The organism is Paenibacillus shunpengii, assembly GCF_042684905.1.
Lineage (GTDB): Bacteria > Bacillota > Bacilli > Paenibacillales > Paenibacillaceae > Paenibacillus > Paenibacillus shunpengii.
The window spans coordinates 230,686-394,183 of the sequence record NZ_JBHUMJ010000003.1 but is presented as its reverse complement, the minus strand read 5'-3'; the positions used below and the strand labels follow the sequence as shown (position 1 = coordinate 394,183).

The 163,498-nt window shown below is 47.2% G+C and carries 147 protein-coding genes and 1 riboswitch (1 of these 148 cut by a window edge); of the genes, 42 read left to right on the top strand and 105 right to left on the bottom strand.

The genetic code is table 11. From position 1 onward, the window contains the following. From ACFSVM_RS16115 to ACFSVM_RS16100, 4 genes are all read right to left on the bottom strand, one after another. Positions 1-725 (bottom strand): energy-coupling factor ABC transporter ATP-binding protein (locus ACFSVM_RS16115; RefSeq protein ID WP_379263364.1); only part of this gene is annotated, 725 nt, incomplete at its 3' end. 13 nt (positions 726-738) lie between these two features. Next, positions 739-1,278 carry an ECF transporter S component gene (locus ACFSVM_RS16110; protein ID WP_090725892.1) on the bottom strand — a complete coding sequence of 180 codons (540 nt, stop codon included), beginning with the start codon at positions 1,276-1,278 and terminating at the stop codon, positions 739-741. A gap of 268 nt (positions 1,279-1,546) precedes the next feature. Further along, the gene (locus ACFSVM_RS16105) at positions 1,547-2,302 is read right to left on the bottom strand and encodes an energy-coupling factor transporter transmembrane component T family protein (protein ID WP_090725577.1); all 756 of its coding nucleotides are present in this window, start codon (positions 2,300-2,302) and stop codon (positions 1,547-1,549) included. 32 nt (positions 2,303-2,334) lie between these two features. Continuing rightward, positions 2,335-2,898: a GNAT family N-acetyltransferase gene (locus ACFSVM_RS16100; RefSeq protein WP_090725579.1), complete on the bottom strand. Its 564-nt coding sequence runs from the start codon at positions 2,896-2,898 to the stop codon at positions 2,335-2,337. A 180-nt stretch (positions 2,899-3,078) separates the two neighbouring features. Here ACFSVM_RS16100 and ACFSVM_RS16095 point away from each other — a divergent pair, with 180 nt between their 5' ends. Continuing rightward, a complete protein-coding gene (locus ACFSVM_RS16095; protein ID WP_090725580.1) occupies positions 3,079-4,071 on the top strand; it encodes an alpha/beta hydrolase in 993 nt (330 codons plus the stop codon). A 146-nt stretch (positions 4,072-4,217) separates the two neighbouring features. Here ACFSVM_RS16095 and ACFSVM_RS16090 read toward each other — a convergent pair whose 3' ends face one another. Next, complete coding sequence (locus tag ACFSVM_RS16090; RefSeq protein ID WP_090725582.1) at positions 4,218-4,502, bottom strand: hypothetical protein; 285 nt, start codon at positions 4,500-4,502, stop codon at positions 4,218-4,220. Positions 4,503-4,696: 194 nt separating this feature from the next. Between ACFSVM_RS16090 and ACFSVM_RS16085 the strand changes: the two genes are divergently transcribed. Next, entirely contained in the window at positions 4,697-5,176 is a 480-nt protein-coding gene (locus ACFSVM_RS16085; protein ID WP_090725583.1) for a GAF domain-containing protein, read from the top strand. Positions 5,177-5,253: 77 nt separating this feature from the next. Here ACFSVM_RS16085 and ACFSVM_RS16080 read toward each other — a convergent pair whose 3' ends face one another. Then, complete coding sequence (locus ACFSVM_RS16080) at positions 5,254-6,684, bottom strand: aldehyde dehydrogenase family protein (RefSeq protein WP_090725585.1); 1,431 nt, start codon at positions 6,682-6,684, stop codon at positions 5,254-5,256. 176 nt (positions 6,685-6,860) lie between these two features. Between ACFSVM_RS16080 and ACFSVM_RS16075 the strand changes: the two genes are divergently transcribed. Beyond that, a complete protein-coding gene (locus tag ACFSVM_RS16075; protein WP_076314669.1) occupies positions 6,861-7,169 on the top strand; it encodes a hypothetical protein in 309 nt (102 codons plus the stop codon). Positions 7,170-7,294: 125 nt separating this feature from the next. Here ACFSVM_RS16075 and ACFSVM_RS16070 read toward each other — a convergent pair whose 3' ends face one another. Then, entirely contained in the window at positions 7,295-9,508 is a 2,214-nt protein-coding gene (locus ACFSVM_RS16070) for a heavy metal translocating P-type ATPase (protein WP_090725586.1), read from the bottom strand. Between the two features lie 177 nt (positions 9,509-9,685). Between ACFSVM_RS16070 and ACFSVM_RS16065 the strand changes: the two genes are divergently transcribed. Further along, the gene (locus ACFSVM_RS16065) at positions 9,686-10,063 is read left to right on the top strand and encodes an ArsR/SmtB family transcription factor (protein WP_090725587.1); all 378 of its coding nucleotides are present in this window, start codon (positions 9,686-9,688) and stop codon (positions 10,061-10,063) included. Positions 10,064-10,244: 181 nt separating this feature from the next. Here ACFSVM_RS16065 and ACFSVM_RS16060 read toward each other — a convergent pair whose 3' ends face one another. Beyond that, complete coding sequence (locus ACFSVM_RS16060) at positions 10,245-11,405, bottom strand: AI-2E family transporter (protein ID WP_076314672.1); 1,161 nt, start codon at positions 11,403-11,405, stop codon at positions 10,245-10,247. A gap of 434 nt (positions 11,406-11,839) precedes the next feature. Between ACFSVM_RS16060 and ACFSVM_RS16055 the strand changes: the two genes are divergently transcribed. From ACFSVM_RS16055 to ACFSVM_RS16045, 3 genes are all read left to right on the top strand, one after another. Then, on the top strand, positions 11,840-11,962 hold the full coding sequence (locus ACFSVM_RS16055; protein WP_256209788.1) for a hypothetical protein: 123 nt from the start codon (positions 11,840-11,842) through the stop codon (positions 11,960-11,962). Between the two features lie 156 nt (positions 11,963-12,118). Beyond that, positions 12,119-13,399 carry an ammonium transporter gene (locus ACFSVM_RS16050; RefSeq protein ID WP_081872379.1) on the top strand — a complete coding sequence of 427 codons (1,281 nt, stop codon included), beginning with the start codon at positions 12,119-12,121 and terminating at the stop codon, positions 13,397-13,399. Positions 13,400-13,711: 312 nt separating this feature from the next. Beyond that, positions 13,712-14,197, top strand: coding sequence for a CarD family transcriptional regulator (locus tag ACFSVM_RS16045; protein ID WP_076314673.1), 486 nt, complete (start codon positions 13,712-13,714; stop codon positions 14,195-14,197). Positions 14,198-14,270: 73 nt separating this feature from the next. Here ACFSVM_RS16045 and ACFSVM_RS16040 read toward each other — a convergent pair whose 3' ends face one another. The 13 genes from ACFSVM_RS16040 to ACFSVM_RS15980 form a co-directional block, all read right to left on the bottom strand. Further along, positions 14,271-15,254 (bottom strand): Gfo/Idh/MocA family protein, encoded by a 984-nt coding sequence (locus ACFSVM_RS16040; RefSeq protein ID WP_076314674.1) that lies wholly within the window; start codon positions 15,252-15,254, stop codon positions 14,271-14,273. A gap of 141 nt (positions 15,255-15,395) precedes the next feature. Then, entirely contained in the window at positions 15,396-15,707 is a 312-nt protein-coding gene (locus tag ACFSVM_RS16035; RefSeq protein ID WP_076314675.1) for an ArsR/SmtB family transcription factor, read from the bottom strand. Positions 15,708-15,851: 144 nt separating this feature from the next. Then, positions 15,852-16,931, bottom strand: coding sequence for a copper resistance D family protein (locus ACFSVM_RS16030; RefSeq protein WP_090725589.1), 1,080 nt, complete (start codon positions 16,929-16,931; stop codon positions 15,852-15,854). Positions 16,932-16,933: 2 nt separating this feature from the next. Then, positions 16,934-17,548, bottom strand: a complete 615-nt coding sequence (locus ACFSVM_RS16025; RefSeq protein ID WP_379263356.1) for a copper resistance CopC family protein — start codon at positions 17,546-17,548, stop codon at positions 16,934-16,936. Between the two features lie 291 nt (positions 17,549-17,839). Then, the gene (locus ACFSVM_RS16020) at positions 17,840-19,453 is read right to left on the bottom strand and encodes a gamma-glutamyltransferase family protein (RefSeq protein WP_379263354.1); all 1,614 of its coding nucleotides are present in this window, start codon (positions 19,451-19,453) and stop codon (positions 17,840-17,842) included. A gap of 27 nt (positions 19,454-19,480) precedes the next feature. Further along, positions 19,481-20,494, bottom strand: a complete 1,014-nt coding sequence (locus tag ACFSVM_RS16015; protein ID WP_379263352.1) for an ABC transporter ATP-binding protein — start codon at positions 20,492-20,494, stop codon at positions 19,481-19,483. Between the two features lies 1 nt (position 20,495). Then, positions 20,496-21,464, bottom strand: a complete 969-nt coding sequence (locus ACFSVM_RS16010) for an ABC transporter ATP-binding protein (RefSeq protein WP_379263350.1) — start codon at positions 21,462-21,464, stop codon at positions 20,496-20,498. A 19-nt stretch (positions 21,465-21,483) separates the two neighbouring features. Further along, positions 21,484-22,314, bottom strand: a complete 831-nt coding sequence (locus ACFSVM_RS16005) for an ABC transporter permease (RefSeq protein ID WP_076314680.1) — start codon at positions 22,312-22,314, stop codon at positions 21,484-21,486. A 4-nt stretch (positions 22,315-22,318) separates the two neighbouring features. Beyond that, positions 22,319-23,269, bottom strand: a complete 951-nt coding sequence (locus ACFSVM_RS16000; protein ID WP_047911556.1) for an ABC transporter permease — start codon at positions 23,267-23,269, stop codon at positions 22,319-22,321. Between the two features lie 176 nt (positions 23,270-23,445). Next, the gene (locus ACFSVM_RS15995) at positions 23,446-25,005 is read right to left on the bottom strand and encodes an ABC transporter substrate-binding protein (protein WP_076314681.1); all 1,560 of its coding nucleotides are present in this window, start codon (positions 25,003-25,005) and stop codon (positions 23,446-23,448) included. A 112-nt stretch (positions 25,006-25,117) separates the two neighbouring features. Beyond that, a complete protein-coding gene (locus ACFSVM_RS15990) occupies positions 25,118-25,597 on the bottom strand; it encodes an Lrp/AsnC family transcriptional regulator (protein ID WP_256209789.1) in 480 nt (159 codons plus the stop codon). Between the two features lie 426 nt (positions 25,598-26,023). After that, positions 26,024-27,175, bottom strand: a complete 1,152-nt coding sequence (locus ACFSVM_RS15985) for a metallophosphoesterase (protein WP_379263346.1) — start codon at positions 27,173-27,175, stop codon at positions 26,024-26,026. A gap of 59 nt (positions 27,176-27,234) precedes the next feature. Next, complete coding sequence (locus tag ACFSVM_RS15980; RefSeq protein ID WP_379263344.1) at positions 27,235-28,437, bottom strand: chromate transporter; 1,203 nt, start codon at positions 28,435-28,437, stop codon at positions 27,235-27,237. 252 nt (positions 28,438-28,689) lie between these two features. Between ACFSVM_RS15980 and ACFSVM_RS15975 the strand changes: the two genes are divergently transcribed. Both ACFSVM_RS15975 and ACFSVM_RS15970 read left to right on the top strand, forming a co-directional pair. Next, positions 28,690-29,322 (top strand): NAD(P)-dependent oxidoreductase, encoded by a 633-nt coding sequence (locus tag ACFSVM_RS15975; RefSeq protein WP_076314684.1) that lies wholly within the window; start codon positions 28,690-28,692, stop codon positions 29,320-29,322. A gap of 180 nt (positions 29,323-29,502) precedes the next feature. Continuing rightward, positions 29,503-29,931, top strand: coding sequence for an Rrf2 family transcriptional regulator (locus ACFSVM_RS15970; protein ID WP_379263341.1), 429 nt, complete (start codon positions 29,503-29,505; stop codon positions 29,929-29,931). Between the two features lie 55 nt (positions 29,932-29,986). On the opposite strand, the gene ACFSVM_RS15965 is transcribed toward ACFSVM_RS15970, so the two are convergent. Continuing rightward, complete coding sequence (locus ACFSVM_RS15965; RefSeq protein ID WP_076314686.1) at positions 29,987-30,448, bottom strand: Lrp/AsnC family transcriptional regulator; 462 nt, start codon at positions 30,446-30,448, stop codon at positions 29,987-29,989. Between the two features lie 346 nt (positions 30,449-30,794). Then, positions 30,795-31,694 (bottom strand): SDR family oxidoreductase, encoded by a 900-nt coding sequence (locus ACFSVM_RS15960; RefSeq protein WP_274359350.1) that lies wholly within the window; start codon positions 31,692-31,694, stop codon positions 30,795-30,797. A 263-nt stretch (positions 31,695-31,957) separates the two neighbouring features. On the opposite strand from ACFSVM_RS15960, the gene ACFSVM_RS15955 reads away from it, so the two are divergent. Then, complete coding sequence (locus tag ACFSVM_RS15955; RefSeq protein WP_379263338.1) at positions 31,958-32,308, top strand: DUF485 domain-containing protein; 351 nt, start codon at positions 31,958-31,960, stop codon at positions 32,306-32,308. Further along, a complete protein-coding gene (locus ACFSVM_RS15950) occupies positions 32,305-33,855 on the top strand; it encodes a solute symporter family protein (protein WP_379263336.1) in 1,551 nt (516 codons plus the stop codon). Before ACFSVM_RS15955 ends, ACFSVM_RS15950 begins: the two co-directional genes overlap by 4 nt. Before the next feature lie 175 nt (positions 33,856-34,030). On the opposite strand, the gene ACFSVM_RS15945 is transcribed toward ACFSVM_RS15950, so the two are convergent. The 3 genes from ACFSVM_RS15945 to ACFSVM_RS15935 all read right to left on the bottom strand — a co-directional run bounded on the left by ACFSVM_RS15945 (position 34,031) and on the right by ACFSVM_RS15935 (position 38,849). Continuing rightward, the gene (locus ACFSVM_RS15945) at positions 34,031-34,408 is read right to left on the bottom strand and encodes a hypothetical protein (RefSeq protein WP_379263334.1); all 378 of its coding nucleotides are present in this window, start codon (positions 34,406-34,408) and stop codon (positions 34,031-34,033) included. Between the two features lie 400 nt (positions 34,409-34,808). Beyond that, complete coding sequence (locus tag ACFSVM_RS15940) at positions 34,809-34,958, bottom strand: hypothetical protein (RefSeq protein ID WP_379263332.1); 150 nt, start codon at positions 34,956-34,958, stop codon at positions 34,809-34,811. Positions 34,959-35,420: 462 nt separating this feature from the next. Then, positions 35,421-38,849, bottom strand: a complete 3,429-nt coding sequence (locus ACFSVM_RS15935) for a DUF7507 domain-containing protein (protein WP_379263330.1) — start codon at positions 38,847-38,849, stop codon at positions 35,421-35,423. A gap of 442 nt (positions 38,850-39,291) precedes the next feature. Between ACFSVM_RS15935 and ACFSVM_RS15930 the strand changes: the two genes are divergently transcribed. Further along, a complete protein-coding gene (locus tag ACFSVM_RS15930; protein ID WP_379263328.1) occupies positions 39,292-39,423 on the top strand; it encodes a hypothetical protein in 132 nt (43 codons plus the stop codon). Between the two features lie 101 nt (positions 39,424-39,524). Here ACFSVM_RS15930 and ACFSVM_RS15925 read toward each other — a convergent pair whose 3' ends face one another. From ACFSVM_RS15925 to ACFSVM_RS15900, 6 genes are all read right to left on the bottom strand, one after another. Further along, positions 39,525-39,911: a WapI family immunity protein gene (locus ACFSVM_RS15925; RefSeq protein ID WP_379263326.1), complete on the bottom strand. Its 387-nt coding sequence runs from the start codon at positions 39,909-39,911 to the stop codon at positions 39,525-39,527. A 27-nt stretch (positions 39,912-39,938) separates the two neighbouring features. Next, a complete protein-coding gene (locus ACFSVM_RS15920) occupies positions 39,939-40,319 on the bottom strand; it encodes a hypothetical protein (RefSeq protein WP_379263324.1) in 381 nt (126 codons plus the stop codon). Positions 40,320-40,463: 144 nt separating this feature from the next. Further along, positions 40,464-40,901, bottom strand: coding sequence for a hypothetical protein (locus ACFSVM_RS15915; RefSeq protein WP_379263322.1), 438 nt, complete (start codon positions 40,899-40,901; stop codon positions 40,464-40,466). A gap of 24 nt (positions 40,902-40,925) precedes the next feature. Next, positions 40,926-41,510 (bottom strand): hypothetical protein, encoded by a 585-nt coding sequence (locus ACFSVM_RS15910; protein ID WP_379263320.1) that lies wholly within the window; start codon positions 41,508-41,510, stop codon positions 40,926-40,928. A 130-nt stretch (positions 41,511-41,640) separates the two neighbouring features. Beyond that, on the bottom strand, positions 41,641-42,000 hold the full coding sequence (locus ACFSVM_RS15905) for a hypothetical protein (RefSeq protein WP_379263318.1): 360 nt from the start codon (positions 41,998-42,000) through the stop codon (positions 41,641-41,643). Positions 42,001-42,194: 194 nt separating this feature from the next. Next, the gene (locus tag ACFSVM_RS15900) at positions 42,195-42,530 is read right to left on the bottom strand and encodes a hypothetical protein (RefSeq protein ID WP_379263316.1); all 336 of its coding nucleotides are present in this window, start codon (positions 42,528-42,530) and stop codon (positions 42,195-42,197) included. Between the two features lie 455 nt (positions 42,531-42,985). Here ACFSVM_RS15900 and ACFSVM_RS15895 point away from each other — a divergent pair, with 455 nt between their 5' ends. Further along, complete coding sequence (locus ACFSVM_RS15895; RefSeq protein WP_379263314.1) at positions 42,986-44,482, top strand: stalk domain-containing protein; 1,497 nt, start codon at positions 42,986-42,988, stop codon at positions 44,480-44,482. A 104-nt stretch (positions 44,483-44,586) separates the two neighbouring features. On the opposite strand, the gene ACFSVM_RS15890 is transcribed toward ACFSVM_RS15895, so the two are convergent. The 4 genes from ACFSVM_RS15890 to ACFSVM_RS15875 all read right to left on the bottom strand — a co-directional run bounded on the left by ACFSVM_RS15890 (position 44,587) and on the right by ACFSVM_RS15875 (position 49,556). After that, entirely contained in the window at positions 44,587-45,891 is a 1,305-nt protein-coding gene (locus tag ACFSVM_RS15890; RefSeq protein WP_379263312.1) for an arsenic transporter, read from the bottom strand. Positions 45,892-46,074: 183 nt separating this feature from the next. Continuing rightward, a complete protein-coding gene (locus tag ACFSVM_RS15885; RefSeq protein WP_379263310.1) occupies positions 46,075-47,694 on the bottom strand; it encodes an extracellular solute-binding protein in 1,620 nt (539 codons plus the stop codon). 62 nt (positions 47,695-47,756) lie between these two features. After that, positions 47,757-48,596: a carbohydrate ABC transporter permease gene (locus ACFSVM_RS15880; protein WP_090725898.1), complete on the bottom strand. Its 840-nt coding sequence runs from the start codon at positions 48,594-48,596 to the stop codon at positions 47,757-47,759. 105 nt (positions 48,597-48,701) lie between these two features. Further along, entirely contained in the window at positions 48,702-49,556 is an 855-nt protein-coding gene (locus ACFSVM_RS15875; RefSeq protein ID WP_090725900.1) for an ABC transporter permease, read from the bottom strand. 409 nt (positions 49,557-49,965) lie between these two features. Here ACFSVM_RS15875 and ACFSVM_RS15870 point away from each other — a divergent pair, with 409 nt between their 5' ends. Both ACFSVM_RS15870 and ACFSVM_RS15865 read left to right on the top strand, forming a co-directional pair. Continuing rightward, entirely contained in the window at positions 49,966-51,741 is a 1,776-nt protein-coding gene (locus ACFSVM_RS15870) for a cache domain-containing sensor histidine kinase (RefSeq protein WP_379263308.1), read from the top strand. Beyond that, the gene (locus tag ACFSVM_RS15865; protein ID WP_379263306.1) at positions 51,719-53,347 is read left to right on the top strand and encodes a response regulator transcription factor; all 1,629 of its coding nucleotides are present in this window, start codon (positions 51,719-51,721) and stop codon (positions 53,345-53,347) included. The genes ACFSVM_RS15870 and ACFSVM_RS15865 overlap by 23 nt, the downstream gene beginning before the upstream one ends. A gap of 106 nt (positions 53,348-53,453) precedes the next feature. Here the strand turns inward: ACFSVM_RS15865 and ACFSVM_RS15860 are convergent, their stop codons facing one another. Further along, positions 53,454-54,047, bottom strand: coding sequence for a DJ-1/PfpI family protein (locus ACFSVM_RS15860; RefSeq protein ID WP_379263304.1), 594 nt, complete (start codon positions 54,045-54,047; stop codon positions 53,454-53,456). A gap of 177 nt (positions 54,048-54,224) precedes the next feature. Between ACFSVM_RS15860 and ACFSVM_RS15855 the strand changes: the two genes are divergently transcribed. Continuing rightward, a complete protein-coding gene (locus ACFSVM_RS15855) occupies positions 54,225-55,271 on the top strand; it encodes an NAD(P)/FAD-dependent oxidoreductase (RefSeq protein WP_076314939.1) in 1,047 nt (348 codons plus the stop codon). Positions 55,272-55,430: 159 nt separating this feature from the next. Next, the gene (locus ACFSVM_RS15850; RefSeq protein WP_379263302.1) at positions 55,431-57,446 is read left to right on the top strand and encodes a beta-galactosidase; all 2,016 of its coding nucleotides are present in this window, start codon (positions 55,431-55,433) and stop codon (positions 57,444-57,446) included. A 137-nt stretch (positions 57,447-57,583) separates the two neighbouring features. Here ACFSVM_RS15850 and ACFSVM_RS15845 read toward each other — a convergent pair whose 3' ends face one another. Together ACFSVM_RS15845 and ACFSVM_RS15840 are read right to left on the bottom strand one after the other, a co-directional pair. After that, positions 57,584-58,699, bottom strand: a complete 1,116-nt coding sequence (locus ACFSVM_RS15845) for an MFS transporter (RefSeq protein ID WP_379263300.1) — start codon at positions 58,697-58,699, stop codon at positions 57,584-57,586. 183 nt (positions 58,700-58,882) lie between these two features. Continuing rightward, positions 58,883-60,856: a glycoside hydrolase family 127 protein gene (locus ACFSVM_RS15840; RefSeq protein ID WP_379263298.1), complete on the bottom strand. Its 1,974-nt coding sequence runs from the start codon at positions 60,854-60,856 to the stop codon at positions 58,883-58,885. Positions 60,857-60,999: 143 nt separating this feature from the next. Between ACFSVM_RS15840 and ACFSVM_RS15835 the strand changes: the two genes are divergently transcribed. From ACFSVM_RS15835 to ACFSVM_RS15825, 3 genes are all read left to right on the top strand, one after another. Continuing rightward, the gene (locus tag ACFSVM_RS15835; protein ID WP_379263296.1) at positions 61,000-61,869 is read left to right on the top strand and encodes a helix-turn-helix transcriptional regulator; all 870 of its coding nucleotides are present in this window, start codon (positions 61,000-61,002) and stop codon (positions 61,867-61,869) included. A 154-nt stretch (positions 61,870-62,023) separates the two neighbouring features. Further along, positions 62,024-62,557 carry an RNA polymerase sigma factor gene (locus tag ACFSVM_RS15830; RefSeq protein ID WP_379263294.1) on the top strand — a complete coding sequence of 178 codons (534 nt, stop codon included), beginning with the start codon at positions 62,024-62,026 and terminating at the stop codon, positions 62,555-62,557. Then, positions 62,544-63,668, top strand: a complete 1,125-nt coding sequence (locus tag ACFSVM_RS15825) for a DUF4179 domain-containing protein (protein WP_379263292.1) — start codon at positions 62,544-62,546, stop codon at positions 63,666-63,668. Before ACFSVM_RS15830 ends, ACFSVM_RS15825 begins: the two co-directional genes overlap by 14 nt. Positions 63,669-63,800: 132 nt before the next feature. Here the strand turns inward: ACFSVM_RS15825 and ACFSVM_RS15820 are convergent, their stop codons facing one another. After that, complete coding sequence (locus ACFSVM_RS15820) at positions 63,801-64,037, bottom strand: DUF6953 family protein (RefSeq protein WP_076314712.1); 237 nt, start codon at positions 64,035-64,037, stop codon at positions 63,801-63,803. Between the two features lie 292 nt (positions 64,038-64,329). On the opposite strand from ACFSVM_RS15820, the gene ACFSVM_RS15815 reads away from it, so the two are divergent. After that, positions 64,330-65,190 (top strand): YitT family protein, encoded by an 861-nt coding sequence (locus tag ACFSVM_RS15815; RefSeq protein WP_379263290.1) that lies wholly within the window; start codon positions 64,330-64,332, stop codon positions 65,188-65,190. Positions 65,191-65,248: 58 nt separating this feature from the next. On the opposite strand, the gene ACFSVM_RS15810 is transcribed toward ACFSVM_RS15815, so the two are convergent. The 3 genes from ACFSVM_RS15810 to ACFSVM_RS15800 form a co-directional block, all read right to left on the bottom strand. Continuing rightward, positions 65,249-66,595, bottom strand: a complete 1,347-nt coding sequence (locus ACFSVM_RS15810; RefSeq protein ID WP_379263288.1) for an amino acid permease — start codon at positions 66,593-66,595, stop codon at positions 65,249-65,251. 224 nt (positions 66,596-66,819) lie between these two features. Then, the gene (locus tag ACFSVM_RS15805) at positions 66,820-67,302 is read right to left on the bottom strand and encodes a DUF456 domain-containing protein (protein ID WP_076314714.1); all 483 of its coding nucleotides are present in this window, start codon (positions 67,300-67,302) and stop codon (positions 66,820-66,822) included. Between the two features lie 126 nt (positions 67,303-67,428). Continuing rightward, positions 67,429-67,896: a macro domain-containing protein gene (locus ACFSVM_RS15800; protein ID WP_379263285.1), complete on the bottom strand. Its 468-nt coding sequence runs from the start codon at positions 67,894-67,896 to the stop codon at positions 67,429-67,431. A gap of 195 nt (positions 67,897-68,091) precedes the next feature. Between ACFSVM_RS15800 and ACFSVM_RS15795 the strand changes: the two genes are divergently transcribed. Both ACFSVM_RS15795 and ACFSVM_RS15790 read left to right on the top strand, forming a co-directional pair. Further along, positions 68,092-68,856: an ABC transporter ATP-binding protein gene (locus tag ACFSVM_RS15795; protein WP_379263283.1), complete on the top strand. Its 765-nt coding sequence runs from the start codon at positions 68,092-68,094 to the stop codon at positions 68,854-68,856. After that, positions 68,838-69,587 (top strand): ABC transporter permease, encoded by a 750-nt coding sequence (locus ACFSVM_RS15790; RefSeq protein ID WP_379263281.1) that lies wholly within the window; start codon positions 68,838-68,840, stop codon positions 69,585-69,587. The genes ACFSVM_RS15795 and ACFSVM_RS15790 overlap by 19 nt, the downstream gene beginning before the upstream one ends. An 80-nt stretch (positions 69,588-69,667) precedes the next feature. Here ACFSVM_RS15790 and ACFSVM_RS15785 read toward each other — a convergent pair whose 3' ends face one another. The 5 genes from ACFSVM_RS15785 to ACFSVM_RS15765 all read right to left on the bottom strand — a co-directional run bounded on the left by ACFSVM_RS15785 (position 69,668) and on the right by ACFSVM_RS15765 (position 78,633). Beyond that, entirely contained in the window at positions 69,668-72,868 is a 3,201-nt protein-coding gene (locus ACFSVM_RS15785; RefSeq protein ID WP_379263279.1) for a glycerophosphodiester phosphodiesterase family protein, read from the bottom strand. Between the two features lie 477 nt (positions 72,869-73,345). Further along, positions 73,346-74,389 (bottom strand): LCP family protein, encoded by a 1,044-nt coding sequence (locus ACFSVM_RS15780; protein WP_379263277.1) that lies wholly within the window; start codon positions 74,387-74,389, stop codon positions 73,346-73,348. Positions 74,390-74,672: 283 nt separating this feature from the next. Beyond that, positions 74,673-77,045, bottom strand: coding sequence for a carbohydrate-binding domain-containing protein (locus tag ACFSVM_RS15775; protein WP_379263275.1), 2,373 nt, complete (start codon positions 77,043-77,045; stop codon positions 74,673-74,675). A gap of 165 nt (positions 77,046-77,210) precedes the next feature. Next, positions 77,211-77,897, bottom strand: coding sequence for a DUF4956 domain-containing protein (locus tag ACFSVM_RS15770; RefSeq protein WP_379263273.1), 687 nt, complete (start codon positions 77,895-77,897; stop codon positions 77,211-77,213). Next, positions 77,890-78,633: a polyphosphate polymerase domain-containing protein gene (locus ACFSVM_RS15765; protein ID WP_379263271.1), complete on the bottom strand. Its 744-nt coding sequence runs from the start codon at positions 78,631-78,633 to the stop codon at positions 77,890-77,892. Before ACFSVM_RS15765 ends, ACFSVM_RS15770 begins: the two co-directional genes overlap by 8 nt. A 294-nt stretch (positions 78,634-78,927) precedes the next feature. Between ACFSVM_RS15765 and ACFSVM_RS15760 the strand changes: the two genes are divergently transcribed. From ACFSVM_RS15760 to ACFSVM_RS15750, 3 genes are all read left to right on the top strand, one after another. Beyond that, positions 78,928-79,605 carry a response regulator transcription factor gene (locus tag ACFSVM_RS15760; RefSeq protein ID WP_274359342.1) on the top strand — a complete coding sequence of 226 codons (678 nt, stop codon included), beginning with the start codon at positions 78,928-78,930 and terminating at the stop codon, positions 79,603-79,605. Beyond that, on the top strand, positions 79,605-80,876 hold the full coding sequence (locus tag ACFSVM_RS15755; protein WP_379263269.1) for a sensor histidine kinase: 1,272 nt from the start codon (positions 79,605-79,607) through the stop codon (positions 80,874-80,876). The genes ACFSVM_RS15760 and ACFSVM_RS15755 overlap by 1 nt, the downstream gene beginning before the upstream one ends. 153 nt (positions 80,877-81,029) lie before the next feature. After that, positions 81,030-81,305 (top strand): WXG100 family type VII secretion target, encoded by a 276-nt coding sequence (locus ACFSVM_RS15750; protein WP_379263267.1) that lies wholly within the window; start codon positions 81,030-81,032, stop codon positions 81,303-81,305. A 99-nt stretch (positions 81,306-81,404) separates the two neighbouring features. On the opposite strand, the gene ACFSVM_RS15745 is transcribed toward ACFSVM_RS15750, so the two are convergent. From ACFSVM_RS15745 to ACFSVM_RS15705, 9 genes are all read right to left on the bottom strand, one after another. Continuing rightward, positions 81,405-82,868, bottom strand: coding sequence for a glycoside hydrolase family 1 protein (locus ACFSVM_RS15745; protein ID WP_379263426.1), 1,464 nt, complete (start codon positions 82,866-82,868; stop codon positions 81,405-81,407). 22 nt (positions 82,869-82,890) lie between these two features. Further along, positions 82,891-84,840 carry a beta-glucoside-specific PTS transporter subunit IIABC gene (locus tag ACFSVM_RS15740; RefSeq protein WP_379263265.1) on the bottom strand — a complete coding sequence of 650 codons (1,950 nt, stop codon included), beginning with the start codon at positions 84,838-84,840 and terminating at the stop codon, positions 82,891-82,893. A gap of 172 nt (positions 84,841-85,012) precedes the next feature. Further along, positions 85,013-85,849 carry a BglG family transcription antiterminator LicT gene (gene licT / locus ACFSVM_RS15735; protein WP_379263263.1) on the bottom strand — a complete coding sequence of 279 codons (837 nt, stop codon included), beginning with the start codon at positions 85,847-85,849 and terminating at the stop codon, positions 85,013-85,015. A 225-nt stretch (positions 85,850-86,074) separates the two neighbouring features. After that, positions 86,075-86,341 carry a DUF4176 domain-containing protein gene (locus ACFSVM_RS15730; RefSeq protein ID WP_379263261.1) on the bottom strand — a complete coding sequence of 89 codons (267 nt, stop codon included), beginning with the start codon at positions 86,339-86,341 and terminating at the stop codon, positions 86,075-86,077. Positions 86,342-86,358: 17 nt separating this feature from the next. Then, complete coding sequence (locus ACFSVM_RS15725; protein ID WP_379263259.1) at positions 86,359-87,093, bottom strand: hypothetical protein; 735 nt, start codon at positions 87,091-87,093, stop codon at positions 86,359-86,361. After that, the gene (locus ACFSVM_RS15720; RefSeq protein ID WP_379263257.1) at positions 87,094-88,056 is read right to left on the bottom strand and encodes a WXG100 family type VII secretion target; all 963 of its coding nucleotides are present in this window, start codon (positions 88,054-88,056) and stop codon (positions 87,094-87,096) included. 31 nt (positions 88,057-88,087) lie between these two features. Next, a complete protein-coding gene (locus ACFSVM_RS15715; RefSeq protein ID WP_379263255.1) occupies positions 88,088-88,912 on the bottom strand; it encodes a hypothetical protein in 825 nt (274 codons plus the stop codon). Between the two features lie 281 nt (positions 88,913-89,193). Then, positions 89,194-89,787, bottom strand: a complete 594-nt coding sequence (locus tag ACFSVM_RS15710; protein WP_274359335.1) for an NADPH-dependent FMN reductase — start codon at positions 89,785-89,787, stop codon at positions 89,194-89,196. A gap of 971 nt (positions 89,788-90,758) precedes the next feature. After that, the gene (locus tag ACFSVM_RS15705) at positions 90,759-92,108 is read right to left on the bottom strand and encodes a jacalin-like lectin (RefSeq protein WP_379263253.1); all 1,350 of its coding nucleotides are present in this window, start codon (positions 92,106-92,108) and stop codon (positions 90,759-90,761) included. A 299-nt stretch (positions 92,109-92,407) separates the two neighbouring features. Between ACFSVM_RS15705 and ACFSVM_RS15700 the strand changes: the two genes are divergently transcribed. Both ACFSVM_RS15700 and ACFSVM_RS15695 read left to right on the top strand, forming a co-directional pair. Continuing rightward, positions 92,408-94,723: an AraC family transcriptional regulator gene (locus ACFSVM_RS15700; protein ID WP_379263251.1), complete on the top strand. Its 2,316-nt coding sequence runs from the start codon at positions 92,408-92,410 to the stop codon at positions 94,721-94,723. A gap of 140 nt (positions 94,724-94,863) precedes the next feature. Beyond that, positions 94,864-96,489 carry an extracellular solute-binding protein gene (locus ACFSVM_RS15695; protein ID WP_379263249.1) on the top strand — a complete coding sequence of 542 codons (1,626 nt, stop codon included), beginning with the start codon at positions 94,864-94,866 and terminating at the stop codon, positions 96,487-96,489. Positions 96,490-96,572: 83 nt separating this feature from the next. On the opposite strand, the gene ACFSVM_RS15690 is transcribed toward ACFSVM_RS15695, so the two are convergent. Further along, entirely contained in the window at positions 96,573-97,457 is an 885-nt protein-coding gene (locus tag ACFSVM_RS15690; protein WP_379263247.1) for a LysR family transcriptional regulator, read from the bottom strand. Between the two features lie 193 nt (positions 97,458-97,650). On the opposite strand from ACFSVM_RS15690, the gene ACFSVM_RS15685 reads away from it, so the two are divergent. Beyond that, complete coding sequence (locus ACFSVM_RS15685) at positions 97,651-98,388, top strand: SDR family NAD(P)-dependent oxidoreductase (RefSeq protein WP_379263245.1); 738 nt, start codon at positions 97,651-97,653, stop codon at positions 98,386-98,388. 87 nt (positions 98,389-98,475) lie between these two features. Next, positions 98,476-99,729, top strand: coding sequence for an MFS transporter (locus tag ACFSVM_RS15680; protein ID WP_379263243.1), 1,254 nt, complete (start codon positions 98,476-98,478; stop codon positions 99,727-99,729). Between the two features lie 89 nt (positions 99,730-99,818). Here ACFSVM_RS15680 and ACFSVM_RS15675 read toward each other — a convergent pair whose 3' ends face one another. After that, complete coding sequence (locus ACFSVM_RS15675) at positions 99,819-100,715, bottom strand: LysR family transcriptional regulator (protein WP_076314735.1); 897 nt, start codon at positions 100,713-100,715, stop codon at positions 99,819-99,821. A gap of 154 nt (positions 100,716-100,869) precedes the next feature. On the opposite strand from ACFSVM_RS15675, the gene gdhA reads away from it, so the two are divergent. Further along, positions 100,870-102,258, top strand: a complete 1,389-nt coding sequence (gene gdhA, locus ACFSVM_RS15670) for an NADP-specific glutamate dehydrogenase (protein ID WP_090725651.1) — start codon at positions 100,870-100,872, stop codon at positions 102,256-102,258. 159 nt (positions 102,259-102,417) lie between these two features. Here gdhA and ACFSVM_RS15665 read toward each other — a convergent pair whose 3' ends face one another. After that, the gene (locus tag ACFSVM_RS15665; RefSeq protein ID WP_090725652.1) at positions 102,418-104,283 is read right to left on the bottom strand and encodes a DUF2264 domain-containing protein; all 1,866 of its coding nucleotides are present in this window, start codon (positions 104,281-104,283) and stop codon (positions 102,418-102,420) included. A 19-nt stretch (positions 104,284-104,302) separates the two neighbouring features. Next, the gene (locus tag ACFSVM_RS15660; RefSeq protein ID WP_090725654.1) at positions 104,303-105,490 is read right to left on the bottom strand and encodes a glycoside hydrolase family 88 protein; all 1,188 of its coding nucleotides are present in this window, start codon (positions 105,488-105,490) and stop codon (positions 104,303-104,305) included. A gap of 155 nt (positions 105,491-105,645) precedes the next feature. Here ACFSVM_RS15660 and ACFSVM_RS15655 point away from each other — a divergent pair, with 155 nt between their 5' ends. Continuing rightward, positions 105,646-106,530, top strand: coding sequence for an AraC family transcriptional regulator (locus tag ACFSVM_RS15655; RefSeq protein ID WP_076314739.1), 885 nt, complete (start codon positions 105,646-105,648; stop codon positions 106,528-106,530). A gap of 116 nt (positions 106,531-106,646) precedes the next feature. Here ACFSVM_RS15655 and ACFSVM_RS15650 read toward each other — a convergent pair whose 3' ends face one another. The 7 genes from ACFSVM_RS15650 to ACFSVM_RS15620 form a co-directional block, all read right to left on the bottom strand. Beyond that, positions 106,647-108,014, bottom strand: coding sequence for a (Fe-S)-binding protein (locus ACFSVM_RS15650; RefSeq protein ID WP_076314943.1), 1,368 nt, complete (start codon positions 108,012-108,014; stop codon positions 106,647-106,649). Position 108,015: 1 nt separating this feature from the next. Beyond that, entirely contained in the window at positions 108,016-109,431 is a 1,416-nt protein-coding gene (locus tag ACFSVM_RS15645; protein ID WP_090725655.1) for an FAD-linked oxidase C-terminal domain-containing protein, read from the bottom strand. Between the two features lie 160 nt (positions 109,432-109,591). Next, complete coding sequence (locus ACFSVM_RS15640) at positions 109,592-110,302, bottom strand: SDR family NAD(P)-dependent oxidoreductase (protein ID WP_090725656.1); 711 nt, start codon at positions 110,300-110,302, stop codon at positions 109,592-109,594. Between the two features lie 2 nt (positions 110,303-110,304). After that, on the bottom strand, positions 110,305-111,360 hold the full coding sequence (locus ACFSVM_RS15635; protein WP_076314742.1) for a zinc-dependent alcohol dehydrogenase: 1,056 nt from the start codon (positions 111,358-111,360) through the stop codon (positions 110,305-110,307). A 28-nt stretch (positions 111,361-111,388) separates the two neighbouring features. Then, positions 111,389-112,096, bottom strand: a complete 708-nt coding sequence (locus ACFSVM_RS15630; RefSeq protein ID WP_076314743.1) for an RraA family protein — start codon at positions 112,094-112,096, stop codon at positions 111,389-111,391. A gap of 14 nt (positions 112,097-112,110) precedes the next feature. Beyond that, on the bottom strand, positions 112,111-114,150 hold the full coding sequence (locus tag ACFSVM_RS15625) for a heparinase II/III domain-containing protein (RefSeq protein WP_090725658.1): 2,040 nt from the start codon (positions 114,148-114,150) through the stop codon (positions 112,111-112,113). 43 nt (positions 114,151-114,193) lie between these two features. After that, positions 114,194-115,246: a glycoside hydrolase family 88 protein gene (locus ACFSVM_RS15620; RefSeq protein WP_090725660.1), complete on the bottom strand. Its 1,053-nt coding sequence runs from the start codon at positions 115,244-115,246 to the stop codon at positions 114,194-114,196. Between the two features lie 181 nt (positions 115,247-115,427). Between ACFSVM_RS15620 and ACFSVM_RS15615 the strand changes: the two genes are divergently transcribed. Then, complete coding sequence (locus ACFSVM_RS15615; RefSeq protein ID WP_090725661.1) at positions 115,428-116,240, top strand: AraC family transcriptional regulator; 813 nt, start codon at positions 115,428-115,430, stop codon at positions 116,238-116,240. Between the two features lie 187 nt (positions 116,241-116,427). On the opposite strand, the gene ACFSVM_RS15610 is transcribed toward ACFSVM_RS15615, so the two are convergent. The 4 genes from ACFSVM_RS15610 to ACFSVM_RS15595 form a co-directional block, all read right to left on the bottom strand. Further along, entirely contained in the window at positions 116,428-116,703 is a 276-nt protein-coding gene (locus ACFSVM_RS15610) for a SemiSWEET family sugar transporter (protein ID WP_076314747.1), read from the bottom strand. Between the two features lie 199 nt (positions 116,704-116,902). After that, positions 116,903-118,597: an extracellular solute-binding protein gene (locus ACFSVM_RS15605; protein WP_090725663.1), complete on the bottom strand. Its 1,695-nt coding sequence runs from the start codon at positions 118,595-118,597 to the stop codon at positions 116,903-116,905. Positions 118,598-118,730: 133 nt separating this feature from the next. Continuing rightward, entirely contained in the window at positions 118,731-119,600 is an 870-nt protein-coding gene (locus ACFSVM_RS15600; protein ID WP_076314749.1) for a carbohydrate ABC transporter permease, read from the bottom strand. 11 nt (positions 119,601-119,611) lie between these two features. Beyond that, the gene (locus tag ACFSVM_RS15595) at positions 119,612-120,505 is read right to left on the bottom strand and encodes an ABC transporter permease (RefSeq protein WP_076314750.1); all 894 of its coding nucleotides are present in this window, start codon (positions 120,503-120,505) and stop codon (positions 119,612-119,614) included. Positions 120,506-120,706: 201 nt separating this feature from the next. Between ACFSVM_RS15595 and ACFSVM_RS15590 the strand changes: the two genes are divergently transcribed. Both ACFSVM_RS15590 and ACFSVM_RS15585 read left to right on the top strand, forming a co-directional pair. Next, positions 120,707-122,455, top strand: coding sequence for a sensor histidine kinase (locus ACFSVM_RS15590; protein WP_256209799.1), 1,749 nt, complete (start codon positions 120,707-120,709; stop codon positions 122,453-122,455). Between the two features lie 6 nt (positions 122,456-122,461). Beyond that, positions 122,462-124,114 carry a response regulator gene (locus ACFSVM_RS15585; RefSeq protein ID WP_090725664.1) on the top strand — a complete coding sequence of 551 codons (1,653 nt, stop codon included), beginning with the start codon at positions 122,462-122,464 and terminating at the stop codon, positions 124,112-124,114. Positions 124,115-124,225: 111 nt separating this feature from the next. Here the strand turns inward: ACFSVM_RS15585 and ACFSVM_RS15580 are convergent, their stop codons facing one another. The 7 genes from ACFSVM_RS15580 to ACFSVM_RS15550 form a co-directional block, all read right to left on the bottom strand. Beyond that, the gene (locus ACFSVM_RS15580; RefSeq protein WP_090725666.1) at positions 124,226-125,410 is read right to left on the bottom strand and encodes a polysaccharide pyruvyl transferase family protein; all 1,185 of its coding nucleotides are present in this window, start codon (positions 125,408-125,410) and stop codon (positions 124,226-124,228) included. Positions 125,411-125,906: 496 nt separating this feature from the next. Further along, entirely contained in the window at positions 125,907-126,482 is a 576-nt protein-coding gene (locus ACFSVM_RS15575) for a sugar phosphate isomerase/epimerase family protein (protein WP_177178761.1), read from the bottom strand. A gap of 214 nt (positions 126,483-126,696) precedes the next feature. Continuing rightward, positions 126,697-127,596 (bottom strand): sugar phosphate isomerase/epimerase family protein, encoded by a 900-nt coding sequence (locus ACFSVM_RS15570; protein ID WP_090725669.1) that lies wholly within the window; start codon positions 127,594-127,596, stop codon positions 126,697-126,699. Positions 127,597-127,601: 5 nt separating this feature from the next. After that, a complete protein-coding gene (locus ACFSVM_RS15565; RefSeq protein WP_076314755.1) occupies positions 127,602-128,408 on the bottom strand; it encodes an alpha/beta fold hydrolase in 807 nt (268 codons plus the stop codon). Beyond that, positions 128,408-129,271: a sugar phosphate isomerase/epimerase family protein gene (locus ACFSVM_RS15560; RefSeq protein ID WP_090725671.1), complete on the bottom strand. Its 864-nt coding sequence runs from the start codon at positions 129,269-129,271 to the stop codon at positions 128,408-128,410. Before ACFSVM_RS15560 ends, ACFSVM_RS15565 begins: the two co-directional genes overlap by 1 nt. Then, the gene (locus ACFSVM_RS15555; protein WP_090725672.1) at positions 129,268-130,269 is read right to left on the bottom strand and encodes a zinc-dependent alcohol dehydrogenase; all 1,002 of its coding nucleotides are present in this window, start codon (positions 130,267-130,269) and stop codon (positions 129,268-129,270) included. The genes ACFSVM_RS15560 and ACFSVM_RS15555 overlap by 4 nt, the downstream gene beginning before the upstream one ends. Beyond that, positions 130,266-131,015 (bottom strand): ThuA domain-containing protein, encoded by a 750-nt coding sequence (locus ACFSVM_RS15550; protein ID WP_256209814.1) that lies wholly within the window; start codon positions 131,013-131,015, stop codon positions 130,266-130,268. Before ACFSVM_RS15550 ends, ACFSVM_RS15555 begins: the two co-directional genes overlap by 4 nt. A 144-nt stretch (positions 131,016-131,159) precedes the next feature. Here ACFSVM_RS15550 and ACFSVM_RS15545 point away from each other — a divergent pair, with 144 nt between their 5' ends. Then, positions 131,160-131,999, top strand: a complete 840-nt coding sequence (locus tag ACFSVM_RS15545; RefSeq protein ID WP_177178763.1) for a helix-turn-helix transcriptional regulator — start codon at positions 131,160-131,162, stop codon at positions 131,997-131,999. 136 nt (positions 132,000-132,135) lie between these two features. Here the strand turns inward: ACFSVM_RS15545 and ACFSVM_RS15540 are convergent, their stop codons facing one another. The 4 genes from ACFSVM_RS15540 to ACFSVM_RS15525 all read right to left on the bottom strand — a co-directional run bounded on the left by ACFSVM_RS15540 (position 132,136) and on the right by ACFSVM_RS15525 (position 135,495). Then, the gene (locus tag ACFSVM_RS15540; protein WP_076314759.1) at positions 132,136-132,330 is read right to left on the bottom strand and encodes a DUF1450 domain-containing protein; all 195 of its coding nucleotides are present in this window, start codon (positions 132,328-132,330) and stop codon (positions 132,136-132,138) included. A 14-nt stretch (positions 132,331-132,344) separates the two neighbouring features. Continuing rightward, the gene (locus ACFSVM_RS15535) at positions 132,345-133,205 is read right to left on the bottom strand and encodes a helix-turn-helix domain-containing protein (protein WP_090725676.1); all 861 of its coding nucleotides are present in this window, start codon (positions 133,203-133,205) and stop codon (positions 132,345-132,347) included. Positions 133,206-133,397: 192 nt separating this feature from the next. Next, on the bottom strand, positions 133,398-134,123 hold the full coding sequence (locus tag ACFSVM_RS15530; RefSeq protein ID WP_076314761.1) for a phytanoyl-CoA dioxygenase family protein: 726 nt from the start codon (positions 134,121-134,123) through the stop codon (positions 133,398-133,400). Positions 134,124-134,568: 445 nt separating this feature from the next. Further along, positions 134,569-135,495, bottom strand: a complete 927-nt coding sequence (locus tag ACFSVM_RS15525; protein WP_090725678.1) for a helix-turn-helix domain-containing protein — start codon at positions 135,493-135,495, stop codon at positions 134,569-134,571. Positions 135,496-135,619: 124 nt separating this feature from the next. On the opposite strand from ACFSVM_RS15525, the gene ACFSVM_RS15520 reads away from it, so the two are divergent. Continuing rightward, positions 135,620-138,337, top strand: a complete 2,718-nt coding sequence (locus ACFSVM_RS15520) for an MGH1-like glycoside hydrolase domain-containing protein (RefSeq protein WP_379263229.1) — start codon at positions 135,620-135,622, stop codon at positions 138,335-138,337. A 62-nt stretch (positions 138,338-138,399) separates the two neighbouring features. Here ACFSVM_RS15520 and ACFSVM_RS15515 read toward each other — a convergent pair whose 3' ends face one another. From ACFSVM_RS15515 to ACFSVM_RS15475, 9 genes are all read right to left on the bottom strand, one after another. Beyond that, positions 138,400-139,251, bottom strand: coding sequence for a helix-turn-helix domain-containing protein (locus ACFSVM_RS15515; protein ID WP_379263227.1), 852 nt, complete (start codon positions 139,249-139,251; stop codon positions 138,400-138,402). A gap of 98 nt (positions 139,252-139,349) precedes the next feature. Further along, a complete protein-coding gene (locus tag ACFSVM_RS15510) occupies positions 139,350-140,747 on the bottom strand; it encodes an ADP-ribosylglycohydrolase family protein (RefSeq protein WP_379263225.1) in 1,398 nt (465 codons plus the stop codon). 803 nt (positions 140,748-141,550) lie between these two features. Next, positions 141,551-142,033 (bottom strand): small multi-drug export protein, encoded by a 483-nt coding sequence (locus ACFSVM_RS15505; RefSeq protein ID WP_379263223.1) that lies wholly within the window; start codon positions 142,031-142,033, stop codon positions 141,551-141,553. A 59-nt stretch (positions 142,034-142,092) separates the two neighbouring features. Then, positions 142,093-143,397, bottom strand: coding sequence for an ABC transporter permease (locus ACFSVM_RS15500; protein WP_379263222.1), 1,305 nt, complete (start codon positions 143,395-143,397; stop codon positions 142,093-142,095). Next, positions 143,390-144,292, bottom strand: coding sequence for an ABC transporter ATP-binding protein (locus tag ACFSVM_RS15495; RefSeq protein WP_076314764.1), 903 nt, complete (start codon positions 144,290-144,292; stop codon positions 143,390-143,392). The genes ACFSVM_RS15500 and ACFSVM_RS15495 overlap by 8 nt, the downstream gene beginning before the upstream one ends. Beyond that, positions 144,289-145,212, bottom strand: a complete 924-nt coding sequence (locus ACFSVM_RS15490; RefSeq protein WP_090725685.1) for an ATP-binding cassette domain-containing protein — start codon at positions 145,210-145,212, stop codon at positions 144,289-144,291. The genes ACFSVM_RS15495 and ACFSVM_RS15490 overlap by 4 nt, the downstream gene beginning before the upstream one ends. Continuing rightward, the gene (locus ACFSVM_RS15485; RefSeq protein WP_090725686.1) at positions 145,209-145,616 is read right to left on the bottom strand and encodes a GntR family transcriptional regulator; all 408 of its coding nucleotides are present in this window, start codon (positions 145,614-145,616) and stop codon (positions 145,209-145,211) included. Before ACFSVM_RS15485 ends, ACFSVM_RS15490 begins: the two co-directional genes overlap by 4 nt. Positions 145,617-145,689: 73 nt before the next feature. Further along, the gene (locus ACFSVM_RS15480; RefSeq protein ID WP_076314767.1) at positions 145,690-146,409 is read right to left on the bottom strand and encodes an ABC-2 transporter permease; all 720 of its coding nucleotides are present in this window, start codon (positions 146,407-146,409) and stop codon (positions 145,690-145,692) included. A 157-nt stretch (positions 146,410-146,566) separates the two neighbouring features. Continuing rightward, complete coding sequence (locus ACFSVM_RS15475; RefSeq protein WP_090725687.1) at positions 146,567-147,454, bottom strand: LysR family transcriptional regulator; 888 nt, start codon at positions 147,452-147,454, stop codon at positions 146,567-146,569. Positions 147,455-147,571: 117 nt separating this feature from the next. Here ACFSVM_RS15475 and ACFSVM_RS15470 point away from each other — a divergent pair, with 117 nt between their 5' ends. Then, positions 147,572-148,615: an aspartate-semialdehyde dehydrogenase gene (locus ACFSVM_RS15470; RefSeq protein ID WP_090725689.1), complete on the top strand. Its 1,044-nt coding sequence runs from the start codon at positions 147,572-147,574 to the stop codon at positions 148,613-148,615. 149 nt (positions 148,616-148,764) lie between these two features. On the opposite strand, the gene ACFSVM_RS15465 is transcribed toward ACFSVM_RS15470, so the two are convergent. The 8 genes from ACFSVM_RS15465 to ACFSVM_RS15430 all read right to left on the bottom strand — a co-directional run bounded on the left by ACFSVM_RS15465 (position 148,765) and on the right by ACFSVM_RS15430 (position 155,883). Further along, entirely contained in the window at positions 148,765-149,229 is a 465-nt protein-coding gene (locus ACFSVM_RS15465; RefSeq protein ID WP_090725690.1) for a DUF420 domain-containing protein, read from the bottom strand. Between the two features lie 78 nt (positions 149,230-149,307). Beyond that, complete coding sequence (gene ctaG / locus ACFSVM_RS15460) at positions 149,308-150,216, bottom strand: cytochrome c oxidase assembly factor CtaG (RefSeq protein WP_379263217.1); 909 nt, start codon at positions 150,214-150,216, stop codon at positions 149,308-149,310. 101 nt (positions 150,217-150,317) lie between these two features. Then, the gene (locus ACFSVM_RS15455) at positions 150,318-150,644 is read right to left on the bottom strand and encodes a cytochrome C oxidase subunit IV family protein (protein ID WP_047911494.1); all 327 of its coding nucleotides are present in this window, start codon (positions 150,642-150,644) and stop codon (positions 150,318-150,320) included. 3 nt (positions 150,645-150,647) lie between these two features. After that, on the bottom strand, positions 150,648-151,274 hold the full coding sequence (locus ACFSVM_RS15450) for a cytochrome (ubi)quinol oxidase subunit III (protein ID WP_047911493.1): 627 nt from the start codon (positions 151,272-151,274) through the stop codon (positions 150,648-150,650). Continuing rightward, positions 151,271-153,121 carry a cytochrome c oxidase subunit I gene (ctaD, locus tag ACFSVM_RS15445; RefSeq protein ID WP_379263423.1) on the bottom strand — a complete coding sequence of 617 codons (1,851 nt, stop codon included), beginning with the start codon at positions 153,119-153,121 and terminating at the stop codon, positions 151,271-151,273. Before ctaD ends, ACFSVM_RS15450 begins: the two co-directional genes overlap by 4 nt. Positions 153,122-153,177: 56 nt before the next feature. Further along, entirely contained in the window at positions 153,178-154,242 is a 1,065-nt protein-coding gene (gene coxB / locus ACFSVM_RS15440; RefSeq protein ID WP_076314773.1) for a cytochrome c oxidase subunit II, read from the bottom strand. 538 nt (positions 154,243-154,780) lie between these two features. Continuing rightward, positions 154,781-155,530, bottom strand: a complete 750-nt coding sequence (gene map, locus ACFSVM_RS15435) for a type I methionyl aminopeptidase (protein ID WP_076314774.1) — start codon at positions 155,528-155,530, stop codon at positions 154,781-154,783. Positions 155,531-155,694: 164 nt separating this feature from the next. After that, the gene (locus ACFSVM_RS15430; RefSeq protein ID WP_047911489.1) at positions 155,695-155,883 is read right to left on the bottom strand and encodes a hypothetical protein; all 189 of its coding nucleotides are present in this window, start codon (positions 155,881-155,883) and stop codon (positions 155,695-155,697) included. 488 nt (positions 155,884-156,371) lie between these two features. Between ACFSVM_RS15430 and ACFSVM_RS15425 the strand changes: the two genes are divergently transcribed. Further along, complete coding sequence (locus ACFSVM_RS15425) at positions 156,372-156,650, top strand: hypothetical protein (RefSeq protein ID WP_047911488.1); 279 nt, start codon at positions 156,372-156,374, stop codon at positions 156,648-156,650. A gap of 131 nt (positions 156,651-156,781) precedes the next feature. Next, positions 156,782-157,120, top strand: coding sequence for a DUF4870 domain-containing protein (locus ACFSVM_RS15420; protein ID WP_076314775.1), 339 nt, complete (start codon positions 156,782-156,784; stop codon positions 157,118-157,120). Between the two features lie 130 nt (positions 157,121-157,250). Here the strand turns inward: ACFSVM_RS15420 and ACFSVM_RS15415 are convergent, their stop codons facing one another. The 3 genes from ACFSVM_RS15415 to ACFSVM_RS15405 form a co-directional block, all read right to left on the bottom strand. Next, a complete protein-coding gene (locus ACFSVM_RS15415) occupies positions 157,251-158,597 on the bottom strand; it encodes a nucleobase:cation symporter-2 family protein (protein WP_076314776.1) in 1,347 nt (448 codons plus the stop codon). Next, the gene (locus tag ACFSVM_RS15410; protein WP_047911485.1) at positions 158,597-159,184 is read right to left on the bottom strand and encodes a xanthine phosphoribosyltransferase; all 588 of its coding nucleotides are present in this window, start codon (positions 159,182-159,184) and stop codon (positions 158,597-158,599) included. The genes ACFSVM_RS15415 and ACFSVM_RS15410 overlap by 1 nt, the downstream gene beginning before the upstream one ends. A 187-nt stretch (positions 159,185-159,371) precedes the next feature. Next, positions 159,372-159,472, bottom strand: a riboswitch (purine riboswitch). A 165-nt stretch (positions 159,473-159,637) separates the two neighbouring features. Further along, positions 159,638-161,008, bottom strand: coding sequence for an IS200/IS605 family element transposase accessory protein TnpB (locus ACFSVM_RS15405; RefSeq protein WP_076314777.1), 1,371 nt, complete (start codon positions 161,006-161,008; stop codon positions 159,638-159,640). A gap of 200 nt (positions 161,009-161,208) precedes the next feature. On the opposite strand from ACFSVM_RS15405, the gene mscL reads away from it, so the two are divergent. After that, a complete protein-coding gene (gene mscL, locus ACFSVM_RS15400; RefSeq protein ID WP_076314778.1) occupies positions 161,209-161,694 on the top strand; it encodes a large-conductance mechanosensitive channel protein MscL in 486 nt (161 codons plus the stop codon). Here the strand turns inward: mscL and ACFSVM_RS15395 are convergent. After that, a complete protein-coding gene (locus tag ACFSVM_RS15395) occupies positions 161,691-161,978 on the bottom strand; it encodes a hypothetical protein (RefSeq protein WP_090725699.1) in 288 nt (95 codons plus the stop codon). The genes mscL and ACFSVM_RS15395 overlap by 4 nt on opposite strands. Before the next feature lie 131 nt (positions 161,979-162,109). Here ACFSVM_RS15395 and ACFSVM_RS15390 point away from each other — a divergent pair, with 131 nt between their 5' ends. Continuing rightward, the gene (locus ACFSVM_RS15390) at positions 162,110-162,742 is read left to right on the top strand and encodes an NUDIX hydrolase (protein WP_379263211.1); all 633 of its coding nucleotides are present in this window, start codon (positions 162,110-162,112) and stop codon (positions 162,740-162,742) included. A gap of 94 nt (positions 162,743-162,836) precedes the next feature. Here ACFSVM_RS15390 and ACFSVM_RS15385 read toward each other — a convergent pair whose 3' ends face one another. Beyond that, positions 162,837-163,498, bottom strand: the 3' portion of a protein-coding gene (locus tag ACFSVM_RS15385; RefSeq protein WP_379263209.1) for a TrmB family transcriptional regulator. Its footprint extends 124 nt past the window's final position; only the last 662 of its 786 coding nucleotides appear in the window; its start codon lies beyond the right edge, outside the window — the gene reads right to left on this strand; the stop codon is at positions 162,837-162,839.

The window sequence follows — 163,498 nt, the reverse complement described above, 5'->3', positions numbered from 1 at the left end:
AGCAGCTCCTGCGGCGTGCCGGCGAAGCGCACGGCACCGCCATCCAGGACGATCACGCGCGACGCTTGCAGCGCGTGATCGTCAAACCGCCCGGACGCGGTGATCAGCGTCCGGCCCTGCTCGTGCAGCGCGCTGCATAGCTGCACGAGTCTGCGCTGCGCCGGCGGGTCAAGGCTCGCCGCCGCATCGTCGAAGACGAGCACCTCTGGTGCGAGCGACAGAATGCTGCTGATCGCTGTCCGCTGCTTCTGCCCCCCAGACAGTCTGGACACTTCATCGTACCGTTTCTCCACAAGCGACACAGCGCTGAGGGCGTCACTTACCCGCTGTTCCAGCAGCTCAGGGGCAAGGCATAAATTCTCCGGGCCAAAAGCCACCTCGTCCTCAACGATGCCTTGAACAAGCTGTGCATCCGGGTCCTGAAATACCAGTCCGCAGACCGCTGCAATATCGGCAATCGAAGCGACGGCCGGGTCCAGTCCACGAACCCGCAGTTCTCCCGAGCGTTTCCCTCCGCCGGACCGGGGCAAGTAACCGTTAAGCAGCTGACATACCGTAGATTTGCCGCTTCCGCTGCCTCCGATCAGAGCAACCCGCTCTCCTTGGCAAATGGAAAAAGAGAGGCCCTTCAGCACAGGGCTGGCCTCTCCTTCGTATTGATAGCTGACATTTTTGAATTCAACCATGGGTTTATGAATCATAAGATTGTCGTGTGCATCCTCCATATCTCCCGCTCCCTTACACTTCTAACGGCTGCTCGGATGAACGATATCTCTTCAAGAGGCCCGTGCGAATCAATCCATCCCCAAGCACTTTCGTCAGCCATCCGCACAGCACGGCACCACTTATGACACGGGTAACAAAAGCACTAATAAGAACAGGCCAGCCCCACGCCGTGTAGCCGAACATTTGCGCTGCGAAGACAAACCATAACGGCACAAGAGCCGCACCTGCGATGAGCATAAAAGTTAGATTCCATTTGTTATATCTTGTGATCCAGCATAGTCCTTCCAGAACGACCATATAGCATAGTGCCGCAACAATGATGGATGCCAGACCGTAGGCGGAGCCTATAAAGCTCTGCACCAGTGCACCTATACTGTATGTAATGACGGCCGTACCGGGCTTGCGGATAATGTAATAGGCCAGTAATCCATAGATCATATATAATCCCACAATTGTCGAAGTGGCAATAGGGCCTCCGAAATTGTTCAGCATTTTGTTCACGACCGACAAGTAAAAGGTCATGGCTCCGTTCGCTGTCGCCAGCATAGCCATCAGAACAATGTCCAGGGTAGTAAACGCTGCAAAATGACGTTTAAGCCGAGATTCTTTTTTTGACACGATCCTCTCTCCATTCTGTTCAGATGTGATATAGCGATATACTCATTCAGATCAGCACGCTCAGTTCAGTCGAGATGTAGGTGCCTTGAGAATGCTTTACTGTACTTAATTTATAGACATGCAGTTCAATTGTCAACATAAAAATGATCGTTATAGGTTAACAATAAGTCCAGAACGAGACGCTATGATGAATGAACCCCGATCACCACAGCGTTCCGATCAAGACCATCAGAACGCTCCCCCCTGCATACCACGCACTATAACGCGAGAACCTGCGAACTCTTAGATAAGTACGCTCCGGATAGGCCCCGAACCCTTTTGCCTCCATTGCTCCAGCCGTTTGCTGCACTCTTCGGACACAGTTGACCAGAATTGAAACACCATAATTTCGATAATAACGAAGCTTATTGCGGATTCCTGTCTTCGGTTCACTTCCTCTCACCTTATGCGCCTGAGCAATCACTCTCCCCTCCTCCTCGAGTAAAGGCAGAAACGTGAGGGCAATCGAGACGCCAAACGCAAACCGGTACGGCACCTTCAAACGAAGTGTCAGTGAATGAACAAAATCCCGTGGATCCGTTGTTGTAATAAACAACAGAGATGAAACAAACAGATTAAACATACGCACGGTTAGCGCGCCGGCCAGCATCATACTGTCCTCTGCGATATGAATCGGGCCCAGCTCCCATAACAGTTCCTTCCCAGGCACTGCGAGTGTAGTTAAGACAAAATACGGAAGACCAAAGCTAAGCACGAAGAAGACCGCTTTTCTCAGCTGTGAGAAGAGCAGTCCTGCACCTAATTTTCCAATTACCAGCAGAACGAGAAACATCAGTCCCTGTACCAGCAAATGCTCCGAATTCAGAACTGCTGCGGTCCACGCCGCAAGCATCACCAATTTGCTTAATGGACTGATCCGGTGCAGTAGAGAGGCTCCCCTCCGATATTGAAGCAGCATTACTCCATATTCCTCCTTTATTCTTCACATTTCTATTTATATTTCCATTCCTCAAACAAAATGGAGTGCATTTGCATATCCTTATATCCAGTCGATGTATAGTGCAGCTGCCTAAGCAGGCCCTCACACTGGAATGACAACGCATGAAGCAGCTGCTGTGAGGCTGTATTTCTAGGATCCACCAGCGCTTCAATTCGATTCAGTCCCATCGTTTCAAATCCGTATTGCAGCAGGGCTCGAAGCGCTTCTGTCATGTATCCCTTGCGCCAATGAATGGAAGCAAGCTCATAGCCAATCTCTCCACGGAATGCACCTTGAAGCTGCCAATAATTAAATCCGCAGCTGCCGATAACAGCGCCGCTCTCTTGGAGAATGATCGCATAGCGGAAGCCGTCTTCTGTCCGTGAGGCCTGATCCAGCAGATCAATCATATCCTCTGCCTCCTGTACGCTGTGCATCGCTGAGATGTTCATATAGGCAGTAACCTTTGGATCGGACCAAATGGTGTAGATCTCTTTGCTGTCTTTTCTCATAAGCTTGCGAAGCAGCAACCGCTCCGTCTTCAGCTCAGGAATGTAACCGCCGCATACATACATTACTTCATACTCCTTTTTGCTCATGTACTGAAATGAATAATTCCAATTGTAGCTTATCTAATCACAGGATTGAAATGGTGACAAGCGTTTAATAATAGGTAAATGTGCCAAGTGGACATGAATGGCCGCCGTCATTCTAACAAATACTATTACCGATGTTGAAAGGAGGGTTTTCCATATATGTATCAAATCGCTTTTCTGCTTCTCTCGGTCTATTTCCTGATTGAAGGCATCGTTTCGTTTGGATTTAGGCAAATGATACGGATGAAAGTACGCAGTGAAGACTACCTGTTCTCACTCCTGGAGAAAGCCGGTGTGTATCATCGTTCTGATTTTAAGAAGCTTCAGAAAGAGGATGTCTGGATCCGAAGCCGTGATGGACTTAAGCTGCATGCTGTGATGATTGAAGCGAATCCTTCCTCCAAGCGCTGGATGATTATCGTTCACGGCTATACCGCCTCACACTTTATTTCCACACAATACATTCAAATGTTTCAGGAGTCGGGCTTTAATCTCCTGCTTGTAGATCAGCGCAGACATGGCAAGAGCGAAGGAGTCTACACCACGTTCGGCTATAAGGAAAAGTACGATATTGAAGCCTGGGTGGAATACGTGAATCAGCGGGCTGGCGAGAATTGTATTATAGGTCTGCATGGTCAATCCTTTGGCGGAGGCACCGTACTGGAATATAGCGCAATGGCTGCTTCGAATATCCGGTTCATTATTGCGGACTGCCCCTACTCCGATCTGACCGAGCTGATGAAGTATCAGCTGCGAAGGGTTCGTCTATATCCTGTATCCTGCTTCTACTATCTGGTAAGCCGGCGTGTGATGAAAAAAGCAGGCTTCCGTTTCGAGCAGGTATCCCCGACAAAGGCTGTCCAAATCAGCGATATTCCCACCCTGTTTATTCACGGAACTGAGGATCGCTTCGTACCTACGAAGATGAGCGAGGATTTATATAGGGTCAAAAAAGGGGTCAAGCGGCTGCTCCTGATCGAAGGGGCTGTTCATGCCAACGCTTATATGGTCAATCCGCAATTATATCGTACACAGGTTCTTGAATTTATTGACGAAGTGCTTGAGCATGAGCATATTCAGCTATATCCTGCATCCTCTATTCCTGCTTCCTCTGCTTCGGTAGAACAGCAGCTACGGACCCAATGGGGCTAGAGAAGATGATGATGTTCATAAAAAAAAGTCCGGTACCCCTGAATCGAGCTTCCTGTGACTGTCAGTAATGACAGTAAGGAAGCCTCGCCTTAGAGGTGACGGACTTTTTTTGCCGATGACCCAAATGAAGAAGCCACCGTTGCAAACTACACTTTATTCTTTTCTCCCACTTCAGAGCACACCGTATTCAGAACCGTCTGAATTTCCTTGAATTCATTAATTCCTGCACCGGTAATGCTGAATTGATCATTATGGGAAGTCAGAAAGTTCTCCTGCGTCAGTCTCTCCAGCTCCTGTTTCACTTCCCGTTCACCGACTCGGTAATCTAACGCCTCCAGTCGTGTCAGGACGTCTGTAACCGTCAGATCCTCCGTTTGAGCGAGATGAAGCATATGAATACGAATGAATAAGTTTTGCACATCTGCGAGCATAATCATATCCCCTTTCCGACTTCAATTACAGTATTTACTTCACCAATCCTCTTGCTTAAGAAACGCCAATCCCTTACAATGACAAGGATATTCATTCAAAATTATAGCTGGTGAGTCAATTTCATAACTTTGCACAAAACGTGAAAAGATTTATGGAATGGGCATACCCTATTCATACCGGAAGGTGATAAGAAATGTTCCATGCGATGACTTATGAGGGTACTAGAAGCGAGCAGTACCAAGCTGTTATTGATCAATTGAAGGGCTTAATTTACGAAGAACCCGATGCTGTAGCGAATATGGCCAATGCCTCCGCTCTGCTGAATGTATTCCTTAAGGATATTAACTGGGTCGGATTCTATGTATACGACGGCACAGAGCTTGTGCTGGGTCCCTTCCAAGGGCTGCCTGCCTGCATTCGCATTGCGCTTGGACGCGGCGTGTGTGGAACTGCGGCAGCGGAGCGCAAGACTCAGCTCGTTCGCAATGTTCATGACTTCCCTGGACATATTGCTTGTGATGCTGCGACGAACAGTGAGATTGTCGTGCCGATCGTGAAGAATGGCGAGCTGTTCGGTGTGCTTGATATCGATAGTCCACTGCTTAACCGTTTCGACGAAGAAGATCAGGCGTTCTTGGAGAGATTCGTGAGCATTCTGGCAGAGCAGCTGTAGCTTGCGATATATAAAATCTATCAACACAAATAGCAGGGCGTGGATGGACCACCCCCTGCTATTTGTGTTACGAGCTTCTACATACCGCGGTTCATGACAACCAGTTTCAGCTCTGTCATTGCTTCTATCGCATATTTAATTCCTTCCCGTCCATACCCGCTTTGCTTAACTCCGCCGTATGGCATATGATCCAATCGAAAAGTAGGAATATCATTGATGATGACGCCTCCGACCTCCAATAAATCAGCGGCCATCAGCGCGTGCTGAATATGATTCGTATAGATCCCCGCTTGAAGGCCGTATACCGAATCGTTCACCTTCTCAATTGCCTCTTCAATCGAGCTGACTTCATGAATGACCACCACCGGACCAAACACTTCCTGGCTGGACAGCTTCGCCGAATGCGGCACATGGGTCATGATCGTTGGCGCAAGTACTCGTTGTGAGACCTCACCACCGGTAATGAGCTCAGCACCTTCATGAACGGCTTCCTCGATCCACTCCAGCACCCTGCTCGTATCCTCCTCCGAGATCAAGGCGGATACATCCGTAGCTGAGTCCAGTGGATCGCCAATTACCAGTGCCTCTGTCTTCTCTCTGAGCAGCTCAATAAATGAAGAAGCTGCCGACTCATGGACATAAATCCGCTGGACCGAAATACAGACTTGTCCCTGATAAGAGAATGAACCCTGTGCAATTCGCTCTGCAACAGCATCCAGATTGTCGATATCTTTATCAACAATGACGGCTGAATTCGAACCGAGCTCCAGCGTAACCCCTTTGAGACCTGCCCTCTCCCGAATCCCCTTGCCCACGCCTGGACTGCCTGTAAAAGTAATATGCTTGACCCGTTCATCAGACACCAGCAAATCTCCGATCGTTTTGCCGCTGCCGCTCACTACATTCAGAGCCCCCTTGGGCAGTCCCGCCTCCTCAAACAGCTCGGCTATGAAATAAGCAGATAGCGGGGTCTGACCTGCAGGCTTCAGTACCACTGTATTTCCCGCCGCCACAGCCGGACCCAGCTTGTGTGCGACCAGATTCATGGGGAAATTAAACGGAGTGATGGCCCCAACTACACCGATCGGCTCTCTCACGGTGTAAGCGACTCTTCCCTCTCCTCCAGGCGCAGCATCCATCGGCAGCGATTCCCCCTGGATCCGGCGAGCTTCCTCTGCTGCAAAACGATAGGTCTCAATTGTTCGCTTAACCTCGGCTCTTGCCGCCTTTATTGGCTTGGCTGCCTCCCTTGCTATAAGAGCAGCCGCTTCCTCCTGCCGATGGTGGAGCAGATCCACCACCTTGTTCAATATAGCTGAACGCTCATGCGCCGGCATACGCCGGGTCACTGCATAGGCTTTTTCGGCACTGGCGATCGCTGCTTCGACATGCTGCTCCCCAGCCACTGCAATCTCTGCAAGAGCTTCCCCGGAATAAGGGGAATACAGCGTCTTCCACGAGGTCCCTTCTATCCATTCTCCTCCGATGTATAACTGTTGTTTGCGCATGCTGCTTCCTCCTCATTGTCAATCATTTATCGATATTCTTGTACTTCTCCACAGTCTCTATTACCCAGCGGGCTAACCTAAGTTCAGGACAGCATACATAGGGCCAAGCCAAAGGGACATACAATAAACAAACTAAAGTGCGGACGGTTCGTCCTAAGTACGAAAGGAGCAGCACCATGAAATACCGTATTATTGGTGTATATGGATCAGGTACGATAACCCATACTTCCCGGCAAAAGTATACTGTCATTATCGTGAGCAGCTCAGATATTGCTTATTTTGTATTTACGGATATACTGCTCAATTCATGCTTGTATGCAGCACTCCGTTATATTCATGCCCCATCCCCGATGCTGACTAGCATAGCCGGTACGGAGGCCTTCAAACGCTGGATTATGCGCTCTCCGAAGCACCGCCAGTTGACGATCAGCAGCAGCCGGAGAAAAGCAAACAAGCTGAAATCCTTGCGAAATGCAGGAGCATAGAGCATTAAATCTTATTCCTTGACGGGCTGCATAAACTGCCATCGGAAGCTAGCCGGCTGAACCAAAAAAAAGCTTATTCTCTCCCAGTGAAGAGAATAAGCTTTTTGCGGCCTGCTTGCAAAGGGTCAGCCTTTATATTTCAAGATCCGCATGGAATTGAGTACAGCAAGCACTGTTACACCTACGTCCGAGAATACAGCCTCCCACATCTCTGCCATTCCAAAGGCCCCGAGGATGAGAAACAATCCCTTCACCACAAGAGCAAAGATGATGTTCTGCCAGATGATCACTCTCGTCCGTTTCGCTATACGAATGGCCGTGGCGATCTTCGACGGTTCATCTGTCATAATGACGATATCAGCGGCCTCAATCGCAGCATCCGAGCCCAGACCTCCCATGGCTGCGCCAACATCCGCGCGTGCAAGCACAGGTGTATCATTAATGCCGTCTCCGACAAACATGACCTTCTCCTTGGCCGGCTTGTTCTCCACCAGCCGCTCCAATTGCTCCACCTTGCCGGCAGGCAGCAGCTCTGCATGAATCTCATCGATTCCGAGCTCCTCTCCCACCGACCGCGCAACGGAACGCGCATCCCCGGTCAGCATGACCGTCTTCGTTATATTGAGTGCCTTCAATTCCTTGATAGCTCTTGCCGCATCCTGCTTCACCTTATCCGAGATAACAATGTGTCCTGCATAGCTTCCGCCTATTGCGATATGAACCACGGTACCGTGCTGCACAGGCTCAGCGTAAGAAATTCCGTGCTGCTCCATAAGCTTCTTATTTCCCGCAAGCACCTCTGTACCGTCAAGCAGAGCCCTGATCCCATAACCGCTTAATTCTTCATAGCTTCCGACCCGATCCTGATTCAGCTCCTGACCATATGCGCTTCGGATCGACTCAGCAATCGGATGATTGGAATGATACTCTGCATAGGCTGCATACTTGAGCAGCTCTTCTGGATTCTGCTGCGCGTTATCTGCAGGATATAGGCCAGTAACCTGAAATACGCCTTCTGTCAGCGTACCCGTTTTATCAAAAACGATCGTTGTTACATCACCCAGCGCCTCCAGGTAATTGCCGCCTTTCACTAGCACGCCTGCCCTTGAGGCTGACCCGATCCCTCCGAAGAAGCCCAGCGGAATGGAGACCACGAGCGCACATGGACATGAGATAACCAGAAAGACCAGTGCACGATAGAGCCAATCGGCAAATTCCGCCCCGCTGATGACGAATGGCGGCACTACAGCCAGCAATGCGGCAACAATGACCACAATTGGCGTGTAGACACGCGCAAATTTATTAATGAACGTCTCTGTCGGTGCTTTTTTGCTCGTTGCATTTTGAACAAGCTCCAAAATTTTAGACACCGTTGATTCACTATAATCCTTGGATACTTCCATGGTAAGCACACCATTCAGATTCACGAAGCCGCTAAGCACTTCACTGTCTGGCTGAGCTTCTCTGGGAACAGATTCTCCTGTAAGAGCGGAAGTATCCATCATGGAGGTTCCGCTGATGACTTTCCCGTCGAGCGGTACACGCTCGCCTGGCTTTACAACGATGCGGTCGCCAATGCTCACCTGCTCTGGTGACACTCTGACCACACCCTCCGCTGTTTCGAGATTAGCGTAGTCAGGACGTATATCCATTAGTGATTGAATCGACTTTCGAGAACGGTTTACCGCAAGGCTTTGGAACATTTCACCGACCTGGTAGAACAGCATGACAGCGACGGCTTCAGGATATTCCTGAATGGCAAAGGCGCCAATCGTTGCAATGGTCATCAGGAAATATTCATCAAACACCTGTCCCCTTGAAATATTGCGAACCGCCTGCCATACCACATCACCGCCGACCAAGAGATACGCAAGGATGAATAAACCAATCTCAGCATAGCCTGACATCGGTACGAGCGCAGCTAACGCTGCAAGCGCTGTGCCGACGGCAAGGCGTGCGCCGCGTTTCCACAGCTGAGCCGCTCCTGCGTCATGCTGATGTCCTGCATGTGAGTGTCCGTCCGCATGCTCTTCAGCGTGTGAAGCTGCGTGGTCATGATGATCTTTATGACGATGAGCTGCTGCACTTGCCGGCTCGATTACGGAAACACGAATATGCGGCTCAATGCTTCTCACTTTCTTGGCAGCTTCAGTGAGCACTTCCGCTGATCTGTCAGCATCGGCGGTGATACTCATTCTCGTCGTTGCAAAATTGACAGCAACGGAGGAGACTCCACCGATCTTACCTACACCTTCTTCAATCTTACGGGCACAATTGGCACAATGCAGCCCTTCCAGAAGCAGTTCTTTTTTTATTTGACTTGTATTTGTACTCACCATGTGTCATCTCCTCTTCCCACCGAACAACATCAATATATGAGCAATCATTCATATGTTATGAATCCATTATATGCACCGGGTCAAAAAGAAGTCAATCTTTTGTGTTCTTCAAATTTATCTTTATGCAGACCGCCTGATTTTGGCTATAATAGAGCTATTAAAGAGGCGGTGATATACATGAAAGAACAAAAGGCAACCCCTGTCGTCGAGGAATGCGAGCCTACCTGCTTCGGAACCGAGGCCCAGCTTGACCAGACGAAGATGTCCCTAATGGATAAACCAACTTCGGTGCAAATGGCGGATTGGTTCAAGGCATTCAGCGACCCTACACGTCTCCGGATTATAGATGCGCTTCTGCAGCGCGAATTATGCGTTCACGACCTGACTGTACTGCTTGAAATGGGCCAGTCTGCTATCTCTCATCAGCTGCGCTCCCTGCGTAACATGCGTATCGTCAAGCGTCGCAAAGAAGGTAAGACCGTCTATTATTCCCTTGATGACGGACATATTGAGCAAATTTTTATCCAGACGCTTCAGCATATTAAGCATGAATAGGATTAATTTCATCATATCTTTAACTGCTTAAATCAAGGGTATATAGAGTTTCTAATTCACCTTTTTGATGAAATGGATTCAATAGAGCAAAAAAAGCGCTCAGTGGAATCAGGCTGTACAGCCCTGATACCCTGAGCGCTTTATTTTTATAAAAAAAGAGAAAATCTGCTGCTTAATACACTTAACGTTTGTAGCTGTCTTCCCTGCTCTCCGGACCGTACAGTCCCGATTGGTTCTTAAACCAATTAAAGAGGTGGGTGAATACCACCTTCAGTACAGCATAGCCTGGTACAGCAAGCAGAATTCCGACGACTCCAAACAGATTGCCCGCTGTCAGAATAACAAAGATAATCGTAATCGGATGCACCTTGAGCGATTTGCCCATAATCTGAGGTGAAATAAACTTACCTTCAACGAGCTGTACAATCGTCCATACTGCAATCATCTTGAGCAGCATGATCGGCGAAGTCACCGCTGCGACGATGAGCGCAGGCGTGATGGCAATAGCCGGACCAAGATAAGGTACAATCGCGGTACAAGCTGCGATGACCGCAAGGATCAATGCATAATCAAGTCCGATGATAATGTAGCCGATGTATAGCAGAACACCGATACAGAAGCTGACGATAATCTGACCACGAATATACGAGCTGATCTGATGATTGGACTCCGAAAGTACTCTGGAAGTGCCGCCACGGATATTGGTAGGCAAGAAAGACAGCAAATAGCCAGGAAGCTTCTTCCCGTCCTTCAGCAGGTAGAACAGAATAAAAGGCACCGTAATGATAGCCAGAATAGTTTCGGTCAGTACACCCAGGAAGCCGCCGATTCCCGTAACGGTCGAATCCACAATAGTACTCACCCGCTCAGACAGACTTCCCACAATATCGTTAAAATTAATGCGGAGCGTGTTCTCGATCTGCGTTAAGTAGCCTGTGCCAATGAATTGTTCAAATTGTTGAACAACATTCTCGTAATAGACAGGGAAGTTTTTAACCAGATCCGTAATTTGCTGACGAACAACCGGTATAACCGCGAGTACAACAATAGTAATAATTGCTGCGATCAGCAGATATAAAATAAGTATGGAGTATACACGCTTCACTCTTCGTCTCTCGAGCATATCCACGATCGGATTAAGCAGATAATATACAACACCCGTCAATATGATGGGCAGTATAATCGTCTTGAGCAATACTTCAATCGGGAGAAAAATAAAAGATATTTTGCTGAACACCATTACATTCAGCCCAACTAATAAAACGACCAGCAGGAACAACACAAATTTATTGTTAAGAAAAAATCTCTTGAACCTGTCTGGCCACACCTTCTCTTGTTCCATGCAGCCGCATCCCTCTCTAACTGAATAAAAGCTCTAACTACTTACATACATTCTACTGAAAATAACGTAACAATAATACGTTCATCTCTTATTTTCGTTTCAACAATTGTATAAATGATGCTTCATGTTAACTATTCTATCAATTGAACCGGCTATTTGCCATTATATAAACTCAAATATAGGGCTAATTGCCATTCTATAAATTCAAACAAAAGTCGGAGTTACAAGGTCAATTCGTATGTCGTCTTCACAATATAGGTGATAAAGTGCAAATAATTATGCAAATTTTATGAAAAAACAAGAAAATATAAAAGTTCTTATGTTAGATATATTGACAACAAGTGCTTTTGCACCTAAAATACGGTCAGAGCCTTTAAATAAGGAACCTTAAATCTTCTGAGATTCACTGGTGACTAACCGACTGGAGACGAATCATGATACATACACTGCTTCAGCTTCTTGCAGAATACATGAACGTTCAGATCCTGGCGAGGAAGGTTGTCTATGATTCAACGGCCAAGTCATTACCTTTGCAGCTGAATAGACTGATTTCATGAAACAAGGGGAGTTCGACACTCGCTTGTGCCATAACCATTCTATTTTGAAGCGACTCGGCTATCTTGAAGGTTGTGATTTACAGATTAAGGTTGAAGTAACGGATGTTAAGAAGTCAGAAGGGGCGCATCACACATCATACACAAGGAGTGGATCAGATGGAAATCGGAATCAACAGCGTATGGGTAATGCTCGGAGCTATTCTTGTACTGTTCATGCAAGCCGGATTTATCCTGCTCGAAGCAGGGTCGACTCGGATGAAGAATGCCGGGCACGTCGCAGGTAAAACGATCTTTACAGTTGGTATTGTGTCTGTAGTATTCTGGGCAGTCGGATATGCACTTATTTTTGGTGGTCAAGGTAATTCAATCATCGGATGGGGAGATTACTTCTTCTTTAACGAACCGGAGGTTCCGGCTGACAGCACAGTAGCACCTACCGTTATGTTCATCTTCCAGCTGGCTTTTGCAGCAGTCTCAATGTCCATTGCATGGGGCGGCTTCGCAGAGAGAGCTAAGCTGTCCGCTTACTTAATCTTCGCAGCACTGTTCTCTATCCTTGTATATCCGGTTATCGCACACTGGATCTGGGGCGGTGGCTGGCTGGCAGACCACGGAGATCAAGACTTCGCCGGATCTACCGTTGTCCATCTGACAGGTGCTTGTGCGGCGCTTGCAGCAACACTCCTGCTCAAACCACGTATCGGTAAATATAATAAAGACCGCAAACCTCTTAATATGCCTGGTCATAACCAAGTTTTCACTACACTCGGTGTCATGATCCTCTGGGTAGGCTGGTTTGGATTCAATGCCGGCAGTACGATTACGGTTGAAGATGGTAACTTCTTCGGATATGTCGCTATCAATACGCAGCTCGGTGCAGCAGCCGGTGCCGTAGCCGCCCTTCTGATCGCTTGGGCTGTTATGGGTAAAGCAGATGTATCCATGATGCTTAACGGTGCTCTTGCAGGTCTCGTTGCGATTACTGCATCTTGTGCTTATGTAGATTCCTGGGCAGCCATTGTGATCGGTCTTATCGCTGGTATTCTCGTATTCTTCAGTATCCGTATGTTTGAAAACCTGGGTATCGACGATCCTATCGCAGCACTTTCCGCTCACGGTACAGCAGGGATCTGGGGAACACTCTCCACTGGTTTCTTCGCAACTCCAGAGCTCGTTGAGAAACTGGGTGTTGGTAATGCGGGTCTCTTCTACGGCGGCGGCTTCGGTCAGTTAGGTGTTCAGGCTATGGGTGTTATCGCTTGTGGACTATACGCTTTCATCGTATCCTATGCAATTTTGTGGGTAATGAAGAAGACGATCGGAATTCGTGTATCAGAAGAGGAAGAATTGATCGGTCTGGATATGAGTGAGCACGGAACTTACGGTTATCCAGAGCAATTGTCCGTAGAGAATAACAAAACAAACGCGACGCTTTAAATGTTATAAAATTATGGTCAGTACCCAAACCAAGCCCAGGTCAAATTTGATCTGGGCTTGGTTTTTTTGCGTTGACTATTCCTCTCCTTCAGCTTCCGATATTTACCTGATCCATCACTAAAACAAGGGTATGATATAATAGAAGGAGATGCCTCGGTCATCTTGTATATTAAGCTCCAAGTCTCAAGCAAAGTTGTTGGAGGATAAGATCGTCATCTGGCTTAATCGATGTCGTTATGATTGCGATTATTGATGCTTTCACTCCATTAAAAGTTCACATCTTTAGATCTTAGAGAAAAGGAGTCTTTATTCATGTATCAAGTAGGAGATTGTGTTTTTTATCCAATGTACGGCGCAGGCTTTATTCATTCTTTAGAAGAAAAAGAAATTCTTGGGGAGAAGCAATGGTACTTTGAGGTCCGCATTGACCATCCTCTTATGAATGTATCTATCCCTGTAGCGAAAGTAGATTCTCTAGGAATTCGCTGCATCAGTGATGAAGCAACATTGATGCTGGCCAAAGCCATTTTTCAAGAAGAATGCGGGGATATCCCTTCAAATCCGAACACAAGACAACAACTGATGCTCGGCAAGCTGAAAACCGGAGACATCTGTATGGAGATTCAAGTTATCCGCGACCTAAGTAATTTGATGACTCGCAAAACGTTAGGTTGGTCGGACAAGAACATGCTGAACAATGCGCGAAAGCTCGTGATCAGCGAGCTTATTTATGCTCGGAATGTATCACCAGAGCAAGCAACGGAGTTACTTAACGATTCTCTAGTTGCTCTTAATTAAGAATAACCCGGTAGCGCTGACCTTCTCGCGTTCCGGGTTATTTTGTGTTTAATCTCTGCTTAATCTCCCAGCATCAGCGATCAGCAGGATATACGAGTCCGATCTGCTTGCGAACGGTATCCATAATTTCCATCGTTATGCTGGAATGCTGGTGTGAATTGTTAACCGATTGAAGCTCACCGCTCTGAACGAGCCTGATAAACTCTTCCGCTTCATACTTCATGGCTGGTGCTTCGTCCAGTTCAGATATTTGCAGGGAATCGCCGTTTCGATATCGTAAGGTGACCGCTCCGGGTACGTTAATATGATCAATGATCATACTGCCCTCTTCACCTTGGATCTCCGAAGGTAAATAGGAATTGGTGATCTTGGAATAGCTGATCACACCCTCCATATCTTTATATTGAAGCACGATGCTGCCTTCACCATCTACTCCCGAATCCAGCATGACACTTGTCGCTTTGACATTCTCCGGCTGGCCGAACAATACCACCATCGGGTAGATGCAGTAGATCCCAATATCCATGAGTGAGCCATTGGAGAACTCAGGCTTGAACGCATTCTGAATGTCTCCTTGCTTGTATGCATCATAGCGAGATGAATACTGGCAGTAGTTCACCATATATTTACGCACTTGTCCAAGCTTAAGGATATGCTCCTGCATCGCCTTAAACCCCGGCATAAGCGTTGACTTCATCGCTTCCATGAGCACAACCTTATTGGCTTCTGCCGCAGCAACCATATCTGCTAACTCTTTGCTGTTGGATGCCATTGGCTTCTCACAGAGAATATGCTTGCCGTGCTGCATCAAGAGAACAGCCTGCTTACTGTGATACGAGTTCGGACTCGCTATGTATACCGCATCCAGCACATCGCTTTGGGCCATTTCCTCAAGATCAGTAAATACGTGCTCCGCACCATGCTGTTCCGCAAATTCTCGTCCTCTCTCCTCTGTACGAGAATAGACAGCTGTCAGCTTAAAATCAGGAAGAGTCGATGCCGCTTCAATAAATTGAACCGTAATCTTATTCGTTCCGATAATTCCAAAACGTACCATGTTACCTCACATCCTCTCTATATCCGGCCCATTATAACATATTTTCGTGCAAGGTCAGAATTCAACACTTGGCACTTCCAACTGCCAGCTAAAATCCACATATCCGAAAAAATAGATGATAAAAACAACGGACTCCTTTCTTTATAAGTTGTTTGTCAGCTCTTCACAAAACTGCTTAATGACGTCTTCATTGCGTCTGTAATACGTCCACTGTCCCACTCGTTCCGATATGAGCAGCCCGGCCTTCTGCATCGCAAGGAGATAGCTTGAGATCACCGATTGGGCAAGTCCAGCCTTGACCTGAATATCTCCGACACATACACCCTTTGATACATCACCACCCGGCGGACGATGATACTTCTCGCCGAAATGCTCTTCCGGATTCTTGAGCCATTCAAGAATATCCCGACGCGTCTCATTCGATAACACTTTATGAATCATTATAGGTTCCATGAATATAATTATATCTGCCCTCCTTCATTTGTAAACAAAAGGACCCGTTGTCTAGGTAAAGCCCCTTTCGTTCAAAAGGACGGATTCATCTCATGGATGTACACCTGCTCCTGACGTAAGGGGCTTCGAATTATGCCTTCTTTTTTATTGTACACAGAGCATCACTGCTGCGTAGGCACTCATGACAAACACAAGTCCTGCTATCAGGGAGCTGCCAGGTCTTGATTGATTCCGTCGGAACGAATACACGATGGTTCCAAGGCTGAGCAGCGCAATGATCCCGGGGATCAAGGCCCAGGCAGTTAGGCTGATGGATAGCGGAAGACTCGCTTCCGGATGCAGCATTGTAAACATAGCGGACGGTTCGCTGTATTTAAGCGTCTCCGCCACTTCATGCGGAGGTGTCTGCAGCTTCATAAATGCCGTGAAGCCGAAGACGAGAATCACGATAATAGCTTCTGCTCGAAGCCAAGGAATCGGATTAAAGCTAGGATTGGACTTTAATTTGTGCTTATAAATAAAACCGTTGCCAAAACCAAACACGATCAGCGGAATGAACAGCAGATGCTTCATTAGCAGTGCTTGGCCATAGGATAGTATCCAGGAATTCACATACTCCGGTGTCGTGTAAGACATGGTCATGAGACCGGAGACCAGAATCATGAGCACACCGGCAATCGCCACAGGTGTGTACCATTTTAGAAATGCAGGCCAGTTCCTCGCCTCTTGTGTAAACCAGGCAATCACAAGCAGAATGCCAATCCATACCGCTACACCGAGCATATGCAGAAACTGTATGGCCGCTCCTTTAAGCCCGGCGATCGCCCCCAGATGGCTGGACCATCCGAAGATCGCAATGATACAAACAGTAATCAATACCGATGGATACAGTACTTTCTTCTCCTGCAGTGAATTCTTGAATAGCAGGAATTGGAGCAGGAGCAGGATACATAATCCAACGACAATTAAATACGCTCTGCCTTCTTTGAAAGTAAATAATACACTCGAAATCGCTTGACCATAACCGATGCTCGGCCCAAATCTTATGATGATCTGCAGGAGAGGAGCAGACGCAAGCAGAATAATGCCGACGATGCTCAAATTAACGGTCCAGCGCGGAATCTCTACCAGCGGTTTAGAGCCTGCCGGTGCAAGCTGCACCAGCAGGCTCCCCATTAGAAATGCATAGCAGATATATAATAGTCCATCGCTTAGGAAAGACATGTTTATTTTTTACCTCTCTTACGCATCGCTACATAAACACCCGCAATTACAATGGCAGCCACAATACCAATCCAGAGAGCTGTATTGTTAAAGCCGGATGCTGTCTCAGGCTGTGCAGTCTCTGCCGTATTCTCAGCTGCTTCTCCTGCCGGAGCTTCTGTACTTGTATCCGCAGCAGGCTCCTCTGTTCCCTGATCCTCATTAGATACGGGAGTATCTCCGTTATTCTCCTCTGCAGGCGGTGCATCTGCTTCCGGCGCTGTCTCAGGTGCATTTACGGTAAACGCAACACTGCCTGTGACTTCATGGCCATCTTCCCCGATAATCTTCCAGTTCGCTGTATACTTGCCATTCGCAAACGGAGCAGCTGCGGTTCCCGTAAGCACATTTCCTTCAACTTCCGTTGAAGCCAGCTCTACCTTATCGCCATTTTCACCTACGACTTCTACCGTGCTCAGCTGCTCAATCGGTCCTTCAAAGGTCAGCTGAACCTCTGTCAGCTCTGCGGTGATCTCTTCCCCATCGGCAGGCAATGAGCTCTCGAGATGCGTATGCGCAAACGCTGCTCCCGGCATCAGTAATAGAAATAGGACTAACATTAATACGACTTTTTTCATTATTTTCGTTCCTTTCTGTGCTCAATATTAAATTGATTAAACTCTATGTACATCAGCATAACTTAAATGACTTGCAATGTTGAATAGCCCACTCGGGCCATTCTAGACAACAATGCGGAAGTAATTATCTCAAAAATTGAACAAAAAGCAACAGATTCCCCCCACTGCTATATATATTAGACAAGTTTATCCCACTTCCATCCTTTGCCCGCCAAAAAAACCTTAACCGAATGAAATACTCATTCAGTTAAGGTTCATATATGTTCATTATATATAATAGAAGAAAAAATATTACCAGGCTGCAATGGTACCATCTGTACGGTAATCCGTACCTCCTACCAGCACCCCATTCTCGTTGTCCCGTACAATAATCTGTCCGCGGCCAAAGCCGCCTGTACTGTTCGCCCGCCTTATGTCATGACCTTTTCTGGACAGGCTGAGTGCAATATGATCCGGGAAGTTCGGCTCGACTTCCACTGTCTTGCCTTCAATCCACTGCCAGCGAGGTGCATCCAGTGCAGACTGCGGGTTCAGATTAAAGTCAATCATGTTCATCACAACCTGCATATGACCCTGTGGCTGCATGAATCCACCCATAACACCAAATGGTCCGACCGGCTTGCCATCCTTGGTCAAGAAGCCCGGAATAATGGTATGGTAGGATTTCTTACCGCCTTCGAGCCGGTTGGCATGCGTCTCATCCAGCGAGAAGGAATGTCCGCGGTTTTGCAGCCCGATTCCTGTACCGGGAACGACCACTCCAGAACCGAAGCCCATGTAATTGCTCTGAATAAAGGAGATCATATTCCCTTCACCGTCGGCAGCTGCCAGATATACTGTGCCGCTTCTGGCCGGATTACCCGGTTCCGGCTGGATCGCCTCTTCGCCGATCAGTGCTCTTCTCTCTTCCGCGTACGCATCAGACAGAAGCTCTTCCACCGTCACCTTCATTTTGTCAGGCTGGGTAATGTAGTTCAGTCCATCCGTAAAGGCCAGCTTCATTGCCTCCATCTGTAGATGATGGGTATGCACCGTATCACGAGCGGCGAACTCATCCTTCTTCAGCATGTTCAGTGCAAGCAAAGCGACAAGCCCCTGACCGTTCGGCGGAATTTCCCATACGTCATAGCCTTTATAATTTACAGAGATCGGATCTACCCATTCCGGATAATAAGCTGCCAAGTCCTCTTTGCGCAGGAATCCGCCATGCTCGCGGGAGAAGGCATCGATCTGATCAGCAATTTCTCCGCGATAGAAGGACTCTGCTCCTGTCTCCGCAATAGCACGAAGGGTCTTCGCATGTCCCGGTGATTTCCAGATCTCTCCGATCTTCGGAGCTCTTCCTTCCGGTGCAAAGGTTTCGAACCATCCGGCAAATTCAGGACCGTCCAGCTTCTCCTTGAACTTGTTATAGGCCAGATTCCAGTAATAACCCAGCGTGGGTGTCAGCGGAAATCCATTCTCCGCATAGTCGATAGCAGGCTGAAGCACTTCCGCAAGTGGAAGCTTGCCGAAGCGGTCAGATAACGCCTTCCAAGCGGATGGCGCACCAGGGACGGTAACAGGAAGCCAGCCATATGTTGGCATCTTGTCATGTCCTTGCTCCTTCACGGACTCAATGGAAATACCTGCGGGTGAAGGTCCACTCGCATTCAAGCCGTGGAGCTCGCCTTTTGTCCAGACAATGGCAAATGCATCTCCGCCGATTCCATTCGAAGTCGGTTCAACGACGGTAAGACAGGCTGCTGTTGCTATAGCTGCATCAATCGCATTGCCTCCGCGCTTCAGAATGTCGAGCCCTGCCTGTGCGGCAAGTGGCTGTGAGGTAGCCACCATTCCGTTCTTTGCGTAGGTCGCATTGCGCTGGGATGTATATGGGTAAGATAATGGGTCGAACGTCTTCATGGATGATTTCCCCCTTGATAGATTGAACTAGTGCACAACACCTTGTGACTCCTTGGCCCGCAGACTCTCGAGTATTTGCTCTGCATAATGGCAGGACACCTGATGTCCGTCGCCAATATCTCTTAGCTGCGGCGCTGTCGTCTTACACTCTTCTGTCGCAAAGCGGCAGCGCGGATGGAACGTGCAGCCTGACGGTGGATTTGCCGGACTCGGCAAGTCGCCTGTCAGCAGGATGCGCTCTCTCTTCAGTCTTGGATTCGCCTGCGGCACCGCAGACAAGAGTGCCTGGGTATAAGGATGACTTGGATTCGCAAACAAACTCCGCTTATCCGCAATCTCTACAATCCGGCCGAGATACATCACGGCAACCCGATCGCACAAATGCTTAACGACAGACAGATCATGAGAGATAAACATCAATGTAAGGTCGAAATCCTGTTTCAAATTCTTGAGCAGATTCAATACCTGTGATTGAATTGAAACGTCCAGGGCAGATACCGGCTCATCGGCAATAATGAGTTTCGGATTCAGCACAAGTGCCCGGGCAATCCCGATCCGCTGGCGCTGCCCGCCGGAGAAGTCATGCGGATGACGATCCAGGTGCTCCTTTTTCAAGCCGACGATCTCGATGATCTTCTCCACCATCCCGTTCCGTTCCTTCGCTGTACCGATCTTGTGAACCGCTAGGGATTCAAGCAAAATCTTACGGATCGTCTTCCGCGGATTAAGCGAGGCGAATGGGTCCTGGAATACCATCTGGATATCGCGTCTTGTCTTACGCATCTCCTCTTTGCCCAGCTTCGCGAGGTCCTTGCCGCCGAAGATCACTTCCCCTTCTGTCGGCTCGTTCAATCTCATAATTGTTCTGCCCGTGGTTGATTTACCGCACCCGGATTCACCTACGATACCAAGGGTTTCACCGGGATAGACTTCCAGATCAATGCCATCGACGGCGCGGACATGTCCGACCACTTTATTGAAGGCTCCGGCATGAATCGGAAAATGCTGCTTCAGACCTTTCACACGTAGTATTGGTTCCATCTTACTCATCCCCTTCCGCGTACAGCCAGCAGCGGCATTTCTGTCCGTCCAGCTTAAACAGTGAAGGCTCCTGCTCCTGACAGATCGGCATCACCTTGCTGCATCTTGGAGCAAAACGGCAGCCCTTCGGCATCTCATGTGCCAGCGGAACCGAACCCGGAATCGTCTCCAGGAACTCCACCTCTTCTGACAGCTCAGGAATCGAGTTCATCAGCCCCACCGTATACGGATGCTTCGGATTCTCGAACAGCTCGAATTTCTCGGCTTCTTCCACGACCTGTCCCGCATACATCACGATAACCCGGTCGCACATCTCTGCTACGACACCGAGATCATGTGTAATCAGCATAATAGACGTATTCGTGTCTTCCTTCACTTTCTGCATAAGCTCCAAGATCTGTGCCTGAATCGTTACATCCAGCGCAGTGGTCGGCTCATCGGCGATAATCAGCTTCGGCTCACAAGACATGGCCATGGCGATCATCACCCGCTGCCGCATACCGCCGGAGAGCTGATGCGGATACTCTCCGTAAATTTCTCCCGCACGCGGCATGCCGACCGCCTTCAGCATTTCGATGGCCCGCTCCTTCGCTTCCTTCTTCGATACCTTCCGGTGCAGCAGGACGGCTTCCTCGATCTGATGACCGACGGTTTGAAGGGGATTCAGCGATGTCATCGGCTCCTGAAAAATCATCGCGATATCGTTACCCCGGATTTTCTGCATTTGTTTCTCCGAAATATCCAGAAGGTTGTTTCCTTTGAATAAGATTTGTCCCTCTGAGGCTCCATTCCCTGCCAGAAGCCGCATGATGGACAAGCTGGTCACGCTCTTGCCGCAGCCAGATTCACCCACGACGCCGAGCGTTTCTCCTTCTTTTATGGAGAAGTCCACGCCATCAACGACCGCGACTTGTCCATAATCAGTCTTAAACCGCGTTCTTAGCTGTTGTACATCTAATATAGTTGTCATGGTTTACGGACCCCCCTTTCTATTTCCTTGCGCGCGGATTCAGGAACTGCTGCAATCCATCACCAAGCAAGTTAAATCCAAGTACAACGACGAAGATCGCCAGACCCGGATACAATGTTGCGTAAGGCGCTACACTCATCAGGCTCTGTGCCTGATTCAGCATGCTTCCCCAAGACGGCGTCGGCGGCTGCACACCCAGTCCCAGATAAGACAGAGAAGCTTCAGCCAGGATTCCACTCGCCATCGTCAAGGTCGCCTGAATAATGATGGGACCCAGTGCATTCGGTAAAATATGACCGAAGATAATACGTCCGTCCTTCGCCCCCACGGATTTGGCTGCATGCACATACTCCATGTTACGGAGACTAAGCACCTGTCCTCTCGTAATCCGTACAAAGGTAGGCGCAAAGCCGATACCGATGGCCAGCATCGCATTACCGAAGCCGGCTCCAAGAACAGCCGAGAGCGCGAGTGCCAGAATGAGAAACGGAAAGGCTTGAAACGAATCGACAATCCGCATCACGACCCACTCATCCCAGAACCCCCGGTAATAACCGGTGAGCAGTCCAATCGGTACCCCGATGCAGACGGCAATGGCTACAGACATCAAGGCTGCTTTAATAGAAATCTGTGCTCCGTATACGACACGGGAGAAGATATCCCGGCCCAGATCATCCGTACCGAACAGATGCTCACTGCTTGGCTCTTGCAGAATCTTGTTATAATCCTGCATATTCGGATCATATGGAGCAATAGAGCTTGCAAATACAGCCGTTATAATAAGGACAAGAATAATGAGTGTTCCTAGGACACCAAGTCCGGATTTAAAGAACTTTTTGAACTTTTTCATCCGTCTATGCCCCCTTACCTGATTTGATACGAGGATCAATGACCGCATAGAGTAGATCCACGATGATGTTGATTACGACGACGAGAAGCGCCGATACGAGAATCGCGCCCTGTACCGTTACATAGTCACGTTTGAACACAGATTCTACGATCAGTCGGCCGAAGCCGGGGATCGAGAAGATGGACTCGGTGATGACTAGACCGCCGATGAGTCCAGCTATAAGAATACCGGAGCTTGTCACGACAGGGATCAAGGCATTTCTCAGCACGTGCTTGAATATCGTTGCCCATTCATTGAGACCTTTGGCCTTGGCCGTACGGACAAAATCCATATTAACGACCTCAACGAGTGAGGAACGAAGCATCCGCATCAGTTCAGCCGATTCTCTAAGTCCTGTTGCAATACAAGGAAGAATAAGTGCTAATAAATTGGCCTTCCAGTCTACGGAAAAAGGAACGTATCCCGATGAAGGAAGCCAGTTGTTTTCAACGGTAAAATAAATAATGAGCATCATGGCGAGCCAGAAACTCGGAATACTCATGCCGCCAAGCGCTCCAAATGAACTGAGATAGTCGATCCACGTGTTACGTTTAACTGCGGCAAGAATCCCCGCGGGTACTGCGATCAGCAGCGCAACGATAAAGCTTCCGATCGTCAGCTGTATCGTGGCAGGCAGCCGCTGTGCAATGAGTTCACTTACAGGTACATGGTCTGTAATCGATGTCCCCAAATCTCCCTGAAGCACATTGCCAAGCCATGTAAAATACTGCTGTACAATCGGCTTGTCGAGGCCAAGCTCGGCTCTCAAGCTCGCGAGTGCCTCCGGTGTAGCCTCTTGACCCAGAATGACTCGGGCTGGATCGCCCGGTATGAGATGGATCAAGGAGAACGTCATGATCGACACCAAGAACAGAATGGGGATCGCGAGTAAAATACGCTTTAATACAAACATCATGAGCTCTCTCTCCCAATTTTGTTTATTTGACAAAAATCCATTATCAATGACACAAGAAAGCGAAATTTGAATTCCGCTTTCTTGTTGTGTTAGAGTGTTATTTTGCAGACTGAGAAAGGGATTATAGGCTTTAGAGGTGAGATGCTAAACATCCTATATTCCTTTTCTCTCCACTGTTATTGAATATCCAGGTTCGCTGTACGAATGATGCCGTCAGGAATGTAGGTAAAGCCCTGTACTTTGTTTGATACACCGAATTTATCGTAGTTATGATAGATGTAGATATAGCTTCCGTTCTCATGAACGATATCCATCGCCTGCTGGTACAGCTCTGCACGCTTCGCTGTGTCCTGCTCCGCACGAGCGGCAATCAATACTTCATCAAGCTCAGGCTCAGAAATACGGCCTTGGTTGTTCGGCATGCCCGTTACCAGGAAGTCATACACGTTCTGATCCGGGTCGATCCGGCCAGACCAGCCCAGTTGCATCGCTTCGAAGTTACCGCTGTCGCCATTCTCCAGCATCGTACCGTACTCGACTTTCTCAAGCTCAACGTTGATCTTGTGTGCCTTCAGCATGTTCTGGATGACGGCACCAAACTGCTCATTCTCTGTCGTTGTAGAAATTTGCATTTTGAAGCTGAAGCCATCCGGCTTTCCGCCTTTTTCAAGCAGCTCTTGAACTTTGGCTGCATCTACTGCCGGAGACTTGTCCTGCTCTTCGTTGTAAGCAAGGCTGCCTGGTGCAAATGGTGTATGTGCCGGTGCACCGTATCCGTCGAACAATACTTTGACAATCGCTTCCCGATCAAGAGCCAGATCCACGGCCTGACGCAGGTATTTGTTCTGCAGATCGCCTACGGTGTTATTCAAATGAATCCCCTGGAAGCCCATGTTTGCTTGGGCAACGACCGTCAGGTTCGGGTCACTTTCTACGGTTGGAATTTCTTTTACCGGAATCTCATCAATAATATCGACAACGCCGGAGCGAAGGTTCTGTACCGCCGCACTCGTGTTCGTGAACACTTTGTAGTTCACTTCGTCGATCTTCACTTCATTCTTCCAATAGTTCTCATTCTTCTTCAAAGTCACGTGGTCACCGCTGACCTGCTCAACGAAGGCATATGGACCCGTTCCTACCGGATTCTTAACATAGTTATCGCCATGCTTCTCAACCGCTGCCGGAGATACCATCATGCCGGAACGATCAGATAATACCGACAAGAATGGAGCAAATGGCTCCTTAAGTGTAATCACGACTGTTAACTCATCTGTTGCTTCAACCGTATCAATGGGGTTCAACTCGCTGATCCGCTTCGAGCCTTCCTGCTTATAGCGTTCAAGGTTGAATTTAACCGCCTCTGCATTAAACTCACTTCCATCCTGGAAAGTGATACCGTCATGAAGCGTTAAAGTATACGTAAGACCATCTTCAGAAACCGTATATTCCGATACGAGCATCGGTACCACTTCGCCGTCCGCATTTACATCAAACAGCTTGTCATAAATACTGTTCTGTACTTGGCGGTCATATAGCGAAGAGGATGACATCGGGTCAAGACTTGGAGGATCCGCCTTCAGACCAATGTTAAGCACCTTTTGTCCTGTAGTAGAACTGCCGGCACCACCTGCATCTGTTGCTGTTTCTCCGCCACCGCCGCCGCCGCATGCAGTTAGCACAAGCAAGCTGCTTAGCACTGCGGATGATAAGAGTTTGTTCATTTTTTTCGTAAACATCTTCATGACCTCACTTTTCTATAGAATAAATTTATAACCAATCCCCTAATTAGGGACAGATCGGAATGAATAACGTGCATAAATATGCACTGAGGGTTAAAAAGATGAAGCTCTAGCGAACGAACTTCAACTTCGATTTGAGAACCTTGAGCTCCATGATGACATTAGTACGAGTAATGCCTTTGACTTTATTCAGCTTTTTCATTAAAAATTCGGAGAATTCATCGGTGTCCTTCGTGAACACTTGAAGCATCAGCTGATATTCACCGGTAATCAGAAGCATCAGCCTGACCTCAGGCATATCGTGAAGTGCTTCTGTGACTTCCTCCATCATTTGATCCTCTACAGCGATAAAGATCAGTGTTTCGGTTCGGATACCGGCTTTTACCGGATTGACGATCCCTACTAAGCTCAGGACACCTTCATCCTGCATCTGCTGGACCCGCAGCCGAACTGTCTTCTCTGTAACGTTTAACTCCTTGGCAATTTGGGTAAAGGGTATACGGGCATTCTCTTGCAGAAATCCAACAATACCGCGATCCAGATCATCAAGACCGGAGTACATTGCCCGCTGATGTTCTTCTTCAGTCACATTAGGTGCTCCTTTTTCGACTCGTTTTCTCACTACATTTCCTAATTACATATAGTTTTAGATATTTTTGAGTCTATTTACGATACTTTTTTAGTGATTAGGTACGAATTTAGTTTTTCTGATAGTAAAGCAGGATGGATTTAAAATCAAGCCTTTTTCCAACAAAAATCGACATTTTTAACATAGACTAAATTTATTTGATAAATAAAAATAATTTATCACTCCTATTATCTATAGAATTCTCTGATTTCCTCTCTCAAGCTCGTTTTATTAGTTTATTAGGTTAAAGTATTATCGCATTGCACCTTTTACATAACGATGTGATGTAGATGTTAATTTCTTCTTTTATTTGGAAAGCAGTAAAAAACACAGGCATCATGAATATCATGACACCTGCGTCTTAATGATAAGGTATAAGTAAATCCATTAACCTTCTAATTTCAGCTCAATCTGAATGATTTCGGAACGGCTGGCAATTCGAATGGGTGGTCCCCAGGAACCGAAGCCGGACGACACAATCACATGCATTTTATCCTTCAGCATATAACCCCAGTCCAGCTCAAACAATCGCTTGGTAATCCAATGGTTGGGTGCAAATTGTCCTCGGTGGGTGTGTCCGCACAGCAGCAGATCGGCCCCCGCTTCAGCAGCCTTCTCAAAAGCATACGGCTGATGATCCAGCAGAATAATCGGCTGTTCATGATTCAACGGCTCCAGCAGCTCGGCTACAGGGAGGCGTTTCTTCGGATCCGTCTTCTCCGCAGTAAGATCCTTTCTTCCGGCAATCTGAAGGGCTCCTCCCGCCGTCGTTACCGTCTCATCCTGCAGAACTCGAATGCCGAGCAGCCCCATTTCTTCTACATACTGATCAACGTGTCCGCCATAATACTCATGATTGCCGAGAACAGCATACACTCCATGCTTCGCCTTCAGCTTCTTCATTCCTTCTGACATCTTGTTCCTGAGGAATGGCTCGATTGAATCGTCCAGCACATCTCCGGCAAGCAGAATAAGATCCGGCTTCATTTCATTCATAATGGATATGAGTCTGCCGAGGTGACGATTTCCAACGATGTTGCCCAAATGGATATCCGAAGCAACGGCAATGCGGTACGTTCCAGGCTGACCTCCTGGTTTCTTTTTGTGAATAGAAATCTCATGCTGCCGTACAATAGGACTCCATGCGTTATAGGAACCTGCGACAAGGAACAGAACAAGCAGTCCCGCTACCAGCCAGCCGATAAACGGGATATATACTGCCGATTCTACCCCTGCCAAATGGCTGATCCAGCCGGCAATATCCGCAATGGGGAGCACGATGACGAAGAACTCCAGCAGCGCGAAATAAAATGAACCCAGTACTTTAATGAACCGCCCTGCATGTCCAAGCCATTTGATCCGACCAATTCCATAGCCAAGTGCAACAATGGTCATAATGAGACCCAGCCATAACGGAGATACTGCCTCAAAATACTGCGTAAGGAACAGATAAATGTTCCAGCCGATATACGTATTGATCCCTGCAAAAGCGACCACAAAGAGCAAAAGATTAATAACCATTCGTCCCGTAATCCTCATCCTGATCTCAAGGCTCCTTTATCCCATAATTCGATGTGTAACAATCTATTTTGATTGTATTATACCGATGGATACAAAGCCATTCCACTAAATAATCCGAGCAGCACGATGATCCATGGCGGCAGCTTCCACCAGACCAGCATGACAAACAGGACGAGCGCAAGTACGAAATCATATGGACCGCGGACAGCTGAGGTAAATACCGGATCATAAAAGGCGGAAAGCAATAGTCCGACAACGGCAGCATTCACGCCTTTCAGCGCACCTTGTATTCCATTTCTCCCTCTAAGCTGCTGCCAAAAAGGAATCGCTCCCATAATCAGCAAGGCACCTGGGAGAAATATGGCTACGGTGAATATTACCGCGCCGAGTGCGCCCTCCATAATGGTTCCCAGATAAGAAGCAAACGTAAAGAGCGGGCCTGGAACTGCCTGAGTAAGGCCATAACCTGCCAGGAAGAAGTCAGCATCAATCAATCCTGACGGAACCAGCTCTCTCTCCAGCATGGGAAGAACGACATGCCCTCCGCCGAATACGAGAGCACCCGCTCGGTAGAAGCTGTCAAAATAAGCGATCCAGGATGAGCCGGTCATTTCACTCAGTAGTGGCAATCCAAAGAGGAGTAGAAAGAATAGCACAAGACAGGAGATACCGATTCCTTTTCCAATCGGAACGTTCTCCACTGATGTGATGCTTTTCTCTTGTGCCCCCCGATACAAGTAGATGCCTGTAAGTCCTGCGGCAATAATGAGTAGAACCTGCGTGATAGCGGAAGGCCATATTACGACCAGGACAAAGGCAAGCACGGCAATAGTCATTCTACTCCGATCCGGTGCAAGGCTTTTTCCCATATTCCAGACGGCATGTGCCACAATCGCGACAGCAACAATTTTGAGTCCATGCATCCAGCCGATCTCGACGATGCCAGCCTGCTGCAATAAGGAAGCCGCAATAAACAAGGCAATGACAGAAGGCAGCGTAAAACCAAGCCAAGCTATAATCCCGCCGAGTACACCCGCCCTCATCATGCCTACACCCATTCCAACCTGGCTGCTGGCCGGACCCGGCAGGAAGTGGCTTAACGCAACCAGATCTGCGTAGGTACGTTCATCAATCCATTTTCTCCGCATGACATATTCATTGTGAAAGTAGCCGAGGTGCGCAACCGGACCTCCAAATGAAGTGAGTCCGAGCTTTAATGCGGTTGTAAAGACCTCCCATAGTCGTGCTCCCAAGCCCGATATATGAATCTCCTCCTTCATGATCTAATCCTACATTTAAAATCGTACCGCTTCGGGTAAGCTCTACTTAAATGATGAAGCTCTGAGCAAGCCGTAGACAGTATAGCAGTGAAGTATTCGGGCAATGTTAATTTGCAGTTATTGAAGTTGTTGACAATAACTTACACTTGTAACTATAATGATTACATGTTATTGTAACTGATATAGTTACAGGATTATATACAAATCATTACTAATCCCAAGAACAAACCCATTATAGGAGGAGAATGAAATATGAACATTGGAGTTATTGGAGCAAGCGGCAAGGCAGGAAGACTCATTGCAAAGGAAGCCGCAAGCCGTGGTCATAACGTCACCGCCATTGTCCGTGATGCAAGTAAAGTCTCTGAATTTCCTGTCATTGAGAAAGATGTGTTTCATATTACTGCTGAAGATGTACAAGGCCTGGACGTTATCGTTAACGCTTTTGGCGCAGCTCCAGGTCAAGAGCATCTTCATGTGGAAGCAGGGCAGGCTCTTATTCGCCTGCTAAGTAATACCCATATTCGTCTTATTGTAGTCGGAGGTGCAGGCAGCCTCTACGTAGATGAACAGAAAACAACGCAACTTGTCGATACACCCGATTTTCCGGATGCTTACAAGCCAACCGCTAGCAATCAAGCGAGAAACCTTGAGGACCTGAAAGCATCCGAAGGTGTAGACTGGACCTTTATCAGCCCTGCTGCATTCTTTGATCCAGAAGGTGCAAGAACCGGTTCTTATCAAATAGGACAAGACAACCTGATCCTAAACAGCCAGGGCAACAGCTATATCAGTTATGCGGATTATGCAGTAGCGCTCGTGGATGAGATTGAAGCGGCCAAGCATAAGCAGAAGCGTTTTACAGTCGTAGCTGAACAAAGCTAATGACTCTATATAATGAAGAATGGAGATGCCGTTCCTAAGGCTTCTCCATTTTTTTGTATAATGAACTGAATCCATATCGTCCTTTAAAATCCTAAGTTATGAAATGACTAGTACGGCTTGCTGTTATAATATACTCATGTATACTTCTTATATAAGATCGTACAAAGGAGTTATCCGTTTATGATTACCAGCCGATTCTCTGTAGGCATTCACATATTGACACTGCTGCACTACAATAAGGAAGGTGTAAATACATCCGAATTCATTGCTGCAAGCGTAGGAACGAATCCCGTCGTGATCCGCAGAATTATGGGGATGTTGAATAAAGCCGGACTTGTGGAGGTCAGACCCGGGGTCGCAGGTGCAAGGCTTAAAAAAGACATTTCCGATATTACGCTGCTAGATATCTATCATGCGGTTCACGCCGTCAACGAGAATGCCCTGTTCTCACTTCATGATTCCCCCAATCCCGCATGCGAGGTAGGGCGCAGCATTCAAGGGAGTATTGAGCCCATCTTTACTGCTGCACAAAGGGCTATGGAGGACCAGCTTGCACAGGTCAAGCTCCGTGATATCGTAAATGATGTAGCACAAAAAACAGTTCAATAAACGAAAGCATAAGCGAAAGGACAACCCAATTGATTGATTGGATTGTCCTTTTTGGTTAAGCCTCCGGCAGTAAAGGTGTATGCTGCTCAAGTGACGTATTCACTTTAACTTCTGAAAAAATAACATGCGTCAGCGTATTGGCATACGTCGATATCGCATCGATGAACTCCTCGATCTCATCCAGCTGGCTGACGGTAAGCAGCACCATATAGCATGACTTGCCTGCAATCCGGTAACAGGACAGCACCGTCGGATAACTCTCGATCAATGGCTTGAAGCGCTTATGGTCTCCGTGCTGCAGCGTCACTTCGATGAGGCAGTCCATCGTAAACCCAAGCTTCTTGCGATTGACCTGTATGGTATAGCCCTCAATGAGTCCCTGCTCCTCCATTCGTTTGACCCTCTCTGTTACCGAGGGTGCAGACAAATTAACCAGCCTTCCCAGCTCTCTCATAGACAGACGCGCATCCTTCTGAAGCTCGGTCAGGATAGACATGTCCACACGATCTATTTTCATTTGTAAATCAAACCTCTCCTAATTCATTCCATTCATAAAGCATTACTCTACATATACCTTAATATTGATATGCCAATAATGCAATCCACCCGATAAAATAGATATCAAGAAAGGTTGTGATCCCTATGATAGACAACGAGAAGCGTCAACAAAATTCTACGATAAATATGGATGGCGAGCCGGCTGACAGCACCCTTGGGATGGAAACGGAAACCAATACAACAGCTCCAGCTCCGTCAAAACCCGAAAAAAACTGGAGTTACTACTTCCATGAAATCCTGAAGGGTATAGCTATATTCAAGTAACAACGATTAAACTATATCGATTCGTCGTTTACACTCGAAGGCTAGGAGCCCACCATCGTCCCTCCATTTACATGCAAAACCTGGCCGGTAACATAGCTGGAATCGTCTGAGGCCAAATAGACGTAAGTGGGTGCCAGCTCAAAGGGCTGACCGGCACGCTTCATCGGCGTATCTGCTCCCAGCGTCTTGATGTACTCTGCCGGATAGCTCGCTGGCTGGAGCGGGGTCCATATCGGACCCGGGGCAACCGCATTGACGCGAATGCCACAGCCGACCAGCTGCTCGGACAAGGACCGTGTGAAGGATACCATCGCTCCCTTGGTAGAGGAATAATCAAGCAGGAGCGGATTGCCTGCATAGGCCGTAACCGAGGTTGTCGAGATGATGGAGCTCCCCGGCTTCAAATACTTCAGTGCTTCCTGTGTCAGAAAAAAGCTGGGGTAAATGTTCGTCCGGAACGTATCATCCAGCTGCTGTGCCGTAATCGATGTGATGCATTCCTGCGGGAATTGTACGGCTTGATTAATAACAAGAATATCCAGCCTGCCGAAGCAGTTCGCGGTTTCGTTCACGACTGCCCGGCAGTGTCCCTCATTTCTAAGATCGCCGGGAAGCAGAAGACAGCTCCCACCATAGGCCTCCACCATTCGTTTCGTATCTTCTGCATCTTGGTGTTCATCCAAATACGGGATCGAGACGCTGGCACCTTCCTTGGCAAAAGCAATCGCCACCGCTCTGCCGATTCCACTATCTCCTCCTGTAATGATCGCAACCTTCCCTTTAAGCTTGCCGCTTCCTACATACCCTGGATTGTCCGCAATCGGCAGCGGGTTCATCACATACTCAAACCCGGGCTGGCGGTCCTGCTGCTGGGGCGGGAATGTAATGGGAACTTCTTCGCACTTCACTTCCTTGCCGTAGTATGGATACATGGGAATCATATATTAGCCTCCTGTTCAGCCGTTTTCATCTCGGGTGCATTATATGTGCCCATCTGCCTATTGGAAACTTGCTTTTATTATGTAAAAAAGTTGTATTACCCTACACAAGCCTGTAGTATAATAACATTGTTTTACAGAAAACCCTTTATTACCTTTGTCAAAAAGGGGGTGAATGATTGGATTGAGTTATGAGTTCCGGAATTTGAGCTTTAAGCTTCACCAATTTAAAAGCGCTTACACTAATAGAATGCGAGGGATTGCATATGGAAAGTAACTTGCAGCAACGCGAGCCTGCCAAGGCAAAACGTACTCCCGAGGAATATTCTAACATTGCTAAGTCTGCTATTTTTCAACAACTGCTTCGAGACAAGAAACGCTTTATTATTCCCTTCACGATCTTTTTCTTCTGCTTCTATTTTGCTCTGCCAATCCTCACCTCCTACACGACGATTCTGAATACACCGCTTATCGGCAGCATCACCTGGGCTTGGGTACTGGCTTTTCTTCAATTTGTCATGACATGGGCTTTCTGCATGATCTACTACAAGAAAGCGTCCAAATTCGATCAGCTGTCCAGTCAAATCATTGATGAGGAAAAGAGAGGTGACCTATGAATACAGCTGCTTTTATCATGTTTCTCGTTATCGTCGCCGCCACACTGCTCATCACGTACTGGGCTTCGAAGAAAACGACCTCCGCAAGCGACTTCTACACCGCTGGCGGAGGCCTGACCGGCTGGCAGAATGGACTCGCTATCGCCGGAGATTATATGTCGGCCGCCTCTTTTCTTGGGATCGCGGGCATGATTGCCCTGTCCGGATTTGATGGATTCTTCTACAGCATCGGCTTCCTCGTCGCTTATCTCGTCGTCCTGTTCCTGGTCGCTGAGCCGCTGCGGAACCTGGGCAAATATACGTTTGCCGACATGATCGCCGTTCGCTTCCATATGAAGAAGATCCGGGGCTTCGCCGCCTTTAATACGATTGCCATATCCATCTTCTATATGATTGCGCAGCTCGTCGGAGCGGGCGCCTTGATTAAACTGCTGCTCGGGATCGAATTTACGACCTCGGTCATTATTGTCGGCATTCTAATGACGGTTTACGTTATTTTTGGCGGGATGCATGCTACCAGCTGGGTACAGATTGTTAAGGCCTTTCTGCTCATGGGTGGAACCTTCGTTATCTCCATCCTCGTACTCTACAAATTCGATTTCAGCATTACCGGCATGTTCTCACATATGATTACTGCCACGCCGCATAACGAGAACTTTCTGAATCCCGGAATCAAATACAAGGATGGGCTCGACACGCTGTCGCTGACAATGGGTCTTGTACTGGGAACGGCAGGACTCCCGCATATTTTGGTCCGCTTCTTCACGGTAAAAGATGCCAAAACAGCGCGCAGCTCTGTCGTATATGCAACCTGGGTCATCGGTATTTTCTATGTTATGACGATCTTCCTTGGCTTCGGTGCCGCCGCATTTGTAGGCAATAGTGCCATCATCGCGCAGGATCAGGCAGGCAACATGGCTGCACCTCTGCTGGCACAAGCTCTTGGCGGGGACATGATGTTTGCATTCATTTCTGCTGTAGCCTTTGCCACGATTCTGGCGGTCGTTGCGGGTCTCGTGCTCACTGCGGCTACGGCGTTCTCGCATGATTTTTACAATCAAATCTTACGCAAGGGACAGGCGACGGAGAAGGAGCAGATGAACATGGCTCGTTATGCTTCAATCGGAATCTCCATTCTGTCTATTCTGCTTGCGCTTGTCGCGCGAAATCTGAATGTCGCCTTTCTCGTCTCTCTTGCGTTTGCCGTCGCAGCTAGTGCTAATCTGCCGGTTATTTTATACACGATCTATTGGAAAAGATTCAACACCAACGGTGCCATCTGGGCCATGGTGGTTGGCCTTGTCACGTCGGTGGGCCTTGTACTCGTCAGTCCGAACGTCATTCATCCAGAGGCCGGTAAAGCGATCTTCACGGGCGAACCCCTCTATCCTTTCTCGACCCCAGGGCTGATCTCCATTCCGCTCGGATTTCTGGCCGGTTATGTCGGAACACTGCTCTCCCGTAAGAAAACAATAGAGGAAGACGAGCAAGCAAGCTACGACGAGATTCTGGTGAGGTCCAATACTGGGCTGGATAATACGGTATAGCTAATTCATTATCTTAAATTCAGATGCTTGTATTTTCAGTCATGAAAAAACTGCACCCCAATGGTAGATCGTACCTACCATTGGGGTGCAGTTTGGTATTTACTCATAATCCAAGACTATGTTCCAAAATATTATAGAAGGGATCATTATTAATAAATCTTTATCAGCACAGCGACTAATCAATTAAGCCAAGATTGAAAGACTTGGGCTTCCCCCCGACAACGACGCATTGCACTTCTTTCTCCCAAAAAGGTAAAATTATCTCTTCAAAATCATTAATTATTTCATTCTTTAGTTTCGGTTCACTTCTCATAAATTTAGAATAATGTTTTATAATGATTTCAAAACCGTCAAATTGATCTAGCCAGCTTAAATCTGTCATCCAATCTATTTGATCACCATCTATTTCAATAGACAATATATTGCCAGCTGATTTATTAGATATTATAACTCCATCATTCGTGAATACTATCTTATTCTCAAAAATAAAATACCCTCCTTTCAATACATGATTGTCTGCTGTTTCTATTTCCTCTTCACCAACGTACAACATGATGATACCATCACCGTCGTGACAAGTCCGTCCACCATGCCTCATAACCTCTTTATTTTACTTCTCTGATAATATAACAAACGTTAAATAACACTTTCCCTTGTGCATGTAAATCAATAAATTCGTTTAGTGAAAATACACCACAAACTATTTCCTTGTCTTCACCTTGGTACCGTGACATCAGCATAATCGTTTTTAGTGGAGATTGCTCTATCAAGTAACTCATTAGGTCAAACAACTTTTCCTCGTAAATATCAACGATTCTCATTGTTGTGAGATTTGATTTGACTTCCTCGTCTTTTACCCAATAAGGTAAATCGCTATCGTCTACAGTTTCAAAGTCTGATTCCAGTATCGGTAATGCACTATAAAGTCCGTCTTCTTCAATGCCGACTGTATACTATACGCCTTTGCTTGAACTCATAAACGGCCAAAATATCTCTTGTAAACCTTGTTCTTTCAATTCAATTTGAAGTTTAAAAGGAAATTTAAGTGGAACAGGAGCAACATTTTCTTGTTGCAGGACTAGAATATTCAATTCAAACGACATAAGGTACTCCTTCTTTTTGTGGCTATATATCGAACATTAACAGTTGTTTTCACCTCATTATAAAGTAGCTCGCTTGGGATTCAAACGCTGGTTGGAGCAAGGCGAGAACATCGATCATCCTGCCGTCCGCAGCATATTGAAAACGATGCGAAACTGGCAAGAGGAAATCGTGAAGCAGGTATTTGGGTTGAATGCAACCGACGTTATTTAACAAGTTGAAAAAGATGCCCCTAGTTTTTAGATTGAGCCAGAAAAGGATCATCATTTTCTCATGGTCAGCTTATGGTTCATTCCAGCGAATAAAAAAATCCATGCGGCCTCCAGACCGCAATCAAAAGAATTTACCAATAAAACTAGCTGAACGTCTAGGAATCTTCCTGTAAACGCGCTTGATAAAGATAACGACAGTAAACAAAGAAGGAGCCGTTCGATCCGGCTCCACTTTGCTGACTCCACAAAGGGCTATTCATCATCCTCCGACACTTCAATTACAACGATATTCGAATCTGCGCGGTCCGTTTCTTCAGTATCTGCCCTCTCGTATATGACATAGGCCTGATTCTCAGCCCGTTCGCCGGCAGGAACAAACAGCTGGCGTGCACGAAACGAGATGACCACTGCCTCGCCCGGAGCAAGAGAACCAAGCGGTATACCCTGTTTCGGATTCACGGTCGTGACAGGGCGGTCATTAATCATGACCGAATCTTCGATAAACTGAGTACCTCGAGGGAGGTCGTCGTACAGGATCACATTCGTAAGCACAACAGGGCTGAGTGTCCCCGTTATGTTGACCACCTCGAAGCAGAATGTCAGCACGTCACCCGGGCTGATGATCCGAGGTGTTACACTTTTCTCTACATCTAGCATTGCGCTCTCCGTTACAGTGACAGACGTCTCAGCTGAAACCGGACCAGTTTCTGCTGCATCAGCCCACGCCGTATTAACGATCACGGTACGCGATGGTGTCTCAGACGATACGACATACCTGCCTTCAACGATGATTGATTCATTAGGAGCCAAGCTGCGGATCGTACGATTGATGTCAAGCAGCTCATCGCGAATGCGAATCGAAGTAAGTACAGTATCTCCTGCATTTGTAACAGTAATCTGATAATGTATCGTTCGTCCGGCAGGAGTGGTGTGCCGATCTGCTGTTTTGGTAATGGCGAGTTTGTAGACAGGCAATTCAGGCGGCAGGATCGTCACAAGCGCCTCATCCCTTACTGGGCCCAGCTCATTCGATACCGCACTTGCGATATTCGTAATGATCGAATTAGCAACAAGTCCGGTAGGGATTTGGAATGATTTGACCAGCACTCTGTTGCTTCCAATTGGCAGGCTCGGGATGATCTCGGTTAGACCGATCCGTTCATCGGTAACGACCACATTCGTCAGATCCACTTCCCCTGCATTGATAACCTCAATCCGATACTCCACCAATTGACCTGGTTCCGCAAACTCGGGAGTCACGCTCTTCTCAATCAAAAGCGCGGGCTCAAGCCCCGGCGTGGGCGCGAGGATCGTGACCAGCGCTTCATCGCTCACCGAATCCGTCTCATTCGATACAGCCGTTGCCACATTCGTTATAATGGAGTTGGCCTCTAGACCCTCCGGTATACGGAGCTGCTGGAACAATACGGTGCTGCTTCCGACCAGCAGACTTGGGATGACTTCATTCAAGCTTAGAACCGCATCGGTTACCACCACATTCGTCAGATCCACTTCCCCTGCATTGATAACCTCAATCCGATACTCCACCAATTGACCTGGTTCCGCAAACTCGGGAGTCACGCTCTTCTCGATCAAAAGCGCGGGCTCAAGCCCCGGCGTGGGCGCGAGGATCGTGACCAGCGCTTCATCGCTCACCGAATCTGTCTCATTCGATACAGCCGTTGCCACATTCGTTATAATGGAGTTGGCCTCTAGACCCTCCGGTATACGGAGCTGCTGGAACAATACGGTGCTGCTTCCGACCGGCAGACTTGGGATGACTTCATTCAAGCTTAGAACCGCATCGGTTACCACCACATTCGTCAGATCCACTTCCCCTGCATTGATAACCTCAATCCGATACTCCACCAATTGACCTGGTTCCGCAAACTCGGGAGTCACGCTCTTCTCGATCAAAAGCGCGGGCTCAAGCCCCGGCGTGGGCGCGAGGATCGTGACCAGCGCTTCATCGCTCACCGGACCGATCTGATCCGATGCCGCGACTGCTGTATTTGCGATCATTTCACCAGGTACTGCTCCTGCAGGAATAACAAAGGAGTCAAACAACACCGTGGTTGCTCCAACAGGCAGGCTTGGAATCGTCTCCCTTAGACCCAGCAGTGAATCCGTAACGACTACATTCGTTAGATCCACTTCTCCCGTATTCGAAATCATAATTTGATACTGTACACGCTCTCCAGGCTCAGCTTCCGTTGGAGAAACACTTTTCTCGATATTAATTGACGGTGCTAGAACCGGGGTAACGACGTCGTTAGATGTAATATCACCCGCATATATCGGTCCTCCTGTTACGCTCTGATATTCGAAATTGACGACTGCCTCATTGACAATGACACCGTCTGGCGGGATGGATATAACCCGTACCTGATACGTCACCGTGATCCTTGATCCAGGCTCCAGCGCCCCAAGAGGAATACCGCTTACTGGATTTGCATCTTCAGCTGGATCGCCGCCGATCGTCACGCTTCCTGGTACAAAAGCTGTATTATTCGGCAATTGATCAAGCAGAAAAGCGGTATCCGCGGTTACTGTACCCGAGTTCTCTATGACAACAGTATAAGTCAGTACCTGCCCGATAACAGCCTGAGTGGCGTCAACAGTTTTATCTACAGTCACTCTTGGGGAGTTAATGTCTATATAGATGCCGATGGCAAGGACGGCATATCCATCACCGCCTGTACGGAGCTGGAACACTGCAGAAGTCTGGCTGTTGCTTAAGGTAGACGACACATCAATATTCGTTATATCCCACGACTGTCTCCCGCCTACAATCTGTCTCCCAGGCTGGCCTGCAATCTGGTTTCGGTCTCCGAAGGTGCCCGAGGTGTCCAGAAGCCCGTTGTCGTCGTTAATCTGGGAAGCAAAGAAGTTGCTCGGGTAATTATTCGGTCCTTGCAGTACCGTCAAGCTGGAAACATCTGGTCCAAACAGGACCTGGTCTCCCGTCTTGTTCGCATCCCCATCCTGTGCGCACAGCGCCATCCTGCCGCTGATGGGACCCGATGTAGGGGTGGCAAAGCCAGTGAGCGTCGTCGTCAGCTCCGGAATGCCGGAGGCAATTTCCACATCACCGACATAAAGAGTCAGGTTGCGGAACGGTAAAGCCGAGTTCTCATATACAACGCACAGCGTCCACCCGCAATTGTTGGCACTGCTGTTCCCTAAATCAAGGTTACCGACTACACCTCCAACCGTGTAAGTGCCCGCCCCTCCCTGTTGGATAATGGATGTAACATTCTGGGATCGAAAATAATTGTCAGTCGCATTGCGATGAGATTCCTGTGCCGTAACGGGATCAGGAGAGATGCTGAAGGTGGTTCCCTGAGGAGTCGTAAGGGAGACAGATTTGTTAATAAACGCCGCATAATTGTTCGTTCCTCTTGTCACAGCATACGTACCTGCCCATATCAGCTCTGCATAAAGCACTTCGCTGTCCTCCGGGAGCCGGAGAATGGCACTTGCGCTGTTCAGATTAAAATCGTCTGTCGTCCCTGGCGGATAGCTGCCGAATTGCATAGACGTGTCAATCGTTGTAAAGGCGCCGATAAAGTCCCGTGTTCCCGGGACACCTGTCGTATCGGAGCGGCTGAGACCAAGCGTATTTCCGGTAAACGTAATCGCCCCGGTGTCATTGTCAGTGAATCGGAGAAATAAAGCCACTTGTTCCCCTCCTAATGATCGATTCAATTTCTAATCGAGATTTCCTATGATTTATTGTTATGCCCAAACAGGAAGCCGGGTTCCTCATTGTGCCGATAGTCCTGGAGGATCAGATAAGAGACACTTTAAAGTTCTCATTAGGTGAAAAAGGAAGGTCCAAAGACGGGTAATAATGGGGGGGCGACACCGTAATTAGTGGTTGACGAAGTGAGATAGCGAGGAAAACAAGGGTAAATATGGAAAAACATCTGTAAATCCTGTATTGTTGTAAGTCCCACCAAACAACAAGCCTAAGGATATGACAGATGCCACTTCAGTATATCAACGAACTGCTGAGCTACAACTTCAACAAATGATCTCCATGGATGCAAAAGAGGTTCATCTGGAGGCAATACCGAGGGCATACTAAAAACCTTGCCCTCTTTGCTATTCCAACGCCTTTGTGAAGTGCGACGGCCGAAATTCCACACGTAAAATCAGGCATTTGAGCATCTTCGGCAAAAAGAGCTATTTGCATATTCCAGCATTCCGCTCCGGATGCTCTGCCTTTTCTGCAATCTCTAATCCAAGCTAATTGTATGAACGTTGCTCAATTTCTGCTTCAATGAGTCCCCAAAGCATAGACAGCTTTCTATGGTATCCCTTGCTTAGGAGAAACCCTTCAAGTTTAAATAATTACCTCAAAAATGAATTGAGGATATCTATAAGTCCATTAATTATGGTTTGATCTGAAACGAATTTGAATTTCAACATATGTTCCGCATGGCTGCCTCCAATTTGACCTGTAATAACTAAATGGCCTAAACCGCTAACCTTAAATATTATATTTGCATCAGAATCATAATCGTCCAGAGTAATACTCCCTAATAAATTTCTTTGCATTTCTCTTAATTTCTCAATTATCAGATTTATTCTTTCTTTTGAGATACAAAAGTTAGACTCACCGCTGAATCCCCCTGATTTTACTCTTATGCTTAAGGTGAGATAATCATCAACTGTATATAAATGCTCTAAGCAAAGTAACTGACTATCATTAGATATAACTGCATCTATATCATTCATTTATTCTTCCGCCTTCAACTTTACTATTTAGGCTTTTATTAATTCATAATTTCGAGCTACAACCCAACCACTGAGCCCAAAGGATGATAGTATTTCATAGTAATTATAATTCTCTGTGACTAGTTTTTCTGATAATTCTTCAATGGTGTTATAATCCATCGGCCACGTAGAGTTCTTATATTTATCTAATACATCACGATTATCAATAACAAAATTAGAAATCTCCGATTTTTTAATATCAAGAATAATACTGTTTTCTAATTCAGTTTCAAACATATGGGCAAAAACATCAGAAAACACTATCTTAGTCAGCGATTCAGTTTGATAATCAAATGTGTTCATTATAATCGTACGATTCTTCAAACTAACTTCATAAGATATGATCTCATTATCATGGACACTTGTCATTTTCCTCATCTCCCACTCTAAATCCCAAGTTAAACGAGCTTGTTAACATTATTCTAGTTAATAGAAACATTAGTCCTAAATCCTAATTCGGGACTTAATCTCATACAAAGTACTCCCTGTTCTTCTATAAATAAAGCCTTCCAATCATAATCCTACAGCTATTTTTCGTATTTCTTTTCTCATTGCATCTAATTTTAATTCCTGGAAATGAACCCTGCTTGATAACAACCAATGACATAAAATATCAGTAGGATTGGCATCCGTTATATACGCTTGATCATCTTCAAAATCATAACCAAGTCCGTCCCATAATTTCATCAAATCAGACTTTGAAAAGATGAATTGTTTTGCATATCTATAATGCTCTTTCACTGGTAGTAATAATAGATACTCTTCCAAACTTTTGATGCTGTACAAATATTCTATCCATGTGAAACCAAAATTCAGCCTAAGCCCAAGAACATTGTCTACAGAAGTTACTAAGCAATAAGAGGGACCCTCATAGATGATCTGTGACTCTACCTTTAGGGTTACTATCTTGTCTGTACCCTCTCCGATTATTTTAAAGGTAAAGCTATCCATACTAACCCTCCTGATTGAGACCATTTAAGTATAAAACTTCATCAATTTCGAGATAATCTCTTCGGGAACGATACAATTTTTGAAATTAAGTGATACTAAATTAGTAATGGCTTCATCCATCGTAAACCACGATTCGCTGTTGTCTTTTATCTCGTCACTGAAGCCTAACATACAAATACCGTAGCTCCTCTCTCCCCATATCGCCCATTTCATAGATGAAGATACCCATACGACCACTTCTGAATTGGATACGATCGAGTCCGCAGGACTGTCTATAGGACTGTCATTAAGCGCATTCCAATATTCATCTGCTGTTGTACCTTTGTTCATCATACACCAGTTATACCGAGAGAACTCATTATAGTAGTAGTCTACAGGATGTGGGTCTAAGACAGCCATAATGACATAAGAGTCACCGAATGTATCGATGAGTCGGTCCAGTTCATCCCAAAAGTGATAACTCATTGCATAATCAAAATCAAGTACAGCTGTTTTTTGAAACGGGACTCTAAATACTAGTTTCGGTAGTCGCTGTTCATTGTAAAACACTTTTGAAACGAAGTGTGACGCTTCTTCAAAAACGTTTGTATCTTTTATGATTTGGCTCAATGGGTAGCCCCCTGACCTCGTTAAAAATCCCCCTAAAATATCATCGGTTAAACCCAAGGGTTTTTCCAATATCTATTCTAAGGGGTGTACTTCAGCATATTCCTGAGGTATTAAATTGAGGTGAAATGACTTATTCCTTCAATACAATTAAATCTTTACTTAATATCTCAAGATCCAGAGGTGGCATAGAAATCTTACACTTGAAATATTTTATTCCATTATAAATACAATCCTTAAGCTCAATGTCTTGCAAAAAGTACGGGAGTTGATTGCTATTTAGTTCACGAACAGGCTTCTCTTTATCATAATTTAATGCATGATTGTAGTTTATTTGATAACAATTAGAGAATTTTAAAACGACCTCACGATCATCATCCTCATAAACTAGAACTAGTTCATCACCAAAAAAGTTTGTACTTAATCTTTTAAGCCTCGCATCCCAATAGTGGGAATCTTCGATCTTCTTTAAAAGTTGTTCTGCTTCCATCATGATTACCTCACTTTTTCTCAAGGTTCTATAAATTAGTGTTTTTCTACAAACAGTCCTAAACCTTCAATTCGGGGTATCAATGAATCAAATTTAATATCACTGCTTGCACTCCATACTTCTTTATAATCTCCATTTTCATCTACAGTAAGAGGATTATATTTTGTGATTCTATATCTGTGCAAGTTAATCACCTATTATTTTCTTTTATAGTCTTCGGAGCTAAGACTTTGTTCTAAAGCATTATAGAAGGGATGATTTTGAAAGATACCCTTACTAAATAAAATGAAATCTGAACACAAATCTAGTATCAGTTGCTTTATCTTTGCTTTCGGAATCATTATCGGGCCAGATTTTGCAATTGGTTCCCAGTCCTTGGACTGAATACAGATAAGTTCGACATTGGCAGCATCTTTTTCTTTCACCACTATATTTCTTTCTATACCTTGTCCATTGAAGTCAATTTCAAAATTATAATCCCCCTCTTTTATACTTCTCAATATTTCAGGTAATTGTGTCACGATAATTGCCATATCATATCTACAATCCACGGGTCAATAGTTTTCATAAAAGCCCGAAACTACAAAAAAGATTCGATCTGATTCCTCAAACGTATTACATATTATAAATTTTAAATCTTCTAGATCACTAATTTCTTCTAACAATTGGTATTTAGAACAAAACCTTTCGTTCATATCTCTATAAACTATTTTCATACCAAAATTTAACAGCTATACGCACCTCATTAATTTATCAATTGGATGTAATTTTAACTAAGCTCTGCCCGCTCTTCTTCTAGAGGTTATCATTTATTCAATAGCCTGTCGCTACCCTCATGCCTACCCACTTCAACTAACTGTGACCTACGCTGTTTTTTAATTCGAATCGAAACTTCCTGCTAATTTTCGCGTTTTAAATGTGGCAATGTGCGAGTTCACTTGTCCATAAAGCCTATCATTCCAGACATCCAAGAAGGAGACTTAAACAGATGAAACACAAATGGAAGCAAGCTGCTCTGATCGGTTGTGCCGTTCTTGGCATAACAGCAACGCTTAACTTATCGGGACAAGCTGCTGCAGCGGTGAATACGAGCCCGGATCTCAACACCCTCTTGAAGGACAGCGTAGCGTTGTCGATCGGGAGCCCGAACAGCCTGTCTTTTGGAGAGGCAAAATTCATTGATAAAGAAAATTCCGAAATCACCCCTTATATTAAAAATCAGCGCACATTGACGCCGCTTCGCTTCATCAGCGAGAATCTCGGAGCTACAGTAACCTGGAATCAGGCAGCTTCGACTGTAACGATCAAGGATGGCCCAAATACGATGAAAATTACGCTGGGCAGCAGCACCGTATGGGTTAACGGCAAGAAATCCTTACTTGATGCACCAGCCGAAATTAAGCAGGGACGTGTCTTCGTGCCGCTCCGTTATATTAGCGAAACCTTGGGACTAACCGTATTTTATGAACGTGGTCTTATTGTCATTGGTGATAAATCGGTTCTTACACCGAAGCAGGATGCTCAAACAGTTGATTATATTCAGTATGTACTTGCCCCGGATCAGAAAATGCTGCTTACCGAGCATGTTACTGAGGCTGTAAGCCACCCCGACAAGCCGGTCATCTATACGATTGACGACAGCAAATCTCGAATCCGTGCATATGATCTTGTGAATCAAAAACAGGCGGCTGTCTCCCCTGCCTTTAAGGAAACACCAAGAAAGATGACCTACGCAAACGGTGAGTTATACGTCATCTTCACTTACACAGAATACAATAATACGGAGACCGAAGCTGGGGTGATACGGGTGCTTGACCCCGACACGCTGAGTGTTAAGGATTCGTGGGAAATTGATATTACTCCTTACAACATCGTTGCTGACGACAGCGGAAAAGTCTATGTGAATTCTGGTTCCGACAGACAGTACGTGTTCAAGAGCTATGATCGTTATACTCACCAGGAGCTTTCCTCTATACGAAATTATTACAATAAAACAAACATCGTCATGCACCCGGATCAAACTAGAATCTACGGTGTTAATCAAGGGGTAAGTCCAAGAGACATGGAAGTATTTCATGTAAATGAAGGGATATTCACCTCAAGATATGACTCACCTTACCACGGTGATCATGACATGGGTACTGTCATTGCAGTGACTGGCGATGGACGCTATATTATTAACAGCTCAGGTGCTGTATTTACTTCGACCAAAAGCAAGAGCAGTGATATGTATTATGTTGGGACTATTCCTGCTTTTGATGCCATTGCAACCAGTCCTGACCATGAGGATCAGTTCTTTGTCGTCAAAGGTAATCTGGTCTATCAAATCGACGCGGATACGATGCTGCCCCTGAACACCTTTCGTACAGAAGGCACCGCGGTCCAATTAATGATGTCCAAGGACAAGCTTATTGCCATTACCAAGATCAAAACATCAGGCAGCAACATTACCAAATCAGCGGTAGAAATGTTGAAGCCTCTGTAACCAAGCTATAGTTGCTATATCACTTAAATGAACTTCTTAATTGTTTAAAACATCAAGAAGAGCCTTCCCTTGCGGGTTAAGGCTCTTCTTCGGTATGTCCACCACTACAAAATAAGAAGCCACAGGTACAAGCCTAGCAGCGTAATAAACAAGGTTGGAATCGTAATGATGATGCCTGTTTTAAAATAAGTCCCCCAAGAGATCTTGATTCCCTTGGCAGACAGTACATGCAGCCAGAGCAGGGTCGCAAGCGAGCCGATCGGCGTTATTTTTGGTCCAAGATCAGAGCCGATCACGTTCGCATAGATCAGTGCTTCCTTCACCGCTTGAGTCGCCTCTGCGGCATCAATCGCAAGCGCACCAATCATCACGGTCGGCAGATTATTCATAATGGATGAGAGGATGGCCGCGATGAAGCCCATCCCCATCGTGGCAGCGAACAAACCTTGATCAGCTACAGCACCGATGGCATCCGCCAAAATGTCCGTAAGCCCTGCATTCCGCAGTCCATACACCACGACATACATCCCCACCGAGAAGAACACGATGCTCCACGGTGCACCTCGGACGACCTCCTTGGTCTGAATCGCCGGACTTCTTCTCGCGAGCACAAGGAACAGAATTGCAATGATTCCTGCTACCACCGATACCGGAACACCGACAAACTCACACACAAAATATCCGATGAGCAGCAGTCCCAGTACATACCATGAAATACGGAACAGCTTCGGATCCTTGATCGCTTCAGATGGTGCCTTCAGCTCTGAGTCGTCAAACCGCTTAGGGAAGCTCTTGCGGAAGAACAGATACAATACGAGGATGCTGGCACCGAGAGAGAACAGACTCGGGACGATCATTCGACTCGCATATTCGCCAAAGCTGATGCCGAAGAAGTCGGCAGAGACGATGTTAACCAGGTTGCTCACAATGAGCGGCAGTGAAGTCGTATCCGCGATAAACCCGCTTGCAATGATATAAGGGAACACCTTCTTCTCATCAAATCGGAGCGCACGGACCATCGCCAATACAATCGGAGTCAGAATCAAGGCTGCTCCATCGTTAGCGAAGAAAGCCGATACCAGTGCGCCGAGAACACTGATATACACGAACATCCGGATTCCATTTCCTCTGGCCGCCTTGGCCATATGGAGGGCTGCCCATTCAAAGAACCCGATTTGATCCAGAATCAGGGAGATCAGAATGATACCAATGAAGGCCAGCGTCGCATTCCAGACAATCTGGGTGACATCATAGACATCTCCGAAGCTCACGACCCCGGCCAGCAGTGCAATAACCGCCCCGCCGCATGCGGACCAGCCGATCGACAGGTTACGGGGCTGCCATATGACAAGTACTAAAGTAATTACAAAGATAATGCAGGCTAATATTGCTGTAGCCACAAATGACATCCCCCATGCTCACAAACTTTATTTTTATAATTTGCTAATCCATTTCAATATAACGAAACTCATTATATAAGTATTGGCTGATGTTCACAATCATTTTTGGAATGCCATAATCAGACGAAGAAAAGCACCCCTTATCGGAGTGCTCTTTGGAGTGCTCTTCCCTAGTCTCAGGAAAAAATTCAATTACTGCACGCTCGTATATCTTGCATACGCTTCAGTCCGGATCTGAACCAATCGCTCCAGTCCCATATCATTCAGCTGCTTGAGGTATCCATCCCATTCCTCATCAATGGTGCCTTCCGTAATCCATTTGGCACGATTGGTACGGACATAGCCATCAATATCCGTCGTCAGTGTCGGCAGCTCCTGGAACTCCTCACTGCTGTACATGACATTCGGGAATGGTGTCGTCACATAGTCAGCGCCCAGCTTATCAATAACCAGCTTCAGACCGTCTCCGACCGTTTCATCCAGAATAATGTTCTGTTCAAAGCTCGGACTGACATATTTCGGTCCAAAATCTCGCAGTGACTGCTCCCAATACCATGCATCTGCGCTCGTACCCTCTGGTGGACTCATCAGTGCATACGTATCATTGTCCTTCTTCTCAATGACAGTACCGATCGCTCCCCAGAAATTTTGAATACTGGCTTCATTCGTATAGAACTGATCTGCCCAGCGGGCGACGACCTCAGGGTATTTGCTGGAAGTCGTGATCAGCAGCTCATTGCGTCTGAAGCTGAGCCCTACAGGGTCTCCTGCCTGATAACGCTGCCCGTCAGGTCCGGCAAGGGTTGGAATTGCCTCATATTCATCTTTCCATTTGCCGAACACCGCATCCGGTATCCACTGGTTCGTGAATCCAATGAGCGCGGCATCCGGGTTCTGATGCTTCGCTGTAGACATCGTATTATCCTGTGTGAACAATTCAGGATCAATCAAGCCTTCTGCATACAGCTGATGCGCCCATTTAATCGCTTCTTTATATTGCTCGGTTACTGGATAGAAGACCGGCTTGCCATCTTGAATCATCATGCTGCTGGCATTAATATCCGTAATACCAAACGGACTCAGCAGATCACTGCTGATATCACCCGAGCCGCTGATCGGGATTTCATCCTGCTTGCCGTTACCGTTCGGGTCCTGCTCCTTGAAGGCCTTAAGCACCTGATACAGCTCATCCGTCGTTTCTGGAACCTCGAGTCCCAGACGATCCAGCCATACCTTGTTAATAATCGGCTGATTCATGGACTTCGGTCTCGAAGGCAGTCTTGCCGGCAGGGAGTAGATTTGCCCATCCGGGAAGGTGCTGATCTTCTTCAGCTCCGGTGTCTCCTCCATAGCAGCCTTCAAATTCGGCATATACTGATCAATATACTCATCCAGCGGACGGAAATAAGCCAGGTTGTTCACAATATCCGAATCCGAGAATACTGCATCACCCAGGATCACATCCGGGAGAGTGCCGCTCGCCAGCATGATCGATTTTTGCTCACCCCAGTCATTGGAGGACATGACCTGCCAGTTGATCTTGACATTGGTCTGCTGCTCCAAGTCCTTAAGCCACTGGTTTTGCGTAAATGTATCCCCCATATTGCCCCACCGCACCGTCAGCACATCCAGCGTGATCGGTTCATTAACGATAGGCAGCCCCTCTTGATTAAAGACAGCTTCATCTACGGACTGCGGCTCCTCTGCTGTTTCATTGCTGCAGCCGATCAGCCCCAGGAGCAGTGTTGACGCCAGGACAACCGAAGTCAGCAGCTTCAATCGATAGGCTCTATTCCTATACTTCTTCCCCATATTCATCGATCCCCTCTTATAAGATCCAGACCCGATTTCAGAGCACTACAGAATCATGACGACTATTGCTTCACGGCGCCAATCATCACCCCCTGATTGAAATACTTCTGTACGAACGGGTAAATACACATGATCGGCACCGTTGCGACAATAATGACCGCATAACGCATCAGATTGGCAAGACGCAGTGCAACGGCCGCTGCCTCTCCGGTTCCCATACTGGACTGCATCTGATTGGTAATCAGAATATTGCGTAATATGAGCTGCAGCGGATACAGATTCGGGTCCTTCAAATAGATAAGTGCATTAAAATACGAGTTCCAATGTCCAACCGCCGTCCATAAGGCAATAACAGAGATCACAGCTTTGGACAGCGGAATAACGATCTGCAGGTAGTACCTCAAATTGCCGCAGCCATCGAGCTGTGCCGCTTCCCACAAATCTTCAGGGATGCTGTGCTGAAAAAAAGTCCGGGCGACAATAATGTTATACACGGCAACCGAGAACGGAAGCACCATCACGAGAAAGGTATCATACATATGGAAGTCCCTGATCGTAAGGAAAGTAGGAATGAGCCCTCCATTAAAAAACATCGTGAAGATAAAAAAGAGCGAGATGGCTCTGCGGCCAAACAAATCCTTGCGGGATAACGCATAGGCTGCGGATATATTCACCACAAGGCTGATGACCGTACCAATGACCGTATACAGAATCGTGTTCCGATATCCAATCCATATATTCTCATGCTTTAGCAGCTCCTGATAGCCTGCCAGTGTGAACCCTTTGGGGAACAGCCACACCTGACCGTTCGCCACAGCTGCCGGATCACTGAACGAGGCGATGATAATAAAATATATCGGATACATGAGCACAATGAGCAGCATGACGGCAAACACATACATGGCAATCTCCAGCACTCTATCCGAGGAACGATTGTTAACAGGCCGGGCCGCTTGCCGGGGCGCATCCACATGGTCCACTCTTTATTCCTCCTCTCCTGTAAGCTCCTACCACAGGCTGTTTTTGCTGTATTTCTTGGATATCTCATTTACCATGATGAGCAGGATGAAATTAATGATCGTATTCGCGAGGTTAATGGCGGACGAGAAGCTGTACTGGCTGCTGAGCATCCCTATCTTATAGACATAAGTGGAGATAACCTCACTTGAGGAGATGTTCAGGTTGTTCTGCATCAGGTAGACCTTCTCGAAACCGACACCAAGCAGACTCCCCACTCTCAGGATCAGCAGTGTGACGGCTGTCGGCATGAGCATCGGCAGGTCGATGTACCATATTTTTTGCCACCGGCTTGCTCCGTCCATCGTGGCCGCTTCGTACAGACTCGGGCTCACGGCAGACAACGCCGCAATGAAGATAATGCTGTCCCAGCCGGTATGCTGCCACACATCGGACCATACATATACACTGCTGAACAACCCCGGTGATCCCATCAGATTAGGTGCCTCCGCGCCGAACAAGCGGTAAATGTGGCCGATCAGCCCTGTGCTTGGCGATAAGAGGATCAGAAGTAAACCCACCATAACGACGGTCGAGATGAAATGCGGCATATAGGTTACGGTCTGAAAAAAACGCTTGAACCGGTTCTCCCTCATCTGGTTGATCATCAGTGCAAGCATAATGGGAATCGGAAACGTGGCCAGACTGTACAAGCTGAGGATCAGCGTGTTCTTGATCGTCGTATCAAATTGATAGGAATTGAAAAACTTCTCGAAGTACTTGAGACCTGCCCAGGGACTGCCGCCGATGCCAAGGGCCGGACTGTAGTCTTTGAAGGCAATGACGATGCCGTACATCGGAATGTAAGCAAATAGCAGCAGCAATATTACAGCAGGCAGCAGCAGCAAATATAGACCCCAATTCTGCTTAATCTGCTGCAGCGCAGGTGCTCTTTTCCGATGACTCTGTTTTACACTTAAATCCGCTGTTCTCACATCCGCTCCCCTTTCCTGTCAGGCGCTTATCGAAGCGCTTTCAACTTAACTCTCTTTTCATGTCTTGAGTATACTTCGCGTGAAGGGTACGTACTGGACTTGTAACCGAGAGGATTCGGACCTTTCTACTGCCCAGCTCCTCTAATCTGACCTTACACGGCTCGTGCATTATGAGGGATTACGGACTTCTTCATGCACAATCCAGACTTTGTGCAAAAATGACCTGACATCCATGTTCTTTTGACAGGAGAGGAATTATAATATCAATACCATATAATAAAACGCTTACATTATAAGCGTCAGGAAAGGAAGCTTGACGATGGATAGGGTAATCAAGCATACGCACCGAAGGTCACATCCCATCCGGCATTATGTCAAAATCACGCTCCTGATCACGATCTCCGCTCTTCTGCTTGATCTCGCCATCAGCATGGCCTCCATCTCGATTGTTAAACAGCAGTCCACACGTTACCTCCAGGATACGGCCGATCTCTACCTGACAAGAATCAATCATGACTTTGATTATATCAATCATTATATGGGCTGGACGCTGGCCAACGACGACAACATTGAAGCACTGGTACCCAAGCGGCAGGACGTTAACTACGACGAATTTCTTGCAGCCAATGATAACCTGCGCAAACGCTACACGGAGCTGCAGAAGAACTACGGACCCGCGTACAATTTCTTCTATTATTCCAGCGATGAGAAGCTCCTCCGCAATTACGCGCCCATGAGCATCACTTATCCCGAGTATCAGGAGCTTGGACAGCAATTGGTCAGCTATACAAGTGATCCCAATGTCTATGACAAGTTCTATTCCAACTGGACGCCCATTCTCATCCAGGATAAGTACTACATTATCAACATCGTGCCTTATCATGAGCAATACCTGATGTGTCTTATTTCTGCGGATGATCTCATCGCGCCACTAAGACAGATTAATTTAGGAAAGAACGGCTTCTCTACTCTGGTTGATCAGGACGGCAGAATCTTGTCCAGTCCTGCAGCAGATATGGAACAGAGTCGAGAATCCGGGTTCAGCTTCCCATTCATCTCGGGTCCACGGACAACCGTAAGCAAGGCGTTCACCGATTCTACTATTAACGTGAAAATGTTCATTGAGTTCGGTGCATTTGAAAAAATCATGGTGGCTCAGCTCTTGATCCTGCTCCTGTTCGTTCTCGTCGCGTCCTCTCTGATCATTGTCGTTATGTATTTCAAGGGCAGAGTGCTGAAGCCAATCCAGCAATTCTCCAAAAACCTCTCGAAGATGGCAGAGTCCAGCGAGCCGCTGGACTTCACCAGCAGCCCCATTATTGAGCTGTCGGAAGCAGGATTACAATACAGAAATCTCATCGAGCAAATGAAACAAATCAAGATCGATATGTATGAACAGGAGCTGTCCAAGCAGCAGGTGCAGCTTGAGTATATGAAAATGCAAATCCGGCCGCACTTTTTTCTCAACTGCCTCACCAACATCTACAGTATGGCCCAAATGCAAATGCACAAGGAGATCGAGTATATGGCCCTCTCCACCTCCTCGTACTTCCGGTATATTTTCCAGAATAACGATCACTTTGTACGGCTTGGGGACGAGATTGAACATGTCACAACTTATCTTGAAATCCAAAAGCACCGGTATCGGAATGCCTTCAGCTACGACATTAAGGGAAGTGACGCCGTCCGGGAGATGCTGCTTCCTCCACTCGTGCTTCAGACCTTCATAGAGAATGCCGTGAAATATGCCGTATCGAGAGATAACAAGCTGCAGATTCAGCTGCAATTGGAACAGAAGATGGATAGCAGCCGCCGTGTCCTCAAGATTGTAATTGAAGATTCAGGACCCGGATTTCCCGCAGAAATTCTGGAGCAGCTTCAGGCTGGTCAGCCGCTTGAGATGCTCCAAGGGCATAGAATCGGGATTATGAACACGCTGAAGCGGCTGGAGTCACTGTATGATGGAGAAGCCCGGGTGGTTTTTTCGAATCGCAGGTATGGCGGTGCCTGTATTCAGCTGTTTCTGCCACAGCCCTTGCAAGCCCAACTTGAAGGAGAAGGAAGGTACAAACATGAATGTATTGCTAGTGGATGATGATTACTTTGTCGTTGCTGCACTGGAGCAGAAGATCGACTGGAGCGCTCTATCCATTGATCAGGTCTACACTGCCTACAATATAGCCCAAGCCAGAGAGATCTTGTTGCAGCAGGATATTGAGATTATGGTATGCGATATTGAAATGCCGCAGGGCAGCGGGCTTGAGCTTCTAGCCTGGATTCGGGAGGAGAACTATGCAGTCCAAACGATCTTCCTAACAAACTATGCCGACTTTAATTACGCGCAGAAGGCGATCGAGCTGCAAAGCTTTGACTATTTTCTGAAGCCGATCGCCTTCGACAAGCTCACGCTGATCCTGTCCAAAGCGATATACAAGGTGCGGGAACAACGAAGGAATGAATCAGCGATTAAGGAGGGGCAGCTCTGGCAGAAAAATCAGCGCAAGCTGGTGGAGCATTTCTGGAGACAGCTCAGCACCGAGAAGAAAAATGCCCCAAGCTCAGCAGCTCTGGCTGAGGCGATCATTGAGCAGAGTCTGCCATATCAGTTGTCCGACCCGTTCCTGCCTCTGCTGATATCCATCTATGCTTACGACCAAAGCCTTGGCAAGGAAGACAAGGATTTGTTCAACTATGCTCTTCATAACGTACTCACGGAGCTATTTCATCATCCCTCCTTCACCTTGGAAGCTATGATTGAGGTCAAAGACAATCACTATTTTGTCATCCTCAGATGGTCTTCAGATGAAGAAGCTGCTCTTATCGAAACGGCGTGTGCCTCCTTTATTCAAAAAGCAAACCGTTTCCTGAAATCCGATGCCTCATGCTGCATCGGCGTAACCGCCCCCCTGCCAGAGCTGTACCAAGGAATACAGAATTTACTTCGCATGAATGAAGACATCATCAAGCACCGCAATCAAATGCTATATCTGGAGCAGTACCCTCAGGCAGAGGGAGTAAAGGCAGCCGTCTATACAGCGCCGGATTTGACACGGCTTGAAGAATGGCTGCATAAGGATGATCCGGTGTCGTTCTTGATTGAGGCGAAGCGCTGCCTGTATGACCTGATTGCGAACGGGCAGGGTCAAATCTTAAGTGCTTCCGTACTCCGTCTATTCCGATTAGACATGATTCAGCTCGTCTATTCCTATCTAAAGAGCAGAGAAATCCAGGCACATAAGCTGTATACCGGAAAAATTCATGATCAGTTATACGAAGCGTCCCTCTATTCAATAGAGGATATGGAGAAGTATATTGAATACCTTATCACAACTGCAGCGGAATACCGTCGTTATGCAGCCCAGCAGGACTCCGTCGTCGAGGAGATCAAGCAGCATATTCATAAGCACTGCGGTGATGAGCTGACAAGGAACAGTTTGGGGGAAATGGTATATCTGAACCCTGATTATTTGGCACGCATCTTCAAGAAGGAGACCGGCATATCGCTCGGCGCTTACATTATTCAGACCCGGATCAGAAGTGCACGTCAGCTGCTGGAGAGTACATCACTATCCGTCTATTCCATCGCCGGGAAGGTCGGATATGCTAATTATCCCTATTTCTCCAAGCTGTTCAAGCAGGATGTTGGCTGCACTCCAAGTGAATATCGCAAGCTGAGGCAGGAAGCAGCCACCAGCATGTAGCCAGCTTGATTCTCAGACTGCAGCTTTCGTAGACCGCAATTTTCGTAGACCGCAATTTTCGTAGACCGCAAAAGCCCGGAGTTCCCTATCGGAACGCGGGCTTGAGCTAGATATCAATGTCATATTCCATTCTCTTCGCCGTCTGTCTCGCTGTCTCTTGACCACAGAAGCGCGATACGAGATGGAAGGACATATTAATACCTGCCGATATCCCCCCTGAGGTTACAATATCTGCTTCATCCACATATTTAACACCCCGCAGCACCTCTACTTCTGGAAACTCCTGCTCGAGACGCTGAGTATCCATCCAGTGGGTTGTAGCCTTTCTGCCGTCCAGCAATCCAGCTTGAGCCAATAATAGCGCTCCCGTGCAGACTGAAGCCATTACAGTGACCGAATTCTTCTGCTCTCTGATCCAGCTGATCACCTCCGGATTGTGAATTTCGATCTCCTCTGCTCCTTTCCCTCCTGGAATGATCGCAATGTCGAGCTTCGGATGGTTTGTCAGGAGATAATCACTTTTCACTTTGAGCCCATTTCGTGCGGAGAGCAGCTCATCCTTCTCTGAAATCGTGATCACGTTGAAGCATTTTTCTCCGCTATCTAGAGCGCTTGCGAGTGAAAACACCTCGAAGGGTCCTGCAAAATCGAGAACCTCCACCTCATCAAATAACAGAATTCCTACTGTCAGCTGCTTCATGGTACTGCCCCCTTTTATAAGAACTTATCATCTAATATATTCTCATAGATTACTATAAAATAGTTCTTCTATACCAGATATCAATTGACGATGATAATCGTTATCAAATATAATAAGCGAAGATAAACCCGATAGGCAATTGTACAACTGACTATGCGGAAAGAAGGAACGTAAATGATGAGCGAACAGCTTGAATTATATGATGTGACAATAATCGGCGGGGGTCCTGCCGGTATGTATACTGCTTTTTACAGTGGAATGAGAGATTTGAAGACCAAGCTGATTGAGGCACGGGAAGAGCTGGGCGGCCGAATTCTGATCTATCCCGAGAAGATGATCTGGGATGTGGGCGGATTAACCCCTACTCTCGGTAAAGACCTGATTAAGCAACTGTCTCAGCAGGCCATGACCTTTGATCCGACGATTGTACTGGGACAGCATATTACCGGGCTGGAGCGTCAATCGGACGGCACCATTATTCTGACATCAGCAACAGGCGAGCGTCACTGGACCAAGACCGTTGTCATGGCCATCGGCTATGGTATTCTCGAAATGGCGAAGCTCGAAATTGAGGGTGCAGACCGCTACGAAGTAAGCAATCTGCATTATACGGTACAGGAGCTGGAAGTATTCCGCGGCAAGCGTGTGCTCATCTCCGGCGGCGGTGATTCTGCCGTGGATTGGGCGAATGCATTGGAGCCGATCGCAGAGAGTCTGATCGTCGTTCATCGGCGGGATCAATTCGGCGGTCATGAGCGCAATGTGGTGAAGATGAAGGAATCCTCCTGCATGGTGCGCACGCCTTATGCTATTGATTCACTGCACAGTGCGAACGGAACGGATATTAACGAAGTGAGCATCCGCCATGTGGAGACAGGTGAACAGGAACGGATCGAAGTCGATGCCGTCATCGTTAATCATGGGATGCGCTACAATTTTGGCCCGATTCGAGAATGGGGCATTGAAATGGGAGATTGGACTTGCAAAGTAGGGAGCAGCATGAACACGAACATTCCGGGTGTATTTGCTGCAGGTGATTTTGTGGATTTTGAAGGTAAGGTGCGTCTCATCGCAGGTACATTCACTGATGCCGTAAGTGCACTGAATGGAGCGAAGCTGTACATAGAGCCTGAAGCTGATAAATACGCCTACGTCTCCTCCCATAACGCGAAATTCAAAGAGAAAAACAAACAGCTCGGTGTTGTGGAGCAACACGAACACTAAGATAAGACCGGTCCTTCTTGAGAAGGCACCGGTTTTTTTGTCTGCAGGATATAAGGACAAGATATTGATATTTCGTGCTAAAATGCTGCAAGAGTCTCAAGCGCTTGAACCTATAGTATATAAGCATACGAGATTTCAATCGAAACGAGGAATGGTTATATGACACAATCAACAACAGCTTTCTCAAACGTTCAAGTCGGTGTCGATTATTATCCTGAGCATTGGGATGAGACCATGTGGGAGCAGGATGCCGCGCTCATGCAGACGACAGGTGTGAAGCTCATTCGGGTTGCCGAGTTTGCTTGGAGTCGTCTTGAGCCTGAAGACGGTCGATTTGATTTTGCCTGGCTGGATCGCGCGATCGATATCTTTCACCGCTACGGCATCCAAGTCGTCATCGGTACACCGACGAATACACCTCCACGCTGGCTTACGAGCATGCATCCAGATATTCTGCCTATCCAGCACAACGGAGATATAGTTCAGCCTGGTGTCCGAGGACATCGCTGCTTCAACAGCCCCTCCCTGCTCCAGTACAGTATCCGGATCGTCAGCGAGCTTGCCAAGCACTATTCTAAGCACCCGGCGGTATGCGGCTGGCAGATTGATAATGAATACTGGCTGCTGGAATGCCACTGCCCCTCCTGTAACACGAGGTTTCGAGAATGGGCAGAGGCAAGATACGCATCGCTCAAGGAACTGAATGATGCATGGGGAACGGTTGTGTGGAGCGGCGAGTACAGTGACTGGAGCGAGATCACCACTCCGCTCGGAGGGACAGCGAATCAGAACCCCTCCTTCCTGCTGGAGTATCACCGCTTTCAGTCCGATTCAGCACTTAGGTTCCAGCGTAAACAGATGGAGGTCATCCGTCAGTATGCGCCCGGGCATTTCATTACTCACAACTTCCACAGCTATCCGCAGAAGATGGATATCCATCTCATCGGAGCAGAGCTGGACTTCGCATCCTTCGACTATTATCCGAATACATCACCGGACAAGACTGCGACCGGCCCTTACAGCGGAGCGTTATCTCTCGATCTGACCCGCGGCATTAAACGCCGCAACTTCTGGATTATGGAACAGCTCAGCGGACCTCCAGGCTGCTGGTTCCCGAATTGGCGTACGCCTTATCCCGGCTTTATTCGGGCTTTCTCCTGGCAGACGATTGCACGCGGAGCCGATACTGTCGTCCATTTTCGCTGGCGCAGCGCAATTCAGGGAGCTGAGCAATTCTGGCATGGACTCATTGATCACAGCAATGTACCCGGCAGAAGATTCAAGGAATTTGCAGATCTATGCCGGGAAGTGAACTCCGTTGCTGCACAACTGGAAGGAACAACCCTGCGAAATGATGCAGCTATTCTATACTCAAGTGACCAGCTCGTTGCCCTTGGCAACCAGAAGCCCGTCGATGGTTTTGACTATTATGAGAATATCAAAGCATGGCACAGAGCGTTAACGAAGCTCGGTATTGGCGTTGATGTCATCCATACGAAGGAAGCACTGGAGGGATACAAAATTCTCCTTGTCCCTCATCTCTATCTTCTCGATGACCATCTAGCCGGACGAATTGAGCAATTCGCAGCGAGAGGCGGTACCGTCATATTGACACATCGCTCAGGGGTTAAAGACCATTTAAGCGTTTGTCACATGCAGCCCCTTCCAGCGCTGCTGTCTAATTGTGCGGGTGTTGTTGTGAGTGAGTACGATCCTATCGGAAATGATGTCCATCACATCCGGACAAGTGATCAGAAGCAGTTCACTTCTACACAGTGGAATGATCTGCTCGAACCGGTCACCGCAGAAGCCATCGCATGGTATGCGGATGATTTTTACGAAGGGGTACCTGCTGTGACAAGGAACCGCTACGGTAATGGGACAGTCTATTATGTAGGAACCCAGCCTGACGATGCTTACATGGAACGACTGATTCAAGAAGCTGCCGAGGGAGCCGATCTACCGTACTACGAGAATCTGCCAGAAGGCGTGCAATTGTCTGTACGCCAGAACGAGACGAAGGCCTATCTCTTCGTGCTTAATCTAAGCCGGCAGGAAGCTGTCATTGATCTCGGGTATTCCTATGTCAGCTTATTAACCGCTGGCAAGCAGCCTTCCACCTTAGTCCTGCCACCGTATGGGGTTGAGATACTAAATATCTCCACACCATCCTGAAGTAAGAAAGTACAGGGATGATCACAGAGATAAGAAAGAGCATTGTTGTGCATTAAGCGCCAAGCAAAGAAGCCCGATCAATGATCAGGCTTCTTTTTATATTTTTAAACTTGGGGGTAATCCTTCCTTAGATGTTCTTACTTTTGCTGTGCGGGAATGAATAGAGCAATAATACCGAGGCCGGCAAATAGTGTGAAACTAAAAGGATAGCTTGACATTTCTATCGTGCTCCCGGCAATAAGAGAACCCAGGGACTGACCGATTCCTAATGCTAAGAAAGATAAGCTGACACCTAATGCTGGTAAGATGCTGAAGATTCTCGTCGCCCAAACAATAAATAAACCTGTAAGAAAGATATATGTGCTCCCGAACAACCCAGCTGAAATGTAAACTGTAACCTGATTAGGGACCGTAAGGAGCAGGATTGAAATCAGCATGACAACAAGAAGTAACCGGTACGACCTTGACAAGCCCAGCCTTTGTATGAAGCCCCCTGCAAATCCGCCCATTATGCCTGCTATACCTAATATAATCCAGAAAACAACACTCTCATTGGTCGTAAATCCATATTCACTGGTAATAAAGCTTCTGGAAAATGTCCAATATATAGACGAACTAATACCGATCACAAGAGACGCTGTAATCAAAAATTTCGCCTTGTTTATAGCCGACAGCCATTTTGTTTGTGAACGAGCGGATGACTTCTTATCTTGATCAGACGGGATAACCAAATAGTTCCATATCCATACGATGACAGCGATGAATGCAAAGAAGTAGTACGATAGCCGCCAATGCTCTGTAAATAGCAAAACAACAGGTCCTGTTAGAATAACACCAACACTGGTTCCACTATTGATCCACGTATTTCCTTGATCAAGCTCTTTATTGGACAGCGTATGCTGCGCCATCTGACTTAAGGCAGGTGAAGCCAATCCACTTCCCAAGCCTGCTACTAACATACTAATCACTAAATGTAAAAAAGATTGTGAAGCAGCAATGCCTAATAGTCCCAATACCGCTGTCATGCCAGCAATCAGATTCACCTTATACTGTCCTGCTCTCTCAATTAAGAATGAAGAAATTAGCAGAGCCAACGAATAGGATACATAAGCTGTTGATCCCACAATCCCACCTTCGCTCTCACTTAAGCCTAACGAATCGGATATATTGGGAAGAAATAGCCCAAAGCTTAAACGAGCCAATGCATAGGTCACTGCAATCATTCCCAGTGCAGGAAAAACAATTCTCCACATAATGAATGTTCACCTCATCTACAAAAGAATTGTATGAATCGCTATTTCTGTGGAATAAGAGTTCATTACCCTTTTATTTCTGAAATTAACTTTTTGAAAGAATACGCTGTTTCCAGAATAAGCATGAAAAAAGAGAAGCCAGATCATATCGATCTGACTTCTCATCCCTTCTAACATTTCTGACTATAGCTGTTCCTTTACCCAGACGGACATTTCGCCCATATCCCGGTTCGCCCAGGCATAATACGGGATGAACTTGATTTGTGCCTGCTTCAGCGGTACCGGCTCATCATATTGATACAGTGCTTGACCCCAATGATCCATATTCATCCGCAGCGCTTCTCCTGAGATGGCTACAATTCCCCCGGCAATGGCAGGATCATCGCTCACATACAGCTCGCTGTCCTGTGGCAGGATCAGCTGCTGAAGCTGCGCCCCATTATCTGCTTCCTCGATACAGTAGACGAACGGACCGCGCTGGAGTGCAACCTTACCCGCGTTTCCTTTGATCAGCGGATGACTTCTGACGCGCTTAATTGGCATCTCCATCACCAGCTCCACCCGGTCACCTGATTCCCATACACGTTCAATGACCGCATAACCATTCACTATCTTGTTTGTCACATCGTAAGCCTCGCCATTAACCGTCACCTGTACATTCGCTGCCCACTGCGGTATACGGAGTGCGATACCGAATTCTGCAGATTGATCTACTTCCATCTCGAAGCTGGCCTTGCCTTCCCAAGGAATGCTGGAATCCTGCTTCAGCACCATCTTAGTTCCCGCCACTTCAATCGCAGCTTCACCGCCGATGTATAGATGGGTATATACGGTCCTGTCCTGCACCGAATAAATATATTCACCGAGCGAAGCCAGCAGTCTTGCGATATTCGGCGGGCAGCAGGCACAGCCGAACCACTCCTGACGAACCGGCTTGATATGGTTGTAATTGTGGTTTGCGCCGCTACACACCTTGGGGTTTACCTCCAGCGGGTTGACATAGAAGAAGCGCTTGCCATCTCTCGACATCCCCGCAATGACGGTGTTGTAGAGCGCGCGCTCCATCACTTCCGCGTAAGCACTGTCAGGCTCAAGCTGCAGCATGCGCTGCGCGCTGAACACAAGACCGATGGAAGCACAGGTCTCGGAATATACCGTATCATTCGGCAGATCATAATCCACCGAGAAAGCCTCTCCCTGCGCCATGGAGCCGATGCCGCCTGTGACGTACATTTGCTTGGAGACGATATTATCCCATAGCTTCCGGCAAGCCTCAAACAGGGATGTATCGCCCGTTTCACGTGCAACGTCTGCCATACCGGCAAGCATGTATACGACACGTACCGCATGCCCCTTCGCTACATCCTGCTCCCTTACCGGCTTATGTGCCTGATAATAGGCCTCATCGAGCTGCAATTTGTTATTACTCCAGATCGTGGTCCAGCCCCTGCGCTCTGCTTCTGCCTCGAAGAAGCTTGGCTTCTGTCCTCTCTCATCTATGAAGTACTTGCTCAGCTCCAGATACTTCTTCTCCCCTGTCACTTCATACAGCTTAACAAGTGCCAGCTCAATCTCCTGATGGCCGTCATAACCTCGAATCTGATCCGGACCATACCCGAATACACGCTCTATGTCATCCGCCATACGGCAGCATATATCGAGCAGCTTGCGCTTGCCTGTCGCCTGATAATACGCAACACCTGCTTCGATCATGTGACCTGCTGTGTACAGCTCATGGCATTCCGTCAGATTCGTCCACTTCTTATCTGGTTCTTTAATGGTAAAGTAAGTGTTCAGGTAGCCGCTGGATTGCTGAGCATCTCCGATAATATCAATCATGCCGTCTGCAATCTGTTCCAGATCCGTATCCCGCTCATTGATCAAGAGATAGGCGACGGCCTCCAGCCATTTGGCCACATCGGTATCCTGAAACACATAGCCGTAGAATTCCCCTTGCTGAAGACCAGCAGCAATCTTAAAATTGCTCACCGCCCCGCTTCGCTCTGCACCTTCCACCCGGTCGTTAATCGCTTCCCACTGATAGGGCACAACCACATCCCTGACTAAATCTATGTAATAGCTCCAGAAGTCGTCCTTAATGCTTACTTGCTTCATGGATACCGGCTTTATTCTGTTCATGCCTGCAGTTTGTCCCATACGTATTTGCTCCTTTTCATCAGAAGTTGATTCCATTTACTGTTCGACTTCATTTTATGCGTTACAATAGAACAGGAATATAGCTGATACCAACCTGATTTTTATAAAATATCACACAAGCATAGAATAAGGAGCTCATGAATATGCAAGGGAATGGACATATCTATTTCGCCGCGCCTCCCCTGCCCTATTATTTGGAAAGTGGTGCGACAGAATATGCAGCCGGCGACCAGCATCCGAATCGTAACAACCTCGGGATCTTTGATCTGATTCTAGTGGAATCGGGCTGTCTCTACATCGGTGAAGAGGGTATTTCCTGGGCATTGACATCAGGGCAAACGCTGCTTTTGCTGCCGGACAAGCATCATTATCCTGTACAGCAGTCAACCGGGCATACCCGATTCTACTGGATACACTTTCAAACCATAGGAGAGTGGATGCAATCGGATCAGGAGGGATTTCATATGGATCAAAATGCACATTATGAGCGTTTCCTGACCTCACCCTACATGCTGCATCTGCACAAATCGTGGACCCTGCCCTATCCAGAACAAGCCTATCGGCTGATGAATAAGCTGAATGCAGCGGCAACCGAGCGTCAGTCCCGTGCATTTTGGACTCAGCAGCAGACCTTCGAGGAGCTTCTCCGATTGATGGATATACGTCAGAACGACGCTTTTGCAGGTCCGGTGATCGCGCTTGCGGAGCAAGTAGAGTCCTATATCAAGAACCATTACCGTTCCGAAATCACGAGCACTACGCTGACCGATGCCTTCAATTTTCACTACAACTACATCACCCGCTGCATGAAGCAGGTATATGGAGTAACTCCTGGAGAGTACTTGATGAAATACCGCCTGGAGCAAGCGAAGCTCCTTCTGCTGCAAACCGAATGGCCGGTTGCCGAAATAGCGGTTCAGGTCGGATTCGAGAATATCCCCTACTTCTCTGCCTGCTTCAGCCGGCATATCGGTGTGTCCCCTACCAAGTTCCGTAAGCAATATACGATATAAGAGCTGCTATAGTCAGCCCATGAGACGTGCCATGTCGCACGTCTTTCCTGCTTCCAGATGTCGTCGGATATAAAAAACAATAAAATTGTGACCACGGATCATGGTCGCCAGTCTAATTAATATCAAGACAAAAACAACGAAAGGAGCAAACGTTGTGGAGATAGCAGTTCTAGCCGCGAAGGCTGCAAAAGGCGATTCCGATGCTTTTGTTCAGCTCGTACAGCAATTGGAAGGATCACTGTATTATATGGCAAGATCCTTGCTGGGCAAGGAAGAAGATGTTGCAGATGCTCTGCAGGAAACGATATTAAAAGCCTTTAAATCCATATGCACTTTACGAGAACCGAAATTTTTCAAGACATGGCTCTTCCGAATTCTGATTAATGAATGTAACAATATTGGTTCCAAACGCTCCCGTACGATCGCTTACGCCGAAATACCAACCACAGCTGCTTCGATGGGCGGCTACGAAATGGTCGATCTAAGAGAGTCCGTTGAACGGCTTGAGGAGCCCCAGCGCACTGTAGTTATTCTTCATTATTTTGAAGACCTCCCACTCCGTCAGGTAGCTGAGGTTCTCAGCATTTCAGAGAGCGCCGTCAAGATGCGGCTGTCGAGAGCAAGGCAAGCGTTGAAGCACAGTTTACCCAATATCCAAGAAGGGAAGATAAACTATGGCAGCATTTAATATGGAGAAAGAACTTAACAAGGTTGACGTGAGCAATACGGAGATCTCACCCCTGGTCCGGGCAAGGCTCGATGAGACCTATGCCTCTCTGACAGTACAGAAGCAGCATACGACACGGAGGAGATCCTCCACCCTGCGCCGGGCCGTATTAACAGCGGCAGCTGCGGGTATATTGGGTGTCGGGGTGTTCGCTTCCGGCTTCATATCTCCCGTGATGGCAGCTTCCATTAAGAGTATTCCCATTATCGGAAGCCTCTTCAGCATCATTGAGACAGACAGCGGCCTTCGTGCCGGTGGAGAGCTCGGACTTGCAACTAACGTTAACGATGCCGTGTCTTATGAGGATGTAAAGCTCGAAGTCACAGAGACGCTGTATGACGGCACACGAGCGGCTTTTATTGTGAATGTAACTGCACCGAATTTGGATAACGGAACCTATGATAATGGCAGGAAGACGATGAAGCTTAGCAATGCGATTGAGAATGTAACTCTATCCATTAATGGCAAGACTGAGGGGGAAGCCGCTTCTGTATTAGAAGGAGGACTCTTCTACGGAGGTGCGGGTGAGGCGCATCCGAATACGCTTGTATTCGAACAAGTTCTGAATCCATCAGATACGAGCAGCTTGCCAGACCGCTTTACCTCGAAGGTCAGCATCAAGCTGGATGGAATAGATCATGAGTTCAACGTGGATGTCCCTTTTGAGAAGAACAATGTAGAAACCATCGCGCTTAATCCTAATACTGCCGTGACGAAAGAGGATCTTACCTTTGGCGTTGCAAATGTTTCCGTATCCCCTATTACGACCCGTTTGACCACATCCATAGCACTTAATAGTGCCAGCTCATTGACTCAGCGTGAGGAAGAGCGTTTACGTGAGATTGGGATCGCGGTCTATGATGATCAAGGCAGACAGCTGACCGCATTGTCCGGGGATGGAGTATATGAGGGTAACCGTCTTATTTTTGACCGGCGCTATGCAACTACCACGGGTGAGAGCAAGTACCTCATCATTAAACCTTTTATAATTAAGGATGACTTTGCAGAGGATGTGCAGAAAGATCAGTTCATTGCAGGACTGGAAACCAAGATTGACCTGTCGGGGAACTGAGAAAGTAACTGTTGCTCTAAAATAACAGAGTTATATAGAAAACAGACTGCGAAATGCAGTCTGTTTTCTTGTGTTTTGTGTTTTGTGCTTTGTGTTTTGTGCTTTGTGTTTTGTGTTTTGTGTTCTGGATTCTTACGTCCAAGCCCAGAGAAATCCATCCCGATCCCAGGCAATTCTTCCTTTATGCAGCTTACGAAATGCCTTCTTCACTTCCTTCTCCAAGGAAGCATTTCCATTCTCATTCACATATACAAACTCTTCTCCAAAGTGCTCTCGTACATATTCAATCGCCTCTGTCTGATAGAGATTCCCTTTGAACCGGATCGTCTCTACCATCCATTCAGCAACCTGCTGTGGTGTATATTCCATATATTTTGATTTCTCCTTGAGCTGCCACTTATTTTATCCCATACGACTTCACGATATTAATCCTACACATCATGTATATTTCTTATGATGAACTTTCCTTTGCTTAGACATTCGTGATAAAATTAAAAGATGTGCCATTTGATACATATACAATTGAGAATGATACAGGATGCTCCTATTTTAATCCATCATCTCCTGTAAATAAAGATTTTGCGTCAATCTAGATCTTCTACAGATGAAATGGCAGGATGCAAAATCCTTAAATATATTAAAAACAAAAAAGGAGAGTTAAATGAAGAAGCACGGATTGCTGGAACACATTCGCAAGATCATTATGATTATTATTGGGGCAGTCATCACTGCTTACGGGCTGGAAGCCGTACTCATTCCAAACGATGTAATCGACGGTGGTGTGACAGGTCTCAGTATCATGGGATCCTCTCTGTTCGGACTTCCGCTTGGCGTATTCCTCTTCGTCTTGAATATTCCTTTTGTCTATCTCGGCTATAAGCAGGTCGGCAAGACCTTTGCCTTAATGAGTGTTGTTGGGATTGTTGCTCTGTCTATATCTACGGTGGTTCTGCATCATGTGGATACGATTCTGGGACCGGAGGACCCGCTCCTCGTTGTCCTGTCCGGCGGAATGCTGCTCGGGATCGGAATCGGTATTGTACTTCGTAACGGGGGTGCCCTCGATGGCTCTGAGGTACTGGCTGTTCTCGTATCACGCAAGATTCCTTTCTCTGTCGGAGATATTATTCTATTCCTTAACGCCTTCGTCTTCATTGCGGCAAGCTTCGTGTACAGTCTGGAAAGTGCATTATACTCTGCTCTGACCTACTACATTGCGAAGAATGTGATCGATATCATCCAGGTCGGTCTCGAAAAATCCAAATCGGTACGTATTGTCAGTCAAAAATCGGTGGAGATCGGGGATACCATCCAATCCCGCCTGGGACGAAACGTAACCTACACACCTGGCAGAGGCGGTTTCTCCAATGAACAATCCGATATCCTCAACTGTGTCATCAACCGAATGGAAGAGAACAAGCTGCTGACCATCGTAAAAGACATTGACGAAAGTGCCTTTGTTGTCATCTCGGATGTATCAGAGGTCCGCGGCGGTAACTTCAAGAAACGAGACATTCACTAGTTTACACAATACAAAAGCCTGTCCATTCAGCTATTCGGCTGTTGGACAGGCTTTGTTGTTATTTCGTATCCGGTTTACGGAACTTCACGATCGATGTGACGATCAGCACCACCAGTACAGCTAAACAAATACTGATGCTGAAGCGGTTCTGGTCATCAATCAGGAAGCCGCACGCAATCACCGACAGGCAGATAATCGTAAAGGTCGTAATGTACGGGTAGCCCCATACCTTAAAGGACGGCTGTATAGGATACTGCTTCCGCAGCTTAAGCTGGGATGAAGCAATGCAGATCCACACGAGCAGCACAGTGAAGCCTGGCACAGCCATGAGAATCCGGAACAGCTGATCCTGTGCAATCAGCCCGAGCATCGACCCCCCGATCAAAATAACAGCACACAGCAGCAGTGTATTATAAGGACTGCCCTTGCGGCTTGTTTTGGTCAGCGCCTTCGGTGCTTCTCCTGCTGCTGCCATGGAATAGAGCATCCGGGATGCCCCGTAGATTCCCGAATTCGCGGCAGAGAGCACCGCTGTAATCAGCACGAAGTTCATAATGTGAGCGGCCCCCGTAAGTCCTGTAGAGCTAAGCACCTGTACGAAGGGACTGCTCTCCGGACCAAGCTCATTCCAGGGAATGAGACCGCAGATAATGAGAATCGGCAGTGTAAAGAACAGGATGATCCGTAAAATAAAGTTGCGAACTACCTTCGGCAGAACCCGTTCTGCGTTCTCTGTCTCCGTGAGCGTCAGACCGATCATTTCCGATCCACCATAGGAGAACATGACAACTAACAGTGCAGAAAATATGGAGGTCCAGCCGTTCGGCAGAAATCCGCCATGGTCCGTATAATTGCTAAGGAATGGCGCTTCGCCGCTAGGAATGATGCCAAAGATCAGCGACACACCCAGGACAATAAAGATGATGATCATCGTCACCTTAATGCCGGCAAACCAAAATTCAAACTCACCAAAGGTGCCGACACTAAGTAAATTAATAAAGATCACGATCGCCGCACAGCCCAAGCTGAGCATCCACAGCGGCACATCCGCAAACCAATATTGTAAGAAGCTGCCCGCCGCGATAATCTCGATCACGCATACAGCCAGCCACATGAAACAGTACATCCAGCCCATGATAAACGAGACTCTCTCGCCAAAAGCTTCCCTTACAAAATCCCTCATGTTGCGATTCGGATAGACCGTAGCCATTTCAGCCATGGCCGTCATTACGACGAGAAGCAGCAAGCCCGCAATGATATACGTGAAGATAACGCCTGGTCCTGCAAGACCAATCGTTTCCGAGCTTCCTTTGAAGATGCCGGTGCCAATGACACCACCCATCGCCATCAGGCTGATATGTCTAGGCTTCAGCTTCTTCTGTAATGATCCTTCTGTATTTCCCATTCGTATCCTCCCTGATGCATTTCATGCTAGTCTTCTTATTGCTGTATCTGTCTTTTTCACAAATGTATTTCTCAGTATATCCTATTCTTCTGTCGGAAGCACTCAGAAATCCGCTGCTTACCATAATCTGCAGCCCTGTGCCTCCCCGCCTCCAATTATAAAAAAACAAGAGACGCCTTGAGCGCCCCTTGCTTGAAAGTCCCTATATCAAGTTGCTATCCGCCCTATATGATTGCATCGAGAATGAACCATACGATCATCAGCAGCTGAATAAGGATTTTGGCGATGCTTCCTCCGAGGAATCCAATGATAGTTGCAAAGCCGACTTTGACCGATTTCGAGGCATCCTTGTGAATGATAAACTCGGTTACCAGCACGGCTAGGAACGGCACAAGCAGAATCCCGAATGGCGGAAGGATGAACGAGCCTACAATGGTCGCAATGGCTGCGATCGTCTCCGAGGTCTTCGATCCTCCGTACTTTTTAACGAAATAGCTGTTCGCTATGATATCCGCGGCAATAATAACGACTGTTAGTATCGCCATACTAACCCAGAACCACCAGGACAGCTCCTCTGAATTAATGAGGAATTGATAAATGGCGAAGCCACCCCATATGGCCAAAACAGACGGAATGATCGGATACACAATGCCGACGAAGCTAAGTATGAATAATACAATAATTAAGGTCCACCACAAAAAATCCATCTATGTACCTCCCTTAGAACCTATGTTTATCTTAGTTTATGCCATTTAAGCTTATTTTAAAAATAGTCCCAAGACGGTTTCTGGGCTAGACCTCCGTCCAGGATGAATACAGAACGAGTTCCCGCATCAGCCCTTCTCCTCCATATCCACGATCGAGTATAAGGTTACGGGATAGTTCATAAATACCCTCTGAAGCATTCGGTATACCTCATTCCAATCCGTCCCATTACGATCCGCACCTATCCTGTAAGGCAGTGCAATAGAGAGATCCCGGGCTTCTGCGTAGGTGCGAAGCTCAGTCAACGCCTGCTCCAGTGCCTTGATGCTCGTCAGCTTTTTTCGAAAAAAGCTCTTCTTATAATGCTTCTGTCCAAACAGGTTCGCTATGTACTTATCCTTCGTCTTCACAATCTGCATCTGCCCAAGCGGAGAAATCTCACTGTTCGTCAGTGAAATATAGGCGGCGTAAACTTCAGGGTATTCATCTCTGATCTGTTTGGATATTCCGCTGCGCATGACCCCCCTACAATTCACCTGGTGACCAATAATGTCTTCTGCAGCCTTAAGGAGCTCGCCCTTCTCGAATGTAATCATCCTTTTACTCTCCTGTTTAAAATAATAAACATAGTTTATTCGATATGAAACCAAGCGAATCCATTTCTTTTAATATATAAAGCGGTATTATGAAATGGATTCAAGTGCTATATATATCGGAAAAAGCATCCTATCAACTTAATGGATCTGCTAAAATTAATAGGTACGCGAACAATGGAGAGGAGTCTCTGGGATATGTCCCATCTATTAAATTTACAGCGGTTGACCAAATATATCGGCACAACAACCCAAACGATGCTGTTCTCGGGCGTCGAAGCTCAGGTGGAGCAGGGCGAACGCATCGCTGTCATCGGCGCTTCAGGACAGGGCAAGAGCACTCTGCTCCGAATACTGTCTTTACTGGATAGTCCTGATGAAGGTGAAATGGAGTGGAAGGGTGTTTCTTATCGGCGCTGTGATCCGCGAGTGTGGAGAATGAAGATCACTTATGTCGCACAGCATCCCGTGATGCTGCCCGGCAGTGTTGAGGATAACCTCAGAATGGTTCATTCCCTGCATAAAGTCCCTTACGACCAAGCACTTGCACAGCGCCTGCTGGAGCGAAGCGGCCTGTCTGCACTGGATATACAAAAGCGGGCATCTGATCTGTCTGGCGGAGAGAAGCAGCGAATCGCACTCATTCGTTCTATGATGCTGCGTCCGGAAGCCCTGCTGCTGGATGAAGTCACTGCATCCTTGGACCCGGCAAATGCAGATCTTGTGGAGCAGCTGCTGACGGAATGGAGTGATCAAGAAGGAACGACACTGATCTGGGTCACGCATGATTTGAAGCAAGCCCGCTCATTCAGCACGACAACCTGGTATATGGGCAGCCAAACCCTGCTCGAACGTCAGCCGACAGCACTGTTCTTCTCTCGGCCAGACACAGAAGCAGCCCGCCGTTTCATTACCCAATCTATAGAATCCGATAAGGAGGAGCCATGTCCTTCCTTGCACTAAGCTTCACGATTGTATTTGTCATGGTGACGATGCTGATCTCCGTCTGGCAAAAGCTCGATTTGGAGAAGGATATAGCTATTGGAACCATACGATCAGCCATACAGCTGCTTGCTGTCGGATACATCCTGCAATATATTTTCCATTCCGAGCATCCTGCGCTGATTCTGCTTATCGTTACCTTTATGATCACGGTCGCTTCAATGAATGCAGGTAAGCGGGGACAAGGCATTCGGGGTGTCCGCTGGAAGATCGCTTTGTCCATTCTGACAACAGAGCTGCTCATGATGGGACTTCTGCTCGGACTGAACATTATTGAACCGACGCCAAGGTATATTATTCCTATCAGCGGAATGACGATTGGTAATGCCATGGTTGTATCCGGCTTGTTCCTTAACCATATGAAACGTGAAATGGAGACTTCCAAAGGCGAGATTGAAACCCTGCTTGCTCTTGGCGCTGCGCCTAAACGGGCGATTCAGGATGCACTTAAGCGTTCCGTTAAATCCAGCATGATTCCGACCATCGATGGCATGAAGACGGTGGGGATCGTCCAGCTCCCGGGAATGATGACAGGAATGATTATCGCAGGTGCAGATCCGATCGAGGCTGTCCGGTATCAGATCCTAATCGTATTTGCGTTCACAAGCTCAGCTGCAATCACCAGCATCTTGCTCAGCCAGCTCACCTATCGAGAATGGTTTACTTCAGATATGCGTCTTCGCGATCTGTGATCTGCTTGTATTATTAATGACAGAAAAAAAACGAAGGCTTTCGCCGTTAGACCTGGCGATAAGCCTTCGCTTATTAGGAATTAATTGACTTTCACATTGTTCTTCAGGCTGATATTGCCGGCTTTATCTGCTGCGTATACTGTCAACACGTCACCTTTTTCCGAGTTCTTTATTGATACTAAAAATTCTCCTCTTCTATTCACCGATGCTTTTCCAACCAACTTTTTGCCGTTGTACACATAGACGGTAGTGTCTGACTCAGCCTTTCCACTCATCTTTTTTATTGTGATTTCATTAACTTCCGGCATGGATGGTGGTGTTTTATCGATAATCTTGATTTTCACAAGAGAACTCGTATTACCCCCTTCGTCAACGGCATAAACAGATAGCTCTGTGCCTGCCTTTTGTGCTGGGATATTTATAGAGAAGTTACCCTCGCTATTCGTTGTTGCTTCACCTAATACGGTTTTCCCTGCTTTCACATACACAGTAGATCCAGCCTCTGCTGTACCACTCACAGTGGTTGAATTGTCTCCAACAGGGTTTACTTTAGGTTTTGCAGGAGGTTTGTTATCCGCTTTAACCGTAATCGTTATTGGTTGTGTATAAATGTTGTATGATTTGTCTACTGATACTTGTTGTGTATAACGCAGCATCGCATGAATTGTTCCTTCCGCTTGAGCAGTTACCACATTCCCATTAACTTCAACTTTATCTTCTCCATCAATAACAACAATTTCAGGCGCAATATCCTTTGTCTGACGATCATAGGTTTCAATCATTGCCTTGATTTCGGTGCTTTCACCTGCATTTAGTTTGAACTCGGCTTGCTTCGGCGTAATACGAGATGCCCACTCAGAAGCCCAATGAGCATAATCAGTTGTTAATCCATAGATACCAAGTAAAAAGTGATCTGTAAATAGCGCCTCATCTCTGTACGTCCAAGGCCATACGGTCACACCACGGTGTTTAGCCGCTTCCAAAAAGTTTACACCTAATCCGCCATAGCTTGTATTAAAGGTAGAATTCAAATTTTGTACGGTATTTAAAGTAGAACGTAAGGATGGGTACACGTCTGTTTCATTCGCAATTCCGCTCGTTAAGTAGCCGATGGACATGCCCGGCATCTGCTCAGCTAATAATAGCAATTGAGATGCATTAAATGAGATCACAGATACTTGATTCTCTACGCCCATTTCTTCAATAAGGGTTACCAATTTATCAATGATAGCTGGATTACCGGTTTTGATCTCAACAATGTGCTCGACATCTTTTTTGCCTTTAAATTCTTCAAAAAATTGCCTCAGTGTTGGAATCCTTGCGTCAGGATAAGCTTCTGGAAATTGATCATTCGCAAGAAATTGTTCCAATTCTGCAAGAGTATAACTTTCCACTTTTCCGGTTCCATTCGTTGTCCGATCAATCGTTTCATCATGCATGATGACGATATGTCCGTCTTTGGACAGATAGATATCGTTTTCAATATGAGTTGCACCTTTTTCATAAGACAGCTTGGCGCCTTCCAATGTATTCTCCGGTGCAAGTCCAGGTATCCCCCGATGAGCAAAAATAAACGGTGTTCGAGCAAGGGTCACATTCTCATCATAAAAGGATAAAGCGTTAACTGCTTCTTTATACTGATCCGTAACCATTCCGTTCGTGCCCGATGTAATCATGCGGTGAATATCTACATTTGTTGCAGCTGTGTTGGAGTCTTCTTCCACCCATACCGTCATTAATTTTTTCTGTAGGTAGGAGATATTTTCGATACTTCCTGCACTTTCCGGCAAGAGCACAATTTTCGCTAAATGGCTGTTGGTTGTCCTCCGAATGTCCATCAATTGTTCTTCGCTGAGTTCACCCGAAACAGGATATTCAATAATACCGCGAATAATAGGATAAGCTTCTCTTGTCTTCTTCACCAGCTCCGGACGATCAGACAGTACAAAGGCATCCTCAAGGTCAATACTCTTCAAATAATCTGTTAAAGGAACAATCGTAGCTTCTTCTTCAATCGCGAAGGCTGGAATTACGGTCTGATCCAATGTTTCTATCACTGATCCGAGCTCATCAATAACGCTCCCTGCTTCATCTGTTACTTGCAGGCGGCTGTTGACATGGAGAATGGCTGTGGCCGGACGCGTGCCTTCCACTATAGATTGCAGATCTTCACTTGAATCTACTTCTGTAACGATTGTCGGTGCAAGGGAAATGTTCGTTTCCGGTTCTTCAACATGAGTGAAGTTATCACCGGGCTGGACTACCTCAGGCAACGCCTCTGTGTGGAGTGTTACTTTGATATTATCCACCTTTGTTAAACTACCAGCGGCTTGGAATCCAATTCTTCCGGTTGAATAATGGGTTGCAAGATCTGTATCAATGAGTAATTCATCATTTATTAATTCCTGCACTCTGTTACCTTGAGCAATCACTGTATATCGGTACATTTGATCCGCAGCGATTGCCTCACTGAATGAATTTTTGGCAGCAACGTTCCATGCGTTTTCTGGAGTTCTTTCTGCAAATTCAACCCCGTTCGCTGCTGTTGCATTTTGACGGACAGCCATTTGATAGTAAGGGTAGCTATGGTTCTGAACACGGTACATGATTGAATGCCAACGGCTGTTATCATTTGCAGCTAGGTGGCTAACATCTGCTTCTATTTTATAATTACCGAACAAGCCCAAATATTCGGGAAGTAGTACGCCTTTGCCCCCACTGTTATTGCCTCTTCCATCAATTTCAAGGGCTCCGGACTTCACACTAATCTCTTCATCGGTTGTACTGCTAAGCTTAGACCAATCCTGAGGGATACTTCCATCTGCAAGGTCATTAAAATCTTCTTCATAGAGGACATATTCTTCCTCATCCTCTCCTTTAACTACCAGAAGTACATTAGCAGAAGCTCCTTCTCTTGTAACCGTTAATGGATAAACCCCATTTTGATGGGCAGTCATCGTATCTTCTGTGATCTCTATTGCATCACGATTCGAAGTCCAGGTTAGCTTGTCCCCAGTAATCTGTTCCTCGGTCAAGTCATCGTAGGCTGCATTCAATATAATACTATTTAAGGAAATTGCTTGTCCGCTTGTGGCTAACACATAACCTTTTTCATGGGCTAAAGACTTTATGGCTGCTTGCCCATTCACTTCTTGTACTTCTGGATTCTGATAAACCGCTTCGCTAACCGTAGCTGCGTTTGCATTGATCGTATGATATGGCAATGTACTAAATAATAGTGTGAAACTGAAGGGTACAAGAAAGTACATCCGCTTCTTCATCAAATTCTCTCCTCTAATAAGATTATTCTTCGGGTCTTTTCATTTATTTGACTGTCATTCTAGATGAATTTTTGTAATCTCCCTCCCCTTTTTCTATATGGAACGTGTAAGCATGTAACGAGCTTCACAGTAATGCTAGCAATCTTATGTAAACAGCCATGTATTATCTTGTAAATGAGGAAAAGATAGGATTTATGTAATAGGGATACCCATTGTCTTAGTTTCAGATGTCCAAACTTAGAGGTAGCAAGTGCTTATAATCACAGAAGAATAGAAGAATTCAATACACTTGGACTGATGTTCGCAGGAGGGCCCCAGTACCATTTAATTAACATCTTGAATAATTAGTACTTTAGATTTATTTACCAACAATTTACAAAACATAAGTATCCTGCATTTGTCAGTAAATAGAAAAAGCCTGCGGTTCCCGCAGGCTAGGGTTGCTCAAGGTAAGTGTTAACCACCTTTATCATATATCTAATAAGTGACCTTCTCACTCGATTCCTCTAGACTCATGTCGTTATCGTCTATCCTATTCTCAGGCACTTCCTCCGTTTGAGCATCCGCAGGCTTCAGCACATCCTTTACGTAGCTCTTGAGCTCCTCCTCGTCTCTAACTGTAAGAACCGCTGCTCCGCCAATTCTTTCTTCCTTGAGCAGGCTCATCGGCGGAATCTGTTCGCTGCCTTGGAGCGTGCTCTGGTATCCGAGCGAGGCCAGCTTCCAAATATCATTAAGGGACAGATTCGTATCTATATAAGGGTTGATCTCATTTAATATGGACGGAAGCTTGGCGATGGAGGAGGAAGTCAGCATTTTGTCCGCTATCGCCTTCAACAGCTCCCGTTGACGCTCCGTTCTGGCGAAATCTGACATGGCATCATGCCGAAATCTTACATACATGAGCGCTTTCTCTCCATCCAAATGCTGCATTCCTTGCTTCAGATCGATATCATATTGATGATTATCCGCCTTGCTGACGTAATACAGATCCTTCTCTACTTCAAAATCCACTCCACCTAGAGCGTCTACAAGCTTGATGAAGCCCTGAAAATCAGTGTATACATAATATTGCACCGGAATGCCGAGCAGATCGCTCGCTGCCTGCATCGCAACATTCGGACCATGGGTGATGGCCGTATTAATTCGATTGTTGTTATAGCCCGGAATTTCAACGTAACTATCCCGCATGAGCGAGAACAGAGAGATCTTCTTCGCTTCGGGATCAAGAGAAGCTACCAGCATAGCATCTGAGCGAGGAATCTCTCCCTCCTTCATGCCTCTGGCATCCACGCCCATAATAAGAATATTGACGACCTCATCACCTTCCCATACGGGCGGCTCGATCGTCTGCTCCTGATCTATATGTTCTATATTATGAAATGGGGAGCTTTCTCCTTCCTTTTGCAAGCCTTGAAGCTCCTTCACTATTGAAGAGACATAGACTCCTCCGAGAGCAATGGCACCAACAACGATACAGAGGATAATCGTCAGCGTAAATCGCTTTGTTCTTCTGGTCATAGATTTGCTGTTCCTTTCACAACGGGGATAAGCTATTTTTGTTTAACTTACAAGATGAACAATTTCATCTTACCAAAGGATCAAATTGATTCTTACTTACTATATTGTAAGATCACGATCAAACCTTTCATTTAGCACGGCCTCTTCTCGAAGAAAAACAGCTTAACACCGCTGCATGAAATAAGCCCAGGCAGCTCCATCATATCTGTAGCTGCCTGGGCTGTATATACTACCCGTATGCTATTAATAATCGTTCTTTTGGCTATCGCCTGTTTAAGATAATCTATCTTCTGCCGCCGCCAAAGCCGCCGTTCACATTCCCTGTTGTTACGCCTGACTCATTCAGCCATGTGGTAGCTGTTTCCCCAAGCTCGAACGACACGACCTCGCTTCCGCCTTCGTAATTACCTGTCTTATACCATCCGCCTGTAACGTCTTCACTGGAGCTTCCTCCGGAATAGAGGGTGTAGGTCTTTCCTTTCTCCAGATCCGGTGAGCTAATGACGACAAACTGATAATCCTTAGACGGTTCAAAAGTCACGATCGTGTTGCCTTCACTGTCTTCTAGATGAACCAGCGTTCCTGCAGCCTGTGTTTCAGGATAAGTCATCGCAATCGAGAGCTGAGTGGATTCATCAGATAATGCCTGTGCCATACCTGATGTGCCGGCTCCGATCAAGTAACCCCCGCTCATGTCAAATGTGCTGCCATAATCCAGTGTGCCATTTCCGTTATTGGTTGGACCATTTACGATTACGGTACCATCCGTCATTGTAATGGAACCATTGGCGTCAATCCCATCACCGCCGGCTTCGACGGTGAGAAGTCCGCCAGAGATAGTCAGCTTCGCATTCTGATTGCCTTCCATTCCGCCGCCGAATCCACCGCCGCCAAAGCCGCCTTGCGGCGGAGTTCCGCTTGGCATCTCACCATCCGCTGGAGGCTCCGGCATCTCGCCATTCGCAGGAGCTTCCGGTCGTTCGCCCGCTGCAGGCGCTTGTTCACTTGTTGTACCCTGTGCTTCATCCCCTGCAGAGGAAGCTTCTGGAGTTCCGGTTGCGGAAGCATCCGCTTCACCTGCGGTTGTTCCTGCTTCGGATGTTTCTGTTGTTTCCGCAGCGGCGTCTGTGGTCTCGGTCGTCGTATCTGTACCGGACGCATTCACTCCATCATCGGAGGAGACTACATAAGTCTTACCGCCGGAGATTGAAATATCTGCTCCTTCCAGTCCTTCGTAGCTTGCGGTAATGTCCATTGTTCCGCCAGAGATGGATAGCAGAAGGTCCGCATGCACCGCATCATCACCTGAGGCAATACTGAACTCTCCACCTGTGATCGAAATATTCTGATTGCTGTGAACCGCATCATCGGCTGAATCCATCGTAAATGTTCCGCCATTGATGACCATATCCCCGCCTGCTTTGACCCCTTTTGCACTCGTCGATTCTTCCTCAGCGGCTGTTGTATCCTCTGCATTGTCAGCATCTGCAGTGGAGGCGGCTGTGTCCGTTGCTGTACTTGCCGGCGTGCTTGTTGCTGCTGCCGTGACCACCGTACTGGCCGTATTCGTGCTGGTTGTATTCGCTGTGCCTGCTGCTTCATCTGTATTGTTGCTTGCTTCATCTGATGGAGTCGCTGTATCCGAAGGCGCTGCAGGTGCAGACTCTCGGTTCCATTCCCCTCGCATCATGCCGCCATTGCCATTCATTCTCCCTTGTCCCATTGGATTGCTCTCGGTCTTCACCTCAGCGTTCGCACTGCCGCCGCCAGTGACAAGGTTATACGTACCGCCATTAATCAGCAGTGATTTCTCCGATTGAATTCCGTCATTCTCAGCTTCTATCTTAAAAGTACCGCCAGCGATCGCGATGATCCCTTTGTCCTCATCTTCATCATTGGTCGATTTCATGCCGTCTCCACCGGCCTTGATCGTCACGGTACCGTTCTCGGCAGCCAGCCGGTCACGACCTACGATCCCGTCATCCTCGGCATGGATGTCGATGGTGCCTTCTACTATTTTCAAGTCGTCCTTGCTCGTGATTCCATCTTTATAGTTAGCTGTGATGGATAAGCTGCCTGTACCGTTGATGCTCAGATCATTTTTGGCAAATACAGCCGCACTCGGCTCATCGCTTGCTTCGTCCTCATAAACATATGTTTTGCCGTCCGTCACTTTATTTTCAGTTCCATCCTCCAGTGTGATGACGGTCTTTCCCGCACCTTTGCTGTAAATCGCCGCACTGTCGCTGTCTGTAATATCGACACCGTTCAGAACCAAGTGCACCAGCTCTTCCTCTGCCGTATCCACGATGATCTGCCCATCACTGAGCGTTCCGCTGAGTACATAGGTACCCGGGCTCGTAATGGTCACAGATCCTTCGACAGCTTCTGCACCCGTACCGTTAATTTGAGCACTTGCTCCATCCAGCTCAATGGTTACGGCACTCTCTGCACTCCATTCGGTGTTACGGTCCTCCTCATCGAAGGTAATCATATCCTCCAGCTTCAAGCTCGCCAGCTCGGCTGTTGCCTCATTCGCGGTGCCTGCTTCAGCTGTTCCTGTATCGTCGGTCGCTGACGCATCACTGCATGCTGTCATCAGCGCAGCACATAAGAATACGACGCTAAGTCTGTTCGCTATGCTTGTCTTTTTCATTTTATTCATCCTTTCTGGCGCTCGCAATTTGGCCCTCTCTCTCCGGTTGGCTCCGCCAAAAGTCGTTCGATTTCCAAATTCCTCGCTAAGTATTTTTAGGCTCGAATTTCATTTCATTTGAAATTTTCGCTTGGTTATAAGGTCACTCACAGCGGAGTGGATAAATTAATATTCTGTCGTCGTTGGGCTCATCGTCAGGGAAAGATCCAGATTACCATTACGGCATCGAATCTCGTCCAGGAATTCTTTTTGGTTGGTCAGCTGATTCATGGTCACGCCGTACACGAGTTCATACAAGCTGCCCAGCTCGGTGGTTCTGATCTTTTTCAGCTCATATTGCACGTTGTATTTCTGGAACACCTCATCGAAAGCATCATCGTAGCTCAAGTTCTCCGGGATGGTGATCTTCAGCGTTCTTTGCAATGTTTTTCTTGCACCAAAGTTCAATTTACTCATGACGAACATCAGGATACACAGAATCAGGGTGAACAACACCGCATACCCGAAGGCTCCCACACCACAGGCGAGACCCGCTGCCATCGTAAACAGGACAAATGCGATATCCTTCGGATCACCCGGCGCACTTCTAAACCGAATGATAGAGAACGCTCCCGCCAAGCTAAACGCTCGTGCAATGTTGCTGCCAATCAGCAGAATAATAATGGCTACAATGGCCGGCAAGATGACCATGGTCAAGGAAAAGCTCTGGGTATACCCGTTTGCATTCGTCTTCATATAGGTAAGACTGATCATACCGCCTAACAAAATGGCGAAGAGAATACTGAGCACGGTGCTCATAAATGTAAGTTCTGTCGTTGTGTCTGTAGCTGCATTTAATAGGGAATCAAGCATAAAGCATACTCTCCTGTTTCTGTTTTTCGTTTTTGATCATTTTTTTGTATTCATTACCGTATTTGGAGAAACTCGTTCGATACAGCTGATGCTCTGAGAGCAGGACCGACAGCCACATAGGCACCGTCTTTTCGGCCTTCACTTCCATGAGCCATTGGCCTTCATCCAGCAGCTGCTCGCCGTAATCTCCGTTTTCCAATTTCAAGTCATAACGTCTTGTGCGAATATTGGTGTCAAACGTAATTCGGAGATCCCGGCTGTCTTTGCAAAAGAGTGCTTTTCTGTCATATGACAGGTACAGCTTGGGTTCCAAATCGTACCTCCTCAGGAAATAGCTGATTTCGTTCACGACTTGGGCGTTCATGTAATCCTTCAGCTCCGGTGCCTGTCCGGTACGGACAAATTCGTATGCCTCATCCAGCTTGAGCGCAGTTCTCCGCTTGTTGACCAGGCCGAACACCTTCTTCTTGATCTCGAGATACACCTTTGCGTCCTTACCCGGAACACCGTAGGCTCTGAGTCTGAGCTTTTCCTTATACTTGGGCTTCGCCAGGCTCGCTCTGATCAATGAATCATGTGCTGTGTCGAAGTACAGATTGCTTATGGAATAAAATTCATGCTGCTTGTTATATTCATCGGGTTCCATATATTCCATGAGATCGAGATACAGCCTCCGGTACGAGTTGCTGTCCAGCAAATACTTGCTCTCATAGCGGTTAAATACCTCTATAGCCATGTGCTTCAGATCCTTTCTCTGTTGTGGTAGGTCTCATGTGGTGATGTATGTATCGTAAGCGCTCAACCTTTAATGAATCTTAAATGCATTTAACATTTCGGGAATCTTTTTTACACTGCGTTTACAATCCTGACCTCTAATTAAGAAGCTTCATATAATAGGCACTAATTATTGATCTGAAAGTTATCCATTCGTATGATGGTAGAATAAGCAGCTTAAGGTTGGTTAAAGGTACTCCTGCTATACTAGGCCTATTCAAACCTACAGATAATCCATACAGAGGATGAAAAAGCGATGAGAATATTAATTGTGGAAGACGAGCTTCATCTTGCGGAGGCTCTCTCCCAAATCTTAAAAAAACAAAACTATTCTGTAGATATGGTCCATGACGGCAGAAGCGGACTTGATTATGCACTCAGCGGGATCTATGATCTGCTGCTGCTTGATATTATGATGCCGGAAATGGATGGGATCAGTGTCTTGAAGGAAATTCGCAAGGAGGGCCTCTCCACCCCCGTCATCCTGCTGACGGCCAAAGGCGAGATCGATGACAAAATTACCGGGCTGGATTATGGTGCCGACGACTACGTCGCCAAGCCCTTCTCCTCCGGAGAGCTGCTGGCCCGAATCAGAGCCGTGCTGCGGCGCAAAAGCGAGGTCTTGCCAGAGGAAGGCCTGAAATTCGGGGATATGGAGCTTAACACTTCTACACTGAAGCTTTCCGTTAACGGGAAGGAAATGAAGCTGAATTTGAAGGAAAATGAGCTATTGGAGCTGCTGATGGTGAGGAAGCAGTCCATTACCTCCAAGGAGCAGATTATTGAGAAGCTATGGGGCTTTGACTCTGACGTCGAGCACAACAATGTAGAGGTATATATCTCTTTTTTGCGTAAGAAGCTGAACTTCCTGAATTCTGCCGTCCGCATCAGTACCGTTCGAGGCGTTGGGTATGTGTTAGAGGTGAATACCTGATGTTTACGAAGCTTAGAAATCGGTTCCTGATCTTAAATCTCGTCATCATCTCGATCATCATGCTGGTTGCTTTTACCTCTATTTATACGATTACGTATCGAGATGTTCAGCGAAATATTCATATGGAGCTGAATAAAGTAACGGATTCCTACACCCGGGACTTTGATCTTCCGCATGGAGATCGTCCAGGTGCAGATCTGAATTTGGGCGGACCGGACGATGGTGAGTTTGGATTCGAAGGAACACCACCCAAGCGCTCAATCTCTTTCATGCTGGAGACAGATAGTAACCTTACGATTACAAGTCGTGAGACCACACTTGAACTGGAGGAGACGTTCTATCCGCTTGCTCTGGATGCAGCCGTTGAGGAGAACAAAGCGAGTGGACAATTTGAACTGGATGGCAGTCACTGGACTTTTGAGATTCTTCAGACCAGCACAGGATACATGCTCGTATTTCTCGATACCAGCTCACAGCAGGTCATCCTGACGAATCTGATCTATACCTTCGCGATTGTTGCACTTGTGATGCTGATCGTCATCTTCTTTACGAGCCGCTTCTTTGCCAACCGGTCCATTGCACCGATTCAGGAGGCCTTTGACAAGCAGAAGCAGTTCATCGCCAATGCCTCTCATGAGTTAAAGACACCACTGACCATTATTAATACCAATACGGATGTTCTGCTGGCTAACAGTGAGGATCAGATCCGCAACCAGGAAAAATGGCTGTATTATATCAAGTCCGAAACGGAACGCATGACAAGACTAACCAATGATCTCCTATACCTGACGGAAATGGATGATTCTCGCGCGGGTATCCTGTATACGAAATTCGATATGAGCGAGGCGGTCGAAAATATTCTATTAACGATGGAAGCCGTCATGTTCGAGAAGCAGGTTCACCTCAGCTACGAGATCGAACCCGGTCTTCAGGTGACCGGAGCGAATGAACAGCTTAAGCAAGTGGTCATGATTCTGCTCGATAATGCCGTCAAATACACGAATGAGGGAGGTTCGGTTCATCTCTCTTTGAAAAAACAACAGCAAGAGGTCGTCTTATCCGTCACGAATACCGGTGAAGGTATTGCTCCAGAGCATTTGTCGAGAATATTCGACCGCTTCTATCGGACAGATTCCGGAAGAGCCCGCAAGCAAGGTGGGTACGGACTAGGACTCGCAATAGCCAAGTCGATTGTGGAGCAGCACAAAGGCAAGATTTATGCCAAGAGCACCTTAGGGGAATCGACCACATTTTATGTGCATATCTCTTAGCATTCATGCTATGGCTTAGCAAATAAACATTTAACTTGCTTAAGGATTCATCACGTAAATGACCGATATCTTCCCTTGAGAAAATATTCCATATATAATGAGGTGAGATCAATACAGCGAACTTCATATGTGGAGACGAAGGAGGGAATACGTATGGATCAGCGGATCAACCTCTATCCAGAGGAACTGCAGCAGATTTCGCGGCAGTTCACTCAGGCATCCCAGAACGGACAAACGGTAGTGCAGCAGCTGAACAAGATGATTCTTGAATCGGAGGGTCAGTGGGAAGGCGAGCGGCAGCGGGAATTTCTCCAGCGAATTCAGGAGAGTCTCACTTCCGTCCAATCCTACTTGAGCGGACTGCAGGAGACAGGTACGCAGCTGCAGCAGACGGCAGTTCGTTTTCAAAATGCGGACCAAAGCAGATAAGGAGTTAGCAGTATCAAAGCAAGAGCCAGTATTCCTCATATTTATGCACAACAAAGAAGCCGTGGACCAAATAACAAGTCCACGGCTTCTTTCACTTCATTAATCGAGATCCTCACCATTGGAAGCGATGACCTTCTGATACCAGCCGAAGCTTTTCTTCTTATATCGATTCAGTGTCCCTTTACCATGATCATCCTGATCCACATAGATGAATCCATAACGCTTGGACATCTCGGAAGTGGAAGCACTGATGATATCAATGACACCCCAGCTTGTATAACCCATCAGGTCTACGCCATCCTTCACCGCTTCCTTCATCTGCTGGATGTGCTGACGGAAATAATCGATCCGGTAGTCATCCTGGATGGAACCATCGGCTTCTACTGTATCTCTTGCTCCCAAGCCGTTCTCTACGACAAACAGCGGCAGCTGATATCGATCATACATTTCCTTCAAGGCAACTCGTAGTCCAATCGGATCTAACTGCCACCCCCACTCTGTCCGTGGGAGATTCGGATTACGAATCGTACTGTACAGATTACCACCGGTAACTCCGTACTCCTCCGGATTCACCGCAGAGACGAGCGAGGTGTAATAGCTGAACGATATGAAATCAACGGTGTGCTGCTTCAGCATATCCAGATCGCCCGGCTCCATATGAACCGATACCCCATGCTCTGCCCAATATCTCGCCATGTAAGGAGGATAGCTTCCTCTAACCTGTACATCGGTATGCAGCAGATTGAGCTGATTATCGATCTGTGCCTGAAGCACATCCTCAGGCTTGGACGTTGCCGGGTAATGAATCATGCGGGCAAGCATGCAGCCAATCTTGAACTCTGGATTGATCTCGCGGGCGAGCTTCGTTACGGCACTGCTGGCTACAAATTGATGATGCAAAGCCTGGTATGATGCCTGCATCACATTGTCTACGCGGTCCTCCACAATCCCTCCGCCGGTGAACGGCTCGATAATGGTAGTGTTAATTTCGTTAAAGGTCAGCCAGTATTTGACCTTATCCTTGTAGCGATTCATGACCGTATCCGCATACCTAACGAAATGTTCGATGACTTCACGTCCGGCCCAGCCCCCGTAATTAAGCACTAGGTTCATTGGCATTTCATAGTGAGACAGAGTGACCAACGGCTCGATGTTGTTTTTTCTCAGCTCATCAAACACCTCATCGTAGAATCGCAGACCTTCCTCGTTTGGCGTCAGGTCGTCTCCATTTGGAAAAATACGCGGCCAATTGATGGACAAACGGAATACTTTAAGTCCCAGCTCGGCAAATAAAGCAATATCCTCTTTGAAACGATGGTAAAAATCGATTCCGTAGCGCTTAGGGTAACCTTCAGCACTGCTATGTGCCATCGCCTTCTGTATGGAATCACTCGTTACATGCATCAATTCCTTGAGATTAACATAGTCCTTCTTATCAAAGTATGGGACCATGTCCGCTGTAGACAAGCCTTTGCCGTCTGCATCATAGGCACCTTCAGCTTGATTGGCCGCAATGGCGCCGCCCCATAGAAAATCTTTAGAAAATCCCTGTACATTCTGCATCATGTATATCTCTCCTCTCAAGTTACAGCTCAGCTGCTAACACAGCTTCCCCTATTCTGATATCGCCGAGCTTCAAGGGACTAATCTCTGTATAATCCGCTGTATTGGTGACAACCATCGCTGTTGTGATGTCGTAGTTCTCTGCGATTTGATCCAGTTCAAAGGTAAGCAGCTCATCTCCTGCCTGCACCCGGTCGCCCGTTGCCACATGGGATTCAAAATATTGACCCCGCAGCTTCACGGTATTAATACCGACATGAATTAAGAGCTCCATTCCGTTGTCACTGCGAACGACGATGGCATGCTTCGTCTTGAATACATTCATGACGGTGCCTGTAACGGGAGACGACAGCTTGCCAATGGTAGGCACAAAGGCTACTCCTTTACCCATCAGCTCTTCACCAAAGGTAGGATCATTAACTTCTGAGAGGGGCACCGCCTTCCCTGTCATTGGCGCAACAGCTATAGCATTCTCGGTAGGTACGGGTGTCTCTGGCAGCTCGGATACAGATGCCGCTTCCTTCGCCACGGGTGCAGATGTTGTTGCTGTTGTTTCAGTTGCTGTAACAGATGATGCTGAACCTGTAACATCTGACTTTCCTGTTGTTTCTTGCTCTGCTTCTTCCTCACGTATACCGAAGATGACCGTCATAATTACGGCCACGACAAAAGCAAGAATCATCGCGATCAAGGAATACCAGAAGGTTTGACCTACCAGAGCTGGTAAGCCAGGCAAGCCCCCATTCCCGGCCAGTACGTAAGCTTTTGCACCAAAGGCAAGTCCGAATCCGCCGCCCACGGCACTACCGATCATGGCCGCCGCAAAAGGCCGTTTATATTTCATGTTAATACCGTACATTGCCGGTTCTGTTACACCCATGAGTGCAGTGAAGCTGGTGGACAGAGCAACAGATTTCAGGTTCTTGTCCTTCGCTCGGATAAATACGCCAAGCGTCGCACCCGCCTGCCCCATGTTGGAGATGTAAGTAAGCGGCAGGAACTTGTCAAAACCAAGTGTAGCGATGTTGCTCAGAATAACAGGCACAAGTGCATAGTGCATCCCTGTCATGGTAATGACGGCCATCGCTCCGCCAAGAACAATACCTGCAATCAGTCCGCCCTCATCAAGCAGCCAGTTGATTCCACCGGACAGCCCGCTTCCGATTACCGTCCCCAGCGGACCAATCGCGATGAGTGTGACTGGAACCATAATTAGCAGTGAAATGAGAGGTACTAAGAGCAGCTTTAATGCAGAAGGGATGATCTTGTCTACCCACTTTTCTACATAAGACAGAATCCAGACCGCAAGCAGCACGGGAATGACAGACGACGCATACGACACTGCTGTAACCGGAATGCCTAAGAAGGATACCGCTACTTCGCCTGACAAAAGGGTTCCCATATCCGGATACATGAGCGCGGTACTAAGGGCTAAGGCAACAAACGGATTGCTGCCAAATTTCCGAGCCGCACTAACTGCAATCAGCATAGGCAGGAAGTAGAATACCCCATCCCCGATGGCGGATAAGATCCGGTAAGTATCGGTTCCGACTGAGATCCAGCCCAGTGATGACAGCAGGGCCAACAGCCCTTTGAGTAAACCCGCTGCCGTAATGGCAGGAAGCATGGGTGCGAAGACGCCTGCTATGGTCTCAAATATTTTCAGGATTACATTTTGCTTCTTCTCCGGTTTCTTCGTTTGCTCGTTTTCTTTCGCTTGCGCAAGCTCTGGATACTCCTTCACCATGGCATCGAATACCTTCGGTACTTCGTTACCGATGATGACCTGGAATTGGTCTCCTGACACATTTGTGCCCATGACCTTCTCGATCTTTTTAAATGAATGGCTGTCGACCTTGTCATGATCTTTAAGCTCAAACCGTAAACGCGTAATGCAGTGATATACAGAATTGACGTTATCCACGCCGCCGACAGACTTCATAATCTCCTGCGCCGCTTTTTGATGACTCATCTTAGATTCCCCCTGATCTTTTTGCGCATAAAAAAATACCCGAACGAAACCAGCACGCCATGCATCGCATGCAAGAACTCATCCGGGTATTGCCTGATTGAACAGTAACAAGCCCTGTATAAATCTATTTCATAATAACTTTAGCTAACTCATGAAATGGATTCGTTTATATTTATTTTTTGTTCTTCATCAGTCGTTCCAGATGCAGCGTCAAGTATAACTGCTCTGAGTGCGTCATCTCATACTGATAATGCTTGAGAATGAACGTCTCAATTTTTTCGATACACTTAAACGTTGACGGATAATTCTTCCGGACCACTTCATATAAATACTCCTCTGTATCATCATACGATGAATGGGTAATCACACGCTGGCAGAAGTATTTGAGATGGGTGATGAATCGGAAATAGTTTACGGAATCCTCATCAAACTCCACGTTAAAATGATATTTGATGATATTCATGATCTCCTGCAGCAGCTGCATGAGATGCGTCACATCATTCATGGAGTCGTTGACTTCTGCATTGATAAAGTGCAGAGCAATGTTACAAATCTCCTCCTTGGGAAAATCAATCCCAAGTCTCTCCTTGATCAAGGTCAGTGCATCCGCGGCTACATCATATTCTGCCTTGTAAAAATGCTGCACTTCCCACGTCAGCGGGTTACGGGTAATTTGTCCTTTCGTTAACCGATGCACTGCAAAATGGATATGGTCAGATAAAGAAACGTAAATCCCATCGCTGATCGACTTGTTCAGCTGCGTCCGCGCGAGGCTGACGATATCGTCTGTAACCTGCAAAATTTCTGCGGGCACCTCGGCCACAATCGCCTTGAATCTCTCGTATATGGACGAATCCTGCAAACGGAATATTTTCTCGATGCGTCCTTCGTCGATGGTGTCGCCAACCTTAAACTGAAAACCAATTCCTCGGCCGAGAATCAGCAGCTCCTGGTCCTTGTCATCCATCGTGCTTACAATATTGTTGTTGAATATCTGTTTAATGATCACATGAACCACCACTTTTTTGAGGAATAAAAAAAGGGCAAAACGACAACGGGTATATACAAAGATATCCCCATTGTGGTTTTGCCCGCATTACCGGTAACAAGCCTCGCAAATACCTTAACACAAGCTGAAAACGGTGTCAACATGGTGGGTCTTCCCAGTAACCTATGCAGATCCATGATCATGCTATCGTCCCACTGTCCCACTCCTAGTGAATAGGATGTCCACCTAAGCCTCTTTTAAACGTGCAGAGAACTGCTCCTCCTCTTGATCCAAAAATCCCATGAACACAATCTCTTCAATATCCTCATGATTGAAACCGTACGTATAATCCGGGTTGATATACCCTTCCGGGTACAGGCATCCGATATAGTCAAAAGTTCGCGGTGGCTCGGTCATCATAATCTGCTTGCGTCCGTAAATAACCAGCTTCTTGGATCCTTCCTTCAGTCGAACGATGGACCCGTTAGGGAGCAGTGTTTCTGAATTGTTCATTGTTAGCTATACCTCCTTTAACCATGCTGAGCAGGCTGCTGATCTCCATTCGGAGCGCTGCTTCCTTTATGAATTCGTCTAATCCAATAGTACCGATGGAGCTCCATGATGAAATGAAACAGCACAAAAGCAAGCATCGAGTACACACACATCAGTACAATGACAACGGTGTTCTCACTCACAAACATCAATGACAGGTTCGCGAGCAGATATCCGAGTCCGGCGATCATCGTTAACGGCAGCAGACGCATCCCCTTGCGTTCTTCCTGCTGCTGCTTCTCTGGGGTCCGGAGCTTCCGCAGATGAGAACGCACATAGTGATACAGCGCAAATCCATAAACGGCAAAAGAACCGATTGCATACCAGGGAGCCGTTAACTCCAGGCTGCTATATGCAAACTTCTGCGTTGCCAGCATCAGACCAAGTGATGCTACAATACCGAACACACCCCTGAACAGAATATAGTTCAGCTGCAGTCTCCGGGGAACTGCTATCAATGCAAGTGCCCAACCATTCATGACAGCAAGCGGCGGGAACAACAGATAAGCATAGAGCGGTTCATATGGTGCGCTTAAGATCGGAATAATCAAGAACACGTTTAGGAAAAAGAGTACGAGAATTCCGGCATTTAGCCGAATGGTGCTTACCGGATACAGCGAGAGATACGTCTCAAACTTTTTCCAGTCATAGTCTGTTCCTTCCCAGGTACGGATCTGAGTCTGAGACTTATGCAGCTTACTATGCTTCGCCATCTATTTAAACCAGCCCGATACGGTAGACCAGGCTTCTTTCGCTCCATGCTTAACAACATCCTTCAAGGAGTCGTCCTGTCCATCCTTGTCGAGATCCATGTCCATCTTAATGCCCTCGGCAAGATACGTCAGTCCCACGGATACACCAAGTCCGACAGCCCCGACGGCTAGGACAGGTGCTGCCGCAGGCATCACTGCTGCTGTCAGCAGTGTAGCTCCAACCGTTGTTGCTCCCCCGACGACGACATTGCCGATAATATCTCCGGCTACCTTGTCTGTTGAAGCATTGTTTGCAAGATTTTCTTTGGTATCGGTAAAAACATCTATACCGACGCTTGCCCAGCCCAGCTTATCCTTCAGCGCTGCCTTGGCTCCGTACATCGGATCGGCCATGGAATAGATCTCTTTAATTTTGGGAGAGGCGGTTCCATTTGCAATCTTAGCTTCCATATCACGTAAATAATAAATCTTGTAGTTTCTAGGTCTTCCATTAACCGTAGGATTATTCCGAACCGAATCATAGCTGTCGCGAACGAGGATTCTCGGACTTCTCCGATCCAGCTGCTGCTTGACCATGTATCCGTTATGTACCTTATACCCTAGCCGCGCCACGGCAGCTGCCCCCATAACCGTCCCTGTAATGTTGCCAAGACCATCAATTGGTGCCATTGGATTAAATCCTGTTATGCCAATACCGCCGCCGGACTGGTCCTCCTGTTCAAACTGCTGGCGAGTCGTATTCACAAAATTGGACAGCTCCTGCATATTCTGAGCGGCCCTCTGGAAATTGCGCTGATGCGCCTGATACATTTCTATGATGGCCTCACGGTTGCCTGTCTGCCAGGCCGCACCATTCAGCGCATTCATCAGTGCGGTATCTACCTGTGTCAGCTGCTGTGCTACCTGCTCCAGCTGCTGAACCAGCGTGTTCAGATACGCCGATGTCATTACAATCCGAGTCATGCTTCTCCTCCTCTAGATCTGCTCCAATCCTTCAATTTGGCGTAAGAGCAGACAGTGTACGTGTCGTTATCAGATATAGGGTCTGTATAAATTCGGGCTCCGTTACCGGATATCCTTGTGCGAGATTCCGCTCTGCATCCTGAATGAATAACCAGTTCCCCTGTGGGCTTCCTATATAATAAATAGTTGCCGAACGAAGCTCTGTTCCGCGAATGACTGCCTCGAATGTTCCCTGCTGCCGGGCCGAAGCACAGGCTTCCATCAATGCGGGGAATAACGGAGAAGAGCCCTGCACCGTTTGATCATTTTGTAGAATAGATTGCAGCATCGTGTCATCTGGATGGCCCAGCTGATTTATCAGTCGATTCAGAGTCTCTGTATGCATCGATATTCGTCCACTCTGCTCTTGCACGTCAGGCAGCATCAGACTATCCCCCATACGGGATACGAACGACTCAAGTCCTTCCTCAAGCGCAGTAAACAGCACTTCTCCTGTCTCTGAAGTCCACTTCATTTCAGTAACCTCGGTTCCGGATAGGAAGCCATATATAATAGTAGATTCGCCATTAGCTGTGCAGGATCTAAGAATCGTCACTGCACTGCTGTATTTGCAGCCCTTTAACAACTCCAGCAAGACAGCGTCAAGGATGATCTCTCTGCCCTCCATAGCGAGCAGCCCTGCATCCTCCAAGCCCTTTGCGATCTGAGTATAGCGTTGTTCCGGCGATATTGCTTCTCCTCGTTCCACATCCGCTTCATATATCTTCGACCATGCTTCTCCTTCTGGTATATCCATGAGCTGGAACAAAAACGCCGCCTCCGCAGCGGTTAATTGGACTGTATAAGATGATGACAACAATTCGTTCCTCCTTCTATAGCAAATGCAGCTTCAATTTATTGTAGGGTGATTTAGAGCAGGACTCAATCACTCCTTACGCCCATGTCCTGCGTCCTATATTTTTAAATAGATACACATTTAGGAAATCCTTGAATCGATGAGCATATAAAAAACGCAGAATATCTTCTGTCAGTGCCTTATAGCGGCGTCCTGTCATTAGAAGATATCTGCGTTTATAGTTGTATTGCTGTATTAATGCGCCTGGCCATTTCCCTTATCAATCGGGCTCAGGCTTCTGCTTATCTCAGTGTTTTTAGTGCTCCGCTCCAAGCCACCGTTTGATCCAGCATCGCATTCACATTTGTCAAATGCAGCTCTTGTGGCTTGAACACCGATCCGTTCTCAAAATCAGTGAACAGGGACAATGTTGGATGCACGCGGACGTCTGCAACGGATAACTCGCCAAGGATACCGCGAAGATGCTCTGCTGCACGAGCCCCGCCCGTTGAGCCATAGCTTACAATACCGGCAGCCTTGTTATTCCATGCTTCACGCGCGAAGTCAATCGCGTTCTTCAGTGCTCCTGTAATACTGTGATTGTACTCCTGCACGATGAACACAAATCCGTCCAGGCTGTTCAGCTTCTCATTCCATGCAGCAATGCCTGGCTCCGAGCCGTCTGTAGTGCCGAGGAACGGCAATTTGTAGTCCGCAATATCGACGATCTCATAATTCGCATCTCCACGCTTGTCAGCAATCGACTTTACCCATTCTCCTACTTGCGGACTTACGCGTCCTTCCCGTGTACTTCCCAGAATAATACCAATGTTTAACTTCGTCATTGTCTCTTCCTCCTTGGTTTCTTTTCCAAATAATCGATCTATAAAACCCATTCTCTACACCACCTGTATTTCGATTCGCTAAAAGCAAAAGATGCATTAAGTTACTTTATGTAAGTAATTGTAGTAATTATATTATGTATTGTCAAGTAAGTAATTAAATAAAATATAGATTGTTTTTTTCTCACCCTATTAATGAGCAGTTCAATAAGCCCCCGACCAGCGAAGTGATCCCTTGACTATGCCTACATTCTATCCATTTATATGTTGTCACTGTATAGAAACATACCTATGCCTTTTATTCTGCTCAAAAAAGCCTGAATGATTCATTGCTGATCCTCCAGGCTGCTAACTACAACATATGTTTTATTATAAAGTGAAGCTCGTTATGCGAGATACCGAGCAAAAAATTGGCTGATTTACAATTTATAGTATAATCCACTTCCGCTCTCCTGGCTAGCTGCCCAATTCGTGTTCTTCAAGATAAGCAGTTATTTTCTCTTCAAGCCTACTGTCTACTTTATGCTTTACCTCATCTTTCGTAGAACCCGTGATCGGAATAATGAATTTACTTTCTTGCTCGTGTATAGAAGAGAGCTTGCAGAAGGATCTGAAAGAACAGAAAGACCACAGCACATATTATAGAAGTACGAATGAATCCACTCATGAAACTAATTTGGCCGAAGAACATGCTGACGATCATACCGCAGACCATACCCAGCAGCAGATAAGCTATTAGGAGAAGGATAACTCCCCGGACTCCTTCCATATGGAATCTTCGATACAGAACCCCATCCGCGACAGGAGACAGCATTGCCCCAAATATAATGCCTTCCCACTGCGAATAAGTAACCATTCCAATTCAAATTACAATACATTAAAATTAGCGCTTCTTTTGTGAATAAAGTTGCAATCTCTAAGCCGTAGGCTTCAAAAAAATCAAATGGTAATACCCCCTCACCTTGAATGATGAGGGGGCTTACTGCTTGTATAGGATAAGAGTCCGTTTCTCTTTCAATGCCCTATTATCTTGCAGACAGTGGTTTGTATATGACCCCTAGCTGATCCAGCTCATCCCCTGCTCTTCCATAAAAACCAGCAATATACCAGCCATCTGGAGCACTAAGCACCATCTGTTCTGAAGTAGCCTGTCCACCAGATACGGTATTCCCTAGGTTCGTCGTAAGCTGCACATAAAAGATCCGCTTCCCACCGCTGCGCGTGCCTTGACCGATAACAGCCTGGGTCACATATTCATTCGCCGCCAGATTAAGAATATTCGCCGTTGCCGTTCCGCCATTCGCAAGTACCGTTCCATCCTCATACACGGTAGACAAGCCATCCACTCTGCTGCCGCTGTGGATCGTAACAGAGCTCATTCGGGAATCCGGGATCTGATCCAGGTCGTTAAATCCGGTTCCTCCCGATCCCCCGATGCTTGAGCTGATCTGCACATCTGGAGAAGTGGAATAGGCAAACTCAGCGGTAATCGGATAGTGGTCAGACAGCTGCTCTCCCGTGCTCGTCAAGAAGTAAGTGTCTTCAATCCGGAAGGACTCCGCATTTAATTGAAGCGCACTGCTGCCACGGTACAAAATTTTGTCCACGATTTCGAAGTTAGGTCCGTTCACATCAGACTCATCCATCAGTGCTTCCCCGTCTGCCGGAATCTCACCGCCCCGCACCAGATCTACCCACGGATCGCTTAATCCGTTACGCGTCATCAAGAGCTCGATATTATCGTCTGCACGGGTGTATCTCGTATTCGTATCGCCAAAGACGATCACGGCATTCCCTTCCGAATGCTGCTCTATATAATTCGACAACTGCTCTATGTTGCTGCGCCGTGCAGCAAGAGACTGTGCGTCCGAGCCCGCATCAGCGTGCAGATTATACACATCAATCTTGACACCAGGTTCAATCTCATAGGTCATGAACGTAAACCCTTTTGGCGTCAGCTCGTCACTTCCACTGTCAAACAGACCATGGCGATCATTCCAGGTGATTCGCTGCAGATCCCGATAGGGATATCTGGACAAGCTGTTCAGCCCGCTTCCAAAACCCGCGACCCCGCTGCTTGGTGTGAGATACGGATGTGTCACCTCAGAGATCAGCTCAGCATGATAGTTGAAATCCTCCTGAACGTTGATAATATCGTACGCATTCAGTTTCGGAGAGATCTGCACCGTATATTCTGCCGGATTGGAGCTTGAGAAAATATCAGGCAGACCTCCTACATTATAACTGAGCACATTGAATGAGCCTGTCTGGATCTCTGCTTCCGCCGCAGCCACTGGCTGTGAAGCCATAGGAATCGAAGTGAACAATACTAGTGCCGGCAGCAGGCTGCGCAGCCATTTGGATTTTAAATTCATTTTTTTAACCTCCTGGTCTTCGTGGATTTTATTTTGAACTTAATTCAGTCCCAGCAATGGATGAGCAACACCGTCCTTCGCCTGTAACGTATGAATCGATCTCAATCTAGCATTAGGCTCCAGCACACAGCAATATGATAATTTCCACCTTCTATAAAAATGGGATAATTCCAAGCCAGGTTGGACATTTTTGTATTTTCGAAGCTGTAATTTTACATTCTGTTAATACAAATCGCGAATGTTTCGGTCGAAGCCTGTCCCTTACATCGGTTATGCTCGAGAGTGGGAGGAGAGTTGATTTGAAAAAGCGGAATTCTGTATTTGCAAACCTGGCCATTTCTCATGTATCCATCGTTCTTGTCATCGTTCTGTTACTGTGCTCTGCCTTCTATGTATTTTTCACGAACAATTATAAGGAAGAGCTTCATAGCAAAAACAGAATTATGATGCAAAACACAGCCCAAACGATTGAATCTAACGTACTGAAGAGAGTCGAACAGATCTATCTCGACATCTCTCTCGATAAGAGCGCAGATCTTCGTTTATTTGCCGATTCTTCCTACACCAGCCATCTCAGTAAGGTCATTGACCTGCAGGAGCTGATCAAATCCAAGGTAACGAACAATTCGGATCTGGTGCATGCGGTTCATCTCTACTATCCAGAAGAACAGATCATGCTGTCTTCAAACCATGGGCTGAATTATAACGCCGATCAAGGCAGCGGCTCTGTATATTTTGCAGACTGGATCAACGGCATGCGAGCGAGCAAGGACAGCAGTCTATGGACAGCGACCCGGCTGGTTCCTCAGGATATCTACTCCAGTCAGCCGGACAGCAATGCGAGTGCCCTATTTACATATGTACACAGCTATCCCGTTCAGTCCTCAGGACAAAATAGCGACCTTCTGATTGCCATCGATGTGAAGGAGAGCGCCGTCAGCTCCATCATTCAGCGTATGATGCCCTCACAGTACAAGGATACCTATACTCTGGATTCGTCGGGAATGACGATAAGCGATGTAAGCAAGGGAAGCATCGGTGTCTATCGGGATTATGATTCGGGGGTACGCAGGGCGCTTATGTCTGAGACCCCGTCGGGAAGCTTCAAGGAAAATATTCATCACACCGACTATGTTGTTTCCTATCAAACGCTTGATACGACCGGATGGAAGATTTACAGCGCAGTGCCCGCCAGCACTTTTTATGCGCAGTCAGACTTTATTCAGAAGCTGATTGTCGGCATCTGCCTGTTTGCCATTCTGCTCGGCACCATTTTATCCGGCATATTGGCACTCGCCAGCTACCATCCGATCAAGCGCATCGTGAACAAAATCAAGGAATCTGCAGATCATGCCCCGGATCAGGTTCAGAATGAATACGGCCTCATTGATACGGCTTTTAGTAAGCTGAGCAGTAAGGTCAGCAGTCTGGAAGAGACGCTAATGGCAAACAGCTCCGTCATTAAGCATAATGTGGTGCTGAACATGCTTCGTAACGCCTACACCCCTGAAGAATTGGCAGAAGAGCTGCCTTTTCTCGGTATCCCGCAGTCATATACACATTACTGCTGCCTGCTGCTGAATCAGGGGGAGGCTGGCAATGCTCCTGATCACACCAAGGAGACATTTGCCTATCCTATCGTGAACGAGCTGAATGCTGCCTCCCTGCATGAGCGCTATGTGATTGCTGAGGAGCTGCCTGACAATAAAGTGGTGGTCATCGTATGCACGAATAGTGCGGGTGATTCACTGCTTGAACAGATATCCGATCTGCTGTTGTCTTCTGGCAGAAGCCAGTTTTATCGAGATATTCATGTATCCTGGGGCTGCTGGGTACAGAAGATGAAGGATATACACCGCAGCTATAGCGAGGCGGTGACGCTGATGAAATATGGTTACTTCCTGCCGGAGCAGACTATATTGAAGGACCGTCTGATTCTCGCACGAGAAAATAGTGTCGAAGAGATCCCTCAGTCATTGCTGGGCAGGTTCCGAGATAAGCTGCAGAATCGGCAGTCGGAAGACATGATCGGAGCAGTGGATGCCTTGATCAGGACTTTGCAGGAGGGAACATATCCTGCTCACTATTGCCATTTTATCCTGGCAAATATCGTATTTATGTACTCCGATCATCTGAAGAGCATCCGGTATAAGCCCCCAGGCGATGAACATGCCGATCTGTATCAGCAGTATCTTCAGCTGAATCATATTCATGAATTTCGAGCTTGGATTACCGAGTCCATCGTCACATTCACTGCCCAGATGGATAAGAGAAGCAGCGAAAGAGCTGTTTCCAGCATCGAGCTTGCCAGACAGTATATTGACCTCCATCTATCGGAGGATCTGTCACTTGATGCCGTGGCGTCGAAAGTGTTCATCAGTCCGAAGTATTTGAGCCGGCTCTTTAAGGAAGAGCTCGGGGTCACCTACACCGAGTATGTCACCACCCAGCGTCTCGAAAAGGCAAAAACGCTGATCGAAAGTAACCACCTGACGATCGAGCAGGTTGCAAGTACGGTCGGCTATGGAACTTCCGCCTATTTTATTAAGAAATTCAAGGAAACGTACGGCTGTACGCCGCGCAATTACATGCGCAGCATCGCTGAGCATATGTAGAGATGAGCTGAGCAGCAAGCTACATGTTCACAGATAAACACGTGAGAGGTCTCGCACCTTGCGCATGATCATGCTCTGATAAACGCTTATTACCTATGCCGTATGTTAGGATTCAATCTTTGTTTAAGGCAGGTTTTTACATGATGATGAAATTCATTCCGTTTCTTACTACTCTAATTGCCCTAATGAGCATACTCAGCGGTTGTGATACGAAGCCGGATGCAGCGTCCGGCCCAGCAGATCCACAAACCTCTACCTCCGCGAGCTCGCCGCGTTTCCAGATTTCATGGACGATGCATCTCAATCTGCCGGTGCCAGAGGATGCTGAGATGGTTCAGCAGGTGGAGAATCAGTTCAATGTGGATCTGAACATCTGGAATATTGAGAACAACCGTTATGAAGCACTGCTCGATAAAAAGCTCGCGCAAGGCGAAATTCCGGATCTGTTCAGGGTGAGACAGCCGCAGGACCTGCTGAGGTATCAGCAGCAAGGACTGCTCGCGGAAATTCCCGAGGACATGCTGAAGGAATATGCGCCGAACACTATGAAGGCTCTCGAAGCCTATGCTCCGGACTATCAGGACGATGGAATGATTGATGGCAAATATTACGGTATTCCTGGTATCAATCCGACCAATATTTATCGTATGCCGGTCGTCTATCGCCAGGACTGGCTCGATAAGCTCGGTCTGCCTGTGCCGGATACACTGGAAGAATTCGAACAAGTCATCTACGCATTTGCGAACGAAGATCCGGATGGCAACGGTCAGAAGGATACCTACGGCTTGTCCAGACAAGGAATGAATGTCGTGTTCGGTGCCTTCGGCCAGATCGTCTTCGCAGATCAGCTCTACTTCGGCAAGAAAGATGGGAAGCTCGTCATCGGTGCTCTGGAACCGGAAATGAAAGAAGCACTGCAGTATCTTCGCAAATGGTACCAGGACGGTGTCATTGATCCTGAGTTTATTACAGGTGAGAATAAAGGAGGCTACAAGCATCTCTCTCATGCCTTCATTGATGGGAGAATCGGCATGACCTCCATGGGCAATTATTATCACTGGATTCAAGACGGCGATTATATGACACTGGATGCTTATGGCGAAGAGACTCCCGTAGAGGCCGCATTTAATGCGAAGGAATTAAACGTCAAAAATCCGCAGGCCCGAATTACTTTTGGCCGCCCCTTCCGCGGACCCGATGGACAGCGGGGCTCCCAAGCTTATGATATGCTGATGAGCTTTACAGCCATTGGTGCAGATGCCGCGAAAGAGACCGGCAAAATGGAGGAAATTCTGAAGATCCTGGACTATGTCAGCGCAAGTCCTGATGTGGATGAATATACTTCCATGATTCATGGTGTTCAGGGGAAGCATTGGCAATGGGCCGGAGCCTCACAGGAGGATGTCATTGTGCTCCCTCCTTATGACAAGATGTTCAGCTATCAGAATAGTATCGGCGCTAACATCGGAATGACCGTGCCCCTCATGCCTACAACACGAAGAGAGCAATGGGCGTCTACCTTGGGCCTGGATCAGGATGGCATCTACAATGCCTTGGAGGTTGCAACACCTTCCCTGACCGATAAAGGACCTGATCTGGTTCAATTAAAAAACAAGGCCTATATCTCGATTATTACGGGAGAGAAACCACTGAATTACTTTGACGAATTTGTTCAGGAATTTATGACAGCCGGTGGAACAGAGGTGATTCAGGAAGCGAATGACTGGTACTTCAAGCATTCGGTGAAGATGGATGCAGAGCGTTGATTGTTAAAAAGAGAAATTGGCGCCTCTCACGGAAATCTCCGTAATAGGCGCCTTATTGCTCACTTTTTAAAGACGTTCTGAATTTATCCATTTTTCATATCGTGAAAGTACCGATGACAATGGGCAACAAAGGCCGTTGATGTTTTAGTAGGATATGAGTATCGATGCCTTAATAAACCTATCGTTCGTGTAAATTTCCTATTCATAATTGTTAAGTGCTTCAACTTATTTTCATACAAATCAACTGAGGTTTGAGGAGTAAATGCTGCCCCTCGTCCATTTTTAACTAGCTGTAATATCGTTGTCGCTTCCTCTACTTCTACTTGATAAATCGGCGTATATCCTATTGATTTACAAGCTTGATCGGTAAATTGACGAAAACTAAATCGACTCGAAAGCCCGATAAACGGAAAATCGCCTAACTCCATCAAATCTATTGTCCCTTTTGTAGTTTCTTCAAACGAGTTAGGTACCGTCAAAAAAACTTCCTCGTCAAATAAAGGTACCCATTCCACATTTGAATGATCAATTCGATCTGTCGTAATACATACATCGTATTTCCCATGCTCAATAAACTGCTGCAAATTTTCTTTAGATAAAGGAACTTGTTGGCATTTTACATTCGGGTAGTCAGTCAAAAACAGGTCTATAATATTCGTGAAAGTATATGGCAAGGTCGTGACAATAGATAAGCTTCCACCTCTTTCACCCCTTCTTTCTTCTATTGAACGTTCTAAATTACTGACTTCAGAGAAAATACGCTCCGCTCTTTGTAATAAAAACTCCCCATTTTCATTTAATGAAATTCGTTTGCCATTTCTAAAAAACAGATCCATTTCTAACTCAGTCTCCAGATTTGTGATTGCTTTACTTAATGCCGGCTGTGAAATCAGAAGTTCATTAGCGGCTAGTGACATGTTCCCTAATTTGGCTGTGGTATAAAAATATTTCAGTTTGACTAAGTCCAAGTTTTAATCCACCTTTTATAACTGCAAGTTATATAGAAATAAAATATATGTATTTTATATTATAAATGAACACGTTTAAAATAAGTAATGTCACTAATATGTGAACAATTTATGAATTTTATTTAGTGTGCATGAGATCTGCTCGCCAAAAAAATTCATAATTTTGTCATAACTAACTTAGGGGGCTTTTCATATGAGATTGAAGGATAAAGTTGCAGTGATTACAGGAGCAGCATCAGGTATGGGACAAGCCGAAGCAATCCGCTTTGCCAAGGAAGGTGCAAAAGTCGTCGTCGCGGATTTAAATTTAGAAGGTGCTCAGGCCGTTGCTGATGAGATTAAAGCATCTGGTGGAGATGCTATTGCTGTCGCAGTGAATGTTATGAAGACAGAGGATATTATTAACTGCGTAAAAACAACAGAAAGCACCTTTGGACCCGTTGATATCTTAGTAAATAATGCAGGTATATTTGACAAATATACTGCATCGTTAGATACCACTTTGGATCAATGGAATTTCTTTTTAAATGTCAACCTGACAAGTGTATTTGAATTCTCAAATGCGGTATTGCCGAGCATGATTGAGCGTGGTTCGGGCTCGATTGTTAATATAGCTTCAGTAGCCGGTCTTGTTGCAGGCAAAGGCGGGGCTGCTTACACGGCCAGCAAACATGGAGTTATTGGATATACCAAGCATCTATCTTCTGAATATGCTAGGTACGGTGTTAAAATTAACGCAATTTGCCCAGGAACAATTGAAACCCCATTAGTTAAAGATGTCTTGGCCGGGATTCCTAAAGATCTTGTACCAACCCGTACTTTTGGACAAGTAGAACAAGTGGCTGATCTGGCGGTATTCTTAGCATCGGACGAAGCCAAATTCATGAGTGGTGTTGCTGTACCAATTGACGGCGGATTTACTATTCAATAATTCACAATTATTAAAGCGCTTCAATTTCTCAATAATATTAAAGGAGGAGCAATCGTGCTTGCTTCTCCTTTGTCATGAGGTGGAAATATGAATAAGAAGGGGAAACTTCATTATGCTTGGTGGATCATGATTGCAAGTTCTGCAATTTATGCCGCAAGCGTAGGAATTATCGTCAGCTGTGCCGGTCTACTGTACCGTGTAGTAGCAGAAGATTTTGAAGTTGGTGTTTCCGAGATCAGTTTATACACATCGTTAATGTATTTAACGATTACCGTGCTGCTTCCTTTTGCAGGGAAGATATTAAATAAGTTTGATATTCGCTATGTGTTGACACTTTCTGGGCTTGTTAATGCTGTAGCTTTTGGCTTAATGGGTACTTATAACTCGGTGTTCCCATTTTATTTTTCTGGTATTGCTTTAGGTATTGGTAGTACGTTCTTAATCTACGGCTCAATCCCCCTAATCATGAACAACTGGTTCAAAGCTAAAGTTGGAACCACATTAGGGATCGCTATGGCATTTATGGGAATTGGCGGTGCGGTTTTTGCACAAATCACAGCCCTCTTCATCGAATCCATTGGCTGGCGCATGACCTATGTCGTCTTAGGTATGATCGTAGCCATTTTAATTCTGCCATTCTCTATTTTTGTCATTCGTTCGAAGCCCGAGGAATTAAATATGAGACCTTATGGTGCCGATGAAGCGAAAAACACAGATCATGAGCCTGCTGTACAAAAAACAAGTGCCACAGGCGTGACCAAAAGTGCTGCAATGAGATCTCCCGCATTCTATTTGGTTATGCTCTTTACAGGTCTCTTTGGTTTGGCTTCGACAGTCAGCTTCCACGTACCAAACTTTGTACAATCGGTGGGATTCACTGCTGCAATGGCTGCAGTCGGTGTAACTTGTGTAACCATTGGTCAAACAGGCGGTAAATTTCTACTAGGTGCAATAAATGATAGATTCGGCGTAAAGGCGGCTTTGTTTGTGGGGATCGGCAGTGGGATGATTGGTGTAATTGCACTACTTATCTCTGACTCATTCGGAATAGGTATACTCTATGCCGGTGCATTGCTGTTCGGGGTCGGATTCTCAGGCTCAACTCTACTTCCTCCTGTGGTCATACGTGAAGTATTCGGCGGACGTGATTATGCTTCCATCTATACCACCATTATGTCGGCTTCCACATTAGGTGTCGCATTTGGTACGACATTATTTAGTTACCTATATGACTTAACAAGCTCTTACTATATCGTGTTCATTATCGTAATTGCGATTTTTATTGTTTCTATTTCTTCAAGTTTATTTTCTTTAGCTTGGAAGAAAAGATTAAATGTCTAAGAACTAAACAATCCACTAACAAAATCTTCTGAGATTTTGTTAGTGGATTGTTTGTTGTAAAAATGAAGAATACTGTACATTCCTAACGACTATTCACCATCTGACGCGAAAAACTCTGAGAGAAACTGATAAAACAGCTGCTCTGTTGGCAGTAATTTACGCTGCGTTGGAATGATGACACCGATCGTCCGAGTTACCTCAGGCTCAACGAGAGGAATTTTTACCGTTGAATGCGGAATACTGTCAACCAAGGTAACTTCGGGCATCAGCGCAACGCCAAGTCCTGCGGAGACCAAGCCCTTCAGGGCATCGATATCATCCCCTTCGAAGGCAATATGAGGAGTAAACCCGATCTCACTGCACGCTTGCAGCACAATTTCCCTGAAAATGGTCCCTTCTGGCAGCGTAACGAAGGCATCATCCTGCATTTCTGACAATTGAATTGCAGCTCGGTCCGCAAGCCGATGCTGAAGCGGCAATAGTGCCACAATGCGCTCCGTGAAGAGGAGCTTGGACCGAATCTGCGTATCCTCACTCGGCAGCGGGGCAATCATAGCCAAATTAAATTCGCCATTAATGACACCGTCTATCAAATCCCGATAAAGGGCTTGTCTCATCTGAAATCTCGCTTCCGGATACCGCTGACGGAAGGCATAGATGACAGTGGGCAGTACATGAGCAGCCAAACTAATCGGGAATGCAATGCGGACAACGCCCTTCTCCGGATCCAAATATTCCTTCACTTCTCGTTCCGCCTCACCGATCATATTCATCACTTGCTCTACACGTGCCAGCAAAATTTTCCCGATCGGTGTTAGCTTCACTCGCCGTCCTTTGCGAATAAAGAGATCCACTCCAAGCTCGCTTTCCAGCTGAACGATCTGTCTGCTGACCGAAGATTGGGCAACGTGCAGGGCATTAGCCGCGTCGGTCACATGCTCACGCCTCGCAACCTCAATAAAGTAACGCATCTGCCTAATCTCCATCATTCTCCTCCTCCCTTATGCGCAAAACGCATCAACTTTATCTTATCTATATATTGAATCGATGAATTAGTTGAATTTAATATTAAACTACAATCAGATAAAGAGAAATAGGTAAACGACAAATGTATTCTCAAACATCAAAAGGAGTGGAACAATGAGTTTAGTAAAGGAAGTAGAGCAAGCACCGACTGGGCAGACAGAGGCAGCACAGCAATACGTTAATGAGGTATTCGAAACGATTCAGAAGCGAAACCCGGGTGAAACGGAATTCCATCAAGCGGTCAAAGAAGTCCTGATCTCCTTGATCCCTGTTCTTGCGCGTAATCCGCAGTACGTAAAGCACGCTATCTTGGATCGGTTGGTCGAACCGGACAGGCTCGTATCTTTCCGTGTACCATGGGTAGATGATCATGGTAAGGTACACGTGAACCGAGGATACCGTGTCCAATTCAGCAATGCGATCGGTCCTTACAAGGGCGGGCTTCGGTTCCATCCCACGGTGAACGCAAGCATTATCAAATTTTTAGGGTTTGAACAAATCTTCAAAAATTCGTTAACCGGTCAACCGATTGGCGGCGGTAAAGGCGGCTCTGACTTTGATCCGAAAGGAAAAACCGACCTCGAAATTATGCGCTTCTGCCAAAGCTTCATGACCGAGCTGTCAAAACATATTGGACCGGATACAGATGTTCCTGCCGGCGACATTGGTGTCGGTGCCAGAGAAATCGGCTACATGTTCGGTCACTACAAACGGCTGGTCGGTGCGTACGAAGCAGGCGTTCTAACCGGCAAAGGAATCGGATACGGCGGAAGCCTGGGCCGTAAAGAAGCCACCGGCTACGGAGCCGTATACTTTGTGGAGCAGATGCTGCAGAATGCAGACCTCAGCTTCAACGGAAGCCGCGTCGTGGTATCAGGCTCAGGAAACGTCTCCATCTATGCCATGGAAAAAGCGATGCAGTTAGGTGCCAAGGTTGTCGCATGCAGTGACTCCAGCGGCTATATTTATCATGAAGCAGGTATTAACCTGGATACGATCAAGCGGTTGAAGGAAGTAGAGAATCGCAGATGTGAGGATTACGTACTTGAGCATCCGGATGCCGTCTATGTTGCAGGCTGCTCCGGCATTTGGACCATTCCTTGTGATATCGCCTTGCCATGCGCGACTCAGAACGAAATAGACAAAGCTTCCGCTGAATTACTTGTCCGCAATGGCGTGAAAGCCGTCGGCGAAGGTGCCAACATGCCTTCTACACTCGAAGCTGTGGATGTCTTCCTCGAGAACAACGTCTTATTCGCTCCCGCTAAAGCGGCGAATGCAGGCGGCGTATCCGTATCTGCCTTGGAGATGGCACAGAATAGTGCAAGGCTGTCCTGGACGATGGAGGAAGTCGATGCGAAGCTGCAACAGATCATGAGCAATATTTATAACGAGTGCATGCGCGCTTCCGAGGAATACGGTCTTGCAGGTAACCTGGTCATCGGTGCCAATATTGCCGGTTTTGTCAAAGTGGCCGATGCGATGCTTGCGCAAGGGGTTTAACGTGTGAGCTCCCTACCTCTTATAGAAAAAGCAACTATTATGCAAACAGCTATTGCCGGTATATTACCAGCAATAGCTGTTGTGCGTTAAAGCGTTAATTACAATTCAGTAGTATTTTTGAACATAGAGTCCAGCTAATGGTTCTCATAATCCGATCCGTTAAAGTGTTTGCATGTCCAAATGCAGTAGAAGGCTGCCGCTGAAACCATCCTTTAATAAAAGTTGTGAGCCTTTCACTTCAAGAACGGGAGCCAGATTATATTCCTGTTCGCTATGAGGAGAAGGCGTGACGAACACAGCGCTTGCCATCCAATGAACGCCTGGCGACAATTCTTCCGTCAAGGTCGGCAAGAACGTACTCGGGTGGCAGACATTCGTGTTTGGTTCGGTGTGAATAATTTGCGGCCTTGCTGTTCCGAGCAGCCGTTTAATTCCCGTACCTCCCCATGGAAGCAACACGGCGATTTCGTGGTCGGTTTCAATCGTATTCCAGTCCGCATGACCCTGTCCGTTTTGATCCTTAGGGAATGCAAAACCTCCCTCTGCCACATCCAATTCTCTTGCCGTTCGGATCTTATGGACTCTTGCATGCCAAGGAGCGCCTGGGATGACCCACGTTTCTACTTCAACGTCTCTCCAGGGCTTCCACTTGGCGTATACGCACGAGTCGCTGATTTCGAACTTATCGCATTTCCCGCGCGTACGGTACAGTCCATCCTTCTCCGCTAATGCAAGAGAGTTATCGTATGCCCCTTGGACTAGCCCGTAATTCCCCTTCGAAACACTAAATCCGTATATATTGGAATAAGCGAACTTGGCATATTTGGCAACGTTGTTCGCAGGCTCGAAGCCCGCATATTGGCCCGCTGGAAACATAATGACATGTTTCCCCGTATTTTCCCTTGTCAAGATCATTCGAGCTTCCCGCTGCACGGACTTCTGTTCAAGGTGCGGCAACGGCAGCTCCTCCGACTGCCAGAAGGGATGATCGTCCGCTAGAGCAAGCGGCAGGAATGACTTCATCGCCCAATATGGCGAGCCTGGTGCGTTGTATCCCTCGCTCATATTAAGATTAGAATAGCTGTAGCCTATCGTCAGGATGCCTTCAAGTGAAAAGATAGGCTGGTTGAACCACCATCGTAAATTTCTTAACAAAAGTCCCTTCACGACACCCCAAGGAAAAGCCTCGACCCCTGCGTATGCAAGCGCCCCCCAGAAGCAGCTTTGGGCGAATCGGTAAGTCATGCTTCGTCCAAAAGCAACGGCCTCTCCAGTCTCTCCGAACCAGTAAATAAAATCACGCGCGAAGAGGGAGGCTCTTTCCTTATATAGCTTGCTTCGAATGGGATCCTCATTCTCCATTTGCTTGGCGTAAATCAAGCTATAGTAATGAAAGGCAAACGGTACGTAGTAGTCAATCTGATCCGTATCCCCGTCCGTATACCAGCCTCCAGAGATATAGAATTGATCTAATCGGTTTAGATCCTCCTCCATTTTTTTCGCATCGCCCTTTAATCCCCTTTTATATAGTGCCAGATTGACGAGCACTCGGAAGAATCGCCAATTGGTATCTACGGTTTCACGGGCATTCGTCTGGTTCAGCCAATCCGCGAGCCTGATACGCTCTACTTCATCCAATCGGTTCCATGATTGTTCTGGTGCTAAAATAAGCAGTAGTGCGATTGAGGCAATCTCGACTTGTTTTTGATCATAGCTGCTGATATCGCCCCAATAATCCGCATGTCCCGGATCGGAACCATTTATCAAGCCTCTAATATAAATCTCCCATCCATCCCAACTTCCTCCCCCCGCATATAAAGGAGCAAGTCCCCATAGCGGCCTAAGACAGCCCTCCATTTGAGCAACTCTTCGAGAGGTTTGAGAATAGGTGTCCCCAATATCCAATAATGCCCCGCTATCGCTGAAATAAGGGATAAGCGGATCGCATAGCTGATTAACTGCTTTAACCATATCCGCTTTCGACTTCAGCGGATTTGATGAAATGGCTGTTTTTTGTCGGCTCATTTTTTATCCCCCATCTATATTACCAGTACGGTTTCCAATCTTTCACGAGTCGAACCAGTGCCTCGAAGTAAAAGTAATCGCCCCATATGTTGCATTCGTCAATGCCTTTGCCATGCGGCTTCGCATAAACGGCATGAAGGAGTACGCCGTTGGACTCCGGCTTTTCTTTGCTCGTGTAATGATTCATCAAGGACTGAACCATCAGCATAGCTGCATGTTCATACTCTTCTTTACGCTCGTCCGTAACAGGGAGATATTTGGACAATTCCAGAAGACCGCATGCCGCGATGGCTGTCGCCGAGCTGTCCCTCTCCTCTTCTCCTTCTGTAAAGACGAGATCCCAATAAGAAACCTGGTCTTCCGGTAACCGATTGATGAAGTAATGGGCAATTTTCTTGGCCAGATCGAGCAGTTGGACATCCCCCGTATATTTGTAGCTAAGCGGAAAACCGTAAATGCCCCAAGCTTGCCCTCTCGACCAACAAGAGTTGTCGGAATAACCTTGAACCGTTCGTCCATATTTGGGCTCACCGGTATATATATCCATGAAGTAAGTATGATAAGTCGATGCATCTTCCCGCACGATGTATTTCGCAGCCTGTTTCACATGTTGGTAAGCGGCATCGTAATACTTGGAATCACCCGTCGTCTCGGCAGCCCAATATAATAACGGCAGGTTCATGCAGCAATCGATAATCATACGTCCGCCATTCTCCGGATCGTCGGCCCCCCCCCATGCCTGAATAATGCCCGCCTTCTCGAAGTAGCGCTCCATAAGCTGATCGGCTGCGTTCAAGCTGATCTCTTTCGCCTTTTCACTGCCTGTCAACTTATAAGCCGCTACGCTTGACAACGTGTATAGAAATCCGAGGTCATGGGTTCCAGTATTGATTCTCTCTTCGATACGATGCTTATAGCTTTCAAGTTGAACCTCTGCAATGTTACGGTATTTAGAGTCTCCCGTTACCTCATACGCCAGCCAGATCATTCCTGTCCAGAATGAAGACGTCCACTCAATGTTATCGAGCGCGGGATAAACCAGATTAACGCTTGCAGGCGCCGGATATTGGGTAGCGAAAGTCCCTAGATTCTGATCCACCTTAGTTAAAATATAGGCAATGGCTTCTTCACACTGCGCTTTTGATAATGCAGGTCGATTCGTGTACTTGCTCTTATCTACAATGCCTTCGTCTCGAACTTGTTTCATAATAACCTCCATTTGATGTTTATTTATTCCTCATTATAGTTCAAATCTATCCTCCCGCTTGTTCTTAAGATGCAACAAAATAACGCTACATTGTCACAAACAATTAAAACGGTTACAATCAAGCTATAAATAGAAATCAAGTCGAGGAGATCAAGATGAAAAGCCACCTTGAATTAGGATTCAACTATAATTCATTGGATAAGTCCTTCGACTTTTTATATCGAAGTCAAACTTATCAGAAGGATTGGAATATATACCATATTCATGAGGGAATGGAGTTTCTATATGTTCATGAAGGCATTGGCCAAGCCGTAATTGGACAAAAAATATACGATATTGCGCCCAACACGTTGATCTATTTCCAACCTTACCAGCTCCATGGCGTGCGAATCGAGGCCACTCGTTCAACCTTGTATTCCCGATCCATCCTTTCATTCGAACCGTCTGTAATGCTTTCGTATTTGCACCACTTCCACGATCTGAGAGTTTTTTTTCACAAACTATGGAAATCAAAGCTTCCGACCCAAGTCATTCCATTAGGTACAGAGCGTTATCTCGAGCATTTGTTCGAGCACTATCACACACACTTATCTTCTGGTGATTCAAAAAGAAGTAATGAGCCTTTTGTTATGTTTGTATTGTCCTTCTTACAATACGCGAAAACGATATGGCCCAATCAAAAGCAGCATCAACCGACAGTCCATGAATCTAGCCATATCTCATACATCGAAAGAATTATGACCTGGATTGAAGAGAACTACGCAAAGGAGTTTCGACTTGAAGAGCTCGGTGAAGAACTGCATTTAAGCCGTCATTACGTGTCACGGTTGTTTCAATCTGCTGCCGGAACCACGATTACCGATTATTTGAATGCCAGACGCATGCGTCAAGCTTGCTGGCTGCTGCGCAACAGCGATCTCCCGGTTTACGATATATGCCATCAAGTAGGCCTCACCAACGTATCCTACTTCTGCAAGCGATTCCGCGAGTTTGCCGGGACAACTCCCTATCAGTACAGAATAGGGGTCAGAGACGGGTAGAACCAGGTATTAATTTACTAACCCTGCCCTTTACCGCACACAAGCATAGCATGGGAAAAGCCGAGCATCTGCTGCACTCGGCTTTTTCTAAACGCTATTATTGTTGGTCGCAAGCCTTAATCGTGATGACAGATTCGTTCATATAAGAAATCTACGATATGCTTGACTTCCATCTCCCCAGCCGCCCCATGCTTCTCGACCCCTAGCTTCATTTGCAGCAAGCAACCAGGATTGCTTGTGAGTAGATAACGGGCCTCCGTACGATTGGCATGCTCCATCTTATGTGACAAGATTTCTCCCGCCATCTCCGGCTGCGTTACGTTGTAGATGCCCGCTGACCCGCAGCAACGATCCGCTTCTTTCATCTCAACAAAATTGACGTTTGCGACCTGCTTCATTAGCTGTCTCGGCGCGTTTGAACTCTTCATCACATTGCGTAAGTGGCAGGAGTCCTGGTAGGTTATCGTCACCGTCCCAGACGTACGTTCTTCCGTTTCCGCGAATACAGGAATTCTGCCGTGTTCATGGAGCAGCTGACTGACATCAATCACGCGGGAAGCAAACCATTTGGCCATCTCAGCGTGTTCGCTATCTTCGTGAAGCAAGTGGTCATATTCAACAAGTAAGGCGCCACAACCGCCTGCATTAGAAACGATATAATCGATTCCGGCTTCTTTAAATACACTCAAATTCGTGCGAGCCAAACTTCTAGCCAGCTCCATCTCACCACTGTGCGCATGAAGCGCACCGCAACAAACCTGCTCATTCGGAATAACCACCTCGAAGCCAGCTTCCGACAACAGTTTTACCGTATTCACGTTCGTCTGGGCGAATAGGACGTCCATGATACATCCGCGGAACAAGGCGACACGTGCGACGGTCTCGCCCTTGGCAGGGAAGATCGTACCAATTTGCTCCACCACCCCATTAGCAGATGCCTCAGGTAAGACCTTCTCCATCTCGGCAAGGTGCTTAGGAAACATCCGCATCACTCCGCTATGCCTTGCCATTTTCTGAAGACCTGATTTCTGATAGAAGCCAAGCGCTCCGCCTAAGACCTTGAGCCTTTTTCGATGTGGAAAAAGCCCTTCAAATACTGTTCTTCGCAAGCCTCTCACGGGGATACGATGCTTAACTTCATCTTCTATAGCATCTCGCGCCTGTTCGATTAATTGTCCGTATTTAACATCTGCGGGACAGGCTGGTTCACAAGCCCTGCAGCCGAGACAATGATTCATCTGGTCCTGGAAGGCCTGATCTGGACTCATAAGTCCATCTGCAACGGCTTTCATTAGGGCGATGCGGCCTCTCGGTGATTCCTGTTCAAGCCCTGTCTCCCGGAACGTTGGACAAGCCGGCAGACAAAATCCACAGCGCATGCAATTCGTTAATTGATCGTAATCAAGCTTCAGGTGGAGTCTTTGAGCGAGCGGACTCGTAAGCTGTACATCCGGTTTACGGGGGATTGAGCTTACGTTATTTATATTATTCACGTTGAATCACCACTCTTTTTCTCGTCTCCTTGGCAAAGATCTTGCCTGGATTGAGTATATGATCAGGGTCAAAAGCTTGTTTGATCCCACGCATAACCTCGATGCCCGCCTTCCCTAATTTCCATTCCAGGAACGGTGCTTTGACGAGTCCTACACCATGCTCGCCGGTAATCGTTCCTCCCAGCTCGATCGCTGCTTCGAAAATTTCCTCAAAAGCTTTCTCAACACGATGCACTTCAGCGCTATCACGGGCATCCGTTGTTGCCGTTGGGTGAAGATTCCCATCGCCGGCATGGCCGAATGTAGCAATGGAGACATCGTATTTCCGGGCAATTTGATTAATTTTGAGCACCATATCCGCGATTTTTGACCTTGGAACCGTAGCATCTTCCAGGATTGTCGTGGGTCGCAGGCGGGCTAAGGCCGTAAAAGCGCTGCGCCGAGCGGTCATTAGCTTCTCCGCATGCTCTCGGCTCTCAGCCACTGTAACGCGGTCGGCAAGCTCCGATAAGCAAATATGGCGAATATGATCAATGTCACGTTCGACCGCTTCTGGTTCACCATCTTGTTCAATAAGCAGGATCGCCTCCATATCCCTCGGCAGTCCTAACTTGGCGAAATCGTCCACAACCCGGATTGTAGGATTATCCATGATCTCTAACGTAGCAGGTATAATTTGCGATTCGATAATTCGAGATACCGTTCTAGCTGCTCCATATAGATCTTTGTACATCGCAATCATCGTTTTCTTCGATTTTGGCGGAGGAACTAGCTTTAATGTTGCTTCCGTAATAATAGCCAAAGTCCCTTCTGAGCCGATGAGCAGTTTCGTCAAATCATAACCTGCAACATCCTTCATCAGCTTACCACCTGTACGGATGATTTCTCCGTTCGCAAGAACGGCCTCTAGACCGAGGACATAATCCTTCGTCGTTCCGTATTTCAGGCCTCGCAAGCCCCCTGAGCACTCGGCAATATTGCCGCCAATCGTGGAGATTCGCATACTGCTCGGGTCTGGAGGGTAGAACAGGCCCAGTGACTCAATGTGTGCAATGAACTCAGCCGTAATTAAGCCTGGTTGTACCGTTGCCGTCAGATTTTCCAAATCCACATCGACAATACGATTCATACGATGCATAACCATGACGACCCCACCCTCGACTGGAACGGTTCCCCCGCAGAGATTAGAACCGGAGCCTCGCGAAACAAGCGGTATTCGATGAGCAGCCAGTACGCTCATAATCTCGGACACCTGTTTCGTCGTTTCCGGATAGATAACGCCCTCCGGCAAACTTTGCAGCATCGGGGTCCCGTCATAAGAATGGGCGACCAATGCTTCATTATCGTCTCGAAATTGCTGCGCACCAACAATTTGACGAAGTCGGTTCTTTATTTCTTGTGCCAACATAGTAACATTCCTCCCAATTCATTGACGACCCCTTACCGCACGCAAGAAGAAGCTGTGAATAGAAAGCCGAGCAGCTCTGCTCGGCTATTTCTAACGCATGACGTAATACGCAATTTAGTTCGGGTTGGTTCAGTATACATTGAACCGCTTACATAGACCACTATAAGGCATTAAAGGACTCAAAAGAAATCTCATGAAACGCGATGCGAGTATCCGATGCCAGTACAAATAGAATGACATCCGCCACATCGGACGCGAGTAAAAACTTCTCTCGAGGTACCTGCCTGTTGCCCCAGAAGCCGGTATCCGCCCCTCCTGGGTTAAGCGTGGTGACTCGAATATTCTGCTCTTTGACCTGCATCGCAAGGCCTTGGGAGAACATATTGACAGCCGCTTTAGCGGTACAATAGAGCGGCGCGTTCGGATTGGCTCGCTTTGCCGCCATGGAGCCTATATTAATAATGGATGCACCACTCTCCGGACTCACCACGGGAATAAAATGCTTGCAGCACAGGAAAGTACCCTTCACGTTCACATCCATCGTCAGGTCGTATCGCTCTTCCTCCATAGCTTCGATTTTGTCCGGAATCGACAGACCTACCAGATTAACAAGCATATCGGCATGCCCATACGCCTGCGCTACCTGCTCGAACAACGACCTTACCTGCTCCTCCTTCGTCACATCCGCCCGAACAGCGATAACCGACGCGCCTTTGCCTTCCAATTGCATCCTCAGTTCGGCAAGCTTCTCCTCGTTGGTTGAGGTCAGAACAAGCTTGACGCCTTGGTTGGCGAGCGACTCCGCCAACGCACGGCCCATGCCTCCTGTAGCGCCGGTAATAACAGCCACTTTGTTCCGAAGCGATTTCATGATTATAATCCCCTTTCTCTTCCCGATACGTTGCAGTCGAGCAATATTTTCCCTAAGTTGTCCCCCGCGATCATACGCCGAATGGCTTCCTCCGCCTGCTCCATCGGCATCGTGTCGCTAATGATCCGATCTAAGTCGAATTGCCCGGATTCAACTATTTCTTCGAGCATCCGAACCGTCCGTGTAAAGTCCTGGAATGTGTACACACGGCTGCCTACCACGTTTATTTCCTTGAATATCACCTTTAGAACATCGATCTCCGGTTGCTTGTGCGGGAATCCGACGAGCACGACTGTCCCACGGATGGCACATAGCTCGATCGCGCTGGATAATCCGCCCTGCGAGCCCGACACTTCGAACACGACGTCATATCCGGCCCCATTTGTCAGCTCGGCGGACAGATCCGTAACATCCTGCCGTTTCGGATTAATTGCATCAAATCCAAAGGACTTAATGATCTCGATTCGAGCATCATTCAGCTCGGTAAATACTACCTTCTCCGCCCCGCACCGTTTGGCCGCGATGCCGATGACGAGTCCGATCGGACCTCCTCCGATGATAAGCGCTTTGTCGCCAGCTTTGATTCCTGCCCGCTGATTCACATGGAAACCAACGGCGAAAGGTTCGGTTAATGCGGCAATCCGGTCGCTGATGGAATCCTTCAGCTTGATTACCTTGGCGGCAGGAGCCTTCACGTATTGTGCGAAACCGCCGTCGGTATGAATGCCCAGCAGCTTGAGCGTACGGCATACATGCCAGTTGCCCGAGCTGCATGCCGCGCATTCGCCGCAGCTGATGAGAGGCTCCACGACGACTCTGTCGCCGGGCTGAAGATCGTTCCGTTTAATGGAACGAACCTCCTCAATGACTCCGACAAATTCATGTCCCGGTATAACCGGTGTGCGGGCGGTCGGATGCTTACCTTTGTAGATTGTCACGTCTGATCCGCATACGCCCGCATATTTAACCCGTATTAAAACTTCTTCTTCCTGGAGTTTGGGCTCCGGCACTTCCTTATAGAGGATCTGTTCCCATTCGTTCAGTACTGCCGCTTTCATTCCGGGTACACTCCCTTCAAGTTCATAATTAGAAATAACCGCCGCGCTTTACGACTTCGGTCGGAGTCAGTCCGTCCACAATCATCTGCTTAATGTCTTTCTCGTTCTCCTTGATGTATTCCGCCTTGAGCAACACATCGTATGCCAGCTTGCGCGGAATGACGATGACGCCGTCGATATCACCCAGGATGACATCCCCCGGGAATATCATGACGTCACCGAGCTTGACCGGCATTTGCCAACCGATCATGCGGAAGCGGCCCAGCATGCCGTTCGACGTTTTGTATTTGCAGAAGACGGGAAAGTCCTGCTCCAGCACTTTGTCCGTATCCCGAACGCCTCCATCTACAATAGCCCCCCGACAGCCACGGCGCTTGGATGCCATCGTCATAATTTCGCCCCATTGCGCCGATTCGTCATCACCGCTTGTGTCCCAGACGCATACCGAATCCTCATGAAGCGCCTCCAGCATTTGTGCCCGTTGCTCCATCTCACTCGTCAACGTCAGATTCTTGGAGCCTTTGACGGTAAACGCGATTCCTGCCACTTTCATCTCATCCTTCAAAGGCAATATGCTGTTCGGCAACGTCTGATAGACAAGTCCGAGCTCTCTCAGCACGTCATTAACCGCAGCCGTGAATACCTGCTCGAATCGGTCGCACAGCTCCTTATCCGGAATCGGAAGCTGCACGATCTCGTGCTGCTCCCGTGATGCTGCGAATTGTTCCAAATCCATTTCTATCAGCCTCCTTATACAAGTTGTATATCTTTATCGCTAATCCTGTACGCTCGGTTGGTACGATAATCCGTTACCAGTATCTGGCCTTGTTGCTCGAACCCGACCGCAATTCCTCCCTCGTGCGCCGGAGGTTCGGCAAAGTATTGAGCGGCCTCGTTCTTGTACATATGCCAGCCTCGAATGGACTCCAGACCATCCATAGCGAACGCGTAGACCATAACATGCTCCTTTGCGAAGCATTGGTTCTCATAGGTGAATCGGACCGCACTTCCTTCCTTTCCTTGTCCTTCCTGATTGGGCTGGGGATGATAGTACTGGTGCATGTGGCCCCAAGACATATGTCGCCTGCAAGCAGACGCCTCCCCGTCCGAGATGCTGTCCATGAGGAAAAACTTGACCGCCGCGCCGCCGCGCCGGAGCACAATCTTCGTATCGGAATATAGATTGGTCTGGAGCTTGTTGTCACGGTTATTGGTCATGAAATGAGCTCTTGTCTTTACCGGGACATCGGCCACGATCCGATCCACGATGAATAACAGATGCGGAAATGCCGTAATCCAGGTTCGTTCGGCTCTGCGAATCGGATCACCGTACACACCGGCAATCTCGGATCGAACAACGGTTATACCGTCCATCGTTCCAATCAGCTTCCTGTGCGCAAGGGGTTCGCTGGGATTCCGGAAGTTCGCTCCTTCGATGGATCGCTGCGCGATAGGCTCACTTCTTCCCTCGATCTCGAAGGTCCACGTATTATGGGATTCGGTCGCGATGGATTTCGCCTGCGCATCTAGTCGATAACATGCATGTCCAGGATCAATGAAGAACCTTTCGTTCCTGTGCGCCAGAATGAATGAGCCTTGATCATAATGGTTATGGCTGGTCACCTGCAGCGGTTCATATCCTGCCTGAATGGCAATTACGGAGCTTTCCGCGGTTCTTCCGTCTCGGACAATTACGTTGCCCGTCTCGAACGAGGCAGCCAGCGGAAGCCCAGCCTTCTCCGGAGATAACGGTTCTGCGGCGTCGAGGTAATGAACCATCGTCATGAACTGATAGGAACTGATGAAAGCAAAGGTGCCCAGCTCATTACGTTCCAGCTCAAGACGGTCATAAGTCTGCTCGAAGAGCCATCTGGAGAGACCTGCCTCCATGGGTGCCGCGTTCTTTGCCCTGCAGGCGATATGCAGGAGAATGTCCGCGCTCGGCCGGTAGATAGCCGCCGAGTCTCCGAAGTTCGCAGAGCGGGGATACACAGGATCATCTTCTTTTCCAAGCGGCTTCATGTAGAGCAAGGATTGTACAGCCCAAGGAATACAGCGGACATAACATAAGAAATCCGCGCGCTCTGCCAGCTTCGAATCGTACCGAATCAGCATCTCGTTCAGATGACTGAGATGAAGCGTCGCATAATTCCAATATTGAAGCGATTCCCCATAGCTGTCCCCATTGTACATACGGGTTGCCGTCTGGTAGAAATCAAGTGCTTCTTCGACCGCAGAGCGATCCTCCAGAATGATCGATGCCGTGCCGTAGCCGTTCAAGAGCACCATAAACCAGTTGCTGATGTTCCCCGTATCATCCTTCATCCGAATAAGAGAACGCTTGCAAGGCTCTTGGCAATGCTCTCGGATCGCTTCGAGGAGCTTTGCACGTTCCTCATTGGTAAATAAATCGCCGGCCAAATCATAAGCTGCACACATCGCGAGCCCCACATGGGACGTCTCAAGCACGCCGTGCTGCGGATTGCCCCTGCCCCGGAACCATGGACCGTGCCATTCCGTCCCCGGCTTATCCAGCAGCTCCAGCACGACTTCGCGGAGCCACTGTCCCGCTTCGGCATGGCGATCGACCGCATATACGAATGCCGCGTCGCTAATCCGTTCCCATGCCAAATGCCACCATTCCACCGTATCTCCGTCTTGCACAAGCCCCGGTGTGCAAATTTGGCGCTCCGTCCGCTCCAGCAAATTGTGCCACAGCCGCTCCAGCTTGCCTCCTTCTTGAATGGCGGCTCTTACTGCTTTCAATTCTTCTGACGTCAACATCAACATGACTGACCACTCCTTATCTCAATCGTATACCCTATCGTCCTCACTATTCCGTGATTAACTCGTGATATCCATGCCTATAAGCCTCCGAAAACGCGAGTAAGAACGAGCCGAAGCTATGATGCTCGTTGCGATAAGGAAGAGGAAGAGTAACGTAAGCCTTCACGGTTCCCTTCTCTTCTCCTTCGCCGGGACACAAATTACCGGGGCAGCTAAGCTCGGTGTCGAACTCGGGCGTCACGCCGTGTCTATATAGCCCATTTATTCCGCGCTCAAATGCAGCTCCGAAGCGTTCCTTATCTAGAAGCCCCAGCCGCAACCCCACTCCGTATCCGTACAGAATCAGCCCTGTGCCGGAAGACTCCTCGTACGAATATTCAAACGGAATTTCTTGTCTCCAGAAACCACGTTTGGATTGGTGAGGCAGCATCGCCTCGGACAGTGCCCTGAACTCCCGCTCCGCACGTTCCCGGTACGGTGATTGACGGGGCAAATATTGTACCAGCTCGGTCAAAGCGATGTACCCCCAGCCGTTCCCTCGGCTCCAGTGATCCTCGGAGAATCTTCCGGGACCAACAAAATTTTTACATTGATGAAGCAGTCCGTTCTCGGGATTTCTAAACTCCTCGATCATAAGAAACGTTTGGTTAGCCGCCTCTTCTATATAACGCTCCTCTCGGAGACCAATACCAGAGAACAGCAGATAGGGAGTAGCTGCCATCGCCACGTCGATCCAGATTAGATTTGCCTCTGGAGCGCCGGGCATCTTCAGAATGCCTTTATCATCTCTCGGAGCTTGCATAAGTTCCTCCGCATATTCCCTTATCTGATTCGCTGATTCAGGCACGTGACCTTTCATGAACGCATACGCTCTCGCAATTCCACCAATCCGATAATTCGGAAAGTTGTACGGCGGATGGTCCACTTCATCTGGAAAGCGCTTTAAAATAGCAAGACAGCGTTCCATCAGTAGATTATCTCCTCCCGCTTCTGCTGTTCGAAGCAGACCATAAATGGCTAGAAGCCCATAATAATGCTTAATTTCTTCTAACCGTTCATAATTGTCGTAAAGTTTTACCGCTACCGACAAGGTATTCATATTATTCACCCTCCACAACGACTTCTAATGATTCCATCATAATCCGATTACATTCGTCGAACCATGCCGAGTTCGCCGTTTTATTTGTACAATCTGCCTTTAATTTTCACATGAATATATAACACAAACCTCGTCTCCTGCTCTATAATATATAAAAACGACATGAGGAGGCACCGCTTCCATGAACCATGCAACAACGTTAGCCGGCCATGATTTCGTAGTAACGGATATCATGTATGTTCTCGATCGCCATCCTGATCCCCAGTGGAGGCTGCGAAGCAACTTCTGCAACCCCCATTATGTTATTGCGTATTGCAAGTCCGGTCAGGCTGAATATCATTACAACAACGAGCAAGTAAACGTAGGCAAGGGCGATGTTCTGCTATTCCCCAAGCTCTACCAGCATGGAGCCGCCAGCGACCCTCATGACCCGTGGTCCTTTCTAACCGTTGCTTTTGAACTGGCCGACTTGCAGGGAACGGCGGAAAAAGCCATTGAAAGTCTCCCGCGCTGTATGGCCTCTTCATATGGATATGAAATGCATGAGCTGTTTGGCAAGCTGTATCGGTCATGGACTAGTAAAAAACCAGGTTACTTACTTCTTTGCAGAGGTTTGCTCATGGAGATGCTTTATCTCATTGTCCGACAATTTAGTCAGCCTTTGATTCTTACACCACAAGCCCATACGATTGAAAAATTAATGGATGATTTGCAAGCCCACGTACACAAAACGTACTCTGTCGACGAGCTTGCTGCTCGTGTAGGACTAAGTCCGTCTTACTTTCGCACTGTCTTCAAACAAACAGCCGGCATGACAGCCATCGAATATCAGAACCAGCTAAAAATTAATAAAGCCGGCGATCTTCTGCTCGGGGGCTACTGCAATGTATCAGAAGCAGCGGAAGCAGTTGGCTTCAAAGACATTTATTACTTCAGCAGACTCTTCAAAAAGATAACCGGCATGCCGCCTTCGACTTATCTCAAGAACCGTTAAACGTGGCAAGAGGGGTGTCAAAAGACAGAAGGCCGTACCATCCAATAACGCAATTGGACATGCACGGCCTTTTCTATGTTTATCAAAAGCGTGATAAGCTCTAGGTAGATCCCACCTATATACCCGCAGCGCACGGTAGGTAGCGGATTGACCAAAGGCCTTATTGCTAGCATTCAATTCAAGTCATTTATTTACTCTCTGGTTTTCTTGAACGTTTAAGATCCTTATAGGTATACTTAAGAATTATAATCGCTAAAGTGCATGTAATTAGATTAGCTAGCCAGATAGCCGTCTGTTCGGTTATTAATCCGTAAATGACCCACAGAATCTGGCCTGTTGTTAGAATCAGATACATGCCGAAGGAAATTCCCGCCGTATTTTTAGTCTGAATAACCTTAATCGCCTGGGGCAGGAAGGAAATGGTTGTAAATGCAGCGGCGAGAAAGCCCAGTATGGATAGCATATCGCATGATAACTCCCTTTAAACTGAATGTTTTGTCTCATCAACAAGCTGGATAACCAGATCGAAACGTTATATCGTTCATAGGCCAATTGACAATCTTCGTATATTCGGCAAACCAATGGGATATATCGCCGTGTCCAATTTAGGAAAGTGGTCCCGTCGCTCACTGAGCTCCGGGACCACTTCACCATAAACGTTATTATTCTCCTTGAATGGATTGATACCAAGCGTTTACTTCCTCGGTAATCTTATCTCCGCCTAGTTCCTTCCACTGCGTTACAAAAGTGTCGAATTCATCAACTGGAGCCTTGCCGTAGATGATCTTTGCGAACGTTTCAGTTTCGAGCTTAATCAGCCCTTCCCACTTGGACTTCATCGTCTCTGTCATCGCACCAGTGAAAAGATCCTCAATGGATGTGTCTTTCATGTCCAAGGTGATTTGGGCAGCTTGCCATTCTAATACTGATTTAGGATCTGCTTTTTCTTTATCGGAAATTGAATTATAAAGTTTTGTTTCAAAAGGAGTAGAAGGTTTTTCCCCATTGTAGAACTTCTGGTAAGCATTTAGCTCCTGCATAGGGTCAAAGAACCACTGGCCACCAAGCATATATTTGAAGGGCTCTACTTTCGTTTTATCCGGGAAGTCAGCTTCCACGGAGGAAGGTTTGCCATCCTTCATAACGTAATCGTAACCTTCGAAATATCCATTATCAAACTCTCCGCCTGCCTTCGGATTGGAGAATTCGAACATTTTGTTGACATAGAGAAAAAATGCTTCCGGGTTCTTGAAGTCTTTGTTGATCAGGAAGGCACCAATCTGAACCGGGCTGTAACGTCTACCCGACTTGCCATCCGGACCTGTAGGCACCGGAATAGGCTTCACTGTTGCATCGGGTTCGTTCTTCCACAGGAAATTACGTACAGAGTTTCCTTGGAAGATCGGTCCGGTCATGATTCCGGATTTGCCATTCTTGAAGGATTCGTCACTTTTGCTTACATCGATCATGGCTACGTCCGGAGAGAGATAACCCTTTTTGTACCACTCAGCCAATCGGGCAAGCGCTTGTTTGACCTCCGGTTGAATGGATCCATACTCCAGCTTGTCGCTCCCGTTCCATTTGTTCCAGTAGTGCGGAATAACACCGTATGCACCGAATACCCAGCTAGTATCCCCGCGCCATGATGTATATGGCTTGCCCCCATCTTTAATGGATACAGCAAGCGGAGGGTTACCCAGCTCCGTACCTTTCATTGCTTCCATGACCTTCTCCAGGTCATCTAATGTCTTCGGCTCCTCAAGATTGGCCTTCTTCAGGAAATCAGTTCGGATCCATAGAAGCGGATCGTTATTCATGACTTTACCCAGCTGAGGAAGCCCGTAGCGTTTGCCGTCCTTGGTTACCTGAGCCCAATACATTGGGTCTTTCTCATAAATTTTCTTCACCTCAGGTGAAGCATATTTCTCGAAGTCCTCTGAAATATCTTTAAATCGGCCCGAATCAATCAGGTCGCTCATCAACTGAGGATCGGTGACATAGACAACATCGGGCATCTCCTCTCCGGAGGACATATCAAGCATGATTTTGGTCTTATATTGATCTTCTGCCGTCGTCCAATTGTACTTGATATCTATATTAAGATTGTCCTTTACCCACTTCGTTAAGATGTTGTTCTCCAAGGTCTCACCATTTTTGAATTTAAAGCTCGCGTTCACATATCCTACTGTGGTCATAGTGACCGGTGTCTCGAATTTCCCTTTTGAGAAACCGTTGTCCGAAGACGTCGCAGGAGCCGTTTCCGAACTGGAGTCGGACTGGGAACCCCAATTGCAACCCGTGATCGTCAAAGCGGTGGCTAATACAATAGCCGACAGTTTGTATAATGTTTTTGACATTTTATAACCTCCCTCGTTATTTGAAGCGTATAACAAATCCTAGTTTAAGGATAATGTAACCGGATTCAAAGAGTACATCCTTAAGTTCAGTTATGTTATCTTAAGACCCATTTAAGATTTTAATATTCGAGTATCAGCCCTTAACAGCACCCAGAACAATTCCTTTTACGAAAAACCGCTGGAGGAAAGGGTAGACTACAAGAATAGGGAGTGTACCTATAAATATCTTGGCTGATTTGAGTGTGCGCTCGGTGATATTAGCCGCGTCCTCTGCCGATGTCGTGATGCTGGGATCTGGCGCCTTCACCAAGGATTGCAGCAGAGTGCTCATCGGCCATTTATCCTGCTTCAAATAAATCAGAGCATCAAACCATGCGTTCCAATGGAAGACGGCCACGAACAGGATAATAGTCGCGATGGACGGCAGCGAAACCGGAAGGTAGACCCGAAGAAGGGTTGTGAAATGACCAGCCCCGTCGATCAGACTCGCTTCCTCCAGTTCCTTGGGAATAGCTCGGAAGAAGTTCAGCATAAGGATCATATTATAGACGTTAAGGGCGACCGGAAGAACAAGAGCCCAGATAGAATTCATCAGATGAAGCTTCTGGATGACAATATAAGTAGGGATCAGTCCGCCATGAAACAACATGGTAAACACAAAGTACCACGTGATCATACGGCCACCTTTTAGAGAATCCATCTTCGATAATGGATAAGCAGTCAAAACGGTAACCGTAATACCAATGCTGACGCCGAGTATAAGCCGGAGAACCGAGTTGGCAAACGAACCGATAAAGCCATCATCCTGGAAGGTCTGTATATAAGAGTCCAAATTAAAGTTCACGGGCCAAAAAGTTACACGTCCTGCCGTTACATCTACTCCCTCACTGAAAGAGACGGCCAATACATGGATAAGAGGAAGGATGCATCCGACGGCAACGGCGCCTAGTATCAGAACATTAAATGCGTAAAAGATTTTGTATGGTCTTGTTTTGTAATACATGATTAGTCCCCCTAGAAAATACGATAATCAGCGTAACGGTAGGCCAAAACGTAGGCTATAATGAGCATCACAAATCCTACCACGGACTTAAACATCCCTATTGCCGTAGCAAGTCCGAATTGGGAGCCTACCAATCCCACCCGATAGACGAAGGTGTCAATAATATCACCTTGTTCATAAACCAGAGGATTATACAAGTTAAAGATCTGGTCAAAGCCTGCATTCAGAATATTCCCCATAGCCAAAGTCCCCACTACTACAATAATCGGTACGATAGCCGGGAGAGTAACCGTCCATGTCTGGCGCCAACGGGTGGCTCCATCCATTTCTGCCGCCTCATATAAGGAAGGGTCTACATTGGATAAGGCCGCCAGGAACACAATTGTCGCGAATCCACATTCCTTCCAAATGTCCGATAAGACAACGATGAAACGGAACCAGTTTCCGTCCGCAAGGAACATGATGGGATCAAGACCGAAGAAAGGCAAAATCACCGTATTGATCAACCCCTGAGAAGATACCAGATCCGTAACAATGCCGCCCAGAATAACCCAAGACAAAAAGTGGGGCAAGTAGACGAGAGTTTGTACGATTCTCTTAAACATCATGTGTCGTATTTCATTTAACAACAAGGCGAAAATGATAGGTACAACTAGATTGACTATAATCTTCATAATAGCAATCAAGAACGTATTCCATATCACTTGAACACTGTCAGGTCTCGTAAAGGCTGTCCGAAAATGCTCTAACCCTACCCAATCAGAGTTAGTAATACCCAACCAAGGTTTGAAGTCTTGAAACGCAATAACTAACCCTCCCATGGGCAAGTAATGAAAAATAAATGTTAAAATAAAACCAGGGATCAGCATGAGATATAGCACGCTATTTTGTTTCCTCAAACTCATTTTTCCTCATCTCCTTCAATGTCCTCCAATAGCTGTATGCCGTTATGTTCACTCTAGCACAGGCCTAAAACACCGAAAAAGAACACGTTCTTAAGGTCCGATATGTTATATTAAGAATCCTGAACTCTACTATTTACTTTGCGTCTAGACTTGGTTTAGCATAATGTTAACTAGAGTCAGACAAGCCCGGAGGGGAATAAATTGCGGAAAAATAAGTTTCATACACTCAGTACCTTTGCCAAAATTAACCTGATTCTGCTATTTATGCTTATACCGCTTATTGGACTTAACTACTATCAAAATCTGATTGGAACGAAGGTTGTTCGCAATGAAATTCACCGTTCAAGCGAAACATACATGTCCTTATTAACCAGCCAAATTGAGACTATAGCCAACCAGATGTCAGTCTTCGCCCTGACCATGAACCGGGACAGCAATCTATCGACCTTTACTACATTCGAAGGGTCCAGGCACCCTTACGACAGGTACAACACAATATACAATATCTACGAAAAACTTAAACTCAACAGTCTGTCCCTTCCCTGGAACAACCAGATCACGGTTTATTCTCCCGCAAATAAGAAAGCGGTTTCAGATAGTGGACTAAGCACTTATGACGAGGCGTTTCTGAAGAACAACATGACGCCCGTTTGGAAGTTTATGCCGACCGACTATAAATACGGACAGCCCTATTTCATCCGACATTTTAGCGAGCCCAAGTATTCTTCCAATGCTCCGCTGGATTCCTACAGGATTGTTTCGGAGATTAGCTTTAGTTCAAATAATTTGATCAAAATGTTAGAAAAATTCAAGAACAGACACAATGTGCACGACCCTTTTCTGTACAGTCCTGGCTATGAACCACTTGTAAGCAACACTGCTCAGCTTGCACATATAGAACAACTTGGAACAATTCTGAATGACCAGACGATGACAAGCTCCGGTCATGAGACGTTGGAGCTCCAAGGCGAGAAATACTTGGTCACTTATAAACTAATTGATACGCTTGGCTGGTATCTAGTAGATTATGTTCCAATCCATGAAGCTTTAGCTCCCATTTATCGTTCCAGCCTGATCTTCTATACATCAGCTGCCGTATTAATTGTGCTTTGCCTTATTTTGTCGTATTACATTTACCGTAATGTACAGATTCCCATTCGTAAACTCTTGAAAGGTGCCCGTGCTATTGCGAAGGGAGACTTCTCCACACAGGTCGAGTACCATTCCAAGAACGAGTTTTTCGTATTGGTCTTTCAATTTAACAATATGGCCCGTCAGATCAAGGAGCTGATCGAGTCAATCTACGAGTCCAGAATCCGGTTGCAGCAAGCTACACTGAAGCAACTGCAATCCCAGATCGATCCTCATTTCCTGTACAACAGCTTGAATTTTATTAAGTACAGTGCTAAGAAAGGGGAGGAGGATGCCGTTGTCTCAATGACGGTGCACTTGGGCGCTTATTACCGCTCAGCAACTCGACTAGGTAAAGCCGAGACTACTCTGGAGGAAGAGCTTAAGCTGATATATAACTATCTTGAGATTCACAAGCTCAGAATGCATGGGATGACTTACGATATAAATTTGCCTGAAAATATGGCTGAAGTAGAAGTTCCCCGACTCATTTTGCAGCCTTTGGTGGAGAATGCCATTATTCATGGAATATCCAAGAGTGAACTAGCAGGCTATATTAGAATTACAGCCTCTACTCAGGACGGCTTCTACATGCTCTGTGTGGAGGATAATGGTCCCGGCATTCAGGAGCAGGAACAAAAAGCGTTGATTGCTCAGATCGCAAATTCGAAGGAAGAAGATGATCTGTGCGGATTATGGAACGTAGCCCAGCGGATCAATCTGAAGTACGGCGAATCAGCGGGAATTGGAATAGAATCATCATCTTATGGCGGGCTGAAGATATGGCTGTATTGGCCTTCGGCAGCAGACAAGGGGTAATGAATAATGGCTCAATTATTAATTGTGGATGACGAACGAATGGTAGCGGATTCGTTAGCTGAAACGCTGCCTTGGGTAGATCTTAATATTCACCATGTTTATACCGCATATTCCAGTAAGGAAGCATTGCAGATTCTGGCCACCTCTCCTATAGAAGTGGTTCTGACCGATATACGGATGCCGGGGTTAAGCGGATTGGAGTTGATTGAACGAATTCGCGAATTGAACCAAAAGACCAAATGTATCATTCATTCGGGACATGCTGACTTCGAATACGCCAAGCAAGCGATGGCATTTCAGGTAAGCGAATATCTGCTGAAGCCTGCCAGCGATGAGGAAATCCTTGAAGCGGTCAACCGCATGCTAGAAGCCTATCGTCAGGAGACGGAGGCACTCTATTCCGTCGAGAGCATGGCTTCTGCCATCAGGGAGCAGCTGCCCGTACTCAGGTCTCAGTTCCTCGACAGCTTGCTGGCGGGAAAACGATGGAATTCTTATGAGCTTGAAGGGAAGCTGAATCTGCTGAGACTTGCCTTTCAGCAGGACGACTCCATATCAATACTTGTCGTTCGTCTGGAGGAAGGCTTTCCCACCTCCGATTCACAGAGCCTTACACTGTTCGAGTACGCAGTTAATAACATCGCAGAAGAAACATTTGGAGAGCATTTTGATCTCCTTTCCGGTCGCGATCAACACAATTATTTGGTCTTGGTTGCCAAGCTTAAACAGAAGAAGGCTGCGGAGTTTTCCGAGCTTGGTGTAAACAGCAACGCCAGCTCTACGTTGTTTGAGCAAACCGCGCTCCAACTGCAAGAGAATGTTAAAGCGTATTTGAAACGGAATATTTCCCTGGTTATGAGCAGTTGGGGACAATTTCCTAACGATGTATCCCCGCTTTACCAAGAATCCATCACTATAATGCGACGCAACATCGGCAACGATCGGGATATATTCATACGTATGTCCGATAAAGGCTTTACTAAGCCTTATAAATCACTGCGAAGCCTATATGAAACGCCAACGTTGAATCAGATTATGGATATGGGGCAACGTGAGGCTGCTCTTGCCAAGATCGAGTCTATTACAAGAGAGCTGGAGGAGCATTGGAGCGGCTCCCAAGAGCATATGCAAGAGGTATTCCTGCATTTGGGAGCCTCCTTTACCTATACCGCACACCAGAACGGAAAGCCGCTAGAAGATCTGATTGGTATTGATTATGAGCCCTTTTATTCACGTCAACCGTTCCTGAGCATACGGCAATTAAAGGATTGGGCGCTACGGGTCACATCTAAGATCTTTGATGATCTGAATAAAGAGAACCTTAATGCCAAGAGTAATACAATTCTTCTTATTCAGCAGTTTATTAATGACAGACTGTCAGAGGATGTCAGCTTACAAGCCATATCCGACCATATCGGCATGCATCCGGCCTATCTATCCATGTTGTTCAAGAGTCAGACAGGGGAAAATTTAAGTGAATATATCATTCGTCTTAAGATGGAAAAAGCCGCTATGCTCCTCAAACATACGAATGAGAGGATTTATCAAATCTGTGCCAGTCTTGGATACCAGAACCCTCCATATCTTATTAAATTGTTTAAAAAATACTACGGTGTAACCCCGCAAGAGTACAGGGACGGACTAAACGGGCACCAGTAATAAGACAAGGGGCACCTATAAAGGTGCCCCTTGTCTTATTACGAGCCAGCTAATCTTCAATGATGTTAAATCATCGATGAAAATCCCTTGGCTCCTCACCACATCTTGCAATCAAGCGTTCAAACAATTCTTTAACGTGTCCACCATTTCCACATACAATTTCTCTACTTTTTGCTTGGCTGCCAGTGCCTTCTCCTTTGCCGCTTCGTTATGAATGGCCATATCTAGAACAGCTGGCACCAATCGGCTCATTTCTGCCTCTTGGTCTTGATCGAATAACCAATCACCCAACCCGATGTCCCTCCACATAAAGCCCTTAGTGGTCTGACCTTCCCACCGGCATACGATCGCAGGAATCCCGCTGCCAATACACATAATTGGGGAATGCATCTCACTTCCGAACAACCCCGCAGATTGTCTGTACACGCTTACAGCCTCATCCGTCAGCCAAAATTCACTTTTATAAACAACATTAGGAAGAACATCCTCCGGGAGCAGGTCATAAATCATTTCCTTCTCAAATGCCATCTGGCTCTTGTCCTCCGGGCAGAGCAGTACCTTCAGTCCCGTTTTCCTGACAACTTGAATGATCGCCTCTCGCAACGGCGCATTATCCTGTTCCTTCATTTGCTGGTTGAAAGCATCCTTATCGGCATCATACGGCCAATCTTTAATCTCCCAATATGGAGTATACCGGTGCCTCGAAATACAACAAAGAAACTTTCCTGGCTCCAACTTGTTTTCTCGGAGGAATACTTCTGCTTTCGCATCATTTTCCAAATCCACTGCGAATGCCGCATCTGGCCCGAATTTCATAACCGGACTAGAAACACCATCCTGGATTGCCTTTTGAAGGGATACAGAATCTCTAAAATAAATAAACTTGGCCAGGCTATGAATCTCCCGGCACCATTCACCTTCGTTATAGCCTCCATAAGTAATCCCGAATACCCCAAAAGGCTTCTTGTAAAACTTGACATAAGCTTCCGCCTCATCTCGCCCCACCAGCAAAGGACCGGAGCCGTGCAATAGGAAGGAACTTTCGTCAAGCGCCATCTGCAGCTCTTCATTGGAGGCTTTGCCGTCCTCTCCGATTGTGCCCTTTACCACCTTCAATTGGGGAAATCTGCGGCAGATCATATCCTCTACTTCAACCGTGAAGTCTTTAGAGGGCCATAGAACGACCTGCGTCTGCGGCATATATTTCTCTAAAATCGCTAATAGCCCAGGAGTATGAGCAATATCTCCAATGTTGACTACCTGCCAAGAGGAACGCAAAATAATCGTTTGTCTCATCTTTCCTCATCCTTTCATTATTCAATAATTCGGTTCCCTATAAATATTTTCTCTTCTATGGACCCTTGTCCCTTACAAATAAAATTGATCCGACGTATCTTCCAATAATATTACGTGTAGGCTCAAGAAGCTTAAATACCATTTTCTTAAGAGACATATGATTATCTTAATAAAAAAGATTGCAAAAACCGCTTCGCAGCAAGAAATACCTTATAGACGTCCGGCAGAATCACTTCAGATTTCGTAGTGACTGCTAAGAGCGGATGTACGCACCACAAGGCAACCAACGTATCCGGACCACAATTTGTCCAGGTTATTGTTGATTTGGTATTAAAGGAGAGTATCCAAAAGTATAATAGTGACCTAAAAAAAGAAGCAGTTCTTCAACTGCTTCCTTGTAGATTAAAGCCCAATTCCTCATTATAAAATTCTATTTAGAATCGATAGGCTGCAAAGCTTTCAGGGTTCAATAGTCCCCATCTCTCAACCTTATATCTCATCCTTTTGCAAATTCGGTAAAGCATAGCTCCAGGTACTCTGCGTTCTGTCGTGTGGCCGCTTCAGGCTTCGCCTTCGCGTAAGCCGACTCCTCCTCTACCATAATCCATCCTTCGTAGCCGGCATCACGAAGAAGCGAAACTGCCTCCGAATGAGGCAGCGTTCCCTGGCCCATGGTTCTCCACTCCCGCGTGTTCTCGTCATAATCCTTGAAATGTACATGGACAATACGGTTCCGGTGTCTACGGATCACCTCAAGGACATCCATACCTCCTCTGGCTATATGACCCGAATCCGGGCAATAGCCCACATACCGCTCATCGAGTCCGCGGAACAACACTTCATAGTCAGAAGCGGTACGGAATACAGACCCTGCCGGGGAATTCGGATGATATGCGCAGCAGATTCCAGCCTCTGCTGCCCGCTCCCCGATTGCTGTCTGGCCTCCAGCTCTCTGCGATCTGTACCGGGCAGCTGGACGGTAATCAGCTTGGCACCGGGAAAATGCTGCAGGTAACGAATTAAGCGGTCGGCCTGTTCTCGCTCCGCTGCACTCTCCTTCCCAGCCAGCCACGGCTCCGCCAGCGTTAATGCGGCAAGCTCAAGCCCTCTGGACTCAATTGCCTCTGACAGCAGGGCGGGGTCCTCATAATACGCCCCCAGCATGCAGATCTCCGCCTCGACCCCCTTAAAGCCGGTTCCGGCAATGACGTCGAGGATGTCGGAAAACCGATGTTTATAGACTTGATAAGTCATTTGCCAAGTATAGGTTTGACAGCCAAATCTCATCATTGCGTGGCAGCCTCCTTGACTAGCTGCTTAATGAAGGGAACGGCTTCTCTTCCCCACACTTCCGCCTCCGCATTGAAGCAGAAATCAACACACCACCACGAAAGTGCGTTGAAGGTGGCTGAATGGGATGCAAGGAGTGCTTGAAAGTCGATGTAACCGGCACCGAATTCGGCGTGTGTGCTAGTCTCCTCGCCGTGCAGTGTGCCGTCAGAGTCAATCAGATGAAAGTGCCCGATATGGCCATCAAGCAAAGATGCATACTCAAGGACTCCCCCGGTCAGCAGTTCCCTCTCCCCATCCTGTTTAGCACCTATCACACCGCTCATATAGGCATGGCTCGTGTCAAACAAGATCTGGAAGGAAGGATGCTGTACCTCTCGAACCGTTCTCAGCACCTCACTCGGCTTGTTCAGCCAAAAGCCCGGCTCGAACTCCCAGACCAGCCGAAGGCCGGCCTCAGCAGTGATCTCAGAGGAAGCATGCCACGTATCGATTAAACGTGCAAAGCGTTCCTGATACTCCCGACCGTTTAGCGGACCAGCCGGGGTCACTGTATCCACACGAAGCAAGTCAGCACCAAGATCCTTCGTAAATTCAACATGTCGCTTCAGCAGTTCCAGATAGGACTCCTTCGTTACGATAGCCGGAGGCACCATGCGAAAATCGGGGGCATAGGCGGATACTCCTAACCCATAAGACTGGATGAGCTGCAACAGCTCGGCCCTCATTTGCCGCGTTGGGTAAAGCTCCGGTACCGGGTGAGGAAGGAAGCCGTTCACCTCAATGCCGTCATAACCCGCCTCCTTAGCATATTTCAATACTCGCTCGAAGGGCCAAGGATTTTGCTCAAACGGTCCGAAGGCGAACGCCCAGGAGCCGATAGATAGTTGGGTCATACTTCTCAAGCCTCCCTCTGTTTCATTAGAAATGCTGTCGTAAGCCGATTGAACTCCTCCAACTGATCCCAATGGTGGGTATGCCCGCTGCCTCGGAAGACCGCCAACTCAGCATGAGGGATTTCCTGCTGGATCAATTGTGTTAGGGAAAGCGGTGTGAAAATATCCCGGTCCCCTACCGTTAGCAAGACAGGCACTTGAATTTCCCTTAGCCTTCCCATCGTATCGTGTGCGAGGCAAGCATCGCACTGGGCCTGGAAGGCGTGCACTGGCATCTGTCCTTTAGCGGCTGCAGCCGCTTGCTGCCTCAGGAGGAGATCATCCAAATGGTCCTCATGATATTGAGGAGTGAAGATAAACAGCTGCAGCAGGCGTTGGAATTCCTCTATAGGCAGAACGTCATACGCGGAGCGAAACGTTTCGAATATTCGTCTCGTGTAAGTATCACAAGCCATCCACGAGCAGTGCAAGGATAAGGAAAAGACCCGCTCAGGGCTCTCTAGAGCGACATGCTGCGCAATGGCACTGCCCATTGAGATACCGGCAATATGCGCTTTGGCAATACCAAGCTGATCCATAACCGCCAGCGTGTCCTGGGCCATTTGTTCGGTAGTGTAGGGTCCTGCTGGCTTATCTGAGCCTCCTGCCCCCCGGTTATCAATCCGTATGCACCGATAATGCTTCTCGTATTCTGCTGCATGCAGCTCCCACAAGGATCCGTCGGCCCCCAAACCCATCAGAAGAATGAGCGGGATACCCTTTCCTCGTTGCGTATAATGAATACGAATTCCATTTCGTTCGACATTCGGCATTAATCTGTTCCCCCTGCCTTAAGATGGCGACGAATATAGTCAATTCCGAGCCTGGCTGCATCATCGGTATGCTCGGAATATGCTCGCCAAATATGAAGCCGAGGGATCAGCCCCGGCACTGTTTGACTGAAGGCTTCGATGGTCAGCCATCCGTCATAGTCAATCTCCTGCAGCAGCCGGAACAGTGCTGGTGGAACCGCATGTCCTGAGCCAGGCACGCCTCGGTGATTCTCGGAGATGTGCACGTGATAAATGAACTCGGCGGCTTCCTGCCACGATGTCTCTACATCAGATTCCTCAATATTGCCGTGGTGGGTATCCGCCAGCAGGCCTACGTTGGGAAGTCCAACCTCACGGCAAAACCTCATTCCTTCCCGCAGTGTATTCACCATATACATTTCAAACCGATTCAGCGGCTCCAATGCAAGCCGAATGCCCAAATCCTGAGCATATTCCCCTGCCTCGCGAATCGTCTCTACGGCATAGTTCCACTCCTCTGGCTCGGGCCCACGTCCCGTGAAGCGACCTAATCCTTGAAATAGCGGTCCACAGAGCAGCTCCGCTCCGAGCTCCTTCGTGTTGCGGATAGCTAGCTTTAACGTGTCTGCCGCCGCTCTTCGCAGCATCGGATTCTTGCTTGCCGGGTCGGCGACGTTCGCATCCAAGGCGGCAATCGTCGTGCACTGAAGTCCCACTTCTCTCAGCATAGAAGCGATGCTCGAAGCTTCCGCGGCAGGGATGGCATCAGCGACCAGCTCGACCCCATCGAAGTCCCAATTCTTCAACTTCCATAGCAGCCCTTGGTGCTCCTCCGTTCTAAAGTTTTCTGTCCATAGAAGCGTGTTCATCCCAATTCTCATCATCGATCACCCCATGGATGTAGTAAGATCTTCCCGCTGCGCCCCGATGCCGATACCTCGAAGGCCTCTTGAATACGGCTCATCGGGAACGTATGCGTTATGAGCTGCTTCGCTTGGGGGGAGCTTTGAATCAGCTTGATGAGCTGAGGGTACTCGCGTAGATTATAGTGCCAGGAGCCGATCAGTCGAATACCCTTGCGCAGCAGATCCTGGCTGATCCGAATGGGAGTCTCTGCGTGGCATTCCCCGACAAATGCAATACTCCCCTTTCGCCGGACCGCATCGATTAGCAGACGGTGAGCGGCAACGGCTCCGGAGCAATCCAACCCGAAGTCCGGACCTTGTCCATCGGTCAATGACTTGATCTGATTCACCGCATCTTCCTGACGCGGGTCGATAATTTCATCGGCGCCGAGCCGCTTGGCAAGGTCGATGCGGTATTCGTTCGACTCTACCGCGATGACTCTCGCTCCGCGGTATTTGGCCGTTACGATGGCACCAAGCCCTACTGGTCCTAGTCCTGTAATGAGCACGGTGGAGAAGGCATCCACTCCCATCGTAGAAAAGGCCCCGTGTGACGGCCCTAGCGCGCAGCAGGCAAGCGATGCCTCGTCATAGCTAAGCTGATCCGGGATGGGAAGCAGCAGCCAGGAGGGCTTCGCAATATATTGGGCCATGGTAGGTGCGGAATAGGGAAAGCTGTGCTCGCAGTGGATGAAATCGCCCGTGATGCATAGCTGGCAACGTCCGCAAGGATACTGCGGCATGACGACAACCCTGCTGCCGACGGCAATGTTACTGCCCGAAGCTGTCTCAACGACCTCTCCTGCCGCTTCATGCCCCAGGCAGCTGCTTACATGCCCCTGCAGGAAGCTCTTGTATTCAGCGCACATTGGTGCCGTATGAATCTTCACCAAAGCCCAGCCCTCCGGCAGCGCCGGCTTTTCCCTATCCGTTATTACGGCAAGCTTCTCTCCTATGATTTCGGCTGCCTTCATCATCGACCCTCATCCTCCTTCAGCAGCCAGTGAATGGCATTGTTGATTAATCTTCGAAATTCCGGCATGGTGAACTCCTCCGGATGACCTAGGGTGGTCATGAATACATTGCCTCCCCAAGCATTCCTCCGGGTCCAAGCTACAGGTTGAATTCGAGGGGCATTGATCGTCTGCTCCTTGAGCTCCGGATCCACTGTATGACCGTTCAAGAGCAGCTGTGCTCCTTCAGGCGGATAGGGCAGTACGTGATACAGCCAAGACCGAACGTGAAAGCTTGACGGAAGCCCTTCCACTATGGGATGATGTTCAGCTCCCCGGCAGATCGAGACGTCAGTGCTCGATGAATGCCCATAGTGGCGAATCCAAGGCGCCCCAAGTACCTCGATCCCGAAGCGAGAATTCCATTCCTCCAGCGGATGTCCCTCCGGATAACGGAAACTATGCGTGCTGGTTCGAAAGCCTAAAATAGGCTTGCCAGATTGGACATAAGCGAGCAACGGACGAAACTGCTCCTCTGGCAGCTCGCGAAACCGTAGGTAGAGCACGATCAAATCCACTGAAGCCAGTTTCTCCAATCCCGGTAGATTGGCTGATTCCTTCGGTTCAGGAGAGGCAGTCAGTACTGTCACCCTCGCCCCATGCCCGTCGGAAATCTCCTTTGCTACCTGCGGTAAGGTTATTTCAGACATATACTCATCCTCTCCGGCAATAAATACAATGTGCTTGCCAGTTAGCGAATCTTTCTTCATGTTCAATATCCCGACCATCCTTTACACAAATCAATATATTCATAATTTGATTATAGCTTTCTCTTACTAACTTCACATGGACTAACCGTTTGACAATTTATCTTTTTCTTTTATGATAATTGTAAATGGCATAGGGGGATGAGTATGTCAAACAGCATCCAAGTTACTCTCATGGGAATCAACACGCCACACGAGCCTGATTTCATCTTAGATCGACCTGCCGGCTTCCATGCTTACGTGCTTTTGTGTTTTATGACTCCTTTCGTTGCCCGGACGGCGCAAGGAATGGAACAGGGCCGAATCGGCGATTGCCTTCTCCATGATCCAAGCTTCGGCGAGTATCACCGCTCGGCACCTGGAATGACGGATGGCTTTCGTAACATATGGTTTCACTTATCCGGAGAACAGGTTCCCCTGCTCGCGGAGCAATATGACGTTCCGTTCAATGAAATTATTTCTACAGGCGACCCCGGCTGGCTGCTGCCGACCGCACGTGCGCTGGAGCATGAGCTGTTTCACCGCAAGCCCTACACGGTGGAGCGAATTACCTTGCTGGTCGAGGACCTTTTCCTTCAATTAGGCAGACAGAAGAAGTTAACTCAGGAATTGGAATCATATACGCCCCTGGAGAAGGAGCTGCGATATAAGTTTACTGAGATTCGGGCACAGGTTCACTCCGAATATCAGGAGCCGTGGAACGTGGAGAGGATGGCTAAGCTTGTGAATCTCAGTCCGGAGCGTTTTTGGGTGCTATATCAGAAATTTTTTAAAGCAAGCCCCAAGGATGACTTGATTACCAAACGGCTGGAGGAGGCTAAGGTGCTGCTCATCAGCAGCAGCCGCAGTATCGAGCAGGTTGCCTTGGATTGTGGCTTTAACAGCGTGTTTTATTTCTCCCGAATATTCAAAAAGCGCAACGGCTATTCACCTAGCGTTTTTCGTAAAAACCTCGGCAATTACGACAAAGCAGGCCCTCTAGAATAGAGAGCCTGCTTTGATGTAATTGCCGGTAGGATTTAATTAGTTCCTTCTTACTGCTGTGATGCCCAGTTGTTCCATGCTTCCTTCGGTATGCGAGCTCAAACTTTCGCTGCTTATTGTTTGCCGAGCATAGTTGTTATCAAGCCTCACCTTTCTCCAGAGCGATTACCTGTCCGTCAAGTAGAGCGAAAGGTTGCTCTCTGCATTCGCGACATCGGCCCATACATCCGTTGACCCGGACGTCATATTGCTTATCTTTCAATTTCAAGAGATTATCGTACAGCTCGTGCCTCATCGTATTTCCAGCACAAAATTCCAGCCTCCGGCTTTCCATATTAGCTCCCCCTCCTAGAAGAGATAGTTTCTTGCATGTCTTTGCGTTTGTTCCCTATATTCACCAGGGGTCATCCCCTCTGCCTGTTTAAAGATTCGAATGAAGTAGGCGGAGCTGCCGAGGCCACATTCACCGGCTATCACTTCCAATGTATCGGAGGTGCTCTCCAGCTTCTCCTTTGCCAGACGAAGTCGCAGCGATTTGAGCATGTCCATCGGCGTAACTCCGTAAGTATCCCGAAACACCCGATCGAAATACACCGGATGCAGATGAACCAACTCTGCCAGTCTTTCCCTGCTAATCCTGATCGATAGATGTTCCTTCATATAATGTATTACTTTTGCGAACCGATCTTGGCTTGACATTGCTTCCTCTTCCCGTATAGGCCTGCCTTGCCGCTCCCATTCGAGAAGAATCAGATGAAACAAGCCGGACGTTTCCGCAAAAACGGCTTGATCCCGGAAAGGGTCCATCTTATCCTTCCACTTCGACAACATACGGTAAAACTGTAATACGTATTCCTCACTACGACTAAATTCCAGCGTAAGCGGAACCGGATACAAATGGAACAATTCCAAGTTCTGTGCCAATGTTGCCTGAAAGGCGAACCAGAGATGGGTTCCTGGCGTATCGGTCCACTCCGAGAACGTAATATTAGGCGGATGGAGCATCAGTGAACCGGGCAGCAGCTCCTTTCGTACACCCTTGGTCTCCGTGATGACCCTTCCTCTCTGGACAAAGCTGCAGGTCCAATAAGGAAAACAATAATCCCGGAGCTGTAAGGAAGTATAAGGAGCTTCCGCCGCAACAAGCACGGACAGCTGTAATTGGTAATGTATGCTTTTGCCTGTAACCGGCTGTAACGATTGATTCACTTTGCTCGATCTCCTCTTCTATTTCGAATAGAGATGCATCTTCTCGTATGACATCCATATAGAATTCGATGTCACTTTTGCCTAACCTCCTAAAATGTGCAATTTACCACCCCAATTGGAGCGCTTACTGTCATACGGACAGAAACGCAACACTATGCTTCTCACAACTCGGGAGAAGGCATTCATAGCCCGTTAGACCGTCAGTACCGGCTTGCCGTTTCGTGCAATGACAGGACCGTTGTCAAACTCTTTGCCAGTCCCTGGATCGAATGCGCCATCAACGGAGTATTGCATAATATAACCTTTACGGATCGTCTCGCTGCAATTTGGCGTGCTCCGATGGAAGAGCAAGGAATGGAAAGCCACCATACTGCCTTTGCGTAGAGGCACAGGAATGCCCGGATCCTCACCGAAATAACATTGCTTACCGACATCTGTATCTCGATGCTCCACCAGTCCTAGCTTATGCGTTCCGGGATGAATCCAAATACATCCGTTCTCTATCGTGGCATCTTCCAGAGCGAGCCAACAAGTTACGTAATGCTCCGGCTCAATCGGTCCATAGCCGTTGTCCTGATGCCACGGAAAGTCACGGTTTGCCTCCTGCTTCTTATAAGCGGACTGATCCCAATACAGCTTGACATTAGGACCTAACAGAGCGGTTAGGATAGAAACCATCTTCTCGTTCCCGACGAAACTGTTCATGTAGGGATCCTGTGCTGTTAAATGCATGTTAAAGCTGATCTTATTCTCTACACTGATACCTGACCGTCCAACCTGCTCCATTTTCCTTTCAAACTCTTCGTTTAAGCGGTCAACAATGCTCCGGACTTTGGCTATCTCTCCATCCGAAAACAAATCCTCAAAGATAATATAACCTTGCTCCTCATAATGCTGTAACTGTTCATCCGTAATCATAGTTAAGTCTCCCTTCGTTTTCTACTAAAGCCTTGCTCTCCCTCATTATGTTTCGATGGAGAATATCTCTCAATGGCTGGCATCAACCTGGAATTGTACCATTTCAACTTTATAGCCTCAGCTAGAAGTATCCTCCGGAGCAAGTAAACACTCCTGCGCAGATGTTTTTGCACAACAGGGGCGGCTCCCCTTCAGATCGCTTTTGACACTCCAAAAGTAATATAGAAAACTAAAAAAGAAGCAGTTCTTCAACTGCTTCCTTCGTAGATTAAACTCCTTATAAAATTCTATTTAGAAACGATAGGCTACCAAGCTGTCAGGGTCTAGTATTTCCCAGTTCTCAGGCGGCTTGCCGAAATCAGGAACTTCCATCATCTCGCCGTTATTCAACGATGGGCCGCAGTCTTATTCATTAGATTAGTCTGATAGATCACACCAGCACCTTTTAGAAAGCGGGATCAATAGGAGCCTTGGTTGGACGCCTTTCCTCAGAGCTGGATTCTACATCAGGTCCCCTCATAGCTAACTGAAAAGCTTTTGGCGTTGAATCGTTCCATCGCTTGAATAGCCTGTTAAAGTGGGATAGGTTGTGGATACCCACTTCGTACGCTGCTTGGGAGACGGTCCTATGATGAATGGTGAGGAGAATTTCAGCCCGCTTAATACGTTTATAATTCATGTATTCAACCATAGACATACCGATTGCCTTCTTAAAGAGGTGTGCAGTATGGTAATAGCTCATATTCAATAAACGACTTATATCGCTTGTTTTCAAGGGCTCGTTTAAATGTTCTTCTATGTAATCTAGTGCCGGCAGCAGTCGTTCCAATATTGGGCCCATCCTCCGCTCATTCAGATTCGGATCAGAACGAAGCAGCAGAAGCAGGATGGAACGGATACTATTCGATATGGCAAGCTCGAAGCCTGCCTCTTTCTTCTCTGCTTCCACATTAATTAATTGAATCTTATCGGATATTTTTTGGCGTAGGGTTGAGTTCACCATAATCACGTGATTTAGTGAGGTAAGCGAGTTCAGTGGATTGAAGAAATAAGGCATATATATCATGGAGCTGCGGTCCAATACCTGCTTCATCTCAAACTGGAGCACAAGATAGATCAGATCATGTTCATCATGATGCTTTTGAGAACGATGCATAATATTCGAGGGAATGAGCAGCACATCACCAGTACGGAGCGGGTAGCCTGTCTGCTCAATATAAATATCCATTCCCCCGTGAAGGATCAACAATAGCTCCGTCTCCTTATGGATATTCCATCTGGTCATTTCTTGGTTCCCCGTCTTCTGAACACGTATGATTCTGGCAGATAAGAATGGTGTCAAGTATTCCACTTTTTCCTTGTACACATCCACTATACTTCCCCTCCCGGTTTCATTGTAACAGAATCGTATCGATTTAGGACAGCTTTAGGAATCGTGCTTCCTCCCCCCTTGCAGTACACTGAGGGGGTATTGATATGGAAGGGAGCATGATTGCATGAAACCAATAGTCAACTGCTACGATCCGAGATTGCCGGATTGGGGACCATACTCCAAAAATTATGCAGGAATTTCACATATAGCCGACCAGGAGAAAGGGCTCCGCTTCGATCTTACTGCAGCACCGGGTATCTACCGCCGTAAGATCTGTCTGCCCAATGCCATGTACGAATGCGGCTACCATCCCACCGCATCTGCACCTGACTATTCCTACTACAGCCATCGGCATGTAATCCTCGAGAACAATCTGATCTATGCGGATATCTCCTTCTCGAAGATATCTGAATCAGCCCGCCTAATTCGATGTGAGTTTGTCAACTGCACCGATCTGCTTCAAAGCTTGACCCTTCATCTCATGGCCTCTCTGCATCCCTACAACCGGAGCAACAAGCTTTATGGTTATGACCTATTGCGGCCTGCCGAGGTGAAGCTGCCAGATGGGGCCTTGTGGGTTGATGCGCAGGATTATACATACATTCATATTGGAGAGGAACGGATGAATCAAGGCTTAGTTTCAGGTGGGGGCAAACGGGGAGAAGCCCTAGAACATGGCTTCGTCAGAGGCTCCGGAGTATTCATCGGTTATCAGGCTGATGATGCCTTAACGTATCGTTTCACTTTGCCTGCTGCGATGAAGGAGACGACTTTACTCATTCGCTGCCGTCTTGGGATCGACAGCCGTTCTTGCCTGCAGCTGTGCATCAGGAATGAATGTGGCTTGCAGCATCATCAAACGATCGAAGTTAACGGCGGTGAAGAATTCCTGCTGGTTCCGCTATTGTGGGGAGAATTGCCAGAGGGTGTCTATGATCTGCATATTGTAGCGAAGGAAGGCGGCCGCCTCCTGCTTGACGGTTTTGCAGTTGTAGAGCTGCAAGCCGCGGATCAGGTGTATTTTAAGGAGACAGAATGGAATCTTGTTCCCGATCAGCTGCCAGGGCCGGATGAACACAGCGTTTTGCTGAAGTATGAGCATACGGAACAAATCTATGGAATCAAGTGGCTGGGTGGGAAAGCACATCTGCGCGAGATCCTGAATGAACCTTTGGATGAGTTCATTCGCATTCATAGCAGAAGAAACTCCACCTCGACCTTTGTCGGGAACCGTCTCGGACATTATACGGAAATCTACATCCATCCGGTCCAAGTGGAGCCTCAAGGATCTCGTACCGTTTATGCCTTGGTCTGCAGCGGTACGCAAGAAGAGGTCCTGCAGCAATTGAATGCCTTCCCCGGGGACCGGGAAGCATGCGAAAGGATATACCTGTCTCAACGAGATACGGCGGTCTGTCTTCCGCATAATTCGGCAGGTTCAGAATACGTGCAGAGCCAGCAGCTTATGGTAGCCACCATCATGCAGAATGTAGTTTATCCAGTCTATGTGAGGGGTAACTATATCCGCCACTTTACGCCCGGGCACTTCTGGGATTCCTTATATACATGGGATTCAGGCTTTATCGGCATTGGCATGAGCTCCTTCTCGCTCGAACGGTCCATCGATGTGCTAAACACCTACGTTACCGATCCCGGAGATCGCCATTCAGCCTTCCTGCACCATGGTACGATCCTGCCTGTGCAACATTATCAGTTCCAGGAGATATGGAATCGGACTTTATCCAGGGAGCTGCTTGCATTCTTCTATCCGCGACTGCGTCAGTATTATCACTACTACGCCGGTCATTCCATAGGATCCACTATGAGACTCCCCTCCGGGCTGCTTCGACCCTTCGATTACTTCTATAACTCCGGCGGTTGGGATGACTACCCCGCCCAGGAGCATACCCACGAGGCCCGGCTTGCAGACCGCACAGCCCCTGTCGTCAGCACATCCCATGCTATACGAATTGCCAAGCTCCTCCGGATGTGTGCCATTGAACTGGGAGGTCTGGATGAAGATATCGACTTATATACCGGGGATATTACGGAGTGGACAGCACTGCTCCATCAACAATCATGGGACGAGGAGTCGGGCTACTTCGGCTACGTACATCACAATGAGAACGGTCAGCCGACAGGTATACTCAGACATTCAAGCGGCCAGAACTTCAATATGGGCTTGGACGGCATCCAGCCCCTGGTTGCAGGCGTCGTAACAGAGGAGCAAGAGCGCCGGATCATCGGGCATCTTACATCTTCCGAACGGCTCTGGAGCAGCGTTGGAATCTCTACTGTAGACCAGAGCGCCGCTTATTACAACCCTAACGGGTATTGGAATGGCTGTGTCTGGATGCCTCACCAGTGGTTCATCTGGAAATCCTTATTAAACACTGGCTACAGCGAGCTGGCCGAACAGGTCGCACGCACCGCCCTTAACACGTGGAAGAGCAATGTGGAGCTTACTAATAACACAGCGGAGCACTTTATAATCGAGACTGGGACAGGTGCAGGCTGGCACCATTTCAGTGGCTTATCCAGTCCGGTAGTACACTGGTTCACCTCCCTCTACACACCTGGAACGATTACCGGGGGTTTCGATATATGGAATAAAGCGATCCAGTTTGCTGAAGGATATCGTTCTGCTGCTATCACGCTTCAAAAGCACAATGCGAACCGTTCGCGTCTTCTTGTTGTACTGAATGAGGATCTTGATTATGAAGCCTGCACGGACGAAGGGGTTTCACTGGAGCTGCGGAGTTTGCATCCAGGTACGATTGATATTGCACTGCCAGCCGGAGTTTGGCAGGGTACTATACTTATTCGCTCGACAGGCAGATGATTATAAAGGATAACAAACAGGCGCAGAAGCATGCTTCTGCGCCTGTTTGTCTGTTCTAACCTTCAGAACTTAGTTAGCATTATGCGTCGATAATCTTCGGGAGACATATCCACGAAATGTTTAAAATTGCGATAAAAGGTGGCCATACTTTGAAATCCGCAATCATAGCATATCTCGGTAACCGGCATAACGGTCGTTGCTAATAATCGTTTGGCATGTTGTATTCGAAGCGTGGACATATAGCTTTTGAACTTTCTCCCCGTTGCCTCCGAGATTAATCGGGATAAATGAGACTGGCTTATATGAAATATTGAAGCCAATTGAGACAAGTTGATTTCTTTCTGGTAATGCTGATCCATATACTCCAGTACCGGTCTGATATGCTCGTAATTTCTCATGCCATCCAGCCATGTCGTATTGCTGATCTCTTCTTTGGACATTCGAAGAAGCTCCACGCATATCGACATCAGCAAGCTTTTGACCGCCGTCCGATAACCTGGAGCACGCTGCTTTTTCTCGACATAAATCTGTTTAATCATCGACCGCAGACGTTCCATAACGTCGGTGTTGCCGTGCAGCCGGTTTTGAAAATGAAACGGGTAATAACGAAAGGGTACCATGAGCTCAGGCTCTTCTTTGGCAAGCAGCCCCGCATCAAAGTTAAAGAATAGGAACTCACAAGGAAAGCCTTCATCCGATTGCGCAATATGATTTTCCAGTATGTTCACAATGAAAATATCGCCCGGGACTACGGGGTAGACCGTATCGCCAAAATAGAAACGCCCGCTCCCGGACAGACACAAACCCATCTCGAAGCTTTGGTGATGATGCTGATTCTCCAGCTCAAAGCTTGGCGTCCATTTGAAAATATTAATCGGAAGTTCATTATCTTCGTATGTAATGTGCAGAATCATAAGCAATACCATCCTTAGACCATATTCCACTTTCCTTCCATTGTAATCGAAAAGCGCCTGAACGAGGAAGGATACATCCTCATTCAGACGCCGTAGCGTTAATTTTTTGTTCTCTGCTGCTCCTTCAATTTTAAATAGACTTCGTGACTTCTTCGAGCACACTCCGATATGGCAATCGGGTGAAAGCCGATAACAGCCGAATATAGGGTGTCATGGAGAGGTTCTACCCAGTGGCTTGGCAATGACTTGGCCCCAAGCGAGGCTCCCATAATTGAACCTACCGTCGCTCCATTGCAATCCGTATCCCACCCGCCTAATACCGATGTCGTTATCGCCTTATTGAAATCACCCTTTGCAAATACCAGAGAGGCAGCTACCAGCGCGGCATTATTATTGGTATGCACAGGATCATAATGATTAAAGGCATCCCAGATCTTCTCAACTAAGGCGAGCTGGTCTTCTGTACTTTGCGCAATTTCTACAGCTTGCTGAATATCATGGGCCAGACGGCAGTTTGCAGGGATTTCGCTTAGTCCAATCTCTACGATTTTTACCGGATCCGATTCCAGGAATGCAGCCGCAATCATAGACGCTACGAACATCTCACCATAAATACCGTTACGAACATGTGAGAAGGAGGCGTCCCGCCAAGCGAAATCGGCCGCTAACTCCGGTTGGCCTGCTGCCCCGTAAGCGAAACCGTCTGCACGAATCTGTGCGCCAATAAACTCGCGGTAAGGATTCAAATACGTACGCACCCATTCTTTCTTCTGCTTCCAATCCGCCGGCTTGCCTTGTTCCCCATAATGATACGTGACTTGGGCAAAGTTCAGATAGGACTGCGTTTCGGCCGTACAGACTTGATTATAGGACAAAACTTCATGCCAGAGCTTGCCAATATCCCATGAATCCCAATCAAGTCCTTTTCTTTCCAGCATGATTAAACCAAGCACGGTGTAACGAATATCATCATCTGTCTCCATATAGGAAATACGTTCTCTTGTGCTTGCGGACCCCCACGAAGCAAGCTCGATCCCGTATTCATCCTTTGCCGTGGAGTGCCCGGGAGTATAACCGTTAATCGGATATGCATCTGCTCCCTTGAACCATAAATGCACGTTCTCCCAACCCGCTCTGCCATGCGATCCTGCCATGAAATTGGGCCATTCCAGCGGTTTTCCCAGCGCGCAGCCAATGGCTCTGCCAAGCCATGCGCCATAGAACTTGTCCGACCATTGCTCATGGGTCAGCTCTTTGTCCAGTTGACGGGGACCGTTCGGACGAAGCCGCCGGATTTCCTCCAGTTCATCAGGCTCGTCTTGATTGGGTTGCTGAGGCTCCAAAGCGCATAGTTCCGCATAAATGTCCATTAACTCCGTTTGGTTGTCGCCGGAAGCTTCAATTCGCTCTAAAAATCCATCCACCAAGCATGTCTCATCGCTGCGCTGCTTCACTTCCGCGATCAATAAATCTTTTAGTCCAACCCATCCGGCCATCTTATTACCTCCAATAGTGTATTTCCATCTACTTCGAGTCTATTGGAGAATGGACCGGAATTCTTCCCAAAATATGCGCCTTATTCTCATTTCTTGTGAAATCATCTATGAACGTCTCATTGAAATTTCTAAGCTTATAATGGACAGTAATCATAAAATGAGAGGAATGCGCGAATTCGAAATGTCTTCATCTTATTTAAGCCGCTTCGAGAGGTAATTGCGGAGGTAGGCTACTACCAGGATACGCCGAATTTCATGAGGAAATTCAAAAACCGGGAAGGTATTACGCCGGGACAATATCGGCAATATTGGCGTTAGCAGATGAATTGTGAAATGAGAAAGGAACCGCTGGAGCTCTCCGCTCTGGCAGTTCCTTTTTTTGCATAAGCACAGCCTACAACGCAAACAATTTGAACCACCTTTGAATCTCCTTTGAGGTATGATCAGCATGTTTAAATCGGATGAGAAAATTTCTACACATCAAAAAACTGCAGAAATGCATCCTTTCGAGTCTCGTATCACATCACTACGAGAGAAATGCTGCGGTTAGAATAACTCCGCATAACTGTCAGGAGCTTGCTCCGAGCCCCCCTCTTTAGTGCCATCACGACAGACTGATTCTCCTGTGTGAATGTGGTTGTGGTGACTTTATTCTACACGAATCAGTCCGTGGGCCATTTTTATATTTTTTTGAAATAGGTGTCGCACTTCATATTACAATCCGTCAAATAATATCTAAATATATAACCCTCGATACATCCATGCTTGCAATGAATCAAGGGTTCTCTTCGATTTCCTTAGAATTACTTTATAACATTTATTCCTAACAGCACCAGTATCCCCATTCCGACAGCCCATACGACTATGGCAATCGTCTGCCAAATCATCACATATCGTTTCGATGCACCCGATGCGATACAGACTAAAGCCGCAATATGGTCTCCAATCAACAAAGGACCTAGTAGCGACACTCCGGGAACACCGTACTTTTGGAATAGATTCTGCCCGCGTTCTAGACGTTTATTGTGTTTTTCTTGTTTACGTTCGGACGATTTTCTTTTCTGCAGCCACTGCCTTACGCGATCACTAGCCAGGATAACAACCATAACCGAGATCCAGTTTCCGACGATTGCCGCTACGATCGTCATCACTGCAGGGAACCCGACCGCAATCCCTACAGGTACTGCAAAGTATCCTTCGAGAAAGGGGATCATTCCAACGAGCATAACCCCCAGGAATTGTAATATCGGACTCGAATCTTGCAGCTGTTGCAAAAATTGTTCCAACTTGCCATCATCCTTTTCTAGTTTGAAATTAATTAATAAATAAATACCTTTTAATCCTGTTAAATCTTATATGCCTTCATCGCTTTTCTAAGCTCCTTGATGCTTGGGCGTTTGCCATACATCAGCACCCCTGTGCGATAGATCTTAGCCGACAACCAGCCGAACACCAGAATCGACGCAACCAACAGGATGAGCGACACCCAGATTTCCCATACCGCAATTTCTCCCATACCGATACGAAGAATCATCACCGTTGGAGAAGTAAACGGAACGAAGCTTGAGATTTGCACGAGCAGGCTGTTCGGCGTACTAAGGCTGAAGATTCCGATATAAAAAGCAACTAAGGACAGCATCGTCATTGGAGTCAGCGCCTGACCCAGCTCTTCGGTACGGCTGACAATGGAACCAATGGCCGCGAACAGAACCGCATACAGGAAGAAGCCCAGGATATAGAATAAGAATCCATAGATCAGTACATCCAGATTCATGGTAGACAAGTCGATATCAATACTGCGAAGCAGCTCGATATTGTGCGGCAGCATCAGGTTTCCGAAGATCACAAGCCCAAAGATTCCGATCTGCGTCAGGCTGAGCAGGAAGATCCCGATGATCTTGCCAAACATTTGAGTCAGCGGCGATACGCTCGTAATGAGAATTTCCATAATCCGCGAGCTCTTCTCTGCCGTAATTTCAGATGCAATCATATTCCCGGTCATAATAATGGAGAAGAAGAACAAAATCATAAGAACATACACAAAAACATAATCAACAGCTGCACTCTCTGCATCTGCTCCCGCACCAGCAGCATCCTGTTCCACGCTTACCTCCTGAACATCAACGACAGCCGGTACGCTGATCGCCTCAATCTGCTCAGGACTAAGCGCATCTTGTACGATCGATTTGATCTTTGCATTTTGCAGTCCGGTTTGAATAGTTGTCATTACTGCCGGGGACGGATTCGCATCCTCTGCATAATAGGTAGCCATTGGTGTTGTACCGTCTCCTGCAGCATGCAGCTCAACATATCCCTCGATTACTTCATCTGCCAGGTCCGTCTTCAGCTCTGGTGCATCCGCTTGCTCATAGGATATGAAGCGGAGAGCCGGAACCTGCTGACTTGCTACAAACTCCTCAAGCGCCTGAGCGGACTCCTGCTGCTCACCTACAACAAGCCCAATAGCCGGGATATCGGCGGGAGCATTACCACCACTCTCTCCGTCATTGCCTGCAAACATATCGATTACATAAGGAATATTCATGCCGATGGTCATCAGTATAGCCAGAACCAATGTCGTTATTTTGAATGCCTTCGTCTTGGCCTTCTGCTTGTAAGTAAAACCAATAATCGTCCCGAGTTTATTCATGTCCGGTTCCTACCTCCTTGATAAAGATTTGGTTAAGCGTAGGTTCTTTGATCTCAAAATGCTCGACCGTCGATTCCTGGAGTGCTTTTTGCAGAATCAGCTGAGCCGCATCCAGAGAAGAGATTGTGATCAGATATCCTTTATCCATCGCTTCTACACGAGTGACACCTGCAATCTTCTCAAGTCCATTCAATCTATCGGTTGTTACAAGACGTACATGCTCGCGCGGATACCGTGATTTGACCTCCTGTATATTCCCCTGCACGACCGTATTCGAACGATGGAGAATCGTTATATTCTTACACAGCTCCTCCACATGCTCCATCCGGTGAGTTGAGAACAGAATCGAGGTGCCTTGATCTCGAAGCTCCTTGACCGTCGCTTTGAGCAGCTCAACGTTAACCGGATCGAGTCCACTGAACGCTTCATCGAGGATCAATATTTGCGGATTATGCACGACAGCAGCGATAAAGCCCATCTTCTGCTGATTCCCCTTGGACAGCTCTTCGATCCGTTTATCGTAGTACTCGGGGACTTCGAACCGCTCCAGCCAGTATCGCAGGCTCTGATCCGCGTCCTTCGCATTCATACCGCGCAGCCTGCCCAGATAGTTAATCTGCTCACTGACCTTGACCTTTGGATACATTCCGCGCTCTTCGGGCAGATAACCCATCATATGCTGCAATTCAGGACTGTATTTTTTCCCGTTGTACAAAATCTCTCCGCCGTCCGGGTAGATTAGCCCCAGCACCATGCGCATCGTTGTTGTCTTCCCCGCACCATTGGCGCCAAGCAGGCCGTATATTTCTCCTTCGCCTACTTTAAGTGTTACGCCGTTAACCGCCGTCTTGTCTCCATACTGCTTCATTACTTGGCTCAGTTCTAATCGATTCATCGTATCTTCTCCCCCTTTTTCGTCTCCCAGCCTGCCGGACCGTATCCTTCAATCCAATAAGCCAATATCTCATCCAGCTCTAGAATTCGGGCCTTCACTGGCGTTATGCCAGACTCGGATAGAATCTCCATGACGTCTCTCGTATGTGTTGTTACAATTCGCCGGATACTCCCGGTTTCCTCTGACCAATCCACGATCCCCGGCAGATGCGCCGGCTTGATATCGCCCTCGTACCAAATTTCTCTCCAGCTGTCTAGAAGCAGATCTTTCTCCACCATCCCGAGGGTGTGCCCTCGATGCATGAGGATAATATAGTCAGCAAGCCGCCGGATTTCGTCAAGGATGTGAGTTGCAATGATGACGGTCGTATTCCCTAGATCCATATAACGCTGGAGTTCTGTTATCATCTGCTTCCAAGAGAAGGGATCGAGTCCTGAAGAAGGTTCATCCAGAATGAGCAGCCTAGGCTGTGCTGCCAGCGCTGCTGCGATTTCATACTTCCTGCGCTCCCCCTTCGACATCTTCTTCAGTTTCGACTTGAGAGGAACCTCGAACTTACTCAGCAGCTCTTCAAACAAGCCCTGATTCCAATTGGGATACCAATAGGCCCGAAATTCAGCCGCTTCCATCGCCGTCATATGATCTTCATCCAGAATGGATTTCTCTGTTACCGAACTGATCTTCTCCCGAAGCTCTGGTGGGAGCTCGCCTTCCACTTCACTTCCGTACCAGAGAATCCTTCCCGAATCAGGCATGACAATCTTCTGCAGCATATTCAGCAGCGTGCTCTTGCCTGATCCGTTATGTCCGACAAGGGCATATATATAGCCCTCAGCCAGCTCCATATTAATGGGTCCGATCGTTTTCTCTTTTCGGGATTTATATACCTCTTGCATTGTTATTACGGGAGCTTCTGTCATGACTGCTTCTCCTCCTTACCATCGTAGACCTCACGGAGCACCTCGCTAAACCATGCGGTCAGCTCTTCCTTGGTACTGCCAACGGAGATGCCAACCTTGGCTGCCTGAACAAGCGCATCCTTGACTGCCGTCAGCTTGAACTCATTTCGCTCCTTCATTCCGACTTCAGCTACGAAAGTACCCGTGCCTTGTTTTGTACGAAGAAGCCCTTCATTCTCCAAATCCTGATACACTCTTCGTACCGTAATTACACTGCAGCTAAGACTACCTGCAAATTCACGAATGGACGGCAATAGCGTTCCCTCCTTAACCTGACCGGATATTATTAGTGAACGCAGCTGACTCTCAATTTGATGGTACAAGGGCTCCGCACTGTTCTCATTAATTTGAATGGGTATATTCACAGGATGCGCACCCCCTCAGCCTGTATAGATTCATTCTCGATTGTTCTCATTTGTTCGTCTCCGTCCTGCTCTCTTAACTCAAATCCCTTATTAACAATTGTCTGCGAGTCAACTTGAAGCTGATCGTAAGACTGGCTGCAGCGATAAGCAGCATCCCCCACATTATCGGCGATAATAAACCATAATCAGCACTTTGCTGAAGTGTAATTTTAATCAAATTCTGGTCGAACATCGCAGCTAGCAATGATACGAGCAGAGTGAATAGCATCAGAGCCATGGTTTGAACAAAATATCGCTTGCCGCTGCAATTAAATTCCCAGTAGAAGTAGATCGAGTTAATGAACAGCCCATACCCAATCCACATGATTGTGAACGCCAGGACCCCCGATAGTCCAAATTGCTCTCCTCGAAGAGCTGCTACATAGATCAAGCTGAAGAATGCAATCCCGTTAATTACAAAAGTGATCAGCATTTGAATGATACGATTCAAGAGAAGGGCATCCACAGGAACAGGAATCCGTCTCATATAAGCAAGCATTTGTGTATATGAATCTTCCTGTAAATAACGAAAGGACCTTCTTGAGAAGAAAAAGCCTAAGAATGGAACAAATATAAGAAAAAAGTTATCCCCCATTAACGTATAGCCTTTATCCTTCAGTGCTTCATGCATGGAGGCGCCGCACATAATTGCCGCATACGCTGTGAACAACAGAGTCCAGATCCATTGAAGCCAATCTCGCCCCAATTCCTGCCTCGTCATCCACCAAGCTTGCTTCCTTACTTTCGAACTCATGCTGTATATCCCCCTCACCATTCCAGGTGTGATTACTGTATATATCTTTATACACACTATACAAACTAAACTCATACCAAGTCAATCTCTTTTTGTAAAAAAAGAATGTGACCGCCTTCTGCGTCACATTCTTTACATTTTGTGTATGGCATCATATTCATACCTCTCTCACAGGCACAGCAAACTCCCTCCGCAGCACATCAACAAATGCACTTTGAACAGGTGACTGCCACCTGCTTCCATGATAATAAGCCTGGCTGTATATCTTTGTCGGCATTTGGATCTCCCGATAGATAAGCTGCCCCTTTGCTTCAGCTTCCTTCACAACCATATGCGGCAGTATAGCTATGCCTAATTGAGCCATAACCGATTGTTTAATCACCTCGATGCTCGAGCTCTCCAATGTGCGTTCAGGAGCAGCTCCATTTTGCATGAGCACCCTATGGACCAGCTTGCGGTAGCTGCACTCTGGCTCTGTATATATAAAGGGATATTGCTGCAGCAATTGATAATAACTTTGGTCTGCGTGACCCTCAGGGAGAATCCAGCCAAATTCCTCCTGACGAAGCAATATGGTCACCATTTCATCATATTCCAGCTGCTCTCCAATTCGAAAAACAATGTCTGTCTCGCCTTCTCTCAGCCTTTGCAGCTCATTAACACCAGATGAAGCTTCAATGGTAATATTCACCTTCGGATACTGTTCCCTGAACTTCTTGAGTATCCCAGGCAGTAGATATACAGCAACCGATTCATTCGCTGTAATGCTAAGGCTTCCGGTCACTTCGTGCTTCTCTCTGGATATTTCCTTCGCCTTCTCATAGATGGCAAGCAGCTCTATGGCATATTGATGAAATCGTTCCCCCGGCTCGGTCAGGATCGTCTTCTTGCCAAGACGGTCAAACAGACGCAAGCTCAAATCCTGCTCCAGGGACTGAATATGCATCGTAACGGTGGATTGCGCATAGCTAAGTGCTTCTGCCGCTTTGGAGAAGCCTCCGTGCTTCACTACAGCACAAAATGTTTTGACATGCTTGATATCCATGGCGGTGCTCCTTTATATCATCCTTTGCGAACAACCTTATCGGATCTTCTGATGATCATTATACCACCTGCTGTATTACAATGAATGAATTCAAGATGTGAGGAGGACCATTAATCCATGAAAAAAACAGAGTACCATGTGGCAATCGTCGGCGCTACCGGAGCTGTCGGAACTAAAATTAAGGAACTGCTTGAACAAGACACACATTTTGCAATCGGTCAATTGAAGCTGCTCTCCTCTCGGAGATCTGCAGGCACACTCATCTCGTTTCGAGATGAACAAATCCCGTGTGAAGAGCTGACAGCGTCCAGCTTTGAAGATGTAGATATCGCCTTTTTCAGCGCAGGTGGCGAAGTGTCAAGGCAATTCGTGCCTATTGCGGTGAGAAGCGGGGCGATCGTTATAGATAATACAAGTGAATTCCGTATGCATAAGGAAGTGCCGTTAGTGGTTCCCGAGGTCAATCCACATGTGCTGCAGACCCACCAAGGCATCGTATCCGTACCGAACTGCTCTGCCCTGCAAATGGTCACTGCTCTTACACCTATACACCACACTTACGGTCTCGAACGTATTATCGTCTCCACCTATCAGGCCGTATCGGGTTCAGGTGTCGGGGCCATAACGGAGCTGCTGTCCCAAGCGCAATCCTCTCTTCAAGGAGAACCCGCTCAAGCTAACCTGCTGCCTGCCAAAAAAGATAAAAAGCATTATCCGATAGCATTCAACGTCCTGCCCCAGGTCGATGTATTTACAGAGAATGACTATAGCTTCGAAGAGCAGAAGATGATGGATGAAACGAAAAAAATCATGGAGCTGCCCTTCTTGAAAATGGCTGCAACCTGTGTTCGCGTTCCTGTCGTCACTGGCCATTCCGAATCTGTATACATTGAGTTGGCAGCTCCTGCGTCCGTGAGTGAAATTCGTGAGCTGCTGTCCCAATCACCTGGTGTTGTCGTACAGGATAACCCCTCAGAGCAGCTATACCCCACGCCGCTAACTGCAGCAGGCAGCCCTGATGTATTCGTCGGCCGAATCCGCAAGGACCCGGATATTCCTAATGCATTCCATCTGTGGATCGTTTCTGATAACCTGCTCAAAGGCGCTGCGTGGAATTCACTGCAAATCGCCCACAGCCTGATGGAACAGGACCTTATCTGATTTTAAGCTATTGTCTTTGCTTATAGAAAAGGCCTGCCAACCACGTGTTCATGTGGTTGGCAGGCCTTTATATTACAAGTTTAAATCTTCTCAAAAAGTTTAACCTGATAAATGCTATAAGCTATGAATATTTAACCTTGTGAATCGTATTAAGTACCTATAATGACTTCCCACACAGGCTTGGTATGACCGCCCGGATACATCACGTAGAGAAGCGTATAGACGACAACCCCCGTAATGGCTGTAAAAAACCATACCATCGAGGTCACTCTCCCCAGCTTGCGATGCTTCGCATATTTCTCCTTGAAGCCCCAGACCAGGGTTGTAATCCCGAATACGGCAGCCACGGTTGCCAAAATGATATGAAAAATTAAAAACACTTGGTAGAACAGTTTCAAATCATCAGGCCCACCCCAGGAGGTATTACCAACAATAAAGGTACGGGATGAGTAGATGATAAAAAACAGGATCGCTGCCCAAGCTCCGGCAATCATCATCTTCTTATGCGCCTCTCGTTTACCCTTTACGATGAGATACCAGCCAATCCCTACCAGCACTGCGCTGATCACTATAAAGGCCGTGCTTAGCGTTGGCAGTAAGAAATCCAAGTCCATGTCTTTTCCCCCTCGAGTCTTCACCTGCTTGTAGTCGTTCCTTGAATGCTTTAGTGAATCAATCTTCCCTATAGACCTTTATGCTTCAGTTCTACCTGGTACTTGTAAGGGAATATTCTCGTCATCCTCCTGACTTTCCTTCCGATACCACTGAAAGAACACGTATGCCAGCATCACACCAAATATCAGCTCCTGAATCATCTTCATCACAATGCCGCCGACCTGCTGATCCTGCTGTGCGGTTGACAGAAAATTGAAGAACGAAGGGCCGCCGATACCCTGCAGCCGAAGCTGTGTCTCAGGTGATACGCAGTATCCCATGGCTGCCACCCAGGCATTGGGATTGCTGTAGGTCTCATAGATGGACTCTGAGGCGAAGATGATCAGACCGCAAGCAGGCGTAAGCAGCACCATGTTGAGAAAGATATAGCCGATCTTGTGTAATCCTGACCCCCTGTCCCGCTCCGGTATCGGATGGACAAGTGATCCCCACATCAGCATGGCAGTAATGAATAAGACGATATAATACAGCCGGTGCACGGTGAAATGAAGCATGACATAATCATGAATCACCGGAATGTGATAGAAGGAGAACAGTCCATTAAACAGCAGTGCCGCAACGATCGGATGGCCTAGAAACGAGAACCACCGAACAGGACGATAATCCAGCACTTTGCGCCAGACCCATGCCGGGATCCCTCTCATAATGAGAGGTGGAGCCGCAATATAGGATAAAGCCATGCTGAGCATATGGAAGGTAAACATCGTGTGGCCAAACAAGCTGATCGGCCCGCCCTGTGCCATATACAAAATGAACATCCCGCATAGAAACATCCCTTTTTGCCGTGTCGTTGCCTTCTCACTTCCTCTTGCCTTCTCGGCAATCGGACCAATCACAACAAAATACAGTGCAGTCATCATCATCATAAAAGCCAAAAACAGCGGGCTCCACAGATCATTAAAGCTGAAATATTGTAGACCGAGCATGCTTCTCCTCCTCCTGCCCTGCTCCACGTAGATGAATGGTAATGATTGTCTTTATGAAAATTCGAAAAGGCGGCGAAAGATTCGCCGCCTTCTTGCCTTACTTACCACCACATCCACAATAAGGCGGTAATAATGGCCGTAAAGGCCACGAAGAATCCGAATGCCATAAAGATGAGCGGGATCAGATGCCCTTTGTCCTTCATATGCATCCAATATGCCATCTGAATAATGACCTGAAGCACAGCCATGACCAGCAAAATAATAATCGTAAACGTATTATTCACACCGCCGGCGGCCACTGCAGCAAATGCAATTAGCGTAAGCGCGATCGAGAATATAAAGGCAACAATATGCTTCTCCGGTCCCTCCGGACGATGGCGATGCTTAACACCTTCCGCGCCCGAGCTAGATTGACCATTACCCGCCATGGATTAAACCACCTTCCCAAGCAGATATACGACCGTAAAGATGAAGACCCAGACCACATCGATAAAGTGCCAGTAGATCGCCGACACATAAATCTTCGGTGCGGTTACGACCGTTAATCCTTTTTTGTACAGCTGTCCAATGAGAAGTCCGATCCAGCCTAGACCGAAGGCAACGTGCGCCCCGTGAAAGCCGACCAGCGTGTAGAACGCCGAACTGAATGCGCTCGTTGTCATACCAAATTCTTTATGAACAACATATTCGTAGAACTCATAAATTTCGATACCGAGAAAGACGAGTCCTAGCAAAATAGTAACGCCGAGCCAGCTAATGAGCGCTTTGACGTTATGCTTATGCATCGCCTGAATCGCAAATACGCTCGTCAAGCTGCTTACCAGCAGAGTGAAGGTTGCCGCTGCAACCAAGGGAAGATGAAACAGATCATTTGCTGTTGGTCCATCCAGTGTCTGGTTGCGAAGCGCAAGGAAGGTCGCGAATAGCGTACCGAACAGAACCGCTTCTCCACCCATGAACAGCCAGAAGCCAAGAATCTTGTTGCGGCCCTCTAGCGTTGCTTTTTCCGGTTCATGAGGCAGCTGACCATTTACAGCTTCTGCGTGTGGGTTTGTCATGCTTTTGCCCCCTTATCTTCCAGTTCCTCAGGCTCGATATGCCATCCATGGTCGTCATAAAGGGAACGAACGATCATACATCCGAAGGTAATCCCCAGACCAATAATGACAACTATATAGTTATTGAACATAAAATTCATAAATGCATTGCCGAAGTCATCATTCGTAAACATCAGACCGAGACCCGCGATGAATATCCCTACGGACATTAGAAACGGTAATATGGTCGCCGAAGGCATATGAATCGGTCCGACCGGCTCAGCCGGAGTCATCTCTGAATGGCCAGCCATCTTCTCTTTCCAGTAAGCATCAATTCCGCGTACAAGCGGAGTCTGTTTAAAGTTATATTCTGGCGGCGGAGAAGGAATCGTCCATTCCAGTGTACGTCCATCCTCCCAAGGATCGTTGCCAGCATCAGCAGGCTTCAATGAAGTCTTAACGATATTTACCAGGAATAAAATGACGCCTACACCCATCATGAGTGCACCAACCGTACTGATCAGGTTCAGCATGTCAAAGCCTTGATTCGGTGCATAGGTTGCAACCCGGCGCTGCATCCCCATCAGACCGAGGAAGTGCTGAACGAAGAACGTAAGATGGAAGCCGATAATGAAGATCCAGAACGTAATCTTGCCCAGTCCCTCTGCGAGTACACGACCGAACATCTTCGGCCACCAGTAGTGCAGACCGGAGAACAGTCCGAGGACAAGACCACCCACAATGACGTAGTGAAAGTGCGCGACGACAAAATATGTATCATGGAACTGAAAGTCTGCCGGTGCAGAGGCGAGCATGACGCCGGTTACCCCGCCCATGACAAAGGTAGGAACAAAGCCGATCGCGTACAGATTTGCAGACGTGAACCGGATTTGTCCGCCCCACATTGTAAACAGCCAGTTAAAGATCTTGATCCCCGTAGGTACCGCAATCAGCATTGTAGAGATCGAGAACAGGGCATTCGCTACCGTCCCCATTCCTGTCGTGAACATGTGATGCGCCCAAACCATGAAGCCAAGGAACGCAATCAGAATCGTTGCAAATACCATGGAGCTGTAACCGAACAATCTCTTTCTGGAGAAGGTCGGGATGACTTCGGAAATGATTCCGAATGCCGGCAGAATCAGGATATATACTTCAGGGTGACCGAAGATCCAGAAAATATGCTGCCATAATACCGGGTTACCTCCACCTGCAACATCGAAGAAGTTAGCTCCGAGAATTCGGTCAAAGGTTAGTAGAACAAGACCCACCGTAATGGCTGGGAAAGCAAACAGAATAATGGCGGATGTTATAAATGTCGTCCAGGCAAACATCGGCATTCTCATAAAAGACATCCCGGGTGCACGCATCGTAATAATCGTAGCAAGGAAGTTGATGCCCCCGATCAGCGTACCAAGACCTGCAATCTGGAGACCGATGGTGTAGAAATCGACACCGTGTGTGCTGCTGTACTCCGTGCTTGAGAGCGGGACATAGGATGTCCAACCTGCGTCCGGAGCACCACCCATCAACCAGCTCAGATTAAGCAGCAATCCTCCGAACAGAAAGGTCCAGAAGCCGAGCGAGTTCAGAAAAGGAAACGCAACGTCCCTTGCCCCAATCTGCAGTGGAAGCACCGCATTCATCAGTGCGAATATGATCGGCATAACGCCGAGGAAGATCATTGTCGTTCCATGCATTGTAATCATTTCATTAAATGTCTGGGTAGTCATCATACCATTGTAAGGAATAATTAATTGAAGACGAATCAGAATGGCTTCAATCCCACCGATCCCGAAGAACAAGCCTCCTGCCGCCAAGTAAAGAATCGCGATTTTTTTGTGGTCAACGGTCGTCAGCCAATCCATAATTCCCGTATACCGTTTAACCGTATGAGCGTGAGCCAAGTTCAAGTACCTCCTTCTCAATCCGCACTGTTCGTTTCATAATCCAGCTTGTAATCGGCCAAATACTCGGCTATTGCATCGACCTCTTCAGTGGTCAGTCCAAGCTCCGCCGGAGACGGCATCTCATTGCCCGGTTTGATAGCCTGCGGATCATGAAGCCATTCTTTGAGGTTCTCCTCTACAGGTGCACCCTCCTGACCTTCACGTTCATTCAGAAGCATGCTCGCAATGGATTCCCTGCCGCCGATTCCTGTAAGATTCGGACCTAGCGGACCGCCTTGATCGCCCACAGCATGGCAGCTCAGACAAGCAGACTTGAATTTCTCGGCAAGCTGCTCATCTTCAGGCAGAACAGCCGGCGCCTGCATCGCAGTCACCCAATTATCAAACTCCTCTTGGCTGACAGCCTTAACCTTGAATTCCATATATGCATGGGATGGTCCGCACAGCTCGGCGCACTTCCCGCGGTAAACGCCTTCATTCGGTGCAGAGAAGTGGAATTTATTCAAGGTTCCGTCAAAGTTCGTGTCAATCTTACCTGCCAGGGACGGTACCCAGAAGGAGTGAATTACATCATTACTTTCAAGTACAAATGAAATCGTCTTATCGGTTGGAATAATGAGGTCTTGTGCGGTCGTCACACCGAGATCAGGATAGCTGAATTCCCACCAGTACTGGTGAGCTGTCACTTTAACCTGAAGGGCGTTTTCGTCTTTGGTGTAGTCCTTGCCTAAAGCGGAGAGCTGCTGAACGGTTGGAACAGCCAATATAATGACAAGCACGAGAGGAATGACGGTCCATATAATCTCCAGCTTGTGATTACCTTCCACTTGTTCAGGAATTTCATTCTGTCCTGGCCTCCGCCGGAACTTGATCAATACAAAGGCCGCAATCGCAAACACCACAAGGAGTACGACGACCATGATCGTTATGGCAAGCTTCATTAGATCAAGCTGCCCTTGTGCTACGGGACCCTGCGGTCTCAATACAGACAAATCCTCACGGCCGCAAGCGGACAATAACAATGAGAATGCTGCCAGCAATGGGAGGATTCTTTTTCCGTGCCGCCACCTTTTCATCACCTATCTACCCCACTTTTCCCAATTTCGCTGATTACCATCTGGTTCCAAAAAGCGAGTATTCTACCTGCTCTAGTACCTTTGTTGTAATCCTGTAAATTAATACAATCACTTATTAAATATAAGTCGACCCCCTGTTTTTGTCAATCTTTAGACACATGTTCACAAATTGTTCAAAAAGTCCTAGAAACCGCGCCATTATTATGTTTGTTAACGATTTCACGACTGAATAATAGCGCAATATTCCATTGTTTTCTTCCAAATTACGGATAATACGGGAGCTTTCGAGCAAGTTTGGCAGATTACTGATTTATGTAGTTTAGTGCAAATAATTTGCTGGCAACACTAGCAATCTATTTATAGAATGCATCTCTCTTTTTTGCCATCTCAGCATATGAAATGCCATCTCATTTCTAATTCCATCCATCATTTACCACAAAAGAAAACCCGATCCTATGCAGAAGCGGGTTACTAGGAAGCCAGAAGTATCTTATTGAAAATCTCGGATAAATTACCAGACAGAATAAGCTGTTGTTTCAACTCAAACGGTTAGCAGCAGAGGGCCGTCCTTTGTAATGGCTACCGTATGCTCATACTGGGCTCCGATGCTGCCATCCGCAGAACGGATCGTCCAGCCGTCCTCTTCCCAGTAAACGGCACCTGTCGGCCCCATGGTTAGAACAGGCTCTACTGTGATAACCATCCCCTCTTCAAGCCGGATGCCTTGACCGGGCTTGCCATAAGGGAAAATGTCTGGCTGCTCATGCATGATGCGGCCAATGCCATGTCCGACAAGCGGCTTGACGATCCCGTAGCGCCAAGGCTTCACGCATTTTTCGATGGCGTAACCGATATCTCCTACCGTCTTGCCCGGCAGCGCTGCGGCAATCCCTTGATGCATTGCCTTTTCCGTCCGTTTCAGAAATCTCTCGGTCTTGGCATCGGTCTTCCCTACCGCATAAGTCCATGCGGAATCCGCCAGCCAGCCATCCTTGTTGACTACCATATCAATGGTTACTACATCTCCATTGACTAATGCTGTATCGGAAGGGAAGCCATGACATACAATTTCATTCACTGATGCGCATATCGCATAGGGATAGCCTTTATACCCCTTCTGTTCCGGCGTTGCGCCCTGTTCGGCAAGGAAGTCCTCAACAAAGCTATCAATCGCTTGAGTTGTTATTCCTGGCGTAAGCATGGATTCGATCTTTTGATGACAAGCCTTCAGTATTCTCCCTGCCTCCCGCATGTACCCGATTTCCTCTTTTGTCTTCAGGATCACAGACATCTACAGGTCAGCCCCTTCCCGTTGTGGCGCTAACTCTATGTATATGCATACTCCCGCGCAAAAAAAACCGCCTCTCCTGCATCCATTCACAGGCGGGCGGTTCTATTCAAATAAGAACAGTATATTCAGATGCTCGATTACAGTAGTGACGCAAAAGTGAAGAATCAGGAGACTGAGGAATTCAGTCTTGTCAGTTCACGCTCGACGACGAGCGTAAGCTCCTCTTCGTAACCTCCTGTTATCCGGTATTTTTTCACATACTCCTTCACGAATTTTTTAGGATCCTTCGGCCTGAAAATCCGAGTCATTTCTCGTAAACTTTCTTTGACCTCATTATGACCTTTTGTTGCCATGATAACTCCCTCCCAAAACGTTCAAAAGTAAATGCTCCGTTTAGAGAATCCGTAGAAAAAAAAGATCTAAGTGATACCATGAAGAAGTGTGTGCAGCTGTAATTAGCTTCAGGCCGGGAATCCCTGACTTAAACAGGTACCTGACATTATAAATACCCGAAACGATTCTTTTTGAATCACACTTCTATTGTATCATATTCAAAGCTTGCGTACAGCTTTCCAGAAATATCAATTTTGTAAAATCAAAATCAAATTCTGAATACCGTACTCCATACATAATATATCGGCCAATGTTTAATTCGGATTCAGTCAATGTCTTGAATACCAATCGTTTACATACATTTATTATGCCGTGAACACGGATAGTTATGCACCGAAACGGATAACCTAACTTACTGAAGTAAGAGCTTAAAGCCGCTTATATAAGCGGCCGCACTTCCTAAGATTCATGTTTCATTAAATAAAATAAGTTCAAGGAGGCTCCTGATATGAGCAGCAAGGATAAGGACATGCTCCCGATCACGCGGGAAAAGGTTGAGGTAGATGGAGTATATACCAATGAACGCGGACTGACGGAACATCTGCATAGAGGACAGCATTTTCCGCCGGACCCGATTCATGGAGCTACGGAATGGGAGCTGACGGAGTTTGCGTTTGAGAATCATCATGAAGGCAGAACAGACGAGCGCCTCGTTCCCAAAGAGGACGATGAGAATAAAAAAGGCAAAATAACAAGCCCGCGTCGTCAATTTCAAGGCGGAAGCTGATTCTGGTTAGAGAATACATATCACTGTTCCTTCATGGAAGAGTGATATTTTTTTATTTTGATGGTTGTTCAACTCCACGCCCCTCTCTCATATGATGCTTAAGAGAGATGGACAAAGGAGGAGGATACTTGATGTCCCCATTCAAATCATCGACCGGACTGGATGAGAATATTGCAGGTGCACTGTGCTACTTCTTCGGTTTTATCGGAGCCATATTGCTGCTTGCGCTCGAGAAGCGAAGCCGCTTCGTTATGTTTCATGCACTTCAGTCCCTGTTTGCCTTCGGAGCTATTGTCGTCGGTCATGTACTCAGCGGCTTGATCCCTTTGCTTGGCCCCCTGCTCGCTGCGCTGCTGTCACTGCTTGGTGTGGCGATATGGGTAATTATGCTGGCAGCAACACTGCAAGGGAAGTGGCTCAAGCTTCCTCTAGTAGGCGACCTTGCTGAGAAGCAGATGCGCAAGCTGTAATCTCACTCATGAACAGAGCAGCTGGCAAATATACTTTGCCGCCTGCCTGCCCCTTGCAAGCTTCATAGCACACAAAAAAACCGCTGATGACCCTCAAACAGGATAACCAGCGGCTAGAATTATGAAAAAATTAGACGGATTCAGTTGTCGTGTCCAGTTCAGCCTTTTTCTGCGGTTTGGGACCCAATCCGTTAAAAATCAGATTCAGCAAAATCGCAGTAAAGCTGCCGACCACAATTCCGTTATTCAGCAAAATACCGATCTCGGAAGGAAGCTGTGAGAACAGATTCGGTACAACCGTAACGCCGAGACCCATCCCTACGGACACTGCAATAATAAGCAGATTCTCGTATCGGTTAAAGTCTACCTGATCGGCCAGCATCCGGATACCGGAGGATACGACCATCCCAAACAAGGCTACGGTAGCGCCGCCAAGCACGGAAGGAGGAATCATCTGGGCCGTTGCTGCAATCTTGGGAACAAATCCGATCAGAATGAGCAGCAGACCGGCTACAGCGATAACGTCCCGTGTCTTCACACGGCTCATTTGGAGCAGACCAACGTTCTGGGAGTACGTTGTATACGGGAAGGAGTTAAAGATCCCACCAACCACAATCGCAAGCCCTTCTGCTCTGTATCCTCTGGACAAGTCCTTAGAATCAATTTCTTTGTTCAAAATTTTGCCCAGAGCCATAAATACCCCTGTTGATTCCGCGATACTGACGATCGCAACCAGGATCATCGTCAGAATAGCAGACAGGTTAAAGGTAGGCGTTCCAAAATGGAACGGTTCAGGTGCACGGAACCAGCTTGCTTCAAGCATTGGAGACAAGTCTACTTTACCGAAGAACAGTCCTGCAACCAATGTGCCGGCAACAAGACCGAGCAGGATCGAAATCGACTGGATAAATCCCTTTGTTAAACGGTTCAAGACAATAATGAATAATAGTACACCAAAGCCCAGCAGCAGATTCACAGGATCGCCGAAATCCGCAGCCCCATTACCGCCGCCAAGATCGTTTAACGCAACCGGAATAAGTGTGAGACCAATAATGGTGACGACCGAGCCTGTAACGACCGGCGGGAAGAAACGAATCAGCTTGCCGAACAATCCGCCAAAGATCATGACGAACAGACCAGAGGCGATAATCGCACCATAAATGGCGCTAACACCATATTGATTACCGATTAGAATCATCGGCGAAACCGCCTGGAAGGCACAGCCGAGCATTACCGGAAGGCCGATACCGAAATATTTGCCGCCCCATACTTGCAGCAGTGTTGCCAGACCACAGGCCAGTAGGTCAATTGCAATCAGATAGGTGATTTGATCTGGAGGCAGATTCAGACCGCTCGGTCCACCGACGATCAGGGGAACGATGACAGCTCCCGCATACATAGCCAAGACGTGCTGAATGCCTAGCGAAAATGTTTTTAAAGGGTGACGATTACGGTTAAATATACGTTCACGTGACATTAGATTCCATCCTCTTCATCTGCAAATGTAACTTGTCCATTCTCAAGTGATGCAATTCGCACCAGTGATTCAACACGGTAGCCTTTCTCTTGAAGCAGACGACCGCCAGGCTGGAACGCTTTTTCAATTACGATACCGATACCGACAACCTCAGCACCTGCCTGCTCAACAATCCGCGCAAGACCAAACGCCGCTTCCCCATTCGCAAGGAAATCATCAATAATAAGTACGCGGTCTCCTGGCTTCATAAACTTCTTAGCCACCGTAATTTCGTTAGACTCCTGCTTGGTGAAGGAATAAACCTTCTCTACAAAAATATCATCACGCAGGGTCAAAGACTTCTGCTTGCGGGCAAAGATCAGCGGCGCTTCCAGCTCAAGTGCAGTCATAATGCCAGGCGCAATCCCGGAGGATTCAATGGTGAGCACACGATTAATATCCTCTCCCTCAAACCGTCTGACAAACTCGCGGCCGACTTCCTTCATTAGAATCGGGTCCATCTGATGGTTCAGGAATGAATCCACCTTCAGTACCTGATCTGACAACACAATCCCTTCGTTTATCACTTTTTCCTTTAGCAGCTTCAAGTGGTATCTCTCCTCCTGTATGGATATTTCTTAAATTTGAGCCTGACCCGGCAAAATGCAAATAACCCATTCCAAATCAACCGCCGAAAACACGGATGGATTAGAACAGGTACTGGTTAGAATAAAGATGCAGTAAAGATTTCAAGCTCACATGCAGCAGTATAGCAGAGGCCTTCAAATTTTGTTGCATTCTTCATATTCCTCCCGTAGTCCAATCATTTCCGGTGATCGGGTAGAGACATGCCGGCCCATTCCAGCACATATACGAGTTAATTGTATATTTCACGACATGAGCAAAGGAGCAAATTACCTTATCGGTGTACTCCCTCGCCTATGTTAGAACAATGTTAGAAGTATAACGGATTGGTGCAGCAAAATAAAGTGTTATTTTAAACCTTTTCCACCTAAATGCATGCGCACTATAGATGGAGCTTACATCATCTTAAATACAGTCTAAACGAGCGAATTAACTGTATACACAGGTCGGAGTGCTTGTTTTAGATTAATGAATGAAGACAATGTAAGAGATGTTCTTTTTGCCAATTCAGGAACTTTTGCCTGAATTGACAACCACTTCTTTTCAGAGATGGATTTTTGGATTTCTCGAATAAAGTAACGAGCTGCTATATTGTAGGATGCATTTAAGTCGGAATGATAGGTCTTACCGGTTGTAAACACACACAAATCTTTACGGTCGCTGCGTACTACATAGCCTGACCCGTCGAAAGCTAAGGCACTTGTGTTTTTCGGGTTAACTCTTGAAAAACGCATACCTAAATAATGACCCATTTGCTTCACTTTGTTTTGAAGTAGTAATTTCGCCCAATATTGAAATTTAAAGCGTAATCGCTTCGCACCATAAACACCTTTAGGTAAACGCATTTTTCCTAGATACTCAAACACGATAACGTGAGCTCCATTGTCATGAGCAAATTTTGTAATCTGGTGGGCTGTATCGGTAACGATTTGATTCTGCAATCCGTTAATGCGTCTCCAAAAGTTAGGTTTCGCACCATTTCCGGACTCACGTTGGGATTTCTTTAATTTATTGATTATGGCAGTAAAACGGTCTTTTTCTTTGGGCTGATTAATGAACTTTCTAGCCAAGACAGTTCCGTTAGCGTCCATAATGGAACAAACCGCAGATTTTGTGAGACCTAGGTCTACCGAGCAAATTCGTTGGTTTTGTATTTTTTCGGTCTTGAGTTTAACCTGTGATTGGTATGAGATGTTAAGAAAGTACTTTTTCCCAACCTTTACAAGGGTCGGGTTATTCTCCTTCCAGTCCCAAACTCCGCGTTTATATAAATCTTGTGTTTTGAAATCGATGTCGATCCAAACCCAATCCTTCTTATGGAACACTTTAATCTTGCCTGTTTTCTCAGATATTCTTTCAAACATGTTGTCCTTATAAAACACAGGGAATGATTTGTGTTGAAATTGTAATCTCGGCGGGTTCTTCTTGAAAAGTCTACCTTCAGAAACAGCCATTTCTTTTTCAAGGTTCCAATTATAGAAGTTGGAACGATGACTCTTGACTATACCAAAAGCTTCAGAAATGGCACTTCTTCGAAAATAAGACGGGAACTTGTAAAAAGTGGTATCGAATGCCCCGTACTTTGGGCGGAGGTTACTTTTTGTGAAATGAATAAGAGATTCGACTGCTGGGACCAATGATTTGGTTGATAGATGACCAATCGAATTGAACTCCTGGTCAATCACGTTGATCAGAAAACCAAGTGCTTCATTGTAGATTTCGATCGTTTTATCAAAGATTTTAGAATGACTTGTAATTTTATATCTCAGTGTTTTGACCACCTTCACAAATTTCACCTCTCCCGTTTCCACTATCCTCTATGATATTATCATATAACCAAGAAAAAAAGGTCGACTAATCTCCACCAAAATGTAGTTCGGAAAGAGGAATGCGTCGCCAGTTTTTTGTTCAAGGGACTGAGCCTAATGTTTAAATGGAGGGGTAGGTTCTTGCACTGAGTGTATATAGCCATGTTAGGAGAGTAGATATGAAGAAAATGTTGAATGAATTCAAGGAGTTTGCCGTTCGCGGCAACGTCATTGATCTGGCTGTCGGAGTCATTATCGGGGGGGCATTCGGCAAGATTGTAACCTCGTTCGTTAATGATATCCTCATGCCGCCAATTGGACTTCTGATGGGGAACAAGAGCTTCGAGCAATTGTTCATTCCGCTGGAGCGAGGGGTGCTGACCTCAGAAGGCAGCAAGTACACGACACTCGCCATGGCTGAAGCAGACGCCATCCCAGTGCTGAAGTATGGACAATTTATCAATGTCGTACTGGACTTTCTGATCGTGGCATTCTGTATCTTCCTGTTCATTAAAGGGATTAATCGACTGAAACGCAAAAAAGAGGAGCCCGCACAGCCAGAGCTGACAACGAAGGCTTGTCCTTACTGTCTCTCGGACATCCCGCTTGCCGCTACGCGCTGCGCTCACTGCACCTCTGTGCTGGAAGTGGAGAGATCTTCCTAGAGAAGATTCTCCAGAATTCTGCGCAGGTTCGCATCTTCCCTGTAGACTTCTTCACCTGTATCAAGCTCGGTCACACGAAGTCTGATGTAATCTGCGCCAGGATTCACCGGCTTGAAGGTCAGGTCGTCGGGATTCTCGGTGACCACTTCATAACCCAAGCGTTTAAACATCGGGATAAGCTGCTCCGGTCCGGGAGGCGTATTATTATCCATGAGCAGAAGCCCTCTTAACGGTTTAGGCTCATCTTTTTTGTAGATTATTTGAAATTTCACAATGCATTCCATCGTTTTTATAAGCTCCTTTCTATCTCATCATCCATTTTCATTGTAGCTATATTCCCCTGAAAAAGATGTAATGATGCTGACATAAGATCATCGCATTGTATGTTATATCACATCTCTGGAGGTCAACCGAAATGAGTGAAGAGCATTTTGATATATACGATCCATCTGGTGCACACATCGGTACAGCACCGCGTTCTGAGGTTCACCGCGAAGGCTACTGGCACAAATCCTTTCACTGCTGGCTGGTGCGGGACACCCCGCAAGGTAGAAGGGTTCTGTTCCAGAAGCGGACGAGCAGCAAGGATACCTTTCCCTCTTGTTATGATATCACTGCTGCCGGCCATCTCACGGCCGGAGAAACGGTTCGGGATGCAGCAAGAGAGCTGGAGGAAGAGCTTGGTCTCCGTACCGAATTCGAGCAGCTTACCCATTTGTTCGAAGTCACCGAGGAAATGAGCGGCGAGATTTCCGGCGTACCCTTCATTGATCGAGAGATTAGTAATGTGTACGGCTGCCTTAGTTCTTGGGAGCTGACAGAATACAAGCTGCAAGCGAGTGAGGTTGCAGGATTGTACGAAGCAGATCTTAAGCAGATGCTCGATATGTTCCTCGGCGGTCCAAGCAACATAACAGCAACCGGCATCCTCTATCATGAAGAAGACGGCCATTATACCAAGGTTACAGAGCCTATTCGTCCAGGACAATTTGTTGCCCGCCCTTATTCCTACTACGTTTCTGCCTTCCAAAAGTTACAGCAGCTATAGACGCAGGGACATAAAAAAAGGTCCTCTGCCGTGATGGTGCACCAAGGCAAACCATCTGCGGGCAGAGAACCTGTAACCTACATACAGTACAGTGTTACCTCTCTACAACATATTTGTTCATCATATGCTCGAAGCGCCGGCCATAACGTCTCTCCAGCTCCTCACCCATATCTTCTTCTAATTCGTACAAAATCAACTCCTGCGCAAAGTACTCCAGCAGCAGCTTGACCATCAGTGGATGCTCCGTGACGAGTGCCTGTGTCATGCATTCTTCCCCTCGAAGTCCCAGCATGCACCATTGCCGGTCAATGACAAAAGAAAACTTCCGTCCGCATAACTCGGCCGAGGGCTCAAAGGGATCCCAAGGGAGCATGGAATACTGCTTCCCTGAATCAGCATCGTAAGACCAGAGCAGCCTAACGCCCCGTTCCTCTGCAGCTCTCAGCTCCTCGTGGAACAGCGCCGCCTCCTCTGCACACATATCTATGACGATCTCCTTCTCTGCCTGAGCAACACGAACCAATAATGTGTCCAGCACCTGGCGGTCTCCCTCCATGTTATAGAAGCTCGGAGATCCCGGATGATGTCTTGGCAAGGATCTTTCAACGAAATGAAGGGACTGTCTCACATTGTCCGAAATCTTGCTGGTCAGCTCTTCCGGTGTAAGCATGCTGTATCTAGCCGGCTCCCCCTTGCCGCAATGAAGATAGCCTTCCGCATTCAAGCGCTGGAGCATCGCATATATGTTCGAACGTG

Coding starts and splice junctions, on each gene's coding strand:
- ACFSVM_RS16110 (WP_090725892.1), bottom strand. CDS start 1,278: ATGGCTATGCTGGCGACAGCGAACGGAGCCATGACCTTTTACTTGTCG.
- ACFSVM_RS16105 (WP_090725577.1), bottom strand. CDS start 2,302: ATGCTGCTTCAATATCGGAGGGGAGCCTCTCTACTGCACCGGATCAGT.
- ACFSVM_RS16100 (WP_090725579.1), bottom strand. CDS start 2,898: ATGTATGTATGCGGCGGTTACATTCCTGAGCTGAAGACGGAGCGGTTG.
- ACFSVM_RS16095 (WP_090725580.1), top strand. CDS start 3,079: ATGTATCAAATCGCTTTTCTGCTTCTCTCGGTCTATTTCCTGATTGAA.
- ACFSVM_RS16090 (WP_090725582.1), bottom strand. CDS start 4,502: ATGCTCGCAGATGTGCAAAACTTATTCATTCGTATTCATATGCTTCAT.
- ACFSVM_RS16085 (WP_090725583.1), top strand. CDS start 4,697: ATGTTCCATGCGATGACTTATGAGGGTACTAGAAGCGAGCAGTACCAA.
- ACFSVM_RS16080 (WP_090725585.1), bottom strand. CDS start 6,684: ATGCGCAAACAACAGTTATACATCGGAGGAGAATGGATAGAAGGGACC.
- ACFSVM_RS16075 (WP_076314669.1), top strand. CDS start 6,861: ATGAAATACCGTATTATTGGTGTATATGGATCAGGTACGATAACCCAT.
- ACFSVM_RS16070 (WP_090725586.1), bottom strand. CDS start 9,508: ATGGTGAGTACAAATACAAGTCAAATAAAAAAAGAACTGCTTCTGGAA.
- ACFSVM_RS16065 (WP_090725587.1), top strand. CDS start 9,686: ATGAAAGAACAAAAGGCAACCCCTGTCGTCGAGGAATGCGAGCCTACC.
- ACFSVM_RS16060 (WP_076314672.1), bottom strand. CDS start 11,405: ATGGAACAAGAGAAGGTGTGGCCAGACAGGTTCAAGAGATTTTTTCTT.
- ACFSVM_RS16055 (WP_256209788.1), top strand. CDS start 11,840: ATGATACATACACTGCTTCAGCTTCTTGCAGAATACATGAACGTTCAG.
- ACFSVM_RS16050 (WP_081872379.1), top strand. CDS start 12,119: ATGGAAATCGGAATCAACAGCGTATGGGTAATGCTCGGAGCTATTCTT.
- ACFSVM_RS16045 (WP_076314673.1), top strand. CDS start 13,712: ATGTATCAAGTAGGAGATTGTGTTTTTTATCCAATGTACGGCGCAGGC.
- ACFSVM_RS16040 (WP_076314674.1), bottom strand. CDS start 15,254: ATGGTACGTTTTGGAATTATCGGAACGAATAAGATTACGGTTCAATTT.
- ACFSVM_RS16035 (WP_076314675.1), bottom strand. CDS start 15,707: ATGGAACCTATAATGATTCATAAAGTGTTATCGAATGAGACGCGTCGG.
- ACFSVM_RS16030 (WP_090725589.1), bottom strand. CDS start 16,931: ATGTCTTTCCTAAGCGATGGACTATTATATATCTGCTATGCATTTCTA.
- ACFSVM_RS16025 (WP_379263356.1), bottom strand. CDS start 17,548: ATGAAAAAAGTCGTATTAATGTTAGTCCTATTTCTATTACTGATGCCG.
- ACFSVM_RS16020 (WP_379263354.1), bottom strand. CDS start 19,453: ATGAAGACGTTCGACCCATTATCTTACCCATATACATCCCAGCGCAAT.
- ACFSVM_RS16015 (WP_379263352.1), bottom strand. CDS start 20,494: ATGGAACCAATACTACGTGTGAAAGGTCTGAAGCAGCATTTTCCGATT.
- ACFSVM_RS16010 (WP_379263350.1), bottom strand. CDS start 21,464: ATGACAACTATATTAGATGTACAACAGCTAAGAACGCGGTTTAAGACT.
- ACFSVM_RS16005 (WP_076314680.1), bottom strand. CDS start 22,314: ATGAAAAAGTTCAAAAAGTTCTTTAAATCCGGACTTGGTGTCCTAGGA.
- ACFSVM_RS16000 (WP_047911556.1), bottom strand. CDS start 23,269: ATGATGTTTGTATTAAAGCGTATTTTACTCGCGATCCCCATTCTGTTC.
- ACFSVM_RS15995 (WP_076314681.1), bottom strand. CDS start 25,005: ATGTTTACGAAAAAAATGAACAAACTCTTATCATCCGCAGTGCTAAGC.
- ACFSVM_RS15985 (WP_379263346.1), bottom strand. CDS start 27,175: ATGAGGATTACGGGACGAATGGTTATTAATCTTTTGCTCTTTGTGGTC.
- ACFSVM_RS15980 (WP_379263344.1), bottom strand. CDS start 28,437: ATGAAGGAGGAGATTCATATATCGGGCTTGGGAGCACGACTATGGGAG.
- ACFSVM_RS15975 (WP_076314684.1), top strand. CDS start 28,690: ATGAACATTGGAGTTATTGGAGCAAGCGGCAAGGCAGGAAGACTCATT.
- ACFSVM_RS15970 (WP_379263341.1), top strand. CDS start 29,503: ATGATTACCAGCCGATTCTCTGTAGGCATTCACATATTGACACTGCTG.
- ACFSVM_RS15965 (WP_076314686.1), bottom strand. CDS start 30,448: ATGAAAATAGATCGTGTGGACATGTCTATCCTGACCGAGCTTCAGAAG.
- ACFSVM_RS15960 (WP_274359350.1), bottom strand. CDS start 31,694: ATGATTCCCATGTATCCATACTACGGCAAGGAAGTGAAGTGCGAAGAA.
- ACFSVM_RS15955 (WP_379263338.1), top strand. CDS start 31,958: ATGGAAAGTAACTTGCAGCAACGCGAGCCTGCCAAGGCAAAACGTACT.
- ACFSVM_RS15950 (WP_379263336.1), top strand. CDS start 32,305: ATGAATACAGCTGCTTTTATCATGTTTCTCGTTATCGTCGCCGCCACA.
- ACFSVM_RS15945 (WP_379263334.1), bottom strand. CDS start 34,408: ATGTTGTACGTTGGTGAAGAGGAAATAGAAACAGCAGACAATCATGTA.
- ACFSVM_RS15940 (WP_379263332.1), bottom strand. CDS start 34,958: ATGTCGTTTGAATTGAATATTCTAGTCCTGCAACAAGAAAATGTTGCT.
- ACFSVM_RS15925 (WP_379263326.1), bottom strand. CDS start 39,911: ATGAATGATATAGATGCAGTTATATCTAATGATAGTCAGTTACTTTGC.
- ACFSVM_RS15920 (WP_379263324.1), bottom strand. CDS start 40,319: ATGACAAGTGTCCATGATAATGAGATCATATCTTATGAAGTTAGTTTG.
- ACFSVM_RS15915 (WP_379263322.1), bottom strand. CDS start 40,901: ATGGATAGCTTTACCTTTAAAATAATCGGAGAGGGTACAGACAAGATA.
- ACFSVM_RS15905 (WP_379263318.1), bottom strand. CDS start 42,000: ATGATGGAAGCAGAACAACTTTTAAAGAAGATCGAAGATTCCCACTAT.
- ACFSVM_RS15900 (WP_379263316.1), bottom strand. CDS start 42,530: ATGGCAATTATCGTGACACAATTACCTGAAATATTGAGAAGTATAAAA.
- ACFSVM_RS15895 (WP_379263314.1), top strand. CDS start 42,986: ATGAAACACAAATGGAAGCAAGCTGCTCTGATCGGTTGTGCCGTTCTT.
- ACFSVM_RS15890 (WP_379263312.1), bottom strand. CDS start 45,891: ATGTCATTTGTGGCTACAGCAATATTAGCCTGCATTATCTTTGTAATT.
- ACFSVM_RS15885 (WP_379263310.1), bottom strand. CDS start 47,694: ATGGGGAAGAAGTATAGGAATAGAGCCTATCGATTGAAGCTGCTGACT.
- ACFSVM_RS15880 (WP_090725898.1), bottom strand. CDS start 48,596: ATGTATGTGTTTGCCGTCATGCTGCTCATTGTGCTCATGTATCCGATA.
- ACFSVM_RS15870 (WP_379263308.1), top strand. CDS start 49,966: ATGGATAGGGTAATCAAGCATACGCACCGAAGGTCACATCCCATCCGG.
- ACFSVM_RS15865 (WP_379263306.1), top strand. CDS start 51,719: ATGAATGTATTGCTAGTGGATGATGATTACTTTGTCGTTGCTGCACTG.
- ACFSVM_RS15860 (WP_379263304.1), bottom strand. CDS start 54,047: ATGAAGCAGCTGACAGTAGGAATTCTGTTATTTGATGAGGTGGAGGTT.
- ACFSVM_RS15855 (WP_076314939.1), top strand. CDS start 54,225: ATGAGCGAACAGCTTGAATTATATGATGTGACAATAATCGGCGGGGGT.
- ACFSVM_RS15850 (WP_379263302.1), top strand. CDS start 55,431: ATGACACAATCAACAACAGCTTTCTCAAACGTTCAAGTCGGTGTCGAT.
- ACFSVM_RS15845 (WP_379263300.1), bottom strand. CDS start 58,699: ATGTGGAGAATTGTTTTTCCTGCACTGGGAATGATTGCAGTGACCTAT.
- ACFSVM_RS15840 (WP_379263298.1), bottom strand. CDS start 60,856: ATGGGACAAACTGCAGGCATGAACAGAATAAAGCCGGTATCCATGAAG.
- ACFSVM_RS15835 (WP_379263296.1), top strand. CDS start 61,000: ATGCAAGGGAATGGACATATCTATTTCGCCGCGCCTCCCCTGCCCTAT.
- ACFSVM_RS15825 (WP_379263292.1), top strand. CDS start 62,544: ATGGCAGCATTTAATATGGAGAAAGAACTTAACAAGGTTGACGTGAGC.
- ACFSVM_RS15820 (WP_076314712.1), bottom strand. CDS start 64,037: ATGGAATATACACCACAGCAGGTTGCTGAATGGATGGTAGAGACGATC.
- ACFSVM_RS15815 (WP_379263290.1), top strand. CDS start 64,330: ATGAAGAAGCACGGATTGCTGGAACACATTCGCAAGATCATTATGATT.
- ACFSVM_RS15810 (WP_379263288.1), bottom strand. CDS start 66,595: ATGGGAAATACAGAAGGATCATTACAGAAGAAGCTGAAGCCTAGACAT.
- ACFSVM_RS15805 (WP_076314714.1), bottom strand. CDS start 67,302: ATGGATTTTTTGTGGTGGACCTTAATTATTGTATTATTCATACTTAGC.
- ACFSVM_RS15800 (WP_379263285.1), bottom strand. CDS start 67,896: ATGATTACATTCGAGAAGGGCGAGCTCCTTAAGGCTGCAGAAGACATT.
- ACFSVM_RS15795 (WP_379263283.1), top strand. CDS start 68,092: ATGTCCCATCTATTAAATTTACAGCGGTTGACCAAATATATCGGCACA.
- ACFSVM_RS15790 (WP_379263281.1), top strand. CDS start 68,838: ATGTCCTTCCTTGCACTAAGCTTCACGATTGTATTTGTCATGGTGACG.
- ACFSVM_RS15785 (WP_379263279.1), bottom strand. CDS start 72,868: ATGAAGAAGCGGATGTACTTTCTTGTACCCTTCAGTTTCACACTATTA.
- ACFSVM_RS15780 (WP_379263277.1), bottom strand. CDS start 74,389: ATGACCAGAAGAACAAAGCGATTTACGCTGACGATTATCCTCTGTATC.
- ACFSVM_RS15775 (WP_379263275.1), bottom strand. CDS start 77,045: ATGAAAAAGACAAGCATAGCGAACAGACTTAGCGTCGTATTCTTATGT.
- ACFSVM_RS15770 (WP_379263273.1), bottom strand. CDS start 77,897: ATGCTTGATTCCCTATTAAATGCAGCTACAGACACAACGACAGAACTT.
- ACFSVM_RS15765 (WP_379263271.1), bottom strand. CDS start 78,633: ATGGCTATAGAGGTATTTAACCGCTATGAGAGCAAGTATTTGCTGGAC.
- ACFSVM_RS15760 (WP_274359342.1), top strand. CDS start 78,928: ATGAGAATATTAATTGTGGAAGACGAGCTTCATCTTGCGGAGGCTCTC.
- ACFSVM_RS15755 (WP_379263269.1), top strand. CDS start 79,605: ATGTTTACGAAGCTTAGAAATCGGTTCCTGATCTTAAATCTCGTCATC.
- ACFSVM_RS15750 (WP_379263267.1), top strand. CDS start 81,030: ATGGATCAGCGGATCAACCTCTATCCAGAGGAACTGCAGCAGATTTCG.
- ACFSVM_RS15745 (WP_379263426.1), bottom strand. CDS start 82,868: ATGCAGAATGTACAGGGATTTTCTAAAGATTTTCTATGGGGCGGCGCC.
- ACFSVM_RS15740 (WP_379263265.1), bottom strand. CDS start 84,840: ATGAGTCATCAAAAAGCGGCGCAGGAGATTATGAAGTCTGTCGGCGGC.
- ACFSVM_RS15730 (WP_379263261.1), bottom strand. CDS start 86,341: ATGAACAATTCAGAAACACTGCTCCCTAACGGGTCCATCGTTCGACTG.
- ACFSVM_RS15725 (WP_379263259.1), bottom strand. CDS start 87,093: ATGGCGAAGCATAGTAAGCTGCATAAGTCTCAGACTCAGATCCGTACC.
- ACFSVM_RS15720 (WP_379263257.1), bottom strand. CDS start 88,056: ATGACTCGGATTGTAATGACATCGGCGTATCTGAACACGCTGGTTCAG.
- ACFSVM_RS15710 (WP_274359335.1), bottom strand. CDS start 89,787: ATGGGTTTTATAGATCGATTATTTGGAAAAGAAACCAAGGAGGAAGAG.
- ACFSVM_RS15705 (WP_379263253.1), bottom strand. CDS start 92,108: ATGAATTTAAAATCCAAATGGCTGCGCAGCCTGCTGCCGGCACTAGTA.
- ACFSVM_RS15695 (WP_379263249.1), top strand. CDS start 94,864: ATGATGATGAAATTCATTCCGTTTCTTACTACTCTAATTGCCCTAATG.
- ACFSVM_RS15685 (WP_379263245.1), top strand. CDS start 97,651: ATGAGATTGAAGGATAAAGTTGCAGTGATTACAGGAGCAGCATCAGGT.
- ACFSVM_RS15680 (WP_379263243.1), top strand. CDS start 98,476: ATGAATAAGAAGGGGAAACTTCATTATGCTTGGTGGATCATGATTGCA.
- ACFSVM_RS15675 (WP_076314735.1), bottom strand. CDS start 100,715: ATGGAGATTAGGCAGATGCGTTACTTTATTGAGGTTGCGAGGCGTGAG.
- gdhA (WP_090725651.1), top strand. CDS start 100,870: ATGAGTTTAGTAAAGGAAGTAGAGCAAGCACCGACTGGGCAGACAGAG.
- ACFSVM_RS15665 (WP_090725652.1), bottom strand. CDS start 104,283: ATGAGCCGACAAAAAACAGCCATTTCATCAAATCCGCTGAAGTCGAAA.
- ACFSVM_RS15660 (WP_090725654.1), bottom strand. CDS start 105,490: ATGAAACAAGTTCGAGACGAAGGCATTGTAGATAAGAGCAAGTACACG.
- ACFSVM_RS15655 (WP_076314739.1), top strand. CDS start 105,646: ATGAAAAGCCACCTTGAATTAGGATTCAACTATAATTCATTGGATAAG.
- ACFSVM_RS15645 (WP_090725655.1), bottom strand. CDS start 109,431: ATGTTGGCACAAGAAATAAAGAACCGACTTCGTCAAATTGTTGGTGCG.
- ACFSVM_RS15640 (WP_090725656.1), bottom strand. CDS start 110,302: ATGAAATCGCTTCGGAACAAAGTGGCTGTTATTACCGGCGCTACAGGA.
- ACFSVM_RS15635 (WP_076314742.1), bottom strand. CDS start 111,360: ATGAAAGCGGCAGTACTGAACGAATGGGAACAGATCCTCTATAAGGAA.
- ACFSVM_RS15630 (WP_076314743.1), bottom strand. CDS start 112,096: ATGGATTTGGAACAATTCGCAGCATCACGGGAGCAGCACGAGATCGTG.
- ACFSVM_RS15625 (WP_090725658.1), bottom strand. CDS start 114,150: ATGTTGATGTTGACGTCAGAAGAATTGAAAGCAGTAAGAGCCGCCATT.
- ACFSVM_RS15620 (WP_090725660.1), bottom strand. CDS start 115,246: ATGAATACCTTGTCGGTAGCGGTAAAACTTTACGACAATTATGAACGG.
- ACFSVM_RS15615 (WP_090725661.1), top strand. CDS start 115,428: ATGAACCATGCAACAACGTTAGCCGGCCATGATTTCGTAGTAACGGAT.
- ACFSVM_RS15610 (WP_076314747.1), bottom strand. CDS start 116,703: ATGCTATCCATACTGGGCTTTCTCGCCGCTGCATTTACAACCATTTCC.
- ACFSVM_RS15605 (WP_090725663.1), bottom strand. CDS start 118,597: ATGTCAAAAACATTATACAAACTGTCGGCTATTGTATTAGCCACCGCT.
- ACFSVM_RS15600 (WP_076314749.1), bottom strand. CDS start 119,600: ATGTATTACAAAACAAGACCATACAAAATCTTTTACGCATTTAATGTT.
- ACFSVM_RS15595 (WP_076314750.1), bottom strand. CDS start 120,505: ATGAGTTTGAGGAAACAAAATAGCGTGCTATATCTCATGCTGATCCCT.
- ACFSVM_RS15585 (WP_090725664.1), top strand. CDS start 122,462: ATGGCTCAATTATTAATTGTGGATGACGAACGAATGGTAGCGGATTCG.
- ACFSVM_RS15580 (WP_090725666.1), bottom strand. CDS start 125,410: ATGAGACAAACGATTATTTTGCGTTCCTCTTGGCAGGTAGTCAACATT.
- ACFSVM_RS15570 (WP_090725669.1), bottom strand. CDS start 127,596: ATGACCCAACTATCTATCGGCTCCTGGGCGTTCGCCTTCGGACCGTTT.
- ACFSVM_RS15565 (WP_076314755.1), bottom strand. CDS start 128,408: ATGCCGAATGTCGAACGAAATGGAATTCGTATTCATTATACGCAACGA.
- ACFSVM_RS15560 (WP_090725671.1), bottom strand. CDS start 129,271: ATGATGAGAATTGGGATGAACACGCTTCTATGGACAGAAAACTTTAGA.
- ACFSVM_RS15555 (WP_090725672.1), bottom strand. CDS start 130,269: ATGATGAAGGCAGCCGAAATCATAGGAGAGAAGCTTGCCGTAATAACG.
- ACFSVM_RS15550 (WP_256209814.1), bottom strand. CDS start 131,015: ATGAAGAAAGATTCGCTAACTGGCAAGCACATTGTATTTATTGCCGGA.
- ACFSVM_RS15545 (WP_177178763.1), top strand. CDS start 131,160: ATGTCAAACAGCATCCAAGTTACTCTCATGGGAATCAACACGCCACAC.
- ACFSVM_RS15540 (WP_076314759.1), bottom strand. CDS start 132,330: ATGGAAAGCCGGAGGCTGGAATTTTGTGCTGGAAATACGATGAGGCAC.
- ACFSVM_RS15530 (WP_076314761.1), bottom strand. CDS start 134,123: ATGATTACGGATGAACAGTTACAGCATTATGAGGAGCAAGGTTATATT.
- ACFSVM_RS15520 (WP_379263229.1), top strand. CDS start 135,620: ATGAAACCAATAGTCAACTGCTACGATCCGAGATTGCCGGATTGGGGA.
- ACFSVM_RS15515 (WP_379263227.1), bottom strand. CDS start 139,251: ATGATTCTGCACATTACATACGAAGATAATGAACTTCCGATTAATATT.
- ACFSVM_RS15510 (WP_379263225.1), bottom strand. CDS start 140,747: ATGGCCGGATGGGTTGGACTAAAAGATTTATTGATCGCGGAAGTGAAG.
- ACFSVM_RS15500 (WP_379263222.1), bottom strand. CDS start 143,397: ATGAATAAACTCGGGACGATTATTGGTTTTACTTACAAGCAGAAGGCC.
- ACFSVM_RS15495 (WP_076314764.1), bottom strand. CDS start 144,292: ATGAATCGATTAGAACTGAGCCAAGTAATGAAGCAGTATGGAGACAAG.
- ACFSVM_RS15490 (WP_090725685.1), bottom strand. CDS start 145,212: ATGACAGAAGCTCCCGTAATAACAATGCAAGAGGTATATAAATCCCGA.
- ACFSVM_RS15480 (WP_076314767.1), bottom strand. CDS start 146,409: ATGAGTTCGAAAGTAAGGAAGCAAGCTTGGTGGATGACGAGGCAGGAA.
- ACFSVM_RS15475 (WP_090725687.1), bottom strand. CDS start 147,454: ATGGATATCAAGCATGTCAAAACATTTTGTGCTGTAGTGAAGCACGGA.
- ACFSVM_RS15470 (WP_090725689.1), top strand. CDS start 147,572: ATGAAAAAAACAGAGTACCATGTGGCAATCGTCGGCGCTACCGGAGCT.
- ACFSVM_RS15465 (WP_090725690.1), bottom strand. CDS start 149,229: ATGGACTTGGATTTCTTACTGCCAACGCTAAGCACGGCCTTTATAGTG.
- ctaG (WP_379263217.1), bottom strand. CDS start 150,216: ATGCTCGGTCTACAATATTTCAGCTTTAATGATCTGTGGAGCCCGCTG.
- ACFSVM_RS15455 (WP_047911494.1), bottom strand. CDS start 150,644: ATGGCGGGTAATGGTCAATCTAGCTCGGGCGCGGAAGGTGTTAAGCAT.
- ACFSVM_RS15450 (WP_047911493.1), bottom strand. CDS start 151,274: ATGACAAACCCACACGCAGAAGCTGTAAATGGTCAGCTGCCTCATGAA.
- ctaD (WP_379263423.1), bottom strand. CDS start 153,121: ATGGATTGGCTGACGACCGTTGACCACAAAAAAATCGCGATTCTTTAC.
- map (WP_076314774.1), bottom strand. CDS start 155,530: ATGTCTGTGATCCTGAAGACAAAAGAGGAAATCGGGTACATGCGGGAG.
- ACFSVM_RS15430 (WP_047911489.1), bottom strand. CDS start 155,883: ATGGCAACAAAAGGTCATAATGAGGTCAAAGAAAGTTTACGAGAAATG.
- ACFSVM_RS15425 (WP_047911488.1), top strand. CDS start 156,372: ATGAGCAGCAAGGATAAGGACATGCTCCCGATCACGCGGGAAAAGGTT.
- ACFSVM_RS15420 (WP_076314775.1), top strand. CDS start 156,782: ATGTCCCCATTCAAATCATCGACCGGACTGGATGAGAATATTGCAGGT.
- ACFSVM_RS15415 (WP_076314776.1), bottom strand. CDS start 158,597: ATGTCACGTGAACGTATATTTAACCGTAATCGTCACCCTTTAAAAACA.
- mscL (WP_076314778.1), top strand. CDS start 161,209: ATGAAGAAAATGTTGAATGAATTCAAGGAGTTTGCCGTTCGCGGCAAC.
- ACFSVM_RS15395 (WP_090725699.1), bottom strand. CDS start 161,978: ATGGAATGCATTGTGAAATTTCAAATAATCTACAAAAAAGATGAGCCT.
- ACFSVM_RS15390 (WP_379263211.1), top strand. CDS start 162,110: ATGAGTGAAGAGCATTTTGATATATACGATCCATCTGGTGCACACATC.